Genomic DNA, 164,666 nt, shown 5'->3' with positions numbered 1-164,666 from the left:
CCGTTCCCGACCTTCTGCACGGCATCCGCCGCCAGAACCCGAACGGTGTCCACCGCCCGCTGGTCGAGCTCGGTCCACTCAAAGGTGTTGCTCGGCTTCGTACTCACCCTGAATCAGGGCTCCTTCCATATCGTCATTCGACCCGGTGCCGTGGACCGTCGACGGTGGCGGACCCTGGTCACAGAGCGTTGACCCGCTGTACGAGGCGAGCCTACCGCTCATGCGTTCACTCGTTCTCTGCGTTCCGGACCGCGGGCAGCCACCCGGGCCCAACCGCATGAGCGCAGGAGGCATTCCCGGCAACCAGCAGCCCGTTCTTGCGGTCACTCCTATATGGCAGCCTGAGGGATCGTCCGGGGAACCGCCCGCTGAACGGTGCAACACGGTTACTGGAACCGGGACCCCGCGCCGAAGCCGACATATGCAACGTCTAAGGTGGCGTGGTACGCGCAGGGCCGCCGGGCCTCGTCCCGGTCCTGCGGCTCTCCATCAACCAGGGGTGTTCGTGACCGCCGTCGAAACCCGCCCAGCGGGGCTGGTCAAGGCGAACCCCGGGCATCGGCCGCTGCCGGCCCGTGTCGGGGCATTCGTCGCACTGACCAAGCCGCGGATCATCGAGTTGCTGCTGATCACCACCGTCCCGGTGATGTTCCTGGCGCAGCGCGGTGTCCCGGACCTGCTGCTGGTGCTGTACGTCGTCGTCGGCGGTTACCTGTCGGCCGGTGGCGCCAACGCCCTCAACATGTACATCGACCGCGACATCGACGCGCTGATGCACCGTACCGAGCGCCGTCCGCTGGTCACCGGCATGGTGTCGCCGCGCGAGTGCCTGGTCTTCGGCATCGCGCTGGCGATCGGGTCCACCGCCTGGCTGGCCGCGCTGGTGAACCCGCTGTCGGCGGCGCTGGCGCTGGCGGCACTGCTGTTCTACGTCTTCGTCTACACCCTCGGACTGAAGCGCCGGACCGCGCAGAACATCGTCTGGGGCGGCATCGCGGGCTGCATGCCGGTCTTCATCGGCTGGGCTGCGGTCCGCGACTCGCTGGGCTGGGCCCCGGTGGTGCTGTTCCTGGTCATCTTCCTCTGGACGCCGCCGCACTACTGGCCGCTGTCGATGAAGGTGAAGGACGACTACGCCAACGCGGGCGTCCCGATGCTCCCGGTGATCGCCACCAACGAGGCGGTCGCCAGGCAGATCGTCGGCTACAGCTGGGCGATGGTCGCGGTGTCGCTGGCGCTGTGGCCGCTGGGCCACACCAGTTGGCTCTATCCGGTCTCGGCGGTGCTGCTGGGCGCCTTCTGGCTGAAGGAGGCGCACGGGCTGCTGTCCCGCGCCAAGGCCGGGGTGGTCGGGGCCAAGCTGAAGGAGATGCGGCTGTTCCACTGGTCCATCACCTATCTGACGCTGCTGTTCGTCGAGATCGCGATCGACCCCTTCCTCAAGTAGTCCGGGGCGCTGTCGTGCGCGGGGATACTCGTGGGTAGCATCAGCCGTATGAGCGAAACGACCACTGCTGCCGCCCCCTCCGCCCGCGACGAGCGCCGTGCGGCCCGCATCGCCAAGCACATCAAGGCCTTCGCGGCGGCCCACGGGGGCAGCGCCGACGGGGTCGTCGAGTACATCGGCGGGATCTCCACCCGGATCGCGCTGGTCGGCGCGGACGGCGCGTGGGGCGACCAGGTGGCGCCGAGCCTGGCGGTGGCCGAACGGGCGGTGGAGCTGTCCGGGATCACCGTGCACGAGGCCTTCGAGGGCGAGCTGGGGCTGAAGGTGCGCACCAGTGCCTATGAGTGGAAGCGCATGGCCGGACTGCAGCTCGGCGGGACCCAGGCCTGAGGGCGTTCGGCTGCGGCGTCTGTCTGGTTGCCGTTCGCGCAGTTCCCCGCGCCCCTAGAAAGGGGCGCGGGGAACTGCGCGATCAGCCCACTACGGTCCGCAGTCAGGTCCCTAGACCTCTGCCAGATGCGCCACGGCCTCGATGTTCGAGGGCCGCGGCAGCGCGCCGACCTCGGGGCGGGTCCGCAGCGACAGGTGCAGCCGCAGTACCGCGACCCAGACCAGGGCCGCCCCCAGCAGGTGCACCGCGACCAGCAGTTCCGGTGTGTGGGTGAAGTACTGGACGAACCCGATCACGGCCTGCGACATCAGTACGACGAAGAACTCGCGGGCCCGGCGGCGGGGCTCGGCCGGTGCGTCCACGGCCATCAGTACGAACATCATCGCCAGCGACAGGCCGATGGTGACCATGGCGAAGTCGGCGTGGAACTGGGTGACCTTCTCCGCGTCGAAGGGCATCCGCTTGACCTCGGTGCCGTCGCCGGAGTGCTTGCCGGTCCCGGTGGCCAGGGTGCCCGCCACGATCAGGGCCGAGGTCACCGCGATGGTCAGCCGGGACAGCTGGACCACCGGCCGGCCCACGGTGCGCACCGGATCGCCGTCGCCCTCGCGGCTGCGCTGCCACATCGCCAGCGCGGTCAGGATCAGCACGGTCGAGGCGAGGAAGTGGCAGGCCACGATGAAGGGGTTGAGGTGCGTCAGCACCGTGATCCCGCCCAGGACCGCCTGAGCCACCGTCACCCAGAACTGCGCCCAGCCGAGCCTGGTCAGGCTGCGCCGCCAGGTCCGGCCGCAGCGCGCGGCGATGATGGCCAGTCCGATCACCGCGCAGAGCACGTCGGTGAGCATCCGGTTGCCGAACTCGATGATGCCGTGGATGCCCATCGCGGGCGTGGTGGCGATGCTGCTGCCGGTGCAGGTCGGCCAGGTCGGGCAGCCCAGCCCCGAGCTGGTCAGCCGCACCGCGCCGCCGGTCACCACGACCAGCACGCTCATGACCAGCGTTGCGAAGGCCGCCCAGCGGATCACGCGGTCGGAGACCGTGACGCGCTCGGCGAGGAGGGAGAAGGGTGTACGCACGCCAGTCATCGTAGATTGCGCGACTGAGGATCTTCTGAGCGGGTCTCCGGCGACACGGCTGCGGCCCGCACCGGTGGTTCCGGCGCGGGCCGCAGGCCGAGATGCGGGGCAGGGATCAGCTGTGGCTGCCCGCAGCACGGCGACGCAGCACGAAGACCGCCGCACCGCCCGCGACGACCAGGGCGCCGGCGATGCCGGCGATGGTGCCGGTGCCGTCGCTACCGGTGTCTGCGAGCCCGGTGCCGCTGCCGGAGGTGGCACTGGCGACCGCGGCCGCGCTGGAGGACGAGGACGCGGACGCCCCCGTGCTCGCCGAGGCGGACGAGGAGGCCCCGGCCGAGGAGGAGGCGGACGCGCCGGTGGAGCTGCTCGCCGAGGCGGAGGCGCTGTCGGACGGTGCGGACGAGGCCGACTCGCTCGAGGAGGCGCTCGCCGAGGCGCTGGCGGAGTCCGACGGGGCGGCCGACTCCGACGGCGGGGTGCTCGGGGTGGGCGAGCAGAGCTGGGTGCCGCCGTTCCAGGACTTGATCAGGCCGCTGTCACCGGAGAACACACCGTTGGGGTAGTGCGGGGCGTTGTCGCCGGAGAAGACCTTGGACCCCTTGTAGAGGTCGATCTGGCCGTAGCAGCCGACGTCCGGGACCTTCACCGAGAGCTGCGCCGAGCCGCCGTCGTGCACGGTGACATGGGCCACGTCGACCAGGGTCTGGGTGCCGGAGTGGACCCAGTCGGGGCCCTCGGTCAGGTAGGAGGCCAGCGAGACGTCGCAGCTGCCGCTGCCGTCGGTCCGCACGGTGATCTGCACGGTGCCCGAGGCGGTCGGCACCAGCGAGTCCGAGGTGGAGATCGAGCAGTCGCCGCCGGAGGCGCCCTTGGTGGCGGGCTGCGCGTGGCTGGAGCTGAAACCGGCCTGGTGGCCGTTCCAGCCGTGGCCCGAGGCGAACGAGGTTCCCGCGGCGCCGAGGCCGAGGGCGAGGGCCGCGGAGCCGGTACCGGCTATGCGCAGCAGTGTTGCGGTACGACGAGTGTGGGACACGTCTTCCCTTTACTTTCCGGTCGACACAGGAGCGTCACACATGCTTAATTTTCCCTGCAGTGTTGTCAATTCATCTGAAAACAGACAATTAACGGGGAAAAGCGGAGCGATCGGCAGGCGAATTCCGGAATCTGTACCAGGGCTGTTACGCGCCGCCCAGGTCGCACTCAGGCCCGGCGTCGGCTGCGCACCCGTCGCGGCCACGGGAAGAGCCTCGGCGAGCGTCCGGCGGCCACGTCCTCCACCCAGCCGAACGCGGTCACGAACAGCACCAGCAACGGGATCGCGACGATCAACGGCAGCCACTGGCTCATGAGCAGCCAGCGGAGGTGCAGGTAGACGAAGTTCACCTGCCAGAGCTGGTCGATCAGCGGCTGACTGAGCACCAGGGCGACGTTGTGCCAGAGGTAGACGCTGACGGCACGGGCATTGAGCCAGCTCACCAGCCCGTTCCAGCGTTCCAGCGGTTTCGGCCACTGCTGCCAGGAGGGGCTGAGGTGCAGCAGCATCAGCACGAAGCCGAAGGACCAGACGGCCTGTGCGACCGGGACGCCCTCGATGTCGACCCCGGCGGCCGGGTTGTCGCTGGGCGCGCGCTCCAGCCACCACAGGGCGGCGATCAGGATCATCGGGGCGATCGAGGGTGCGACATAGCGCGGAAGGCGCTTGAGGATTCCCTCGTGGTGGGCCATGCCGAGCAGCCAGCAGGAGCCGAAGGTGGTGAAGTCGGTGGCGGCCTCCATCAGCCGCCCCTCCTGGTCGACCAGGCCCGAGTTGATCAGTACCGACAGGGCGATGGGCAGCAGCAGGGTGACCCAGGGGAGCCTGCGCAGGGCCTTCAGCAGCAGCGGGCTGAGCAGGACGTACCAGAGGTAGGCGCGCAGGTACCAGAGCGGAACCGAGATCTGCTCGGCCCAGGTGGGGTCCACCAAGTGGTGGAATCCGTGCAGGTGGGCGCCGAACGGCGGCTCGCTCAGCGGCAGCACCCAGAACGACAGTTCGCCCCACCACCAGTGCGGGTGGCCCGAGGCGTTCGGACCCCAGCCGTCGTAGACCATGGTGGCCACCGCGATGGCGCCGAACAGCCACATCGGCGGCAGCAGCCGGCGGAGCCTGCTGCGGATGACGCCCCAGGCGGGCCGCTTCAGCGAGTTCGCCATCAGCGAGCCGGCCAGCGCGAACATCACGCCCATGGAGGGGAAGACCAGCGGCAGCCAGATCCAGCCGAAGTTGTGGTAGACGATCACCCGGACCAGGGCCAGCGCGCGCAGCAGGTCGAGGTAGCGGTCGCGACCCGGCTTGCGCGCCGGGGCCGCGGGCTCGGGCCCGGGTTCGGCCGCCTCGGCGGCGGCCGCTCCGTGGGCCTGCCGGAAGGCGTCGGGGATCCGCAGCTGGACGGTGCTGTCGGCCAGGGAGCCCTCGGCGAAGGAGCCGTCCGGGTACGGGCCGAAGGAGGCGCTCATGACCCCGCCACGGTGGGCTCGGTGCCGACCGGTACGCCGACCTCACCGGTGCGCCGCAGCTTCTGCCAGCGCAGCCGGCCCCCGGTCAGCGCGGTGATCCAGGACTGGAGCAGCACCATGTACATCAGCTGCCGGTACACCACCTGCTGCACCGGCAGGGTGATCAGGTGCCAGGCCTTCTCCCGGTCCAGCCGGAAGGCGAACCAGGCGAAGCAGCCCTGGATCGCCATGACGCCCAGCCAGGCCGCGATGGTGCCGCCGGCGTCGACGAACAGCAGTCCGTACAGGGTGAAGACGTCGATCAGCGGCGCCAGCATCGGGGTGACCACCATGAACAGCACCACCAGCGGCAGGCCGACCCGGCCGAAGCGGCCGGCGGGACCTCGCTCCAGCACGGCGTGGCGGTGCTTCCACATCGCCTGCATGGTGCCGTAGCTCCAGCGGTAGCGCTGGGACCAGAGCTGGCCGATGCTGCCGGGCGCCTCGGTCCAGGCCCGGGCCTTCTCGGCGTAGACGACCTTCCAGGCGGCCCGGTGCAGGGCCATGGTGACGTCGGTGTCCTCGGCGAGGGTGTCGTCACTGAGGCCGCCCACCTGCTCCAGCGCCTCGCGGCGGAACGCGCCCACCGCGCCGGGGATGGTCGGCATGCAGCTGAGCACGTCGTACATCCGGCGGTCCAGGTTGAAGCCCATCACGTACTCGATGTGCTGCCAGGCCCCGATCAGGGTGTCCCGGTTGCCGACCTTGGCGTTCCCGGCGACCGCGCCGACCCGGGGGTCGGCGAACGGCTGGACCAGTTCCCGCACGGTCGAGGGCTCGAACACGGTGTCGCCGTCCATCATCACGATCAGGTCGTACGAGGCGTTGGCGATGCCGGTGTTCAGCGCGGTGGACTTGCCGCTGTTGGGCTGGCTGATCAGCCGCACGCCGGGCAGCGCCAGGGCCCGGACGATGGCGGCGGTGTCGTCGGTGGAGCCGTCGTCGATGACGATGACCTCGATCGGATGGTCACCGGCGGTGAGCGAGCGCAGGGTGCTCTCGATGCACTCCTGCTCGTTGTAGGCGGGCACCAGCACGGTCACCGGCTCGGTCACCGGAGCGCCCCAACTGCTCCACCCCGCCGAGGGGCGGGCCACCCGGCGGGTGCGCCGGACGTGGACCACGGCCAGCACCAGCATCAGCCCGAGGCGGCCGAAGACCAGGAAGCCGGCGAAGGCGAGCAGGGCGACCAGGGGCGGCAGCACGGCCACCGAGAGACCGGTGGACTTGATGAACACCTTTCCGGCCCACAGCTGGTAGCCGTGCACCGGTACGTCCGCGCTGGGCGCGCCGATCGCGCCGGTGATGGTGGTGAACCGGTAGCCCTGCTTCTGCAGGCCCTCGATGATCTGCGGCAGTGCGGCCACGGTCTGGGACCGGTCGCCGCCGGCGTCGTGCAGCAGGATCATCTCGCCCTGCCCCGCCCGCACCGGCTGGGCGGCCTTGACGATGGCGGCGACGCCGGGCCGCATCCAGTCGTCGGTGTCGCTGCTGATGAACGCGGTCAGATAGCCGTCCGCGCCGGCGTGCTTGGTCACCGGCCAGGACCAGTCGTCCAGCGCGTCCACGGTGGAGGAGTACGGGGGCCGGAACAGCGAGCTGTGGATGCCGGCCACCCCGGCCAGGGCCAGTTGGGTCTGCGCCAGTTCCCAGGACATCCGGGTGCTGGACTTCAGGGCCAGGTCGGCATGGGTGAAGGTGTGCACGCCGATCTCGTGGCCCTCGTCCCGGATCAGGCGGATCAGCGCGGGATGGCGGGAGGCCATCGAACCGGTGATGAAGAAGTCGGCCTTGATGCCGTAGGTCTTCAGCACGGCCAGGATCTTGGGCGTCCAGACCGGGTCCGGGCCGTCGTCGAAGCTGAGCACGACGGTGTGCGCCGGGATGTTGTAGTTCACCGGCTTCGCCTGCTTGGCCGTGCCCCTGGCGTCCACGACCGGGCCGCCGGTGAGCACGCTCATGGGCACCGTGGTCTTGTCCACCGACACCGCGATCGCGGTGTCGTGGAAGACCTGGTTGATGGCCATGCCGCGGAGCACCAGCAGCACCAGCAGCGTGACCAGCAGGGTGACCGGCAGGAAGAACCGCAGTGGGGGCACCTGGAGCCGGCGGTTGCGGCTGGTCGGGCGGCGCCGGCGGGAGGAGCGGGCCATCAGGGCGCGGTCGGGTTGACGACCAGCGGGTGGCCGGAGCGGGTGAGCGGCCGGCTGGTGTCAGCGGTGGCGGGCACCCGCAGGGCCGGGGCCTTGGCCTGGGCGCCGACCAGGTTGGACAGCATTCCGGCCGCGAAGACGGTGCAGACCACCCCGAGGACCCAGCCCGAGGCGCGCAGCCGGCGGCCGCGCTTCCCGGTGTGGTCGACGAACACCGGCGAGGCTTCGGGAAGGGCTTCCCGGACCTTCTCGGGGACGAGCAGCGGAATTTCGAAGGTGTCCCAGTCGGACGAGATGCTCACCGGTCGGAAGGTAGTGCAGCAACCTGGTGATCCGTCGATCGAATGTCCATGGGTGGGGCTTTTATCCCACCTTTGTGATGAGTGTGTAATGAAATTGGAATGAGTTTCGGAAGATGGTTAGGATGCGGGCATTCGCCCATCGGAAAGCAGCCTCTGACATGCGCATATCTACTCGGGAAAAGCGGCAACCGGTCCGCGCCGCACTCCTCGTGGCCGCGCTGCTCCCGTTGGCCGGCTGCGCCGCAGGGAGCAGTGGTGCCACGAGCACCGGTACGGTCCCGAGCGCTTCGCCGACCCACGCCCCCTACTCGGTGGCCTCGCTGCTGCACCCCGACCGATGGATGCTGGGGGTCTCCTCCGACGGGGAGCCCGGTCAACTGGCCCCGGTCACCTCCTTCACCGCGAGTGCCGGGCGCGCGCCCGACCTGCGCGAGTACTACACCAACTGGGGCGAGGACTTCGATCCGGACGGGAACGCCGCGCTCTGGGCCAACGGCCAGCTGCCGCTGCTGACCTGGACGCCCAACGGCACCACCCCGGCCCGGATCGCCGCCGGGGCCGACGACGCCTACCTGACCCGCTTCGCCGGGCAGGTCCGCTCCTACGACGGGCCGGTGGCGATCAGCTTCGCCCCGGAGATGAACGGCGACTGGAACGCCTGGGGCCCGGGGCACGCCACCGCCGCCGACTACGTACGCGCCTGGCGGCACATCCACGACCTGTTCGCGGCGCGGCAGGCCACCAATGTGATCTGGGTGTGGACGCCGCACGCCACCGACTCCGGTACCCCCGCCGCCATCGCCCCCTACTTCCCCGGCGCGGACTACATCGACTGGGTCGGCCTGATCGGCTACTACGGACCGGGCGAGGGCAGCGACTACCGCTCCCTCTTCGCACCGACCGAGAAGGTGCTGCGCGGGCTCACCGGCAAGCCGCTGCTGATCGCCGAGACCGGGGTGGCCGAGGGGCCGCGCAAGCCGGCGCAGATCCGGGACCTGTTCCAGGGGGTGGCCGGCAGCAAGGGCGTCATCGGTCTGGTCTGGTTCGACAGCCGCAAGCAGTGGCCGGGCAGCAGCACGCCGACCGACTGGCGGGTCGCCAGCTCGGCCGGCGCCGCCGAGGCGTTCCGGAAGGCGGTGGCCGACCACGCCGGCGGCTAGCCGGTCGGGCCTGCGCCGGTGTCACTCCCAGCGGAAGAAGCGTGCCGCCGCGGCCAGGGCGACCACCGCCCAGGCGGCGAGGATGCCGATGTCGCCCCAGGGCATCGCGGCGCCCTGCTGCAGCACCGAGCGCAGTCCGTCCGACAGGGCGCTGATCGGCAGCGCCTCCAGCACCGGGCGGACCGCCCCGGGGAACCTGGACAGCGGCACGATCACCCCGCCGGCCAGCAGCAGCAGGATGAAGACCAGGTTGGCGGCGGCCAGGGTGGCCTCGGCCCGCAGCGTGCCGGCCATCAGCAGGCCCAGGCCGGAGAAGGCGGCGGTGCCCAGCAGCAGGAGCAGCAGCACCGCGACCGCCCCCGACGGTGTGCCGAGCCCGTGCGGGTGCCAGCCGAGCAGCAGCGCGATCACCGACAGCAGGGCGACCTGGAGCACCTCGGTGACCAGCACGCTCCCGGTCTTGGCGGTCATCAGCGCCCAGCGCGGCAGCGGGCTGGCGCCCAGCCGCTTGAGCACCCCGTACCGCCGTTCGAAGCCGGTGGCGATGGCCTGGCCGGTGAAGGCGGTGGACAGCACGGCGAGGGCCAGCAGTCCCGGCGCCAGGAAGTCGACCCTGGCCCCGGGGCCGGTGGTGGCGACGATGTCGACCGCGCTGAACAGCACCAGCAGCACGCTGGGGATGACCACGGTGAGCAGCAGCTGCTCGCCGTTGCGCAGCAGCATCCTGGTCTCCAGGCCGGTCTGGGCCCGGAGCATCCGGCCGAGCGGTGCCGCGCCCGGCTGCGGGGCGTAGCTGGTGGTACTCATGCGCGCAGGTCCCGTCCGGTGAGTTCGAGGAAGACGTCTTCGAGGGTGCGGCGGCCCACCGCCAGCTGCTCCGGCATCACCCCGGACTGGGCGCACCAGCTGGTGAGGGTGGCCAGCAGCTGCGGGTCGACCACGCCCTCGACCAGGTAGGAGCCGGGGGTGGACTCGGCCACGGCGGTTCCGTCCGGCAGTGCCTTGAGCAGGCTGCCCAGGTCGAGCCCGGGGCGGGCGCGGAAGCGCACCGTGTCGGCGGCGTCGCTGCGGCACAGCTCCTCCGGGGTGCCCTCGGCGATCACCCGGCCGCCGTCGACGATGGCGATCCGGTCGGCGAGCTGCTCCGCCTCGTCCATGTGATGGGTGGTCAGCACCACCGTGACGCCGTCCCGGCGCAGGTTCCGGACCAGGTCCCAGGTGGCCTGGCGGGCGTGCGGGTCCAGGCCGGCGGTGGGCTCGTCCAGGAAGACCAGTTCCGGGCGGCCGACGACGGCCATGGCCAGTGCCAGCCGCTGCTGCTGGCCGCCGGAGAGGCGGCGGTAGGCGGTGCGGCCGCAGGAGTCCAGGCCGAGCCGGGCGGCCAGCTCGTCCACGTCCAGCGGGTGGGCGTGCAGCTTCGCCGTGTGCCGGAGCATCTCCAGGGCGCGTGCGCCGGGGTAGATGCCGCCGGACTGCAGCATCACGCCGATCCGCGGGCGCAGCCGGGCGGCCTGCGCCGGGTCGCCGGGGTCCAGGCCGAGCACCCGTACGGTGCCGGCGTCGGCGCGGCGGTAGCCCTCGCAGGTCTCGATGGTGGTGGTCTTGCCCGCGCCGTTGGGGCCGAGGACGGCGGTGACGCTGCCCGTGGCCACGGTGAGGTCCAGGCCGTCCACCGCGGTCCTGTCGCCGTACCGCTTGACCAGGCCGGTGATCGCGACGGCGGGAGCACTGGTTTGCATGGCGACGAGTCTACGAAGCGGCGGGGTGCGCCCCGCACCAGGTACCGAATCCGCAGGTCAGGTTAGGCAATCCTTAGTGATAGATCAGACAGCGGACGTCCCCCGAAGGAAGTTGTCCCGGCGGAATGAATTACGCAACAATGGTGTTGTGAAATACATGCGGGAGCGCGAGGAGGGGCCTGAGGCAGTCGTTGAGACGACCGCCGCTGTCGCCATGCCTTCCGCGGTGTCCTCGCGGGAGCGGGTGGCCCGCTCCATTCTGGACCACGGCCCGAGCAGTGCCGCGGACCTCGCCGAGCGGCTCGGCGTCACCCAGGCGGCGGTCCGCCGGCACCTGGACTCGCTGCTCGCCGCCGGGCTGGTCACCGCCCGCGAGCAGAAGGTGTACGGACACCGCGGCCGGGGCCGCCCCGCCAAGGTCTTCCTGCTCACCGACTCCGGCCGGGACGCCTTCTACCAGGCCTACGACCAGCTCGCCGCGGACGCCCTGCGCTTCCTCGCCGAGGCCGCCGGCGGCGGCGAGGCCGGCCGCGACGCGCTGGCCGCCTTCGCCCGGGCCCGGCTGGCCCGGGACGCCGAGCGCTACCGCGAGGCCCTCGGCGAGAGCGACGGGCTGACCCCGACCGAGAAGCTGGCCGGAGTGCTCTCCGGCGACGGGTACGCTGCCACGGTGCGGCGTGCCCCTCTCGGAGAGCAGCTCTGCCAGCACCACTGCCCGGTCGCGCACATCGCCGAGCAGTTCCCGCAGTTCTGCGAGGCCGAGACCGAGGTCTTCTCGCAGCTGCTGGGCACCCATGTGCAGCGGCTGGCCACCATCGCCCACGGCGACGGGGTCTGCACGACCTTCGTGCCCACCCCAGCCGTACCGGCGGCCCCGGCCGCCACCCGATCGTCCACCGATACCAGTTCGCCCGTCTCCAGTTCACCAGTCTCCGGGAGGAACCCCGTATGACCACCACCGCTCACCCGGAGCTTGAGGGCCTGGGCACCTACGAGTTCGGCTGGTCCGACTCCGACGCCGCAGGCTCCACCGCCAAGCGCGGTCTGTCCGAGGCCGTCGTCCGCGACATCTCGGCGAAGAAGTCCGAGCCGGAGTGGATGCTGAACCTGCGCCTCAAGGGACTGAAGCTGTTCGGCAAGAAGCCCATGCCGACCTGGGGCTCCGACCTCACCGGCATCGACTTCGACAACATCAAGTACTTCGTGCGGTCCACCGAGAAGCAGGCGGAGTCCTGGGAGGACCTGCCCGCCGACATCAAGAACACCTACGACAAGCTCGGCATCCCGGAGGCGGAGAAGCAGCGCCTGGTCGCCGGTGTCGCGGCGCAGTACGAGTCCGAGGTCGTCTACCACCAGATCCGCGAGGACCTGGAGGAGCAGGGCGTGATCTTCCTCGACACGGACACCGCGCTGAAGCAGCACCCGGAGCTGTTCCAGGAGTACTTCGGCACCGTCATCCCGGTCGGCGACAACAAGTTCGCCTCGCTGAACAGCGCGGTGTGGTCCGGCGGCTCGTTCATCTACGTGCCGAAGGGCGTGCACGTGGACATCCCGCTGCAGGCCTACTTCCGGATCAACACCGAGAACATGGGCCAGTTCGAGCGGACGCTGATCATCGTCGACGAGGACGCCTACGTCCACTACGTCGAGGGCTGCACCGCGCCGATCTACTCCTCGGACTCGCTGCACAGCGCCGTGGTGGAGATCATCGTGAAGAAGGGCGGCCGCTGCCGCTACACGACCATCCAGAACTGGTCGAACAACGTCTACAACCTGGTGACCAAGCGGGCCGTGGCCTACGAGGGCGCGACCATGGAGTGGGTCGACGGCAACATCGGCTCCAAGGTCACCATGAAGTACCCGGCCGTCTACCTGATGGGCGAGCACGCCAAGGGCGAGACCCTGTCGATCGCCTTCGCCGGCGCCGGCCAGCACCAGGACGCCGGGGCCAAGATGGTCCACATGGCGCCCAACACCTCCTCCAACATCGTCTCCAAGTCGGTGGCCCGGGGCGGCGGCCGCACCTCCTACCGCGGTCTGATCGAGATCGGCGAGGGCTCCAAGGGCGCCAAGTCCAACGTGCTCTGCGACGCGCTGCTGGTGGACACCATCTCCCGCTCGGACACCTACCCCTACGTGGACGTCCGCGAGGACGACGTGTCGATGGGCCACGAGGCGACGGTCTCCAAGGTCAGCGAGGACCAGCTCTTCTACCTGATGAGCCGCGGTCTGACCGAGTTCGAGGCGATGGCGATGATCGTGCGCGGCTTCGTCGAGCCGATCGCCAAGGAGCTCCCGATGGAGTACGCGCTGGAGCTCAACCGGCTGATCGAGCTGCAGATGGAGGGCTCGGTCGGCTGACCGCGGTCCCCGCCCCTGCACACCGACGCTTCCGTACGAGAGAGAGCAGTTCTAGTAATGGCTGAGGCCACCAACACGGCCGGTGGATCGACCACGGCAGGCTCCATCGAGGTCGGCACCGCCGGCTCCGGCGCGCAACTGGCCGGTCCCGGCACCGGGCGCGACAGCGTCGCCGCCGTCCAGCCCGTCGATGCCAGGCTCGACGCCGTCGACTCCTACGACGTCGCCGACTTCCCGGTGCCCACCGGGCGCGAGGAGAACTGGCGGTTCACCCCGCTGAACCGGCTGCGCGGGCTGCACGACGGCAGCGCCGAGGCGACCGAGGGCGCGGTCAAGGTCGACGTCAGCGCCCCCGCCGGGGTCGTCGTCGAGGCCGTGGAGCGCACCGACCCGCGGGTCGGCAGGGCCGGCAAGCCGGTCGACCGGGTCGCCGCCCAGGCGTTCAGCAGCTTCGAGAAGGCCGGTCTGGTCTCGGTCCCGCGGGACACCGTGCTGACCGAGCCGATCCGGATCACCGTGCAGGGCCAGGGCGGCACCGCCTACGGCCACCAGGTGATCGAGCTCGGCGCGTTCGCCGAGGCCCTGGTCGTGATCGAGCACACCGGCGACGCGGTGCTGGCCGCCAACGTCGAGTACCTGATCGGCGACGGCGCCAAGCTCACCGTGGTCTCCGTCCAGGACTGGGACGACACCGCCGTCCACGTCGCCCAGCACACCGCGCTGGTCGGCCGGGACGCCTCGTTCAAGTCCGTGGTGGTCAGCTTCGGCGGCGACCTGGTCCGGCTGCACCCCCGGGTGGTCTACGGCGCCACCGGCGGCGAGGCCGACCTCTACGGGCTGTACTTCGCCGACGCCGGCCAGCACCTGGAGCACCGGCTGTTCATCGACCACGACACCCCGCACTGCCGCAGCAACGTCGCCTACAAGGGCGCGCTGCAGGGCAAGGACGCGCGCGCGGTCTGGATCGGCGACGTGCTGATCCGCGCCGCCGCCGAGGGCACCGACACCTACGAGCTCAACCGCAACCTGGTGCTCACCGACGGCGCCCGGGTCGACTCGGTCCCCAACCTGGAGATCGAGACCGGCGAGATCGTCGGCGCCGGACACGCCTCCGCCACCGGCCGCTTCGACGACGAGCAGCTGTTCTACCTGCAGTCCCGCGGCATCCCGGCCGACGAGGCGCGCCGCCTGGTGGTCCGCGGCTTCTTCGCCGAGCTGGTCCAGCAGATCGGCCTGCCCGAGCTGCAGGAACGCCTGATCGAGCGGATCGACGCCGAGCTGGAGGCGTCGGTCGCATGAGCTTCGTTCGAGTCGCCGCACTGAGCGAGCTGGAGGCCGACACCCCCAAGCGGGTCGCCGTCGGCGACGTTCCGGTCTCGCTGGTGCGCACCGGCGGCGAGGTGTTCGCGATCAACGACATCTGCTCGCACGCCAATGTCTCGCTCTCCGAGGGCGAGGTCGACGACTGCTCCATCGAGTGCTGGCTGCACGGGTCCAGCTTCGACCTGCGCACCGGCAAGCCCTCCGGGCTGCCCGCGACCCGGCCCGTTCCCGTGTACCCCGTAAAGATCGAAGGGGACGATGTGCTCGTCTCCGTCACCCAGGAGTCCTGAGCCTCATGGCAACCCTTGAAATCAACGACCTGCACGTCACCGTCGAGACCGAGAACGGCCCCCGCGAGATCCTCAGCGGCGTCGACCTGACGGTGAAGCAGGGCGAGACCCACGCCATCATGGGCCCCAACGGCTCCGGCAAGACCACCCTCGCCTACTCCATCGCCGGCCACCCCAAGTACACGATCACCAGCGGCACGGTGACCCTGGACGGCGAGGACGTGCTGGCGATGACCGTGGACGAGCGCGCCCGCGCGGGCCTCTTCCTGGCCATGCAGTACCCGGTGGAGATCCCCGGTGTGTCGATCTCCAACTTCCTGCGCACCTCCGCCACCGCCGTCCGCGGCGAGGCCCCCAAGCTCCGCACCTGGGTGAAGGAGGTCAAGGAGGCCATGGCCGACCTGCAGATGGACCCGTCCTTCGCCGAGCGCAACGTCAACGAGGGCTTCTCCGGCGGCGAGAAGAAGCGCCACGAGATCCTGCAGATGGAGCTGCTCAAGCCCAAGGTCGCGATCCTGGACGAGACCGACTCCGGCCTGGACGTCGACGCGCTGCGGGTGGTCTCCGAGGGCGTCAACCGGGTCCGCGCGACCGGCGAGGTCGGCACCCTGCTGATCACCCACTACACGCGCATCCTGCGCTACATCAAGCCCGACTACGTGCACGTCTTCGCGGCGGGCAAGATCGTCAAGTCCGGCGGCCCGGAGCTCGCCGACGAGCTCGAGAACGAGGGCTACGAGAAGTACGCGAAGGGCGGCGCTGCAGCGTGATCCATACCCCCCGTCCCGGCCTGGTGGTCCCCGGCGGCGCCGCGGCGTCCGCGCTGGACACCGACGCCATCCGCAAGGACTTCCCGATCCTGCAGCGGGTGCTGCACGACGGCAAGCCGCTGGTCTACCTGGACAGCGCGGCGACCTCGCAGAAGCCCCGCCAGGTGCTCGACGCGGTCAACGCCTACTACGAGCAGCACAACGCCAACGTCCACCGCGGCGTGCACACGCTGGCGGAGGAGGCCACGGCGCTCTACGAGGGCGCCCGTGACAAGGTCGCGTCGTTCGTCAACGCGCCCAGCCGGGACGAGGTGATCTTCACCAAGAACGCCTCGGAGTCGCTCAACCTGGTCGCCAACATGCTGGGCTGGGCCGACGAGCCCTACCGGGTCGACGCCGAGTCCGAGATCGTGATCACGGAGATGGAGCACCACTCCAACATCGTGCCGTGGCAGCTGCTGTCGCAGCGCACCGGCGCCAAGCTGAAGTGGTTCGGGCTGACCGACGACGGCCGGCTCGACCTCTCCAACATCGACGAGATCATCACCGAGAAGACCAAGGTCGTCTCGTTCGTACTGGTCTCCAACATCCTGGGCACCATCAACCCGGTCGAGGCGATCGTCCGGCGCGCCCAGGACGTCGGCGCGCTGGTCGTCATCGACGCCTCGCAGGCCGCCCCGCACATGCCGCTGGACGTGCAGGCGCTGGAGGCCGACTTCGTCGCCTTCACCGGGCACAAGATGCTGGCGCCCACCGGCATCGGCGTGCTCTGGGGCCGCCAGGAGCTGCTGGAGGACCTGCCGCCGTTCCTGGGCGGTGGCGAGATGATCGAGACCGTGTCGATGAGCTCGTCCACCTACGCCCCGGCGCCGCACAAGTTCGAGGCCGGCACCCCGCCGATCTCCCAGGCCATCGGCCTGGGCGCGGCGATCGACTACCTCAGCGCGATCGGCATGGAGAACATCGCCGCGCACGAGAAGGAGATCGTCGAGTACGCGGTGCGCCGGCTGCAGGAGGTCCCCGACCTGAAGATCATCGGCCCGGACACGGCCGAGGACCGCGGCGCGGCGATCTCCTTCACCCTGGGCGACATCCACCCGCACGACGTCGGCCAGGTGCTGGACGAGCAGGGCATCGCGGTCCGGGTCGGCCACCACTGCGCCCGGCCGGTCTGCCTGCGCTACGGAATTCCTGCGACCACGCGGGCGTCGTTCTATCTGTACTCCACCGAGGCGGAGGTGGACGCCCTGATCGACGGGCTGCACACGGTCCGCGCCTTCTTCGGCTGAGAGAGGAGATGACGACCCTGTGAAGATGGACTCGATGTACCAGGAGATCATCCTGGACCACTACAAGCACCCCCACGGCAAGGGCCTGCGGGACGGCGACGCCGAGGTGCACCACGTCAACCCCACCTGCGGTGACGAGATCACCCTGCGGGTGCGGCTGGACGGCAGCACCGTGGCCGACATCTCGTACGACTCGCAGGGCTGTTCGATCAGCCAGGCGAGCGCGTCCGTGCTGAACGACCTGCTGGTCGGCAAGCAGATCGGGGAGGCGCAGCAGGTCCAGGAGGCGTTCCTGGAGCTGATGCAGAGCAAGGGCCAGTCCGAGGGCGACGAGGAGCTGCTGGAGGACGCCATCGCGTTCGCCGGGGTCTCCAAGTACCCGGCCCGGGTCAAGTGCGCCCTGCTCAGCTGGATGGCCTGGAAGGACGCCACCGCGCAGGCGCTGGCCGAGACACCCGTCAGGGAGAGCGCATGAGTGACACCGCTGAGACCACCGACACGTCGGCCGCCGACGCGCCGTCGGAGAGCACCTTCGTCGGCACCACGGCCGGCACCGTCGCCGTGGACGACCTGATGGAGGCGCTGCTGGACGTCGTCGACCCGGAGCTGGGCATCGACGTCGTCAACCTGGGCCTGATCTACGGCGTCCACATCGACGAGGGCGACGTGGCCACCATCGACATGACGCTGACCTCGGCGGCCTGCCCGCTGACCGACGTCATCGAGGACCAGGCCCGCACCGCCACCGACGGACTGGTCCAGGACCTGCGGATCAACTGGGTCTGGATGCCGCCGTGGGGTCCGGACAAGATCACCGACGACGGCCGCGACCAGCTGCGGGCACTCGGCTTCAACGTCTGAGTCGGTCCGGGTTCCGTCCGGGTTTCGAGAAGCTGCCGTGTTCCGGGCAGCCGCTGCGGATAGGCTCGACGGAGCGGGCGGACCGAGTCCGTCGCCCCACTTCCCGTCGAGAGCGAGTGTCCGATCATGGCAGGTCCCAGCCGTAAGAAGAGTGGTGCGCCGGCCGGGGTCCCACTCCCGGCCGACATGGATCTGGACACGCTCTACGGTGCGTCCGGGGCCGACCCGGAGGAGCTCTTCGACGAGGAGGAAGAGGAGCTGATCATCGTCCCGCCGGTGCGGCTGCTGCCGCGCGAGGAGCTGGCGGCGGCGGCGCTGCGGGTGCCGCTGTTCGAGCAGGCGATCCGGCTGGCCGGCTGGGTGGGGGCCGGGCGCCCGGTGGACGAGTTCGGCGAGCTGGGCCGGGAGCAGGAGGAGCTGGCCGCGGCCGAGCTGGAGCTCGGCGCGGGCGACGAGGGGGCGCTCGCGGTGGCGCGGGCCTGGACCCTGGCCCTGGACCTCGCCCTGGTGGAGCTGGGCGAGCCGGACTCGGACGGCGCGGACACCGCCCACCCCACCGCCGCGCTGACCGCGCTGAGCGGCGGGGACCCGGAGGCCGTGCTGGAGGCCTGGCAGCTGGCGGCCGACACCGTCGCGGACGTGGTGGTCGAGGCGGACCTCGACCCCAATGAGCTGCAGGCGCTGGAGGAGGCCTCCGAGGGCAGGGACGAGGAGGAGTCCGAGGCCATGTACGAGCGCCTGGAGGCGGCGCGCGAACAGGCCTCCGGGCTGCTGGACGACGCCCTGCAGGTGCTCTACGAGGCCAGGGCCTTCGCCGACACCGAGGCCGACGAGACGGTCCCGCTGGGCGTGCTGGCCGCGCTGCTGGTGGTGCCGGACGGCGAGGAGCCCACCGAGGAGATGCTCGGCGACATCACCAATGTGATGGTCGCACTGGACCCGATGCTGCAGGACCTCGCCGACATCGGCGTGCTCGACTACCGCCCGATCGACCCGGCGCTCTTCGACGAGTCCGGCGACACCGCGCCCGACGCCGTCGGGCCCGGTCTGGACGGCGACGTCGACGAGGACGAGGCGGCCCGCTTCGGCCTGGCCAGGCTGACCGCGCTGGGCGTCCACCAGGTCCGGCAGTGGCTGCTGGAGGAGGGCTACGAGGCGCCGCTGATCGGCGACCTGGCCCGGGGCACCGCGGCCGAGCTGCTGGAGGGGATCTGCGAGGCGGTGAACGTGCTGCCGGACGAGGAGATCGCGGAGTGGCTGGTGGACCGCGAACCGCTGCCGGCGGCGGCCGAGTTGCTCGCCGCCGCCCGCGGCAACGACCTGACCGGGCCCACCCGCCGGCTGCTCTGCGCGGCGGCGCTGGCGCGCCTCGACGGCGCGGCCGAGCCCGCGCTGCGGGAGGTGCTGGCCGATCCCGAGCTCGCCGGTCTGGCCACGACCTGGCTGGCCGGACGGGGCGTCGAGGACTTCGACCTGCCCGGGCGGCCGGTGATGCTGTGGACCATGGTGGACACCCTGGCCGCCCAGCTGATCGAGGAGGGGCCGGAGGAGAGCGGCTTCGCCGCGTTCATGGTGCAGCTCTCGGACGAGGAGAAGCCGGCCGAGCTCTTCGCGGAGCTGTGGCGGATCGAACACCCCTACACCACGGCGGTGCTGGAGGCCGTGGGCGAGCGGCACCCGGACAAGTCCACCGCCAAGGAGGCCCGCAAGGCCGCTTACAAGGCGCGTTCGCGGATGGGCTCGCAGCAGCAGTAGTCCAGCGGGACGGGCGTCCGGCCCGGTCGATCCGGTGCCCGGATCCGGTGCCCGGCCGGGCCGTCGCTCCGTAGGCTGGGAGTCGGCGACCATGGCGACCGCGGCGCGGCCGGAGGGGGATTCTGCGTGCATCTCAGGGGTAGCGGTTCCAGCTTCGAGGGGCCCCGTGACATCTGGCGCGAGCTGGCCGAGTCGGACCTGCGCAGCCTCGGTCGGCGCAGCTTCCGGGTCTACGGCCCGATCGCGCCGCTGCTGGACTCGCCCGCGCTGTCCTCCTGGGAGCAGCACAACGGCAGGCTCGCCGTGGTCGTGCTCTCGCACGGGGCGCTGTTCGATCCGGACGGGCCCTACGTCCAGGTCGAGACGCACGTGGAGGAGGAGGGCCTGAGCCTGTACCCGCTCCAGGACGTGGTCGAGGACGAGCGCGACCGGCTGTTCACCCACGCCGGGATCGACAAGGGGGCGGGGACGGACCCGGCCGAGGAGTCCGAGCCCTGGTTCACCGTGGACGGCATCCCGGTGCGGGCCCGGCTGCGGGTCGAGGGGAAGCTGTGGGCGGCCAGGTTCTCCGTCGGCGGTCCCGACAGCCCGCTGCGCGGACGCGGCGGCGATCCGGTGGTGCTCACCCTGACCGGGCGCGGCATCGCGCCCGAACGGGTCGCGCTGCGCACGGTCGAGGAACTGCAGCCCTATGCACTGGGGCGGCAGGCGCTGCTTCAGGCCGTCGCCGAACGGCGGGGTACGCCCCAGCCGCACATCAGCGAGCGCGAACTGCCCCAGGCCCAGGGGTTGGAGGCACATCGTCGGCTGATCGACTTCTCGGTGCAGGACGCGTTGCGCTTCGAGGCGTCGATGGAGTCGGGGCACAGGCCCCGGACGCCCAGGGGCACCAGCGGCCATGCCGAACTGTGGGAGAGCGCGGTGCGCCAGCAAATGCGGCTGGCCGGGGAGGACCGGGCCCAGGCCGACGAGGCGGTGGGGATCCTGGTCAACCAGATGACCAGGCTCGCCTTCCGGGCCGACTGGTTCCCGGGCACGGACGACGCGCGGGCAGCAGTGGAGGAGAGCATTCGCTACGCCGTCTTCGACAGCGACGTCCCCAGTGCCGGGGCGCAGCGGGCCTGGAAGATCCGGTTCCGCTGGGACCCCTCCGCGATCGCCGAGGCGGCGACGGAGCAGGAGCGCCGGCGCTTGCTGGAGCAGCGGCTCGCGGTCGAGGCCGACTGGCTGGACCAGTGGAACAGCTGGCTCATGGAGCGTTCCGAATCCAGGAGTTGATCATCCGTCGGCTGATGAAACGTCACTTCTCGGGGGCGGGGGCGGAGGCGGTGTCGGGAAGCCGCAGCTGGAGCATGGCCAGCAGCCGCTGCTCGGGGCTGCTCAGGTCCAGGCCGGTGAGCTGCTGGGCGCGGCGGACCCGGTAGCGCAGGGTGTTGGGGTGGACATGCAGGCCGGCGGCGGCCTCCCGGACGTCGCCGAGCCCGTCCAGCCAGGCCAGCACCGAGGCGGCCAGTCGGCCGCCGTGCCGGGCGTCGTGCGCCACCAGCGCGGTCAGCCGGGGGTCGCGGACCTCGGGGTTGGCGGCCAGCAGCTCCAGCAGTTCGCCCAGCAGCACCTGGGCCCTGACGTCGGGCAGCGCCGCGATGTCGGCGGTGATCCGGCCGGCCGCCATCGCGTCCATCACCCGGTCCGCCTCGGCCCGGGAGGCCGGCACCGCGTGCAGGTCGGGGACGACCCGGCCCACGGCGCCGCGCAGCGGCTCGCCGGTGTGCCGCCGGGCCGCGTCGGCGATGTCCTGGGCCCAGCCGCGCAGGGTCTCCGGGGAGACGCCGCGCGGCAGCTCCGGCAGCAGCACGTAGACCCGGTCGCCGACCGGGGCGACCAGTGCGTTGCGGTGCCGGGCGGCCGCGTGCACCGAGATGACGTTGAGCGCCTCGCTGCGGCCCGGCTCCGGTCCGCCCGGCAGCGCGAAGCCCAGGACGGCGGCCGGACGGCGGACGTCCAGGGCCAGGTGCCCGGCCAGGGTCTGCGGCCCGGTCGCCCCGTCCAGCAGTCCGGCCAGCAGGGTGCGGGTGAGCCGCAGGTCGGCGCTGACCTCGCTGCGGCGGCGGACCAGGTGCAGGGCGGCGACCCGGGCCGCGCCGAGCAGCGCCTGGTCGGCGCGCTCGGCCAGCGGGGCCGATCCCTCCTGCACCCAGATCGTGCCCAACTGCCGTTCGCCGGAGCGGATCGCGACCACCAGTCGGCGGCGCAGGCCCAGCTCGGGATGCGGGTCGATGGACACCACCGCGTCCAGGGTGCGCAGCTGCTGGAACACGCCCCACTCGCGCAGCCGGGAGAGGTACGGCTCGGGTCCCTGCCAGCCGAGGATGGTCAGCCGGCGCAGGTCGTCCGCCTCGTCCGAGTCGGCGGAGCGGGAGTAGGCCAGGATCCGGTTGGCGGTGTCCTCGATGCTGACGATGCCGCCGGTGAGCACCGCCGTGGTCTGGGCCAGGCCGAACAGGTCGCCCTCCTCGGCGTCGGCATGGGTGAGCTGCGGGCGGCCGACCGCGAGGGCGGCGCGCACCAGCGCGTCCAGCCGGTCCCAGCGGGCCTCCGGATGGACCGAGAGCAGGGCGACGCCGGCGTCCTCGGCAGCCGTGCGCAGGGCCTCGGGCGGGGTGCCGGGGGCGGGCTTGACGGCCACGGCCGTCGCCCCGTCCCGGGCGGCGGCGCGCAGCACCGGGAGCGCGGAACGTCCACGCACGCCCAGCGCCAGCACCAGGTCGCCGGCGCGCGCGACCGGCGGGTCCTCCGGGTCCAGCAGGGCGACCCCGGTGACCGGCGCGTCCAGGTCCGGGGCGTACTGGAGCTCGGCCAGCGGCTCCCCGAAGGACATCAGCAGCTGGCGCAGCGAGACGCCGTCGGGCTCCTGCACTATGTCCACCCCTCTTCTCCGGCTCTTGTCCGATACGCCAGCCTCCAAGGCCAGATGTTATCCGTTCGGCCAAATCGGTGGCCCACCGCTGAGCCCTAGCGTGCTGCACAGGGCGCAGAGACCCTGCCCCACCCGTACAAGAGGAGAGCGCGCGTGTTGGACGCTGTGACCCGGATTCCCGCGCCGGTCAATGAGCCGGTGCACAGCTATGCGCCGGGCAGCCCCGAGCGGGCCCGGCTGGAGGCCGAGCTGAAGCGGCTCGGCGAGCAGGGCCCGGTGGAGCTGACCATGGCTGTCGGCGGCGTCCGCCGCCTCGGCCGGGGCGAGCCGGTCGACGTGGTCCAGCCGCACCGCCACGCCGCCGTGCTCGGCACCCTGCGCAACGCCACCCGCGAGGACGCCCAGGAGGCCGTCGACGCCGCGCTGGCCGCCGCCCCCGCCTGGCGGGCGCTCTCCTTCGACGACCGGGCCGCGATCTTCCTGCGCGCCGCCGACCTGCTGGCCGGCCCCTGGCGGGAGACCATCGCCGCGGCCACCATGCTGGGCCAGTCCAAGACCGCCCAGCAGGCCGAGATCGACAGCCCCTGCGAGCTGGTCGACTTCTGGCGCTTCAACGTCCACTTCGCCCGGGAGATCCTGGCCGAGCAGCCGCAGTCCTCGCCCGGCGTCTGGAATCGCAGCGACCACCGGCCGCTGGAGGGCTTCGTCTACGCGATCACGCCCTTCAACTTCACCGCCATCGCCGGGAACCTGCCCACCGCGCCCGCGCTGATGGGCAACACCGTGGTGTGGAAGCCCTCGCCGACCCAGCAGTTCGCGGCCCACCTGCTGATGGACCTGCTGGAGGAGGCCGGGCTGCCGGCCGGTGTCATCAACATGGTCACCGGCGACGGACTGGCGGTCTCCGAGGTCGCGCTGACCCACCGTGACCTGGCGGGCATTCACTTCACCGGCTCCACCGCCACCTTCCAGAAGCTCTGGGCCACCGTGGGCGCCAACATCGCCGGCTACCGCAGCTACCCCCGCCTGGTCGGCGAGACCGGCGGCAAGGACTTCCTGGTCGCCCACCCCAGCGCCGACCCGGCCGTGCTGAAGACCGCGATGACCCGCGGCGCCTTCGAGTACCAGGGCCAGAAGTGCTCGGCGCTGTCCCGCGCCTATGTCCCGGCCTCGCTCTGGGAGCAGATCAGGGACGGATTCAAGGACGAGGTGGAGTGGCTCACCATGGGCGACGTCACCGACCTGGCCAACTTCATGGGCGCGGTCATCGACGCCCGCTCGTTCGCCAAGAACAAGGCCGCCATCGACCGCGCCGCGGTCGACCCTCAGGTCGAGATCCTCGCGGGCGGGAGCTACGACGACTCGGTCGGCTACTTCGTCCGGCCCACCGTGCTGGTCTGTGCGGACCCGGCGGCCGAGTACTTCCGCGAGGAGTACTTCGGACCGGTGCTGGCGGTGCACGTGTTCGCGGACGACCGCTACGAGGAGGTGCTGGAGCAGCTCGACTCGGTCTCCTCCTACGCCCTCACCGGTGCCGTCATCGCCCGCGACCGGGCGGCCATCGCCGCGACCATGGAGAAGCTGCGCTTCGCGGCCGGAAACTTCTACATCAACGACAAGCCCACCGGCGCGGTCGTCGGCCAGCAGCCCTTCGGCGGCGGACGGGCCTCCGGCACCAACGACAAGGCCGGCGCGGCGCAGAACCTGCTGCGCTGGACCTCGACCCGCTCCATCAAGGAGACCTTCGTCCCGCCGACGGACTTCCGCTACCCGCACATGGGCTGACGCTCCCTCGTCTCCGCCGTCACCTGTTCCCGCACATCCCTGCCAGGAGTCGTCATGCTCCGTACCCCCCTCCTCGCCGCTGCCCGATCGCCCCGCGCCCGCGCGGTGGTGCAGCAGCTTCCGCCCACCCGGGCCCTGGTCGAGCGCTTCGTCGCCGGCGAGGGGCTGGACGACGCCGTGGCCGTCACCGACGAACTGGTCGGGGCGGGCCGGCGGATCACCCTGGACCACCTCGGCGAGGACACCCGCGACGCGGCCCAGGCCGCGGAGACCGCCGCCGCGTACGAGCGGCTGCTCGGCGCGCTCAAGGAGACCGGCCTGGCCGAGCGCGCCGAGGTCTCGGTCAAGCTCTCCGCGGTCGGCCAGTTCCTGGGCGCCGACGGGGAGCGGGTCGCCCTCGACAACGCCCGCCGCATCTGCGCCGCCGCGGCGGACGCGGGCACCACGGTCACCCTCGACATGGAGGACCACACCACCACGGACTCCACCCTCGGCATCGCCCGCGAGCTGCGGGCGGACTTCCCCTGGCTGGGCGTGGTGCTGCAGGCCTACCTGCACCGCACCGAGGCCGACTGCGCGGACTTCGCCGGCCCCGGCTCCCGGGTCCGGCTCTGCAAGGGCGCCTACCAGGAGCCGGCCTCGGTGGCATACCAGTCCAAGCGCGAGGTCGATCTCTCCTACGTCCGCTGCCTCAAGCAGCTGATGCGCGGCGAGGGCTACCCCATGGTCGCCTCGCACGACCCCCGCATGATCCGCATCGCCGGCCAACTGGCCCAGTGGAACAACCGCAAGGCCGATACCTTCGAGTACCAGATGCTCTACGGCATCCGCCCGGACGAGCAGCAGCGCCTCGTCGACACCGGCGCCACCATGCGCATCTACCTCCCCTACGGCGGCGAATGGTACGGCTACTTCATGCGCCGCCTCGCCGAACGCCCGGCCAACCTGACCTTCTTCCTGAGGGCCCTGGCCACGAAGAACTGACCTGGGCGGGCTACCTGTCCCGCGGCGCCAGGATCTCGCCGGTGCCGTAGGCGGTCCAGGAGTTGTTGTGCGGGTTGCACACCAGCCGTGCACCGGTGACGCAGTGCGCGCCCTCCGCCTGGGCCTGCTGTGCCAGTTCTCGGAAAGCGTCGGCCGCATTCCAGGCGGTGACGGTGACGACCCATGCGTACTTGACGGTCACCCCGTCGAGATCGTGATCGCCGGTGGTGCGGATCGGTATGGCGGTCTGTGCCATCGGTGCTTCCTCCGGTTCGTTGAGTTGCGACGCATTGTCGCAGCTCAACGTTGGTGAGTAAGACGATTCACGGCTGTGCTTCCTGCTCCAGGACACCCTGGGCCACGCGGGCCAGATCCTCGCTGCTGGGGAGCAACTCGCGTACCTGCCGGGGCAGGCCGACGTAACTGCTCACGGCGAGTGGTCGGTTGTGGTTCTGCAGGGCGTACTCCACGGCAGCATGGTTGCGACCCGCGCTGAGGAGGATGCCGATCGTCTCGTCGTCCCGCTCCTTGTCACGAACCGGGTCGTCCACGACGGCGACGTAGAAGCCGAGCTTGCCGACGTGTTCGGGGCGGGCCGTCCTGGTCTTCAGCTCGAAGACGACGTAGCGGTGCAACTTGCAGTGGTAGAAGAGCAGGTCGATGCGGAACTCCTCGCCTCCGACCAGGACCCGGTACTGCCGACCGACGAAGGAGAAACCGACACCCAGTTCGGTGAGGAATTCGATGAGCCGCGCGACGAGGGCGTCCTCGAAGTCACGCTCAGCGTGGTCGCCGTCCAGGCCGAGGAACTCCAGCCGGTAGGGGTCCTTGACGAGCTCGCGAACGGCGTCGGACTGCTCGGGGATGACAGTGGTGGCGAAGTTGGTCTGCGCAGCGCCCTGGGAGAGGTGCAGTCCGCTGGTGATCCAATGCTGCAGCATGGCTCTGGACCAGCCGTGCTGTACGGCAGAGCGGGTATAGAAGTCCAGCTCAGCGGGGGTGTTGGTCTTGTCGAGGAGGACCGTGATATGGCCCCAGGGTAATTGTCCAACAGGCTGTTGGACAATTGGCTCCGGCCAGGTCCGGGCCATTTTGAGCATGTACTGCAAGTTGCTGCGCCCAAAGCCACGCTGGCCGGGATGAGTGGTGCGCAGATCGGCCGCCAGCCGGTCCACGACCTGAGCTCCCCAGCCCTCCTTCTCCTGGCGGGTGAGAATCAGCCGGCCGATCCGCCAGTACAACTCGATCTGTTCGGTGTTGACGGCTCGGTGCGCCCGGATCCGGGCAGAGGTGATTTCCGACTTGATGTCGTGCAGCAGGTCGGCGTAGCCGACCGGGAGGTCTTCGGTGGGCATGGGCGCAGGGTGTCGATTGACCTGATCGTCTGTCATGAGGGCAATGATCCGGGTCACCTGGGTCATCCGAATGGCCGAAACGATCCTGCTCGCTCATATGCGTGAACCTCGTCAAGGTGACGACTTTACAAACACCAAACGAGTGAGGGGATGTTCGAGCCCGGCTCGGCGTAGGAGCAGGTCAGAGGAGCTTGGAGGCGGGTTTGACCATGCCTCGGGCGCTCTTGGCGTCGGCGTACTCCTCGAGGGCGGTCATGACCCATTCGCCGGTGTTCATGCGGATGAGTTTGCAGACCATGACGCCGGTGCGGGGTTCGGCGTGGGTGAGGTCGAAGCGGACGAGTTCGGTGTTGGTGTTGGCGTCGATGAGGCGGCAGTAGGCCTTGGCGACGTCGGTGAACTTCTGGCCGGAGAAGGAGTTGACCGTGAAGACCAGGCCGGTGACCTGCGGGGGGAGGCTCTGCAGGTGGACCGTGATGACCTCGTCGTCGCCCGAGCCGGCGCCGGTGAGGTTGTCGCCCATGTGCTGGATGGCGCCGTTGAAGCCCTGCAGGTGCATGAAGTAGATCTTCTCCAGCTCCTTGCGGTGGCTGTCGAAGGCGATGACGCTGGCGTCCAGGTCGACGGCGCGGCCGCGGTACGCGGGCTCCCAGCCGAGGCCCATCTTCACCGAGGAGAGGAACGGCTTGCCGTCCTTGACCAGGGAGACCGAGCTGCCCTTGGTGAGCGAGACCCGGCCCTTGTCGAGGGTGATCTTGGCCGGGCCGGCGGGGGCGGGTGCAGCCGGAGTCGGGGCGGGGGCGGTGAACGGGGCGGCGGCCGGCGCGGGTGTCGGGGCCGGGGAGGCCAGGTGCCAGTCCTCGGGTTCGGGCTGGGCCGGGGCCGCCGACGGCTCCTCGACCGAGATGCCGAAGTCGGTGGCGATGCCGGCGAGCCCGCTGGCGTAGCCCTGGCCGACGGCGCGCAGCTTCCACTCGGTGCCGCGCCGGTACAGCTCCACCACGATCAGCGCCGTCTCGGTGGTGAGCCGGGGCGGGGTGAAGGTGGCCAGGACGGTGCCGTTGGCGCTGTCCCGCACGGTCGCGGTGGGCTCGGTGCCGGCGAAGGTGGCCTGCTGGTCGTCCAGGCTGGCGGTGATCACGATCTTGTCGATGTCGGCGGGCACCCCGTTGGTGTCCACGGCGATGCCGGCCTGGCTGTAGCTGACGCCGGGTCCGCTGGGTGCGTTGAAGAAGATCAGGTCGTTGTCGGAGCGAACCTTTCCGGCCGTGGTGAGCAGCAGTGCCGAGACGTCCAGCAGCTTCGCGGCGGCGACCTCCACGCTGACGCGCGTGCTGGTCAGCGGCGTGTTGCCGCCGGGCGTGAGGACTGCGGTCACGGGGGTCTCCAGGGCTCGCACGATGGCCGGATGCCTGATCCGGACTCCTACGGAACCCACCGTAACCGCAGAACCTCCCATTCAGGAGCTGACCGGTCGGAATCCCTCGGGTTGGACCGTGGTGAACGCGCCGCCTAGGTACCGGTACTCGGGCGTGCCCGGGACCAGCGGGCCGTGCTCGGCGACGACGGACTCGGCGAAGGCCTCGGAGTCGTCCCGCGGCTCGTAGCCGAGGGCGCGGGCCGGGGCCAGGTCCCACCAGCCGCGGGTGTTGGCGCTGGTGCCGAAGACCACGGTGTGGCCGACATCGGGTGCGGTGAGCGCCGCGTGGACCAACCGGGCGCAGTCGGCGGGGCTCAGCCAGGTCTCCAGCATCCGGGTGTTGGCAGGGACCGCGAAGCAGGAGCCGATCCGGATCGACACCGTCTCCACCCCGTACTTGTCGGCGTAGAGCGAGGCCAGCGACTCGCCGAAGCACTTGGACAGGCCGTAGAAGGTGTCCGGGCGGAACGGGGTCTCGATCGGCAGGTCCTGCTTGCGGTCCTCGGGGTGCTCGGGACGTGGGGTGAAGCCGATCGCGTGGTTGCTGCTGGCCAGGACGACCCGGCCGATGCCCTCCTCGCGGACCGCCTCGTAGAGGTTGTAGGCGCCCTCGATGTTGGCGGCGAGGATGCGGTCGAAGGTGTTCTCCAGCGAGAGCCCGCCGAGGTGGACCACCGCGTCCACCCCGCGGACGGCCTCCCGGACGGCGTCGCGGTCCTGGAGGTCCACGGCGAGGGCCTCCGGCGCGCCGGGGACCGGGGCGATGTCGCTGAGGCGCAGGCTGTAGCCGTAGCCGGGGAGACTCTCGCGGAGGAACGTGCCGACGCCTCCGGCGGCGCCGGTCAGCAGCACACGGTGCGGGGTGGGCATCAGGCCTCCGAAGAAGATTGAACAAGAATGTGGATCGCATTCACATATATGGCTAGCCTAGGAGTCGCTGCATCATGCAGTCAACAAGCCCAGCACAGCCATCAGGGAGATTCCCCCATGCCGGACCGCGCCGTACCGCCCCTCGCCGACCGGTTGCACGGACTCCTGTTCTTCCCGGTGACCCCGTTCGCCCCCGACGGCTCGCTGGACCTGGACGTGCTCCGCGCCCATGTCGGCACCGGGGTGGCCGGCGGCGCCGGTGCCGTCTTCGCGGCCTGCGGCACCGGTGAGTACCACGCCCTGGACCTGGACGAGTACGAGGCGGTCGTCGCCGCGGCCGTCGAGGCGACCGCAGGGCGGGTGCCGGTGGTCGCCGGTGTCGGCCACGGCACCGCGCTGGCCAAGCAGTTCGCCGCGCGGGCCCGCCGGGCCGGCGCGGACGGCCTGCTGGTGCTGCCCCCGTACCTGGTCAGCGCCGACCAGGACGGGCTGCTGCGGCACTTCGCCGCCATCGCCGCGGCGACCGACCTGGACCTGATCGTCTACCAGCGCGACAACGCCGTGCTCACCCCGGCCTCGGTGGTGGCCCTGGCCGAACTGCCGCAGGTGATCGGCATCAAGGACGGCTGCGGCGACCTGGACCTGATGCAGCGGATCATCAGCGCGATGCGCACCGAGGCCCCCGACCGGCGCTTCCTCTACTTCAACGGCCTGCCCACGGCGGAGCTCACCGGCCTGGCCTACCGCGGCATCGGCGTCACCCTCTACTCCTCGGCCGTCTACTGCTTCGCCCCCGACATCGCCCTGGCCTTCCACCGGGCCCTGCTGGGCGGCGACGACGCGGTGGTCAACGCGCTGCTGGACGGCTTCTACCGGCCGCTGGTGGAACTGCGCAACCAGGGCCGGGGGTACGCGGTGTCGCTGGTCAAGGCGGGGGTGCGGCTGGAGGGGCTGGACGCCGGCGGGGTACGGCCGCCGCTGTCGGACCCGTCGCCGCAGCACGTCAAGGAACTGGCCGAACTGATCGCCCGCGGGCGCGCCCTGCTCGCCGGCAACTGAGAAGGGTCCTGCAGCCATGCGCACCTCCGCCTTCCTCTACCCCTGGGACGTCCTCGGCGACCCGGACGCCCCGGCCCGCATCGCCGACCTGGGGGTCGACGGGGTCACCCTGGCCTCCGCCTACCACAGCACCAGGGCGCTGACGCCGCGTCATCCGCGCACCCGGATCGTCACCGCGCCGTACGCGGCGGTGTACTACCCGCCGTCGGCCGAGACCTGGGCCGGTCGGACCCTGCGGCCGCACCGGCAGCGGTGGATCGACTCGGACGATGCCTGGGGCGAGGCCGCGGAGCGGTTGGCGGCGGCCGGTCTGGAGGTCGCCACCTGGGTGGTGCTGGCGCACAACTCCCGGCTGGGCGGCGAGAATCCGCAGAGCACGGTGCGGAACGCCTATGGCGACCGGTATCCCTGGGCGCTGTGCATCGCCCGTCCCGAGGTGGTCGAGTACTGCGCGACCCTGGCCGGTGAGGCGGGGGCGCGGCCGGGGGCGGTGGGCACGGAGCTGGAGTCCTGCGGGTGGTACGGGCTGGCTCATCTGCACGCCCACGACAAGATCGGCGGGGTGCCGCTGGACGGCGCGGCGCAGTACCTGATGTCGCTCTGCTTCTGCGAGGTGTGCGAGGCCGGCTGGGCCGAGGCTGGCGTGCCGGAACTGGCGGCGGCTGTGCGGGGGGCGCTGGCGCCGGTGTGGGCGGGGCAGGCCGCGCCGGCTGCTGACGAGTGGTCAGGGGTGGAGAAGCTGCTGGGGGCGGACCTGGCCGGGGTGACGCTGCGCTGGCGGAAGGAACGGGCCCGGGCGGTGCAGCGGGCGTGTGTTCGCGCGGTGCGGGGCGCTGCGGGCGCGGCGGACTTCTCGGTGCTGCTGCATGCGGACACGGCTGCGCATCGGGTGGGCGCGAACGTGGGGGTCGAGGCGGAGTGGTTGCTGGGGGAGGGGGGTGCGGACGGGCTGGTGATGCCGTGCACGGGGACGCCGGCGACGTTTCCGGATGTTCCCGGGCGGACCTACGCGGCCAACTTCACCGTGGTGCGGGGGATGGGGGGTGATCCTGCGGTCACGCCGCCTCCTGGGGCTACCGAGTTGCGGCTCTACCATGCCGGACTGGCCTCCGACGAGGATCTTGCGGTGGTGCGGAGGAGCTTGCGTCCGTAGGCGGCTTGTCGCGCAGTTCCCCGCGCCCCCACGTGCTGCAACTGGCTCAGTTGCAGCACGCCAGGGGCGCGGGGAACTGCGCGAACGGCAACCGCCCGACCGCCTGCTCAGAGGTGACGGGTCGCCAGGGTGAGGCGGTCGCGGGCGTCGAAGAGGGCGTCGCGGATCATCTGTTCGCGGCCCGGGGTGAGTCGGGCGACCGGGACCGAGCAGCTGACGGCGTCGCGGGCCGGGGTGCGGTAGGGGATGGCGATGCCGAAGCAGCGCAGGCCGAGGGTGTTCTCCTCGGCGTCGACGGAGTAGCCGCGTTCGCGGATCGCGTGCAGGTCCTCGATCAGCGCGTCGATGTCGGTGTGGGTGTGCTCGGTGAGCTGCTCCAGGCGGGCCGGGAGCAGCTTGCGGACCTCCTCGTCGGAGTAGGTCGCGAGCAGCGCCTTGCCCAGCGAGGTGGAGTGGGCCGGCAGCCGGCGGCCGACCCGGGTGAAGGGCCGCAGGTAGTGCTGGGACTGGCGGGTGGCCAGGTAGATGACGTCCGAGCCGTCCAGCCGGGCCAGGTGGATGGTCTCGGTGGTGTCGTCGGCCAGCCGGTCCAGGGTGGTCCTGGCGGCGGCCACGACCTCGTCGCCGTCGATGTAGGAGGTGCCGACCAGCAGCGCGCGGACGCCGATGCCGTAGCGGGTGCCGGTGGACTCGGTCTCGACCCAGCCCAGCTCGACCAGGGTGCGCAGCAGCATGTAGAGGCTGCTCTTGGGGTAGCCGACGGCCTCCTGCACCTCGGCGAGGCTGTGCATGCCGGGGCGGCCCGCGAAGTACTCCAGCAGTTCCACGGTGCGGACGGCCGACTTGACCTGGGCTCCGCCGGCGTCGGCGGCTGCGGGTCGGGCTTGGGGCATCTGGGTTGACCCCATTTCTGCTAGGGACGTATCGTCGGAGTGGTTCAGCATACTGGACAGCGTTCAGCATATGGAATGCATGCGCTCAGAGCTTGCGCCTGGAGGCGGCCCCCATGAACACCACACCAGTGTGGAGTGTCGATGCCCGTACCGGTGACCGTACGGGGGAGGTCGCCGTGGAGGCGGACACCGCGGCGGTCGACGCCGCGGTACGGGCCGCGCACGCCGCGCAGCCCGCGCTGGCCGACCGCACGCTGCGCGCCGCCTTCCTGCGCGCCGCCGCGGACCGGCTGGAGGCGCACGGCGAGGAGCTGATCGCGACTGCCGACCGGGAGACCGCGCTCGGCACCGGCAGGCTGACCGGTGAGCTCGCCCGGACCACGTACCAGCTGCGGTCCTTCGCGGACATCGTGGACGAGGGCGCCTTCCTGGACGTGGTGATCGACCACGCCGACCCGAAGGCCGCCCCCGCTCCCCGCCCCGACCTGCGGCGCTGGAAGGTGCCGCTCGGGGTGGTCGGCGTCTTCGCCGCCAGCAACTTCCCCTTCGCCTTCAGCGTGCCCGGCGGCGACACCGCCAGCGCCCTCGGGGCCGGCTGCGCGGTCGTGGTCAAGGCCCACCCGGACCACCCGGCCACCAGCGAGCTCGCCGCGGCGGCGCTGCGGGAGGCGGCGGTGGCGGTCGGACTGCCCGCGGACGTGCTGGCGCTGGTGCACGGCCGGCAGGCCGGGGTCGACCTGGTGCAGCACCCGCTGCTGAACGCGGCCGGCTTCACCGGCTCCATCCCCGGCGGCCGGGCCCTGTTCGACCTGGCCGCGGCCCGTCCGGCGCCGATTCCCTTCCATGGGGAGCTGGGCAGCCTCAACCCGGTGGTGGTGACCGAGCAGGCCGCGGCGGAGCGGGCCGAGGAGATCGGGGCCGGACTGGCCGGATCGTTCACCCTGGGCATGGGTCAGTTCTGCACCAAGCCGGGGCTGGTGCTGGTGCCCGCGGGCGCGGCCGGCGACCGGTTGGAGAAGGCCCTGGCCGAGGGCGCGGTCGACAGCCCCTCCGGGGCGCTGCTGGACGCGCGGATGCGCGCCGGGTTCCTGGCCGGGTTCGCCGAGCGGGCCGCGCTGCCGGGGGTGTCCGTGCCGGTGCGGGCGGGCGAGGACGGCTACGCGGTGCGCGCCGGCTATCTGAGCGTGGCCGCGGCGCGGCTGGCCGAGGACGCGCACGAGGTGCTGCTGGAGGAGTGCTTCGGACCGGTGACGGTGGTGGCCCGGTACCGGGACGCGGCCGAGGTCGAGGCGGTGCTGGGCCGCCTGGGCGGCAACCTCACGGCGACGCTGCACGCGGAACCGGGGGAGGCCGACGCCGCGGACCTGCTGGCCCGGTTGACGCCGCTGGCCGGGCGGGTGCTGTTCGGCGGCTGGCCGACCGGGGTCGCGGTGGCGCCCGCCATGCAGCACGGGGGGCCGTACCCGGCCACGACGTCGACGGGGACGTCGGTGGGGGGGACGGCGATCGAGCGGTGGTTGCGGCCGGTGGCCTACCAGGGGGTGCCCGAGGCGTTGCTTCCTGTTGAGCTGCGGGACGGTTCGGTGGGCGTGCCGAGGCGGGTGGACGGGGTTCTGGAGCGGTGACGCGGGGCTGCGTGGTTTGTCGCGCAGTTCCCCGCGCCCCTTTCGTACTGCCTGGCTGAGGTGGGTGGGTCAATGGCAGCATGAGCTGCATGTCTGCTCTGACTCTTGCTGAAGCCGTGGAACGCCGTCGACTGTTGGAGGTCCGCAGTAGCACTGTGGACCTGGACCTGACCCAGGGGGACGAGGTCTTCGGGTCGGTGACGGTGATCCGGTTCGCCTGCACCAGCCCCGGGGCCGCCAGCTTCGTCGACGTGAAGCCGGTGACCCTGCTGCGGGCCGTGCTCAACGGGCGGGAGCTGGATCCGGCGACGCTGGTCGACGGCCGGCTCCCGCTCGACGGACTGGCCGCGGAGAACGAGCTGCTGGTCGAGGCGGTCATGGGCTACTCGCGCACCGGCGAGGGCATGCACCGGTTCGTCGACCCCGCCGACGGCGAGGCCTACGTCTACACGCAGGCGTTCCTGGACGACGGGCCGCGCTTCTTCGCCAGCTTCGACCAGCCCGACCTCAAGGCCGCCTACGAGGTGAGCGTGACGGCGCCGGAGGACTGGACCGTGGTCGCCAACAGCCTGGCCGGTCGTCAGGAGGGCGGCCGCTGGGAGTTCGCCCCCACCCCGCCGATCAGCAACTACCTGGTCGCCGTGGTCGCCGGGCCGCTGTTCACGGTGCGCTCCGAGCACGACGGCATCCCGCTCGGCCTGCACTGCCGGCGCTCGCTCGCCCCCTACCTGGAGGCCGACGCCGAGGAGATGCTGGACACCACCCGGCGCAGCTTCGACCACTACCACCGGGTCTTCGACCAGCGTTATCCCTTCGACTCCTACGACCAGTGCTTCGTCCCGGAGTTCAACGCCGGGGCGATGGAGAACCCCGGCTGCGTGACCTTCCGCGACGAGTTCGTGTTCCGCTCGGCGGTCACCGACACCGAGCGCGAGGAGCGCGCCATCGTGATCGCCCACGAGATGGCGCACATGTGGTTCGGCGACCTGGTCACCATGCGCTGGTGGGACGACCTGTGGCTGAACGAGTCCTTCGCCGAGTTCCTGGCCTACACGGTGGTCTCCGAGTCCACCCGCTTCACCGGTGCCTGGACCGGCTTCGCCGCCGCCCGCAAGTCCTGGGGCTACGACGCCGACCAGCGCCCCTCGACCCACCCGGTGGCCCCCGAGAGCGTGGACGACACCGCGGAGGCGCTGCAGAACTTCGACGGCATCTCCTACTCCAAGGGCGCCGCGGCGCTGCGTCAGCTGGTCGGCTGGCTGGGCGAGGAGGCCTTCTTCAAGGGCGTCAACTCCTACTTCCAGCAGCACGCCTTCGGCAACGCCGCGCTCGCCGACCTGCTCCAGGCGCTGGCCGCGAGCAGCGGCCGGGACGTGCACGCCTGGGCTGAGCGCTGGCTGCGCACCACCGGGGTGGACACCCTGCGGGTCGAGCCGGCTGAGACGGGGGAGGACAGCGGCGGACGGGGCGGCGCCCGGATCCGGCACACCTCGGCCGACGGCCAGCTGCGCCCGCTGCTGATCACCGCGGCCACCTACGAGCGCGCCGCCGACGGCCACCTGGTGCTGCGGGCCCGCCGCCCGCTGGACCTGCCGGCCGAGCCCGAGCACGAGCTGGACAGTGTCGGCGCGGGCGACCCCGACCTGCTGCTGCTCAATGACACCGACCTCGGCTTCGTCAAGGTCCGTCTGGACGACCGCTCCTGGCGGACCGTCACCGAGTCGCTGGGCGGCGTCCCGGAGGAGCTGGCGCGGGCGGTGCTGTGGGGCGCGGCCAGGGACATGGTGCGCGACGGCGAGCTGGACCCGGAGGGCTACCTGGAGCTGGTCGCGGCGCACCTGCCGGGGGAGGCCTCCGCGCACCTGGTCCAGTCGGTGCTCGGCTTCTCCCGGAGCACCGTCGCCGACCAGTACCTGACGCCGGACCGGCGTCCGGCCGGGCTGGGGCTGCTGGCCGGGGTCGGCCGGGACCTGCTGCGCCGGACCGAGGGCGGCCCCGACGACATGACCGGGCTGCGGCTGCTCGCCGTCCGCAGCCTGATCGCCTCCTCGTCCACCCCGGCCGAGCTGGCCGTGCTGCAGTCCTGGCGGGAGGAGGGCGGGGTGCCCGGCGGCCCGCTGCTGGACCCCGAGCTGAGCTGGCAGCTGCTGCTGCGGCTGTGCGTGCTGGGGGCGGCCGGAGAGGCCGAGATCGCCGCCGAGCTGGTCCGGGACACCAGTGCCACCGGGCTGGAGGGCGCCGCCCGCTGCCGTGCGGCGCTGCCCGACCCGGCGGCCAAGGAGGCCGCCTGGACGGCGCTGTTCGACAGCGACCTGTCCAACTACCTGATCGCCGCGACCGCCCAGGGCTTCTGGCAGCCGGAGCAGCACGAGCTGCTGGGCGACCTGCCGCAGCGCTACTTCGAGGCCGTGGTCGACACCGCGCAGCGGCGCGGGCCCGCGGTCGGACGGCTGCTCTCGCGCTACGGCTTCCCGGCGTACCACGCCACCGAGGAGACCGTGGCGGCCGCGGAGACCTGCCTGGCCAGGACGGATCTCACCGCGGCGCTGCGGCGCGGGCTGGTGGACCAGGTGGACGACCTGCGCCGCGCGGTGCGGGCACGCCAGGCCGCGGCCAAGTGAGCGCGACGCGGGAGCAGGCAGGGACGGAGCCGCAGCCGCAGCCGCTGCACCTCAGGGGTCGGATCCTGGTCGGCCCCGAGGAGGTGCGGGACGAGCTCTGGGTGGTCGGCGGCCGGGTGACCTTCTCCCGGCCGCCGGGCGCGGCCGTGGCCGGCACGGTCGACGGCTGGGTGCTGCCGGGGCTGGTGGACGCGCACTGCCACGTCGGCCTGGACGGCCACGGCGCGGTGGACCGGGAGACGGCGGAGAAGCAGGCGCTGACGGACCGTGGGGCGGGGGCGCTGCTGCTGCGCGACGCCGGCTCGCCGTCCGACACCCGCTGGATCGACGACCGGGACGACCTGCCCCGGATCATCAGGGCCGGGCGGCACATCGCCCGTACCCGCCGCTACATCCGCAACTACGCCCATGAGATCGAGCCCGGGGACCTCGCCGCCTACGTCCGCCAGGAGGCGCGGCGCGGCGACGGCTGGGTGAAGCTGGTCGGCGACTGGATCGACCGGGAGACCGGGGACCTGGCACCCTGCTGGCCACGCTGGGCCCTGGACGAGGCGATGGCCGCCGCCCATGCCGAGGGGGCCCGGGTCACCGCGCACTGCTTCGCCGAGGAGTCGCTGGCCGACCTGGTGGAAGCCGGGATCGACTGCGTGGAGCATGCGACCGGTCTCACCGCGGAGACGCTGCCGCTGTTCGCCGAGCGGGGGGTGGCGATCGTCCCGACCCTGGTCAACATCGCCACCTTCCCCGGGATCGCGGGCGCCGCCGAGGGCAAGTTCCCGGCCTACGCCCGGCACATGAGGGAACTGCACCGGCGCCGCCACGCCACCGTGGGGGCCGCCCACGACGCGGGCATCCCGGTGTTCGTGGGCACCGACGCGGGCGGCTCGCTGCCGCACGGCCTGGTGGCGGACGAGGTGGCCGAACTGGTGCTGGCCGGACTGCCGCCGCTGGCCGCGCTGTCGGCGGCGAGCTGGTCCGCCCGGGAGTGGCTGGGCCGCCCCGGACTGACCGAGGGCGCCCCGGCCGACCTCCTGGTGCTCCGCGAGGACCCGCGCGCCGACGTACGGGCGCTGGCGGATCCGCTGGCCGTGGTGCTGCGGGGCTCAGTGGTCGGCTGAGCGGCCGGACGAACGGTGGAGCAGGCCGCGCAGCCAGCCGGCCGGCTTCGACCGGGTCGGGTCCCAGCGCTCGCCGCGGCCCCGGGTCAGCGGGTAGCAGGCGAGGCCGAGCAGGGCGGCGGTGAGGTGGCCGACGTCGGTGAAGGTGCGGCCGTGCACCAGGGCCGAGCCGTACCAGAGCAGCACCGCTGCCAGGTAGATCCAGCGCCAGGGTGCGGTGATCCGGTAGAAGAGGATGGCCTGGATCCCGGCCAGCGCGTAACTGACGCCCACGTCAAGGGTGTTGACTGCGGACTGGGGAGCCCGGCCCTGGTGGATGGCCCAGTAGAGGACGCCCTCGCTGATGTAGGTGGCGCCGACGTGGGCGACGGCCAGCGCGAGCAGCCAGCGCCAGGTGCCGAGCCAGCGCTCGGCGGGGACGTGGAAGATGGTGTAGATCACGGCGTAGGAGATCCAGGTCCCGCCGTCCAGCCAGAACGCGCTGGCGATCAGCACCCGGACCGGGTCGGTGGCCAGCTGGTGCAGATTGGTGGAGCGCTGGCGCAGGAAGTGCTCCTGGAACTCCGGGCTCATCCGGTGCATGGCCACGGTGGTGACGAACAGGGCCAGCAGCCAGAGGTGCGTGCCGGGCGCGCGGCGGAGGTACGCCCAGGCGGCGGTCCGGGCCCGGGCGAGGTGGTGCGGGGGCTCCGGGACGGGGCGTGCCGGGACCGGCTGCGCGTTCATGGGGTGATTCTGTCCTGTTTGATGGGGTTTGTCGCGCGCGTGGAGCGGAGGGCGCGTATGGCATTAGAGTGACGCACCATGGCCGCACGTCCCTTGCATGAGATCGTCGAGCCCGGCTGGGCCAAGGCGTTGGAGCCGGTCGCCGGGCAGGTCGCCGCGATGGGCGACTTCCTGCGCGCGGAGATCGCCGCCGGGCGCGGCTACCTGCCGCCGGGGCCACAGGTGCTGCGCGCGTTCCAGCAGCCGTTCGACCAGGTCCGGGTGCTGATCGTGGGTCAGGACCCCTATCCCACGCCGGGGCACGCGGTGGGCCTGTCGTTCTCGGTGGCGCCCGAGGTGCGGCCGCTGCCGGGCAGCCTGGTCAACATCTTCCAGGAGTACCAGCAGGACCTGGGGCTGCCCGCACCCGGCAGCGGCGATCTGACGCCGTGGACCGAGCAGGGGGTGCTGCTGCTCAACCGGTCGCTGACCACCGCGCCGCGCAACCCCAACGCCCACCGCGACAAGGGCTGGGAGGCCGTCACCGAGCAGGCGATCCGGGCGCTGGTCGAGCGCGGACCGGCGCTGGTGGCCATCCTCTGGGGGCGTGACGCCCGCAACCTGCGCCCGCTGCTGGGCCCCGCGCCCTGTCTGGAGGCGCCGCACCCCAGCCCCCGCTCGGCGGACCGGGGCTTCTTCGGCTCCCGCCCGTTCAGCAGGGCCAATGAGCTGCTGGTACGGCAGGGCGCGCAGCCGATTGACTGGCGCCTGCCCTGAACTGGTGGGACTCCAGCGACACCTGAGGTTCTGTCACTCGTTCGGGTGAACACACTCCGTGTGCCTCCAGAGTGACGCACGGTTCGTAAGGATAGGCCGCATCCACGATTGTGTCCGGGCGCTCCGCAACTGGGGGTGAGCGCCCGGCCCTTTCCCATTGCTGTCTGTGATCGACGAACACCTGTGGGGGCTTCACATGATGACCATCCGCCGCACCGGTTCCGCCCTCGGTGCCTTACTCGCCGTCTCCCTGCTCGCGGCGGCCCAGCCCGCCCGCGCCGACGGCTCCGGCGGCTCCGGGTGGGGTACGGCGTCGGCCACCACCGCCGGGCTGTCGCTGGACGTCAAGCTGATCAACGGCGCCGTGGACATCCCGGTGGACCTGACGCTGAACGCGGTGCACGCGCCGAAGAGCGTCGACGGCTCGATGCTGACGACGACCATCGGCGGCGTCGACCAGGGCCGGCAGCTGACCCTGCTCGACGCGACCCTGGGCCACAGCGCGGCCACCGTGGACAGGCACGGTGCCCATGCCGAGGTCGACCTGGTCAAGGCCAACCTCAGCCTGCCCGGCTTGCTCACCCAGCTGGTGGGCCTCAAGGAGGTGCACGCCACCGCGGACTGCCCGGCCGGCGGACGGCCCAGTGCGGACGTCAACATCCTGGGGACGCTCAGCGTGCTGGGCAAGGGGGTTTCGCTGAGCGCGACCGGACCGACCAGGGTCAGCGTTCCCGGTATCGGGATAGTCGACCTGGAGCTGTCCAAGAAGACGGTGACCTCCACCACGGCGGCCGCCACCGCGCTGGAGCTCAACGTCCATGTCAATCCGCTGAACCTGAATGTCGCCGAGGTGACCGGCACGGTCGAGCTCGCGGCCGTGCACTGCACCGAGGGAAAGGGGGACGGGGGCTCCTCGGCCCCGTCGAGCTCGGCCTCCGCCTCCGGCCCGGCCTCCGGATTGCCCGCGCCGAGCAGCTCCGCCGCGTCGAGCGGCGCCGCGCTGCCCCCGCCGCCGCAGACCTCCGCCTCGTCGGCGGGCTCGGCGGCGTCCGGATCACAGGCTGCGGCCACCCCGGCCGCTGCCACCACCAATCTCGCGGAGACCGGCGGCGGCAGTCAGACCCCGATGATCGCCGGTGCCGCGCTGGTGCTGGTCGGCGCCGGTGCCGCGGCCGTGGGCACGACCCGTCGGCGGCGGCGTCGGCAGCACTGAGCCGGGGTGGGCCGCCGGTCAGGACAGGTGCACCGTCCTGGAGGTGCCGGGGAGGCCCTGGGTGAGGTCCAGGGTGACCACCGGGGCGGCGCCCTCCAGGCTCACGGTGACCCCCGGGTCGTCGCTGAAGCCGCGGCGGTAGCGGGGCCGGTCGGACAGGGTGACGGTCAGTGAGGTCTGGGTGCAGGTCGGGTCGCTGACCGCCAGGGTCAGCCGGCCGCCGCGCTCCTGGAACAGGACCGACGCCGGGCCGCTGACGCCCACGGAGGGGAGGGCGCCGGCGGTGAAGAAGTTGGCGGCGGTGAGGTTGTTGCGGCCCGATCGGATCGCCTGCAGGGCGGGGGTGTTGGCCAGGACGGCGACGTCCGGGTGCCCGGCCCTGCGGGCGGTCTCCGACGCGCTCGCCCCCGGCAGCAGCAGATAGACGTAGCTGCCGCCGCTGGGGTCGATGCCGTGGTCGAGCCAGAGGGTGGCGTAGCTGTTGGTGTAGGGCGTGGTGGTGCCGCCGGTGCTGGGCCCGTTGTCGATGGCGGCCCAGGTGCCGGTGCGCTGTTCGCGCAGGGCGCGCAGGGTGGCGCCGGGGGCGGAGCCCGCGGGCAGGACGTAGCCGCCGACGCCTTCCAGATGGGCCCAGCCCGCGGCCGCGAAGCTGCCGGACCAGCCCGCGGTGGTGGGGGTGGCCCGGCCGTTGACGGTCAGTCGGTTCCGGCCCGAGGCGTGCAGGTTGCGGTTCTCCAGGGTGGTCTCCACGGTGTGGCCGGAGCTTCCGGTGATCCCCGCGCCGAGCGCCACCACGCAGTCGTCCAGGCAGAACCAGGACTTCCTGGCCCGCAGCGGCGAGCCGTAGGGGACCAGGTCGAGGCCGACCGCGCCCCAGGTGCCGTCCAGCACCGCGCCGCCGGACCAGGTGGTGGGCGGCAGCGTGCCGTTGCCGGCGCTGGGGGCCAGCGGCAGGGTGTCGGCGGTGACGCCGGGCAGCCTGGTGCAGTCCACGGTGGGCCAGTAGGCGTCGGTGTAGTGGCCGTTGTCGTCGTTGTAGAGGTAGGTCGCGCCGTCGCCGGTGTGCCAGCCGCGCTGGTTCTCGCCGTTGATGGCCTCCAGCCGGGCGATCCTGCTGCTGGACAGGCCCACCGTCCAGGCCCAGCCGGGGCGGCGGTGCACCGCGCGTTCGATCGAGGGCTGCTGGACGTGGTTCGGACCCTGGCCGATGGCGTGCACCTTGGTGTCGTCCAGCACGGACTTCACCAGGGCCATCCGCGCCGGGGTGGCCGACGCACGGATGCCGGCGAAGGTCTCGCGCTCGATCCAGCCCTTGCACAGCGCCTTCCAGCGCTTCTGCTGGTCCCGGGAGCCGACCGGGATCAGTCGGAGGATCGACTCGGTGATGGAGTGCCCGGCGTCGTGGTCGGTCTCGCCCTGACGGGACAGGAAGCGGCCGCGGACCACGTCCATCACCAGTCCGTCGTACATGAACGGCGCGTAGGTGAGGTCCACCGAGTCCAGGATGACCGCGAACTGGGGGTCGTCGATCGGCCAGCTGGAGCCGTTGAGCAGCAGCGAGAGCTGGCTGAGGTCGTCCAGCAGCACGTAGGAGTAGTGGCCGTTGTAGGGGATGGTGCCGTGCTGGATGTAGCCGCCGTCGCGGTAGTAGCCGTCCGAGGTGGTGACGTAGGGGTAGATGTCGGAGAGCTTGTCGCGGCCGAGGGCTATCAGGTCGCCGTCCTTGGCGAGGATGCCGCGCAGGATGGTGATCTGGCACATGTCGGAGCGGTTGGCGCCGGTGGTGAGCACGGTGCCGGACTGCTGGTGGGTGGGGTCGGGCACGAAGTGGGCCACGGTGGCGAGGTAGGAGGTCAGGTCGGCGGCGGGGACCTGGCTGCCGAGCACCGCGCAGGCGTTGACCAGGGCCTGCGGTGCGCCGATCTCCCAGTGGTACCAGTTGCCGACCTCGGCGGAGGACGGCTTGTAGTAGGCCGAGCCGATCAGCTGCAGTGCGGCGACCAGGCGGGTGGCGACGGCGGCGTCCTGGTAGTGGGCCGAGCCCGGGGTGGCCCAGGCGATGGCGGTGTCGCGGATCCGGTAGTAGGTGCCGCTGGCGTTCTCCACCTGGGTGAACGGCAGGTCGGTGTAGACGGACGCCGGGGTGGCGGAGTTGTCGTAGAGCGCGATGTCGGCCGCGGCGATGGCGTCGATGGTGGCGATGGCCGCAGCGTAGTCGGGGTCGGTCGGGTCGACGGCGCTGCCGCCGGTGAGGATGTCCGACCAGACCCCGCGGAGCTGGTCGAAGGCGTCGGCGGCGGCGGTGGTGTCGGCACCGGCCCCGGCCGGCGTTCCGGCTCCGGTGGCGCCGGGTGCCACCGCCGCGGTGGGGGTCGCGGCGGTGGCCGTCCCGGTGGCGCCGGCTCCGAGCAGTGCGGCTCCGGTCACGGCGGCGCCGGCGCCGAGGAAGCGGCGGCGGCGCAGTGGTGCGGCGAGGGGCGTGCTGTCGTCCATGCGGGCGTCCTCGGTGACGTCGGGTCAGGTGTGAGGACATGACACGCCGCCCATCCGGCCGAGTCAAGATGCTGGACAAAGTTCAAGTATGTGAATCAGAGTTGAAGGGCCGTCAGTGCCTCGAAGAAGGCGTCCAGGGTGGCCTTGTCGCGCACCGCGATCCGCAGCCAATCGGGCCCCAGACCTGGGAAGGTGTCACCCCGCCTGACCGCGAACCCGGTGCCGCGCAGCCGCTCCCGGACACTGGCGGCGCCGGCCATCCGAATGAGTACGAACGATGCAGCGGGCTGACCGTAGGTCCGAATGCTGGGCAGTTCCGCCAGTCGGGAGAGCAGGTAGTCCCGGTCCTCGGCGGTGGCCCGGGCTGCTGCCTCCGCCTCGGCCAGCGCGGCCGGGGTGCTGCACGCCTCGGCGGCGACCAGGGCCGGGGTCGAGACCGGCCACAGCGGCTGGGCCGCCGACAGGGCGTCGATCATCGCGGGGGCGGCGAGGACGTAGCCGATGCGCAGCCCGGCCAGGCCCCAGGTCTTGGTGAGGCTGCGCAGCACCACCACGCCCGGCAGGTCGCGCCGTCCGGCCAGGCTCTCCGCCTCGCCCGGGACGGTGTCCGCGAAGGCCTCGTCCACCACCAGGGTCCGCCCGGGGCGGGCCAGCGCCGCCAGGGCGGCGGCCGGGTGCAGGATCGAGGTCGGGTTGGTCGGGTTGCCGACCACCACCAGGTCGGCGTCGGCGGGGACGGCCGCCGGGTCGAGCCGGAAGCCGTTCCTGGGGCGGAGCACCAGCCGCTCCACCGGGTGCCCGGCGTCGCGCAGCGCCGCCTCCGGCTCGGTGAACTGCGGGTGCACCACAACCGCGCGGCGCGGCTTGAGGGTTCGCGCCAGCAGCACGAACGCCTCGGCTGCGCCCGAGGTCAGCAGGGTCTCGCCGTCGGGACGCCGGTGCCGCCGGGCGACGGCCGCGCGGGCGGCCCGTCCGTCGGGGTAGGCGGCCAGGCCGCCCAGGGTGTCCGCCAGCCGCTGCCGCAGCCACGGCGGCGGAGTACCGGCCCGCACGTTCACCGCGAGGTCGACCAGGCCGCCGCCGACCTCGGCGTCGCCGTGGTGGCGCAGGTAGCGATGGTCCGGGCGGCCGTCCCGATCAGTGGACATGCGTGTGCGAGCCGGACCCGTGGTCGTGTGAAGGGCCGTGCGACGAGCCGTGTGAAGGATCGTCAGGGTGGTGGTGCGGGCGCTGCGCCGCACCGACGCGGTCCTCGAAACCAGGCATGGCGACACGATAGACGCAGGTGTCACAGTTCATCCGGAGATCTCCGGCAAGTGCCTCCCGGTAGCGGGCCAGGACCAGTTCGGCCAACTCCTCGGTGGGGCCCATCACGGCGGCCTGGCGCAGGTCGGTGTCCGGGTGGGCGGCGGCCCAGTCGGCGGCCTGCTGTTCCACCCGTTCGGGGAGGATGCCGGTGAACAGGAAGTAGGGCAGCACCACGATCCGCCGGGCGCCGAGCAGCCGGCAGCGGGTCAGCCCGGACGGGACGTCGGGCGCGGCGAGCGAGACGAACGCGGTCTCCACCCCGGCCAGGCCCCGGCCCTCCCACAGCAGCCGGGCCACCTTGACCACCTCGGCGTTGGCGTCCGGGTCGGTGGAGCCCCGGCCGACCAGCAGCACGGTGGTGTCGGCGCGCTCCTCGGGTGCCAGCACCTCGTCCAACCGCCGCTCCAGGACGGTCAGCAGGGCCGGGTGCGGGCCCAGCGGGCGGCCGTAGGAGAAGGAGGTGCCGGGATGGCGCTCGCGCTCGCGGACCAGGGCGGCCGGGATGTCGCCCTTGGCGTGCCCGGCGGAGACCAGCACCAGCGGGACCGCGGCGAAGCGGCGCGCTCCGGCCTCGACCAGCTCGGCGACGGCGTCGGCCAGCGGCGGCGGGGACAACTCGATGAAGCCGCCGCCGACCGGGGTGTCCGGGAGCCGGTCGCGCAGCCCGGCGACGAAGGAGCGGAACGCCTCGGCGCCGGCCTCGTCGCGGGTGCCGTGGCCGACGATGAGCAGGGCAGGGGGTGTCACTGGGGGGACTCCTCGTAGAGATCCGGGTAGAGCAGGGCGTTGGCGGCGGCCGCGGCGACCGCCGAACCGCCCTTCTCGGAGATGTTGCTGACGGCCGGCAGCCCGGAGGCGCGCAGCGCCGCCTTGGACTCGGCGGCGCCGACGAAGCCCACCGGCAGGCCGATGACCAGCGCCGGACGGGCGTCCAGCAGCAGCAGTTCCTCCAGTGCGGTCGGGGCGCAGCCGATCACCCACACCGCCCCGTGGCCGACCTCCTCCAGGGCCAGCCGGACGGCGGCCGCAGAGCGGGTCAGCCCGGTGGCCGGGTCGCCCTTGGCGTCGCCGAGCCGGCACAGCGCCCGGCGGGTGGTGATGCCGGCGGCGACCATCTGCACGTCGGCCACCAGCGGCGCTCCGGCCGCCAGCGCGTCGGCGGCGGCGCGCAGCACCGTCTCGTCGGCGATCACCAGGTCGTCCAGGTAGGCGAGGTCGGCGCTGGAGTGCACCACCCGCTCGGCCACGGCCCGGGTGAGCGGCGGGAGATGGCTGGTGTCGGCCCTGGCCCGCAGGCGGCGGTAGGACTCGCGTTCGATGGGGTGGACCTGGCGCGCCGTCATGACTGCCACCGGTAGCCGCGCGGGGTGACCATCCGGTCCGCGACCGTGCGCGAGGCGGTGTTGCCGACCACCACGACGGTGGTCATGTCGACGGTGCTGACGTCCAGTTCGGCCAGGGTGGTGACGGTGTGCCACTCGTCGGCGCGGGAGATCGCATGGGCGACCCCGACCGGGGTGTCCGGCCTTCGGTGCTCGGCCAGCAGCGACAGCGCCTTGGGAAGCTGCCAGTCCCGGCCCCGGCTGCGCGGGTTGTAGAAGGTGACCACCAGGTCGGCCTCGGCTGCGGCGCGGACCCGGCGCTCGATGACCTCCCAGGGGGTGTGCAGGTCGGAGAGGCTGATCGAGACGTGGTCGTGCCCCAGCGGCGCGCCCAGCAGCGAGGAGGCGGCCAGCGCGGCGGTGACCCCGGGGACGCCGACCACGTCGATGTCCGGGCCGGCCTCGGCCAGAGCGGGGGAGGCCATGGCGTAGACGCCCGCGTCGCCGCTGCCGATCAGGGCGACGGCATGGCCCTGCTCGGCCAGGCGTACGGCACTGCGGGCGCGCTCCTCCTCGGCGCCGAGGCCGGTGGCCTCGATCCGGGTGCCGGGGCGCAGCAGGTCGCGGATCTGGTCGACGTACTGGTCCAGGCCGACGATCACCGACGCCCGGCGCAGTTCCTCGCGCGCCCGCGGGGTGAGCAGGTCGCGCGCTCCCGGGCCGAGCCCGACCAGCGCCAGCCGTCCGCGCGGCGACTTGCGGACCACGGCGACGGTGGCCATCGCGGCCCGGCCCTCGGGGGCGGACTTCCGCTTGGGCACCAGCAGTTCGCCGCCGCCGAGCAGCGCCGCCGCCTCGGCCACGCTGGGCGTGCCGACGGCCGCCTGCGGGGCGGGCGAGGGGTTGGGGACGGCGACGGCTGCGAGCGCCTCGGCGGGGTGGGCGACCAGGTCCACGCCGAGGGCGGCGGCGGCCGCGAGCAGCCCCGGCTCGTCGGCCTTGGCGTCCACGGTGGCCAGGTAGCTGACGGAGTGCCGGCTCAGCCCGGCGTCGGCGAGGGCCGCCTCGACCAGCCCGAGCACCTCCTCGGTCGGGGCGCCGCGGCTGGCGCCGACGCCGACGATCAGGCTGCGCGGACGCAGCGTCACCGTCGCTGGCCCGGCGGCCTCGTCGATGCGGTCGCTGATGACGACCACCGGTGCCTCCGACGGTGCGTCAGGCGTCAGGTTCGGCGGCAGGGCGGGCAGCGGGTGGACCGCGTCGGACACCAGCCGGACCGGCGCGCCGTCCAGCAGCGCGCGGCTCACCGCGGCGAGTTCACCCTCGACGTGCAGTCCGAGGGTGTCCAGGCCGGGCAGGCCCATCGCGTCGGTGGCGGTGGTCAGCACCGGCTGCGCGTCCAGGGCTTCGGCGACCCGCTCGGCCAGCCGGTTGGCGCCGCCGTCATGGCCGCCGACGAGCGACACCGCGAAGTGCCGGGCCTCGTCCACGCAGACCACCCCGGGGTCGCCGTGCTTGTCCGCCAGCAGCGGGGCGATCAGCCGCACGGTGGCGCCGGTGGCCAGGAAGCACACCAGCTGCTCGCACTCGGCCCAGGCCCGGGCCACCGAGGCGGCGACGGTCTGCTCCTGGTAGAGGGTGCAGCCGCCCAGCGCCCCGGCGAGTTCGGCGGCGGCCGAGCGGCCGGCCGACGTCGCTGCGATCAAGCCGATCACTGTTCATCTCCTGACGATGGATCAAGTCGGTTGCCCCAGAGGACGAAAATCGGATTGGTGGCGGCCAGGCGGACCACTCCGCCGGGCAGCGGGGCCAGCCGTGACGACTGCAGCTGCACGCCCTCGGCGGTGAAGCCCGCTGCGAGGAGTGCGGCCCGCACGGCTGGGATCCGGTCCAGGGCGGCCAGCGTCACCACCACGGTGCGCCGGGCGCGCTCGGCGCAGGCGGCCACGATCTCCGGCAGATCCGTGCCGCCGCCGCCGACGAACACCGCGTCGGGCTCCGGGAGTTCGGCGAGGACATCCGGGGCGGCCCCGTGTACCACGAGTACATCGAGACCATGCGCCGCTGCGTTTGCGGTGACCCGCTGCACTCCGTCCGCTGCCTTCTCGACCGCGACCACGGCCGCGCCGAGCCGGGCGCACTCGACGGCCACCGAGCCGCTGCCCGCGCCCACGTCCCAGACCAGCTCGCCCAGCCGCGGTCCGAGCCGGGCCAGCGCCAGGGCACGGACCTCGGCCTTGGTGACCATGGAGTCGCGGTGCTCGAAGGCGTCCTCGGGCAGTCCCCAGCCGCCCTCGGCGGCGTCAGCGCCCCCGGCGACGGCACGCATCGCACCGGGGCGCTCGGCGCCGGGGCCCAGGCTGAGCACCACATGGACGCCGGGCCAGTCCCGCGCAGCGGCCTGTTCCGGCGTCACCTCCTCGATCCGCTCGCTGTCGGCGCCGAGGTCGGTCGCCACCAGCAGCCGGCGCCGCAGCCCGGGGACGGCGGCCAGCGCCGCCCCGATCTCAGCGGGCCCGGCGCCGGGCGCGGTCAGCACGGCGACCTTGCGGTGCGCCCGGCAGACGTTCAGCGCGGTACGCGGGTCACGGCCGTGGGCGCTCACCACCACCGCGTCGTCCCAGGGCAGACCCACCCGGGCGAAGGCCTCCGCGACGCTGCTGACGCCGGGTCGGACGTCCAGCGCCTCCGGGCCGAAGCGTTCCGCCAGGGCGCGGACGATACCGAAGAACCCCGGATCGCCGGAGGCCAGCACCACCACCGGACCGGCGCCGTCGTCCAGCGCGGTTGCAGCCGCGTCCAGCGCCGGTGCCAGCGGACCGAGCGCCACCGCCCGCTCCGGCGGTACCCCGGCGGCGTCCAGGTGCCGTCGCGCGCCCAGCACCAGCCCGGCGCCGGCGACCAGCGCAGCGTGCGCCGCGGCCTGCCCGGCACCGAGGACGGTGATGCGGTGCCGGAACGGGCGCCGGTGCCGGTCCGTCACGAGGCGCCGCTGCCGCGCAGGGCGCGCCGGGCCGCCAGGTCGGCCTTGCGGAAGGTGTGGAAGTGGCCGGGGTGGTAGAGGTGCGACCGGGTCCCGGTCGCCGCCAGCGCCGGGCCGACCAGGAACAGCGTGTGCTTCCACAGCCGGTGCTCCTTGACGGTCGCCTCCAGCGTCTCCAGCGTGCCGTAGAGCACCAGCTCGTCCGGCCAGGTCGCCTGGTAGGCGACCACGACCGGGGTGTCCAGCGGGTAGCCGCCCGCGGTCAGCTCCTCCACCAGCTGCTTGGTGCGCGCGGCGGAGAGGAAGACCGCCATGGTGGTGCCGTGCCGGGCGAAGTCGCGCACCTCCTCGCCGGGCGGCATCGGGGTCTTGCCCCCGCCGAGCCGGGTCAGGATGACGCTCTGGGCCACCTCGGGGATGGTCAGCTCGCGCTGGGCGATGGCGGCGACGGCGGAGAAGGAGGAGACGCCGGGGACGATCTCGGTCTCCAGGCCCAGCTCCCGGCAGCGGTCCAGCTGCTCCTGGACAGCGCCCCACAGCGAGGGGTCCCCGGAGTGGATCCTGGCCACCCGGCGGCCCTGTTCGGCGGCGCGCCGGTACTCCGCCAGTACGTCCTCCATCGGGACCAGCGAGGAGTCCAGGATCACGGCGTCCTCGCGGGCGTGCTCCAGCACCTCGGCCTGGACCAGGCTGGCGGCCCAGATCACGGTGTCCGCCTCGGCGATGGCCCGGGCCGCGCGGAAGGTGAGCAGATCGGCCGCGCCGGGGCCGGCGCCGACGAAGGTGACCTTGCCGGTGCTGCCGGCGGTGCCGTTGTCGGAAGTCGCAGCGGTACCGGTCACAGCTTGCCTCCACGGCGGGTGCGGGTCGCGGGCGCGATCAGGGTCGAGAGGTAGGGCAGCGGTCCGGTCAGCGGGTGTCCGGCCGGACGGATCCGCTCGTCCGGCAGGCCCAGCGCGGACCCCCAGACGGCGCTGCCGTCCCGGCCGGTGTCCCGCAGCGCGGCGGCGACCTGCTCGGCCAGCCGTCCGAACTTGTAGGCGACCACGGTGCCGGGCCCGGCCAGGGCGTCCCGCAGCACCTCGGCGCCGGCGGTCACCGGGACCAGCGTCAGCGGCTCGGTCCCCTCGGCCAGCACGGTGCCGCTGCGCGCGGCCAGGTCCTGCATGGCGGTGATGCCGGGGACGGTCTCCACCACCAGGCCGGGGACCAGCGGCGCCAGGGTCTGGGCGAGGTAGGTGAAGGTCGAGTAGACATTGGGGTCGCCGATGGTGGCGAAGGCGACGCTGCCGTGCTCCCGCAGCAGCTCGGCGACCCGGGTGCCGGCCGCGTCCCAGGCGGCCTCGCGGCGGGCCCGGTCCTCGCGCTCGTTCAGGGCGAAGACCACCCGCTCGACCTTGGCCGCGGCACCGGCGACATGGTGCAGCACCGTCGCCTCGGCCCGTCCGGTCTCACCGCCGTCCAGCACCGGCACGACCACCACGGCGGCCTCGCGCAGCACCCGGACCGCCTTGACGGTGACCAGTTCCGGATCGCCGGGACCCATCCCCACCCCGGTCAGTCGCGGCGTCACCACGGTGCGGGCAGGCGGCAGGGCACAGGGGCGCAGCAGCGCATGGCAGTAGTCCTCACTCGGGGTCCGCGCCCCGGATCGTGGTGTCGGCGGCCAGAGTTCCTGGCTCGGGGACGACCGCACCCGGTGCTCGGGCGCGCCGCCCGGTGACAGTGGCGGGACCGCGCCGGATTCGCACCGGACTTCCTCATCATTGCCGCCGTACAAGGCTCCAAAATCCCACCACGTGGCCCGTCGCCAGGTCAACCGGGGCGGCTGTGTCCTCGCCCACGCCCCGTTCCCCGCCGTTCTGACTGATCACCACCACCGGGAGTGAACGAACCGATACTCTCGGAAGAGTGCGGACCGGCGAGGCGGGCGGGGTGGACATGACCTTCAGCGTCCATGGCAGGCGAGTCGGGGAACTGCCCGCCGAGGTCACCGGCTTCGTCGGCCGGAGCGCCGAACTGGCCACCGTGGAACGGCTGCTGACGCAGGCCAGACTGGTCACCCTGACCGGCCCCGGCGGGGTCGGCAAGACCCGGATCGCGCTGCGCACCGTCGCCGGGATGCGCGAGCGCTATCCGGACGGCGTCTTCCTGGTCGAGCTCTCCGCCCTGCCCGAACCCGAACTGCTGCCCAGGGCGGTCTGCGCCGCGCTGGGGATAGTGGACCAGACGGCCCGTCCGCCGCTGGACTTCCTCACCGAGTACCTGGCCGACCGGACCGCACTGCTGGTGCTGGACACCTGCGAGCACCTGGTCGACGCCTGCGCCATGCTCGCCGACCTGCTGCTGCGGGACGCGCCGGGGATCGGCATCCTGGCGACCAGTCGGCAGCCGCTGGACGTCCCGGGGGAGCACACCCTGGTCATCCCCCCGCTGCCGGTCCAGGACGAGGGCCCGGACGGGGTCGGCGCGGTGGCGCTGTTCGCCCAGCGGGCGTCCGCGGTGCTGCCGGGCTTCGCCCTGGGCGACGGCAACCGCGCCGACGTGCTGGCGCTGTGCCGACGGCTGGACGGCATCCCGCTGGCCATCGAACTCGCCACGGTACGGCTCCGCGCCCTCCCGCTGGACCAGTTGGTGGCCCGGCTGGAGGACCGCTTCCGGCTGCTCACCGGCGGCCGGCGCACCGCACTGCCGCGGCACCAGACCCTGCGGACCACCATCGGCTGGAGCCACGAGCTGTGTACGGCCGAGGAGCGGCTGCTCTGGGCGCGGCTGTCGGTGTTCGCCGGCAGCTTCGACCTGACCGCGGTGGAACGGGTCTGCGCCGGCGGCGAGCTGGCCGCCGGCACGGTGCTGGAGCAGCTGATCGGCCTGGTCGACAAGTCGGTGGTGCTGCGGGTCGACTCCGAGGACGCCCGGACCCGATACCGTCTGCTGGACACCATCCGCGAGTACGGCGGCGAGTGGCTGGAGCAGACCGGCGAGGAGGCCGCGGTCCGGCACCGGCACCTGGCCCACTACCGGGCGATGGCGGGCGAGTTCCGGACCCGCTTCGCCACCGACGCGCAGCTGCCGCTGTTCCGCGCGCTCGGCCCGGAACTGGAGAACCTGCGCGCCGCGCTGCGCTTCCAGATCGATAGCTCCACCGATCCTGACCAGGCCCTGTCCTTCTGCACCGACCTGTGGGCCTTCTGGGTCTGCTCCGGGCTGCACGCCGAGGGGCGGCACTGGATCGACCTGGCCCTCGCCGAGCAGCCCGCGCCCACCGCGGCCCGGTCGCTGGCGCTCAGCCTCGGCGCCCAGCTGTCACTGTTCGCCGGCGACCACGACGGCGCACTGCCGGGCCTGCTGGAGGCGCTGGCGATCGCCGAGCAGCTGGACGACGACCGGCTGCGGCTGCACGCGCACCACTTCCTGACCCTGGCCGCGGGCTGGCGCGGCGACTACGAGCAGGTCGAGGCCCACACCCAGAAGATCTTCGAGTATCTGCGCCCCGGTGAGGACCCGGTCAGCGACGGCCTGATGATGGCGCACTGGGCCCTCAAGCACGTGACCACCGACCGTCCGGACAAGGGCGTGGAGATCTGCGACGCGCACCTGGCGGTGCTGGCCGCGGAGCCGGACGAGTGCTGGCTACGCGGCTTCCTGCTGCTGGTGAAGGCCCAGGCGCAGTTCGCCCTCGGCCAGTACCAGGAGGCCTCACTGACTGCCCGTCAGTCGCTGCGGCTGCGCACCGAGCTGGGCGACCGCACCGGGCAGGCGTATGCGCTGGAGGTGCTGGCCTGGGTCGCGGCGGCAGAGGGCCGGCACCGCCGGGCCGCCTGGCTGCTGGGCGCCGCCGCCGCGCTCTGGGAGCGGTCCGGGCTCCCGCTGAGCGGCGCCGTCGAGCTGCACGGGCCGCACGACACGGCGGTGCGGCTGATCGTCGCGGCCCTCGGCGAGCCGCTCCGGGCGGAGTGCCACCGGCAGGGGGCGTCCTGCGAGCCGGAGCGGGCTGTCGAGTTGGCCCTCTCGGAGGCGGACACCCCGCAGCCGGTGCAGAACGGGCCGGAGCAGCCGGCGCGGGCCCCGGGACCGGATCTGCTGACCCGCCGTGAGCGCGAGGTCGCCGCGCTGGTCGCCCAGGGCATGTCGAACCGTCAGGTCGCCGAGCGACTGGTGATCTCCAAGCGCACCGCCGACGCCCATGTCGAGCACATCCTGGCCAAGTTGGGCTTCTCCTCGCGCACCGAGATCGCCGCGGCCGTGGCCCGCTCGCAGGTCGTGGAGGGCAGCGTCTAGGTAGGTGCCGGCGCAGATCTAGGTATACCTGTTTCGGTCGGTTACCGATGCCCGGGCCGGGGCCCGCGGTCGATGCTGGAAGCACGTCGGGCCGCACCGGAGCCGGGTACAGCAGGGGGTCCGCAAGGGCCTCTGGGACCGGTACGGGGGGCAGCCCGGCGACCGTCACGGCATCCGCCGTTGCAGCAGGGGCTCCCCCGGTTCCACTGGCGGGGGGTGCCGTGGCGGGCCCGGTCGTTGTTCCGGGCACCCGCCCTGCACTGACCCGTCCTCGCACCGACTCGCTCCGCACCGACACGAGGAGGCCGCCATGGCCACCGAGGCAGCCACTCCGCCCGAACCCTGCCCGACCGACGACACCCTGCTCGGCCGGGACCGCGAACTCGCCTCCCTGCACCGGGCACTGGGCACCCGGCGGCTGGTCGCACTGACCGGGACGGTGGGCGTAGGCAAGACCCGGCTGGCCCGGAAGGCCGCGGAGGTCTGGCACGGCGAGGTCGGCGGCCGGGTCCGCCGGGCCGATCTCGGCTCGCTGCTCGCACCCGAGCTCTTCGCGGTCACCCTCGGCTACGCCCTGCGGGTGCCCGAGCGTCCCGGCGTCTCCGAACTGGGCGGCCTGGCCCGCGCATTGGGGACGGAGCCGACCCTGCTGCTGCTGGACGGCACCGAACGGCTCAGGGGCCGGGGTGCGGCGGCGCTGGAGTACCTGCTGGACACCTGCCCCGAGCTGACGGTGCTCTGCGCAGGCCGGGCCGGCCCCGGTTCGCACCATGAGCACGGCCAGCGCCTGGAGCCGCTGGCCGAGACCCCGGCGGTGGCGCTGCTGCGGCTGAGGGCCCGTCAGTTCGGGGCCGGCCCGATGGCCCGGGGAGGCAGGGAGCATCTGGACGCGCTGCCGCTGTGCCACCTGCTGGACCGCAACCCGCTGGCCCTGGTGCTGGCCGCCAGCCGCCTGGTCGACACCCCGCCCCGGCGGCTGATGACCGAGACCGCCTGCCCGGCCGGGCTGCTGGCACTGGCCCCCGGTGAACTCGATCCGGCGCACGCCGAGGCGGGCCGGCGCCATCTGCCGGACCGCACGCTGCGGTCCGCCGCCGAGGCCAGCCATGAGCTGTGCACCGAGGACGAGCGGCTGCTGTGGGCCGCACTGTCGGGGGTCCCGGTCGGCTTCGACCTGGCCGACGCGCACCAGGCCTGCGCCGGGCTGGCGCTGCCGGGGACGCCGCTCTCGGGCCCGGCGCTGGAGGCCGCCTGGGCTGGGCTGATCCGGGCCTCGGTGCTGGTCCGGTACGGGGCGGGCACCGGCCGCTACCGGCTGCCCTTCCTGCTGCGGGCCTATGGCCGCGAGCAGGCGCGACAGCTCAAGCGCTGACGGCGGCTCGCTGGCGCTGACGGTGGTTCAGGCGCCGAGCAGTGCGTGCCCGAGCAGCCGGTGCGGCAGCTGCGGGGCGCCGGCCCAGTGCAGATGCAGGTAGGAGGCGTGCAGGGTGGGCGAGGTGAACCCCTCGGTACGCGGCCCGGCCGCCCCGCGCCAGCCCCAGGCGGGTGCGGGACCGCCGCCCGGCTCGCAGACCGTGCGGTGGAACTCGTGCCCGTTCAGCCGGGTCCCGGCCGCCGCCAGCGGGCTGTCCGACAGCGCCACCGCCTCGCGGTAGCCCAGGGTCAACCGCTCGGTCATCCGCGCCTCCGCGTCCAGCACCCCGCACATCGGGGCCCCGTCCAGCGAGCGCGACAGGTAGAGCAGCCCGGCGCACTCGGCCACCAGCGGCGCACCGGAGGCGGCGAGCGCCCGGACCGACTCCCGCAGCGCGGTGTTGCCGGACAGCCGCTCCGCGTACACCTCGGGGAAGCCGCCGCCGATGACCAGCGCGGAGGTACCCTCCGGCAGCTTCTCGTCGCGCAGCGGGTCGAACGGGGCGACCTCGGCGCCGGCGGCGGCGAGGAGTTCGGCGTTCTCGGCGTAGCTGAAGGAGAAGGCGGCGCCCGAGGCCAGCGCGACCACCGGCCGCCCCGGCACCGGCCCGCCCAGCGCCTCGATCTCCGCAGCCGGGTCCCAGGGTTCGGCGTCCAGCGCGGGAGCACTGCGGGCCAGCGCCAGCAGCGCCTCCAGATCCACCCCGGCCCGGACCAGCTCGCCCATGGACCGCACCGCACGCAGTGCGTCGGCGTCCCGCTCCACCGCCGGGATCAGCCCCAGGTGCCGGCTGGGCGTCACCACCTCGGCCTGCCGCCGCACCGCACCGAGTACCGGCACGCCGCCGCTCTCCAGGGCGTCCCGCAGCAGCTCCTCGTGCCGGTCCGAGGCGACCCGGTTGAGGATCACCCCGCCCAGCCGCACCTCCGGATCCCAGGACGCGAACCCGTGCACCAGCGCCGCCACCGACCTGCTCTGCGAGGAGGCGTCCACCACCAGCACCACCGGCGCCCGCAGCAGCTTGGCCACATGCGCCGTCGACGCGAACTCCCCACGCCCCGCCGCCCCGTCGAACATCCCCATCACGCCCTCGACCACGGCGACGTCCGCCCCGGCCGCGCCGTGCAGCAGCAGTCCCGGCAGTCGCTCGGGTCCGCACAGGAAGGCGTCCAGGTTGCGTCCCGGACGGCCGGTGGCGAGTGCGTGGTAGCCGGGGTCGATGTAGTCGGGACCGACCTTGTGCGGCGACACCGCCAGCCCCAGCCCGGTGAGCGCGGCCATCAGCCCGGTGGCGACGGTGGTCTTCCCGCTGCCGGAGGAGGGGGCGGCCAGGACGACCCGGGGGAGCGCTACCACTCGATGCCGCGCTGGCCCTTGCGGCCGGCGTCCATCGGGTGCTTCACCTTGGTCATCTCGGTGACCAGGTCGGCGGCGTCCACCAGCGCCGCCGGGGCGTTGCGGCCGGTGATCACCACATGCTGGCTGCCGGGACGGTCCTTGAGCACCGCCAGCACCTCGTCGGTGTCGATCCAGCCCCAGTGCAGCGGATAGGTGAACTCGTCCAGGACGTAGAGCCGGTAGGTCTCGGCCGCCAGGTCGCGCTTGACCTGCTCCCAGCCCTCGCGGGCCGCGTCCTCGCTGTTCTCGATGGAGCGCTGCACCCAGGACCAGCCCTCGCCCATCTTGTGCCAGGCCACGCTGCCGCCCTCGCCGCTGGCGCCCAGCACCCGCAGCGCGTGCTCCTCGCCGACCTTCCACTTGGCGGACTTGACGAACTGGAACACCCCGATCGGCCAGCCCTGGTTCCAGGCCCGCAGGGCCAGCCCGAAGGCGGCGGTCGACTTGCCCTTGCCGGGCCCGGTGTGCACGGCGAGCACGGGCTGGGTACGGCGCTGACGGGTGGTCAGGCCGTCGTCGGGAACGGTGGTCGGCTGTCCCTGCGGCATGGCTACGCCGCCTCCTTCTGCTTGCTGTGTCCACGGTCGGTGTGGATGAGGTCGGTGACGAGGTGGGTGACGCTGTCGGCGGCCAGCTCCTCCAGCCGGACCGCCTCGCCGGCCAGGTGCTGCGCCAACTCGGCGGCCAGGCCCAGCCGGACCGGTCCGCTCTCGCAGTCGACGACCACGGCCGCCGTGCCCTGCGCGGCCAGCAGCTGCGCCGCCCGGCGGGCGTCGGGGAGTGCCTGCGACCCGCCGGTGGCCCGGCCGTCGGTGACCACCACCAGCAGCGGACGGCGGCGCGGATCGCGCAGCCGCTCCAGCCGCAGCGTCTCGTGGGCCCGCAGCAGTCCGGCGGCCAGCGGCGTGCGGCCGCCCGTCGGCAACTGCTCCAGCCGGGCCGCGCCGACCTCGACCGAGGAGGTGGGCGGCAGCGCCAGCACGGCCTCGGAGCCCCGGAAGGTGATCATGCCGATCTTGTCGCGCCGCTGGTAGGCGTCCATCAGCAGCGACAGCACCGCGCCCTTGACCGCCGACATCCGCTGTCGGGCCGCCATCGATCCGGAGGCGTCCACCACGAACAGCACCAGGTTGGACTCGCGGCCCTCGCGGACCTGCTCGCGGAAGTCGTCCCGGCGCAGCCGCAGCGCCCGTCCGTCCCGGCCCCGGGCCAGCTGGTGCGGGGCCGCGGCCTGGACGGTGGCGGCCAGGTGCAGCCGCTGCAGCGCCCCGGTCGGCCGGGCCGCCCGGACGGTGTGGCCGCCGCTGTCGGTGCGGGCCCGCGAGCGGCGCCCCCCGGCGCCCTCGCCGAGCCCGGGCACGGTCAGCAGCCGGGTCCGGTAGGGGGAGGCGGCCGGTGCGGCGGGCTGGGGCGGCGCCGGGGCGGTGCGGCTGGGCGCGCTCTCCTCACCGGATTTCTCCTGCTCGGAGGCCTCCGGCTCGGGAGCGTCCTGGCCACCGCCCGACGGTCCGTCAGGACCGCCGCCGTCGGGCGGTCCCTCGGGGCCGGGGCCGTCGTCGTCGGGGCCGCCGTCCGGTTCCTCGGCGGCCGACTGCTCCAGGGTCTGGTCCAGCTTCTCCTCGTCCAGGCCGGGCGCGTCGAAGGGGTTGCGCCGGCGCCGGTGCGGCAGTGCCAGCTGCGCGGCGGTGCGGACGTCCTCGGCGGTGACCTCGGTCCGGCCGGCCCAGGCTGCCAGCGCGACGGCGGTGCGCGCCATCACGATGTCCGCGCGCAGCCCGTCCACCTCGAACGCGGCGCACACGGCGGTGATCTGACGCAGCGCCGGATCTCCCAGCAGCACGGCGGGCAGCAGCGCCCGCGCCGCGGTGATCCGGGCCGCGAGCTCCTTCTCCTGCTGCGCCCAGCGCTCCGCGAAGCCCTCCGGGTCGGCGTCGTAGGCCAGCCGCCGCCGGACCACCTCGGCCCGCTCCACCGGTTCCCGGGTCGCGGCGACCTCCACGGTCAGGCCGAACCGGTCCAGCAGCTGCGGACGCAGCTCGCCCTCCTCCGGGTTCATCGTCCCGACCAGCAGGAACCGCGCCGCATGGCGCACCGAGACGCCCTCGCGCTCGACGTAGGAGCGGCCCATCGCGGCGGCGTCCAGCAGCAGGTCGACCAGGTGGTCGTTGAGCAGGTTCACCTCGTCGATGTAGAGCACGCCCCGGTGCGCGGCGGCGAGCAGCCCGGGCTCGTAGGCCTTGACGCCCTCGGCCAGCGCCCGCTCCAGGTCCAGCGAGCCGACGATGCGGTCCTCGGACACCCCGACCGGCAACTCCACCAGCCGGGTGGCCCGTTCGGCGGCCGGTGCGGCGGTGTCGTGCGGCCCGTCCGGGCACTGGGTGTCCGGCGCGGCCGGGTCGCAGGCGAAGCGGCAGCCGTCGACCACCGCGATCGACGGCAGCAGCCCGGCCAGCGCCCGCACCATGGTCGACTTGGCGGTGCCCTTCTCGCCGCGCACCAGCACCCCGCCGACCTGCGGGGACACCGCGTTCAGCAGCAGCGAGAGGCGCAGGTCGTCCATGCCGACGATCGCGGTGAAGGGATAGCGGGAGTCGGTCACTGGTCGTCCCCTTCGAGGTCGCCTTCGAGTTCCAGGTAGGTGGCGCGCAGCTGGTCCAGGGTGTCCTGGTCCGGCTCGGCCCACAGCTGCCGGTCCGCCGCCTCCAGCAGGCGTTCGGTGATGCCCCTCAGCGCCCAGGGGTTGGACTGCTTCATGAACTCGCGGTTGGTGGGGTCGAAGACGTACTCGGTGGCCAGCTTCTCGTACATCCAGTCGTCCACGACACCGGCGGTGGCGTCGTAGCCGAAGAGGTAGTCCACCGTGGCGGCCATCTCGAAGGCGCCCTTGTAGCCGTGCCGGCGCATCGCCGCCATCCAGCGGGGGTTGACCACCCGGGCCCGGAAGACCCGGTGGGTCTCCTCGCCCAGGGTGCGGGTCTTCACCTGGTCCGGGGTGGCGCTGTCGCCGACGTAGGCCTCCGGCGAAGCACCCGTCAGATGACGGACCATCGCCACCATGCCGCCGTGGTACTGGAAGTAGTCGTCGGCGTCGACCAGGTCGTGCTCGCGGGTGTCGATGTTCTTGGCCGCCACCGAGATCCGGCGGAACGCCTGCTCCATGTCGCCCCGCGCGGCCCGGCCGTCCAGGCCGCGGCCGTAGGCGTAGCCGCCCCAGACCGCGTAGACCTCGGCGAGGTCGGCGTCCGAGTGCCAGTTGCGGGCGTCGATCAGCGGCAGCAGCCCGGCCCCGTAGGCGCCCGGCTTGGACCCGAAGATCCTGGCGGTGGCCCGGCGCCGGTCGCCGTGCTCGGCGGTGTCCTGCTCGACGTGGGCCCGGACGTAGTTGGCGTCCCCGGGCTCGTCCAGCGCCGCCACCGCCTGCACCGCGTCGTCCAGCAGCGCCACCACGTGCGGGAAGGCGTCCCGGAAGAAGCCGGAGATACGGACCGTCACATCGACCCGGGGACGGCCGAGTTCGGTGGTCGGGACGATCTCGAAGCCGGTGACCCGGCGGGAGGCGTCGTCCCAGACCGGACGGCAGCCGAGCAGCGCCAGGATCTCCGCGATGTCGTCGCCCTGGGTGCGCATGCAGGAGGTGCCCCACACGGTCAGCCCGACCGAGCGCGGATAGCCGCCGGTGTCGGCCAGGTAGCGGGCCACCAGCGAGTCGGCCAGTGCCTGCCCGACCTCCCAACTGAGCCGGGACGGAATGGCCTTGGGGTCGACCGAGTAGAAGTTCCGCCCGGTCGGCAGCACGTTCACCAGCCCGCGGGTGGGCGACCCGGAAGGACCGGCCGGGACGTAGCCGCCGCGCAGCGCCCGCAGGATGTGGGTCAGCTCGTCGGTGGTCCGCTCCAGCCGGGGGACCACCTCGTCGGCGGCGAATCGCAGCACCGCGGCGGCGTCGGCGTTGGCGTGCCCCAGCACCTCGCGCACCAGCGGCTCGGCGGTGGAGGCGGCCCAGCCCGCCTGCTCCATCCCCTCGGCCAGCCTGCGGCACAGCTGCTCCAGCAGGTCCACCGCGTCGGCGGCGCTCCGGGCCGGTCCGGCCACCAGCGCGGTCAGCTCGGCCGGGACCTTCACCGGCGCGCCGGGCTCCGCCAGCAACTCCTTCTCCACCAGGCCGAACTCGGCCGCCAGCGCCGCCCGCAGCCCCGGCAGCGCATCGGCCTTCCCGCCCCACACCTGGGCCGAACGCAGCACCGCCAGCACCAGGTTGACCCTGGCCTCGTCCACCGGGCCGCCGCCCAGGATGTGCAGCCCGTCGCGGATCTGCACGTCCTTGATCTCGCAGAGGTAGCCGTCGATGTGCATCACGAACTCGTCGAAGGCCTCCTCGTCCGGCTGGTCCTCGACATGCAGGTCGTGGTGCAGCTCGGCGGCCTTCACCAGGGTCCAGATCTGCGCCCGGACGGCCGGGGCCTTGGCCGGGTCCAGGTCCTTGACCAGCGCGTACTCGTCCAGCAGCTGTTCCAGCTTGGCCAGGTCGCCGTAGGTGTCGGCACGGGCCATCGGCGGCACCAGGTGGTCCACGATGGTGGCGTGGCCGCGGCGCTTGGCCTGGGTGCCCTCGCCGGGGTCATTCACGATGAACGGGTAGACCAGCGGCAGTTCGCCCAGCACCGCGTCCGGCGCGCAGCCCGCCGACAGGCCGAGGCCCTTGCCCGGCAGCCACTCCATGGTGCCGTGCTTGCCGAGGTGGACCACGGCGTCGGCGCCCCAGGACTGCTCCAGCCAGCGGTAGGCGGCCAGGTAGTGGTGCGAGGGCGGCAGGTCGGGGTCGTGGTAGATGGCGATGGGGTTCTCGCCGAAGCCGCGCGGCGGCTGGATCATCAGCATCACGTTGTCGAACTGCAGCGCGGCCAGCACGATGTCGCCGTTGTCGACGTAGAGGCTGCCGGGGGCCTCGCCCCAGTGCCGCAGGATGCCCTCGCGCAACTCCTGGTCCAGGGTGGCGAACCAGCGCTGGTAGTCGGCCAGCGGCACCCGGGCCGGGGCGGCCCGCAGCTGCTCCTCGGTCAGCCACTCCACGTCGTGGCCGCCCGCGGCGATCAGCTTGTGGATCAGCTCGTCGCCGCCGGACGGGTAGTCGGCGACCCGGTAACCGGCCCCGCGCAGCGCGTCCAGCAGCCGTACCGCCGAGGCGGGGGTGTCCAGGCCGACCGCGTTGCCGACCCTGGAGTGCTTGGTCGGGTAGGCGGTGAAGACCACGGCGATCTTCTTCTCGGCGTTGGGCTTGTGCTTCAGCGCCGCGTGCCGCAGCGCGATCCCGGCCACCCGGGCGGCCCGCTCGGGGTCGGCTGCGTAGACCGGGATGCCGTCCTCGCCCAGCTCCTTGAAGGAGAACGGGACGGTGATCAGCCGTCCGTCGAACTCCGGGATGGCGACCTGCATGGCCGCGTCCATCGGCGACAGCGCCGCGTCCGAGGCCTCCCAGGCGGCCCGGGTGGAGGTCAGACAGAGGCCCTGCAGCACCGGGATGTCCAGCTGGGCCAGCGCCCCGATGTCCCAGGCCTCCTCCGCGCCGCCGGCGCTGGCGTCGGCCGCCACCGTGCCACCGGAGGCCAGCACCGTGGCCACCACCGCGTCGCAGCGGCCCAGCAGCGCGAACAGCTCGGCGTCGGCGCCGCGCAGCGAACCGCAGAACACCGGCAGCGCATTGCCGCCGCGCGCCTCGACGGCGTCGCACAGGGTGTCCACGAAGGCGGTGTTGCCGGACAGTTCGTGGGCCCGGTAGAAGAGCACCCCCACGGTCGGGCGGCCCTCGACCACCGGACGCGAACCGCTGACCCCGTACAGCGGCATCGGCTGCGGCGGGGCGAAGCCCTCGCCGGTCAGCAGCACCGTGTCGGAGAGGAACCGGGCCAGCTCGGCCAGGTTCGCCGGACCGCCCTCGACCAGGTAGGACAGCGCCTCGGCGACCACCCCGGCCGGGACCGAGGACATCCCCATCAGCTCGGCGTCCGGCACCGACTCGCCGCCCAGCAGCACCGCGGGCACCCCGGAGCGGGCGATCGTGGCCAGCCCGTCCTCCCACGCCCGCCGGCCGCCCAGCAGCCGCACCACGACCAGGTCCGCGCCGGTGAGCAGCGCGTCCAGCTCCTCACCGGCCTCGACCCTGGTCGGGTTGGCGACCCGGTAGCCGGCGTCGGCGGCACCGGCCGCCAGCAGGTCGGTGTCGGAGGTGGACAGCAGCAGCACCGTCGTCACAGCAGGTACCTCTCCAGAAGTGGTTGGTTCGGTCACGGCGCACCCGGCGGCACGAACGGCAGCCCGTCCGGTACGCCGCCCTCGATCAGCCGCAGCAGTGCCGCGGTGTCGGCGTGTTCCTCGATCAGATCGCCCAGCCGGTCCAGCCGTTCCTCGCGGGCCGCCGCGAAGCAGGTGTCCGGGGCCGGTACGAAGCGGCGGCCGGCGGCCGCGGCGACCTCGCGCAGGAAGGCGCGGCGGAAGCCGTCGTTCTCCAGCGCGCCGTGCCAAGTGGTGCCCCAGACCGAGCCCTGGCGGACCCCGTCCAGCCAGGGCTCGCCGCCCTCGACGGCGGCCACCCCGTGGTGGATCTCGTAGCCGGCCACGGTCTCCCCGTAGGCCTCGCCGACCGGCCGGGCCAGCGTCTTGGCGGTCGCGAACTCCACCCGAACCGGCAGCAGCCCGAGTCCGGGGACGGCTCCGGCCCTGGACTCGACCTCGTCCAGGATGGTCCGCGCCAGCATCTGGTAGCCGCCGCACACCCCCAGCACCGGCCGCCCCTCGGCGGCGCGTGCGGCCAGCGCCGCGTCCAGGCCGCGCTCGCGCAGCCAGGCCAGGTCGGCGACGGTGGCCCTGGTGCCGGGCAGCACCACCAGGTCGGCGTCGGCCAGCTCCTCCGGCCGGGTGGCCCAGCGGACCAGCACCCCCGGCTCCTGGGCCAGCGCGTCGATGTCGGTGAAGTTGGACAGCCGGGGCAGCCGCACCACCGAGACCCGCAGCACCTCCTCGCCGGAGGCACCGCCGCTGGGCGCCCGGTCGACCAGTCCGGCCAGGTCCAACGAGTCCTCGGCGTCCAGCCACAGCCCCGGCAGCATCGGCAGCACGCCCAGGGACGGACGGTGCGTCAGCTGCTCCAGCATGTCCAGGCCCGGCTTGAGCAGCCGGACGTCGCCGCGGAACTTGTTGACGATCCATCCGGCCAGGTGCCGCTGGTCTTCTGCGGACAGCAGCGCCAGCGTCCCGTATATGGACGCGAAGACCCCGCCCCGGTCGATGTCGCCGACCACCACCACCGGCAGCGCGGCGGCGACCGCCAGGCCCATGTTGGCGATGTCCCGGTCGCGCAGGTTGATCTCGGCGGGGGAGCCGGCGCCCTCGCAGACCACCACGTCGTAGCGGTCGCGCAGATCGGCCAGGCAGTCCAGGGCGATCCGCAGCAGCGCCGGTTTGCGCTCGCGGTAGTCCAGCGCGCCGACCTCGGCGACCGGCTGCCCCAGCACCACCACCTGGCTGCGCTGGTCGGAGCCGGGCTTGAGCAGCACCGGGTTCATCGCCGCCTCGGGCTCGATCCGGGCCGCCGCAGCCTGCATCGCCTGGGCCCGGCCGATCTCGGCGCCGTCGGCGGTGACGAAGGAGTTCAGCGACATGTTCTGCGCCTTGAACGGCGCGACGGAGACCCCCTGCCGGGCCAGCCAGCGGCAGACACCGGCGGTGACCACGCTCTTGCCGGCGTCCGAGGTGGTACCCGCGACCAGCAGTGCCCCGTTCATCGGCGCCCCCTCCGTACCCCTGCGACCAGCGCGGTCACGCCGATAGCGAGCAGCCCCACCCGCCGGGACAGCCGGCAGGCCCGTTCGATGTCCGCGACCGCCACCGGCCGCGACCCAGCTCCGAGCACCGGACGGTGCTCCACCCTCGCGCCGTACTGCAAGGTCCCGCCCAACTGCACTCCCAGCGCGCCGGCGAACGCCGCCTCCGCCTGGCCGGCGTTGGGGCTGGGGTGGCTGGAGGCGTCCGCCCGCCACACCCGCCAGGCCTCCCCGCGGTGGTCCGGCCCCGCGGCGGCGACGGTCAGCAGCGCGGTCAGCCGCGCCCCCGGCCAGCCCGCCACGTCGTCCAGCCGGGCCGAGGCCCAACCGAACCGCAGGTAGCGGGGCGAGCGATGGCCCACCATGGCGTCCAGGGTGTTCACCGCGCGGAACGCCAGCAGCCCGGGGCTGCCCGCCAGCGCGCCCCAGACCAGGGCGTTCACCACCGCGTCGGCGGTGTTCTCCGCCACCGACTCGACCACCGCACGGGCGATCTGCTGCTCCGTCAGCTCCCGGGGGTCGCGTCCGCAGAGGTACGGCAGCCGCTCGCGCGCCGCCGTGAGGTCGCCTGCCTCTAGAGCCGCGCCGATGGTCCGCGCCTCCCGGACCAGGGACGCGCCGCCGAGCACGGTCCAGGTGGCCGCGGCCGTGAACAGCGCCGTTCCCGCCGGGGTGCGCCGCAGCGCCCGCTCGCCGCACCGGGCCCCAACCGCGACCGTGCCGACGCAGAGTGCCGTGAAGACCGCCCCGCTGTCGCGCCGGTCCTGCCAGAGCAGCCGCTCCAGCGCCCCGGCGGCCCGGCCGAACCCGGCCACCGGGTGCCCGCGCCGGGGGTCGCCGAAGGCGGCGTCGGCTGCGTATCCGGCTGCGAGCCCCAGGGCGGTCGTCGCCCGCACGGCCGTCAGCCGCAGGGCCGGGCGATGGCGGGGACAGCAGGCAGAGGTGGTGGCGGAGCAGAAACGCGCATGGCGGTGGATGTCCTCACTCAGGGTCCGCGCCCTGGATCGACGAACCGGGGGCGAGAGTCTCCTGGCTTCCGGATCGACACGCCCCCGGGCCTTCCCGCAGTGCCACCACCCGGTAGAGGGGGTGACCGCCGCCGTGGCCGTCGTTCGAGGGCGCTCCCCGGTGACAGTGGCGGGACCGCGCCGGACTGGGGGTCTCCCCCTTCACCGGCTTCCTCTCCATGCCTCCGTTTGGCCTGCTGATACCACCACGTCCGCCGACCGAGCGTCAACCGGCGGCGGCCCCGCCCGCGCAGTGCTCCAGCAGGTCGGCCACGCTGCCGCGGCCGTCCCAGCCGGGGTCACGGCCCGTCAGCGCCGCGCCCAGGCGGGCCCATCGCACCGGATCGGTGCCCAGGATCAGCGGCACCTGCTCGGCGAGTGTGGCGAGCGCCACCCGGGTGGCCTGCGGCAGGTCGTCGCGGACCAGCGCGCCGGACAGGTACATCAGCACCCGGGCGGCCGGGGCGGTGCGGATCAGCAGGTCCGCCCCGTCCATCCGGCCGGTGTCCAGGGCGCGGTCCAGCAGCTGCGCGACCATCCCGTCGCCCAGCTCGTCGAAGCCCTGCCCGGGTCCTCGCTCCGGCAGCCCGGCCGGCTCGGTGCCGGCCACCAGGGCGGTGTCCCGGAACGCGGGGCACCGCGCCAGGGTGAACCGCGCCGGGACCACGGCCAGCAGGTCGGCGGCGCGCACCAGTCCGCGGGCCAGGGCGGTGTCCGCGTACTCGGCGGCGTCCCGGCCCGGTCCCTCGGCGGGCGCGGCGGCGCAGAACTCGCGGAAGGTCGCGGTGACCAGCTCCGCGGTGTGGTGGCCGTAGACCCGCTCGGGCCGGGGCAGGCCGGCCGCGTCGCAGGCGTCGAGCAGCCAGGCCGGGGTGGTCCAGTTGGGCAGGTCGTAGGCGCCGGTGGCCAGCAGCGCGGCCAGCACCCCTGGGTCCTCCGGCAGCGGTGGCTGGGTGTCACCGCAGGCGCGGCGCAGCAGGTCCAGCGCCATCAGCGCGGACTCGGCGACCCGGGGCGGTGCGGCCCGCGCGGGCGCGGGCGCGACGGCGGTCAGCGGGCGCAGCTGTTCGAGCAGGGCCTCGGGGAGGGCGGGCAGCAGCGCGCGGACGTCCTGGTCCGGGAGCCGGTCCAGCAGGAAGGCCAGTACCCCGAGCACGTTCCGGCTCGGCGGGTACCACTCGTCCGGACCCGCGGCGGGACTGGGCCGGGCCGCGAGCAGGTCGGGCAGCGTCCCGCGGTAGCCGGAGAGCTGTTCCTGCAGACCGTGCCAGCGCTCGGCGTCGGCGCCGAGGAACTCGGCCACCAGGGCCCGGAGTTCGGCGGCGAGCAGCCCCTCCGGGTCGTCGGCCCCGGCCAGCATCCCCGGAACCAGCCGGGCCGGGCGCGCCACCGCGAGCAGTTCGGAGCCGAGTCGCGCGTCCAGGCCGCCGGCCGCCCGCGCCGCCGCGACCAGTCGGCCCAGCTGCGGCTGCCGCGGTGCGGCCAGCGAGGCCCGTACCGCGGCAGCCGCCCGCTCGGCCCGCTCGCGTTCCATCGACGACACCGGCCTCAGGCGGCGTTGTCCTTGCTGGCCGGCAGCTGCTTGGGCGAGCGGGCGGCGCGCAGCAGCTCGACGGCGGTCGGCACCGGCTCGACCGGCACCGGTCCCTGGAGCGGACCCAGGTGCGGACCGAGGTGCGGACCGAGGACCGGCCCGGGGAGCACCTGCCCCTGGACGACCTGGCTGAGTACGACCTGCTCACCGGGGCTGGTGGGCGGGCGGAGGAAGTGGTCCTCGAACCACGACATGCCCAGGATCATGAGCAGGCCGATCGGAGCTATGACGACGCAGAGTAGGACAGACATGGGCACCCCAGGCGGTCAGTGCTGCTGCGGTCTTCCGACTACCCCCGGATCCCAGCCTCGGCCACCGCTCCGCGTTCCGCATCTCGGGGAGTCCGCGCGCGACTGCGTACAGTCAGCGCACCGCCGCCCGGCCCCGGCTCAGTGCCGCCCGGAGACCACGTCGGCGACCCGGGCGATCGGCGAGGTGGTCGCCCGGCCGCCGCGCTCCTGCCGGTCCGCGGCGTGGTAGGCGGCGTACATGCCGTGCACGCCGATCCAGCGCAGCGGCTCCGGCTCCCAGCGCCTGACCCGGTGGTTCACCCAGGGGAGTGCCGTCAGCCCGGTGTCCCCGGAACCGGCCGGCGCGGACTCGCGCAGCACCAGGTCCCGCAGGGTCCTGGCGGCCAGGTTGGTGGTGGTCACCCCGCTGCCGACGTAGCCGCCGGCCAGGCCGAGGCCGGTGGCCGGGTCCAGCTCCACCGTCGAGCACCAGTCCCGGGGCACGCCCAGCACCCCGGACCAGGCGTGGTCGATCCGGGCATCGGCGGCGGCCGGGAAGAAGTCCACCAGGATCGCCCGCAGTTGGTCCACGGTCTTCTGCGCGGTCAGCCCGTCGTTGTCGGTGCGCGAGCCGAAGCGGTACGGGACGCCGCGTCCGCCCAGGGCGATCCGGTCGTCGGCGGTGCGCTGGGCGTACATGTAGGCGTGCGCCATGTCGCCCAGGGTCTCCCGCCCGGACCAGCCGACCGCCTCCCAGAAGGCCTCCGGCAGCGGCTCGGTGACCACCATCGAGGAGTTCATCGGCAGCCAGGACCGGCGTTCGCCGCGCAGCGCCGAGGTGAAGCCCTCGGTGGCCCGCAGCACGAACCGCGCCGACACCGTGCCCTGCGCGGTGACCGCCTTGGCGGGCGCGCCGGACCCGCCGGGGACGATCTCCTGCACGGCCGTGGACTCGTACACCGACACGCCCATCGCCTCGACCACCCGGGCCAGTCCGACCACCAGCTTGGCCGGCTGGATCCGGGCGCCGTGCGGGGTCCAGGTGGCGCCCAGGGTGCCGGCCACACCGATCCGCGCGGCGGCCTCGGCCGGGCTCAGCAGTTCCAGACCGGTCTCGCCGAAGGAGTGCTCGTTCTCGACGTACGCGCCCAGCCGCTCCAGCTGGGCCGGGGTGCGGGCGACCTCCATCATTCCGCCCTTGGCGATGTCGGCGTCGATGCCCTCGGCCGCGCACACCGCGATCACCTCGTCCACCGCGCCGTTCATCGCCTGCTGCATGGCGATCGCGCCCGGCTTGCCGTACCTGCGGGCGAAGACACCGCGTCCGGCGAAGCCGTTGTAGAGCCAGCCGCCGTTGCGGCCGGACGCGCCGTAGCCGCAGAAGCGCTGCTCCAGGACGGTGATCCGCAGGCTGGGATCGGCCTTCTTCAGGTAGTACGCGGTCCACAGACCGGTGTAGCCGCCGCCGACGATGCAGACGTCGGCCTCGGCCGAGCCGTCCAGCGGCCTGCGGGGGGTGGGGAGCCCGATGGTCGAGTACCAGAACGAGACACCGCCGTTGGCGGTGGCGGACGTGCCCACAGGTGACCTGCTTCCATGCTGCGGATAGTGCCCGGCACGCTACCGATGCCCCCGGACCTGCGGCAATGCGCACTCTGTCAGGGGCGGGCCGCGGACTCGGACACTCCGTCGGATGGCCGCGCACCGCTGGCGCGTGCCGTCGCGGGGTACTGGGATGGGTCGGAGCGGGTAAGGAACGCAACGGGTGAGCACCCGGTATCGGACCGACCTTGGGAGCGAGATGCGCTGGGGACGAACGGCTGTGCTGGCCACGGCCACGGCGGTGGGCGCGGGAGCTGCCGCGCTGGTCGCCGGACGGGTGGTCTCCGACTTCTCGGTCCGCCCGCGCGGCGCGGCCCCGGCCGCGGCCGGGGGGCTGCGGGTGCACTCGCTGGCCGCGGGCCGGGTCGAGCTGACCCGGTCCTGGGAGACCCAGCGGCCCGGCCGCTACGCCCTGGAGTGGAACGACGGACACGCGGTGGTCGGCGAGGTGGTCGGCACCACCGCCCAGACCGTGGTGCGCCGGCTGGAGAGCGCCGGTGCGGACGGCGGCAGCCCGCTGGCCGTCGGCACCACCGTCCGGATCACCCCGCAGGTGCTCACCGGCGATCCGCGCTCGGCGGTCGGTCTCGACTTCTCCGAGCTCCATGTCCGCGGCGAGCTCGGCCCGATGCCGGCCTGGTACCTCGCCGGGGTGCGCGACCTGTGCGTGATCGCGGTGCACGGCATCGGCGCCGACCGCCGCCAGGCGCTGCCGCTGCTGCCGCTGCTGGACCGGCTCAAGGTGCCGGTGCTGGTGCTGACCTACCGCAACGACGAGGGCGCGCCGCGCTCGCCCGACGGCATCGCCCACTTCGGCGAGACCGAGTGGCGCGACGTTGAGGCGGCGATCCGGTTCACGGTGGACGGCGGCGCGCGGCGGATCCTGCTCTACGGCTGGTCCGTGGGCGCCACCATGGCGCTGCAGGCGGCGGCCCGCTCGGACCACCGCGAGGCGGTCCGCGGCCTGGTGCTGGACTCCCCGGTGCTGGACTGGGAGGACACGGTGCGCCGGCAGGCCACCCGGCGCGGGGTCCCCGGACCGCTGGCCGAACTCGGCGTGCGGGCGGCCCAGGGGCGTTCGGCGGTCGACCCGGCCGGTTTCGACCGGCTCGCCCTCGGCGCCGACCTCACCGTCCCGGCCCTGCTGCTGCACAGCACCGACGACACGGTGGCCGGCGTCGGGGCGGCCCGGGAGCTGGCCCGGCGGCGCGAGGATCTGGTGGTCTACGAGGAGTACGCCGGAGCCGAGCACGAGGCGCTGTGGAACGCGGATCCCGAGCGCTACGAGGCGACGCTGCTCAGATTCCTCACCCCCCTCCTGTGACCCTTCCGTCACCATTCCGGGACCGAGTGGAGCCCGCCGCGCCAGGGGATGTGACAACTGCCCCGCGGACGGGGAAGACTGCACGGCGTGACGTCCCGGAATTCGCGTGACCGTACTGGCCGATCCGAGATTTCTGGCCGACCCGACACCGCCGGCGGGCGACAGGAGGGTGCACCCGCGAGGGTGACCCGACTGCCCACCGCCGCCCGCCCGCCGCAGCCCCGCGCGGCCACCTCAGGCGGCATGGGCAGCACCGGCGCGGCAGCGCGCTCCGGCGCTCATGCCCGCCGCACGCCCCCGGCCGGGCTGCCCGGCCCTGCCCAACTCTCCCCGCTGGCCCGCAGGCTGCTCGCCGACGCGGTCCGGATCGCCCGCTGGGCCGGCGAACTGCCCAACGTCGACCGGCGCGGGGACCTGCTGGAGGGCGACGTGGTCTCGGCCGGGCGCGCCCTGGCGATGACCCATGACGCCGCCGTCGCCTCCTGGGAGCGGGCCCGCCTGGCCGGCCTGGTGGAACTGCGCGGCAGCGGCGCCGGCCCCGGCTGGCGGCTGCACGCCTGGGAGCACGACGACGAGGCCGTGCTGCGCGGCTGGGCGGCGCTGTTCGACGCCTGGACGCTGCTGGTGCCGGTGCCCGACCGCAACCTGACCTCGCTGGCCGGGCTGGCCGTCGACCACGCCCCGCAACTGCTCTCCTTCCTGCACCTGGTGGACGGCCCGGTGCCGCTCACCGAGCTGCTGGAGCTGCTGCGCCGGGGCCTGGAGGAGCAGTGGCACGGCGGGGTGCCGCCCGCGCTGGGCGCACCGGTCCCGCACGCCGCCTGGGCGGTCAGCGCCGTCCGCGGCGACAGCGCGCTGGCGCTGACCCTCACCCCGGGCGCGGCCGAGGTCGCCGGGGTGCTGGACTGGATGCTGGACGGCTTCGCGGCCGTCGGCGCCGTGGTCCGCCGCGACCTGGGCTCGCCCGACGCCGAGCCGGGCAGTGCCGAGGCGGGCCCGGTCGAGGTCGGCGCGGAGCTCACCCCGCTGGGGCACTGGGCGGTGCGCGCCAAGCTGGAGGAGATCTGCACGGTGGCGCAGACCGCCGCCGGCCACATCGAGCAGTCCGCGCTGGAACTGCTGACCGCCTGCGCCCAGTACTCCCCGGGCCCGGCCCGCGCCGAGTACCGGGCCTGGCTGGCGGCCCGTCAGGCCGAGAGCGCCGTCGCCGACCTGCTGGACGTCGCCCGCGGCGAGGACGCGCTGCTGCGCGGGCTCGCCTTCGAGGCGCTGCGGGTTGCCGGGCACCCGGCCGAGCCGGCCATCAGGGACTGCACCGAGGAGCCGCTGCTGCGCCCCTACGCGCTGCTGTGGCTGGCCGAGCAGACCGACGAGGAGGTGCTGCCCTCGGACGTGCTGGGCCAGGAGGACGCCACCTGGCTGTGGGTGGACACCGGCGCGGCCGTGCTGGAGCACGGCGACACCGCCATGCTGGTCCGCCACGTCCAGGGCGCCACCGACGGCGACCCGGGCCGGCTGTTCGCACTGGCCCGCCGGATCGGCCACCCCAGGGCGGGCCAGGTGCTGGCCGCCGTCGCCTCCGCCCACCCCGACCCCGGCGTGGCCCGCGCGGCCCGCCGCAGCGCCTTCAGCGTCCACGAGGGCGGTCGCTGACCCGGCGCCCTCCTGGCCCGGCGGCGAGTACGGTGTGTGGCAGCAGCCGGGCGAGGGAGTGAGCATGACAGCCGAAGGACGGATCGACTCACCCGCTGACGCGGTCGCCGACTCCCGGATCCAGGCCTTCGGCGTGCTGCTGACCGCGGCCAACCGGCTGGAGCGCCTGCTCGGCTCCTCGATGGAGCACGAGAGCGGGCTCAGCCACCCGATGTTCGAGGTGCTGCTGCTGCTCGCGGCCAGGCCGGAGGGCGCCGCGATGGGCGATCTCTCCCGCAGCCTGGTGCTCACCAGCGGCGGGGCCACCCGGCTGATCGACCGCATGATCGCCGGCGGTCTGGTGCGGCGGCAGCGCTCCAGCGCGGACAAGCGGGTCCAGGTGGTCACGCTCACCCCGGCCGGGTCCTCCCGGCTGGTGCAGGCGGCCCGCCGCCATGTCGAGGAGCTCGACCGGCACGTCTTCGCGGTCCTCCCGCCGGACCGCACCGGCGCCGTGGTGGACGGCCTGGACCGGCTCAGCCACCACGCCCTGGAGGCACTGCCCCCGCTGGGCTGAACCGGAGACCGCGACTAGGCCTGCCGTCCGCTCCAGTAGCGGACGTCCCCGGACACGCTGGGATAGGGGCCGGCGGCCTTGATCCGGCGCAGCACCGGCCCGGTCTCCACCTGCTGGACGGCGCCCAGGGCGGAGATGCTGGTGGTCAGGTAGGTGTAGAAGGCCGGGATGTCCTTGCAGATCACCACCGCGTGCAGATTGGTCGGCCCGGTGGTGGCGCAGCAGAAGGCCACCTCCGGGTGCTCGGCCAGCTCGCGTCCGGTGCGGTCCAGCTCGGACGGGGAGACCGACAGCCAGAGCATCGCCACGGTGTCGAGCCCGAAGATCCGCCGGTCGAAGTCGATGTCGTAGTAGAGCACCCCGCTGGCCTTCAGCTCGGCCATCCGCCGGCGCACCGAGGTCTGCGAGAGCCCGCCGGCGGACGCCAGTTCGGCCAGTCCGGTGCGGCCGTCGCGCTGCAGCAGGGCCAGCATCCGGTGGTCCGCCTCGTCCAGCGCCTCGGCCGGCCGGGGTACGGCGGTGGAGGGCCCGGGCTCCAGCAGCCGGGTCTGCTCCGCCGTCAGCGTGTCCAGCTTGCTGATCAGGCTCAGCGACTCGCCGAAGTAGGTGTGCAGCACGCAGTAGGCGGTGACCCCGACCACGCTGCGGGTCCTCGGCAGCCGCTGCAGCAGCAGCGAGTCGCTGCGGTCGTCGCCCGAGCGGCTGACGCAGTTGATCTCGGTGCCGCCGGAGATCAGGCTGATCCAGGCGGTGTCGTCGCGGCGGGCCAGCGCCTCGGCGACCGGGGCCGCGCCGTCCGGGGTGCACTGCACCCTGATGATCCACTGGACCTCGCCCATCACGGCGGGGCTGGTCAGCCCCATCACCTGGAGCGATCCCCGGCCGCGCAGCCTGCCGTAGCGGCGCGCCACGGTCTGGTCGGAGACCCCGAGCGCCTGGGCGATCCGGCTGAACGAGGCCCGCCCGTCGACCTGGAGGGCGCGCACCAGCTGCCGGTCCAGCCGGTCGAACTCATGGGATTTCACCGCTCCAGCGTAGACAATGTCGAGATCCGCCGGTAGCGGGCCACTGGCTGGGGAATCGGGTGCCCGGGAGCCGATGCTGTTCGCATGCGTAAGTGGATCCCCCTGACCGCCATCTGCCTCGGCACCTTCATGCTGCTGGTCGATGTCAGCATCGTGAATGTCGCCCTGCCCGACATGGCCTCCGACCTGCACTCCTCCTTCACCTCCCTGCAGTGGGTGGTGGACATGTACGCGCTGGTGCTCGCCGCCCTGCTGATGGTCGTCGGCGCGCTCGGCGACCGCCTCGGCCACCGCAGGCTCTACCTGGTCGGCCTGGTGGTCTTCGCCGTCGCCTCGCTGGCCTGCGGCCTGGCGCCGAACGCGGCCACCCTGATCGCGGCCCGCGCCGCCCAGGGCATCGGCGGCGCCGCGATGCTGACCTCCACCACCTCGCTGCTCAACGCCGCCTACCAGGGCCGCGACCGGGGCACCGCCTTCGGCATCTGGGGCGCCGTCAGCGGCGGCGCCGCGGCCGTGGGCCCGGTCCTCGGCGGTGTGCTCACCGACCAGATCGACTGGCGCGCGATCTTCTACGTCAATCTGCCGATCGCGGCGCTGGCCGTCGTGATGACCCTGCGTCATCTGAAGAACGATCAGGGGCACGGCCGGGGCCGGCTCGACTACGCCGGTGCCGTCGCCTTCACCGCCTTCTCCGGCGCGCTGGTCTACGCCCTGATCGAGGGCGCGGACCAGGGCTGGGGCAGCGGCACCGTGCTGACCTGGCTCGGCGTGGCCGTGCTGGCGCTGGTCGGCTTCGTACTGGTGGAACTGCGGGTCGCCGACCCGCTGCTGGACCTGTCGCTGCTGCGCAACCGCAGCTTCGTCGGACTGACCCTGGCCGCGCTGCTGGTGAACGCCGCCGCCTTCGCCCACCTCACCTACACCGGCATCTGGATGCAGTCGGTGCTGGGTCTCAGCCCGATCCAGGCCGGCCTGGCGATCTGCCCGTTGGCCCTGGCCGCCTTCGTGGTCTCCGGCAACAACGCCCGGATCTTCCACAAGGCGCCGCCGCAGGTTCCGGTCGGCCTGGGGCTGGTCCTGGTCGGCGCCGGCGCGCTGCTGATGACGCTGGTCTCGCCCGGGTCCTCGTGGACCGCCACCCTGCCCGGCCTGATCGTCAGCGGCCTCGGCGTCGGCGCGGCCATGCCGGTGATGATGTCCGCCGCCCTGGGCAGCGTTCCGCGCGAGCGGGTCGGCATGGCCAGCGGCGTGGTCAACACCGGCCGCCAGCTCGGCTACGCGCTGGGCATCGCGGTCCTCGGCACGATCTTCGCCAACCGGATCCAGACCTTCGTCGCGGACAACAGCCACCTGGCGGACCCGCACGCGGCGGCCTCCGCGCTCAGCGGCGGCCGGGCCCAGGCCGTCCTGGCCGCGGTGCCCGCGGACCAGCGGGACACCGTGCAGGGGCTGGTGCACTCGGCCTTCGCCACCGGCCTGGACCGGGTCTACCTGGTCGCCGGCGTCACCGGCGTCGTCGCGGGGCTGCTGGTGCTCGCGCTGGTCCGGCGCGGCGCGCCGGCGCCCTGGGAGCAGAAGCCGCAGCCGGCGGCCGCCCAGGCCGCCCCGGAGCCGACCCAGGTGCCCTGACGGCCCGTTCCCGGCCGCCCCACGCCGAAGCCCCCGTGTCCGCTGCGAGCGGTCACGGGGGCTTCGGCGTGAAAGGACGTCAGCTGGTACGGGACTCCGCACGGCGGGCCCGGACGTCGCCGACCTTGCGGCGGATCACCATCAGCGGCGCCATCAGCGCCAGCGTGACCTGGAGCGTCGCGCCGATCTTGAGCAGCGTCTCGCCGCCCGGCACGCCGGTGGCCCAGGCCGCCAGGCAGCCCATGCTGACCACGATCCAGCACAGCGTCGCCGTCGCCAGAACCCCGTGCGGCTTGGGGTACTCCACCCGGCTCACCATCAGCCCGGCGACCGCGACGATGCCCAGCACGGCCAGCACGAACGGCGGGTTGAGCAGCACGATGGAGATCACCGTCAGCGCCCCCATCGGGCACGGCATGCCCTGGAACACCCCGGGCCGCATCGTGGTGCAGGAGAACCGGGCCAGCCTGAGTACCACGGCGAGGAGCACCAGGATGGCGATGCCCGCGGACACCCGCTGGTGCGCCCCGTCCGAGACCATGCCCCAGACCACGACGAAGTAGGCCGGCGCGATGCCGAAGCTGATCAGGTCGGCCAGGTTGTCCAGCTCGGCGCCCAGCGCGGAGGAGCGCAGCTTGCGCGCCACCAGGCCGTCGAACAGGTCGCACATCGAGCCGATCAGCAGCAGGGTCACCGCGGTGGCCGCGCTGCGCCGGTCCCCGGAGGTGGCCACCCCGGTCAGGTGCGGGATCAGCACCCCGGTGGTGGTGCAGTAGACCGCCAGGAAGCCGCAGACGGCGTTGCCGAGGGTGAACATGTCCGCGGTGGACAGGTGCTGCGGCGAACGGGGCGCGCGCAGCTCGCGGTCGCGCATCCAGCGCAGCCTGCGGGCCGCGCCGTCGCGGTCGTCGTCGGACTCCTGGAGGGTCTCGGGGTCAGTCACGGTCAAGGCGAGTCACCCCAGCCGTGGTCTTCTGGCCGACCTGCACCCCGGGCTCGACGCCGGCGGGCAGGTAGGTGTCGACCCGCGAGCCGAAGCGGATCAGACCGATCCGCTCGCCCTGCTCGACCTTGGTGCCGGCCGGCAGGTAGGGGACGATCCGGCGCGCGACGGCCCCGGCGATCTGGACCATCTCGATGTCGCCGAGCTCGGTGTCGAAGTGCCACACGACCCGCTCGTTGCGGTCGCTGTCCTTGTTGAACGCCGGGACGAACCCGCCGGCCACATGCTCGACCGAGGTGACCGTGCCGGGCAGCGGTGCGCGGTTGACGTGCACATTGAGCGGGCTCATGAAGACCGCCACCCGGGTGCGGCCGTCGGGCCAGGCGTCGATGCTCTGCACCACGCCGTCGGCGGGGGAGATCACCCGACCCTGGCCGATGGTGCGCTCGGGGTCGCGGAAGAACCACAGCATCCCCGCGCTGAGCGCGGAGGCCGGTACTGCCGCCAGGGCCCACTTGCCGCTGCGCCGGGTGAGGGCGGTGCAGGCGGCGGCGGTGAGGACCGTGGGGGCAAGCCAGGGCGAGCAGCCACGTGCAAGCGTGACACGGGGACGGCTCGCGGATCGGTGGGACGGACTGAGGGGCATCGAAGACCTTTGTCGCGGGGGCCCGGGAACGGTATGGACGCCGAGGGTACCGGCGTACGGTGACCGCGCGAGGGGCCGCGTAATCGAGGGGTTCGGGGACGTATCTGTCCAGGGGTGGATGCTATCGGCAGCAGACGGTCACTAGGCAACCTCCAGGAGGCAGGGAACGTCTCCACGCCTCGCCCCTTACTACGAACGTAGAGCTGTCGACCCCCCTGGGCCAAGCGTTTCACCGGATCGGTGACAACTCTCTCAGGAATGGTCAGGGGCTTGTCGGGGGCAACAGGGGGCGTGCGAAGCATCCCCGCGCGCGGGGCCGATCGGGGTGCCGGAGCACGTACTCCGGAGTATCGAAGGCAGAACGGGGAAAACGGCCGGAACTCGGTGGTTCCGGCCGATAATCGTCCCTTGTGACGGAGCCCGTCTCACTCACCGAGACGGTAGTCCTCCAGCAGTCGGCGGCCAATGATCATTTTCTGGATCTCCGCCGTTCCCTCACCGATGAGCAGCATCGGCGCCTCCCGGTAGAGGCGCTCGATCTCGTACTCCTTGGAGAAGCCGTAGCCGCCGTGGATCCGGAAGGAGTCCTCGACCACCTCCTTGCAGTACTCGGAGGCCAGGTACTTCGCCATGCCGGCCTCCAGGTCGTTGCGCTTCCCGGAGTCCTTCTTGCGGGCGGCCATCACCATCATCTGGTGCGCGGCCTCGACCTTGGTGGCCATCTCCGACAGCTTGAACTGGATCGCCTGGTGCTCGGCGATCTTCTTGCCGAAGGTGCTGCGCTGCTGGGCGTAGCGGATGCCCAGCTCGAAGGCGCGCTGGGCGACCCCGCAGCCGCGGGCGGCGACATTGACCCGGCCCACCTCGACCCCGTCCATCATCTGGTAGAAGCCGCGGCCCGAAGTCCCGCCGAGGACCATGTCCGCCGGGATGCGGACGTCCTCCAGGATCATCTCGGTGGTGTCGACGCCCTTGTAGCCCATCTTGTCGATCTTGCCGGGGATGGTGAGCCCCGGGACGCTCTCGTTCGGGCCGAAGCCCGGCGTCTTCTCGATCAGGAAGGTGGTCATCGACTTGTGCGGCGCGGTGCCCTCGGGGTGTCCCTCGTCGGTCCGGCAGAGCACCGCGACCAGGGTGGAGGTGCCGCCGTTGGTCAGCCACATCTTCTGGCCGTTGATGACGTAGTCGTCGCCGTCCCTGACGCCCTTGGTGCGGATCGCGCCCACGTCCGACCCGAGGCCGGGCTCCGACATCGAGAAGGCGCCGCGGACCTCGCCGGTGGCCATCCGGGGCAGGAAGTGGTCCTTCTGCGCCTGGGTGCCGTGCTGGGCGATCATGTACGCCACGATGAAGTGGGTGTTGACGATGCCGGACACCGACATCCAGCCGCGCGCGATCTCCTCCACCACCAGGGCGTAGGTCAGCAGCGACTCGCCGAGCCCGCCGTACTCCTCCGGGATCATGAGCCCGAAAAGGCCCATCTCCTTCATCCCCTCGACGATGGCGGCGGGGTACTCGTCCCTGTGCTCCAGCTCGGTGGCGACCGGAATGATCTCCTTGTCGACAAAGCTCCGAACAGTGCTGAGGATGTCCTGCTGGATCTCGGTGAGGCCTTCGGTCTGGGCGAGGCGTCCCATGGCTGGCTCCTGAAAAGGTGATGAGGGGGGTAGGTGCCCCGCGGCCGTGGCAGCAGCCGCAGGACACCTGGTCTTTTGTTTTTAGGGGCGCGGGGAACTGCGCGAACAGCAACCGTCTACGGTCCGCACCGTCACGACAGAGGCTCAGGCCGTCCCGCCTGATCCCCACCCCGCTCCTTCACATACGTCTCCGTGGGAACCATCACCTTGCGCCGGAACACACACACCACGGTGCCGTCCTGCTTGTACCCCTTGGTCTCCACGTACACGATCCCCCGGTCGCTCTTGGACTTCGAGGGAGTCTTGTCCAGGACAAGCGTTTCGCCGTAGATGGTGTCCCCGTGGAACGTCGGCGCGATGTGCTTCAGCGACTCGACCTCCAGGTTGGCAATCGCCTTGCCGGAGACGTCCGGCACCGACATCCCCAGCAGCAGCGAGTAGATGTAGTTGCCGACCACCACGTTCTTCCCGAAGTCCGTGGTCCTCTCGGCGTAGTTGCTGTCCAGGTGCAGCGGGTGGTGGTTCATGGTCAGCAGGCAGAAGAGGTGGTCGTCGTACTCGGTGACGGTCTTCCCGGGCCAGTGCTTGTAGACCGCGCCGACCTCGAACTCCTCAAAGGTGCGTCCGAACTGCATGGCCTCAGCCCTCCGGAATCTCGAACTTGGTGGTCCGCTGCATCCCCGCCGCACGGCCCTTCCCGGAGATGACCAGCGCCATCTTCCGGCTGGCCTCGTCGATCATCTCGTCGCCGAGCATCGCCGAGCCCTTCCTGCCGCCGGCCTCGGACGTGCACCAGTCGTAGGCGTCCAGGATCAGCTCGGCGTGGTCGTAGTCCTCCTGGCTGGGCGAGAAGACCTCGTTGGCGGCCTCGACCTGGCCCGGGTGCAGCACCCACTTGCCGTCGAAGCCCAGCGCGGCCGCCCGCCCGGCGACCTCGCGGTAGCCGTCGACATTGCGGATCTGCAGGTAGGGGCCGTCGATGGCCTGCAGGTCGTTGGCGCGGGCCGCCATCAGGATGCGCATCAGGATGTAGTGGTAGGCGTCCGCGCCGTAGCCGGGCGGCTGCTCGCCGACGACCAGGGTCTTCATGTTGATGGAGGCCATGAAGTCGGCCGGGCCGAAGATGATGGTCTCCAGCCGCGGCGAGGCTTCCGCGATGGCGTCCACGTTGATCAGGCCCTTGGCGTTCTCGATCTGCGCCTCGATGCCGATCTTCCCGACCTCGAAGCCCATGGTCTTCTCGATCTGGGTGAGCAGCAGGTCCAGCGCGACCACCTGCTGGGCGTCCTGGACCTTGGGCAGCATGATGCAGTCCAGGTTCTGGCCGGCGCCCTCGACGACGGTCACCACGTCGCGGTAGGTCCAGTGGGTGGTCCAGTCGTTGACCCGGACCACCCGGGTCTTCCCGGTCCAGTCGCCCTGGTTCAGCGCGTCCACGATGGTGTGCCGGGCGCCCTCCTTGGCCAGCGGCGCGCAGGCGTCCTCCAGGTCCAGGAAGACCTGGTCGGCGGGCAGGCCCTGGGCCTTCTCCAGGAAGCGCGGGTTGCTGCCCGGGACGGCCAGGCAGGAGCGGCGGGGACGGAGGCGGTTCGCCGAAGAAGAAGTCATGCGGTGAGGGTCTCTTCCTTGAGGTCCGAGAACGGGGGCAGTCCGTGTGCGCGACGGATCTCGTCGACAATACGGCCGATGATGTGCGTGATTCCGAAGTCCTTGGGCGTGAAGACGGCGGCGACGCCCTGCGCCAGCAGGTCCTGCTCGTCCGCCGCCGGGATGATCCCGCCGACGATCACCGGCACGTCCTCCACCCCGGCCCGGCGCAGCCGCCGCAGCACGTCCGGGACCAGCTCGGCGTGCGCGCCGGAGAGGATCGACAGGCCGACGCAGTGGACGTCCTCGGCCACCGCCGCCGAGGTGATCTGTTCGGGCGTCAGTCGGATGCCCTGGTAGACCACCTCGAAGCCGGCGTCGCGGGCTCGTACCGCGATCTGCTCGGCGCCGTTGGAGTGGCCGTCCAGGCCGGGCTTGCCGACCAGCAGCCGCAGCCTGCCCGAGCCGAGCTGCTCGGCGGTGACCCGCACCGCCTCGCGGACCGCCAGCAGTTCCGCGCCGCTCTCGCCCTCCACCGACCCGGTGATCGGGGCGCCGCCGACGCCGGTGGGGGCGCGGTACTCGCCGAAGACCTCGCGCAGCGCGAAGGCCCACTCCCCGGTGGTCACCCCGGCCCGGACGCAGGCGAGGGTGGCCGGCATCAGGTTCTCCTCGGTGCCGGCCCGGCGCTTCAACTCGGCCAGGGCGGCGACCGCCGCGTCCTCGTCGCGCTCCTTGCGCCACTGCGCGAAGGCCTCCACCACGGCCCGCTCGGAGTCCGGGTCGACCTGCATGATCGCGGTGTCCAAGTCGGCGGTGAGCGGGCTGGGTTCGGTGGTCTCGAAGCAGTTGACGCCGACGACCTTGTCCTCGCCGGACTCGATCCTGGCCCGGCGCTCCGCGTGCGAGCCGACCAGCGCCGCCTTGAGGTAGCCGGACTCCACGGCGGGGGTGACCCCGCCCATGCCCAGCACCTTGTCGATCTCGGCGGTCGCGCCCTCGACCAGTTCCTGCACCTTGGCCTCGACCACATGGCTGCCGTCGAACAGGTCGCCGTACTCCAGCAGGTCCGACTCGTAGGCCAGCACCTGCTGGATCCGCAGCGACCACTGCTGGTCCCAGGGCCTGGGCAGGCCCAGCGCCTCGTTCCAGGCCGGGAGTTGGACGGCGCGGGCGCGGGCGTCCTTGGACAGCGTCACGGCCAGCATCTCCAGCACGATCCGCTGGACGTTGTTCTCCGGCTGAGCTTCCGTCAGACCCAGTGAGTTGACCTGGACCCCGTACCGGAAGCGGCGCTGCTTGGGGTCCTGGATGCCGTAGCGCTCGCGGGTGACGGTGTCCCAGATCCGGCCGAAGGCACGGAGCTTGCACATCTCCTCGACGAAGCGGACGCCGGCGTTGACGAAGAAGGAGATCCGGGCGACCACCTCGCCCATCTGCTCCGGCGCTACCTGCCCGCCGTCCCGCACCGCGTCCAGCACCGCGATGGCGGTGCACATCGCGAACGCCAACTCCTGGACCGGGGTGGCCCCGGCCTCCTGGAGGTGGTAGCTGCAGATGTTGATGGGGTTCCACTTGGGGATGTTCGCCACGGTGTAGGCGATCATGTCGGTGGTCAGCCGGATGCTGGGCCCGGGCGGGAAGACGTGCGTCCCGCGGGACAGGTACTCCTTGATGATGTCGTTCTGGGTGGTGCCGGTGAGCTTGGCGATGTCCGCGCCCTGCTCCTCCGCGACGACCTGGTACATCGCCAGCAGCCACATGGCGGTGGCGTTGATCGTCATGGAGGTGTTGGTGCGCTCCAGCGGGATGCCGTCGAACAGCGCCCGCATGTCGCCGACGTGGCCGACCGGAACCCCGACCCGGCCGACCTCGCCCTTGGCCAGCACGTGGTCCGGGTCGTAGCCGGTCTGCGTCGGCAGGTCGAAGGCGACGGAGAGGCCGGTCTGACCCTTCGCCAGGTTCTTGCGGTACAGCTCGTTCGACGCGGTGGCGGAGGAGTGCCCCGCGTAGGTCCGCATCAGCCAGGGGCGGTCTCGCTGGGTCATGGGGTCACTCGCCCCGGAAGCGGTTGATGGCAGGCAGGTGCTTCTCCCGCAGCTCCTCGTCGCGGACGCCCATGCCCTCGCTCGGGGCCAGGCAGAGCACGCCGACCTTGCCCTGGTGCTTGTTGTGGTGGACGTCCAGCGCCGCCTGGCCGGTCTCCTCCAGGGTGTAGGTCTTCGACAGGGTCGGGTGGATCTTCCCCTTGGCGATCAGCCGGTTCGCCTCCCATGCCTCGCGGTAGTTGGCGAAGTGCGAGCCGATGATGCGCTTCAGCGACATCCAGAGGTAGCGATTGTCGTACTGGTGCATATAGCCACTTGTCGACGCACAGGTGACGATGGTGCCGCCCTTGCGGGTCACGTAGACGCTGGCGCCGAAGGTCTCCCGGCCCGGGTGCTCGAAGACGATGTCGACGTCCTCACCGCCCGTCAGTTCGCGGATCCGGCCGCCGAACCGCTTCCACTCCCGCGGGTCCTGGTTGTTCTCGTCCTTCCAGAACCGGTAGCCCTCGGCGCTGCGGTCGATGATCGCCTCGGCGCCCATCGCCCGGCAGATGTCGGCCTTGGCGTCGTTGGAGACCACGCAGATCGGCGTCGCACCGCCGGCCAGCGCGTACTGGGTGGCGTAGGAGCCGAGGCCGCCGCTGGCGCCCCAGATCAGCACGTTGTCCCCCTGCTTCATCCCGGCGCCGTTGCGGGAGACCAACTGCCGGTAGGCGGTGGAGTTCACCAGGCCGGGGGAGGCGGCCTCCTCCCAGGTGAGGTGGGCCGGCTTGGGCATCAGCTGGTTGGACTTGACCAGGGCGATCTCGGCCAGGCCGCCGAAGTTGGTCTCGAAGCCCCAGATCCGCTGCTCCGGGTCGAGCATGGTGTCGTTGTGGCCGTCCGCGCTCTCCAGCTCGACGCTCAGGCAGTGCGCGACCACCTCGTCGCCGGGCTTCCAGGCGTGCACCCCGGGGCCGGTGCGCAGCACCACGCCCGCCAGGTCCGAACCCAGCACGTGGTACGGCAGGTTGTGGCGCGCGGTCTCCGGCGAGAGCCTGCCGTAGCGCTCCAGGAAGGAGAAGGTGGAGACCGGCTCGTAGATGGAGCTCCACACGGTGTTGTAGTTCACCGCGCTGGCCATCACCGCGACCAGGGCCTCGCCCGGGCCGAGTTCGGGGACGGCGATCTCGTCCAGGTGCAGCGACTTGCGCGGGTCCTTGTCGCGGCTGTCCTGGCCGGCGAACATCTGCTCCTCGTCCTTGTGGAGCGTGATCGCCCGGTAGGACTCCGGCACGTCGAGCGCGGCGAAATCGGCCGGGCTCGCATCACCGCTGGTGATCGCTTCGAGAATGCTTTTCATGGCTGGAGCCTTCATGGTTGCCTCCGGCGGCTTCCCCGCTTGAGGGGTGCGGGGACGTCTGTTGGGGGTACCGGGAACGGACACCGGTGATGAGGGGGGTACTGCTGGGCTGGGCTTCAGTCGTGTGCTGGTGGGGCTGCTGCCGACCGCCCGTGCAGGGGTGTCGCCCGGGCCCTGGGCATGGCGCGCCAGGGTGGGGAGCCGCGGCGCCGCGACCAGTGAGTAACAAGGTACTGGCACCCTGTGCCACCCGTAAAGACACTGCGTGCCACCAATATGGACTCAGGACACGTGAGCGTCATCACGTGGCAACACATACCCCAGGGCATGCACCAGGCCCCTCCGGCGCGCCGGGAGGGGCCTGACGATTCCGCTCTGACCTGCGGTTACGTCCCCTACTTGGCCCCGAGTGCGGCCCGGATGCTCTGCAGCACCTCGTCCAGCGGCGCGTCGGTACGGGCCACGGTGATCAGCACCTCACCCGAAGGGGTGGCACTCACGGCGCTCTCCACGGCGCTGCTCAGCGTCTCCGTGACGCCCTTGGTGGCACTGGGTGCCAGCTGCGATGCCCCGGCCGAGGGGGCGTTCCCCCAGAAGGTCCGCCGGATCACCTCGAAGGCATGGTCCAGCTGCGGTTCGACCTCGCCCCGGCCGCCGGAGCGCAGCCAGCGGCGCAGCACGTGGTTGTGCGCGGCGACCACGGCCGCCGCCGACACCTCGGCCAGCATCGCGTCGTCGCCGACGCCCCGCTCCCAGCCGCCGGAGGCCTGCCCGGCGGTGTCGAAGCGCCCCAGCAGGTAGCGGGTGAACAGCCGCTCGTACCGGGCCACCACCGCGATCTCCCGCTCGCGCAGCGTCGGCACCTGCCGGATCAGCCGGTACCGGGCCACCGAGACGCCGGGGGTCGCCGCGTACATCCGCAGCACCTCCTTGATGCCGCGGCAGACCACGTCCAGCGGGTGCTCCGCCGGGTCGGCGCCGGCCAGCAGGTCGGCCACCCGGACCAGGGTGTCGTCGTGGTCCGGGAAGATCGCCTCCTCCTTGGACCGGAAGTAGCGGAAGAAGGTGCGCCTGGCCACGCCGGCGGCGGCGGCGATCTGATCGACCGTCGTCTCCTCGTAGCCCTGGTTGGCGAACAGTTCCATCGCCGCCGCCGCCAGGTCCTGGCGCATCTGCTGCCGCTGTGCCGTCACCCGGCGCGGAACGCCGTTGGCCTGGTCGACCGCCGTTGCCGTTGCGCCGTTCTCTGCCCCGCTCATGACCGGAACGCTACACGCCGCGGCCCCCCGCACGGGCACCCTCGGCGCCCTGGTCATGCGTCCCCTCAGCGGCGCTGTCACCGGCGGGCGTGGTCGCGGAAGCCGCGCCCGGTCTTGCGGCCCAGGCAACCGGCGGCCACCAGGTGCTCCAGCAGCGGCGCCGGAGCCAGTCCCGGCTCGCGGAACTCGCCGTGCAGCACCTTCTCGATCGTCAGCGAGACGTCCAGGCCGACCACGTCCAGCAGGGCGAACGGGCCCATCGGGTAGCCGCAGCCCAGCCTCATCGCGGTGTCGACGTCGTCGACCGAGGCGTAGTGCTCCTCGATCATCCGCACCGCGTCGTTGAGGTAGGGGAAGAGCAGCGCGTTGACGATGAAGCCGGCCCGGTCGCCGCACGCCACCGGGTGCTTGCGCACCGCCGTGCACAGCTCCAGCACGGTGGCGGTGACGTCGGGCGCGGTCAGCACCGTGCTGACCACCTCGACCAGGCGCATAGCCGGGGCCGGGTTGAAGAAGTGCATCCCCACCACGTCCTGCGGGCGCCCGGTCGCCATCGCGCACTGGATCACCGGCAGGCTGGAGGTGGTGGTCGCCAGCACCGCGCCGGGCCGGCAGATCTTGTCCAGGGTGGTGAACAGCTCCTGCTTCACCGCCAGGTCCTCGGCGACGGCCTCCAGCACCAGGTCGGCGGAGGCCAGGTCCTCCAGCGAACCCGAGGCGGTGACCCGTGCCAGCGCCGCGTCCCGGTCGGCCTCGCCGAGGCGTCCCTTGGCCACCATCCGCTCCAGCGACTTCGCCAGCGCGGCCCTGGCCCGGTCCGCCTTCTCCTGGCTGCGGGCGACCAGGGTGACGTCGTAGCCGGCCTTGGCGAAGACCTCGGCGATCCCGGTCGCCATCGTGCCCGAGCCGCAGACGCCGACGCTGCGGACCTGACGTCCCGGCACCGCGACGGCCCCGCCGTCCACCGGCTGGTCCGGCACCGGCTGGGAGGAGCCCGGCGCTGCGTAGCTGTAGAAGCCGCGGCCGGTCTTCCGTCCCAGCAGCCCGGCCGCCACCAGCTGGCCCAGCACCGGCGCGGGCGCGTGCAGCCGGTCGTGCGACTGCGCGTACATCGCCTCCAGCACGGTCTTGGCGACGTCGACGCCGATCAGGTCGAGCAGCGCCAGCGGCCCCATCGGCAGCCCGCAGCCCAGCCGCATGGCCGCGTCGATGTCCTCCCGGGTGGCGTAGCGCGACTCGTACATCGCCGCCGCCTGGTTGAGGTAGGCGAACAGCAGACCGTTGACGATGAAGCCGGGACGGTCGCCCGCGGCGACCGGGGACTTGCCCAGCCCCCGGGTGAACCCGGCCGCGGCCTCGGCCACCTCGGCGCTGGTCAGCACCGTGCGGACGACCTCGACCAGCTGCATCACCGGCGCCGGGTTGAAGAAGTGCAGCCCGATCACCCGCTCGGGCCGCTGGGTCGCCGCGGCGATCCGGGTCACCGACAGCGCGGTGGTGCCGGTCGCCAGCACCGTCCCAGCCGGGCAGATCCGGTCCAGTTCGGCGAACAGCTCACGCTTGGAGTCCAGCTGCTCGGGGATCTCCTCGATCACCAGCTGCGCCTCGGCGGCGGCGTTGAGGTCGTGGCCGACGCTGATCCGTCCGAGCAGCTCGGCGCGTTCGTCGGCGGTGATCCGGCCGCGCTCCACGGAGTGCGCGGTCGACTCCTCGATCCGGCGCAGCGCGGCGTCGGCAGCGGTGGCGTCCAGCTCGACGCCGATCACCCGGCGGCCGCTGCGGGCGGTGATCTCGGCGATCCCGGCCCCCATGGTGCCGAGGCCGACGACGGCCACGACGGGGAAGACGTCCAGGTCAGCGCTGTGCTCGGGGGCGGGCTCTGGGGTGGGCTCAGTCAGGGTCATGGCTGGGTACTCCTCGGGGAGCGTTGCGCCCGTCGCGTCGCTCGGACGGTCCACGCAACAAATGATGAGGGGGGAGTGGTGCTGACGCACGGCGCGACTGAGGTCACCGTGGGAAGAGGCACTGCCGGATCCACAGATGTGACGGCATGCCAGAAGGAAACAACCGACCCGTCGCTGCGGCTCCCGGCGCGGACTGGGGCGGTGCGGACACTGTAGCCGGGTTACCCGGAAGTAGGAAGGGGGAAGCCCGGCGACTCCGCCGCGGCGGGGAGAAACCCACATGCGGACGGCCCGGGCAGCGCTTACGCTCCCGCCCATGACTGCGACCTTCCTGCCGGGGCTGGAGCTGTGCGGAATCCTCTACCGGGAGGCGGTCCGTCCGCTGCTGGACGAGGTGTACCCGGGGATGCCTTACGCGGCGGCCCGGATCGGGTCGGGGTCGGAGGTGCTGGGCTACGACACGGAGCGCTCGGCCGACCATGATTGGGGCCCGCGGCTGCAACTGCTGCTCCGTCCGGAGGACGCAGCAGCGCACGGCGCCGCCCTGCGCCGGATGTTCGCGGAGCGGCTGCCCGAGGAGGTCCGCGGATGGCCGACCAACTTCGCCCCGCCGGGCGAACGGGTGCAGGTCATGACACCGACCACCGGGTCGGTGAACCACCGCATCGATGTCGCCGGGACCGCGGACTGGCTGTCCGGCGCACTGGGCTTCGACCCGCTCGACCACCGGCCCGGCCTGCTCGACTGGCTGGCCGTCCCCGGCCAGCGCCTGCTGGAGGTCACCGCGGGCGCCGTCTACCACGACGGCCTCGGCCGGCTCACCGACGCCCGCGCCGCTCTCGCCTGGTACCCGGACCAGGTCTGGCGCTATCTGCTGGCCTGCCAGTGGCAGCGGATCTCCCAGGAGGAGGCCTTCGTCGGCCGGGCCGCGGAGGTCGGCGACGAGCTGGGCAGCCGGGTGGTCGCGGCACGGCTCGCCCGGGAGGTCGTCCGGCTGTGCCTGCTGCTGGCGCGCCGGTACGCCCCCTACAGCAAGTGGCTGGGCACGGCCTTCGCCCGGCTGCCGGAGGCGGCGCCGATCGCGGCGGCGCTGCGCACCGCACTCGGGGCCGACGCACCGTCGGACCGGCAGCGGGCGGTGGCCGAGGCCGCCGCTCTGGCGGGCGCCTGGCAGAACCGGCTCGCCCTCTGCGCCACCGTCGACCCCTCGGTCCGCCGCTACCACGGCCGCCCGTTCCCGGTCGTCCACGCCGAACGCTTCACCGCGGCCCTGCTGGAGACGGTGGACGACCCGGCAGTACGGGCCCTGCCGCTGGCCGGCGGGATCGACCAGTTCGTCGACAGCACCGACGCGCTCGGCGACCTGGGCGCCTGCCGCAGGCTGACCCGGGCGGCGCTGCGGCTGGACCAGGACCGGGCCTGAGCGGTCGTCAGCCGGCGGGTTCCGCGTCGCGCCAGGCGGTCAGCCGCCGCCAGGCGTCCAGACCGTCCGGAACCCAGGCCCATTCACTGAGGCGGGACGCGAGTTCGTCCTCGGTCAGGAAGGTGTGCCAGGCGACCTCCTCCTGCTGCGGGGCGACCGCCGTCGGGGTCCTGGTCTCGTAGACGGCGGACCACCAGGTGTGTTCCGGCGACTCGTAGAGGAAGCGGAACAGCGGGACCGGGGAGAGGCCGGAGACGCCCAGCTCCTCCTCGGCCTCCCGCTTCGCCGCCTCGTCGTAGCTCTCGCCGGCGCCGACGACGCCGCCCACGAACATGTCGTGCATCGAGGGGAAGACCAGCTTCTCCGCGGTACGGCGGTGCACGAAGATCCGGTCGTCGGCGTCCCTGACGAGGATGAAGACACAGCGGTGGCGCAGCCGCTTCGCAGTGGCCTCGCCGCGCGGGGCCCGGCCGATCACGTTGTCCTCGGCGTCGACGATGTCCAGGATCTCGTCGGTGCTGAGCGGGTTCCCCGCCCTGCGGGCCGTGGCCAGCACCGCGACGGCGGGCAGGGCGACCTGGCCCGGGGTTCCCTGCGCGAACGGTGCGACCAGCGCGTCGTAGCGCTGTTTGATCCCGGCGACCACGCCGTTCGGCAGGCGGGCGATGAGCGAGCCGGTCAGCGGGGTCCCGGCGACCACGGCGGCCCACCAGGCGTCCGGGTCCACCTGATGGGCCCACTCCACCCGCCGGGACCGCTCGTCGACGAATCCGGCGGTGGCGAGCAGGTCGCCGAAAGCGGCGGCACGGTCGGTCGCCCCCGCCAGGAAGAGCCCCGAGGAGGGCAGGTCGTCCGGCTGCGGGATGCCCGCGGCGGCGACGGCCTCCCCGAAGACCGCGGTGGCGCGCATCGCCTCCCGCTCCCAGCAGGTCAGCGCGATCCGGCCGCCCGGCCGCAGCACCCGCTGCAGCTCGGCCAGCCCGGCCGCCGCGTCGCCCAGGTGGTTGATCACGAAGTTCCCCACCACCGCGTCGAACGAGGCGTCCGCGAAGGGGAGGTCGGGGAGGACCGCGGTGCGCACCTCCGCACCGGGGCAGGTGGCCGCCGCCAGCGCGACCATCTCCGCGGAGGCGTCCACTGCCGTGACCACCGCGCCGCGCGCCAGCGCCGCCGCCGCGACGATGCCTGGCCCGGTGCCGACGTCCAGCACCGCGGTGCCGGAGCCAACCTCCGCCGCGTCCAGCAGCGGTTCCACGGTGTGGGCGGTCAGCCGGGCGAAGCCGCGCTGGTAGGCATCGCTCCGGCCGACCCAGCCCGACCGTTCGAAGGCGTCAAAAGCGGCCGCGTCCCAGGTGGTCGTCATGGCGGACATCATCGCAGCACGCCCGACGGCCGCGGCAGGGCCGCCCCGGTTTGGACGGCGGGCCGCGCGATGGTTGTCTTTCCGGGTAAGCAGGAACGCACAGTGAGCTTGAGGAGTACAACCATGGGCCAGGTCTACGCGGTCACCGAGCGGGTGCTGGACGCGTCGCCGGAGCGGGTCTTCGACGTGCTGGCCGACTACCAGTCGTCCCGAGGGGCGATCCTCCCGGCCCAGTTCAGTGAGTACGAGGTACGCGAGGGCGGCAAGGGCGCGGGCACGGTTGTGCACTGGAAGCTGCAGGCGACCGAGAAGCGGGTGCGCGACTGCCTGTTCACCGTCACCGAGCCCACACCGGGTCAGCTGGTGGAGACGGACGCCAACTCCAGCATGGTGGTCACCTGGACGGTCACCCCGGCCGGCGAGGGCAAGGCCAAGGTCGTCGTCGAGACGACTTGGGCCGGCGCGAGCGGGGTCGGCGGCTTCTTCGAGCGGACCTTCGCGCCTAAGGGCCTGAACCGGATCAACAACGAGGTCCTGGAGCGCCTGGCGTCCTCCGTCGGCTGACCGGCCGTGCAGCGGGAGCCCGGGCCGGGCTCCCGTCACCGCGTCAGACCAGCAGGCTCAGCGGCATGATCAGGGCTATCGCCAGCACCGAGATCAGCGTCTCCATCGCCGACCAGGACTTGAGGGTCTGACCCACGCTCATCCCGAAGTACTCCTTCACCAGCCAGAAGCCGGCGTCGTTGACGTGCGAGAAGAACAGCGATCCGGCGCCGATGGCGAGTACCAGCAGCGAGGTGTGGGCGGTGCTCATACCGGTCGCCAGCGGGGCGACGATCCCGGCGGCGGTGATGGTGGCGACCGTGGCGGAGCCGGTGGCGACCCGGATCAGGACCGCGATCAGCCAGCCGAGCAGCAGCGCCGAGATGTGCAGATGGGTCGCCCAGCTGCTGACCACATTGCCGACGCCCACGTCCACCAGGGTCTGCTTGAAGCCGCCGCCGGCGCCGACGATGAAGACGATCCCGGCGATCGGGCCGAGTGCGGCCGCCGCGGTGGCTGAGATCCGGCCCCGGTCGAAGCCGGCCGCGCGGCCCAGGGTGACCATCGCCACGAGCACCGCCAGCAGCAGCGCGATCAGCGGGGACCCGACGAAGTCGAGGATGCGCTGCGGGGTGGCGGTGGGGTTGTCGACGGTGATGTCGACCAGGGCCTTGCCCAGCATCAGCACGACCGGCAGCAGGATGGTGCCGAGGGTCGCGCCGAAGCCCGGCCTGCGGCGGTCCACCTGTTCGGCCTCCGCCTCGCCCTGGTCCGCCGCCGGCAGCTCCAGCGGGCCGACCCAGCGCTCGGCGACGCGGGCGAACAGCGGGCCCGCGACGACCAGGGTGGGCACGGCGACCAGCAGGCCGAGGGCCAGCGTCACACCGAGGTTGGCGTGCAGCGCCGACACGGCGACCAGCGGGCCGGGGTGCGGCGGGATGAGTCCGTGCAGGACCGAGAGCCCGGCCAGCGCGGGGATGCCGACCCGCAGCAGCGGGAGGTTTCCGCGCCGGGCGACCAGCACCACGATCGGGACCAGCAGCACCACGCCGATCTCAAAGAACAGCGGGAGCCCGAGCACGGCCGCGATCAGCCCCATCGCCCAGGGCATCGAGCGCGGGCCGGAACGGGCCAGCACCGTGTCCGCGATGATGTCCGCGCCGCCCGAGTCGGCGAGCAGCTTGCCCAGCATCGCGCCGAGTCCGATGAGCAGCCCCACGCTGGTGACGGTCGCGCCGAAGCCGGTCGAGAAGCTGTTCATCAGCTTGTCGAAGGGGACGCCGGCGACGGCCGCCAGCACGCCCGAGCCCAGGGTGAGGGCGAGGAAGGGGTGCAGCTTGAGCCAGCTGATAAGAGCCACGATCACGGCGATGCCGAGCAGCATGGCGGTGACCAGTCGGGCGTCGCTGCCGCTGTGGGGGAGGGCCGCGTCGGCGGCCAGCAGGAGGGTCACGCGTTGTCTCCGTTGACAAGGGTGCGGGGTGGGAAGGGGGCCGGTCGGGGGCTGCTCAGGAGGCGGTGAGCAGGCGGACCGCCGCGTCGACGAGCTGGTCGGGGGTCGGTCCGACGTCCAGGACGGCGCCCTGCTCGTCCGCGGCGAGCGGTTCGAGCGTGGAGTACTGGGAGTCGAGCAGCGAGGCCGGCATGAAATGGCCGGTGCGGTGGCCGATCCGGTCGGCGACCAGGTCATGGGCGCCGGCCAGGTGCAGGAACCAGATGTCCGGGCAGGCGGCGCGCAGGGTGTCGCGGTAGCGGCGCTTGAGCGCGGAACAGGTGACCACGCCGCCGACACCGGCGACGTTCTGCTGCTGCAGCCAGGCCCCGATGGCTTCGAGCCAGGGTTGGCGGTCGGCGTCGTCGAGCGGCGTCCCGGCCGACATCTTGGCGATGTTGGCGGGCGGGTGGAAGTCGTCGGCCTCCGCGTAGGGGAGGCCGACGCGTTCGGCGAGCAGCCGGGCGACGGTGGTCTTGCCGACACCGGAGACGCCCATGACGACGACGTTGTAAGCCATGGGAGGACTATGACTCCAAAGGTATGACTTATTCAAGTGGATGAGATTCAATCGTCATACGAGTGTGTTCCCCGCGGGTCCGGATAGCCTGACCCCATGGAGATCCAGGGCCTGCACGGCCGCCTGCTCGCGGACCTCGGGCCTGCCATCGCCTCCGGTGAGATCCCGGAGGGCACGGTGCTGCGCAGCGAGGAGCTGGAGGCGCGCTACGGGGTGTCCCGGACCGTGGTCCGGGAGGCCGTCCGGGTGCTGGAGGCGATGCGGCTGGTCGCCTCGCGCCGCCGGGTCGGCACCACGGTGCAGCCGCGCGAGGCCTGGGACGTGTTCGACCCGCTGGTGATCCGCTGGCGGCTGGCCGGTGCGGACCGGGCGGCGCAGCTGAGCTCGCTGGGCGGGCTGCGGATCGCGGTGGAGCCGGTGGCCGCGGCGCTGGCGGCGGCGCAGGCGTCCGAGGACCACTGCCGCGAGCTGAGCGCCCTCGCGGTGGAGCTGACGGTCACCGCCCGGAGCGGGGACCTGCAGGAGTTCCTGCGGCATGACATCGCGTTCCACGCACTGGTGCTGCGCGCCTCCGGCAACGAGATGTTCGCCCACCTGGCCGACGCGGTGGGGGCGGTGCTCACCGGGCGCACCGAGCACGAGCTGATGCCGCACCACCCGGCCCGCTACGCGGTGGCGCTGCACCGCGAGGTCGCCGAGGCGGTCTGCGCGCAGGACGCCGCGGCTGCGGAGCGGGCGATGCGGGCGATCGTGACCGGGGCCCTGGAGGAGCTGGCGCCGACCCTGGCCGAGCAGGCCTGACGGCCCTTCGGGTCAGTCCCTCGGGCCAGCCCCTCAGCCCCTCAGCCCCTCAGGCCGTCCGGTCCCAGGCGTCCGGGTGGACCGGGTCGACGAAGGGCGCACCCCTGGTCCAGCGCTCCAGCTCGTCCAGGGCGAAGTCGGCCATCCGGTGCAGCTCGCCACCCATGGAGCCGGCGATGTGCGGGGTGAGCAGCACGTTCGGCAGGTCGTAGAGGGGTGAGCCGGACGGCAGCAGGTCCGGGGTGGTCACGTCCAGCACCGCGTTCAGCCGGCCGGAGACCAGTTCCCGTTCCAGGGCCGGCTGGTCGACCAGTGCGCCGCGGGCGGTGTTGATCAGCGTCGCCCCGTCCGGCATCGAGCCGAGCAGGGACCGCGACACCAGGCCCTCGGTGCTGCGCAGCCAGGGCGCGTGCACGCTCACCACGTCGCTGCTGCCGAACAGCTCGGGCAGCGGCACCAGCCGGGCCCCGAGCCGTGACGCCTCGTCAGGGTCCAGGAACGGGTCGCTGAGCAGCACCTCCAGGTCGAAGGGGCGCAGCAGTTCGACGACCCGGCGGCCGATCCTGGACGCGCCGACGATGCCGATCCGGCGGCGGTAGTTGCCGGCCCCCGCGAGCCGGACGTGCCAGTCGGTGGCGCGCTCGCGGGTCCTGCGGTAGCCGTCCCGGGTGGCCAGCACCTGCTTGTTGCTGAACAGGATGGCGGCCAGGGTGTACTCGGCGACCGGCACCGCGTTGGCCCCCGCGGCCGAGGTGATCTGCAGCCCGCGGCGCCAGCAGGCCTCCGTCACATGGTTCTTGACGGTCCCTGCGGTGTGCACCACGGCTCGCAGCCGGGGGGCGTGGTGGAGCAGTGCCTCGTCCAGCAGCGGGCAGCCCCAGCCGGTGACCAGGACCTCCACGCCGGCCAGCACGGAACGGGCGCGGGGCGAGTCGAACTCGTCCAGCACCAGGTCGGGGTCGGGGCCCAGGTCGACCAGGCCGTTCAGGCGTCGCCTGGCCCCGGCGTCGAAGAGGACCGGGGCGACGGCGGGCCGCATGGCCAGGGCGGCGAGCGGTCGGCTCATACGGCGGCCGCCGCAGCGCTCGCCCCGGACCCTGCCGCCGTGACCGCCTCGGCTCCCGGCGGTGCCCCGGTGGAGTCCCGGACCAGCAGCCGGGGCTGCAGCACGGTCTGCCGGACCGGGAGGTCGGTCGGGCTGCCCAGCCGGTCCAGCAGCGCCGCGGCCGCGGTGCGGCCGACCTCGAACTTGGGCGGTGCCACCGCGCTCAGCGGCACCTCGGCCAGGGCGGCGACCTCGTCGTCGTAGGCGATCAGCGAGAGGTCCTCGGGGACCCGCACCCCGAGCGACCGCAGCCGCTGGACCAGCAGGATCGCCTCCTGGTCGGAGTGGACCAGGACGGCGGTGGCGGCCGAGGCGCGGCAGTCGCGGACGAAGGCGTCCACCGCGGCGATGCGGTCGGCGCCCTCCTCGGCGATGTGCCGCGGCGCCGACGGGTCCAGCTCCAGCAGCCGCACCGCCTCGGCATGACCCTCCGTCACCGGGCGGGCGGTGGGCGTGGACACGGTGAACAGGGCGACCCGGCGGTGGCCAAGACCGGCCAGGTACTCCACCGCGCGGTAGGCGCCCTGGCGGTGGTCGCTGAGCACGCACTCGGCGTGGTCGAAGGCGGCCGCCGAGCGCCGCTCGACCAGTACGTGGGGCAGGCCCGAGCCGTCCAGCAACTCCCGTACCGGGGCCGGGATCACCGGGCCGCCGGCGCTGGTGACCAGCAGCCCGTCGCAGCCGGAGCGGATCAGGTCGCGGAGCTGGTCCAGGTCGCGGCCGGGGTCGTAGTCGGTGACGCCGAGGACCAGTCGGGCCCCGGCGCGGGCGATGGCGCTGCGCGCCCCCCTGAGCACCTCGGGGTAGTAGTACGTGGCCGAGGGCACCAGCATGCCGACGACGGCGCCCTCGGCCGGCATCGCCGGCTCGGTCGCCTCGGCGCCGGCGGGATCCACCGCAGCTGATCCGGATCCGCCGGGCAGCACGGCGCCACCCCGGACCCTGGTCAACTGCCCCTGCTGCTCCATGAGTTCGAGATCCCTGCGGACAGTGCCGTCGGACACCCCGAGGCCGTTGACCACGTCGGCGACCCGGACCGCCCCGTGGGTGCGCAGCTGCTCCAGTACGTAGTCATGCCGCTGTTGTGCGAGCACGTTCCCTCCATCCCGTCCGGGACCGATCCTGCTCGTTCCCTGCCTGAACTGCTGCCCCGTTACGGAAAATAGCAGATTCTTGGGTTTCTTGGTTGAAGCTGTTGACGCATTGCGGATTGCTGGGCATCGTGAGCGGCTACTCGAGGGGAGAGAGCCGATGCACACCAGGGACACGCCGCCGGACACGCCACCGGACGCGTCACAGCGGACGTCCGCAGCCCGCCGTCTCGCCGGGGCGCTGCTGGCCGTCTGCTGCCTGCTGCTCACCGCCTGCGGATCCGGGTCCGGTGCCGCGAGCGCGGGCGCTAACCGTCCGACCACCATCAGCTACTGGACCTGGCTCGGCGGAATGCAGCAGGTCGTCGACCGCTTCAACGCCACCCACAGCGATGTCCGGGTCGTGCTCAGCAAGATCCCGGCCGGCACCTCCGGCGGCTACTCCAAGATGTTCACCGCCGTCCGGGCGGGCAACGCGCCGGACGCCGCCACCGTGGAGTACCCGGAGCTCCCCGCCTTCGCCACCCAGGGCGCGATCCAGGACCTGACCCCCTACGGCGGCGCCGACCTGGAGTCCAGGTACCCGGCCTGGGTCTGGGGCATGGTCGACCAGGGCGGCAAGGTCTGGGGCCTGCCCCGCGACATCGCCCCGATGGTGCTCTACTACCGCACCGACCTGCTGGCGAAGTACGGCCTCACCGTCCCCACCACCTGGGCGCAGTACGCGGCGGACGCGAAGGCGATCCACCGGCAGAACCCCAAGGCGGTCATCGGCGCCTTCTCCACCAGTGACAGCGCGCTGCTCGCCGGACTCGCCTGGCAGGCCGGGGCCCAGTGGTTCAGCACCCCCGGCGACGCCTGGAAGGTCTCCACCCAGGACCCGGCCAGCGACCGGGTGGCCGCCTTCTGGCAGCCGCTGGTCAGCGGCGGCCTGGTCGCCAACGAGCCCGCGTACGCCCAGCAGTGGACCGCCGACCTGCAGGCCGGGAACCTGGTCACGGCCATCGGCGGGCCCTGGAGCGCGGCCTACCTGCAGCGGCTGGCTCCCAAGGAGGCCGGGAAGTGGGCGGTGGCGCCGATGCCGCAGTGGCCCGGGCAGCCGGCCGGCGACGGCACCAACGGCGGTTCCACCATGGTGATGCTCAAGGGCAGCAAGCACCCGGCGCAGGTCATGGAGTTCCTGGACTGGGTGTCCAACAGCCCCGACTCCATCAAGGCCGTCGAACCGGTCAGCCCGGGGGCCTACCCGGCGGCGCTGGCCAGCATCCCGGTCGCCAAGCAGGTCTTCGACAGCACCCAGACCTACTACACCGGCACCTCCCTCTTCGACGTCGCCGCGCGGGCCAGCCAGACCGTCGGCACCGCCTGGCAGTGGGGACCCGACATGGCCCAGTCGCTCAGCGACCTCAACGACGCGCTGGCAGGGTCGATGACCGCACCTGGCGGACTGCGCTCGGCGCTGGACTCCTGGGAGCGGACCACCCGCGCCGACCTGCGCGAACGAGGCATGAACGTCAGCGATTGAGCCCCCGCCCACCCGCGCGCCCCGCGCCCCCGCACGCCAAGGAGGAGTTGCCTTGTCCGCCCTGACCGCGTCCCCACCCCAGGCCGCGTCCGTCCCCGCGCCCACCCGCGCCCGTGCTCGCCGAAGGCTGCACATCCCGCTGCTGCTGGCCCCGTTCGCGCTCCTCTTCGTCATCGCGTTCGTGGCCCCGCTGGTCTACGGCCTGGTGCTGAGCCTGTTCCGGGAGCGCTTCACCGGCCTCGGCTGGAACGGCTCCCATCTCGCCTTCGCCGGGTTCCACGACTACGCCCGCGCGCTCCAGGACTCCCGCTTCCTGGACGGCCTGGGTCGGGTGCTGCTGTACGCCGTCATCGACGTGCCGCTGATGCTGGCGGTCTCACTCGTCCTGGCCCTGCTGCTGGACAGCGCGCTGACCACCGCCCGCCGCTTCTTCCAGGCCCTGCTGCTCCTGCCGCACTTCGTGCCGGGGCTGATCGCCGCACTGATCTGGGTCTACCTCTACACCCCGGGGCTGAGCCCACTCACCTCCTGGCTGGGCGACATCGGACTGCACGTCAACTTCTTCTCCAGCGGCAGCGTGCTCGGATCGATCGTCAACATCTCGCTGTGGCAGTGGATCGGCTACAACTCGGTGCTGCTGTACGTGGCGCTGCAGAGCGTTTCGCCCTCCGTCCTGGAGGCCGCGCGGCTGGACGGGGCGGGCGAGATCCGCACCGCGCTGAGCATCAAGGTCCCGCACATCCGCCCGGCGCTGGTGGTGTCCGGGCTGTTCACCATCATCGGCTCGCTGCAGCTGTTCACCGAGCCGAAGATCCTCCAGGGCAGCGCCGGGAGCACCGTCACCGCCTCCTGGACGCCCAATCTGCTGGCCTTCTCGGAGGCCTTCAACTCCAACGACTACAGCTACGCGGCAGCCGTCTCGCTGCTGCTGGCGGCCGTGGCCGGGGTGCTGTCGCTGCTCGCCATGAAGCTCGTCGGCCGGGTGGACCGGTCGTCCCAGGAGGCGGACTCATGACCACCCTCAACCCGCCGGCCCGTCCGTCCGCCCCGTCCTCCCGGGCCGCCCGTCCGGCCAGGCCGGCGCCGCGCCGGGTGCGGCACAGCCCGCTGGGCCGGGGCCTCAACCTCGGCGTCTGCGCGGTCGCCGGCCTCTACACCCTGCTGCCGCTGGTGTGGCTGCTGTTCGCGATCACCAAGACCCTGCCCGACCTGTACGGCAGCAACGGCTTCGCGCCGTCCGGCTTCCACCTCTGGGCCAATCTGCGCGACCTGTTCGCGCAGGACGGCGGGGTCTACCCGCGCTGGCTGCTCAACAGCGTGCTGTACGCCGGGGCCGGGGCCGGCCTCGGCACGCTCGCCTCGGTGATGGCCGGCTACACCTTCGCCAAGTACCGCTTCCCCGGCCGGGAGAAGCTCTACGGGCTGGTGGTCGCGGGGGTGCTGGTGCCCGGGACGGCGCTGGCCGTGCCGCTGTACCTGTTGTTCTCCGGGGTGCACCTCACCAACACCGTCTGGTCGGTGCTGATCCCGGTCGCCGCCAACCCGTTCGGGGTCTACCTGGCCCGGGTCTACGCGGCGGGCTCGATCCCGGACGAACTGCTGGAGGCCGCCCGGGTGGACGGCGCGGGGGAGTTGCGCACCTTCTTCACGGTCGGGCTGCGGCTGATGGGCCCGGGAGCGCTGACCATCTTCCTGATGCAGTTCGTGTCGATCTGGAACAATTTCTTCCTGCCGCTGGTGATGCTCACCGACTCGCGGCTGTTCACCACCAGCCTGGGCCTGTTCACCTGGAACTCGTCCACCTCGCAGAACCCGGACTACCTGCGGATGGTGGTGGTCGGCTCGGCGGTGTCGGTGGTGCCGCTGCTAATCCTGTTCCTGACCCTGCAGCGCTGGTGGCGCCGCGGCCTGGCCGAAGGAGGCCTCCGATGACCGACCCCCGACTGACGGATACTCAACTACCGGACGAGGACCGGGAACTGTCGCCGTACACCGGCTGGACCCGGGCCCACTGGGAGCGGACGGCCGACCGGATGCTGACGGCGGTCCAGCGGTACGCCACCCCGGGCCGGGCGCTGATCCACCTCCCCGGCCCGCCCAGCGGCTCGGGGCGGCACAGCGACGGGCTGGAGGGCTATGCGCGGACCTTCCTGCTGGCCGCCTTCCGGATCGCCGGGGCCGGTGGCGCGGACGGCACCCAGGAGCTCGACGACCACTACGCCGCCGGGCTGGCGGCCGGCACCGATCCGGCGGCGGCGGACCGCTGGCCGCGGATGTCCGACTGCAACCAGGCCAAGGTCGAGGCCGCCTCGATCGCGCTCGGCCTGCACGAGACCCGGCCGTGGATCTGGGACCGGCTGGCCCCCGCGGTGCAGGGGCGGGTGGTGGACTGGCTCGCCGAGATGGTCGGCGCCTGGGTCCCGGACAACAACTGGGTCTGGTTCCAGGCCGTGGTCGAGGCCTTCCTGCGCTCGGTCGGTGGCCCCTGGAAGCCGTCCGACATCGAGCACACCATCGACCGCACCGAGAGCTGGTACGCCGGCGGCGGCTGGTACGCGGACGGGGCCGGCACCGCCCCGCCGCGGCGCAACTTCGACCACTACAGCGGCTGGGCCATGCACCTCTACCCGCTCTGGTACTGCCGGATCTCCGGGGCCGACGCCGAGCCGGGCCTGGCCGACCGCTACCGGGCCCGGCTGCGCGACTACCTGACGGACCTTCAGCACCTGGTCGGCGCCGACGGGGCCCCGCTGCACCAGGGCCGCTCGCTCACCTACCGCAATGCCGCCGCCGCGGCGTTCTGGGCCGACCAGGTCTTCCGGGCGCAGGCCCTGGAACCGGGCCTGACCAGGCGGATCGGCAGCGGCATGCTGAGGCACTTCGTCGACCGGGGCAGCCTGGACGGCAACGGGCTGCTGCCGCTCGGCTGGTACGGCGAGCACCTGCCGCTGCGGCAGAGCTACTCGGGGCCGGCCTCGCCGTACTGGGCCAGCAAGGGCTTCGCCGGGCTGCTGCTGCCGGCCGACCATCCGGTCTGGACCGCGGTGGAGCAGCCGCTGCCGGTCGAGCGGGGCGACTTCGTCCGCACCCTGCACGCCCCCGGCTGGGTGGCGAGCGGCACCCGCGCCGACGGCATCGTCCGGATCGCCAACCACGGCGCCGACCACGCCGACGACCGGGCGGGGGCGGGGCAGCACTCCTACGACCCCTTCTACTGCCGCTGGGCGTACTCGACCGCGACCGGCCCGGAACTCGGCGGCCCTGGTCCGGCCACCGACGCGGACGGCGCGGTCCATCCCTCCAGCCCGGACCTGGACCTGCCCGGCGGCGGCCCGCTGGACTCGTACGTCGCCCTGCTGGACGGCGAGGGCCGCCCCTCGCACCGGCGCCCGCTGCACCGGCTGGGGGCGGACCGCTCGGTGCACCGGGCCCGCTGGCCGCAGGCCGACACCGCGGACGGCCCTTGGCTCAGCACCGGATCGCTGCTCCGCGGCCCCTGGGAGGTGCGCGCCGTCCGGATCCTCGGGGAGCCGGCCCCGGGCAGCCGGCTGCGGATCGGCGGCTGGGCGGTGGCCGGGTCCGAGCCGCCCACCGCCTCGGTGCAGCCGGAGGCCGGACGGGCCCGGGTACAGGCGTCGGACGGGCTGCTCGGCGTGGTGGCCGCACTGCACGGCGACGGACTGCGCGCCGGGGTGCGGGCGTCGACCGGGCGCACCTCCTTCGCCCCGCACGCCGCCGTCGCCTTCCTGGAGACCGGCCCCGGGGTCCGCGTCGGCGGCGTGTACGTCGCCGCCGTCGCCCTGGGCCGTTCGGCGGAGGCCGCGGGACCGGCACCGGAGGCCGCCGTGGATGGCGACCGGGTCGTGGTCCGCTGGCCCGACGGCCACAGCGACGAACTGGTCCTGGAGGGGAACACAGAGACGAGGGATATCCCGCAGGAGTGAACCTGACGCAAATGTCGACGAAGCGAGTTTCGCCACTAATCGACATGGCGTCACATTTCCGCTGGTAATGGCGTCAGCTGGACGAATTCAGCACCTCGACCGCCCTCGAACTGATCGTATGACCAGTTCGAGGGCGGTGCGTGGTCAATGCAATGATCCGTGCCATGTCCGTGACCCAGACGAGCCGTCCGGCCAAGAAAGCCCCCGCTCCCGCGACACCCGTTGCCGCGACGTCGGCCAGGTCCGGCGCCGTCGCCGCCGAGTCCGACCTGACCCAACGTCAACTGCGGCTGGTGTTCGCCGGACTGATGATGGCGCTGCTGCTCGCGGCTCTCGACCAGACCATCGTGGCCACCGCGCTGCCACGGATCGTCGGCGAACTGCACGGCCTGCAGCACATGTCCTGGGTGGTGACCGCCTATCTGCTGGCCTCCACCGTCGGCCTGCCGGTCTACGGCAAGCTCGGCGACCTGCTGGGCCGCAAGTCGGTGTTCCAGTTCGCCATCGCGGTCTTCCTGATCGGCTCCGCGCTCTCCGGCTGGGCGCACAGCATGGACGAACTGATCGCCTTCCGGGCGATCCAGGGCATCGGCGGCGGCGGGCTGATGATCGGCGTCCAGGCGATCATCGGCGATGTCGTCTCGCCCCGCGAGCGCGGCCGTTACATGGGCCTGATCAGCGCCGTGTTCGGGCTCTCCTCGGTGGCCGGCCCGCTGCTCGGCGGCTGGTTCACCGACGGTCCCGGCTGGCGCTGGTGCTTCTACGTCAACCTGCCGCTGGGCCTGGTCGCGCTGGTGGTCACCTCGCTGGTGCTCAAGCCGAAGCGCCGCCGGGCCGAGGGCGAACGCCGCCCCAGGCTGGACGTGCTGGGCTCGCTGCTGCTCGCGGCCACCGGCACCTGCCTGGTCCTGGCCACGAGTTGGGGCGGCAGCCAGTACGCCTGGAGCTCGCCGGTGATCCTCGGGCTGATCGGCGGCGCGGTGCTGTCGCTGCTGCTCTTCCCGCTGGCCGAACGCCGGGCCGCCGAGCCGGTGATCCCGCTGCGGCTGTTCCGCGACAGCGTCTTCAACGTCTCCGGCGCCATCGGCGTGGTGGTCGGGGTCGCCCTGTTCGGCGCGGCCAGCTACCTGCCCAGCTTCCTGCAGATGGTGGACGGGGCCAGCGCCACCGTCTCCGGTCTGAAGATGCTGCCGATGATGGGCGGCATCGTCGTCGCCTCCGTCGTCTCGGGCCAGTTGATCAGCCGCACCGGCCGCTACCGGCTCTACCCGATCGTCGGCGGCGCGCTGTCCACCGCCGGGATGGCCATGCTCGGCCTGCTCCACGCGGACAGCTCCTACCTGGTGCAGAGCGCGGGCATGGCGGTGCTGGGCCTCGGCGTCGGGCTGGCGCTGCCGGTGATGGTGCTGGCGGTGCAGAACTCGGTGGCCCCGCGCGACCTGGGCGCGGCCACCTCGGCCAACAACTACCTGCGCCAGATCGGCGGTTCGATCGGCGCGGCGGTCTTCGGCACGCTGTTCAATTCCCGGCTGACCGACCAGCTCCAGCAGCGGCTGGCGCACCTCGCCGTCGCCTCCGGCAGCGTCCCGCCGACCGACTCGATCACCCCGGAGCTGGTCCGGTCGCTGCCGACCCCGCTGCGGCTGGCCTATGTCGACTCCTTCGCGGCCGCGATGCCGCGGGTCTTCCTCTACCTGGTGCCGGTCCTGGCGCTGGGCTTCCTGCTCGCCTTCCTGCTCAAGGAGAAACCCTTGGTCACCCACGCGGCCTCGCAGGCCGGTACCGACGACGGCCTCCCCTACGAGGCCGCCTTCCCCCACGAGGCGGAGCCGTCCGCCCAGCCGTCCGCGCAGGAGGCCCCCGTGCCGCACCAGTCCTCGTCCTCCCCGCTGGACACCGCCGGGGTCCCCGGTGCGCCCGGCACCCCGGTCAGCGGCTCGGTGCTGGAGCCGGACCGGACCGGAGTGCCGCGCGCCGTGCTGACCCTGATCGACATGGACGGCCGGCAGGTGGCCCGGGCCGGCAGCGGCCAGGACGGCCGCTGGACCCTGGCCGCGCCCCGGGGCGGCAACTACGTGCTGATCGCCGCAGCGCCCGGCCACCAGCCGCAGGCGGTCACCGTCACCGTGGGCAACCGTCCGGTCGACCTGGACGTGGTGCTGGGCGGCACCGGACGGCTCTCCGGCGCGGTCCGCAGCGCCGAGGGCGCGCCGGTCGCCGACGCCACGGTGACCCTCACCGACGCCCGCGGCGAGGTCGCCGCCACCACCCATGCCGACTCGGACGGCGCGTACCACTTCCGCGACCTGGTCTGCGGCCGCTACACCCTGGCCGTCAGCGCCCGCGCCTACCGTCCGGCCGCCCTGGCCGTCGACGTCGCCCCCAGCGGCGAGACCCGCCAGGACGTCGCCATGGCCGGCAGCGGGACCCTGCGCGGGACGGTGCGCACCAGCGCCGGGCACGCGGTCGAGGACGCCAGGGTCACCCTGCTGGACTCCACCGGCACCGTGGTCGCCGCCGCCACCACCGGCTCCGACGGCCAGTTCCGCTTCACCGACCTGGAGCCGGGGGAGTACACCGTGATCGCCAGCGGCTACCCGCCGGTGGCCACCGCGCTGCGGATCGAGGACGGCCACACCGAGCGGGACCTGCATCTCTCGCACCGGCTGGACGACTGAGCCGTCCCGATCCGGGGCGGCGTCATTTCCGGGCGGACGGAAAGCCCCGGTAATCACTTCCGTACATAGTTACGCGGCAATCCGGTGCGTCACCCTCCCGGGTGGAGTTACTCATTCCTGGGGGTGAGGGAATGCCGCACGCACGACTCGCGGCCCGTAGGTTGCGCGTCGTGCCCCTGACCATTCTTCATGTCTCCCAACCCGTCGACGGCGGTGTCGCCAGGGTCGTCGTCGACCTGCTCCGGGGGCAGGCCGAGGACGGCCACCGGGTGCTGCTGGCCTGCCCGCCGCGCAGTCCGCTGGCCGACGCGGCCGAGGCGGTGGGCGCGACGGTGCTGCCCTGGACCGCGGTCCGCGCACCGGGCCCCGGGCTGCCGGGCGAGGTCGCCGCGCTGCGCCGGCTGGTCGCCGAGGCCCACCCGGACCTGGTGCACCTGCACAGCGCCAAGGCGGGCCTGGCCGGACGGCTGGCGGTCCGGGGCGTCTTCCCGACCGTGTTCCAGCCGCACGCCTGGTCGTTCGCCGCGGTCGGCGGACCGCTGGCGGCCGCCTCGCGGTTCTGGGAGCGCTGGGCGGTCCGCTGGACCGACCGGCTGCTGTGCGTCAGCGAGCAGGAGCGCGCCGAGGGCGAGTCCGCCGGGGTGCGCGGACGCTGGGCGCTGGCCCCGAACGGGGTGGACCTGGAGCGCTTCGACCCGGTTCGGCTGCCGTTGCAGGACCGGGCCAGGGAGTTGCTCGGGCTGTCCGGGCCCGGGCAGGACGGCCGGGACGGTCCGGGCGACGCCGCCCCGCTGGTGGTCTGCGTCGGCCGGCTGTGCCGGCAGAAGGGGCAGGACGTCCTGCTGCGGGCCTGGTCCGCGATCCCGGCCCGGATCCCGGGGGCGCGGCTCGCCCTGGTCGGCGACGGCCCCGAGCGCGCCGCGCTGGAGGCGCTGGCCGCCGGGCTGCCCGACCCCGGCAGCGTGGTCTTCGCGGGCCGCACCGAGGACCCCAGGGACTGGTACGCGGCGGCGGATCTGCTGGTGCTGCCGTCCCGTTGGGAGGGCATGGCGCTGGTCCCGCTGGAGGCCATGGCCTGCGGCTGCCCGGTGCTGCTGACCGACGTTGCCGGCGCCCGCGAGTGCCTGGAGCCGGGCGAGACGCTGCTGCCGGTGGACGACGAGCACGCCCTGCGGGAGGCGCTCGCGGCCCGGCTGGCGGATCCGGTCGCCTGTCTCGCGGCCGGAGCCAGGGCCAGGGAACGGATGGCCGAACACCACGACGTGAGAGCGACCCGAGCGGCGGTACTGACGGTGTATCAGGAAGTGGTCGCCGAGCGGCGCATTCCGGCGCCCGCGGCGGGCGGCTCGGCCGCGCGAATTCCAGCCGGAAAATCTGACTAATGCTCATCGGTGTGAATGAGCACGTCGGCTGAGAAAACGACTGGAGACATTCTGTACTGTCGTATTTGCCTGCTTCATTCCTTTTGTCGCAATCGGGCCGAGTCGTCGATCGCGGCGGCAGGTGCTACCTCGACCGAGCCCGGGCTTCGGGAGGGCCCCGTCCCCATGGGCACACAGCAGAGGAGTACGTGCGCGGATGACCACCATTGACAACAACGAACTGCCGCGCCCCACTGTGCCGACTCCGAACGGGCCGACGACCACCGGGACCATGAGCACGGCCCAACTGCCCTCCCCGACCGGCGCCGTGGAGCGCCCCGCGACGGCCGCCGCGCCCGTCGCGCGCCGCCGGCGCCGCCCCGGCACCGGGATCCCCGCCGCCCTGCTCGCCGTGGACGCGGTGGCACCCGTCCTGGCCCTGGCCCTGCTCGGCTCGGGGGAGCCGCTGCGGGTGCTCTGGGCGGCCTGCGTCATCCTGCCGGTGCTGGTCATGCTCAACTCCTACGGCGGTCTCTACCGGTTGCGGCTGGCGCCCTCGGTCCTCGACGAGATCCCCTCGCTCGCGGCCCGGGCGGCCGTCGCCGTCTCGCTGGCGCTGACCCTGGACCGCGGGCTGCACGGCCTCTGGCTCTCCGTGGTCCCGGTGGACCTCCGACTGCTGGTCGCGCTGGTGCTCTGCCACCTCGGCCTGGACGTGCTGGGCCGCGGCGCCGTCTACGCCCTGGTGCGCCGCCGCCGGCGGCGCCGGCCCAGGCCGACCCTGATCGCCGGGGCCGGGCACATCGGCCAGCGGATCGCCGCCGCCCTGCTGGACCACCCCGAGTACGGGCTGCGCCCGGTCGGCTTCATCGACCCGGAGCCGATCTTCCTCCCGGTCGACTCCGCCGTCCCGGTCCTCGGCGGCCCGGCGGTGCTGGACCTGGAGATCCCCGCGCAGGGCATCCGCGACGTGATCCTCACGTCCGGCGGCGCCGACGACACCGAGGTGGCGCAGACCCTGCGGACCAGCGCGGGCCACGGCTGCGACGTCTGGTTCGTGCCCGGCTTCCCGGAGTTCGGCGCCTTCGAGTACGGCAACCGCCGCACCGCGGTCGGCGACCAGCTCTGGGGGTTCCCCTGCCTGCGGCTCGGGCCCACCGCGATGCGCCGGCCCTCCTGGGCGGTCAAGCGCGCCGTCGACGCCGGCCTGGCCGGCCTCGGCCTGCTGCTGGCCTCGCCGATCCTGGCCGCCTGCGCGATCGCGGTGCGGATCGACGGCGGCCCGGGGGTGATCTTCCGTCAGGAGCGGATCGGCCTGGACGGCGAGAGCTTCACCGTGCTCAAGTTCCGCAGCCTGCGCCCGGCCGACGAGCAGGAGTCGGCCACCCGCTGGAACATCTCCCAGGACCAGCGGATGAGCGCGATCGGCCGCTTCCTGCGCCGCACCTCCCTGGACGAGCTGCCGCAGCTGTGGAACGTGCTGCGCGGCGAGATGAGCCTGGTCGGCCCCCGCCCCGAGCGCCCCTACTTCGTGACCCGCTTCGCCCAGGCCTACCCGCAGTACCGCGACCGGCACCGGGTGCCGGTCGGCATCACCGGTTTCGCCCAGGTCAACGGCCTGCGCGGGGACACCTCGATCGAGGACAGGACCCGCTTCGACAACTACTACATCGAGAGCTGGAGCCTCTGGCAGGACGTCAAGATCCTGCTGCGCACCATCTCCTCGGTGCTCCAGTCCGACGGGAGCTGACTCCGCGGTGACCCTTCTCAGCGTGCCGCAGCCGCGGCAGGCCCAGCCACAACCCAGCGCACCGCCAGGACGGCGGGAGGCGCTGCTGGCGCTGCTGCGCCGTCCCAGCGCCCTCGCGGCGCTGACGGTGCTGCTCGTCTGTGTTCCGCTCGGCAACCAGGACGTGACCGCGGCCGTCCACGTCACCCCGGCCGACGTCGCCTCGGTCGGGCTGGTGGCCGTCTGCGGGCTGCGGGTGCTGTCCGCGTTCCGCACCGGACGGGCGCTGCTGCCGACCCGTGCCGCGGTGCTGTTCTGCGTGATCGCCGTCGCGGTGGCCGCCTCCACCATCGCCTCCCAGGACCCGTCCCAGAGCCTGTCCGGCTTCGTCCGGCTGATCCAGGTGTTCGTCCTGGTCCCGCTGGCGGTGCTGCTGGCCCTGCGCGAGCGCCGGGACCTGGTGCTGGTGCTGGGCGCGATGGTGGCCGCCGCGCTGATCGAGGGGGCGGTCGGCGCCGAGCAGTTCCTCACCGGCACCGGCGCCTCCTACGACGGCGGCAGCGCCCGCGCGGTCGGCACCTTCGGGGCGCAGGACGTGATGGCCATGTCCGCCGTGGTCAGCTACGGGCTGCTGGCCGCCCTCGGCCTGGCCCTGGAGGCCCGCCGCGCGGGCCGCCGCCGGGCCTGCTGGCTGCTCGGCCTGACCGCGGCGGTACTGGTCTTCCCGCTGGCCGTCTCCTTCAGCCGGGGCAGCTGGATCGCCACCGGCTGCGCCGCCGTCGTGGCGCTGGTCCTGGCCGACGTCCGGCTCGCGCTGCGTGGGGCGCTCTTCGCCGCCGCCGCTGCCGTGGTCCTGGTCGGCGGGTTCGGTCTGGGCGGAGCCAGTGTCGCCGCGCGGCTCGGCTCCATCACCACGGTAGCCGGCGCCGCCCCGGACCACTCGGTGACGGACCGTTACGACCTGTGGACCACGGCCGGCCGGATCTGGCGGGACCACCCGGTGACCGGGGTCGGGCCCAAGGAGTTCCCGCAGTACCGGGACGGCCACGCCCCGCTGCGGCTGTCCTCGGGCAGTGACACCGGCGGCGCGGGCGCGGGCTACTCCCGCGAGCCGCTGCTCTCCCCGCACAACATGTACCTGCTGCTGCTCAGCGAGGACGGGCTGGTCGGCCTCACCGCCTTCGCGGTACTCTTCCTGTCGCTGCTGCTGGGCACGGTCCGCCGCACCCTGCGCGAACGCGGCGGCCTGGGCGCGGCGCTGCTCGGCCTGCTGGTCTGGCAGCTCGTCGACTTCCTCTACGCCGACATCGGCGGCACCACCACGGTGCTGGTCTCGGTGGTCTTCGGCCTGGCCGCGTACGGCACCTTCGGTGCGGACCGGAAGGCCGCGTCGTGACCCTGACCGCACCCCGTCCCACCGAGGCCCGCGGCCGCACCCGCTCGGTCCTGGCCCGGGCCTTCGGCATCACCGCGGTGATGAGCGCCGGCGGCTCGCTGCTCGGCCTGTTCCGCGACCTGCTGCTGGCCCGCTACTTCGGCGCCGGCCAGGGCACCGACGCCTTCCTGGTCGCCTGGACCGTGCCGGAGACCGCGGCCCCGCTGCTGATCGAGGACGCCATGGCCTTCCTCATGGTCCCCGCCTTCAGCCTCGCCCTCTCCGCCGAGGACACCCCCCAGGACCCCCAGATCCCCACCCCCCGCACCAGACTCGTCCGCGCCAGCCAGACCCTCCCCACAGCGCCCGGCCACGCACCCACAAAGGGGCGCGGGGAACTGCGCGCCCAACCCCCCACCTCCCGCACCGTCCCACCCCCGCGAACCCCGGCCCCCACCCCCGCCGTCTCGGACCTGGTAGCCGCCACCCTCCCCCCGCTCGCCCTCCTCCTCGCCGCCGTCTCAGCAGTAACCCTCCTCGGCGCCCCGATCCTGGTGCACCTCCTCGCCCCAGGCCTCCCGGACCCAGGGCTCGCCGTGGTCTGCACCCGCCTGACCGCCCTCACCATCCTCCCGTTCGGCCTCACCGGCTACCTCAGCGCCGGCCTGCGCGCACACCGCCGCTTCACCGCCCCCGGCGCCGTCTACATCGCCTACAACACCGGCATCCTGCTGGTGATGATCCTGCTGCACGGCTCCCTAGGAGTCCGTGCCGCCGCGGCCGGCGTCGCCCTGGGCAGCGTCCTGATGACGGCGGTCCTGCTACCGCCCTTCACCCGCCACTGCACCCGCCTGACGCTCCGTCGGCGCCAGGCCGCGACCGCGACGGCCACCGCGGCGACAGCCGCCACCGCCCCGGCCCTGGTGCTGAGCCCGCTCGCGCTGCTCCCCATCGCCCTGTTCACCCTCACCCGCCAGTCCCAGGTCTTCGTCGAGCGCTACCTCGCCTCCTCGCTGGCCCCGGGCACCATCTCGCACCTCAACTACGCCGAGAAGGTCGCCCAGATGGCGATGACTCTCGGCGTGCTGGTGTGCACGGTGACCTTCCCGGTGGTGGCCAGGGCGCTGGCCGAGGGCGACCTGGAGGCGGCCAGGGACCGGGTCCAGAAGGACCTCGGACTGATCGGCGCGCTGGTCCTGGCCGGTACCGCGGTGCTGATGGCCTGCGCACCGCAGATCGTCGCGCTGCTGTTCCAGCGCGGGGCGTTCACCGCCCAGGACACCGCCGCCACCGCCGCGGTGATGCGGGTCTACAGCCTGGGCCTGCTCGGCCAGGCCATGGTCGGCGCACTGGTCCGGCCGTTCTTCTCGACCCGCCCGGTGGTGGCCTTCGGCAGCGCCCCGGCCAGGTCGGGGACCAGGAGCGACTGGTTCCCGCTGGCCGCGATGGCGCTCGGACTGCTGGTCACCACCGGCATCGGACTGGCGGCCGTGGGCCGGCACGGAGCGATCGGGCTGGCCGCCGCCAACGCCACCGGCATCACCCTGACCGCGGCGCTGCTGCTGGTCGGGATCAGGACCCGCGGGGTGGCCCTGCGGCTGGGCACGGTCCTGCTGGACCAGGCCCGGCTGCTGGCCGCCGCCGGGTTCGCCGCCCTGGCCGCCTACCTGGCCGCCCGGCCGATCGGCGCCCAGGCGCTGCCCTCGGTGCTCCTGGGCGCCGTGGTCGGCGTCGCCGCCTTTGTACTCGCTGCCGTCGCGCTCAGGGCGCCGGTGGTGAGCGGACCGCTCGCAGCACTCTCGGCCCGGCTGTGGACCCGTGGCCGTAAGGACGAAGGGGAGGGACGCCATGGCGGCTGAGCCGCTGCACCGGGAACGGAGGGTCCTCACGGACCCGGCCGCCGAGCCGCCGTGCTCCCCCGGCCCGATAGGGACCGACCCGGCCGACCCGGCCCCGGTGCGCACGGACCCGGTCCACCCCGGGCCCGCGCGCGGCGCCCCCGGGGCCGACGAGCTGTTCACCGGCCCCGCGGTCCGGCCCGCCGACTCGCCCTGGACGCTGATGTACCACTCGGTGGACCACTACACCGAGGACCCGCACCAGGTCACCGTCACCCCCGGGCGCTTCGCCCGGCAGATGGCCTGGCTGCACTCCTGCGGCCTGCGCGGCGTCGGCCTGGGCGAGCTGCTGCGCGCGCACGCGGCCGGCCGGGCGGCCGACCTGGTCGGGCTGACCTTCGACGACGGCTACGCCGACCTGACCCGCGGCGTGCTGCCGGTGCTGCAGCGGTACGGCTTCAGCGCCACCGCCTTCGTCGTGGTCGGCCGCCTCGGCGGCCACAACGTCTGGGACGAGGGGCCGCGCAAGCCGCTGCTGACGGCCGATCAGATCTTCCGGCTGCACGACTGCGGGGTCGAGATCGGCTCGCACGGCATGTACCACCGCTCGCTGCCGGGGATCGCGGCCGCGACCCTGGCCGAGGAGACCGGGCACAGCCGCGAGCTGCTGCGGGACCTCCTCGGTGAGCCGGTCGGAGGATTCTGCTACCCCTACGGCGCGGTCGACGCCGCCGCGGCCGCCGCGGTCCGCGACAGTGGCTACCACTACGGGGCCGCGATCGCGCACGGCCCGCTGACCGGCCGCTGGGCGCTGCCGCGCTCCTACGTCGGCGAACGCGACAACGGACTGCGACTGCGCGCCAAGCGCGCCCGGCACCGGCTGCGCGGCCTGCGGGTCCGGGTCGACGGAGAGGACGCCCGATGAGAGTGCTACAGGTGATCACCGGTCTCGCCGCCGGCGGTGCGGAGCAGCAGCTCCGGCTGCTGCTCCGGCATCTGCCGGACCGTCACCACTGCGACGTGGTGACCCTGGAGAACCCGGGCACGGTGGCCCAGGGCCTGCGCGAGGACGGCGTCCGGGTGTTCGAGCTGGGCATGCGGGGCAACCGCGACCTGGCCGCGCTGCCCCGGCTGACCGGGCTGATCCGGCACGGCCGCTACGACCTGGTGCACTGCCACCTCTACCGGTCCCTGGTCTACGGGCGGCTGGCCGCCCGGCTGGCCGGGGTCGGCGCCGTGGTCGCCACCGAGCACTCGCTGCTGCCCGGGATCATCGAGGGGCGCCGGATCACCCCCGGCGTGCGGGCCCTCTACCTGGCCGCGGAGCGGCTCGGGCAGCGCACCGTGGCGGTGTCCGACCCGGTCGCCGAGCACCTGGCCGGCTGGAGGGTCCCCGCGCACCGGGTGGTGACCATCCCCAACGGCGTGGACGTGGCCCGCTACGCGCAGCCCGCGCCGACCCGGGCCGCCACCCGCCAGTTCCTCCGCGCCGAGCTGGGCCTGCCGCAGGACGCGCTGGTGGTCGGCGGCCTCGGCCGGATGGTCCCCGGCAAGCGGTTCGACGTCCTGGTGGACGCCCTGGCGCTGATGCCCGCCGGGGCCGGCGCGGCCCGGCTGCTGCTGGTCGGCGACGGCGAGGAGCGCCCGGCCCTGGAGCGGCGCGCCCGCGCGGCCGGCGTGGCCGACCGGGTGGTGTTCGCGGGGGAGCGCGACGACGTCCCCGACCTGCTCACGGCGATGGACGTGCTGGCGGCGCCGTCCCGGACCGAGACCTTCGGCATGGCGCTGATCGAGGCGCTGGCCGCGGGCCTGCCGGTGCGCTGGTCCTCCGGACCCGCGCTCTCCGAGCTGCCGCCGGAGGCGGCCCCCGGCGCGGTCCGGGTCCGCTCCGACCCGGCCGCCTACGCCGCCGAGCTGGCCGGACTGCGCCAGTGCCGGACGCCGCTGCCGCAGCCGGCGGCGGTACGGCACTACGACATCGCCCGGCTGGCCCCCCTGGTCGCCGAGGTCTACGACCGGCTCGGCCCGGTACCGGCGACCCCCACTGCCCCTGTCACCCGCACCGTTCCGGTGCAACCGCAACCGCAACCGCACGCGCCCGCTGCCCCGGCGAAAACCTCTCGATAACCCAAGGAGCCCGCAGCCATGTCCGACAGTAGCCGCAACGCCGTGCGCAGCATCCTGCGCCGCTGCTGGCCCGTTCTCGCCGCCGTCCCGCTCGGCGCCGCCTGCGGTGGCGCCTACGCGCTGGCCGCGCCGGTCCAGTATCAGGCCAACGCCTATGTGATGGTGGTGCCGCAGGCGACCGGCGACAGCGCCACCGCCGTCAACTTCGCCCAGGCCTACGGCCGGGTGATCACCCAGCCGGAGATCCTGCTGGAGGCCTCGGTGAGCACCGGCGTCCCGCTGGCGAAGCTGGCCCCGCTGATCCAGGCGACCACCTCGCCGGACGCGCCGATGGTGCAGATCACCGGTAGCGCGCCCACCGCCGCCCGGGCCGCCCAGGAGGCCAACGCGGTGGCGCGTTCGCTGGTGACCTTCGGCAACGCCGTCACCAAGCAGACCAGGGTCCAGCTGATCACCTTCGCCGCCGCGGCCAGGCCGGACGCCCCGAGCTCGCCCTCACACACCCTGGACGTCGCGGTGGGCGGCGCGGCCGGCCTGCTGATCGGGGGGCTGGCCATGATGGCCCGGCAGTCCCGGGCCGGCGGCGGCGCGGCGCCCTCCGCGCTGCCGCAGCCCCGCTCGGACAGCAGCGCGGAGGACGCCCCGGCGGACGAGTTCCCGGCCGACCCGGCCCCCGCCGGGACGCCGGACCGGACCCCCGCCCCGGCTTCCGCCCCCGCTCCCGCCCAGGGCGCGGCCGCGGCCGCGAGCTCCGAGGCGGATGCCGACCGTACCCGGCAGTCCGCGGCCAGGGCCCGTCGATGACGGCACCTCAGCTCACCGCTCCGGTCCCCGCGGGCGCCGCACCGGCGCCCGCGAAGGCTGCGGCCCCGGTGACCGAGGTGCGCACGGTCCGGGACGCCACCGCCTTCGACGCCCTGGCCGACGACTGGGACGCGCTGGTGGACCGGTGCGCCGCCGCCACCCCGTTCCAGAGCCACGCCTGGCTCTCCTCCTGGTGGCGCAGCTACGGCAGGCCGGGACGGCTGCGGGTGGTGACGGTCCGTCGGGACGGCGTGCTGGTGGGCGCGGCCCCGCTGATGCTCCGTCGGCGCGGGCTGCCGCTGCTGTCCGGGGTCGGCCAGGGGCTGACCGACTTCCTGGACGTGCTGCTGGACGACGCCCACGCCGAGCAGGCCGCGGCGGTGCTGGCCAGGGCGATGGCCGTGCAGCTCGGCCTGCGACGGCCCTGGGCCGCGCTGGACCTGCGCGAGCTGCGCCAGGGTTCGGCCGCGCACCGGATCGCCGAGCACTGGCCGGGAGCGGCCCGGCGGCTGCCGGACTCGCTGTGCCAGCACCTGCCCGGTGTGCCGGTGGAGGAGCTGCTGTCCCGGCTGCCGGGACGGACCGCGCAGCGCAGCCGGGTCAAGCTGCGCAAGCTGGAGGCCGCCGGGATCGAGACCAGGCTGGTGCCGGTCGAGGACGTGCCCCGGGCCCTCGGCGAGCTGCTGGCCCTGCACGAGCTGCAGTGGCGCGGCCGGGGCGTCACCCCCGAGCACCTGCGCCCGCGTTTCGCCGAGCACCTGTCCCGCTCCGCCGAGCGGATGGCCGCGGCCGGCCGCGCCGCCGTCCGCCAGTACCGCCTGGACGGCGAGCTGGTGGCCTGCGACCTGACCCTGCAGGTGCGCGGGCTGTCCGCGATCTATGTCTACGGGGTCCACCCGGACCTGCGGGAGCGGGTGGACGTCGCCGGAATACTGTTCCGCGAGAGCCTGGCGCACGCCGCCGCCACCGGTCGCGGCGAGCTGAGCCTGCTGCGCGGCGACGAGCCCTACAAGCAGCGCTGGCGTCCCGAGCAGGCCCGCAACGAGCGGCTGCTGCTGGGCGGGGGGCCGGCGGTGGCCCTGTACGCGGCGGCGATCGGCCTGCGCGCCGGCGCGGTCCGCTCGCTGCGCGCCCGCGCCCCCTGGCTGGCCCCGCTCCGCACCAGGCTCAGGGAGCTCACCGCGCGCTGAGCGCCTGCCGGAACACCTGGCCGGAACGGGGATTGCCGGTGCAGCGCCAGACCCCGTGCGGGCAGTAGTCGGTGATGGTCTGGTAGAGGGTGTCGTGGGTGGCGGCCCAGTCCAGCATCCCCCTGACGTACGCGGGGTCGTCGCCCCGGTCGTACATCCCCCACTCCGGGTAGGACACCGGCTTGCGGTGCGCCGCGGCGAAGCGGACCTGGGCCAGCAGGCCGTACGGCTCGGCCACATAACTGGAGAACGGTGCGGTCCGGTCCGGATCGGAGCCGGCCATGTCGTAGCTGTCCATGCCGATGACGTCGGTGACGTCGTCCCCGGGATAGCAGTCCGGCCAGGGGTGCGCGTCGGCGCCCCTGGTCGGCGCGAACTCGAAGCGGAAGCGCTGTCCGGGCACCGCGCGCATGGCGGTGACGATCCGGCGCCAGTACTGCTTCCAGGCGGCGGGGTCGGGACCGCAGCGGCTGGTGTAGGTGGTGCCGTTCATCTCCCAGCCCAGGGTGAGCACGGTGTCGGCGGCGCCCAGTGCGACCAGGGTCCGGGCCAGTGCGGTGAAGTGCGCGTCGTTGCGTCCGGCGGCGCCCTGTTCCAGCAGCTGCCGGACCTGGTCGTCGGGGACCTGCCCCTCGTTGTCGGGGAGCATCGGCACCCCCAGCACCAGCAGCCGGTCCGGCTCGGCGTCCCGCCAGGCCGCCCACGGGCCGAGCAGGGTGGCGCTGCCCTCGATGTCCGACCAGGAGCCGCCGGGGAGGTAGGTGTGCCCGACCCGGATCGGCGCGCCGCCCAGCCAGGCGGAGAGCTGCCCCATCGCGTCGTCCGACTCGGTCGACCCCAGGAAGGCGCCGAACGGCACCTGGTGCGGCGGCACCGCGGTCGGGTCCGCGACCGGCCCCCGGCCGCTGCCGCCGCCCCCGGACCACCACAGCAGCCCCATCCCGGCGGCGACCACCAGCACCGCCGTGACCAGCAGCGTCACCGCACGGCGGCGCAGCATGACATCCTCCCTCGATCGGTTCCGGCCCACGCTAGGTCCCGGCACCGTCCAGCGTGACGGGACACACCTGGGGCTGCGGCTGATTCACCGGTGATCCGTCATATCGTGCGGGAATGACCGTCACGCGTTCGATCCTGCTGTTCGTACTGGCGGCCTTCGCCGAGATCGGCGGCTGCTGGCTGGTCTGGCAGTCGGTGAAGGAGCACCGGGGCTGGCCGTACGCGGTCTGCGGTGTGCTGGCGCTCGGCGCCTACGGTTTCGTGGCGGCCCTGCAGCCGGACGCGTCCTTCGGCCGGGTGCTGGCCGCCTACGGCGGGGTGTTCGTCGCCGGTTCGCTGGCCTGGGGCGTTGCGGTGGACGGCTTCCGCCCCACCGGATGGGATGTGACCGGCGCCGCGGTCTGCCTGCTGGGAGCGGCGCTGATCGTCTACCAGCCGCGCGCCTGAGGCGGGCCGCCGAGGGCCCCGACCGGTGTCCAAATGGAGAAACGTTACGCTCCTGGGACCGCCATTTTTCCGACCCTGCACCCCTTCCCCGCCCCGTCGACCTACGGTAGTGAACATGCGTACCGCGCTCGCAGCCCTCATCGTGATCCTCGCCGCCATCGGCGTGGGCGCCGCTGCGCGCGACCACCGGCCCGCCCCGTTCGGCGACTCGGTGGTGGTCCACAGCAACGACACGGTCTCCAAGGAGGACGGCGGCGTGCTGCGGATCGGCGCCGACGGCTCGGTGCAGCTGTACGCGACCAGGGGCAGCGACAGCGGTCACACCCTGTGGTCCTACAAGCGTCCCGGCGCCGAGCCGGTGAGCGTGGTGCCGCTCGCCGGGATCACCGTGGCGGTCTGGAACGACGGGATGCTCACCGGCGTCCGCACCGATCCGGCCGAGGTGGCCTGGCACCGCTTCGTCCCCGGCCTGGCCGACCGGCTCCGCCAGCACCCCGCCGACGTGGGCGTGCTGGTCGCCTCGCTGGACCGCGGCAAGGTCTTCCTGGTGCCCACCCCGCAGGTGGTGATGGAGTACAACACCGCCGACGGCTCCATCCGCAGCGACACCCTGCCCCAGGTCGGCTGCTCCTACGCGCCGGCCCAGGCGCTGGCCCTGGACGACCTGCTGGTGCTGGCCCGGCCCTGCGACCACGGCAGCACCGTCGAGGCCTTCGACGGCAGCGGCCGGGTCTGGCAGCTCCCGTCCAGTCCGCTGGCCCGGCCGGTCGCCACCGGCACCACCACGGTGGGCGTCCGCGACGTCCCCTGGCTCAGCACCCAGGTGCTCCAGCGCCTCACCGGCAAGCCCGCGCTCACCTTGCCGATCAGGCAGCTGCCCGGCCCCCGTTAGACTGGAAGCCTCCGCCTCAAGCAGGGCCCCGCTCGACGGCCCGCGCCAGCGCCTCGCCGTCCCGGGAGTTACTTCGCCATGATTGCCGCCAACGCCATCGAACTGCGTGCGGGTGCCCGCATCCTGCTGGAGTCCGCCAGCTTCCGGGTCGCCCCGGGCGACCGGATCGGCCTGGTCGGCCGCAACGGGGCCGGCAAGACCACGCTGACCAAGGTGCTGGCCGGTGAGGGCGCCCCGGCCGCCGGGTCGGTCACCCGCAGCGGCGAGGTCGGCTACCTGCCGCAGGACCCCCGCACCGGCGACCTGGACGTCCTGGCCAGCAACCGCATCCTGGGCGCCCGCGGCCTGGACGAGGTGCTGCGCAAGATGCGTATCGCCGAGGACAAGATGGCCAACGGCAAGGGCGCGACCCGTGACGACGCGATGAAGAAGTACTCGCGCCTGGAGACCGAGTTCGTCACCAGGGGCGGCTACGCCGCCGAGGCCGAGGCGGCCACCATCGCCGCCAGCCTCGGGCTGCCGGACCGCATCCTGGCCCAGCCGCTGCACACCCTCTCCGGCGGCCAGCGCCGCCGGGTCGAGCTGGCCCGGATCCTGTTCTCGGACTCCGACACCCTGCTGCTGGACGAGCCCACCAACCACCTGGACGCCGACTCCATCATCTGGCTGCGCGACTACCTGAAGACCTACCGCGGCGGCTTCATCGTCATCTCCCACGACATCAACCTGGTGGAGACGGTCGTCAACAAGGTGTTCTACCTGGACGCCAACCGCACCTGCATCGACGTCTACAACATGGGCTGGAAGCTCTACCAGCAGCAGCGCGAGGCCGACGAGAAGCGCCGCAAGCGCGAGCGGGCCAACGCCGAGAAGAAGGCCTCGCAGCTGAACTCGCAGGCCGACAAGATGCGCGCCAAGGCCACCAAGACGGTGGCCGCGCAGAACATGGCCCGCCGCGCCGAGAAGCTGCTGTCCGGCCTGGAGGCGGTCCGGGTCAGCGACAAGGTCGCCAAGCTGCGCTTCCCCGACCCGGCCCCCTGCGGCAAGACCCCGCTGATGGCCGAGGGGCTGTCCAAGTCCTACGGCTCGCTGGAGATCTTCACCGATGTCGACCTGGCCATCGACAAGGGCTCCAAGGTGGTCGTGCTGGGCCTGAACGGCGCCGGCAAGACCACGCTGCTGCGGATGCTCGCCGGGGTGGAGGAGCCCGACACCGGAGCGCTCATCCCCGGCCACGGGCTGAAGATCGGCTACTACGCCCAGGAGCACGAGACCCTGGACAACGACCGCACCATCCTGGAGAACATGCGCTCGGCCGCCCCGGACATGGACCTGGTGGAGGTCCGCAAGATCCTCGGCTCGTTCCTGTTCTCCGGCGACGACGTGGACAAGCCCGCCGGGGTGCTCTCCGGTGGCGAGAAGACCCGGCTGGCCCTGGCCACCCTGGTGGTCTCCAGCGCCAATGTGCTGCTCCTCGACGAGCCCACCAACAACCTCGACCCGGCCAGCCGGGAAGAGATCCTGGGCGCGCTGCGTTGCTTCACCGGTGCCGTCGTTCTGGTCACCCACGACGAGGGCGCGGTCCAGGCGCTGGAGCCGGAGCGGATCATCCTGCTGCCGGACGGCATCGAGGACCTGTGGAACGAGGGCTACGCCGATCTGGTCTCCCTCGCCTGAGCCCCGGCGGACCCCCGTCTGACCGGGCGGTGTAGTCGCTGGATCATGCATCTGGACCAGAAGAGTTCATATCGCCGAGGCCACCACCTGTACGAGTGAACTGACACCGATTCTCCTCATTCGGGAATCCCGTGCATTGCCCATTCACCGCTGCTGATCAGCATTTTCACGCCATGTCACGGCGACATCCCCGGGCGTGCGACAGCAAACCGCACGCTGGTCAGCTGCGCGGTACGCCACTACCCGCCGGGATTTCCGTTGCCGACCTTGCGGAATGGGTGGCCAGGAGGCCACCCATGGGTGATCATGGGATTCCGACAGAGCACTTGCTACGAGGAGGCACGGGTGGCCGAGACTCTGAAAAAGGGCAGCCGGGTAACGGGCCCCGCACGGGAGAAGCTCGCGACCGAGCTGAAGAAGAAGTACGACTCCGGTGCGAGTATCCGGGCGTTGGCGGAGGAGACGGGCCGGTCCTACGGATTCGTCCACCGCATGCTCAGCGAGTCCGGAGTTTCCCTCCGCGGTCGCGGTGGCGCCACGCGCGGTAAGGCCAAGGCGACCGCCGCGGCCACGTCCTGAACCGTATCCATCAGTACGACCCATCAGCACGTCAGATCCCTGACGCTTCGGCGGCTGGGGGAGTCCCGCAGCACAGGTCTCCCACCCGGTCGCCGATCGTCGCGTCCGTAGTGGTTACCCTTCAGTAGCTTGACTTCGCCACTGCTGCTGGAGGTCCTCGTGTCCCATTCCGCGCCCACCATGAACTCCGGCCCCGGCGCCGACCCCTCCGAGTGGGGGGAGGCGGGCCTGCGCCTGGAGCTCGCCGAGGACGGCGCCGTCGCGACGGTCACGCTGTGCCGACCCGAACGGCGCAACGCCCAGTCGCCCGCGCTCTGGCGCTCGCTCGCGGCCGTCGGCCGCAGCCTGCCCGGGACGGTGCGCGCGGTGCTGCTGCTGGCCGAGGGCAAGTCCTTCTCGGCCGGTCTCGACCGGGCCGCCTTCACCCCCGAGGGGATCCCCGGCGAACGCGGCCTGCTGGACCTGGCCAAGGGGGAGGAGGGCGACCAGGTCATCGCCGGCTACCAGCAGGCGTTCACCTGGTGGCGCCGCCCCGACCTGGTCAGCATCGCCGCGGTCCAGGGCCACGCGGTGGGCGCCGGCTTCCAGTTGGCCCTGGCCTGCGACCTCCGACTGGTCTCCCAGGACGTCCAGTTCGCCATGCGCGAGACCGCCCTCGGCCTGGTGCCGGACCTGGCCGGGACCAAGCCGCTGGTGGACCTGGTCGGCCCGGCCCGCGCGCTGGAGATCTGCGGCACCGGCCGCTGGGTCGGCGCGGACGAGGCGGTGCGCATCGGCCTGGCCAACGCCGCGCTGCCCGCCGACGAACTCCACGCCGCCGCGGCGGACCTGGCCGGGGCGCTGCTCGCGGCACCCCGGGACGCCCTGGTGGAGACCAAGGCACTGCTGCAGGGGGCCGGCGGCCGCGACTACGACGAGCAGCGCGCGGCCGAGCGCGCCGCCCAGCTGCGCCGGCTGCGTGACCTGGCCGGACTGGGCGAGTAGCCGCCGGGCGGCAGGCTCACCCGTTCGACTCCACTGCGGTGTGCGTGTCGTGGGGCTCCCCTAGGGTCGAGATGATATGCCCGGTATATGCGGAAACGTCCTGCTGAACCGGGCACCCCGACAGGGAGCCCACACCATGACTGATGTGACCAAGCCCAGCGCCCCCAAGCCCGGCCAGCGCGAGACGGTGCAACTGGCCCCCAGCGGTGAGCGCGGCCGCACCACCATCGCCGTCGGCGTGGTGGAGAAGGTCGCCGGCATGGCCGCCAGGGACGTCCAGGGCATCCACGCCCTGGGCAGCGGATCCCGCGGCTTCGGCGCCGTCCGCGACCGGGTCCCGGGCAACCGGCCCAATGTCGGAAAGGGCGTCAAGGCCGAGGTCGGCGAGCGGCAGGCGGCCCTCGACATCGACCTGGTGGTCGAGTACGGCGTCCCCATCGCGGAGTTGGCGGCGGTGGTGCGGAAGAACGTGATCAGTTCCGTGGAGCGGATCACCGGTCTCCAGGTCGTCGAGGTCAACATCGCCGTCAACGACGTGCACCTGCCGGACGAGCAGGACGACGACGAAACCACCGAGAGCAGGGTCCAGTGAGCATGGCACTGATCGGCCTGGCCGTGGGCATGGCCCTCGGCTTCGCCGGCTACTTCGGCGGCTTCGCCGCGTTCCTGTTGGTCGCGGCGCTGGGCGCGGTCGGCTTCGTGGCCGGCCGGCTGCTGGAGGGCGACCTGGAGTTCGGCGACCTGATCCGCAGCACCAAGCCCAGGGACCGGAAGAGCTGATGGCCTACGGCGCCGTCCCCGCCCCGGGCCTGCCCGCCCCCGGTGAGCGCGGCAGCATCCGCCTCGCCGACCGGGTGCTGGAACGGATCGCCGCCCGCGCGGCCGCCGAGGCACTCGCGGACCAGCTGCCCGACGACGGGGCCGACCCCGACCGGATCGACTCCCCCCGGGCCAAGGCCTCGCAAGGGCGGCACGGGGTCAGCATCAGGGTGGGCCTCGACCTGCCCTACCCCCTCGACCTCGCCGCCGTCACCCGCGCGGTCCACCACCGGGTCAGCGAGCGGGTGGTGCAGCTCGCGGGCTCCGAGGACCCCAGGGTCGCCCTGGTGGTGGAACGCCTGGTCCCGGCGGCCCCGAGCGGAAGGTTGCGATGAGCCTCGCCTCGCCGGCCGGAACGGCGCCCGCCCCGGCTGCCGCAGACGCGCCGGACCGACCGGACGCGGTGCGGGCCCGGCGGTTCTGGTCGGCCCGCCGCAACGCCGCCGCCCTCGCCGCGCTGGTGGCCGTCGCCGCAGCCGGCGCGCTGCTGTACGAGGAGATCTACATTCGCAGCGGCAACCGGGCCCATGCCTGGCGCACCTGGATCAGCGACCAACTGGCGGACCGTCACCTCGACGACGCCTGGGTGATCGCCGGCTCGGCCGTGGTCTGCGCGCTGGGCCTGTGGCTGCTGCTGCTCGCCGCCACCCCGGGACTGCGCCGGCTGCTGCCGCTGGCCACCGAGGACACCGGCGGCCTGCGGGCCGCCCTGGACCGCCGCGCGGCGGCGGCGATGCTGCGCCGCGCCGCCCTGGAGACTCCGGGGGTGCGGGAGGCCGGGGTGAAGGTCGGGCGGCGCCGGGCCCGGGTCCGCGCGGTGGTCGGCTTCGGGGACCCCGGCGAGGTGAAGGCGGCCCTGGCCGAGCACCTCTCGGTGGAGCGCGGCCGGCTCGGCCTGGTCCGGCCGCCGATGGTCAACGTCAAGGTCAGGACGCAGAGCAAGGGCAGGAGGAGGTCATGAGCCGGACCGCGGTCAACCGCACCCTGCTGGCCCTGGTCGGCCTGGTGCTGCTCGCCGGGGGACTGCTGCTGCTGGCCGGGGGACTCGACCTGAACCACCGCTGGCACCTGGGCCTGCCGTCCGACTGGACCGTCACTGACCCGCACCACGCGGTGCTGGACCCGGCCGACCGGGTGCGCTGGCGCGGCGACGGCTGGTGGTGGCCGAGTGTCTTCGCCGCGCTGGGCGTCGTCGCGCTGCTGTCGCTGTGGTGGCTGCTGGCCCAACTCCGTACCGGGACGGCGGACCGGGTGGCCGTGCCGGCGGCGGCGGACGTCCCGGTCCGGCTGCGGGGCGGGGCGCTGGCGCAGGCCGTCGCCGACGGGGCCGAACAGATCCCCGGGGTGTCCCGGGCCCGGGTACGCATCCTCGGCCGCGCGCGCCGTCCCCGCGCCCGCATCGCCCTCACCCTGGCCCCGGGGGCGGCCCCGGGGCCCGTCCTGCACGAGTTCGCGGCGGGACCGCTCGGTGACGCACGGCGCACCACGGGGGTGGCGCTGCCGGCGGAGGCGCGGGTGCGGGTGGAATCGGGTTCGGTTCCGAGGGTCCAGTGAACGTTTGTGGGGGTTTCTGTTCGCGCAGTTCCCCGCGCCCCTAAACAAGTGCAACTGGGCCAGTTGCAACTCCTCAGGGGCGCGGGGACCTGCGCGAACAGAAACCATGCACCACCCGCACCTGACAATCCGCCTCCGCTCAAATCCCCTTCAGCACACCGCCGTCAACCGGCACCATGACTCCGGTCAAATACGACGCCGCCGGGGAAAGATAAAACGCCGCCACCTTCCCGAACTCCTCCGGCCTCCCGTAGCGCCGCAGCGGAATCCCCGCCGAGGCCCGGGCCCGGGCGCCTTCCGGGTCGCCGCCGAGGGAGTCGAGATGCTGGACCCTTTCGGTGTCGATCCGGGCCGGCAGCAGCCCGAACACCCGGATGCCCTGCGGCCCCAGCTCCTCCGCCAGGGTCTTCGCCGCCATCGCGAGCCCCGGCCGCAGGCCGTTGGAGATCGCCAGCCCGCCGATCGGCTCCCGGACCGAGCCGGACAGCACGAACCCGATCGCGCCGCCCTCGCCGAGTTCCGCCGCGAAGCGCCGCGCGATCCGCACCGCCCCCAGGAAGACCGACTCGAACGCGCCGACCCACTCCTCGTCCGTCGCGGAGAGCATCGACCCGGCCGGCGGGCCGCCCGCGCTGATCAGCACCCCGTCGATCCGCCCGAAGTGCTGCTCCGCCGCGGCGATCAGCCGCTCCGCGGTGTCCGGTGCGGCGTTGTCGGCGACCACGCCGACCGCCGAGGCGGGGCCGCCCAGCCGCTTGACGGCCTCGTCCACCGAGGCCTGGCCGCGTCCGGTGACCACCACCCTGGCTCCGTCGGCGACCAGTGCCTCCGCGCTGGCGAAGCCGAGCCCGCGGCTGGCGGCCGTGACGGCGTAGACGCGTCCCTCAAGTCCGAGGTCCATGGATCAGAGTTCCTCCTGTCGTGCTTTCTTCGGCTCTTCCAGCGCGAAGGCGGTGTTGACCAGGGCGACATGGGTGAAAGCCTGCGGGGTGTTGCCGAGCTGCCGTTCGGCCTTCGGGTCCCACTCCTCGGAGATCAGCCCCAGGTCGTTGGAGATGGCGGCGACCCGTTCGAACAGCTGCCGTCCCTCCTCCACCCGCCCGATCGCGATCAGTGCGTCCGCCAGCCAGAACGAGCAGGCCAGGAACGCGCCCTCGGTTCCCTGCAGACCGTCCACCTGGGAGTCCTCGGGCTCCCCGGTGGAGTAGCGCAGCACGAAGCCGTCGTGGTCCAGGCCCTTCTGGACGGCGTCGACGGTGCCGACCACCCGGGGGTCGTCGGCGGGCAGGAAGCCGGTCTTGACCACGAACAGGGTCGAGGCGTCCAGCTCCTTGCCGCCGTAGTACTGGGTGAAGCTGCCGAGCTCCGCGTCGAAGCCCTTGGCGCAGACGTCCTGGTGGATCTCGTCGCGGACCTCGCGCCAGCGGTCCAGCGGCGCGGGCATCCCGGTGATCTCGGCCATCTTCACCGCGCGGTCGAAGGCGACCCAGCACATCACCTTGGAGTGGACGAAGTGCCGGCGCCCGCCGCGCACCTCCCACAGACCCTCGTCGGGGTCGCTCCAGTGGTCCTCCAGGAAACGCATGAACGAGTTGATGAGCGCCCAGACATGACGCTCCATCGGTATTCCCGCCGTCAGCGCCAGGTACAGGGTGTCTATCACCTCCCCGTACACGTCCAGCTGCAGCTGGTCCACGGCGGCGTTGCCGAAGCGGACCGGTGCCGAGCCCTCGTAGCCGGGGAACCAGTCGGCGGTGAACTCGGTGAGCCTGCGCTCGCCGGCCACCCCGTACATGGTCTGCAGGTCGGCCGGGTCGCCGGCGATGGCGCGCAGCAGCCACTCGCGCCAGGCCGAGGCCTCCTCGACGTAGCCGCTGCGCAGCAGGGCGGACAGGGTCATGGTGGAGTCGCGGAGCCAGCAGAAGCGGTAGTCCCAGTTGCGCTCGCCGCCGATCTCCTCGGGCAGCGAGGCGGTGGCGGCGGCGACGATGCCGCCGGTGGGCTCGTAGGTCAGCGCCTTGAGCACGATCAGTGAGCGCATCACCGGATCCCGATACGGTCCGCGGTACTTGCTGACGGCGGACCACTCCTGCCAGCCCAGCAGCGACTCCTGGAGCGACGCCTCGGCGTCCTGGCGCGGCGGGCTGGAGTGGTGCGAGGGCAGCCAGCTCAGCACGATGGGGATCCGGTCGCCGGGGTTGACCTCGAAGTGGCCGAAGGTGGTGAAGTCCTTGCCGAAGGTGCGGATCGCCGAGTGCCCGCGCATCCACACCGAGTCTGGGCCGGCCACCGCGACCCGGTGGTGGTCGGTGCGCCGCATCCACGGCACCACTCGGCCGTAGTCGAACCGCAGCCGCATCTCGGCGTGCATCTTCACGCACCCCGAGACGCCCACCACGATCCGCATCACATCGGGGGTGCGGTCCCGCTGCGGCATGAAGTCGATCACCTTGACGGTGCCGGTGTCGGTCTCCCAGACGGTCTCCAGGACCAGGCTGTCGCCCACGTAGGACCGGCTGGTGCACTCGGTGGCGCCCTCGGGCGCCAACCGCCAGCTGCCGTGCTCCTTGTCGCCGAGCAGACCAGCGAAGCAGGTGGGCGAGTCGAACCGGGGCAGGCACAGCCAGTCGATGGAGCCGTCCCGGCCGACCAGGGCCGCTGTCTGCAGATCCCCGATCAGCGCGTAGTCCTCGATACGTCCGGGCATGTGTGCGTCCCCCTCACTCCGAAAGGCCTGCGGCTCCTGGCCCGGACGCTACTCCCCGGTCGCCCCGGCGGGGGCGCCAACCGTCTCCTCGGGCGTGTCCGACACCGATTCCGCCGGTACTTCGGCAGGTCGTCCGGCAGGTCGTCCGGCCCTGGCCTGCTGCGCGGCCAGGAAGGCGGCCTTCTTCTCGGCGATCACGGCCTTGCGTTCGCGGTCCTTGACCTCCCGGCGCAGCAGCGAGCCCCAGGCGATCGGGACCAGCAGCGCGAACAGCCACCACTGGACCGCGTACGGCAGGTGCACGCCCTTGCCGACCACCGCCATGCTGCTGCTGTCGTTGTTGTTCGGCAGCGGCACCAGTTCGGCGGAGTCGCCGGCCGGGGCCTTCGGGCTGGTGCTCTCCAGCTGCAGGTACCCGGCCACCACCGGCTCGGGCTGGTGCGCGGCCTGCTGGACGCTGTTGATCAGCATGAACTGCCGGTCGGGGAGCCCCTTGACGTCGCGGATGCCGCTGACGGCCGTGGTCTCGTCCGGCTGCAGCAGCCCGGTGACGGTGACCGTGCCGGACGGCGCCCCGGGCACCTTGGGGTACTGGTCGCCGGTGGTGTTGCCGGGATCCACCCAGCCCCGGTTCACCAGCACGGCGTCACCGTCGGCGGTGATCAGCGGGGTGACCACGTAGTAGCCGATGGTGTCCCCGGCCGCGTCGGTGCGGTGCCGTACCACGAACTGGTGCGCGGTGTCGTAGTGGCCGGTGGCCGTGACGCTGCGGTAGCGCTCGCTGCCGGGCACGGTGGCCCCGGGCCGGCTCAGCGACCCGATCGGGACCGGCTTCGCCGACAGGTTCTGCGAGATCAGCTGGTTGCCGACGTTGGTCTGCTGGTAGCGGTGGAACTGCCACATGCCCAGCAGGTACATCACCGGGATCAGCACGAAGAAGACCAGAGTCAGGATCACCCAGCGCCGGGTCAGCAGGATGCGCAGCACCCATTGAAGGTACCCCCGCCCGATCTGTCCGCTTACGGCGGGCTCCGGGTTGGCGCCGGAGGGGGCGTCAGGCCTGGCGCTGCTGGGGCACCACGCCCTGCAGCAGGTGCAGGAACGCGGCCTCGTCCACCACCGGGGTGCCGACCTCGCGGGCGCGCCGGGCCTTGGTGGTCCAGCCGCCCGGCTCGTTGGTGACCAGCAGGCTGGTCCGGCTGCTCACCGAGCCGGCCACGTGCAGGCCCGCCTCGGTCAGCCGGTCCTCCAGCAGCTCGCGGTCGGTGGCGGTGTCGCCGCTGATCGCCACCCGCATCCCCTGCACCAGCGGCTGCTCCGGCTCCCACCGGCCCGGGTTGGGGTACGGGCAGGCCGGGCGCCGCCGCGCCGGGCGGTAGGGGCTCCAGCCGGCGGACCGCAGGGATCCGGAGCCGCCGCGGTTCGGCGGTGCGGCGTCGGCGTCGTCCGCCAGGTGGTCCACCAGTGCGGGCGCCACGCACGGTTGGAACGGCAGCGGCAGGCCCGCCTCCACGGCCATCCGCAGGCTCGGCCGGAACACCTCGGCCAGCACCCGGGCGTCGTCCAGCGCATGGTGCGCCTGACGGGGGATCACCCCGAAGTGTCCGGCCAGGGTGCCGAGGCGGTGGTTGGCCAGCGGCAGCCGCAGGTCCCGGGCCAGCACGATGGTGCACAGCCGCTGCTCGACCGGGGCCCGACCGCCCATCCGGGCGTACTCGCGGGAGATCATCGACCAGTCGAAGAGCGCGTTGTGGGCGACCAGCACCCGCCCGGACAGCTGCTCGGCCAGCCGGTCGGCGATCTCCGGGAAGGTGGGCGCGCCCTCCAGGTGTTCGCTGGTCAGACCGTGGATCCAGACCGGCCCCGGATCGCGCTCGGGGTTGACCGGGGTGTACCAGTGGTCCAGCACCTCGCCGACCGGGTCGAGCCGGTAGACACCCACGGACACGATCCGGTCGGTCCGGCCCAGGCCGGTCGTCTCGACGTCCACCACGGCCCAGCCGCCCTGGGGGTAGGGGTGCACCGCGGGCCGGACTGCGTCGCGGCCCGCGCGCTGCGCGTCGATGTCGTCCAGGCGGGTCGGTTCCATGGTCGTTCAGAATACGGGCCCGCTCTGACAGCTCGGGCCACGGCAGCCGCGCCTCCGGGAAACGGAATATCGTGGTCCGTAGGTTGTTCGAAGCCTGTTCGTCCCCTGTCACCTGAAAGAGTGGGATCCCTCCATGCGTGCCACCGTGATCCACGGCCCCAACGACATCCGTATCGAGGAGGTCCCGGACGCCGCGGTGCAGAAGCCCACGGACGCGGTGGTGCGGACCGTGCTGGCCTGTATCTGCGGCAGTGACCTGTGGGCCTACCGGGGCGTCGCTCAGCGCCAGCCGGGGCAGCGGATCGGTCATGAGTTCCTCGGGGTGGTCGAGGCCGTGGGCGCCGAGGTGCGCGGGTTCAAGCCCGGCGACCTGGTCGTCGCCCCGTTCGTGTGGTCGGACGGCGTCTGCGAGTTCTGCGTCGAGGGGCTGCAGACCTCCTGCCCGCACGGCGGCTTCTGGGGCACCCCCGGTTCGGACGGCGGCCAGGGCGAGGCGGTCCGGGTCCCCTTCGCCGACGGCACCCTGGTCCAGCTGCCCCAGGAGGCCGCCGGCGACCAGCGGTTGCTGACCGCGCTGTTGGCACTGTCCGACGTGATGGCGACCGGGCACCACGCCGCCCTGGGGGCCGGGGTGGGCCCGGGGCGGACGGTCGCGGTGGTCGGCGACGGCGCGGTGGGCCTGTGCGGGGTGCTGGCCGCCCGGCGCCTGGGCGCGGACCGGATCATCTCCATGGGCCGGCACCCGGACCGGACCGCGATCGCCAGGACCTTCGGCGCCACCGACATCGTCGCCGAGCGCGGCGAGGCGGCCGTCGAGGCGGTGCGGGAGCTGACCGGAGGGGTCGGCGCGCACGCGGTGCTGGAGGCGGTCGGCACCGAGGAGTCCATGCGCACCGCGATCTCCATCGCCCGCGACGGCGGCTCCGTCGGCTATGTGGGCGTGCCGCACGGCGGCAGCGCGGGGGTCGACATCGGCCAGATGTTCGACCGCAATGTCGCGCTGCGCGGCGGGGTCGCCCCGGCCCGCGCCTACATCCCGGAGCTGCTGGCCGACATCCTGAACGGCACCATCGACCCCTCCCCGGTCTTCGACGCCGTGGTCGGCCTGGACGGCGTCCCCGGCGGCTACAAGGCCATGGACGAGCGCACCGCGCTCAAGGTCAAGATCACCTTCTGACGCCGCCCGACCCCGGGCCGCCCTCCGCCGTCAGCACCGGAGGGCGGCCCGGCTACGGCATCCGGCGCAGCGCCGCGAAGCTCAGCACCGGCATCGGCACCGAGGGTCCCAGTGGCAGCCCGGGCGGGTGGTGGACCGTGGCCGGCGGGGGCACCGGGGCGATCGCCCGTTCCAGCCGGACCGTCCCGAAGGGCGGCCGGACCGGTCCGGGCTGGGCACCGGGCTGGGCACCGGGCTCGGGTTCGGAGCCGCGGCTCCGGGATGTGGGGCGCCTGGGCATGGCAGACCTCCGCAGCTGTCCCGCAGGGACGGTGCGCACTCGAAGGGGTTCACAGGGGACAACGACGCACCCCCGCCTCCGGTATCGGCCGGAGCGGCTGTCATCGGTAGAGAAATTCATCGACAAAGCGCCCCGGCAACAGTGCCGAAGCAGTGCCGAAGCAGTGCCGGGGCAGCAGTGCTGAGGCTGGTGGGCCGTCCCAGGTCCTACCCTGGGAGACAGTCAAGGGGAGCGGGTCGCCATGTTGATCGACACATTCGGACGCCGTGCAGTCGACCTGCGCGTGTCGCTGACCGACCGCTGCAACCTGCGCTGCACCTACTGCATGCCCGAACAGGGCCTGCAGTGGCTGCCCAAGCCCGAACTGCTGACCGACGCGGAGATCGTCCGCCTGGTGCGGCTGGCCGTCACCGGTCTCGGGGTGACCGAGGTCCGTTTCACCGGCGGCGAGCCGCTGCTGCGCCCCGGTCTGGTCGGCATCGTCGCCGCCTGCGCGGCCCTGGACCCCCGCCCCGAACTGTCGCTGACCACCAACGGCATCGGCCTGGCCCGCACCGCCGCCGCGCTGCGCGAGGCCGGCCTGGACCGGGTCAACGTCTCCCTGGACACCCTGGACCGGGAGACCTTCCGCACCCTCACCCGTCGCGACCGGCTGGACGACGTGGTGGCCGGCCTGGCCGCTGCCGAGGCCGCCGGGCTGAGCCCGGTGAAGATCAATACCGTGCTGATGCGGGGCGTCAACGACCACGAGGCCGCCGACCTGCTCGACTGGTGCCTGGACCACGGCTACGAGCTGCGCTTCATCGAGCAGATGCCGCTGGACGCCCAGCACGGCTGGGACCGCGCCGACATGGTGACCGCGGAGGAGATCCTGGCCCGCCTCGGCGAGCGCTTCGCGCTCAGTCCGGAGCCGGACGAGCGGCGCGGTGCCGCCCCGGCCGAACGCTGGCTGGTCGACGGCCGGACCGGGGCGGACGGCCGCCCGGCCCGGGTCGGAGTGATCGCCAGCGTCACCCGTCCGTTCTGCCGGGCCTGCGACCGGACCCGGCTGACCGCCGACGGTCAGATCCGCAACTGCCTGTTCGCGACCGAGGAGACCGACCTGCGCTCCGCCCTGCGCGACGGAGCCGGCGACGAGGCCGTCGCCGAGCTGTGGCGCAAGGCCATGTGGGGCAAGAAGGCCGGCGCCGGCATCGACGAGCCCTCGTTCCACCAGCCGGACCGTCCGATGTCCGCCATCGGCGGCTGAGCAGGCGATACTCCAGGGATGAGTACCGAGGAGATCCCGCACTGTTCCGCGAAGGGCTGCCGCCTGCCCGCCGTCTGGGTCCTGGCCTGGAACAACCCCAAACTGCACACCCCGGAACGCCGCAAGACCTGGCTCGCCTGCGACGAGCACAAGGAGCACCTCTCACAGTTCCTGGACCTGCGGGGCTTCCTCAAGGACGTCGTCCCGTTCGCCGACTGGACCGGGTGACGGCGCACCGGTTCACCGCACGAAGATGCCGGGCAGCCACGGGGGGAGCTGCCCGGCATCGGTCCTTCGGTTCCGGTAAAGGTCCGGAACGCGAATGAAGTATTGCATGCGCAAACGCCCTCTGAGAGGGGGAAACGAGAAAACCCGACGACCTGCTCTTAGGACTCCGTTAAGGCTGGGAGGAGCCTGGGAGCTTCCCGTGAGGACCCTGATCGGTCCCGAGGAGGGTCATGCGACGGAGTCCAACGCCGGCTCCTCCGTCATCGGATCCTCCTGGCCGGGGTCGGACACCCCGCGGACCACGGCGAAGGAGAACACCAGAGCAGTAGGCACGGCGATCAGACCGACGCATATCCAGAGGGCCGGAACCAGGCCGATGGCTGCCAGGATGGCTCCGCCGAAGAAGTAGCCGATGGGGGTGAACAGCTCGGACCCCAGCTGGTCGTAGGCGTAGGCCCGGCTGATGATCCGCTGGGGCAGGTGCCGCTGCAGCAGGGTGTCCCAGTGGACGCCGTGCTGCTCCGAGCAGAATCCGCCGACCAGGGCCGCCAGCAGTACCACCCAGAACGGCTGCTCCAGGGCCAGTGCCAACAGCGGCGCGCCGCACCCGAGCAGGTAGGCCACGGCGACAGGCAGGGGACGCCGCGGTTTCCAGGAGAGCCCCACCAGCCCGCCGACGACGAAGCCGGCACCGGTCGCCGAGATCAGGAATCCCAGGCTGGACGCACCCGCATAGAGTTCGCGCGTGGCCACGGGCATGAGCAGGAAGAACCCGGCGTAGTCACCCATGTTCACAAATGCACTCTGAATGACCACTGTCCACAGCCAGGGGCGGCTCCAGAACTCTGTCCACCCCTCCCGGATCTGGCCGAAGATGCCGGCGGAGTCCTCGGCCTCCTCCGGTTCCACGGGGCCGAGTCGGCTCCGCAGCCTCAGCAGCAGCGGAAGGGCGGCGGCGTAGCTCACCGCGTCGATGAGGATGGCCCAGCCGGGACCGGTCGCCGCGACCAGGAGTCCGGCCAGGGAGGGCCCGACGATGAAGCAGGTGCTGTTGGCCAGCCGGATCTGGGCGATGGACCGCTGGAGCTTTCCGGCCGGCGCCACCATCGGGATCAGACCCTGTGCGGCCGGGCGGGAGAAGGCACCCGACAGGCCGGCTGTCGCCGAGAGGGCCACGAGTTCCCAGATGTGGATCGACCCCAGCAGGAGTGCGGTCGCGGTCAGCACCTCGATCACGGCGCAGCACAGGGCGGATATGAGCAGCACCCGGATCCTTGGCCACCGGTCCGCCGCCGCACCGCCCACCAGCAGGAACCCGAGTTCGGCCAGGGCCGAGGCGCCCAGGGTGTAGCCGAGGTCGGCGGCCGATCCGGTGAGATCGAGTACGGCGAAGGCAAGGCCGACCGGAAAGAAGGTCGACCCGGTTCTGGACACCGCGTTGGCGGCGTAGAGCAGCCGGTAGTTCGTCGACCCGGTGGCGGCCATCACGCCCACCCCCGCACGGCGGACCGCATCTGGAGCGCGAGTTCCAGACCGATCTCCGTGAGCGAACCGGAGCCCACCAAGGTCTCGATGCCCTGGTCCGTTCCCTGGCGCCAGCGCAGGTATTCGCGCTGTGCGACGCCGTCGGCCCCTTCGTGCGGGCGGCTGCTCCGGCTCCTCCAGAAGTCAGCCACGGCGATGTGGGCGTAGGTGCCCTGGAGCAGGCCCTCCAACGGGCGCAGGTCTTCCCGCCAGGCGGCCGGGTACAACCGGGAGTCCTGTTCGTCGTAGAGGTCGACGACATCCATGAGTGCCCCGAGCTTGGCGTGCTGGATCTCGTGCAGAAGCAGCAGGGCCAGCGTCTCCGGTCCGTCGGGTGCGGCGACTCCTACGGCGCCGAAAGCATCTCTGGAGGTACCGCTGACCTGGGCTCCGTCGTGACGGGGGCGGAGCGGGGTGATCGCCGCCAGGATCCCCGTCACTCCGGGCCAGTAGGCCGGGAACTCGCGCCGGATGAGGTCGAGGGCTCCATTCAGGAGCTCCCACCACAGGGCCGCTTCGGCGTCGGAGACCGGGGGCAACGGCTCCTCGGCGTAGACGTTCCGGTAGGGGTCGTCGTCGACCAGGGCGACCATGACTCCCTGGACGGTCCTGCTGCGGGTCGGCTGCCAGTGGACTCCGTCGCTCCGGACGGCGGTCACACCACCGGATCCCCTCTCCAGGACCAGCCCCGAACCGTCATCCGTGTCGATGGTGAGCGACTGCGGTGACGAGGTGAGGGTGACTTCCGTCGGCTGCCCCCGGGAGGGAAACCGGGCCAGGCCCAGGGTCGGCAGGTAGAGGTCGTGCCCGTCGACCGTCGTCGGGAGAGTCAGGACGGTCCCCGTGCGCGCGGCGGCCGCGCCCGCCACCGCGACCAGTACCTCACGTTGCAGTGTGCGGAGTTCGCTCTCGGTGCTGTTCCCGTTCCCTGCCCTCTGCTCTGCTGCCCTGGCCAGGAAGTCCGTGGCGCGGATCCTGATGTAGGGATGAGCAAGGACGGCAGCCAGTTCGGCGGGAGCGTGCCGCTCGATGCGTGTCAGCGCCAGCCAGGCCCGACGAGCGGCAGGCTCTGCCGGTGTCGCGTGGTAGACGGAGGCGATAAGCAGTCGGCCCAAGCTGCGCTGACCGGCTCTGAGGGCATTGATTGCGGCACGGTCCCCGTGGCCCTGCCCCAGTTGCCGCAGGCTTGAGCGGGGAATCCGGTGCACCCGCTCCGACGGTGCGGGGCGGGTGTGCTCATCGGCGTCGATGGACACGCGAATGTGCTCGATGAGTCTGTAGAGATCGGCACAGTAGACCGACGGATTGTCGAAGCCCGAGCCGGCCCGGTACCGGTGGGCGTAGAGGCCGCCGCCACAACTGGTGACCAGGGGGCAGGCCTGGCATTCCGCAGCCAGGCCTGCGAGTCCGACCTGTCGGGCGCGTATCCCGGGATGGGCTGCCGCCTCGTCGAAGGAGTTCTCCAGGACATCGAGTCCGGTGTAGGCGGCCCCTTCGAACGTCGACTTCAGATGGTCCACCTGCTCCAGGGTGCCGTCAGTCTCCACCACCACCATCTCCGCCGAGCCGAGACCTATCGTCTCGACTCCGCTGGAGCCCCCGAACGAGGTGTCGATGATCGAGTCGAAGAGGCGAATGGGGAAAGGGCGGAGGTCTGCATTCCATCGGTCGAAGATGCGGATGAGCCAGTCCGCGTACGCGGTGCCCGGACCGTCCTGGTGTGCAGGCGGATTCTCCCAGTTCGCATGCGGTAGCAGCAGGTCCAGGGCCGGTGGATCAAAGGACGCCAACGATTCGTAGACAGCTATGGGATCATTCAGTGTGTCAATTGTGCACAGAAGGCCGGAGAACAGGGAGCGATAGCGCTCCGAGGCCAGCAGTGAGATTCCGCGCACAACGGCGGAAAAGCTGCTCTTCCCGTTCGCATGGACCCGGTGCCGGTCATTCTCGACTTTTCCGCCGTCGAGGGAGATGCCGACCTCGATGCCCTGGGCCAGGAAGATCTCGCAGAACCGCTCGTCCAGCAGCACCCCGTTCGTCTGGATCCACAACTCCGGATCGCAGATTCCCTGCAGGGAGTCGCGTAACCGGACCGCCAGCTTTTCGATCAGGTCATGACCGGCGAGCAGCGGCTCGCCACCGTGCATGCCGATGCTGACCCGGGAGAGACGGTGGCCTTGTGCATGATCCCTGATGCGCCCGACCACCGCTGCCATCGTGGTCTCGCTCATCACCAGCGGGCGGGTCCGCCAGCTCTGGTCGGCGTGTTCATACACGTAGCAGTAGTCGCAGGCCAGGTTGCAGCGGCTGTGGACCTTGAGAATGAAGTCGGAGAAAGGGACGGGCGGAGAGTCCACGGCAGTCCTCGGCGTTGTGATCGGGAAGAGCGCATGGTGCGGGCGACGGCTGCGGTGCGCGGCTGTCCGCACTCCGCAGCCGCCGTGTCCCTATCCCTTGATCTTGCTCTGGAAGGCGGTCACCTTCAGGCGCTCGACCCGGGTGTACGTCGGCACGATCCTTTCCACGATCTTCGAGAACGCCAGGTCCTCGGAAGCCCCCATGAGTTCCAGGGAGACCTCGTCGAGATCGGCCACTTCCGTCGAAATGTCCTGTTCCACCGTGCCCTGCATCATGCCTCCAAACATGTTTGGTGAGCCGTGTACGGACAGGGTTTGAAGCTAGGCTCGGCCCCGGGGCATGTCAACGGATCCGAACTGATCCTTTCCGGGCCCCGCAGATCAATTCTCGGAATGACGATCAGTGAGAATTGTTTCGCGGCGATGAATTCGCAGATCAGGTCAGCGGCAGGGGCACAGAGAAGACCGTCGACATCCGTTCGGGACGGTCGTGCCGACGGTGAATTCAGTGTGTGCGTATTTCCGGACCCTATGGGTCCGCTGTCGGCGGCTCAGGCCTGTGGCGGAGCAGCGCTGGTCTCGGCCGCGGGGAACGGGATCTCGGTCCCGGGTTCCAGCATCGGCTGCGGCTGATGGCCGATGAAGGTGTCGGGCATGCCGGGGGAGTTCTCCCGGCCGGCGTTGGCGATCACCACGGCCAGGTACGGGATGAATATCCCGCCGACCAGGGCGATGATCGCGACGATCCGGGACTCCTTCCAGAGCACCACGGCCAGGATCACGCAGAGCGTGCGCACCGCCATGGCGATCATGTAGCGACGCTGCCGCCCGCGCACGTCCTCGCTGAGGCTCGAACGAGCCCCGGTGATCCGTACGACCTCGACCTTGCCCTTGGACTTCCCCATGTCCGTCACGGTACGCCGCGCCACGTGCGGCATCGTGGCCGGGGCACCCGGTTTCTGCAGGAGATTCCCAGGATTCTCCCACCGGCCGCCCCGGCCGTCCCGCTGGCCCGTCAGGACGCCTGGCTCACCGAACTCATGTTGAAGTCGGCCACCCGGACCGGCGGCATCGCGGCCCTGGTGAACCAGTCGGCCCACTCGCGCGGCAGGCAGCGCTCGGTCCGTCCGGCCTCGGTGATCCGGCCCAGCAGGTCCACCGGGGACTCGTTGAAACGGAAGTTGTTGACCGCCCCGGTGACCTCGCCGTTCTCCACCAGGTAGACGCCGTCCCTGGTGAGCCCGGTCACCAGCAGGGTGGCCGGGTCCACCTCGCGGATGTACCAGAGGCAGGTCAGCAGCAGCCCGCGCTCGGTCCGGGCCACCATCTCCTCCATCGAGGCGGTGCCCCCCGCGTCGACGACCAGGTTGTCGGGAGCGGGCCGGACCGGCAGCCCGGTCAGGCCTGCGGAGTGACGGGTCGTCAGCAGGTTGGTCAGCTCGCCGTCCCTGATCCAGTCGGTCGGCCCGATCGGCAGCCCGTTGTCGAAGACCGAGGAGTCCCCGCCGGAGGAGCGGGTGACCACGAAGGGGGCCGTCTCCAGGCCCGGGTAGGCCGGGTCGCTGCGCAGCGTCACCGGCAGCTGCGCCAGCCGGTCGCCGATCCGGGTTCCTCCCCCCGGCTTGGAGAAGACCGTACGGCCCTCGGCGGCGTCCCGGCCGACCGCCGACCAGCTCATGTAGACCAGCAGGTCCGCCAGCGCCGAGGGCGGCAGCAGCGTCTCGTAGCGTCCGGCTGGCAGGTCGATCCGGCGCTCGCCCCAGACCAGTCGCTGGGCCAGCTGCTCCTCCAGGGCCGCCGGGTCCACATCGGTGAAGTCCCTGGTCGCGGCGCCGACCCAGGCCGAGTCCGACAGGTCGGCGGTCTTGGCGTTGAGTTCGACCGTGCCGGTCGGCTGGTCGTGGCGCAGCCGCAGGCCGGTGGAGCTGCCCAGATAGGTCGAGGTGACCGAGTGGTTGGCGAAGCCGTACAGCAGCCGGCCGCTCTTCCGTGCCCGTGCGAAGGACTCCCCGAGCGCCGGGGCGAAGGCCGCGAAGACGTCCACGCCGGTCTCGGCGGGGTCCGCGGTGAAGTCGGCCGAGGCCGGGCCGCCCGGCCGTACCAGCGGTTGGGCGTCCTCGGCCGGGCCCGCCTCGCGGGCCGCCGCCTCCGCGGCCCGGACCAGCGACTCCAGCTCGTCCGCGGTGACCGCCTCGCGGGAGACCACGCCGGAGGCCGTCCCCTCGCCGCCGTCCACCGTGGCGATCACGGTGAGCGTCCGGCCCCGGGTCACCCCGTTGGTGGTCAGCGCGTTCCCGGCCCAGCGCAGGTTGGCGTTGGACTCCTCGTCGGCGATGACGATGCAGCCGTCGGTGCGCGAGAGTTCCAGCGCCCGCTCGACCAGCTCCGAAGGAGAAGACATCAGCGACCCGCTTCCTGCTGCGTGTTGAGAATGTTGACGGAGCGGAACAGCGCCGACGGGCAGCCGTGCGACACCGCCGCGACCTGGCCCGGCTGTGCCTTCCCGCAGTTGAAGGCGCCGCCCAGCTGGTAGGTCTGCGGGCCGCCGACGGCCTCCATGGACCCCCAGAAGTCGGTGGTGGTGGCCTGGTAGGCGAAGTCCTTGACCTGCCCGGCCAGCCGCCCGCCCCGGATGCGATACGCCCGCTGTCCGGTGAACTGGAAGTTGTAGCGCTGCATGTCGATGGACCAGGAGCGGTCCCCGGCGATGTAGACGCCGTCCTCGACGCCCGCGATCAGCCCCGCGGTGTCCGGTCCGTCCGCGGCCGGCTGCAGCGACACGTTGGCCATCCGCTGCACCGGCACATGGCCGGGGGAGTCGGCGAAGGCGCAGCCGTTGGACCGGCCCAGGCCCTTGAGCCTGGCCATCCGCCGGTCCAGCTGGTAGCCGACCAGGGTGCCGTCCTTCACCAGGTCCCAGGACTGCGTCCGCACGCCCTCGTCGTCGTAGCCGATGGTGGACAGGCCGTGCTCGGCGGTGCGGTCCCCGGTGACGTGCATGACGTCGGAGCCGTAGCGCAGGCTGCCGAGCCGGTCGAAGGTGGCGAAGGAGGTCCCGGCGTACGCGGCCTCGTAGCCCAGCGCCCGGTCCAGCTCGGTGGCATGGCCGATCGACTCGTGGATGGTCAGCCACAGGTTGGTCGGGTCGACGACCAGGTCGTAGCGCCCGGCCTCGATGCTCGGCGCCTTCATCTTCTCGGCCAGCAGCACCGGCAGTTCCGCCAGCTCGGACTCCCAGTCCCAGCCCGTCCCGCGCAGGTACTCCCAGCCCCGCCCGACCGGCGGCGCCAGCGTCCGCATCGAGTCGAACGCCCCGGTGGTCTCGTCCACCGAGACCGCCTCCAGCTCCGGGTGCAGCCGGATCCGCTGCTGGGTGGTGACCGTCCCGGCGCTGTCGGCGTAGAACTTGTTCTCCTGCACGGTGAGCAGCGTCGCCGACACATGGGACACGTCCTCGGCCCCCAGCAGCCGGCTGCTCCAGTCGGCGAGCAGCGCGGTCTTCTCCGCGTCGGAGACCTCGAAGGGGTTCACCTGGTAGGAGGAGACCCAGGTCGCGTCCGGGTACACCGGCTCCTCGGCCAGCTCCACCAGGTCCTCGGTGCCGGAGGCGGCGCCGATGCCGGCCGAGAGCCGGGCCATCGCCACGGCCTGCTCGGCCACCCGCGCCGCCGCCGACGGGGTGAGGTCCACCCCGGCCGCGAAGCCCCAGGCACCGCCGTGGACCACCCGCACGGCGAAGCCGAGCTGCAGCGTGTCCGAGGTCCCGGCAGGCCGCGCGTCCCGCAGCCGCCAGGACGCGCTGCGCACCCGCTCCAGCCGGAAGTCGGCGTGGGCGGCACCGAGTTCGGCGGCCCGCGCCAGCGCCGCATCGGCCAGCGAACGCAGCGGCAGCGCCAGGAAGGCGGGATCGAGGGACGGTGATGTGTCCGTCATCAAACTCCTCCAGATGATGGGGTCTCGTTCGGCATCCTGCCCTACGCCCGCCACAACCCATTCGCTTTTATCCGGGCGGCCGGGGTACGGTGTGGACACAACGACGCGGGGTGGAGCAGCTCGGTAGCTCGCTGGGCTCATAACCCAGAGGTCGCAGGTTCAAATCCTGTCCCCGCTACTCGCGAAGTCAGAAGGCCCGGCACCCAGGTGCCGGGCCTTCTGCCGTTGCCGGGGCGTCCGGACCGGAAGCAGGCACCGGAAGCAGGCACCCCCACTGTGGGAAACCCACAGCTCGGGGCCGGTTCCACTGTCGGGCACCGATTCGCCTGCCCGTGTCCTCTGCGGATAGCGTCGCCATGCGTAGGCCTGCGTACTCATGCGTTGGCTGGTCCTGCCAGTAGCCAGTAGCTGTCACCCAGGAGAGAAGAGGTGGACCGTTGAGCCGCTCGGTTCTCGTCACCGGAGGCAACCGGGGCATCGGCCTCGCGATCGCCCGAGCCTTCGCCGAGGCGGGCGACAAGGTCGCCGTCACCTACCGCTCCGGTGAGCCCCCGGAGGGCTTCTTCGGGGTCAAGTGCGACATCACCGACGCCGAGCAGGTCGACCAGGCGTTCAAGGAGGTCGAGGCGGAGCACGGCCCCGTCGAGGTCCTGATCGCCAACGCCGGGGTCACCAGGGACACCCTGCTGCTGCGCATGTCCGAGGAGGACTTCACCTCGGTCCTGGACACCAACCTGACCGGCGCGTTCCGCGTCGTGAAGCGCGCCTCCAAGCTGATGATGCGGGCGCGCAAGGGCCGCGTCGTGCTGATCTCCTCGGTGGTCGGCCTGACCGGGTCCCCGGGCCAGGCCAACTACGCCGCCTCCAAGGCCGGCCTGGTGGGCTTCGCCCGCTCGCTGGCGCGCGAGCTCGGCCCGCGCAACATCACCGTCAATGTGGTCGCCCCCGGCTTCGTCGACACCGACATGACCGCGGTGCTCAGCGACGAGCGCCGGGCCGAGATCGTCGCGGGCGTGCCGCTGGGCCGCTACGCGGATCCGGCCGAGATCGCGTCCACCGTGCGCTTCCTCTCCTCCGACGAGGCCGCGTACATCACCGGAGCCGTCATTCCCGTCGACGGCGGATTGGGCATGGGTCACTGACCGACATGAGTGGAATCCTCGAAGGAAAGCGCATCCTCGTCACCGGCGTGCTGCTGGAGACCTCCATCGCGTTCCAGGTGGCCAAGCTGGCCCAGGAGCAGGGCGCGGAGATCATCCTCACCGCCTTCCCGCGCCCCACCCTGACCGAGCGCGTGGCCAAGAAGCTGCCCAAGCCGTGCAAGGTGCTGGAGCTGGACGTCACCAACCCGGAGCACCTGGCCGGGCTGGCCGACAAGGTCCGCGAGGAGCTGGGCGGCCTGGACGGGGTGGTCCACTCCATCGGCTTCGCCCCGCAGGACGCCCTGGGCGGCAACTTCCTGAACACCCCGTGGGAGTCCGTGGCCACCGCCGTGCACGTCTCGGCGTTCTCGCTGAAGTCGCTGACCATGGCCTGCCTGCCGCTGATGGCGGAGGGCGGCTCGGTGGTCGGCCTGACCTTCGACGCCACCATCGCCTGGCCGCAGTACGACTGGATGGGCCCGGCGAAGGCCGCGCTGGAGGCCACCTCCCGCTACCTGGCCCGTGACCTCGGCAAGCAGAACGTCCGCTGCAACCTGGTCTCGGCCGGTCCGCTCAAGTCCATGGCCGCCAAGTCGATCCCCGGCTTCGACACCCTGGCCGACACCTGGAACGTCCGCTCCCCGCTGCCCTGGGACGTCACCGACTTCGAGCCGGCCGGCCGCGGCGTGGTCGGGCTGCTCTCGGACTGGTTCCCCAAGACCACCGGCGAGATCGTCCACGTCGACGGCGGCCTCCACGCCATCGGCGCCTGATTCAGCGCAGCTGAATTCAGGGGCGCGGGGAACTGCGCGGCCAACCACCCACCGAGGTGCACGGTCGCCCGAACAGCTCCCCGCGCCCCCTCAGGCGCCTTCCTCAATGCTGCACCGCCCCACCACCCAGGCCGCCCGCTCCGCAGCTCGTGCCCCGTCCCGCAACCTGATCGCCTCGACGATGTCGGCATGCGGCACATACCGGTCCGCGGCCAGCACCGGCCCCACGTCGTTGCGCAGGTGCGCCCGCAGCACCTCGCCCAGGTCCGCGTAGAGCGCGGCCAGCACCTCGTTGTGGCTGGCGGCCACCACCGCCTGGTGGAAGGCCGCGTCCGCCTGGATGAAGGACTCGGTGTCGCCGCCCTTCCAGGCCTCCTCCCGCCGCTCGCTGGCGAGCTCCAGCAGCTCCAGGTCCTGCGCCGTCCGGCGCCCCGCGGCCAACCGCGCGGCCGACGACTCCAGCGTCGCCCGCAACTCGGCGACCTGCTGCTGCTCCGCGTCGGCGAACCGCCGGTGCATCACCCCGGCCAGCTCGCTGGTCGCCAGGACGTAGGTCCCCGAACCCTGCCGGATGTCCAGCAGCCCGTTGTGGGCCAGCGCCCGCACCGCCTCGCGGACGGTGTTGCGGGCCACCCCCAGCTGCTCGACCAGCTCGACCTCGGTGGGGATGCGGGAGCCCACCGGCCACTCGCCCGAGGTGATCTGGATCCGCAGCTGCGCGATCACCTGGTCGGCCAGCGGCTCACGCCGGGGCGAGGTCAGTGCCATGGACTCTCCTTGTCGAGGTGTGTGGAGTGATCCCATCATCGCGCCTCTCGATCGCCAAAGGCTTGGAGCAAAAGGCGTGACCTGAAGTCATCCCATCATTCTATGATGGTGCCATGCCTGCCGCTGAGACCACCGCACCCACGCCCGCATCCACCTCCACGCCCTCGTCCCCGTCCCCGTCCCCGTCCCAGGTCCTCACCCCCCAGCGCGCCCGCTGGCTGCTCGCCGTGGCCATCGCGGTGGCCGCGTTCAATCTGCGTCCCGCCGTGGCCGCGCTCGGCCCGATGCTGGACCAGGTGCGCGGCACGCTGGGGATGAGCGCGGTGGTGGCCGGCATCCTGACCGCGCTGCCCTCGCTCTGCTTCGCCCTGTTCGGTCTGCTGGCGCCGACCCTGGCGCGCCGGGTCGGTCCCGCGACCACCGTGTGCGCCGGTATGGGCGCCATCGCGCTCGGCCTGGCGGCCCGGTCGATCGCCCCGGACAGTGCACTGTTCCTGCTGCTCAGCGCCCTGGCCCTGGGCGGCATCGCGGTCTCCAACGTGCTGATGCCGGTGCTGGTGAAGCGCTACTTCCCGGACCGGGTGGGCCCGATCACCGGGCTGTACTCGATGTCGCTGGCCCTCGGCACCTCCGCCGCTGCCGCCGTCGCGGTCCCGCTGACCAACGCCCTGGGCGGGAGCTGGCGGGTCGGCCTCGGCATCTGGTCGCTGACCGCGGCCGCCGCGCTGCTGGTCTGGCTGGCCCACCTCGGGCTCGCCCGCCGTGACCGTGCCGGCTCCTCCGGTCCGGCCGTCGCGGCGGCCGTCCGGGTCAGGCTGCCGATCACCCGCAGCCGCACCGCCTGGGCCCTCGCCGTCTTCTTCGGCCTGCAGGCCACCGCCGCCTACGCCACCATGGGCTGGCTGCCGCAGATCTTCCAGGACGCCGGGATCTCGGACTCCGAGTCCGGACTGCTGCTCGCCGTGACCATGGTCGTCAGCGCCCCGCTCTCCTTCGTCATCCCGGCCTACGCCGCACGCCGTCCGGACCAGGGCGCCATCGTGATCGCGCTGTCCGTGGCCGGTCTGGCCGCCTACGCCGGCCTGGCCTTCGCCCCGGCCGCCGCCCCCTGGATCTGGGCGCTGCTGGCCGGTCTGGCCAACTGCGCCTTCCCGCTCACGCTGACCATGATCGGGCTGCGCTCCCGGACCGGGGAAGGCGTGACCCGGCTCTCCTCCTTCACCCAGGGCGTCGGCTATCTGATCTCGGTGCCCGGACCGATCCTGATCGGCGTCCTCTACCAGCGCGAGCACGGCTGGTACGGGCCGCTGGCCTTCCTCGCGGTGCTGATGGGCGTCCAGGCCTTCGTCGGCCGCCGGGCGGCCCGTCCGCGCCAGATCGAGGACGAGATCGCAGTCGGGAACGCGGACGGGATCGCGGACGAAACGGTGGCCCGCCCCGGGCGAGGGTAAGAGGGAGGACCCCGCCGGTTCTCATCCGGGACCCGGTGGCAGACTCGTCGGCATGCCAGTTCTCGACCCCAATCCCACCGGCGGCAACAAGAAGCTGCTGCAGATGTTCGGCCTGATCCTCGCCATCCTGGTGGTGATCGGGGTCATCGCCTCGTTCGCCACCACAATGGGCTGAGTTGGTCCCGCTCCCAGTACCCGGCCCCGGGAATTCTGGGAAGCTGGCAGGTATGAGCGTCGATTCGTCCCGCAGGATCATCGTCCTCCGGCACGCCAAGGCCGACTGGCCCGCCGTGCCCGACCACGAGCGGCCGCTGGCCGACCGCGGCCGCAAGGACGCACCCGTCGCCGGACGCTGGCTCGCCGGCACCGGCATCATCCCCGACCTGGTCCTCTGCTCCACCTCGGAGCGCACCAGGGAGACCTGGAAGCTGTTCGCCCACGAGCTTCCGACCCGGCCCAGAACGGTCTACGAGGGGCGCCTCTACGAGGCCAGCCCGGGCCGGCTGATCGAGGTCGTGCAGGAAGCGGTCCCCGAGGAGGTCGGGACCGTCCTGCTGGTCGGCCACAACCCGGGCGTGCAGGGCCTGACCGAGGTGCTCGCCGGCGGCTTCGAGGGCGACACCCTGACCCGGCTGCGCAGCAGCGGCTTCCCGACCTCCGCGGTCGCCGTGCTCACCCTGGACACGCCCTGGAAGGCCGTCGAGCCGGGCGTGGCCCACCTCACCACCTTCTGGTCGCCCAAGGACTGAGCAGAAGGTCCGTCTCCGGACCGGGGGCGTGCGGGTCCTCCCGCACGCCCCCGGGCCGTACCCCTGGCCCCGGCGGTCAGTGCGCCGCCGACGGGCCGTCGGCGTCCTCGACCTCCTCGCGGGAGATCCCCAGCAGGTAGAGCACGGTGTCCAGGAACGGGACGTTGACCGCGGTGTCTGCGGCCTCGCGGACCACCGGCTTGGCGTTGAAGGCGACGCCCAGGCCGGCCGCGTTGAGCATGTCCAGGTCGTTGGCGCCGTCGCCGATGGCGACGGTCTGCTCCAGCGGGACCCCGGCGGCCTCCGCGAAGCGGGCCAGCATCCGGGCCTTGCCGGCCCGGTCCACGATCTCGCCGACCACCCGGCCGGTGAACTTCCCGTCCACCACTTCCAGGGTGTTGGCCGCGGCGAAGTCCAGGCCGAGGCGCTCCACCAGGTCGTCGGTGACCTGGGTGAAGCCGCCGGAGACGATGGCGACCTGGTAGCCGAGCCGCTTCAGGGTGCGGATCAGCGTCCTGGCCCCCGGCGTCAGCCGGACCTCGGCGCGCACCTTGGCGACCACCTCCGCGTCCAGGCCGGCCAGCAGCGCCACCCGGGCCCGCAGCGACTCGGCGAAGTCCAGCTCGCCGGCCATGGCCGCGGCGGTCACCGCCGCCACCTCGGCCTCGCAGCCCGCGTGCGCGGCGAAGAGCTCGATCACCTCGTCCTGGATCAGCGTCGAGTCGACGTCCATCACGATCAGCCGCTTGGCCCGCCGCTGCAGGCCCGAGCGGACCACCGCGACATCGACCCGCTGCACCGCAGCCTCGGCCGCGAGCTCGGCCCGCAGCCGCTCGGTGGGGACCCCGGAGACGGCCAGCTCCACCGCGGTCACCGGGTACTTGGCCAGCCGGAAGACGCGGTCGATGTTGCCGCCGCAGTCGGTGATCCGGGCACTCAGCGCGGCCACCGAGGCAGCGCTGAGCGGATGGCCCAGCACGGTCACATGGGAGCGGCCCTCGCCGCGCGGACGGTTGTCGCCGGTGCCGGAGATGACCTCGGCCTGCAGGTGCTGCCGGTCGGCCCACTGGTGCACGGTGGCCCGCAGCTCGCCCTCCTGCGGCGGGGCAGTCACCAGGGCGCAGAGCACGATCCGGCCCCGGGTCACCACCTGCTCGAAGTCGACCACGTCGACCCCGTACTCGGCGAGAGTGGTGAACAGGCCGGTGGTGATACCGGGGCGGTCCTTGCCGAACACCTTGACCAGCAGAGTCCGGGGTGCGGGGGCGTCCGACGTCGCAGCGGGGGCGGCCTCGGGGGCCGGGGACTGAGCGCTCATGATGCGGCCAACGCTACCCGGCCGCGGGCGCCGCTCCGCGTACCGTCCCGCCCACCGGACAGCCGGCCCGGAGTCGTTACCTCCCAGGTGGGGCCGTGGGCGGCGGAGGTGTCTGTGCGGGGCCGCCCGAGTACGGGTTGTAGCCGCCGGGTGGCGGGGCCACCGGTGGCGGCCCGGCCGGGGGCGGGGTCGGCGGGGCGGCCGGGGGAGTGGCGTAGGGGTTGTCGGGCGCGGGGGCGGGCGGCCGCCCGCCGGGCGGCAGATAGGGCTGCTGCGGCGGCTGGGACGGCTGCTGCCGGTAGGGCTGCGGCCGGGTCGCCGGGTACTCGTCCGGGTACGGCGAGGGGTAGCCGGCCGGGTACTCGGCGGTGCGGCCCGGCGAGTCGCCGTAGTCGCCGTGGCCGGAACCGCCGCCCGGCAGCGACGGCGCCGTCGACACCCGCTTGGCGGAGGCGAACTGAGCCACCAGCAGCGCGCCGAGGAAGCCGAACACCGCCCCCTCGGCCAGCCCCAGCACCACTCCCATCAGCAGGTTCCCGCTGATGCTCAGCCCCGCGCCGACCGCGTTGAAGCCGAACACCGACAGGTTGGCGTTCACCGACACGTCCGCCAGCACCAGCAGCACCGGGGTGACCACGGCCATGCCCACCCCCAGCCGCAGCGCGGCTCCGGCCGCCTCGCGCGCCCCGCTCTGCGGCAGCACCGGACGCGGGGTCCGCACCGCCGCCACCACGCCGACCGCCAGCAGCATCAGTGCCACGGCCACCGGCAGCAGCCACACCCGGCCGTCCAGCTGCGCCAGCTTGGACAGGGTGATGCTCTGCCCGGTGCCGCCCTTCAGCAACTGGTCGACGGGGGAGGGCAGGAACTGCGCCAGCGGACCGCTGGCCTTGCCGTTGAAGGGGACGGCCATGCCCAGCACCACCACCAGGAACACCCCGTTGGGCGCAGCCAGTAGCGCCGCGCCCACGGTCTTGGCCCCGCCGTTGCCCATCAGCCCGACCACGATCCCGGACACCGCGCCCACCAGTACCGCTCCGACCAGGACGGTCACCACGGCCGAGGCGACCGGGCGGACGGTCCGGCGCAGCGGCTCCCAGCCGACCGGCAGCGGGCAGCGCCTGGAGGCGGCCAGCGCCAGCGCCAGCACCACCAGCACCCACAGCAGGCCGAGGGCGAGCGTCGGCGCCAGGTCGACCTTGAAGCCCACGGTCGGATCGGTGCCGCCGCCGAGGACGCTGCCGACACCGCCCAGCAGACCGCCGATCCCGCCGGAGCCCGAACCCGACCCGGACCCCGAGCTGTTGTTGCCGATCAGGCCGCCGAGGCCGCCGAGCGGATCGCCGCTGCCGGAGCCCGAACCGCTGCCGCTCCCGGTGCCGGGAAGCGAGTTGAGCTTGATGGCCACCGTGCCGTTGCCGGCCCAGGCCCCGACCGCCAGCAGCACCATGAAGCCGACCACCGCGCCGCCGGCCCGGGCGAGCAGCGGCCCCGGGTCCAGCACCGGGTAGCGGCGCAGCGGCCTGACGAACAGCCAGGCCAGCACCACCGCGCCGACCAGGCTCAGGCCCAGCGGGATGATCCCGATGGCCCCCTGGGCACCCGCCGCGTCGATTCCGAAGAACGAGACGTCACCCGAGGGGCTGATCCTTCCGCCGACCGCCATCGCCACCAGGGCCGCGGTCAGCGAGCCCAGCGAGGCATAGGTGTCCAGGCCCAGCAGGTGGATCCCCAGTGCCGCCACCGCCGCCATCGCCGCGAAGGCCCAACTCACCGCCACCAGACCGGAGACCGCCCCGTACAGGGCTCCGTCGCGCAGTCTGCCGCCCGGTCCGGCCGTGCCCGCCGCCGGCCGCTGGTGCCCGTACACCGTCATCGTCTAACCGCCCCCATGCGAACTGCTGCTCTGCCGTCAGGTTGCCACAGGGTCACGGTAGTGGGGTCCGGTTCCCCGTACGTCGATCGAGCTGGAATGATTCCCCCCATCGTTCGGCATCCCTAAACTTCCCCTGTCAAGAGTGGGGACTATCTCGGGGGACTACATCGTGGGGCAGGCAACAGTGCCGCAGCTGGTACTTGAACTCAACGGACAACGCAGGACTCTGGAACCGGGCCGGAGCTACTCGATCGGACGCGACCCGCAGTCCGACGTGGCGGTGGACGACGCCAGGGTCTCCTGGCGCCACGCCACCATCGCGTACCACGGCAACGGCTGGGTCATGGAGGACCTGGGCAGCACCAACGGGACCTTCGCCAACGGGCACCGGGCCAACCAGGTCCAGCTCGGACAGGGCACCGTGGTGAACCTCGGCAACGCCGAGAGCGGTCCTCGGCTCTCCTTCGCGGGCCTGCCCAGCCCGGTCGCGCCGGTCGGCGGTGACGCCTGGCACGACCAGGGCACGGCCCGCTTCAACCCCGGCGCCCAGTCCGCAGCCCAGGCCGGCTACGTCCAGCAGCAGCCGCAGCAGGCCCAGCAGGCCCCGCAGTGGGAGCAGCAGTACAGCGGCGGCGGGGGCGCGGCTGTGCCGCCGCAGCAGGGCGGCGGCTACGCCCCGCAGCCCTCGCAGCCCGCGCCCGAGCCGGTCTACGGCTCGCGCAACCCCACCATGGTCCGCAACCTGGCCGGCGGCCTGCGCACCATCAGGATCGGCCGCGGGCTGGACAACGAGCTGGTGGTCTCGGACCTCTCGGTCTCCCGGCACCACGCCGAACTGCGCCAGCTGCAGGACGGCCGCTACGAGATCGTCGACCTCGAGAGCCACAACGGCACCTACCTCAACGGCCAGCCGATCTCCCGTCAGCTGCTCGGCGCCAACGACATCGTGGGCGTCGGCCACTCGACCTTCCGCCTGGTCGGTGACCAGCTCGAGGAGTTCGTCGACACCGGTGAGGTCTCCTTCTCGGCCCGCCACCTGCTGGTCAAGGTCCAGCACAAGGGCACCGAGAAGATCCTGCTGAACAACGTCAGCTTCGGTGTCCCGGAGAAGTCGCTGGTCGCGGTCATCGGCCCGTCCGGCTCCGGCAAGTCCACGCTGCTGCGGGCGCTCACCGGCTACCGCCCGGCCGACAACGGCGACGTGCTGTACGACGGCCGCAACCTCTACAAGCAGTTCGCCGAGCTGCGCCAGCGCATCGGCCTGGTGCCGCAGGACGACATCCTGCACTCCCAGCTGACGGTCCGTACGGCCCTGAAGTACGCGGCCGAGCTGCGCTTCCCCGGTGACACCGAGGCCTCCGAGCGGGCCCGCCGGGTGGACGAGGTGCTCACCGAGCTGCACCTGGAGAAGCGCGCCGACAACCGGATCACCGCCCTCTCCGGCGGCCAGCGCAAGCGCGTCTCGGTAGCCCTGGAGCTGCTCACCAAGCCGTCGCTGATCTTCCTGGACGAGCCCACCTCGGGCCTGGACCCGGGCATGGACCGCGACGTCATGAAGATGCTGCGCGGACTGGCCGACGAGGGCCGCACGATCCTGGTGGTCACCCACTCGGTGGCCGAACTCGCGCTCTGCGACCGGCTGCTGGTGATGGCGCCGGGCGGCGCGGTGGCCTACTTCGGCCCGCCCAAGGAGGCGCTGCACTTCTTCGGGTACGAGACATGGGCCGACGTCTTCCAGGCCTTCGAGAACTACCCGGACCACGACTGGGCCGGACGCTTCCGCGGCTCGGTGCACTACCAGATGTACTCGGCCGACGTCGAAGCCGTGCAGGCCCAGTCCGTGCAGATACAGCACGAGCAGTCCAAGCCGCCGAAGCAGCAGAGCTGGGGCTCCCAGCTGTCCACGCTGATCCGCCGTTACTTCACGGTCATCGGCGCGGACAAGGGTTTCGTCGGCCTGCTGATCGCGCTACCGCTGATCATGGGCGCGATGAGCCTGGCCCTGGGCACCTCGGCCGGGCTGGTGGGCACGGGCGATCCGCAGAAACCCAACTCGGACGCGGGCACCCTGCTGCTGGTGATCGCCGTCGGGGTGGTGCTCACCGGGGCGGCCAACTCGGTCCGAGAACTGATCAAGGAACGGGTGATCTACGAGCGCGAACGCGCGGTCGGCCTGTCCCGCTCGGCGTACATGATGTCCAAGGTGATCGTGCTGGGCCTGATCACCGCGCTGCAGTCGATCGTGCTCTCGGTGATCGGCATCCTGCCGAACAAGCTGCCCGCGCACGGCCTGGTGTTCTCCTCGTCGCCGCTGCCGGAGATGGTGATCGTCTTCACCCTGCTCGGCATCGTCTCGATGCTGCTCGGCCTGGTGGTGTCGGCCGTGGTCAAGACCGCGGAGAAGACCATGCCGCTGCTGGTGCTGTTGGCCATCCTCCAGGTGGTCTTCTGCGGCGTGCTGGTCAAGCTGACCCAGCCGGGCGTGGCCCAGCTGGTCTGGCTGGTGCCCTCGCGCTGGGCGGTCGCCGCGGTGGCCTCCACCATCGACCTGGCCCACATCGGCGACCCGGCGCACGCCGACGATCCGCTGTGGAAGCACACCCTGACCCAGTGGTCCGTCGACACCGGCGCCCTGGTGCTGCTCGGCGTGGTCTGCGCGGTGCTGGTGGTCCGGCTGCTGCGCCGGCACGAGCCCGAGGTGATGCGCCAGCGCTGAGCCGGCTGCCCGACCCGGGCGTCCGAACTCGGTGTCCGACCCAGGAGCCGTCCGCCTGTTTTGACAGGCGGGCGGCTCCTTGGCATGTGCACCAGGCATCGAATTGGTAACCCCGGCGACCGCGATCGCCAATCCCGAGAAAGGATCTCCGCCGACTCATAGCATTCCGGCGTACCTCACAGGAATCACAGGTGTTGACAACTGAACGGGGACGACCCGCATGGCACACATGGACGGCTTCACCTACGGCTGGGTGAACCCCCTGCTGGCCTACGTCGTGGCCGTGATCGGTGCGGCCCTGGGCCTCCGCTGCACCGTTCGGGCCCTTGACCTGCCCCAGGACCGCCGCCGCGGCTGGCTGTTCCTGGCCGCCTGCTCGATCGGCTGCGGCATCTGGACCATGCACTTCATCGCCATGCTGGGGTTCTCCGTCACCAGCGCCACCATCGTCTACAACATCCCGCTCACCCTGGCCAGCCTGCTGCTGGCGATCGTGGTGGTCGGCATCGGGGTCTTCTACGTCGGTCACCGCCCGCCGGACCTGAACACCCTGCTGGTCGGCGGGGTGCTGACCGGCAGCGGTGTCGCCGTGATGCACTACATGGGCATGTACGCCATGGAGCTCAACGGCACCGTGGACTACAACGTGCCGGTGGTGATCCTCTCGGTGGGCATCGCCGTCTTCGCCGCCACCGCCGCGCTGTGGATGACCCTGAACATCAGGAAGCTGTGGGCGTCGCTGGTGTCCGCGCTGGTCGCGGGGGTGGCGGTGACCGCGATGCACTACACGGCGATGCAGGCGGTACAGGTCCGGCTGTCCGGGACGGCGCCCACGGACGGCGTCCCGGCCGGGGACTTCATCCTGCCGGTGGCGGTCGGCATCGTGGTGTTCCTGACCGTGGCGGCGATCACCGTCGCCATGTCGCCGCAGGAGGGCTGGGAGGAGCGGGAGGAGCGGATGGCGGTGTCCGAGGAGCGCATCCAGGTCGACCTGTTCGAGGGCAAGTTCCGCGGGCGCTGAGCCACGGCCGGGGATCAGGCCGCCTCCTCGCCGGGCGTCACGGCCGCGGCCCGCTCCAGGCAGCGGTCCAAGCCCGCCAGCGCCGGACCCAGCGCGGCCCCGGTGGCGGTCAGCCGGTAGTGCACCAACGGCGGCGGCCCGGCCGCCAGTTCGCGCACCAGCAGCCCGGCGCCGACCAGTTCGGACAGCCGGGACGACAGCATCCGCGCGGTCAACCGCGGTGCCGCGGCCCGCAACTGGTCGAATCGGTCGTCCCCGCGTCCCAGCGCGGCCAGCAGCGACAGCGTCCAGCGCTTCCCCAACAGCGCGAACAGCGCCGCCGACCGCTCCGGCTCCTGCCCCGACTGCCTCAACTGGCCCGACTGCCCCGACTCCTCGTTCACACGGCGATCATACGCTCCGTGTGCGTCCGGTCACCGGGAGAGGATGAGATGCAGGTCGCCGAACTCGTGCCAGAGGTAGCGCTCGCGCAGCGCCTCGGCGTAGCTCAGGTCGAGCAGCGGCCGTCCGGCGATCGCCTCCAGCATCAACAGATGGGAGGCGCGCGGTTCATGAAGCCCCGTCAGTAGTCCGTTGACCACCCGCACCCCGCGCTGCGGGGTGATCACCAGCTCGGTCCAGCCCGAGGTCGCACGGAGCACGCCGTCGGCGTCGGCGGCCGACTCCAGCGCCCGCACCGCGGTCGTCCCCACCGCCACCACCCGCGATCCGGCCCGCCGGGCCGCCCGCACCGCGCGTACCGTCGGCTCCGGGACCTCGAACCACTCCGCGTAGGGCGGTTCGTGGGACTCCAACGAGGCGACCCCGGTGTGCAGGGTGATCGGCACGATCTGCACGCCCCGGCTGACCAGCCGGGTCACCAATTCGGCGGTGAAGGGGCGGGCCGCGCTGGGCATCTCCGCCGACCCGCCGCGCACCTCGGCCGGCGGCCGGGCGAACACCGTCTGGTAGGCGGCGATCGGGCGGTCCGCGTCGGTGTAGGCGTAGCGGATCGGCCGCCCGTGCGCCGCCAGGTAGGCCAGCGGGTCCGGGACGGTGAACTCCGCCGCCCACAGCCGGGGCCCGACACCCGCCAGCAGCCGCAGCGACGCCCCGCCGGCCAGCCGCACGGTGGTCGCGCCGTCCGCCTGCCCGCGCTCCCGGGTGCTGCCGTGCCCGTCCGGCGTCCGCAGCTCCACCACCCAGCGGTGCCGGGACCGCCGGGTCGAGAAGTGCACGACGACCGGCGCGTCGGTGCCGGCCACCCGTCCGTCGACCGCGGCGGGCAGGGTCGCCGAGACGTTCACCACCAGCACGTCACCGGGGCGCAGCAGCTGCGGCAGCTCCCGGAAGGCATGGTGACCCACCGTCAGCTCCCCCTGCGGGCCCCGGGCGCCGACGAGCAGCCGGACGTCGTCCCGGCCCGAGCGGCCCCGCTCCTCCGGCGGCGCGGTCGCCTCCAGCTCGTCCGGCAGCTCGAACTCGTCCAGGCCGAACCCCTCCAGCGCCGCCACCGGGTCCGCCATCAGGTCCGCCGTCGGTGTCGGCGCCGGTGCCGGGGCGGCCAGGTGCCCGGCCCGGTCCCCGCGCCTGCCCAGCCGCTTGCGGTCCTGCCCGGACCCCGGGCGCTCCGCTGGGAACGGCGGCACTCCGATCCGCTCCACCGCCACTGCCACCTCCCCGGTCCGCCGCTGTGCGCTCACCGCGTCCACTCCTTCACCGTCCGGCCCGACACCGTGTACCGCCCGCTGCCCGCCGCGCTGCCGATCAGCTCCAGCAGCGCCGGGACGGCGGCCTGTTCCGGCAGCGGACGCCCGCTGTCGTCGTCGCCGGGCACCGCCGCCGCGTACATCGCGGTGCGCATGTCGCCCGGGTCCACCGACCAGACCCGCAGCGCGGGCTCCTCCTGGGCCAGCACCGCGGACCAGTGGTCCAGCGCCGCCTTGGTGGCCCCGTAGCCGCCCCAGGTCTCGTAGGCCTCGACGGCCGCGTCCGAGCTGATGTTCAGCACCGCCCCGCCGGACTCCCGCAGCAGCGGGAGCGCGGCCTGGACCAGTCCCAGCGGCGCGACCGTGTTGACCGTCAGCGCCTCGGCGAAACCGGCCAGCGACTGTTCGGCCAGCGGCACCAGCGGCTCGGCGCCGAGCACACTCGCATTGTTGACAAGCAGGTCGATCCCGCCCAACCCGCTTGCGGCCGAGACCAGTTCGGCCCGGTGTCCGGGGTCGGCCACATCCCCCGGCAGTGCCACCACCGGTCCGTCCAGCTCCGCCGCGACGGCGCCGAGCGCCTCCGCGCCCCGGGCGTCCAGGACCAGGGACCAGCCCTGTTCGGCCAGCGCCCGGGCGAGCGCCCGGCCCAGTCCCCGCGAAGCTCCGGTCACCACTGCGACAGCCATGTCCCACTCCTCGATCCGTCGTCTCCTGCTGCCTTCGACCGTAGGCAGCACCGGCCGGGCGGTACCTCGGTCGTGGGGGAGCGGCGGGGCGGGCCCTTGGTCCTAGTCCCTCGGCCCTGCTCCGCCACCTCCTCCGCCCGATGCCCGGCGATCACCCCGGCGGTACGGTGACGGCATGGCCAAACGTCCGAGCACCGAGCAGCCGAACGCGCACGCGGCGGCCGACGAGCCCTGCCTGGGCGGCATCGAGGCGATCAGCTCCGCGGTCCTGGCGATGAGCCGGCACCTGGAGGTGCGCGAGGTGCTGCAGCGGATCGTCGCCTCGGCCCGCACCCTGGTGGGCGCCGAGTACGCGGCCCTCGGGGTCCCGGACGACCACGGCGGCTTCGCCCAGTTCGTGGTGGACGGCATCAGCGACGCCCAGTGGCGGGCCATCGGCCCGCTGCCGCGGCAGCACGGCATCCTCGCCGCGATGCTCAAGGACACCGCCCCGCAGCGCCTCGCCGACGTCCGCGACGACCCCCGCTTCGGCGGCTGGCCGCACGCCCACCCGGACATGAGCGCCTTCCTCGGCGTCCCCATCCTGGACGGCGAGGACATCATCGGCGCCCTGTTTCTTGCCAACAAGCACAGTCTGGCGAACAAGAGCCGCGCCGGCGAGGTCTTCACCGCCCACGACGAGCACCTGCTGCGCATCCTCGCCGCGCACGCCGCCATCGCCCTGACCAACGCCCGCCTCTACGAGCGCAGCCGCGAGCTCACCCTGGCCGGCGAGCGCGCCAGGATCGCCCACGACCTGCACGACGCGGTCTCGCAGAAGCTGTTCTCGCTGCGGCTGACCGCCCAGGCCGCCTCCGCCCTGATCGACCGGGACCCGGACCGGGCCCGCGCCGAGCTGGCCGAGGTCTCCCGGCTCGCCGCCGAGGCCGCCGAGGAACTGCGCGGCGTGGTGATCGAGCTGCGTCCGGCGGCGCTGGACGAGGATGGGCTGCTGCCGACCCTCAGCTCCCAGATCGAGGTACTGGACCGGGCCCACGCGGCGCGCGTCAGCTTCACCCACACCCGGGTCCGCGCGCTGCCCTCGGCCCAGGAGGCCGCGCTGCTGCGGGTCGCCCAGGAGGCCCTGCACAACGCCCTGCGCCACTCCGGCGCGACGGCGGTACGGGTGGAGCTGCACCCGGGCCGGGCGGGCCGCGGCGCGGTGCTGACGGTCACCGACGACGGGGCCGGCTTCGTCCCCGACGACGTGCGGCGGGCCGGCCGGCACCTCGGCCTGGTGTCCATGCGCGACCGTGCCGCCGGCGTCGGCGGCACGCTGCGGATCGAGTCGGCCCCCGGTCGGGGGACCGTGGTGGTACTGGAGGTACCCGGTGGCTGACAGGCCGAAGCGCATCACCGTCCTGCTGGTGGACGACCACCAGGTGGTCCGGCGCGGGCTGCGCACCTTCCTGGAGGTGCAGGACGACATCGAGGTGGTCGGCGAGGCCGCGGACGGGGCCGAGGGCGTCGAGCGCGCCGAGGAGCTGCACCCGGACGTGGTGCTGATGGACGTGAAGATGCCGGGCACCGACGGCATCGAGGCGCTGCGCATCCTCAAGGAGCGCGGCAACCCGGCCAGGGTCCTGGTGGTGACCAGCTTCACCGAGCACCGCACCGTGGTCCCGGCGCTGCGGGCCGGCGCGGCCGGCTACGTCTACAAGGACGTCGACCCGGAGGCCCTGGCCGGGGCGATCCGCTCGGTGCACGCCGGACACGTGCTGCTGCAGCCGGAGCTGGCCGGGGCGCTGCTCGCGGACGAGTCCCCGCGCGGGCCGCAGGGGCGGGGCGGCACCCTGACCGAGCGCGAGCAGGAGGTGCTGGGGCACATCGCGGACGGCCGTTCCAACCGCGAGGTCGCCCGGGCGCTGCACCTGTCCGAGAAGACGGTGAAAACCCATGTCTCGAACATCCTGATGAAACTCGACCTGGCCGACCGCACCCAGGCGGCGCTCTGGGCGGTCCGCAACGGGGCAACCCGGTAGGACCATCGGACGAACGCCACGGCGCGAGGGGCGCGAACGTGGCAAATGGGGGAGTGAGCGGCAGAGCTGCGCAACAGTCACATCAACCCGAAAGAGTGTCAAAAGGTGAACTCACCGGTGGGTTGTCCCTAGCCTCCACGACGAAGTGCCCGACGCCGAAGTGCGGCGCCGGGCCCGCTCAAGGAGGACACAGAAATGAACGTTCGCAAGGGTGCTCTCGTCGCCACCGCCGCCGGTGCGGCCGTCCTGGCCGGCGCCGGCGCCGCCTCGGCGCAGTCCGTCGCGGCCGGGCACAGCGTGGGCTCGCCCGGCGTCGTGTCCGGCAACACCATCCAGGTCCCGGTGCACATCCCGGTGAACGTCTGCGGCGACACCGTCAATGTGATCGGCCTGCTCAACCCGGCGCACGGCAACTGCTGCCAGAACGACTGACGCAGCGCCGGCACCCGCGCCCCCGCCGCAGGCCGAACCTCCGTGCGGGGGCGCGGGTGCCGTCGTACCGCCGCCCGGAACGGGTCGCGGGCTAGAACGGATCCCGGGCCGGCTCGTCCACCATGGCGTTGTAGGCGGCCACCGCCGCCCGCCTGGCCGCCCGCTCCAGCGGGCGCATCGCGGCCTCCCGCGCCGCCATCTCGCCGGCGCTGACCGCCGCCCCGTCCGTGGTGGCGGCCAGGTCCAGCACCGCCCGCACCTGCCGGGCCGACTGCAGCACCCGTACGGCGCGCGGCTGGTAGCCGGGCGCCAGCAGCTCGGGCTGGCGCCGCCGGCGGTACGCCTCCAGCGCCCGCTGCACCTCGGGGCCGGCCCCGGCCACGTCCAGCCGCAGCAGCAGTTCGGTGGCCTCCCGCAGGGTCTGCGCCAGCTCCCGCTCGGCGTCCCGCAGCTGCGGGACGTCCGCGGGGATCCCCGGCTCCACGGGTGACGCGTGCCACACCACCCGGACCAGCTGGTCGCCGACCGGTCCGTGCCGCACCACCTCGGGGACCAGGCCCAGCGACAGCTCCCCGACGGTCAGCACCGCCTCCCCGGCGGGCAGCGCCCGCTCGTTGAAGGACGCCGGGCCGGTGAGTCCGACCGGATGCCCCGGCGCCGGCAGCGCCAGCCGAAACCCCGTCACCCCCTGTGCCCGCAGCCGCCCCAGGGCCAGGGTCAGGCCGGACCCGGCCGCCCCCTCGATCCCCTCCACGGTATGGGCGTCGTCCCGGCCCCTGATCCCCTCGCCGGCGTGGTCGGGCGAGGCGAAGCCGCCCAGCCAGGCGTTGCCCCAGGCAACGAGACGCCCCGACCGGGGCTCGTCGAATCGGTCATCGGGACGGCTTTCGCCGGTGTTCTGCGCCATGGGGCAAGCCTACGGAGAACTCGCACACTTCCGTGGCGTAGGTTTTCCCTCGACGCATACACAGAGGCATCAAGACAAGGCAGTGGGGAAGGCGTACGCATGAGCGACGTGCTCGAGCTGGTGGACGTATCCGTGGTCCGGGACGGACGCGCGCTGGTGGAGCAGGTGTCCTGGTCCGTCGCCGAAGGCGAGCGCTGGGTCATCCTCGGCCCCAACGGCGCGGGCAAGACGACGCTGCTCCAGATCGCCTCCTCCTACCTGTACCCCTCCGCCGGCACCGCCGCGATCCTCGGCGAGAAGCTGGGCAGCGTCGACGTCTTCGAACTGCGTCCCCGGATCGGCCTGGCCGGCGCCGCGATGATCGACAAGCTTCCGCGCCGGCAGACCGTGCTGGACACCGTCCTCACCGCCGCCTACGGCATGACCGCCACCTGGCGCGAGCAGTACGACACCTCCGACGAGACCCGGGCCCGGCTGCTGCTCGACCTGCTCGGCATGGCCGAGTACACCGACCGCCGGTTCGGCACCCTCTCCGAGGGCGAGCGCAAGCGCACCCTGATCGCCCGCGCCCTGATGACCGACCCCGAACTGCTGCTCCTGGACGAGCCCGCGGCCGGCCTGGACCTCGGCGGCCGGGAGGACCTGGTGCGCCGCCTCGGCGCGCTGGCCCGTGACCCCAAGGCCCCGGCGATGGTGATGGTCACCCACCACGTCGAGGAGATCGCCCCGGGCTTCACCCACGTCCTGATGATCCGCCAGGGCCGGGTGCTGGCCGCGGGCGCCATCGACGACACCCTCACCGCGCGCAACCTCTCGCTCTGCTTCGGCCTGCCGCTCACCCTGGAGCGGCACGGCGACCGCTGGGCCGCCCGCGGCCTCCCCATGGGCTGACGGTCCGGGGAGCGACAGCGGCCGCGCACCCTGCGCCACTCCCTTCCTTCACAACGTCAACATCCGGACTACCTGCGCAAAGCCCTCTCCCCGCACCCCTCTCCGCCCCTACCATGAGGCTGTGGAGAACTGGATGTGGTGGTTGATCGTCGCGGCCGCCCTCGGCGTGCCGCTGGTGATCACGGCCATGCCGGAGTTCGGCATGTTCGCGATCGGGGCGGGGGCCGCCGCGCTCACCTCCGCCCTGGGTGCGGGGACGGTCGCGCAGTTCGTCGTCTTCCTGGCCGTCTCGGTCCTGCTGGTGGTCTTCGTACGCCCGGTGGCGATGCGCAGCCTGCGCAGCCGGCCCCAGGTGCGGATGGGGATCGAGGCGCTCACCGGCGCCACCGCGCTGGTCCTGGAGCAGGTGGACGAGCACGGCGGCCGGATCAAGCTCCAGGGCGAGGTCTGGTCCGCGCGCGCCCTGGATCCCGGCCAGGTGTTCGCACCGGGCCAGCAGGTGAACGTCGCCCAGATCGACGGCGCCACCGCACTCGTCCTCTAGCCCGCTCGTCCCGCAGCCCGCTCGTCCGCAGCCCGCTCGTCCCCAAGGTCCCCCGGCAGTCTGGTAGTTCTGGAAGTGGAGTCCCCGTGAATGCCGTGATCATCGTCCTGATCATCCTGGTCGTGCTGGCGTTCGTCGCACTGATCAAGACGATCCAGGTGATCCCGCAGGCGAGCGCGGCCATCGTGGAGCGGTTCGGCCGCTACACCCGCACCCTCAACGCGGGCCTCAACATCGTGGTGCCGTTCATCGACACCATCCGCAACCGGATCGACCTGCGCGAGCAGGTCGTGCCCTTCCCGCCGCAGCCGGTGATCACCCAGGACAACCTGGTCGTCAACATCGACACGGTGATCTACTACCAGGTCACCGACGCCCGCGCGGCGACCTACGAGGTGGCCAGCTACATCCAGGCCATCGAGCAGCTCACCGTCACCACCCTGCGCAACATCATCGGCTCCATGGACCTGGAGTCCACCCTCACCTCGCGCGAGACCATCAACGCCGGCCTGCGCGGGGTGCTCGACGAGGCCACCGGCAAGTGGGGCATCCGGGTCAACCGGGTCGAGCTCAAGGCCATCGAGCCGCCCACCTCCATCCAGGACTCGATGGAGAAGCAGATGCGCGCGGACCGCGACAAGCGCGCCGCGATCCTCACCGCCGAGGGCGCCCGGCAGGCGCAGATCCTCACCGCCGAGGGCCAGAAGCAGGCCGAGGTGCTCCGCGCCGAGGGCGAGGCGCAGGCCGCGGTGCTGCGCGCGGACGGCGAGGCCGCGGCCATCCGCACCGTCTTCGAGGCCATCCACGAGGGCGACGCCGACCAGAAGCTGCTGGCCTACCAGTACCTGCAGACGCTGCCGGAGATCGCCAAGGGCGACTCCAACAAGCTGTGGATCATCCCCAGCGAGGTCGGCGACGCGCTGAAGGGGCTCGGCGGCGCCTTCAGCGGACTGGCGCCCAGGGGCGGCGACGCGCCGTCCGACAGCAACGGCTCCACGGTGCCCTCGCCGCGGATGGAGAAGCGCCGCGAGTACCCCTCGATCGACCCGGAGTAGGTCCGGCGGCGGTTCCGGCCCGGGCCCCGTCCCGCCTCCGTCCCACATCCCAAACGCCGACGCCCCTCCACTCCCCGCATCGTGCATGATCGGACCGGGCACGAACCGGGAGTGAGGGGCGCAACCATGTCACCGTGGGAAGCAGTCGGCGTCTTCGCCGCCGGCGCGGGCGCCGGGACGATCAACACGGTCGTCGGCTCGGGCACCCTGATCACCTTCCCGGTCCTGCTCGCCGTCGGCCTGCCGCCGATCACCGCCAATGTCTCCAACACCCTCGGCCTGGTGCCGGGTTCGCTCAGCGGCGCCCTCGGCTACCGCGCCGAGCTCCAGGGCCAGCGTCCCCGGCTGCTGCGGCTCGGTGGCGCCGCGCTGCTGGGTGGACTGCTGGGCGCGATCCTGCTGCTGGTGCTCCCGTCCGGCGCCTTCAAGGCGATCGTCCCGGTGCTCATCGGCATCGCCCTGCTGCTGGTGGTCCTGCAGCCGCGGCTGGCCCGCTACCTGGCCGCCCGCGGCCGCGGCCCGGACCGCGCCGACGGCGGGGTGGCGCTGCTGGCCGGGGTCTTCGGCACCGGGGTCTACGGCGGCTACTTCGGCGCGGCCCAGGGCGTGCTGCTGCTCGGACTGATGGGCCTGCTGCTCGACGACGACCTGCAGCGGATCAACGCCACCAAGAACGTCCTGGCCGGGCTGGTCAACGGCGTCGCCGCGGTGTTCTTCCTCTTCGCGGCCTCCATCGACTGGACCGCGGCGCTGCTGATCGCCGCCGGATCGGTCATCGGCGGCCAGATCGGCGCCCGGGTCGGCCGTCGGCTGCCACCGGTCGCGCTGCGCGGCCTGATCGTCGTGGTCGGCCTGGTCGCCATGGCCAAACTCCTGCTCTGACAAGAGACTTGACGCCACGTCACAACATCTTCCAGTGGATCCGCGCATATCCGCAGGCGCAGCGGGAACGGAACCTGAACCCCATCCGCCGACCAGGAGCAAGCCGATGAGTCCGTCCCGCGTACGTCTCAGCGACGAACAGATCGCCGAAGGCCTCAAGTCCGTCCCCAACTGGCACCGCGAAGGGGACGCCCTGCTGCGCACGCTCCAGGCGCCCGACTTCCCCACCGGAATCGGCATGGTCGTGGCCGTCGCCGAGGCCGCCGAGGCCATGGACCACCACCCTGACATCGACATCCGCTGGCGCACCCTGCACTTCGCGCTCAGCACCCACGACGCCGGCGGCATCACCGTCCTGGACCTGCGGCTGGCCGCCGTCATCGACACCGCGATCGAATCCGTCCTCGCGGCAGCGACCGGTACGCACGCCTGATTCCTCAGTTCCGCATGAGATGCTGGCGCACGCATCGTGAAGGCGGGAGCTGACGGAACCCATGGCACACGACCCAACCGGCACCGGCCAGAGCCCGGACCACGTCCAGGAATACGGCCAGGACTACGGGCACGAACACGGTCACAGCGCCTTCGCCGGCAGTGACCCTGGGTATCCGCAGGTGAACCCCGAGTGGCCGACGCCGGAAGGTCAGCAGCAGTACTGGCAGCCGGAGGGTTACGGCTACCCCGCCCAGGAGCAGCAGCAGTTCTACTCGCCGGAGGGCTACCCCCAGCAGCCGTACCCGCAGCAGGAGTACGGGCAGCAGCAGGAGTACCAGCCGCAGGACTTCCCGCAGCAGACCTACGAGCAGCCGCAGTACCCGCAGCAGGAGTACGCACAGGGCTACTACGGGCAGCAGGACTACGGTCAGCAGGGCTACCAGCCCTATCCCGAGCAGCAGCCCTATCCGGACCCCTCGGGCTACTACCCGGCCGCCGACGCCTACGGCGTCCCGTCCCAGTCCGCGGGCGAGCCGTATCCGTACGACCCCCAGCCCGCCGCGGACCAGCCGGAACCCGAGCCCGACTCCTCTGCCGCCGACATCCCTGAAGCCGGCGCGGGAGCCGAGGCCGACGCCGGGACCCGTGACGAGGACGACGCCCCGGAGGACCCCGCCCTCTCGGCCCGGCTGCTGGCCGCCGCGACCGGCCGCTCACCCGGCACCGACCGCAGGAAGTTCCTGCTGCGCGCGGCCGTCGGCGTGGTCGCCCTGATCGTCGTGGTGGTCGCCGGTGTCGTGGTGGCCGGCCAGGGCAGCAGCGGCAAGAAGACCGCGGCCGGCGGCGCCGCCACCGCCAATCTGGCCGGCGGCCACACCAAGGCCTGGGCGGCAGCGGCCGACGCCGGGGCGGCCCAGGGCAACGACGGTCTGCTCGGCTCCTGGCTGCTGACCAAGGCACTGGTCCGGGGCGACGGCACCGGGGTCACCGCCTACGACTCGACCAGCGGCAGCAAGCTCTGGACGGTGGCGCCGCCCAGCGCCGGCGCCGTCCCGTGCGCCATGTCGGCCACCGTCAACTCGGCCGGGATCGGCGCCGTGCTGTTCCAGGCCAAGGCCGGCACCGGCCAGGCCTGCACCCAGCTCGTCGCCGTCGACACCGCCACCGGACAGCAGAAGTGGAAGGCGACCATCGCCAAGACCACCTCCGCGTACGGGGCCTCGGTGATGGTGAACGACACCCGGGCCGTCGCGGTCGGCGACTCCGGCGTGGTCGGCTACGACATCGCCACCGGCAAGCAGAGCTGGACCTACGCGGGCCCGGGCAAGTACTGCGGCGGCATCAGCGGCAGCGGCACCGGCAGCACCCTGCTGGTGCAGAGCACCTGCGCCGACAGCAACCCCAAGCAGCAGGCGATCTCGCTGAACGCGGACACCGGAAAGCTCGCCTGGTGGCGCGGGCTGCCCGCGAGCGCCTCCTCCTACACGGTGCTGTCGGCCACCCCCGCCGTCGTGGCCGTGCACATGTCCGACGCCACCAAGGACAGCATCATGTCCTTCAGCAGCAAGGGCGACACCCAGGCGACGATCTACGTCTCGCAGACCGCCGGGACCCTGGACTCCATCCACGGCAGCTTCGACCCCGACCCGGCCCTCTTCTTCACGCCCACCACCATGGTCGCCGAGCTGGCCCCGCCGAAGGCCGCCGCCGGCAGCGGGGGAGTCCTCACCGCATTCACCCTGGCCGACGGCAAGCAGCTGTGGCAGTCGACGCCGCAGGAGAAGGGCAACATCGCGCTGGTCGGCGTCGACGGCAACGACGCGGTGGTGGCCACCGAGGAGCGGATCGGCCAGTCCGCCCGGCTCAGCCACTTCGACCTGGCCACCGGCAAGGAGACCCCGGGCGGCGGCTTCCCGCAGAACACCGGCTCGCTGCTGACCTCGGGCCGGATCCTCTACCAGGGCAACCTGGTGGTCGCCCTGCCCGAGTTCACCAGCACCTACAGCACCGCCGCCACCGGCTTCACCGCAGCCGGCTGAGCCTGTCCGAAAGCCCTCCACCGTCGGCCCGGTCCCCCGCGCCGGGCCGACGGCAGCTCTGCACCCCCCGCTGCACCCCCCGGCTGCACCCCCGCTGCACCCTGCTCAGGCCGGCAGCGGCAGCCAGTCCGGCAGGTCGTCCTGGTCCGCCCCCAGCGCCAGCATCAGCGAGGCCTCCGGGGTCGGCTCGAACGGGGTCGCCAGCAGCACCATCCCGGCCTGCTCCGGCGTCCGGTCGGCCTTCCGGTGGTTGTCGGCGGCGCACGCCGCGACCGTGTTCAGCCAGGTGTCCCCACCCCCGCGGGACCGTGGCAGCACATGGTCGACGGTGGTCGCCCGCCGCCCGCAGTAGGCGCAGCGGAACCCGTCCCGCACCAGCACCCCGCGGCGTGACCACGGAGCCCGTTGTCGGAACGGCACCCGCACGTAGCGCCGCAGCCGCACCACCCGCGGCAGCGGCAGATCCACCGAGGCGGCCCGGACCCGGCGCAGCGGGTGCGCGTGCTCGACCACGGCCTTGTCCTGGAGCACCAGCACCACGGCACGCTGCAGCGACACCGTCGACAGCGGCTCGTAGCTCGCGTTCAGCACGAGGGTGTTGCGCATTCCGGCCTCCAGGCGGTACAGGATCTGCCCCGCCCGCACGGCGGCGCCGCGCCGCCGAGGGCCGTTCCCCTCGGAGTACGCGAGACCACTGTGCGGGCCGGAGCACCCCCGGAACAACGCAATATTTCGGCTGCTCAGCCCTCCGGAGCCGCGTACTCCGCGATCACCTGGCCGCGGGCCAGGGTGTGGAAGCGGAGGTTGAAGCCGACCACGGCCGGCGAGACCTCCGCGTCAGGACCGAGTTTCTCCTGGTCCACGGCGTACACGGTGAAGACGTAGCGGTGCGCGCCGTCCCCGGGCGGCGGCGCGGCGCCGCCGAAGTCCCTGGTGCCGTAGTCGTTGCGGACCTGGACCGCGCTCTCCGGCAGTCCCTTGAAGTCGCCGCTGCCGGCGCCCCTGGGCAGCTCGGTCACACTCGCCGGGATGTCGAACACCGACCAGTGCCAGAACCCGCTGCCGGTGGGAGCGTCCGGGTCGTAGCAGGTGACCGCGTAGCTCTTGGTCCCGGCCGGCGCCCCGGCCCAGCTGAGCTGCGGGGACACATTGCCCTCGCTGTAGACGTGGTCGTCCGGGAGGACACCGCCGTCGGTGAAGTCCTCGCTGCTGACGGCGAGCTCCGGGACCGGCGGGTGGAAGTCGTGGGGGAGGGGCCGCCTTGCTGCGGACATCTGTGCAACCTCCTGCGTAGCGCTGGTTAGTCGGCCCCAACGCTACCCGTGCCGGCCGGACGCCGGGCCCCCGCGGCGGCGCCGGCCGACGCGCCTGCCCGTACCCTCGACCCCATGCCCCGCCCTGCCCCCGCCGCCCTCGGCCGCGCCTTCTTCGACCGCCCGGCGGAACTCGTCGCCCCCGACCTGCTCGGCCGCACGCTGGTCTCCGACCTCCCGGAGGGAGCGGTGGAGCTGCGGATCACCGAGGTCGAGGCCTACAGCGGCTCCGCCGACCCGGCCGCCCACTCCTACCGGGGCATGACCGCCCGCAACGCGGTGATGTTCGGGGAACCCGGCCATGTCTACGTCTACTTCACCTACGGCATGCACTTCTGCGCCAATCTGGTGACCGGACCCGGCACCACCGCCTCCGGCGTCCTGCTCCGTGCGGGTGAGATCCGCTCCGGCGAGGAGCTGGCCCGTCGCCGCCGTCCCAGCTCGCGCAGCGCCGTCGACCTGGCCCGCGGCCCGGCCCGGCTGGCCTCCGCCCTGGGCTTCGACCGCGCCGTCAACGGCGTCGACGCCTGCTCGCCGGGCACCCCGGTCCGGATCCTCCCCGGCACCCCGCCGGAGGCCGCTGCCGTCTCGGCCGGCCCGCGCACCGGCGTCTCCTCGGCCGCCGACATCCCCTGGCGCTTCTGGATCGCCGACGACCCCACCGTCAGCCCCTACCGGCGCCACGTCCCCAAGAAGCGGCGCACGCCGGCCGGCTGACCGGTCGGTGACGGGGTCAGTGACGGGGAGTCAGCAACTGCACCACCAGCTCGACGAGCTCCTCGGTGTCGGCCCCGGCCAGTGCCGGGAAGGTGCCGCTGCTCCGCGACAGGCTCACCCCGACGAAGGCCGCCGTGGCCAGCTCCGCCCGCAGCTGCGGGCGGTCCAGACCCTCCCGGACGAACCGCTCGCGCAGCGGGTCCACCAGGCGCCGGTGCAGCTGGTCGGCGGCCGCCGCCCGCACCTCGGGATCCTCGTGCGGGGCGACCGCGGCCCGGTGGATCGGCCCGGGGCCGCGCTGGGCGACGGTGTCGAGCAGCGCTCTGACCCGCTCGGGCTCCAGCAGGTCGTCGGGGTTGGCGTTGAACGGGTCCAGCATGAGCGTGGCCAGGTACAGCTGGGACTTGCCGCCGAAGTAACGGGCGATCAGAGCCGGGTCCACGCCGGCGCGTTCGCCGATGTCCCGGATGGTGCTGCGATCGAAGCCGCGTTCGGCGAAGAGCTCGCTCGCGGCCGTGAGCAGCAGCTCGCGGCTGCGGGCGGAGTCCCGTCGCCTGGGCGTGCTCACCGCGGGGCCGGCCCGGCCACCGGGGCGGTGACGCTGTCCTCCGCCGTCTCGGCGTCGGCGATGCTCTCGTCCATCAGCAGCTCCTCGTCCACGGTCACCGTGCCGCGCGCCGGGGCTCCCCGGCGCGGCAGGACGATGGTAACCACGGCGGTGACCACCCAGACCGCACAACCCAGCCAGGCGGCGGCCTGGTATCCGCTGTTCTCCGGCAGCAGCCGGCCGACCGGGGTGTGCGCCTCCAGGATCACCGCGCTCAGCACGCTGCCGGTGGAGTAGCCCACGGTCCGCAGGACCTGGTTGAAGCTGATGGCGCTGCCGGTCTCGTGCGCGGGGACGGAGCTGACGATCAGTCCGGGCATCACCGCGAAGGTGCAGCCGACGCCCAGCCCGGCCACGCCCATGATGACGAACAGCTCCCACAGGCTGTTGCGGGCGAACAGGAACATCACCATCGACAGCAGCGAGACCGCGCAGCCGACCGGCAGCACCAGCGCGGTGGAGGTGCGCCGGGCCAGCAGCGGCACCAGCTTGCTGGAGGCCACGCTGGCCGCCGAGAACGGCAGCAGCACCAGCCCGGTGACCAGCACCGAGGTGCCGAAGCCGTATCCGGCCGAGGACGGGGTCTGGACGAAGCGGGTCACCATCGACATCAGCATGTACATCGCGACGCCCGCGATCAGACCGGACACGTCGGCGGTGAGCACCACCCGGTTCCGCAGCGACCGCAGGTCCACCAGCGGGTGCTCGGTGCGCAGCTCGTGGACGGCCCACCAGACCAGCAGCACCACGGCGACGGCGGTCAGACCGATCAGCCGGGACGAGCCCCAGCCCCAGAGCTCGCCCTCGCTGAGGGCGAGCAGCAGCCCGGCGAGCCCGACGGCCAGCAGCACCGCACCGAGCGCGTCCAGCGGACGCTTCTCCCGTCCCTGCGCGTTCGGCACCACCAGCACCGCGGCGGTCAGGGCCAGCGCGCTGATGATCGCCCCGAACCAGAAGCCGGCGTGCACGCCCCAGGACTCGGCTATCAGCCCGGTGAGCGGGTAGCCCAGGCCGACACCGGCCACGGTGGTGATGGAGAGCAGCGCGACCGTTGGGCGCGACCGCTCGGCCGGCAGCGCGTCCCGCGCCGTGGCGATGGCCAGCGGGGTCAGTCCCAGCCCGAGGCCCTGCAGCCCGCGCCCGACGATCAGGAAGCCGAACCCCAGCGGCAGCGCCGCCAGCACGCTGCCCAGCAGCACCACGGCGGTGGCGCCGATGATCACCCGGCGCCGGTGCGGCCCGTCGCCGAGCCGTCCCATGGTGGGCGTGGCGACCGCGCCGACCAGCAGGGTGATGGTCAGCGACCACTGCGCGTCGGAGAGCGAGACATGGTCGACCGAGGCGATGGTGGGCACCAGCGGCGACCCCAGGCTGCTGATGACCGCGACCACCATGCCGAGGAAGACCAGGACCGGCACCAGGGCGCGTTCTCGCAGAGCGCCGGGCGCGGCGTGTCGGGCTTCCATCGGCATTCTCCCGGAGGTTGTCATCAAGTGATGTCTTCGGATGATGACATAAAGCCGCCAGGAAGCCCAAGGCCGTCGCCGCCCGGGTGACCACCGTCACTCCGCCGTGTGCCGCCCTCTCGCGCCACCGGACCCCCACCCGGCACCATGGAGCTCCTATGGACGATGAACTGTTGGCACAGTCCCATCTGACCCGGGCTCAACTCGCCGCCGAGGGCGTCGTCGGCCTCGCCCTGAGCTGGGTGGACAACGCCGGGATCACCCGCACCAAGGCCGTCCCGCTGCGCCGGCTGGACCAGGCGGTCCGCGACGGCGTCGGCATGTCCCCGGTCTTCGACGTCTTCCTGGTCGACGACTCGACCACCACCAGCCGCTTCCTCGGCGGCCCCGATGGCGACCTGCGGCTCTTCCCCGACCTGGAACGCGCGGTCCCGCTCGCCGCGCAACCGGGCTGGGCCTGGGCCCCCGCCGACCGCTACGCCCAGGACGGCACCCCGCACCCGGCCTGCCAGCGCCTGTTCGCCCGCCGGATGACCGAACAGGCCCGGGCCCGCGGGCTGAGCCTGCTGGCCGCCTACGAGGTCGAGTGGGTGCTCCGCCGCCCGGACGGCACCGACCCGGCCGAGAACGGCCCGGCCTACGGCCTGCACCGCCTCACCGACCTCTCCGACTACCTGCGCGACCTGCTCCAGGCCCTGGAGACGCAGGGCCTGGACGTCCAGCAGATCCACCCCGAGTACGCGGCCGGCCAGTTCGAGGTCTCGGTCGCCGCGGAGGAGCCGGTGGCCGCCGCGGACACCACCGTGCTGGTCCGGCAGACCGTCCGCGGCGTCTCCGCCCGGCACGGTCTGCGCGCCTCCTTCGCCCCCTCCTTCGAGCCCGGCACCGTCGGCAACGGCGCCCACCTCCACCTCAGCGCCTGGCGCGACGGGAGGAACCTGATGACCGGCGGCGAGGGCCGCCACCAGCTCACCAAGGAGGGCGAGTCCTTCCTGGCCGGCATCCTGGACGAGCTCCCGGCACTCCTGGTCCTGGGCGCCCCCAGCCCGGCCAGCCACCTCCGCCTGGTCCCCTCGCACTGGGCCGGCGCCTACCACTGCTGGGGCCCGGAGAACCGCGAGGCCGCGCTCCGGCTGGTCTCCGGCCGCTCCGCCAATGCCGAGATCAAGTGCTTCGACGGCGCCGCCAACCCGTACCTGGCCCTGGGCGGCACCATCGCCGCAGGCCTGGCCGGCCTGGACGCCGCCGCGACCCTCCCCGCCGAGGTCAACGGCGACCCGGCCCACCTCCCCACCCCACCACCCCGCCTCCCCGAAACCGCCCCCGAAGCCCTGGCCTCCTTCACCCGCTCCACCACCCTCCACCAGGCCCTAGGCGACCCCCTCTTCCACGCCATCCACTCCGTCCGCCAAGCCGAATCCACCCTCTTCGCCGACCAAACCCCCACCCAAATCACCGAAGCCACCCGCTGGCGCTACTAACCCCACCCCCAGGAGCGCAGGGACCCGCACCCCCAGGGGCGCGGGGAACTGCGCGATCAACCACCACAGACCCGCACTCGTGCACCGCCCCACCCCCCTCCCACCCCCAGGGGCGCGGGGAACTGCGCGATCAACCCCCGCACTCCCGCACCTATGCACCGCCCCAACCCCCCTCCCACCCAGGGGCGCGGGGAACTGCGCGATCAACCACTCACAACCCGCACCCCCCGTACCAACCCCAGCCCCCACCCCCCCGGAGGGCCCGTGCACCTGATCGACCACCACACCCACAGCATCGCCACCCCCCACCACCCCCTCGCCCCCGA

The 164,666-nt window shown here is 72.7% G+C and carries 144 protein-coding genes, 1 tRNA gene, 3 pseudogenes and 2 riboswitches; of the genes and pseudogenes, 77 read left to right on the top strand and 71 right to left on the bottom strand.

From position 1 onward, the window contains the following. Positions 1 to 505: 505 nt before the first annotated feature. Entirely contained in the window at positions 506 to 1,447 is a 942-nt protein-coding gene (locus ABUW04_RS36885) for a heme o synthase (RefSeq protein ID WP_037597635.1), read from the top strand. A gap of 48 nt (positions 1,448 to 1,495) precedes the next feature. Continuing rightward, entirely contained in the window at positions 1,496 to 1,837 is a 342-nt protein-coding gene (locus ABUW04_RS36880; RefSeq protein WP_030263368.1) for a hypothetical protein, read from the top strand. 111 nt (positions 1,838 to 1,948) lie between these two features. Here the strand turns inward: ABUW04_RS36880 and ABUW04_RS36875 are convergent, their stop codons facing one another. The 5 genes from ABUW04_RS36875 to ABUW04_RS36855 form a co-directional block, all read right to left on the bottom strand. After that, a complete protein-coding gene (locus ABUW04_RS36875) occupies positions 1,949 to 2,926 on the bottom strand; it encodes a COX15/CtaA family protein (RefSeq protein ID WP_380568705.1) in 978 nt (325 codons plus the stop codon). A 106-nt stretch (positions 2,927 to 3,032) separates the two neighbouring features. Next, positions 3,033 to 3,953, bottom strand: coding sequence for a hypothetical protein (locus tag ABUW04_RS36870; RefSeq protein ID WP_380568704.1), 921 nt, complete (start codon positions 3,951 to 3,953; stop codon positions 3,033 to 3,035). 167 nt (positions 3,954 to 4,120) lie between these two features. Then, positions 4,121 to 5,416, bottom strand: coding sequence for an acyltransferase family protein (locus ABUW04_RS36865; protein ID WP_084715371.1), 1,296 nt, complete (start codon positions 5,414 to 5,416; stop codon positions 4,121 to 4,123). Then, positions 5,413 to 7,608 (bottom strand): bifunctional polysaccharide deacetylase/glycosyltransferase family 2 protein, encoded by a 2,196-nt coding sequence (locus ABUW04_RS36860; protein ID WP_380568703.1) that lies wholly within the window; start codon positions 7,606 to 7,608, stop codon positions 5,413 to 5,415. Before ABUW04_RS36860 ends, ABUW04_RS36865 begins: the two co-directional genes overlap by 4 nt. Continuing rightward, the gene (locus ABUW04_RS36855) at positions 7,608 to 7,910 is read right to left on the bottom strand and encodes a hypothetical protein (RefSeq protein WP_030263351.1); all 303 of its coding nucleotides are present in this window, start codon (positions 7,908 to 7,910) and stop codon (positions 7,608 to 7,610) included. The genes ABUW04_RS36860 and ABUW04_RS36855 overlap by 1 nt, the downstream gene beginning before the upstream one ends. A gap of 158 nt (positions 7,911 to 8,068) precedes the next feature. On the opposite strand from ABUW04_RS36855, the gene ABUW04_RS36850 reads away from it, so the two are divergent. Continuing rightward, complete coding sequence (locus ABUW04_RS36850; RefSeq protein ID WP_037597599.1) at positions 8,069 to 9,070, top strand: glycoside hydrolase family 26 protein; 1,002 nt, start codon at positions 8,069 to 8,071, stop codon at positions 9,068 to 9,070. A 21-nt stretch (positions 9,071 to 9,091) separates the two neighbouring features. On the opposite strand, the gene ABUW04_RS36845 is transcribed toward ABUW04_RS36850, so the two are convergent. After that, positions 9,092 to 9,877, bottom strand: a complete 786-nt coding sequence (locus ABUW04_RS36845; protein WP_030263344.1) for an ABC transporter permease — start codon at positions 9,875 to 9,877, stop codon at positions 9,092 to 9,094. After that, positions 9,874 to 10,809: an ABC transporter ATP-binding protein gene (locus tag ABUW04_RS36840; protein WP_030263336.1), complete on the bottom strand. Its 936-nt coding sequence runs from the start codon at positions 10,807 to 10,809 to the stop codon at positions 9,874 to 9,876. Before ABUW04_RS36840 ends, ABUW04_RS36845 begins: the two co-directional genes overlap by 4 nt. Before the next feature lie 214 nt (positions 10,810 to 11,023). Here ABUW04_RS36840 and ABUW04_RS36835 point away from each other — a divergent pair, with 214 nt between their 5' ends. From ABUW04_RS36835 to ABUW04_RS36790, 10 genes are all read left to right on the top strand, one after another. Continuing rightward, positions 11,024 to 11,761, top strand: a complete 738-nt coding sequence (locus tag ABUW04_RS36835; protein ID WP_051726376.1) for a helix-turn-helix transcriptional regulator — start codon at positions 11,024 to 11,026, stop codon at positions 11,759 to 11,761. Further along, positions 11,758 to 13,170 (top strand): Fe-S cluster assembly protein SufB, encoded by a 1,413-nt coding sequence (sufB, locus tag ABUW04_RS36830; RefSeq protein ID WP_030263330.1) that lies wholly within the window; start codon positions 11,758 to 11,760, stop codon positions 13,168 to 13,170. Before ABUW04_RS36835 ends, sufB begins: the two co-directional genes overlap by 4 nt. A gap of 57 nt (positions 13,171 to 13,227) precedes the next feature. After that, positions 13,228 to 14,469: a Fe-S cluster assembly protein SufD gene (sufD, locus tag ABUW04_RS36825; RefSeq protein ID WP_030263327.1), complete on the top strand. Its 1,242-nt coding sequence runs from the start codon at positions 13,228 to 13,230 to the stop codon at positions 14,467 to 14,469. Next, positions 14,466 to 14,783, top strand: coding sequence for a non-heme iron oxygenase ferredoxin subunit (locus ABUW04_RS36820; RefSeq protein WP_030263324.1), 318 nt, complete (start codon positions 14,466 to 14,468; stop codon positions 14,781 to 14,783). Before sufD ends, ABUW04_RS36820 begins: the two co-directional genes overlap by 4 nt. Positions 14,784 to 14,788: 5 nt before the next feature. Next, the gene (gene sufC / locus ABUW04_RS36815; RefSeq protein WP_030263321.1) at positions 14,789 to 15,553 is read left to right on the top strand and encodes a Fe-S cluster assembly ATPase SufC; all 765 of its coding nucleotides are present in this window, start codon (positions 14,789 to 14,791) and stop codon (positions 15,551 to 15,553) included. A gap of 53 nt (positions 15,554 to 15,606) precedes the next feature. Further along, entirely contained in the window at positions 15,607 to 16,842 is a 1,236-nt protein-coding gene (locus tag ABUW04_RS36810) for a cysteine desulfurase (RefSeq protein WP_380568715.1), read from the top strand. Positions 16,843 to 16,861: 19 nt separating this feature from the next. Next, complete coding sequence (sufU, locus tag ABUW04_RS36805) at positions 16,862 to 17,317, top strand: Fe-S cluster assembly sulfur transfer protein SufU (RefSeq protein ID WP_030263316.1); 456 nt, start codon at positions 16,862 to 16,864, stop codon at positions 17,315 to 17,317. Between the two features lie 98 nt (positions 17,318 to 17,415). Then, entirely contained in the window at positions 17,416 to 17,703 is a 288-nt protein-coding gene (locus ABUW04_RS36800) for a metal-sulfur cluster assembly factor (RefSeq protein WP_042402008.1), read from the top strand. A 126-nt stretch (positions 17,704 to 17,829) separates the two neighbouring features. Then, a complete protein-coding gene (locus ABUW04_RS36795; protein ID WP_380568702.1) occupies positions 17,830 to 19,458 on the top strand; it encodes a hypothetical protein in 1,629 nt (542 codons plus the stop codon). A 126-nt stretch (positions 19,459 to 19,584) separates the two neighbouring features. Then, entirely contained in the window at positions 19,585 to 20,736 is a 1,152-nt protein-coding gene (locus tag ABUW04_RS36790) for a hypothetical protein (RefSeq protein ID WP_380568701.1), read from the top strand. 22 nt (positions 20,737 to 20,758) lie between these two features. Here the strand turns inward: ABUW04_RS36790 and ABUW04_RS36785 are convergent, their stop codons facing one another. Next, positions 20,759 to 22,384, bottom strand: coding sequence for a PucR family transcriptional regulator (locus ABUW04_RS36785; RefSeq protein ID WP_380568700.1), 1,626 nt, complete (start codon positions 22,382 to 22,384; stop codon positions 20,759 to 20,761). 147 nt (positions 22,385 to 22,531) lie between these two features. Here ABUW04_RS36785 and pruA point away from each other — a divergent pair, with 147 nt between their 5' ends. After that, entirely contained in the window at positions 22,532 to 24,160 is a 1,629-nt protein-coding gene (gene pruA, locus ABUW04_RS36780) for an L-glutamate gamma-semialdehyde dehydrogenase (RefSeq protein ID WP_380568714.1), read from the top strand. 54 nt (positions 24,161 to 24,214) lie between these two features. Then, complete coding sequence (locus tag ABUW04_RS36775) at positions 24,215 to 25,144, top strand: proline dehydrogenase family protein (RefSeq protein WP_380568699.1); 930 nt, start codon at positions 24,215 to 24,217, stop codon at positions 25,142 to 25,144. Between the two features lie 10 nt (positions 25,145 to 25,154). Here the strand turns inward: ABUW04_RS36775 and ABUW04_RS36770 are convergent, their stop codons facing one another. The 4 genes from ABUW04_RS36770 to ABUW04_RS36755 all read right to left on the bottom strand — a co-directional run bounded on the left by ABUW04_RS36770 (position 25,155) and on the right by ABUW04_RS36755 (position 28,789). Then, positions 25,155 to 25,400, bottom strand: a complete 246-nt coding sequence (locus ABUW04_RS36770) for a hypothetical protein (protein WP_380568698.1) — start codon at positions 25,398 to 25,400, stop codon at positions 25,155 to 25,157. Positions 25,401 to 25,467: 67 nt separating this feature from the next. After that, the gene (locus ABUW04_RS36765) at positions 25,468 to 26,499 is read right to left on the bottom strand and encodes a PDDEXK nuclease domain-containing protein (RefSeq protein ID WP_380568697.1); all 1,032 of its coding nucleotides are present in this window, start codon (positions 26,497 to 26,499) and stop codon (positions 25,468 to 25,470) included. A 181-nt stretch (positions 26,500 to 26,680) separates the two neighbouring features. Next, a complete protein-coding gene (locus ABUW04_RS36760) occupies positions 26,681 to 27,877 on the bottom strand; it encodes a TerD family protein (protein ID WP_030263289.1) in 1,197 nt (398 codons plus the stop codon). 81 nt (positions 27,878 to 27,958) lie between these two features. Further along, on the bottom strand, positions 27,959 to 28,789 hold the full coding sequence (locus ABUW04_RS36755) for an NAD-dependent epimerase/dehydratase family protein (protein ID WP_380568696.1): 831 nt from the start codon (positions 28,787 to 28,789) through the stop codon (positions 27,959 to 27,961). 117 nt (positions 28,790 to 28,906) lie between these two features. Here ABUW04_RS36755 and ABUW04_RS36750 point away from each other — a divergent pair, with 117 nt between their 5' ends. Continuing rightward, entirely contained in the window at positions 28,907 to 29,848 is a 942-nt protein-coding gene (locus ABUW04_RS36750; RefSeq protein ID WP_030263281.1) for a 5-dehydro-4-deoxyglucarate dehydratase, read from the top strand. A 16-nt stretch (positions 29,849 to 29,864) separates the two neighbouring features. Beyond that, positions 29,865 to 31,001, top strand: a complete 1,137-nt coding sequence (locus tag ABUW04_RS36745) for a hypothetical protein (RefSeq protein WP_380568695.1) — start codon at positions 29,865 to 29,867, stop codon at positions 30,999 to 31,001. Between the two features lie 107 nt (positions 31,002 to 31,108). On the opposite strand, the gene ABUW04_RS36740 is transcribed toward ABUW04_RS36745, so the two are convergent. Then, positions 31,109 to 31,894: an IclR family transcriptional regulator gene (locus tag ABUW04_RS36740; protein WP_380568694.1), complete on the bottom strand. Its 786-nt coding sequence runs from the start codon at positions 31,892 to 31,894 to the stop codon at positions 31,109 to 31,111. Positions 31,895 to 32,007: 113 nt separating this feature from the next. Here ABUW04_RS36740 and ABUW04_RS36735 point away from each other — a divergent pair, with 113 nt between their 5' ends. From ABUW04_RS36735 to ABUW04_RS36725, 3 genes are all read left to right on the top strand, one after another. Beyond that, positions 32,008 to 33,519 (top strand): aldehyde dehydrogenase (NADP(+)), encoded by a 1,512-nt coding sequence (locus tag ABUW04_RS36735; RefSeq protein WP_380568692.1) that lies wholly within the window; start codon positions 32,008 to 32,010, stop codon positions 33,517 to 33,519. Positions 33,520 to 33,608: 89 nt separating this feature from the next. Then, a complete protein-coding gene (gene pepN / locus ABUW04_RS36730) occupies positions 33,609 to 36,140 on the top strand; it encodes an aminopeptidase N (RefSeq protein WP_380568691.1) in 2,532 nt (843 codons plus the stop codon). Beyond that, the gene (locus ABUW04_RS36725) at positions 36,137 to 37,258 is read left to right on the top strand and encodes an amidohydrolase family protein (protein ID WP_380568690.1); all 1,122 of its coding nucleotides are present in this window, start codon (positions 36,137 to 36,139) and stop codon (positions 37,256 to 37,258) included. Before pepN ends, ABUW04_RS36725 begins: the two co-directional genes overlap by 4 nt. On the opposite strand, the gene ABUW04_RS36720 is transcribed toward ABUW04_RS36725, so the two are convergent. Then, entirely contained in the window at positions 37,244 to 37,984 is a 741-nt protein-coding gene (locus ABUW04_RS36720) for a rhomboid-like protein (RefSeq protein ID WP_380568689.1), read from the bottom strand. The two genes, ABUW04_RS36725 and ABUW04_RS36720, sit on opposite strands and share 15 nt — an antisense overlap. Positions 37,985 to 38,062: 78 nt before the next feature. Here ABUW04_RS36720 and ABUW04_RS36715 point away from each other — a divergent pair, with 78 nt between their 5' ends. Then, positions 38,063 to 38,740 carry a uracil-DNA glycosylase gene (locus ABUW04_RS36715; RefSeq protein WP_030263256.1) on the top strand — a complete coding sequence of 226 codons (678 nt, stop codon included), beginning with the start codon at positions 38,063 to 38,065 and terminating at the stop codon, positions 38,738 to 38,740. 196 nt (positions 38,741 to 38,936) lie between these two features. After that, on the top strand, positions 38,937 to 39,953 hold the full coding sequence (locus ABUW04_RS36710; RefSeq protein ID WP_380568688.1) for an SCO1860 family LAETG-anchored protein: 1,017 nt from the start codon (positions 38,937 to 38,939) through the stop codon (positions 39,951 to 39,953). 18 nt (positions 39,954 to 39,971) lie between these two features. Here the strand turns inward: ABUW04_RS36710 and ABUW04_RS36705 are convergent, their stop codons facing one another. From ABUW04_RS36705 to cobI, 8 genes are all read right to left on the bottom strand, one after another. Then, on the bottom strand, positions 39,972 to 42,446 hold the full coding sequence (locus ABUW04_RS36705; RefSeq protein ID WP_380568687.1) for a polysaccharide lyase 8 family protein: 2,475 nt from the start codon (positions 42,444 to 42,446) through the stop codon (positions 39,972 to 39,974). A 95-nt stretch (positions 42,447 to 42,541) separates the two neighbouring features. Continuing rightward, positions 42,542 to 43,594: an Rv2231c family pyridoxal phosphate-dependent protein CobC gene (gene cobC / locus ABUW04_RS36700; protein WP_380568686.1), complete on the bottom strand. Its 1,053-nt coding sequence runs from the start codon at positions 43,592 to 43,594 to the stop codon at positions 42,542 to 42,544. Continuing rightward, on the bottom strand, positions 43,584 to 44,501 hold the full coding sequence (locus ABUW04_RS36695; protein ID WP_030263244.1) for a sirohydrochlorin chelatase: 918 nt from the start codon (positions 44,499 to 44,501) through the stop codon (positions 43,584 to 43,586). Before ABUW04_RS36695 ends, cobC begins: the two co-directional genes overlap by 11 nt. After that, a complete protein-coding gene (locus ABUW04_RS36690) occupies positions 44,498 to 45,097 on the bottom strand; it encodes a precorrin-8X methylmutase (RefSeq protein WP_030263241.1) in 600 nt (199 codons plus the stop codon). The genes ABUW04_RS36695 and ABUW04_RS36690 overlap by 4 nt, the downstream gene beginning before the upstream one ends. Continuing rightward, positions 45,094 to 46,791, bottom strand: a complete 1,698-nt coding sequence (cobJ, locus tag ABUW04_RS36685; RefSeq protein WP_380568685.1) for a precorrin-3B C(17)-methyltransferase — start codon at positions 46,789 to 46,791, stop codon at positions 45,094 to 45,096. The genes ABUW04_RS36690 and cobJ overlap by 4 nt, the downstream gene beginning before the upstream one ends. Next, positions 46,788 to 48,059 (bottom strand): precorrin-6y C5,15-methyltransferase (decarboxylating) subunit CbiE, encoded by a 1,272-nt coding sequence (cbiE, locus tag ABUW04_RS36680; protein ID WP_380568684.1) that lies wholly within the window; start codon positions 48,057 to 48,059, stop codon positions 46,788 to 46,790. Before cbiE ends, cobJ begins: the two co-directional genes overlap by 4 nt. Next, complete coding sequence (cobM, locus tag ABUW04_RS36675; RefSeq protein WP_380568683.1) at positions 48,056 to 48,901, bottom strand: precorrin-4 C(11)-methyltransferase; 846 nt, start codon at positions 48,899 to 48,901, stop codon at positions 48,056 to 48,058. Before cobM ends, cbiE begins: the two co-directional genes overlap by 4 nt. Then, positions 48,898 to 49,632, bottom strand: coding sequence for a precorrin-2 C(20)-methyltransferase (cobI, locus tag ABUW04_RS36670; RefSeq protein WP_380568682.1), 735 nt, complete (start codon positions 49,630 to 49,632; stop codon positions 48,898 to 48,900). Before cobI ends, cobM begins: the two co-directional genes overlap by 4 nt. A 74-nt stretch (positions 49,633 to 49,706) precedes the next feature. Beyond that, a riboswitch (cobalamin riboswitch) is annotated at positions 49,707 to 49,860 on the bottom strand. A gap of 110 nt (positions 49,861 to 49,970) precedes the next feature. Here cobI and ABUW04_RS36665 point away from each other — a divergent pair. Both ABUW04_RS36665 and ABUW04_RS36660 read left to right on the top strand, forming a co-directional pair. Beyond that, a complete protein-coding gene (locus ABUW04_RS36665) occupies positions 49,971 to 52,340 on the top strand; it encodes an ATP-binding protein (RefSeq protein ID WP_380568680.1) in 2,370 nt (789 codons plus the stop codon). Between the two features lie 310 nt (positions 52,341 to 52,650). Next, positions 52,651 to 53,712 (top strand): hypothetical protein, encoded by a 1,062-nt coding sequence (locus tag ABUW04_RS36660; protein WP_380568679.1) that lies wholly within the window; start codon positions 52,651 to 52,653, stop codon positions 53,710 to 53,712. Positions 53,713 to 53,739: 27 nt separating this feature from the next. Here ABUW04_RS36660 and ABUW04_RS36655 read toward each other — a convergent pair whose 3' ends face one another. The 9 genes from ABUW04_RS36655 to ABUW04_RS36615 all read right to left on the bottom strand — a co-directional run bounded on the left by ABUW04_RS36655 (position 53,740) and on the right by ABUW04_RS36615 (position 67,381). Continuing rightward, entirely contained in the window at positions 53,740 to 55,110 is a 1,371-nt protein-coding gene (locus ABUW04_RS36655; RefSeq protein ID WP_380568678.1) for a cobyrinate a,c-diamide synthase, read from the bottom strand. Next, positions 55,104 to 55,700, bottom strand: a complete 597-nt coding sequence (gene cobO / locus ABUW04_RS36650) for a cob(I)yrinic acid a,c-diamide adenosyltransferase (protein ID WP_380568677.1) — start codon at positions 55,698 to 55,700, stop codon at positions 55,104 to 55,106. Before cobO ends, ABUW04_RS36655 begins: the two co-directional genes overlap by 7 nt. 2 nt (positions 55,701 to 55,702) lie before the next feature. Continuing rightward, positions 55,703 to 57,712, bottom strand: coding sequence for a putative cobaltochelatase (locus tag ABUW04_RS36645; protein ID WP_380568713.1), 2,010 nt, complete (start codon positions 57,710 to 57,712; stop codon positions 55,703 to 55,705). A gap of 35 nt (positions 57,713 to 57,747) precedes the next feature. Next, positions 57,748 to 61,401: a cobaltochelatase subunit CobN gene (cobN, locus tag ABUW04_RS36640; protein ID WP_380568676.1), complete on the bottom strand. Its 3,654-nt coding sequence runs from the start codon at positions 61,399 to 61,401 to the stop codon at positions 57,748 to 57,750. A gap of 32 nt (positions 61,402 to 61,433) precedes the next feature. Beyond that, a complete protein-coding gene (locus ABUW04_RS36635; protein ID WP_380568675.1) occupies positions 61,434 to 62,930 on the bottom strand; it encodes a cobyric acid synthase in 1,497 nt (498 codons plus the stop codon). Further along, a complete protein-coding gene (locus ABUW04_RS36630) occupies positions 62,927 to 63,865 on the bottom strand; it encodes a cobalamin biosynthesis protein (RefSeq protein ID WP_380568673.1) in 939 nt (312 codons plus the stop codon). Before ABUW04_RS36630 ends, ABUW04_RS36635 begins: the two co-directional genes overlap by 4 nt. Positions 63,866 to 63,969: 104 nt before the next feature. Then, positions 63,970 to 64,178: riboswitch (cobalamin riboswitch) on the bottom strand. Positions 64,179 to 64,202: 24 nt separating this feature from the next. Beyond that, positions 64,203 to 65,510: a hypothetical protein gene (locus ABUW04_RS36625; RefSeq protein ID WP_380568672.1), complete on the bottom strand. Its 1,308-nt coding sequence runs from the start codon at positions 65,508 to 65,510 to the stop codon at positions 64,203 to 64,205. 14 nt (positions 65,511 to 65,524) lie between these two features. Further along, entirely contained in the window at positions 65,525 to 65,821 is a 297-nt protein-coding gene (locus ABUW04_RS36620; RefSeq protein WP_157624061.1) for a hypothetical protein, read from the bottom strand. Positions 65,822 to 65,959: 138 nt separating this feature from the next. After that, a complete protein-coding gene (locus tag ABUW04_RS36615; protein ID WP_380568671.1) occupies positions 65,960 to 67,381 on the bottom strand; it encodes an NAD(P)/FAD-dependent oxidoreductase in 1,422 nt (473 codons plus the stop codon). Positions 67,382 to 67,601: 220 nt separating this feature from the next. Here ABUW04_RS36615 and ABUW04_RS36610 point away from each other — a divergent pair, with 220 nt between their 5' ends. From ABUW04_RS36610 to ABUW04_RS36600, 3 genes are all read left to right on the top strand, one after another. After that, a complete protein-coding gene (locus tag ABUW04_RS36610; RefSeq protein ID WP_380568670.1) occupies positions 67,602 to 68,726 on the top strand; it encodes an alpha/beta hydrolase in 1,125 nt (374 codons plus the stop codon). A 243-nt stretch (positions 68,727 to 68,969) separates the two neighbouring features. Further along, the gene (locus ABUW04_RS36605; RefSeq protein ID WP_030263186.1) at positions 68,970 to 70,379 is read left to right on the top strand and encodes a hypothetical protein; all 1,410 of its coding nucleotides are present in this window, start codon (positions 68,970 to 68,972) and stop codon (positions 70,377 to 70,379) included. 64 nt (positions 70,380 to 70,443) lie between these two features. Further along, complete coding sequence (locus ABUW04_RS36600; RefSeq protein ID WP_030263182.1) at positions 70,444 to 70,935, top strand: MarR family winged helix-turn-helix transcriptional regulator; 492 nt, start codon at positions 70,444 to 70,446, stop codon at positions 70,933 to 70,935. A 14-nt stretch (positions 70,936 to 70,949) separates the two neighbouring features. On the opposite strand, the gene ABUW04_RS36595 is transcribed toward ABUW04_RS36600, so the two are convergent. Beyond that, positions 70,950 to 71,960, bottom strand: a complete 1,011-nt coding sequence (locus ABUW04_RS36595; protein WP_380568669.1) for an Lrp/AsnC family transcriptional regulator — start codon at positions 71,958 to 71,960, stop codon at positions 70,950 to 70,952. A gap of 84 nt (positions 71,961 to 72,044) precedes the next feature. Here ABUW04_RS36595 and ABUW04_RS36590 point away from each other — a divergent pair, with 84 nt between their 5' ends. After that, positions 72,045 to 73,589 carry an MFS transporter gene (locus ABUW04_RS36590; protein ID WP_030263175.1) on the top strand — a complete coding sequence of 515 codons (1,545 nt, stop codon included), beginning with the start codon at positions 72,045 to 72,047 and terminating at the stop codon, positions 73,587 to 73,589. 79 nt (positions 73,590 to 73,668) lie between these two features. Here the strand turns inward: ABUW04_RS36590 and ABUW04_RS36585 are convergent, their stop codons facing one another. From ABUW04_RS36585 to ABUW04_RS36545, 9 genes are all read right to left on the bottom strand, one after another. Beyond that, positions 73,669 to 74,538 carry a CDP-alcohol phosphatidyltransferase family protein gene (locus ABUW04_RS36585; protein WP_380522512.1) on the bottom strand — a complete coding sequence of 290 codons (870 nt, stop codon included), beginning with the start codon at positions 74,536 to 74,538 and terminating at the stop codon, positions 73,669 to 73,671. Next, positions 74,525 to 75,178 carry a phosphatidylserine decarboxylase gene (locus tag ABUW04_RS36580; protein WP_030263166.1) on the bottom strand — a complete coding sequence of 218 codons (654 nt, stop codon included), beginning with the start codon at positions 75,176 to 75,178 and terminating at the stop codon, positions 74,525 to 74,527. Before ABUW04_RS36580 ends, ABUW04_RS36585 begins: the two co-directional genes overlap by 14 nt. A 425-nt stretch (positions 75,179 to 75,603) precedes the next feature. Further along, positions 75,604 to 76,815, bottom strand: coding sequence for an acyl-CoA dehydrogenase family protein (locus ABUW04_RS36575; protein WP_380568668.1), 1,212 nt, complete (start codon positions 76,813 to 76,815; stop codon positions 75,604 to 75,606). 131 nt (positions 76,816 to 76,946) lie between these two features. Then, on the bottom strand, positions 76,947 to 77,450 hold the full coding sequence (locus ABUW04_RS36570) for a MaoC family dehydratase (RefSeq protein ID WP_380568666.1): 504 nt from the start codon (positions 77,448 to 77,450) through the stop codon (positions 76,947 to 76,949). A 4-nt stretch (positions 77,451 to 77,454) separates the two neighbouring features. Beyond that, entirely contained in the window at positions 77,455 to 78,423 is a 969-nt protein-coding gene (locus ABUW04_RS36565) for an HpcH/HpaI aldolase/citrate lyase family protein (protein WP_030263157.1), read from the bottom strand. Continuing rightward, the gene (locus ABUW04_RS36560; RefSeq protein ID WP_380568664.1) at positions 78,420 to 80,450 is read right to left on the bottom strand and encodes a protein meaA; all 2,031 of its coding nucleotides are present in this window, start codon (positions 80,448 to 80,450) and stop codon (positions 78,420 to 78,422) included. The genes ABUW04_RS36565 and ABUW04_RS36560 overlap by 4 nt, the downstream gene beginning before the upstream one ends. Before the next feature lie 4 nt (positions 80,451 to 80,454). Beyond that, a complete protein-coding gene (gene ccrA, locus ABUW04_RS36555) occupies positions 80,455 to 81,792 on the bottom strand; it encodes a crotonyl-CoA carboxylase/reductase (RefSeq protein WP_380568663.1) in 1,338 nt (445 codons plus the stop codon). Between the two features lie 395 nt (positions 81,793 to 82,187). Continuing rightward, positions 82,188 to 83,051 carry a TetR family transcriptional regulator gene (locus tag ABUW04_RS36550; protein WP_030263147.1) on the bottom strand — a complete coding sequence of 288 codons (864 nt, stop codon included), beginning with the start codon at positions 83,049 to 83,051 and terminating at the stop codon, positions 82,188 to 82,190. Positions 83,052 to 83,128: 77 nt separating this feature from the next. Continuing rightward, entirely contained in the window at positions 83,129 to 84,955 is a 1,827-nt protein-coding gene (locus ABUW04_RS36545; RefSeq protein WP_380568662.1) for a 3-hydroxyacyl-CoA dehydrogenase family protein, read from the bottom strand. 316 nt (positions 84,956 to 85,271) lie between these two features. On the opposite strand from ABUW04_RS36545, the gene ABUW04_RS36540 reads away from it, so the two are divergent. After that, positions 85,272 to 86,378, top strand: a complete 1,107-nt coding sequence (locus tag ABUW04_RS36540) for a DUF4037 domain-containing protein (RefSeq protein ID WP_380568661.1) — start codon at positions 85,272 to 85,274, stop codon at positions 86,376 to 86,378. A 7-nt stretch (positions 86,379 to 86,385) separates the two neighbouring features. Here the strand turns inward: ABUW04_RS36540 and ABUW04_RS36535 are convergent, their stop codons facing one another. Together ABUW04_RS36535 and ABUW04_RS36530 are read right to left on the bottom strand one after the other, a co-directional pair. Continuing rightward, positions 86,386 to 86,931: an NUDIX hydrolase gene (locus ABUW04_RS36535; RefSeq protein WP_380568712.1), complete on the bottom strand. Its 546-nt coding sequence runs from the start codon at positions 86,929 to 86,931 to the stop codon at positions 86,386 to 86,388. Between the two features lie 372 nt (positions 86,932 to 87,303). Next, a pseudogene (locus ABUW04_RS36530) lies at positions 87,304 to 87,741 on the bottom strand (class I SAM-dependent methyltransferase); the annotation flags it as partial. Positions 87,742 to 87,864: 123 nt separating this feature from the next. Between ABUW04_RS36530 and ABUW04_RS36525 the strand changes: the two are divergent. Further along, entirely contained in the window at positions 87,865 to 88,305 is a 441-nt protein-coding gene (locus ABUW04_RS36525; RefSeq protein ID WP_380568660.1) for an SRPBCC family protein, read from the top strand. A gap of 43 nt (positions 88,306 to 88,348) precedes the next feature. Here the strand turns inward: ABUW04_RS36525 and ABUW04_RS36520 are convergent, their stop codons facing one another. Beyond that, positions 88,349 to 89,737 carry a GntP family permease gene (locus tag ABUW04_RS36520; protein ID WP_380568658.1) on the bottom strand — a complete coding sequence of 463 codons (1,389 nt, stop codon included), beginning with the start codon at positions 89,735 to 89,737 and terminating at the stop codon, positions 88,349 to 88,351. A gap of 55 nt (positions 89,738 to 89,792) precedes the next feature. Further along, positions 89,793 to 90,296: a gluconokinase gene (locus tag ABUW04_RS36515; RefSeq protein WP_380568657.1), complete on the bottom strand. Its 504-nt coding sequence runs from the start codon at positions 90,294 to 90,296 to the stop codon at positions 89,793 to 89,795. Between the two features lie 96 nt (positions 90,297 to 90,392). Between ABUW04_RS36515 and ABUW04_RS36510 the strand changes: the two genes are divergently transcribed. Then, complete coding sequence (locus ABUW04_RS36510) at positions 90,393 to 91,097, top strand: FadR/GntR family transcriptional regulator (RefSeq protein ID WP_030263123.1); 705 nt, start codon at positions 90,393 to 90,395, stop codon at positions 91,095 to 91,097. 49 nt (positions 91,098 to 91,146) lie between these two features. Here ABUW04_RS36510 and ABUW04_RS36505 read toward each other — a convergent pair whose 3' ends face one another. Next, complete coding sequence (locus ABUW04_RS36505) at positions 91,147 to 92,163, bottom strand: hydroxyacid dehydrogenase (RefSeq protein ID WP_380568656.1); 1,017 nt, start codon at positions 92,161 to 92,163, stop codon at positions 91,147 to 91,149. Then, positions 92,160 to 93,296: a substrate-binding domain-containing protein gene (locus ABUW04_RS36500; protein WP_380568655.1), complete on the bottom strand. Its 1,137-nt coding sequence runs from the start codon at positions 93,294 to 93,296 to the stop codon at positions 92,160 to 92,162. Before ABUW04_RS36500 ends, ABUW04_RS36505 begins: the two co-directional genes overlap by 4 nt. A 157-nt stretch (positions 93,297 to 93,453) precedes the next feature. Here ABUW04_RS36500 and ABUW04_RS36495 point away from each other — a divergent pair, with 157 nt between their 5' ends. The 13 genes from ABUW04_RS36495 (at position 93,454) to ABUW04_RS36435 (ending at position 111,864) form a co-directional block, all read left to right on the top strand. Continuing rightward, the gene (locus tag ABUW04_RS36495) at positions 93,454 to 94,818 is read left to right on the top strand and encodes an ABC transporter substrate-binding protein (RefSeq protein WP_380568654.1); all 1,365 of its coding nucleotides are present in this window, start codon (positions 93,454 to 93,456) and stop codon (positions 94,816 to 94,818) included. Positions 94,819 to 94,870: 52 nt separating this feature from the next. Beyond that, complete coding sequence (locus tag ABUW04_RS36490) at positions 94,871 to 95,833, top strand: carbohydrate ABC transporter permease (protein WP_232242713.1); 963 nt, start codon at positions 94,871 to 94,873, stop codon at positions 95,831 to 95,833. Further along, positions 95,830 to 96,750, top strand: a complete 921-nt coding sequence (locus ABUW04_RS36485) for a carbohydrate ABC transporter permease (RefSeq protein WP_380568653.1) — start codon at positions 95,830 to 95,832, stop codon at positions 96,748 to 96,750. The genes ABUW04_RS36490 and ABUW04_RS36485 overlap by 4 nt, the downstream gene beginning before the upstream one ends. Next, positions 96,747 to 98,762 carry a DUF2264 domain-containing protein gene (locus ABUW04_RS36480; RefSeq protein ID WP_380568651.1) on the top strand — a complete coding sequence of 672 codons (2,016 nt, stop codon included), beginning with the start codon at positions 96,747 to 96,749 and terminating at the stop codon, positions 98,760 to 98,762. The genes ABUW04_RS36485 and ABUW04_RS36480 overlap by 4 nt, the downstream gene beginning before the upstream one ends. Positions 98,763 to 98,926: 164 nt before the next feature. After that, complete coding sequence (locus tag ABUW04_RS36475) at positions 98,927 to 101,440, top strand: MFS transporter (RefSeq protein WP_380568650.1); 2,514 nt, start codon at positions 98,927 to 98,929, stop codon at positions 101,438 to 101,440. A gap of 131 nt (positions 101,441 to 101,571) precedes the next feature. After that, on the top strand, positions 101,572 to 102,822 hold the full coding sequence (locus tag ABUW04_RS36470) for a glycosyltransferase (protein WP_380568649.1): 1,251 nt from the start codon (positions 101,572 to 101,574) through the stop codon (positions 102,820 to 102,822). Positions 102,823 to 103,018: 196 nt separating this feature from the next. Next, entirely contained in the window at positions 103,019 to 104,551 is a 1,533-nt protein-coding gene (locus ABUW04_RS36465) for a sugar transferase (RefSeq protein ID WP_051726362.1), read from the top strand. A 7-nt stretch (positions 104,552 to 104,558) separates the two neighbouring features. Further along, positions 104,559 to 105,926 carry an O-antigen ligase family protein gene (locus ABUW04_RS36460; RefSeq protein ID WP_380568648.1) on the top strand — a complete coding sequence of 456 codons (1,368 nt, stop codon included), beginning with the start codon at positions 104,559 to 104,561 and terminating at the stop codon, positions 105,924 to 105,926. Further along, entirely contained in the window at positions 105,923 to 107,764 is a 1,842-nt protein-coding gene (gene murJ, locus ABUW04_RS36455) for a murein biosynthesis integral membrane protein MurJ (protein WP_380568647.1), read from the top strand. The genes ABUW04_RS36460 and murJ overlap by 4 nt, the downstream gene beginning before the upstream one ends. Beyond that, positions 107,754 to 108,668: a polysaccharide deacetylase family protein gene (locus ABUW04_RS36450; RefSeq protein ID WP_380568646.1), complete on the top strand. Its 915-nt coding sequence runs from the start codon at positions 107,754 to 107,756 to the stop codon at positions 108,666 to 108,668. Before murJ ends, ABUW04_RS36450 begins: the two co-directional genes overlap by 11 nt. Further along, entirely contained in the window at positions 108,665 to 109,870 is a 1,206-nt protein-coding gene (locus ABUW04_RS36445) for a glycosyltransferase (protein WP_380568645.1), read from the top strand. The genes ABUW04_RS36450 and ABUW04_RS36445 overlap by 4 nt, the downstream gene beginning before the upstream one ends. An 18-nt stretch (positions 109,871 to 109,888) precedes the next feature. Then, entirely contained in the window at positions 109,889 to 110,674 is a 786-nt protein-coding gene (locus ABUW04_RS36440; protein ID WP_380568644.1) for a Wzz/FepE/Etk N-terminal domain-containing protein, read from the top strand. After that, positions 110,671 to 111,864 carry a GNAT family N-acetyltransferase gene (locus ABUW04_RS36435; protein WP_380568643.1) on the top strand — a complete coding sequence of 398 codons (1,194 nt, stop codon included), beginning with the start codon at positions 110,671 to 110,673 and terminating at the stop codon, positions 111,862 to 111,864. The genes ABUW04_RS36440 and ABUW04_RS36435 overlap by 4 nt, the downstream gene beginning before the upstream one ends. On the opposite strand, the gene ABUW04_RS36430 is transcribed toward ABUW04_RS36435, so the two are convergent. Beyond that, a complete protein-coding gene (locus tag ABUW04_RS36430) occupies positions 111,851 to 112,864 on the bottom strand; it encodes a glycoside hydrolase family 26 protein (RefSeq protein ID WP_380568641.1) in 1,014 nt (337 codons plus the stop codon). The two genes, ABUW04_RS36435 and ABUW04_RS36430, sit on opposite strands and share 14 nt — an antisense overlap. Positions 112,865 to 112,977: 113 nt before the next feature. Between ABUW04_RS36430 and ABUW04_RS36425 the strand changes: the two genes are divergently transcribed. The 10 genes from ABUW04_RS36425 (at position 112,978) to ABUW04_RS36380 (ending at position 119,815) form a co-directional block, all read left to right on the top strand. Beyond that, on the top strand, positions 112,978 to 113,310 hold the full coding sequence (locus ABUW04_RS36425) for a YnfA family protein (RefSeq protein ID WP_030266538.1): 333 nt from the start codon (positions 112,978 to 112,980) through the stop codon (positions 113,308 to 113,310). 115 nt (positions 113,311 to 113,425) lie between these two features. Then, positions 113,426 to 114,202: a hypothetical protein gene (locus ABUW04_RS36420; protein WP_380568640.1), complete on the top strand. Its 777-nt coding sequence runs from the start codon at positions 113,426 to 113,428 to the stop codon at positions 114,200 to 114,202. Positions 114,203 to 114,280: 78 nt separating this feature from the next. Beyond that, on the top strand, positions 114,281 to 115,879 hold the full coding sequence (locus tag ABUW04_RS36415; RefSeq protein ID WP_380568639.1) for an ABC-F family ATP-binding cassette domain-containing protein: 1,599 nt from the start codon (positions 114,281 to 114,283) through the stop codon (positions 115,877 to 115,879). A gap of 345 nt (positions 115,880 to 116,224) precedes the next feature. Further along, positions 116,225 to 116,458, top strand: a complete 234-nt coding sequence (locus ABUW04_RS36410; protein ID WP_030266545.1) for a helix-turn-helix domain-containing protein — start codon at positions 116,225 to 116,227, stop codon at positions 116,456 to 116,458. A gap of 180 nt (positions 116,459 to 116,638) precedes the next feature. Next, positions 116,639 to 117,442: an enoyl-CoA hydratase/isomerase family protein gene (locus tag ABUW04_RS36405; RefSeq protein WP_380568711.1), complete on the top strand. Its 804-nt coding sequence runs from the start codon at positions 116,639 to 116,641 to the stop codon at positions 117,440 to 117,442. Between the two features lie 136 nt (positions 117,443 to 117,578). Then, positions 117,579 to 118,034, top strand: a complete 456-nt coding sequence (locus ABUW04_RS36400; protein WP_030266551.1) for an Asp23/Gls24 family envelope stress response protein — start codon at positions 117,579 to 117,581, stop codon at positions 118,032 to 118,034. Then, a complete protein-coding gene (locus tag ABUW04_RS36395; RefSeq protein WP_030266555.1) occupies positions 118,031 to 118,222 on the top strand; it encodes a hypothetical protein in 192 nt (63 codons plus the stop codon). Before ABUW04_RS36400 ends, ABUW04_RS36395 begins: the two co-directional genes overlap by 4 nt. Beyond that, the gene (locus tag ABUW04_RS36390) at positions 118,222 to 118,596 is read left to right on the top strand and encodes a hypothetical protein (RefSeq protein WP_380568638.1); all 375 of its coding nucleotides are present in this window, start codon (positions 118,222 to 118,224) and stop codon (positions 118,594 to 118,596) included. Before ABUW04_RS36395 ends, ABUW04_RS36390 begins: the two co-directional genes overlap by 1 nt. Then, positions 118,593 to 119,222 carry a DUF6286 domain-containing protein gene (locus ABUW04_RS36385; RefSeq protein ID WP_380568637.1) on the top strand — a complete coding sequence of 210 codons (630 nt, stop codon included), beginning with the start codon at positions 118,593 to 118,595 and terminating at the stop codon, positions 119,220 to 119,222. Before ABUW04_RS36390 ends, ABUW04_RS36385 begins: the two co-directional genes overlap by 4 nt. Beyond that, positions 119,219 to 119,815 (top strand): alkaline shock response membrane anchor protein AmaP, encoded by a 597-nt coding sequence (locus tag ABUW04_RS36380; protein WP_380568636.1) that lies wholly within the window; start codon positions 119,219 to 119,221, stop codon positions 119,813 to 119,815. The genes ABUW04_RS36385 and ABUW04_RS36380 overlap by 4 nt, the downstream gene beginning before the upstream one ends. 139 nt (positions 119,816 to 119,954) lie before the next feature. Here ABUW04_RS36380 and ABUW04_RS36375 read toward each other — a convergent pair whose 3' ends face one another. The 4 genes from ABUW04_RS36375 to ABUW04_RS36360 form a co-directional block, all read right to left on the bottom strand. Continuing rightward, positions 119,955 to 120,716: an SDR family oxidoreductase gene (locus ABUW04_RS36375; protein ID WP_380568635.1), complete on the bottom strand. Its 762-nt coding sequence runs from the start codon at positions 120,714 to 120,716 to the stop codon at positions 119,955 to 119,957. A gap of 3 nt (positions 120,717 to 120,719) precedes the next feature. Continuing rightward, on the bottom strand, positions 120,720 to 122,522 hold the full coding sequence (locus tag ABUW04_RS36370) for a glycoside hydrolase family 15 protein (RefSeq protein WP_030266568.1): 1,803 nt from the start codon (positions 122,520 to 122,522) through the stop codon (positions 120,720 to 120,722). 48 nt (positions 122,523 to 122,570) lie between these two features. Continuing rightward, positions 122,571 to 123,509 carry an SURF1 family cytochrome oxidase biogenesis protein gene (locus ABUW04_RS36365; RefSeq protein WP_380568634.1) on the bottom strand — a complete coding sequence of 313 codons (939 nt, stop codon included), beginning with the start codon at positions 123,507 to 123,509 and terminating at the stop codon, positions 122,571 to 122,573. 67 nt (positions 123,510 to 123,576) lie between these two features. Then, positions 123,577 to 124,611, bottom strand: coding sequence for a DEDDh family exonuclease (locus ABUW04_RS36360; RefSeq protein ID WP_051726628.1), 1,035 nt, complete (start codon positions 124,609 to 124,611; stop codon positions 123,577 to 123,579). A 133-nt stretch (positions 124,612 to 124,744) separates the two neighbouring features. Here ABUW04_RS36360 and ABUW04_RS36355 point away from each other — a divergent pair, with 133 nt between their 5' ends. Continuing rightward, entirely contained in the window at positions 124,745 to 125,788 is a 1,044-nt protein-coding gene (locus ABUW04_RS36355) for a zinc-dependent alcohol dehydrogenase family protein (RefSeq protein ID WP_030266577.1), read from the top strand. Between the two features lie 52 nt (positions 125,789 to 125,840). Here ABUW04_RS36355 and ABUW04_RS36350 read toward each other — a convergent pair whose 3' ends face one another. Beyond that, positions 125,841 to 126,068: a hypothetical protein gene (locus ABUW04_RS36350; RefSeq protein ID WP_380568633.1), complete on the bottom strand. Its 228-nt coding sequence runs from the start codon at positions 126,066 to 126,068 to the stop codon at positions 125,841 to 125,843. Positions 126,069 to 126,309: 241 nt separating this feature from the next. Between ABUW04_RS36350 and moaA the strand changes: the two genes are divergently transcribed. Further along, the gene (moaA, locus tag ABUW04_RS36345) at positions 126,310 to 127,317 is read left to right on the top strand and encodes a GTP 3',8-cyclase MoaA (protein WP_380568632.1); all 1,008 of its coding nucleotides are present in this window, start codon (positions 126,310 to 126,312) and stop codon (positions 127,315 to 127,317) included. Positions 127,318 to 127,335: 18 nt separating this feature from the next. Further along, on the top strand, positions 127,336 to 127,545 hold the full coding sequence (locus ABUW04_RS36340; protein WP_030266586.1) for a hypothetical protein: 210 nt from the start codon (positions 127,336 to 127,338) through the stop codon (positions 127,543 to 127,545). Between the two features lie 228 nt (positions 127,546 to 127,773). On the opposite strand, the gene ABUW04_RS36335 is transcribed toward ABUW04_RS36340, so the two are convergent. From ABUW04_RS36335 to ABUW04_RS36305, 7 genes and pseudogenes are all read right to left on the bottom strand, one after another. After that, complete coding sequence (locus tag ABUW04_RS36335) at positions 127,774 to 129,030, bottom strand: MFS transporter (protein ID WP_380568631.1); 1,257 nt, start codon at positions 129,028 to 129,030, stop codon at positions 127,774 to 127,776. Beyond that, positions 129,030 to 129,662, bottom strand: a complete 633-nt coding sequence (locus ABUW04_RS36330; protein WP_380568710.1) for an aKG-HExxH-type peptide beta-hydroxylase — start codon at positions 129,660 to 129,662, stop codon at positions 129,030 to 129,032. The genes ABUW04_RS36335 and ABUW04_RS36330 overlap by 1 nt, the downstream gene beginning before the upstream one ends. A gap of 675 nt (positions 129,663 to 130,337) precedes the next feature. Beyond that, positions 130,338 to 131,426 (bottom strand): annotated as a pseudogene (locus tag ABUW04_RS36325) (FxsB family cyclophane-forming radical SAM/SPASM peptide maturase); the annotation flags it as partial. A gap of 90 nt (positions 131,427 to 131,516) precedes the next feature. Further along, on the bottom strand, positions 131,517 to 131,702 hold the full coding sequence (locus tag ABUW04_RS36320) for a hypothetical protein (protein ID WP_030266596.1): 186 nt from the start codon (positions 131,700 to 131,702) through the stop codon (positions 131,517 to 131,519). A 275-nt stretch (positions 131,703 to 131,977) separates the two neighbouring features. Further along, the gene (locus ABUW04_RS36315; protein WP_030266599.1) at positions 131,978 to 132,331 is read right to left on the bottom strand and encodes a DUF3099 domain-containing protein; all 354 of its coding nucleotides are present in this window, start codon (positions 132,329 to 132,331) and stop codon (positions 131,978 to 131,980) included. Between the two features lie 110 nt (positions 132,332 to 132,441). Continuing rightward, a complete protein-coding gene (locus ABUW04_RS36310; RefSeq protein ID WP_380568629.1) occupies positions 132,442 to 133,827 on the bottom strand; it encodes a metallopeptidase TldD-related protein in 1,386 nt (461 codons plus the stop codon). Then, the gene (locus ABUW04_RS36305) at positions 133,827 to 135,359 is read right to left on the bottom strand and encodes a TldD/PmbA family protein (protein WP_380568628.1); all 1,533 of its coding nucleotides are present in this window, start codon (positions 135,357 to 135,359) and stop codon (positions 133,827 to 133,829) included. The genes ABUW04_RS36310 and ABUW04_RS36305 overlap by 1 nt, the downstream gene beginning before the upstream one ends. A gap of 104 nt (positions 135,360 to 135,463) precedes the next feature. Between ABUW04_RS36305 and ABUW04_RS36300 the strand changes: the two genes are divergently transcribed. From ABUW04_RS36300 to fabI, 3 genes are all read left to right on the top strand, one after another. After that, positions 135,464 to 135,537, top strand: a tRNA-Met gene (locus tag ABUW04_RS36300). 259 nt (positions 135,538 to 135,796) lie between these two features. Further along, positions 135,797 to 136,501: a 3-oxoacyl-[acyl-carrier-protein] reductase gene (fabG, locus tag ABUW04_RS36295; RefSeq protein ID WP_030266608.1), complete on the top strand. Its 705-nt coding sequence runs from the start codon at positions 135,797 to 135,799 to the stop codon at positions 136,499 to 136,501. A gap of 5 nt (positions 136,502 to 136,506) precedes the next feature. Next, a complete protein-coding gene (fabI, locus tag ABUW04_RS36290; protein ID WP_030266611.1) occupies positions 136,507 to 137,274 on the top strand; it encodes an enoyl-ACP reductase FabI in 768 nt (255 codons plus the stop codon). A 90-nt stretch (positions 137,275 to 137,364) separates the two neighbouring features. Here the strand turns inward: fabI and ABUW04_RS36285 are convergent, their stop codons facing one another. Beyond that, entirely contained in the window at positions 137,365 to 138,042 is a 678-nt protein-coding gene (locus tag ABUW04_RS36285; protein ID WP_030266614.1) for a FadR/GntR family transcriptional regulator, read from the bottom strand. Positions 138,043 to 138,155: 113 nt separating this feature from the next. On the opposite strand from ABUW04_RS36285, the gene ABUW04_RS36280 reads away from it, so the two are divergent. From ABUW04_RS36280 to ABUW04_RS36270, 3 genes are read left to right on the top strand one after another with little or no spacing between them, the layout of a single operon-like run. Further along, positions 138,156 to 139,493 carry an MFS transporter gene (locus ABUW04_RS36280; RefSeq protein WP_380568627.1) on the top strand — a complete coding sequence of 446 codons (1,338 nt, stop codon included), beginning with the start codon at positions 138,156 to 138,158 and terminating at the stop codon, positions 139,491 to 139,493. Positions 139,494 to 139,545: 52 nt separating this feature from the next. Beyond that, positions 139,546 to 139,668 carry an SGM_5486 family transporter-associated protein gene (locus ABUW04_RS36275; RefSeq protein WP_269665112.1) on the top strand — a complete coding sequence of 41 codons (123 nt, stop codon included), beginning with the start codon at positions 139,546 to 139,548 and terminating at the stop codon, positions 139,666 to 139,668. A gap of 52 nt (positions 139,669 to 139,720) precedes the next feature. Beyond that, positions 139,721 to 140,242, top strand: coding sequence for a SixA phosphatase family protein (locus tag ABUW04_RS36270; protein WP_380568626.1), 522 nt, complete (start codon positions 139,721 to 139,723; stop codon positions 140,240 to 140,242). Positions 140,243 to 140,318: 76 nt separating this feature from the next. Here ABUW04_RS36270 and serB read toward each other — a convergent pair whose 3' ends face one another. Beyond that, the gene (gene serB / locus ABUW04_RS36265; RefSeq protein ID WP_030266626.1) at positions 140,319 to 141,560 is read right to left on the bottom strand and encodes a phosphoserine phosphatase SerB; all 1,242 of its coding nucleotides are present in this window, start codon (positions 141,558 to 141,560) and stop codon (positions 140,319 to 140,321) included. Between the two features lie 76 nt (positions 141,561 to 141,636). Continuing rightward, positions 141,637 to 143,436: a streptophobe family protein gene (locus tag ABUW04_RS36260; RefSeq protein WP_380568625.1), complete on the bottom strand. Its 1,800-nt coding sequence runs from the start codon at positions 143,434 to 143,436 to the stop codon at positions 141,637 to 141,639. A gap of 184 nt (positions 143,437 to 143,620) precedes the next feature. Here ABUW04_RS36260 and ABUW04_RS36255 point away from each other — a divergent pair, with 184 nt between their 5' ends. Together ABUW04_RS36255 and ABUW04_RS36250 are read left to right on the top strand one after the other, a co-directional pair. Further along, the gene (locus ABUW04_RS36255; RefSeq protein WP_380568709.1) at positions 143,621 to 146,152 is read left to right on the top strand and encodes an FHA domain-containing protein; all 2,532 of its coding nucleotides are present in this window, start codon (positions 143,621 to 143,623) and stop codon (positions 146,150 to 146,152) included. A gap of 220 nt (positions 146,153 to 146,372) precedes the next feature. Beyond that, positions 146,373 to 147,173 (top strand): MHYT domain-containing protein, encoded by an 801-nt coding sequence (locus ABUW04_RS36250; protein WP_030266634.1) that lies wholly within the window; start codon positions 146,373 to 146,375, stop codon positions 147,171 to 147,173. 14 nt (positions 147,174 to 147,187) lie between these two features. Here ABUW04_RS36250 and ABUW04_RS36245 read toward each other — a convergent pair whose 3' ends face one another. From ABUW04_RS36245 to ABUW04_RS36235, 3 genes are all read right to left on the bottom strand, one after another. Beyond that, positions 147,188 to 147,556, bottom strand: coding sequence for a winged helix-turn-helix transcriptional regulator (locus ABUW04_RS36245; protein ID WP_380568624.1), 369 nt, complete (start codon positions 147,554 to 147,556; stop codon positions 147,188 to 147,190). Between the two features lie 30 nt (positions 147,557 to 147,586). Continuing rightward, entirely contained in the window at positions 147,587 to 148,678 is a 1,092-nt protein-coding gene (locus ABUW04_RS36240) for an S-adenosylmethionine:tRNA ribosyltransferase-isomerase (RefSeq protein ID WP_380568708.1), read from the bottom strand. A 173-nt stretch (positions 148,679 to 148,851) separates the two neighbouring features. Further along, complete coding sequence (locus ABUW04_RS36235; RefSeq protein WP_380568622.1) at positions 148,852 to 149,550, bottom strand: SDR family oxidoreductase; 699 nt, start codon at positions 149,548 to 149,550, stop codon at positions 148,852 to 148,854. Between the two features lie 175 nt (positions 149,551 to 149,725). Here ABUW04_RS36235 and ABUW04_RS36230 point away from each other — a divergent pair. The 4 genes and pseudogenes from ABUW04_RS36230 to ABUW04_RS36215 all read left to right on the top strand — a co-directional run. Beyond that, positions 149,726 to 150,514 (top strand): annotated as a pseudogene (locus ABUW04_RS36230) (GAF domain-containing sensor histidine kinase); the annotation flags it as partial. A gap of 111 nt (positions 150,515 to 150,625) precedes the next feature. After that, positions 150,626 to 150,928, top strand: coding sequence for an ATP-binding protein (locus ABUW04_RS36225; RefSeq protein WP_380568707.1), 303 nt, complete (start codon positions 150,626 to 150,628; stop codon positions 150,926 to 150,928). Continuing rightward, complete coding sequence (locus ABUW04_RS36220) at positions 150,921 to 151,571, top strand: response regulator (RefSeq protein ID WP_380568621.1); 651 nt, start codon at positions 150,921 to 150,923, stop codon at positions 151,569 to 151,571. Before ABUW04_RS36225 ends, ABUW04_RS36220 begins: the two co-directional genes overlap by 8 nt. 195 nt (positions 151,572 to 151,766) lie before the next feature. After that, positions 151,767 to 152,003: a chaplin gene (locus ABUW04_RS36215; RefSeq protein ID WP_380568620.1), complete on the top strand. Its 237-nt coding sequence runs from the start codon at positions 151,767 to 151,769 to the stop codon at positions 152,001 to 152,003. A 91-nt stretch (positions 152,004 to 152,094) separates the two neighbouring features. Here the strand turns inward: ABUW04_RS36215 and ABUW04_RS36210 are convergent, their stop codons facing one another. Then, the gene (locus tag ABUW04_RS36210; RefSeq protein ID WP_037598447.1) at positions 152,095 to 152,910 is read right to left on the bottom strand and encodes a hypothetical protein; all 816 of its coding nucleotides are present in this window, start codon (positions 152,908 to 152,910) and stop codon (positions 152,095 to 152,097) included. A gap of 99 nt (positions 152,911 to 153,009) precedes the next feature. Between ABUW04_RS36210 and ABUW04_RS36205 the strand changes: the two genes are divergently transcribed. The 6 genes from ABUW04_RS36205 (at position 153,010) to ABUW04_RS36180 (ending at position 158,756) form a co-directional block, all read left to right on the top strand. Next, entirely contained in the window at positions 153,010 to 153,801 is a 792-nt protein-coding gene (locus ABUW04_RS36205) for an ABC transporter ATP-binding protein (protein ID WP_380568619.1), read from the top strand. Between the two features lie 133 nt (positions 153,802 to 153,934). Beyond that, positions 153,935 to 154,345: an NfeD family protein gene (locus ABUW04_RS36200; RefSeq protein ID WP_030266657.1), complete on the top strand. Its 411-nt coding sequence runs from the start codon at positions 153,935 to 153,937 to the stop codon at positions 154,343 to 154,345. 86 nt (positions 154,346 to 154,431) lie between these two features. Then, positions 154,432 to 155,400: an SPFH domain-containing protein gene (locus tag ABUW04_RS36195; RefSeq protein ID WP_030266660.1), complete on the top strand. Its 969-nt coding sequence runs from the start codon at positions 154,432 to 154,434 to the stop codon at positions 155,398 to 155,400. A gap of 126 nt (positions 155,401 to 155,526) precedes the next feature. Further along, positions 155,527 to 156,282 (top strand): sulfite exporter TauE/SafE family protein, encoded by a 756-nt coding sequence (locus ABUW04_RS36190; protein WP_380568618.1) that lies wholly within the window; start codon positions 155,527 to 155,529, stop codon positions 156,280 to 156,282. Between the two features lie 106 nt (positions 156,283 to 156,388). Next, positions 156,389 to 156,715, top strand: a complete 327-nt coding sequence (locus ABUW04_RS36185; RefSeq protein ID WP_037598451.1) for a 4a-hydroxytetrahydrobiopterin dehydratase — start codon at positions 156,389 to 156,391, stop codon at positions 156,713 to 156,715. 61 nt (positions 156,716 to 156,776) lie between these two features. Then, positions 156,777 to 158,756 (top strand): outer membrane protein assembly factor BamB family protein, encoded by a 1,980-nt coding sequence (locus ABUW04_RS36180; protein WP_380568617.1) that lies wholly within the window; start codon positions 156,777 to 156,779, stop codon positions 158,754 to 158,756. Positions 158,757 to 158,861: 105 nt separating this feature from the next. Here ABUW04_RS36180 and ABUW04_RS36175 read toward each other — a convergent pair whose 3' ends face one another. Next, positions 158,862 to 159,362 (bottom strand): HNH endonuclease, encoded by a 501-nt coding sequence (locus ABUW04_RS36175; RefSeq protein ID WP_030266672.1) that lies wholly within the window; start codon positions 159,360 to 159,362, stop codon positions 158,862 to 158,864. A gap of 134 nt (positions 159,363 to 159,496) precedes the next feature. After that, entirely contained in the window at positions 159,497 to 160,030 is a 534-nt protein-coding gene (locus ABUW04_RS36170) for a YbhB/YbcL family Raf kinase inhibitor-like protein (RefSeq protein WP_030266676.1), read from the bottom strand. Positions 160,031 to 160,144: 114 nt separating this feature from the next. Here ABUW04_RS36170 and ABUW04_RS36165 point away from each other — a divergent pair, with 114 nt between their 5' ends. Then, positions 160,145 to 160,786 carry a DNA-3-methyladenine glycosylase gene (locus ABUW04_RS36165; protein ID WP_380568616.1) on the top strand — a complete coding sequence of 214 codons (642 nt, stop codon included), beginning with the start codon at positions 160,145 to 160,147 and terminating at the stop codon, positions 160,784 to 160,786. A gap of 16 nt (positions 160,787 to 160,802) precedes the next feature. On the opposite strand, the gene ABUW04_RS36160 is transcribed toward ABUW04_RS36165, so the two are convergent. Then, on the bottom strand, positions 160,803 to 161,354 hold the full coding sequence (locus tag ABUW04_RS36160; RefSeq protein ID WP_380568615.1) for a TetR/AcrR family transcriptional regulator: 552 nt from the start codon (positions 161,352 to 161,354) through the stop codon (positions 160,803 to 160,805). Then, positions 161,351 to 162,859 carry an MFS transporter gene (locus tag ABUW04_RS36155; protein ID WP_380568614.1) on the bottom strand — a complete coding sequence of 503 codons (1,509 nt, stop codon included), beginning with the start codon at positions 162,857 to 162,859 and terminating at the stop codon, positions 161,351 to 161,353. Before ABUW04_RS36155 ends, ABUW04_RS36160 begins: the two co-directional genes overlap by 4 nt. A gap of 158 nt (positions 162,860 to 163,017) precedes the next feature. Here ABUW04_RS36155 and ABUW04_RS36150 point away from each other — a divergent pair, with 158 nt between their 5' ends. Then, positions 163,018 to 164,340, top strand: coding sequence for a glutamine synthetase (locus tag ABUW04_RS36150; protein ID WP_380568613.1), 1,323 nt, complete (start codon positions 163,018 to 163,020; stop codon positions 164,338 to 164,340). Positions 164,341 to 164,666 lie beyond the last annotated feature (326 nt).

The sequence above is a fragment of the Streptacidiphilus jeojiensis genome, from assembly GCF_042510965.1.
Taxonomy (GTDB): Bacteria; Actinomycetota; Actinomycetes; order Streptomycetales; family Streptomycetaceae; genus Streptacidiphilus; species Streptacidiphilus jeojiensis.
The sequence above is the reverse complement of the archived record's forward strand: the minus strand, read 5'-3'. Positions and strand labels throughout refer to the sequence as shown.

Excerpts from the sequence above, each read along its gene's own strand:
- ABUW04_RS36880 (WP_030263368.1), top strand. The coding sequence starts at position 1,496 with ATGAGCGAAACGACCACTGCTGCCGCCCCCTCCGCCCGCGACGAGCGC.
- ABUW04_RS36875 (WP_380568705.1), bottom strand. The coding sequence starts at position 2,926 with ATGACTGGCGTGCGTACACCCTTCTCCCTCCTCGCCGAGCGCGTCACG.
- ABUW04_RS36865 (WP_084715371.1), bottom strand. The coding sequence starts at position 5,416 with ATGAGCGCCTCCTTCGGCCCGTACCCGGACGGCTCCTTCGCCGAGGGC.
- ABUW04_RS36860 (WP_380568703.1), bottom strand. The coding sequence starts at position 7,608 with ATGGCCCGCTCCTCCCGCCGGCGCCGCCCGACCAGCCGCAACCGCCGG.
- ABUW04_RS36850 (WP_037597599.1), top strand. The coding sequence starts at position 8,069 with ATGCGCATATCTACTCGGGAAAAGCGGCAACCGGTCCGCGCCGCACTC.
- ABUW04_RS36845 (WP_030263344.1), bottom strand. The coding sequence starts at position 9,877 with ATGAGTACCACCAGCTACGCCCCGCAGCCGGGCGCGGCACCGCTCGGC.
- ABUW04_RS36840 (WP_030263336.1), bottom strand. The coding sequence starts at position 10,809 with ATGCAAACCAGTGCTCCCGCCGTCGCGATCACCGGCCTGGTCAAGCGG.
- ABUW04_RS36835 (WP_051726376.1), top strand. The coding sequence starts at position 11,024 with ATGCCTTCCGCGGTGTCCTCGCGGGAGCGGGTGGCCCGCTCCATTCTG.
- sufB (WP_030263330.1), top strand. The coding sequence starts at position 11,758 with ATGACCACCACCGCTCACCCGGAGCTTGAGGGCCTGGGCACCTACGAG.
- sufD (WP_030263327.1), top strand. The coding sequence starts at position 13,228 with ATGGCTGAGGCCACCAACACGGCCGGTGGATCGACCACGGCAGGCTCC.
- ABUW04_RS36820 (WP_030263324.1), top strand. The coding sequence starts at position 14,466 with ATGAGCTTCGTTCGAGTCGCCGCACTGAGCGAGCTGGAGGCCGACACC.
- sufC (WP_030263321.1), top strand. The coding sequence starts at position 14,789 with ATGGCAACCCTTGAAATCAACGACCTGCACGTCACCGTCGAGACCGAG.
- ABUW04_RS36800 (WP_042402008.1), top strand. The coding sequence starts at position 17,416 with ATGGAGGCGCTGCTGGACGTCGTCGACCCGGAGCTGGGCATCGACGTC.
- ABUW04_RS36795 (WP_380568702.1), top strand. The coding sequence starts at position 17,830 with ATGGCAGGTCCCAGCCGTAAGAAGAGTGGTGCGCCGGCCGGGGTCCCA.
- ABUW04_RS36775 (WP_380568699.1), top strand. The coding sequence starts at position 24,215 with ATGCTCCGTACCCCCCTCCTCGCCGCTGCCCGATCGCCCCGCGCCCGC.
- ABUW04_RS36770 (WP_380568698.1), bottom strand. The coding sequence starts at position 25,400 with ATGGCACAGACCGCCATACCGATCCGCACCACCGGCGATCACGATCTC.
- ABUW04_RS36765 (WP_380568697.1), bottom strand. The coding sequence starts at position 26,499 with ATGCCCACCGAAGACCTCCCGGTCGGCTACGCCGACCTGCTGCACGAC.
- ABUW04_RS36755 (WP_380568696.1), bottom strand. The coding sequence starts at position 28,789 with ATGCCCACCCCGCACCGTGTGCTGCTGACCGGCGCCGCCGGAGGCGTC.
- ABUW04_RS36750 (WP_030263281.1), top strand. The coding sequence starts at position 28,907 with ATGCCGGACCGCGCCGTACCGCCCCTCGCCGACCGGTTGCACGGACTC.
- ABUW04_RS36745 (WP_380568695.1), top strand. The coding sequence starts at position 29,865 with ATGCGCACCTCCGCCTTCCTCTACCCCTGGGACGTCCTCGGCGACCCG.
- ABUW04_RS36740 (WP_380568694.1), bottom strand. The coding sequence starts at position 31,894 with ATGCCCCAAGCCCGACCCGCAGCCGCCGACGCCGGCGGAGCCCAGGTC.
- ABUW04_RS36735 (WP_380568692.1), top strand. The coding sequence starts at position 32,008 with ATGAACACCACACCAGTGTGGAGTGTCGATGCCCGTACCGGTGACCGT.
- pepN (WP_380568691.1), top strand. The coding sequence starts at position 33,609 with ATGTCTGCTCTGACTCTTGCTGAAGCCGTGGAACGCCGTCGACTGTTG.
- ABUW04_RS36720 (WP_380568689.1), bottom strand. The coding sequence starts at position 37,984 with ATGAACGCGCAGCCGGTCCCGGCACGCCCCGTCCCGGAGCCCCCGCAC.
- ABUW04_RS36715 (WP_030263256.1), top strand. The coding sequence starts at position 38,063 with ATGGCCGCACGTCCCTTGCATGAGATCGTCGAGCCCGGCTGGGCCAAG.
- ABUW04_RS36710 (WP_380568688.1), top strand. The coding sequence starts at position 38,937 with ATGATGACCATCCGCCGCACCGGTTCCGCCCTCGGTGCCTTACTCGCC.
- ABUW04_RS36705 (WP_380568687.1), bottom strand. The coding sequence starts at position 42,446 with ATGGACGACAGCACGCCCCTCGCCGCACCACTGCGCCGCCGCCGCTTC.
- cobC (WP_380568686.1), bottom strand. The coding sequence starts at position 43,594 with ATGTCCACTGATCGGGACGGCCGCCCGGACCATCGCTACCTGCGCCAC.
- ABUW04_RS36690 (WP_030263241.1), bottom strand. The coding sequence starts at position 45,097 with ATGACGGCGCGCCAGGTCCACCCCATCGAACGCGAGTCCTACCGCCGC.
- ABUW04_RS36660 (WP_380568679.1), top strand. The coding sequence starts at position 52,651 with ATGGCCACCGAGGCAGCCACTCCGCCCGAACCCTGCCCGACCGACGAC.
- cobO (WP_380568677.1), bottom strand. The coding sequence starts at position 55,700 with ATGCCGCAGGGACAGCCGACCACCGTTCCCGACGACGGCCTGACCACC.
- ABUW04_RS36645 (WP_380568713.1), bottom strand. The coding sequence starts at position 57,712 with ATGGACGACCTGCGCCTCTCGCTGCTGCTGAACGCGGTGTCCCCGCAG.
- ABUW04_RS36635 (WP_380568675.1), bottom strand. The coding sequence starts at position 62,930 with ATGAACGGGGCACTGCTGGTCGCGGGTACCACCTCGGACGCCGGCAAG.
- ABUW04_RS36625 (WP_380568672.1), bottom strand. The coding sequence starts at position 65,510 with ATGGAACGCGAGCGGGCCGAGCGGGCGGCTGCCGCGGTACGGGCCTCG.
- ABUW04_RS36620 (WP_157624061.1), bottom strand. The coding sequence starts at position 65,821 with ATGTCTGTCCTACTCTGCGTCGTCATAGCTCCGATCGGCCTGCTCATG.
- ABUW04_RS36610 (WP_380568670.1), top strand. The coding sequence starts at position 67,602 with ATGCGCTGGGGACGAACGGCTGTGCTGGCCACGGCCACGGCGGTGGGC.
- ABUW04_RS36605 (WP_030263186.1), top strand. The coding sequence starts at position 68,970 with ATGGGCAGCACCGGCGCGGCAGCGCGCTCCGGCGCTCATGCCCGCCGC.
- ABUW04_RS36600 (WP_030263182.1), top strand. The coding sequence starts at position 70,444 with ATGACAGCCGAAGGACGGATCGACTCACCCGCTGACGCGGTCGCCGAC.
- ABUW04_RS36590 (WP_030263175.1), top strand. The coding sequence starts at position 72,045 with ATGCGTAAGTGGATCCCCCTGACCGCCATCTGCCTCGGCACCTTCATG.
- ABUW04_RS36580 (WP_030263166.1), bottom strand. The coding sequence starts at position 75,178 with ATGCCCCTCAGTCCGTCCCACCGATCCGCGAGCCGTCCCCGTGTCACG.
- ABUW04_RS36575 (WP_380568668.1), bottom strand. The coding sequence starts at position 76,815 with ATGGGACGCCTCGCCCAGACCGAAGGCCTCACCGAGATCCAGCAGGAC.
- ABUW04_RS36570 (WP_380568666.1), bottom strand. The coding sequence starts at position 77,450 with ATGCAGTTCGGACGCACCTTTGAGGAGTTCGAGGTCGGCGCGGTCTAC.
- ABUW04_RS36565 (WP_030263157.1), bottom strand. The coding sequence starts at position 78,423 with ATGACTTCTTCTTCGGCGAACCGCCTCCGTCCCCGCCGCTCCTGCCTG.
- ABUW04_RS36560 (WP_380568664.1), bottom strand. The coding sequence starts at position 80,450 with ATGACCCAGCGAGACCGCCCCTGGCTGATGCGGACCTACGCGGGGCAC.
- ccrA (WP_380568663.1), bottom strand. The coding sequence starts at position 81,792 with ATGAAAAGCATTCTCGAAGCGATCACCAGCGGTGATGCGAGCCCGGCC.
- ABUW04_RS36550 (WP_030263147.1), bottom strand. The coding sequence starts at position 83,051 with ATGAGCGGGGCAGAGAACGGCGCAACGGCAACGGCGGTCGACCAGGCC.
- ABUW04_RS36545 (WP_380568662.1), bottom strand. The coding sequence starts at position 84,955 with ATGACCCTGACTGAGCCCACCCCAGAGCCCGCCCCCGAGCACAGCGCT.
- ABUW04_RS36540 (WP_380568661.1), top strand. The coding sequence starts at position 85,272 with ATGACTGCGACCTTCCTGCCGGGGCTGGAGCTGTGCGGAATCCTCTAC.
- ABUW04_RS36525 (WP_380568660.1), top strand. The coding sequence starts at position 87,865 with ATGGGCCAGGTCTACGCGGTCACCGAGCGGGTGCTGGACGCGTCGCCG.
- ABUW04_RS36515 (WP_380568657.1), bottom strand. The coding sequence starts at position 90,296 with ATGGCTTACAACGTCGTCGTCATGGGCGTCTCCGGTGTCGGCAAGACC.
- ABUW04_RS36510 (WP_030263123.1), top strand. The coding sequence starts at position 90,393 with ATGGAGATCCAGGGCCTGCACGGCCGCCTGCTCGCGGACCTCGGGCCT.
- ABUW04_RS36505 (WP_380568656.1), bottom strand. The coding sequence starts at position 92,163 with ATGAGCCGACCGCTCGCCGCCCTGGCCATGCGGCCCGCCGTCGCCCCG.
- ABUW04_RS36495 (WP_380568654.1), top strand. The coding sequence starts at position 93,454 with ATGCACACCAGGGACACGCCGCCGGACACGCCACCGGACGCGTCACAG.
- ABUW04_RS36485 (WP_380568653.1), top strand. The coding sequence starts at position 95,830 with ATGACCACCCTCAACCCGCCGGCCCGTCCGTCCGCCCCGTCCTCCCGG.
- ABUW04_RS36480 (WP_380568651.1), top strand. The coding sequence starts at position 96,747 with ATGACCGACCCCCGACTGACGGATACTCAACTACCGGACGAGGACCGG.
- ABUW04_RS36475 (WP_380568650.1), top strand. The coding sequence starts at position 98,927 with ATGTCCGTGACCCAGACGAGCCGTCCGGCCAAGAAAGCCCCCGCTCCC.
- ABUW04_RS36470 (WP_380568649.1), top strand. The coding sequence starts at position 101,572 with ATGCCGCACGCACGACTCGCGGCCCGTAGGTTGCGCGTCGTGCCCCTG.
- ABUW04_RS36465 (WP_051726362.1), top strand. The coding sequence starts at position 103,019 with ATGACCACCATTGACAACAACGAACTGCCGCGCCCCACTGTGCCGACT.
- ABUW04_RS36450 (WP_380568646.1), top strand. The coding sequence starts at position 107,754 with ATGGCGGCTGAGCCGCTGCACCGGGAACGGAGGGTCCTCACGGACCCG.
- ABUW04_RS36445 (WP_380568645.1), top strand. The coding sequence starts at position 108,665 with ATGAGAGTGCTACAGGTGATCACCGGTCTCGCCGCCGGCGGTGCGGAG.
- ABUW04_RS36440 (WP_380568644.1), top strand. The coding sequence starts at position 109,889 with ATGTCCGACAGTAGCCGCAACGCCGTGCGCAGCATCCTGCGCCGCTGC.
- ABUW04_RS36435 (WP_380568643.1), top strand. The coding sequence starts at position 110,671 with ATGACGGCACCTCAGCTCACCGCTCCGGTCCCCGCGGGCGCCGCACCG.
- ABUW04_RS36430 (WP_380568641.1), bottom strand. The coding sequence starts at position 112,864 with ATGCTGCGCCGCCGTGCGGTGACGCTGCTGGTCACGGCGGTGCTGGTG.
- ABUW04_RS36425 (WP_030266538.1), top strand. The coding sequence starts at position 112,978 with ATGACCGTCACGCGTTCGATCCTGCTGTTCGTACTGGCGGCCTTCGCC.
- ABUW04_RS36420 (WP_380568640.1), top strand. The coding sequence starts at position 113,426 with ATGCGTACCGCGCTCGCAGCCCTCATCGTGATCCTCGCCGCCATCGGC.
- ABUW04_RS36415 (WP_380568639.1), top strand. The coding sequence starts at position 114,281 with ATGATTGCCGCCAACGCCATCGAACTGCGTGCGGGTGCCCGCATCCTG.
- ABUW04_RS36405 (WP_380568711.1), top strand. The coding sequence starts at position 116,639 with ATGAACTCCGGCCCCGGCGCCGACCCCTCCGAGTGGGGGGAGGCGGGC.
- ABUW04_RS36400 (WP_030266551.1), top strand. The coding sequence starts at position 117,579 with ATGACTGATGTGACCAAGCCCAGCGCCCCCAAGCCCGGCCAGCGCGAG.
- ABUW04_RS36390 (WP_380568638.1), top strand. The coding sequence starts at position 118,222 with ATGGCCTACGGCGCCGTCCCCGCCCCGGGCCTGCCCGCCCCCGGTGAG.
- ABUW04_RS36385 (WP_380568637.1), top strand. The coding sequence starts at position 118,593 with ATGAGCCTCGCCTCGCCGGCCGGAACGGCGCCCGCCCCGGCTGCCGCA.
- ABUW04_RS36380 (WP_380568636.1), top strand. The coding sequence starts at position 119,219 with ATGAGCCGGACCGCGGTCAACCGCACCCTGCTGGCCCTGGTCGGCCTG.
- ABUW04_RS36375 (WP_380568635.1), bottom strand. The coding sequence starts at position 120,716 with ATGGACCTCGGACTTGAGGGACGCGTCTACGCCGTCACGGCCGCCAGC.
- ABUW04_RS36370 (WP_030266568.1), bottom strand. The coding sequence starts at position 122,522 with ATGCCCGGACGTATCGAGGACTACGCGCTGATCGGGGATCTGCAGACA.
- ABUW04_RS36360 (WP_051726628.1), bottom strand. The coding sequence starts at position 124,611 with ATGGAACCGACCCGCCTGGACGACATCGACGCGCAGCGCGCGGGCCGC.
- ABUW04_RS36355 (WP_030266577.1), top strand. The coding sequence starts at position 124,745 with ATGCGTGCCACCGTGATCCACGGCCCCAACGACATCCGTATCGAGGAG.
- ABUW04_RS36350 (WP_380568633.1), bottom strand. The coding sequence starts at position 126,068 with ATGCCCAGGCGCCCCACATCCCGGAGCCGCGGCTCCGAACCCGAGCCC.
- moaA (WP_380568632.1), top strand. The coding sequence starts at position 126,310 with ATGTTGATCGACACATTCGGACGCCGTGCAGTCGACCTGCGCGTGTCG.
- ABUW04_RS36340 (WP_030266586.1), top strand. The coding sequence starts at position 127,336 with ATGAGTACCGAGGAGATCCCGCACTGTTCCGCGAAGGGCTGCCGCCTG.
- ABUW04_RS36335 (WP_380568631.1), bottom strand. The coding sequence starts at position 129,030 with ATGGCCGCCACCGGGTCGACGAACTACCGGCTGCTCTACGCCGCCAAC.
- ABUW04_RS36330 (WP_380568710.1), bottom strand. The coding sequence starts at position 129,662 with ATGGTCGCCCTGGTCGACGACGACCCCTACCGGAACGTCTACGCCGAG.
- ABUW04_RS36320 (WP_030266596.1), bottom strand. The coding sequence starts at position 131,702 with ATGATGCAGGGCACGGTGGAACAGGACATTTCGACGGAAGTGGCCGAT.
- ABUW04_RS36315 (WP_030266599.1), bottom strand. The coding sequence starts at position 132,331 with ATGGGGAAGTCCAAGGGCAAGGTCGAGGTCGTACGGATCACCGGGGCT.
- ABUW04_RS36310 (WP_380568629.1), bottom strand. The coding sequence starts at position 133,827 with ATGTCTTCTCCTTCGGAGCTGGTCGAGCGGGCGCTGGAACTCTCGCGC.
- ABUW04_RS36305 (WP_380568628.1), bottom strand. The coding sequence starts at position 135,359 with ATGACGGACACATCACCGTCCCTCGATCCCGCCTTCCTGGCGCTGCCG.
- fabI (WP_030266611.1), top strand. The coding sequence starts at position 136,507 with ATGAGTGGAATCCTCGAAGGAAAGCGCATCCTCGTCACCGGCGTGCTG.
- ABUW04_RS36285 (WP_030266614.1), bottom strand. The coding sequence starts at position 138,042 with ATGGCACTGACCTCGCCCCGGCGTGAGCCGCTGGCCGACCAGGTGATC.
- ABUW04_RS36280 (WP_380568627.1), top strand. The coding sequence starts at position 138,156 with ATGCCTGCCGCTGAGACCACCGCACCCACGCCCGCATCCACCTCCACG.
- ABUW04_RS36275 (WP_269665112.1), top strand. The coding sequence starts at position 139,546 with ATGCCAGTTCTCGACCCCAATCCCACCGGCGGCAACAAGAAGCTGCTG.
- ABUW04_RS36270 (WP_380568626.1), top strand. The coding sequence starts at position 139,721 with ATGAGCGTCGATTCGTCCCGCAGGATCATCGTCCTCCGGCACGCCAAG.
- serB (WP_030266626.1), bottom strand. The coding sequence starts at position 141,560 with ATGAGCGCTCAGTCCCCGGCCCCCGAGGCCGCCCCCGCTGCGACGTCG.
- ABUW04_RS36260 (WP_380568625.1), bottom strand. The coding sequence starts at position 143,436 with ATGACGGTGTACGGGCACCAGCGGCCGGCGGCGGGCACGGCCGGACCG.
- ABUW04_RS36250 (WP_030266634.1), top strand. The coding sequence starts at position 146,373 with ATGGCACACATGGACGGCTTCACCTACGGCTGGGTGAACCCCCTGCTG.
- ABUW04_RS36240 (WP_380568708.1), bottom strand. The coding sequence starts at position 148,678 with ATGGCGGACCCGGTGGCGGCGCTGGAGGGGTTCGGCCTGGACGAGTTC.
- ABUW04_RS36235 (WP_380568622.1), bottom strand. The coding sequence starts at position 149,550 with ATGGCTGTCGCAGTGGTGACCGGAGCTTCGCGGGGACTGGGCCGGGCG.
- ABUW04_RS36215 (WP_380568620.1), top strand. The coding sequence starts at position 151,767 with ATGAACGTTCGCAAGGGTGCTCTCGTCGCCACCGCCGCCGGTGCGGCC.
- ABUW04_RS36210 (WP_037598447.1), bottom strand. The coding sequence starts at position 152,910 with ATGGCGCAGAACACCGGCGAAAGCCGTCCCGATGACCGATTCGACGAG.
- ABUW04_RS36205 (WP_380568619.1), top strand. The coding sequence starts at position 153,010 with ATGAGCGACGTGCTCGAGCTGGTGGACGTATCCGTGGTCCGGGACGGA.
- ABUW04_RS36200 (WP_030266657.1), top strand. The coding sequence starts at position 153,935 with ATGTGGTGGTTGATCGTCGCGGCCGCCCTCGGCGTGCCGCTGGTGATC.
- ABUW04_RS36190 (WP_380568618.1), top strand. The coding sequence starts at position 155,527 with ATGTCACCGTGGGAAGCAGTCGGCGTCTTCGCCGCCGGCGCGGGCGCC.
- ABUW04_RS36185 (WP_037598451.1), top strand. The coding sequence starts at position 156,389 with ATGAGTCCGTCCCGCGTACGTCTCAGCGACGAACAGATCGCCGAAGGC.
- ABUW04_RS36180 (WP_380568617.1), top strand. The coding sequence starts at position 156,777 with ATGGCACACGACCCAACCGGCACCGGCCAGAGCCCGGACCACGTCCAG.
- ABUW04_RS36175 (WP_030266672.1), bottom strand. The coding sequence starts at position 159,362 with ATGCGCAACACCCTCGTGCTGAACGCGAGCTACGAGCCGCTGTCGACG.
- ABUW04_RS36170 (WP_030266676.1), bottom strand. The coding sequence starts at position 160,030 with ATGTCCGCAGCAAGGCGGCCCCTCCCCCACGACTTCCACCCGCCGGTC.
- ABUW04_RS36165 (WP_380568616.1), top strand. The coding sequence starts at position 160,145 with ATGCCCCGCCCTGCCCCCGCCGCCCTCGGCCGCGCCTTCTTCGACCGC.
- ABUW04_RS36155 (WP_380568614.1), bottom strand. The coding sequence starts at position 162,859 with ATGGAAGCCCGACACGCCGCGCCCGGCGCTCTGCGAGAACGCGCCCTG.
- ABUW04_RS36150 (WP_380568613.1), top strand. The coding sequence starts at position 163,018 with ATGGACGATGAACTGTTGGCACAGTCCCATCTGACCCGGGCTCAACTC.